Annotated in this window: 151 protein-coding genes and 1 rRNA gene; 82 read left to right on the forward strand and 70 right to left on the reverse strand. The window is 62.4% G+C overall.

The genetic code is table 11. From position 1 onward, the window contains the following. The first annotated feature begins 687 nt into the window (after window positions 1-687). Window positions 688-1,644 carry a LysR family transcriptional regulator gene (locus KHO30_RS33280; protein ID WP_143131744.1) on the forward strand — a complete coding sequence of 319 codons (957 nt, stop codon included), beginning with the start codon at window positions 688-690 and terminating at the stop codon, window positions 1,642-1,644. A gap of 37 nt (window positions 1,645-1,681) precedes the next feature. Here KHO30_RS33280 and KHO30_RS33285 read toward each other — a convergent pair whose 3' ends face one another. After that, window positions 1,682-2,827, reverse strand: a complete 1,146-nt coding sequence (locus tag KHO30_RS33285) for a nucleoside hydrolase (protein WP_093638480.1) — start codon at window positions 2,825-2,827, stop codon at window positions 1,682-1,684. 74 nt (window positions 2,828-2,901) lie between these two features. Here KHO30_RS33285 and KHO30_RS33290 point away from each other — a divergent pair, with 74 nt between their 5' ends. Next, window positions 2,902-3,129: a type 2 periplasmic-binding domain-containing protein gene (locus KHO30_RS33290; RefSeq protein ID WP_244179440.1), complete on the forward strand. Its 228-nt coding sequence runs from the start codon at window positions 2,902-2,904 to the stop codon at window positions 3,127-3,129. 113 nt (window positions 3,130-3,242) lie between these two features. Here KHO30_RS33290 and KHO30_RS33295 read toward each other — a convergent pair whose 3' ends face one another. Then, window positions 3,243-4,190: a hypothetical protein gene (locus tag KHO30_RS33295; protein ID WP_093638473.1), complete on the reverse strand. Its 948-nt coding sequence runs from the start codon at window positions 4,188-4,190 to the stop codon at window positions 3,243-3,245. A gap of 125 nt (window positions 4,191-4,315) precedes the next feature. On the opposite strand from KHO30_RS33295, the gene KHO30_RS33300 reads away from it, so the two are divergent. From KHO30_RS33300 to KHO30_RS33315, 4 genes are all read left to right on the forward strand, one after another. Beyond that, the gene (locus KHO30_RS33300) at window positions 4,316-5,161 is read left to right on the forward strand and encodes a M15 family metallopeptidase (RefSeq protein WP_054036462.1); all 846 of its coding nucleotides are present in this window, start codon (window positions 4,316-4,318) and stop codon (window positions 5,159-5,161) included. Window positions 5,162-5,429: 268 nt separating this feature from the next. Continuing rightward, a complete protein-coding gene (gene tssM / locus KHO30_RS33305; RefSeq protein ID WP_093638465.1) occupies window positions 5,430-9,332 on the forward strand; it encodes a type VI secretion system membrane subunit TssM in 3,903 nt (1,300 codons plus the stop codon). Beyond that, the gene (gene tagF / locus KHO30_RS33310; protein WP_054036464.1) at window positions 9,329-10,321 is read left to right on the forward strand and encodes a type VI secretion system-associated protein TagF; all 993 of its coding nucleotides are present in this window, start codon (window positions 9,329-9,331) and stop codon (window positions 10,319-10,321) included. Before tssM ends, tagF begins: the two co-directional genes overlap by 4 nt. 4 nt (window positions 10,322-10,325) lie before the next feature. Then, window positions 10,326-11,273 carry an OmpA family protein gene (locus KHO30_RS33315; protein ID WP_093638460.1) on the forward strand — a complete coding sequence of 316 codons (948 nt, stop codon included), beginning with the start codon at window positions 10,326-10,328 and terminating at the stop codon, window positions 11,271-11,273. 83 nt (window positions 11,274-11,356) lie between these two features. Here KHO30_RS33315 and tssA read toward each other — a convergent pair whose 3' ends face one another. The 9 genes from tssA to KHO30_RS33360 form a co-directional block, all read right to left on the reverse strand. Continuing rightward, window positions 11,357-12,466 carry a type VI secretion system protein TssA gene (tssA, locus tag KHO30_RS33320; protein ID WP_200619736.1) on the reverse strand — a complete coding sequence of 370 codons (1,110 nt, stop codon included), beginning with the start codon at window positions 12,464-12,466 and terminating at the stop codon, window positions 11,357-11,359. A gap of 67 nt (window positions 12,467-12,533) precedes the next feature. Further along, window positions 12,534-15,209, reverse strand: coding sequence for a type VI secretion system ATPase TssH (gene tssH, locus KHO30_RS33325; RefSeq protein ID WP_211703473.1), 2,676 nt, complete (start codon window positions 15,207-15,209; stop codon window positions 12,534-12,536). A 35-nt stretch (window positions 15,210-15,244) separates the two neighbouring features. Then, window positions 15,245-16,339, reverse strand: a complete 1,095-nt coding sequence (gene tssG / locus KHO30_RS33330; RefSeq protein WP_093638448.1) for a type VI secretion system baseplate subunit TssG — start codon at window positions 16,337-16,339, stop codon at window positions 15,245-15,247. After that, window positions 16,303-18,141: a type VI secretion system baseplate subunit TssF gene (tssF, locus tag KHO30_RS33335; RefSeq protein WP_093638443.1), complete on the reverse strand. Its 1,839-nt coding sequence runs from the start codon at window positions 18,139-18,141 to the stop codon at window positions 16,303-16,305. The genes tssG and tssF overlap by 37 nt, the downstream gene beginning before the upstream one ends. Before the next feature lie 101 nt (window positions 18,142-18,242). Further along, a complete protein-coding gene (gene tssE / locus KHO30_RS33340; protein WP_054036473.1) occupies window positions 18,243-18,722 on the reverse strand; it encodes a type VI secretion system baseplate subunit TssE in 480 nt (159 codons plus the stop codon). An 83-nt stretch (window positions 18,723-18,805) separates the two neighbouring features. Then, window positions 18,806-19,309 carry an Hcp family type VI secretion system effector gene (locus KHO30_RS33345; RefSeq protein ID WP_054036475.1) on the reverse strand — a complete coding sequence of 168 codons (504 nt, stop codon included), beginning with the start codon at window positions 19,307-19,309 and terminating at the stop codon, window positions 18,806-18,808. Window positions 19,310-19,381: 72 nt separating this feature from the next. Next, window positions 19,382-20,872: a type VI secretion system contractile sheath large subunit gene (tssC, locus tag KHO30_RS33350; RefSeq protein ID WP_093638439.1), complete on the reverse strand. Its 1,491-nt coding sequence runs from the start codon at window positions 20,870-20,872 to the stop codon at window positions 19,382-19,384. Between the two features lie 18 nt (window positions 20,873-20,890). After that, window positions 20,891-21,436: a type VI secretion system contractile sheath small subunit gene (tssB, locus tag KHO30_RS33355; RefSeq protein WP_093638435.1), complete on the reverse strand. Its 546-nt coding sequence runs from the start codon at window positions 21,434-21,436 to the stop codon at window positions 20,891-20,893. 37 nt (window positions 21,437-21,473) lie between these two features. After that, window positions 21,474-22,163, reverse strand: coding sequence for a tetratricopeptide repeat protein (locus KHO30_RS33360; protein ID WP_211703474.1), 690 nt, complete (start codon window positions 22,161-22,163; stop codon window positions 21,474-21,476). A 363-nt stretch (window positions 22,164-22,526) separates the two neighbouring features. On the opposite strand from KHO30_RS33360, the gene tssJ reads away from it, so the two are divergent. The 3 genes from tssJ to icmH all read left to right on the forward strand — a co-directional run bounded on the left by tssJ (window position 22,527) and on the right by icmH (window position 25,384). Then, a complete protein-coding gene (gene tssJ, locus KHO30_RS33365) occupies window positions 22,527-23,153 on the forward strand; it encodes a type VI secretion system lipoprotein TssJ (RefSeq protein ID WP_093638827.1) in 627 nt (208 codons plus the stop codon). 108 nt (window positions 23,154-23,261) lie between these two features. Then, the gene (gene tssK, locus KHO30_RS33370) at window positions 23,262-24,608 is read left to right on the forward strand and encodes a type VI secretion system baseplate subunit TssK (RefSeq protein WP_093638429.1); all 1,347 of its coding nucleotides are present in this window, start codon (window positions 23,262-23,264) and stop codon (window positions 24,606-24,608) included. Continuing rightward, complete coding sequence (gene icmH, locus KHO30_RS33375) at window positions 24,605-25,384, forward strand: type IVB secretion system protein IcmH/DotU (RefSeq protein WP_093638426.1); 780 nt, start codon at window positions 24,605-24,607, stop codon at window positions 25,382-25,384. The genes tssK and icmH overlap by 4 nt, the downstream gene beginning before the upstream one ends. Window positions 25,385-25,472: 88 nt before the next feature. On the opposite strand, the gene KHO30_RS33380 is transcribed toward icmH, so the two are convergent. The 7 genes from KHO30_RS33380 to urtA form a co-directional block, all read right to left on the reverse strand. After that, window positions 25,473-25,802 (reverse strand): FmdB family zinc ribbon protein, encoded by a 330-nt coding sequence (locus KHO30_RS33380; RefSeq protein WP_211703475.1) that lies wholly within the window; start codon window positions 25,800-25,802, stop codon window positions 25,473-25,475. A gap of 120 nt (window positions 25,803-25,922) precedes the next feature. Further along, entirely contained in the window at window positions 25,923-27,155 is a 1,233-nt protein-coding gene (fmdA, locus tag KHO30_RS33385) for a formamidase (RefSeq protein WP_211703476.1), read from the reverse strand. 36 nt (window positions 27,156-27,191) lie between these two features. Continuing rightward, entirely contained in the window at window positions 27,192-27,881 is a 690-nt protein-coding gene (urtE, locus tag KHO30_RS33390; RefSeq protein ID WP_211703477.1) for an urea ABC transporter ATP-binding subunit UrtE, read from the reverse strand. Window positions 27,882-27,915: 34 nt separating this feature from the next. Further along, a complete protein-coding gene (urtD, locus tag KHO30_RS33395) occupies window positions 27,916-28,659 on the reverse strand; it encodes an urea ABC transporter ATP-binding protein UrtD (protein WP_093638417.1) in 744 nt (247 codons plus the stop codon). Then, window positions 28,656-29,819 carry an urea ABC transporter permease subunit UrtC gene (gene urtC / locus KHO30_RS33400; RefSeq protein ID WP_093638414.1) on the reverse strand — a complete coding sequence of 388 codons (1,164 nt, stop codon included), beginning with the start codon at window positions 29,817-29,819 and terminating at the stop codon, window positions 28,656-28,658. The genes urtD and urtC overlap by 4 nt, the downstream gene beginning before the upstream one ends. Before the next feature lie 60 nt (window positions 29,820-29,879). Further along, entirely contained in the window at window positions 29,880-30,797 is a 918-nt protein-coding gene (gene urtB, locus KHO30_RS33405; RefSeq protein ID WP_054036485.1) for an urea ABC transporter permease subunit UrtB, read from the reverse strand. Window positions 30,798-30,867: 70 nt separating this feature from the next. Beyond that, entirely contained in the window at window positions 30,868-32,133 is a 1,266-nt protein-coding gene (urtA, locus tag KHO30_RS33410) for an urea ABC transporter substrate-binding protein (protein ID WP_211703478.1), read from the reverse strand. A 274-nt stretch (window positions 32,134-32,407) separates the two neighbouring features. On the opposite strand from urtA, the gene KHO30_RS33415 reads away from it, so the two are divergent. Further along, on the forward strand, window positions 32,408-35,872 hold the full coding sequence (locus tag KHO30_RS33415) for an ATP-binding protein (RefSeq protein WP_408412689.1): 3,465 nt from the start codon (window positions 32,408-32,410) through the stop codon (window positions 35,870-35,872). Continuing rightward, window positions 35,865-36,911, forward strand: coding sequence for a response regulator transcription factor (locus tag KHO30_RS33420; RefSeq protein ID WP_093638407.1), 1,047 nt, complete (start codon window positions 35,865-35,867; stop codon window positions 36,909-36,911). The genes KHO30_RS33415 and KHO30_RS33420 overlap by 8 nt, the downstream gene beginning before the upstream one ends. A gap of 34 nt (window positions 36,912-36,945) precedes the next feature. Here the strand turns inward: KHO30_RS33420 and zwf are convergent, their stop codons facing one another. The 5 genes from zwf to KHO30_RS33445 form a co-directional block, all read right to left on the reverse strand. Continuing rightward, complete coding sequence (gene zwf, locus KHO30_RS33425) at window positions 36,946-38,433, reverse strand: glucose-6-phosphate dehydrogenase (RefSeq protein WP_093638403.1); 1,488 nt, start codon at window positions 38,431-38,433, stop codon at window positions 36,946-36,948. Window positions 38,434-38,636: 203 nt separating this feature from the next. Beyond that, a complete protein-coding gene (lhpI, locus tag KHO30_RS33430) occupies window positions 38,637-39,590 on the reverse strand; it encodes a bifunctional Delta(1)-pyrroline-2-carboxylate/Delta(1)-piperideine-2-carboxylate reductase (RefSeq protein WP_211703479.1) in 954 nt (317 codons plus the stop codon). Window positions 39,591-39,664: 74 nt separating this feature from the next. Continuing rightward, window positions 39,665-40,768, reverse strand: coding sequence for a potassium channel family protein (locus tag KHO30_RS33435; protein WP_211703480.1), 1,104 nt, complete (start codon window positions 40,766-40,768; stop codon window positions 39,665-39,667). A gap of 153 nt (window positions 40,769-40,921) precedes the next feature. After that, window positions 40,922-41,179, reverse strand: coding sequence for a hypothetical protein (locus tag KHO30_RS33440; RefSeq protein ID WP_093638393.1), 258 nt, complete (start codon window positions 41,177-41,179; stop codon window positions 40,922-40,924). A 94-nt stretch (window positions 41,180-41,273) separates the two neighbouring features. Then, window positions 41,274-41,906 (reverse strand): C39 family peptidase, encoded by a 633-nt coding sequence (locus KHO30_RS33445; RefSeq protein ID WP_093638390.1) that lies wholly within the window; start codon window positions 41,904-41,906, stop codon window positions 41,274-41,276. Between the two features lie 207 nt (window positions 41,907-42,113). Between KHO30_RS33445 and KHO30_RS33450 the strand changes: the two genes are divergently transcribed. The 3 genes from KHO30_RS33450 (at window position 42,114) to KHO30_RS33460 (ending at window position 44,857) form a co-directional block, all read left to right on the forward strand. After that, complete coding sequence (locus KHO30_RS33450; protein WP_054036490.1) at window positions 42,114-42,368, forward strand: helix-turn-helix transcriptional regulator; 255 nt, start codon at window positions 42,114-42,116, stop codon at window positions 42,366-42,368. A gap of 2 nt (window positions 42,369-42,370) precedes the next feature. Then, on the forward strand, window positions 42,371-43,711 hold the full coding sequence (locus KHO30_RS33455; protein WP_093638387.1) for a type II toxin-antitoxin system HipA family toxin: 1,341 nt from the start codon (window positions 42,371-42,373) through the stop codon (window positions 43,709-43,711). 291 nt (window positions 43,712-44,002) lie between these two features. Beyond that, window positions 44,003-44,857 (forward strand): helix-turn-helix domain-containing protein, encoded by an 855-nt coding sequence (locus KHO30_RS33460; RefSeq protein ID WP_093638384.1) that lies wholly within the window; start codon window positions 44,003-44,005, stop codon window positions 44,855-44,857. Between the two features lie 80 nt (window positions 44,858-44,937). Here the strand turns inward: KHO30_RS33460 and KHO30_RS33465 are convergent, their stop codons facing one another. Together KHO30_RS33465 and KHO30_RS33470 are read right to left on the reverse strand one after the other, a co-directional pair. Beyond that, on the reverse strand, window positions 44,938-46,815 hold the full coding sequence (locus KHO30_RS33465; RefSeq protein WP_211703481.1) for an ATP-binding response regulator: 1,878 nt from the start codon (window positions 46,813-46,815) through the stop codon (window positions 44,938-44,940). Continuing rightward, window positions 46,785-47,339, reverse strand: a complete 555-nt coding sequence (locus tag KHO30_RS33470; RefSeq protein ID WP_211703522.1) for a putative pterin-binding protein — start codon at window positions 47,337-47,339, stop codon at window positions 46,785-46,787. The genes KHO30_RS33465 and KHO30_RS33470 overlap by 31 nt, the downstream gene beginning before the upstream one ends. Before the next feature lie 301 nt (window positions 47,340-47,640). On the opposite strand from KHO30_RS33470, the gene KHO30_RS33475 reads away from it, so the two are divergent. Next, entirely contained in the window at window positions 47,641-48,588 is a 948-nt protein-coding gene (locus KHO30_RS33475; protein WP_093638378.1) for a phosphoribosyltransferase, read from the forward strand. Window positions 48,589-48,595: 7 nt separating this feature from the next. Here the strand turns inward: KHO30_RS33475 and KHO30_RS33480 are convergent, their stop codons facing one another. Beyond that, the gene (locus KHO30_RS33480; RefSeq protein WP_211703482.1) at window positions 48,596-50,299 is read right to left on the reverse strand and encodes an ATP-binding domain-containing protein; all 1,704 of its coding nucleotides are present in this window, start codon (window positions 50,297-50,299) and stop codon (window positions 48,596-48,598) included. A 245-nt stretch (window positions 50,300-50,544) separates the two neighbouring features. Between KHO30_RS33480 and KHO30_RS33485 the strand changes: the two genes are divergently transcribed. Both KHO30_RS33485 and KHO30_RS33490 read left to right on the forward strand, forming a co-directional pair. Further along, window positions 50,545-51,171, forward strand: coding sequence for a glutathione S-transferase family protein (locus tag KHO30_RS33485; protein ID WP_093638819.1), 627 nt, complete (start codon window positions 50,545-50,547; stop codon window positions 51,169-51,171). Between the two features lie 111 nt (window positions 51,172-51,282). After that, entirely contained in the window at window positions 51,283-51,861 is a 579-nt protein-coding gene (locus KHO30_RS33490; protein ID WP_093638372.1) for a Fur family transcriptional regulator, read from the forward strand. A 113-nt stretch (window positions 51,862-51,974) separates the two neighbouring features. On the opposite strand, the gene KHO30_RS33495 is transcribed toward KHO30_RS33490, so the two are convergent. Next, on the reverse strand, window positions 51,975-52,487 hold the full coding sequence (locus KHO30_RS33495; RefSeq protein WP_093638369.1) for a response regulator: 513 nt from the start codon (window positions 52,485-52,487) through the stop codon (window positions 51,975-51,977). A gap of 532 nt (window positions 52,488-53,019) precedes the next feature. Here KHO30_RS33495 and KHO30_RS33500 point away from each other — a divergent pair. Beyond that, window positions 53,020-53,742, forward strand: a complete 723-nt coding sequence (locus KHO30_RS33500; protein ID WP_200619753.1) for a ribonuclease activity regulator RraA — start codon at window positions 53,020-53,022, stop codon at window positions 53,740-53,742. Window positions 53,743-53,755: 13 nt separating this feature from the next. Here KHO30_RS33500 and KHO30_RS33505 read toward each other — a convergent pair whose 3' ends face one another. Continuing rightward, window positions 53,756-54,544 (reverse strand): TetR/AcrR family transcriptional regulator, encoded by a 789-nt coding sequence (locus tag KHO30_RS33505; RefSeq protein ID WP_211703483.1) that lies wholly within the window; start codon window positions 54,542-54,544, stop codon window positions 53,756-53,758. A gap of 75 nt (window positions 54,545-54,619) precedes the next feature. Here KHO30_RS33505 and KHO30_RS33510 point away from each other — a divergent pair, with 75 nt between their 5' ends. The 3 genes from KHO30_RS33510 (at window position 54,620) to KHO30_RS33520 (ending at window position 58,938) form a co-directional block, all read left to right on the forward strand. Then, window positions 54,620-56,167, forward strand: coding sequence for an MDR family MFS transporter (locus tag KHO30_RS33510; protein WP_211703484.1), 1,548 nt, complete (start codon window positions 54,620-54,622; stop codon window positions 56,165-56,167). Between the two features lie 440 nt (window positions 56,168-56,607). Further along, entirely contained in the window at window positions 56,608-57,615 is a 1,008-nt protein-coding gene (locus tag KHO30_RS33515) for a zinc ribbon domain-containing protein (RefSeq protein ID WP_093638356.1), read from the forward strand. A gap of 249 nt (window positions 57,616-57,864) precedes the next feature. After that, window positions 57,865-58,938 (forward strand): TAXI family TRAP transporter solute-binding subunit, encoded by a 1,074-nt coding sequence (locus KHO30_RS33520; protein ID WP_093638353.1) that lies wholly within the window; start codon window positions 57,865-57,867, stop codon window positions 58,936-58,938. A 24-nt stretch (window positions 58,939-58,962) separates the two neighbouring features. On the opposite strand, the gene KHO30_RS33525 is transcribed toward KHO30_RS33520, so the two are convergent. After that, the gene (locus tag KHO30_RS33525; protein ID WP_211703485.1) at window positions 58,963-60,414 is read right to left on the reverse strand and encodes an aminotransferase-like domain-containing protein; all 1,452 of its coding nucleotides are present in this window, start codon (window positions 60,412-60,414) and stop codon (window positions 58,963-58,965) included. Window positions 60,415-60,530: 116 nt separating this feature from the next. Between KHO30_RS33525 and KHO30_RS33530 the strand changes: the two genes are divergently transcribed. After that, complete coding sequence (locus KHO30_RS33530; RefSeq protein WP_093638346.1) at window positions 60,531-61,418, forward strand: DMT family transporter; 888 nt, start codon at window positions 60,531-60,533, stop codon at window positions 61,416-61,418. Window positions 61,419-61,534: 116 nt separating this feature from the next. Further along, window positions 61,535-62,440, forward strand: a complete 906-nt coding sequence (gene sapR, locus KHO30_RS33535; RefSeq protein ID WP_200653745.1) for a sap1 transcriptional regulator SapR — start codon at window positions 61,535-61,537, stop codon at window positions 62,438-62,440. A gap of 69 nt (window positions 62,441-62,509) precedes the next feature. On the opposite strand, the gene KHO30_RS33540 is transcribed toward sapR, so the two are convergent. Genes KHO30_RS33540 through KHO30_RS33555 form a run of 4 tightly spaced genes read right to left on the reverse strand, consistent with a single transcriptional unit; the run spans window position 62,510 to window position 67,200 of the window. Continuing rightward, a complete protein-coding gene (locus KHO30_RS33540; protein WP_211703486.1) occupies window positions 62,510-63,250 on the reverse strand; it encodes an ABC transporter ATP-binding protein in 741 nt (246 codons plus the stop codon). Between the two features lie 18 nt (window positions 63,251-63,268). Next, window positions 63,269-64,111 carry an ABC transporter ATP-binding protein gene (locus tag KHO30_RS33545; RefSeq protein WP_093638339.1) on the reverse strand — a complete coding sequence of 281 codons (843 nt, stop codon included), beginning with the start codon at window positions 64,109-64,111 and terminating at the stop codon, window positions 63,269-63,271. A gap of 10 nt (window positions 64,112-64,121) precedes the next feature. Further along, window positions 64,122-65,945, reverse strand: a complete 1,824-nt coding sequence (locus KHO30_RS33550; RefSeq protein WP_211703487.1) for an ABC transporter permease — start codon at window positions 65,943-65,945, stop codon at window positions 64,122-64,124. A gap of 58 nt (window positions 65,946-66,003) precedes the next feature. Beyond that, window positions 66,004-67,200 carry an ABC transporter substrate-binding protein gene (locus tag KHO30_RS33555; RefSeq protein ID WP_211703488.1) on the reverse strand — a complete coding sequence of 399 codons (1,197 nt, stop codon included), beginning with the start codon at window positions 67,198-67,200 and terminating at the stop codon, window positions 66,004-66,006. 350 nt (window positions 67,201-67,550) lie between these two features. On the opposite strand from KHO30_RS33555, the gene KHO30_RS33560 reads away from it, so the two are divergent. The 12 genes from KHO30_RS33560 (at window position 67,551) to KHO30_RS33615 (ending at window position 79,203) form a co-directional block, all read left to right on the forward strand. Continuing rightward, on the forward strand, window positions 67,551-68,537 hold the full coding sequence (locus KHO30_RS33560; protein ID WP_211703489.1) for a LysR family transcriptional regulator: 987 nt from the start codon (window positions 67,551-67,553) through the stop codon (window positions 68,535-68,537). After that, on the forward strand, window positions 68,534-70,024 hold the full coding sequence (locus tag KHO30_RS33565) for an NAD(P)-binding domain-containing protein (protein WP_211703490.1): 1,491 nt from the start codon (window positions 68,534-68,536) through the stop codon (window positions 70,022-70,024). The genes KHO30_RS33560 and KHO30_RS33565 overlap by 4 nt, the downstream gene beginning before the upstream one ends. 15 nt (window positions 70,025-70,039) lie before the next feature. After that, complete coding sequence (locus KHO30_RS33570; protein ID WP_211703491.1) at window positions 70,040-70,582, forward strand: CMD domain protein; 543 nt, start codon at window positions 70,040-70,042, stop codon at window positions 70,580-70,582. Then, window positions 70,579-71,190 (forward strand): peroxidase-related enzyme, encoded by a 612-nt coding sequence (locus KHO30_RS33575; protein ID WP_093638319.1) that lies wholly within the window; start codon window positions 70,579-70,581, stop codon window positions 71,188-71,190. Before KHO30_RS33570 ends, KHO30_RS33575 begins: the two co-directional genes overlap by 4 nt. 55 nt (window positions 71,191-71,245) lie before the next feature. Further along, window positions 71,246-71,539, forward strand: coding sequence for a hypothetical protein (locus tag KHO30_RS33580; RefSeq protein ID WP_211703492.1), 294 nt, complete (start codon window positions 71,246-71,248; stop codon window positions 71,537-71,539). Between the two features lie 224 nt (window positions 71,540-71,763). Beyond that, a complete protein-coding gene (locus KHO30_RS33585) occupies window positions 71,764-72,354 on the forward strand; it encodes a GNAT family N-acetyltransferase (RefSeq protein WP_211703493.1) in 591 nt (196 codons plus the stop codon). Between the two features lie 33 nt (window positions 72,355-72,387). Beyond that, window positions 72,388-73,230, forward strand: coding sequence for a MerR family transcriptional regulator (locus tag KHO30_RS33590; RefSeq protein WP_234487987.1), 843 nt, complete (start codon window positions 72,388-72,390; stop codon window positions 73,228-73,230). A gap of 210 nt (window positions 73,231-73,440) precedes the next feature. After that, on the forward strand, window positions 73,441-74,442 hold the full coding sequence (locus KHO30_RS33595; protein ID WP_093638815.1) for a sulfonate ABC transporter substrate-binding protein: 1,002 nt from the start codon (window positions 73,441-73,443) through the stop codon (window positions 74,440-74,442). 247 nt (window positions 74,443-74,689) lie between these two features. Continuing rightward, window positions 74,690-76,294, forward strand: a complete 1,605-nt coding sequence (locus KHO30_RS33600) for a flavin-containing monooxygenase (protein WP_211703494.1) — start codon at window positions 74,690-74,692, stop codon at window positions 76,292-76,294. Window positions 76,295-76,342: 48 nt separating this feature from the next. Next, window positions 76,343-77,251 (forward strand): SDR family NAD(P)-dependent oxidoreductase, encoded by a 909-nt coding sequence (locus KHO30_RS33605; protein WP_211703495.1) that lies wholly within the window; start codon window positions 76,343-76,345, stop codon window positions 77,249-77,251. 78 nt (window positions 77,252-77,329) lie between these two features. After that, entirely contained in the window at window positions 77,330-78,211 is an 882-nt protein-coding gene (locus KHO30_RS33610; protein WP_200619772.1) for a metal-dependent hydrolase, read from the forward strand. Next, entirely contained in the window at window positions 78,208-79,203 is a 996-nt protein-coding gene (locus KHO30_RS33615) for an alpha/beta fold hydrolase (RefSeq protein WP_211703496.1), read from the forward strand. Before KHO30_RS33610 ends, KHO30_RS33615 begins: the two co-directional genes overlap by 4 nt. Here KHO30_RS33615 and KHO30_RS33620 read toward each other — a convergent pair. Further along, window positions 79,178-79,732, reverse strand: a complete 555-nt coding sequence (locus tag KHO30_RS33620; RefSeq protein WP_093638299.1) for a putative glycolipid-binding domain-containing protein — start codon at window positions 79,730-79,732, stop codon at window positions 79,178-79,180. The genes KHO30_RS33615 and KHO30_RS33620 overlap by 26 nt on opposite strands. Before the next feature lie 261 nt (window positions 79,733-79,993). Between KHO30_RS33620 and KHO30_RS33625 the strand changes: the two genes are divergently transcribed. The 3 genes from KHO30_RS33625 (at window position 79,994) to KHO30_RS39615 (ending at window position 82,075) form a co-directional block, all read left to right on the forward strand. Continuing rightward, window positions 79,994-80,938, forward strand: coding sequence for an urea transporter (locus tag KHO30_RS33625; protein ID WP_093638296.1), 945 nt, complete (start codon window positions 79,994-79,996; stop codon window positions 80,936-80,938). Between the two features lie 131 nt (window positions 80,939-81,069). Then, window positions 81,070-81,846, forward strand: coding sequence for a class II aldolase/adducin family protein (locus KHO30_RS33630; protein ID WP_093638293.1), 777 nt, complete (start codon window positions 81,070-81,072; stop codon window positions 81,844-81,846). Next, on the forward strand, window positions 81,728-82,075 hold the full coding sequence (locus KHO30_RS39615; protein WP_200619777.1) for a 4-oxalocrotonate tautomerase: 348 nt from the start codon (window positions 81,728-81,730) through the stop codon (window positions 82,073-82,075). Before KHO30_RS33630 ends, KHO30_RS39615 begins: the two co-directional genes overlap by 119 nt. Before the next feature lie 255 nt (window positions 82,076-82,330). Here the strand turns inward: KHO30_RS39615 and KHO30_RS33640 are convergent, their stop codons facing one another. The 7 genes from KHO30_RS33640 to garD form a co-directional block, all read right to left on the reverse strand. Next, the gene (locus tag KHO30_RS33640) at window positions 82,331-83,530 is read right to left on the reverse strand and encodes a porin (RefSeq protein WP_211703497.1); all 1,200 of its coding nucleotides are present in this window, start codon (window positions 83,528-83,530) and stop codon (window positions 82,331-82,333) included. A 73-nt stretch (window positions 83,531-83,603) separates the two neighbouring features. Then, window positions 83,604-84,956, reverse strand: coding sequence for a TRAP transporter large permease (locus KHO30_RS33645; RefSeq protein ID WP_054040217.1), 1,353 nt, complete (start codon window positions 84,954-84,956; stop codon window positions 83,604-83,606). Between the two features lie 7 nt (window positions 84,957-84,963). Then, complete coding sequence (locus tag KHO30_RS33650) at window positions 84,964-85,443, reverse strand: TRAP transporter small permease (protein WP_200621969.1); 480 nt, start codon at window positions 85,441-85,443, stop codon at window positions 84,964-84,966. A 137-nt stretch (window positions 85,444-85,580) separates the two neighbouring features. Further along, a complete protein-coding gene (locus tag KHO30_RS33655; RefSeq protein ID WP_093646447.1) occupies window positions 85,581-86,573 on the reverse strand; it encodes a TRAP transporter substrate-binding protein in 993 nt (330 codons plus the stop codon). Window positions 86,574-87,212: 639 nt separating this feature from the next. Next, window positions 87,213-88,142 carry an SMP-30/gluconolactonase/LRE family protein gene (locus KHO30_RS33660; protein WP_211703498.1) on the reverse strand — a complete coding sequence of 310 codons (930 nt, stop codon included), beginning with the start codon at window positions 88,140-88,142 and terminating at the stop codon, window positions 87,213-87,215. After that, complete coding sequence (locus KHO30_RS33665) at window positions 88,139-88,981, reverse strand: NAD-dependent epimerase/dehydratase family protein (RefSeq protein WP_211703499.1); 843 nt, start codon at window positions 88,979-88,981, stop codon at window positions 88,139-88,141. Before KHO30_RS33665 ends, KHO30_RS33660 begins: the two co-directional genes overlap by 4 nt. 34 nt (window positions 88,982-89,015) lie before the next feature. After that, window positions 89,016-90,605 carry a galactarate dehydratase gene (gene garD / locus KHO30_RS33670; protein WP_200653857.1) on the reverse strand — a complete coding sequence of 530 codons (1,590 nt, stop codon included), beginning with the start codon at window positions 90,603-90,605 and terminating at the stop codon, window positions 89,016-89,018. 251 nt (window positions 90,606-90,856) lie between these two features. On the opposite strand from garD, the gene kdgD reads away from it, so the two are divergent. The 3 genes from kdgD (at window position 90,857) to KHO30_RS33685 (ending at window position 94,195) form a co-directional block, all read left to right on the forward strand. Next, window positions 90,857-91,774: a 5-dehydro-4-deoxyglucarate dehydratase gene (gene kdgD / locus KHO30_RS33675; protein WP_093646437.1), complete on the forward strand. Its 918-nt coding sequence runs from the start codon at window positions 90,857-90,859 to the stop codon at window positions 91,772-91,774. 126 nt (window positions 91,775-91,900) lie between these two features. Further along, window positions 91,901-93,253 (forward strand): MFS transporter, encoded by a 1,353-nt coding sequence (locus KHO30_RS33680; protein WP_200621973.1) that lies wholly within the window; start codon window positions 91,901-91,903, stop codon window positions 93,251-93,253. 198 nt (window positions 93,254-93,451) lie between these two features. Next, window positions 93,452-94,195 carry a FadR/GntR family transcriptional regulator gene (locus KHO30_RS33685; protein WP_054040224.1) on the forward strand — a complete coding sequence of 248 codons (744 nt, stop codon included), beginning with the start codon at window positions 93,452-93,454 and terminating at the stop codon, window positions 94,193-94,195. A gap of 114 nt (window positions 94,196-94,309) precedes the next feature. Here the strand turns inward: KHO30_RS33685 and KHO30_RS33690 are convergent, their stop codons facing one another. Then, window positions 94,310-95,893 (reverse strand): aldehyde dehydrogenase (NADP(+)), encoded by a 1,584-nt coding sequence (locus tag KHO30_RS33690; RefSeq protein WP_211703500.1) that lies wholly within the window; start codon window positions 95,891-95,893, stop codon window positions 94,310-94,312. A gap of 259 nt (window positions 95,894-96,152) precedes the next feature. Between KHO30_RS33690 and garL the strand changes: the two genes are divergently transcribed. The 3 genes from garL (at window position 96,153) to KHO30_RS33705 (ending at window position 100,345) form a co-directional block, all read left to right on the forward strand. Next, window positions 96,153-96,953 carry a 2-dehydro-3-deoxyglucarate aldolase gene (garL, locus tag KHO30_RS33695; protein ID WP_211703501.1) on the forward strand — a complete coding sequence of 267 codons (801 nt, stop codon included), beginning with the start codon at window positions 96,153-96,155 and terminating at the stop codon, window positions 96,951-96,953. A gap of 32 nt (window positions 96,954-96,985) precedes the next feature. After that, window positions 96,986-97,879, forward strand: coding sequence for a 2-hydroxy-3-oxopropionate reductase (locus KHO30_RS33700; protein ID WP_244864193.1), 894 nt, complete (start codon window positions 96,986-96,988; stop codon window positions 97,877-97,879). Between the two features lie 270 nt (window positions 97,880-98,149). Then, on the forward strand, window positions 98,150-100,345 hold the full coding sequence (locus tag KHO30_RS33705) for a glycoside hydrolase family 28 protein (RefSeq protein WP_211703503.1): 2,196 nt from the start codon (window positions 98,150-98,152) through the stop codon (window positions 100,343-100,345). 157 nt (window positions 100,346-100,502) lie between these two features. On the opposite strand, the gene KHO30_RS33710 is transcribed toward KHO30_RS33705, so the two are convergent. Together KHO30_RS33710 and KHO30_RS33715 are read right to left on the reverse strand one after the other, a co-directional pair. Continuing rightward, window positions 100,503-101,795: an MFS transporter gene (locus KHO30_RS33710; protein WP_093646421.1), complete on the reverse strand. Its 1,293-nt coding sequence runs from the start codon at window positions 101,793-101,795 to the stop codon at window positions 100,503-100,505. A gap of 29 nt (window positions 101,796-101,824) precedes the next feature. Beyond that, complete coding sequence (locus KHO30_RS33715) at window positions 101,825-102,652, reverse strand: NAD-dependent epimerase/dehydratase family protein (protein ID WP_211703504.1); 828 nt, start codon at window positions 102,650-102,652, stop codon at window positions 101,825-101,827. 419 nt (window positions 102,653-103,071) lie between these two features. Between KHO30_RS33715 and KHO30_RS33720 the strand changes: the two genes are divergently transcribed. Continuing rightward, the gene (locus KHO30_RS33720) at window positions 103,072-103,611 is read left to right on the forward strand and encodes a DUF2867 domain-containing protein (protein ID WP_211703505.1); all 540 of its coding nucleotides are present in this window, start codon (window positions 103,072-103,074) and stop codon (window positions 103,609-103,611) included. A gap of 83 nt (window positions 103,612-103,694) precedes the next feature. On the opposite strand, the gene KHO30_RS33725 is transcribed toward KHO30_RS33720, so the two are convergent. After that, on the reverse strand, window positions 103,695-104,516 hold the full coding sequence (locus KHO30_RS33725) for an alpha/beta fold hydrolase (protein WP_054040238.1): 822 nt from the start codon (window positions 104,514-104,516) through the stop codon (window positions 103,695-103,697). Window positions 104,517-105,127: 611 nt separating this feature from the next. Here KHO30_RS33725 and KHO30_RS33730 point away from each other — a divergent pair. From KHO30_RS33730 to KHO30_RS33755, 6 genes are all read left to right on the forward strand, one after another. Next, the gene (locus tag KHO30_RS33730; RefSeq protein ID WP_054040239.1) at window positions 105,128-105,460 is read left to right on the forward strand and encodes a type II toxin-antitoxin system RelE/ParE family toxin; all 333 of its coding nucleotides are present in this window, start codon (window positions 105,128-105,130) and stop codon (window positions 105,458-105,460) included. Further along, a complete protein-coding gene (locus KHO30_RS33735; RefSeq protein ID WP_093646414.1) occupies window positions 105,447-105,734 on the forward strand; it encodes a helix-turn-helix domain-containing protein in 288 nt (95 codons plus the stop codon). Before KHO30_RS33730 ends, KHO30_RS33735 begins: the two co-directional genes overlap by 14 nt. Window positions 105,735-106,120: 386 nt before the next feature. Next, window positions 106,121-107,533: a cytochrome ubiquinol oxidase subunit I gene (locus tag KHO30_RS33740; RefSeq protein ID WP_093646412.1), complete on the forward strand. Its 1,413-nt coding sequence runs from the start codon at window positions 106,121-106,123 to the stop codon at window positions 107,531-107,533. A 35-nt stretch (window positions 107,534-107,568) separates the two neighbouring features. Next, entirely contained in the window at window positions 107,569-108,573 is a 1,005-nt protein-coding gene (gene cydB / locus KHO30_RS33745) for a cytochrome d ubiquinol oxidase subunit II (RefSeq protein WP_093646409.1), read from the forward strand. Continuing rightward, on the forward strand, window positions 108,548-108,739 hold the full coding sequence (locus KHO30_RS33750; protein ID WP_200653864.1) for a hypothetical protein: 192 nt from the start codon (window positions 108,548-108,550) through the stop codon (window positions 108,737-108,739). The genes cydB and KHO30_RS33750 overlap by 26 nt, the downstream gene beginning before the upstream one ends. A gap of 340 nt (window positions 108,740-109,079) precedes the next feature. Then, window positions 109,080-109,838 (forward strand): response regulator transcription factor, encoded by a 759-nt coding sequence (locus KHO30_RS33755; protein WP_093646405.1) that lies wholly within the window; start codon window positions 109,080-109,082, stop codon window positions 109,836-109,838. A gap of 48 nt (window positions 109,839-109,886) precedes the next feature. Here KHO30_RS33755 and KHO30_RS33760 read toward each other — a convergent pair whose 3' ends face one another. Further along, on the reverse strand, window positions 109,887-111,668 hold the full coding sequence (locus KHO30_RS33760; RefSeq protein ID WP_211703523.1) for an ATP-binding response regulator: 1,782 nt from the start codon (window positions 111,666-111,668) through the stop codon (window positions 109,887-109,889). A 354-nt stretch (window positions 111,669-112,022) separates the two neighbouring features. On the opposite strand from KHO30_RS33760, the gene KHO30_RS33765 reads away from it, so the two are divergent. From KHO30_RS33765 to KHO30_RS33775, 3 genes are all read left to right on the forward strand, one after another. Beyond that, window positions 112,023-112,814 carry a hypothetical protein gene (locus tag KHO30_RS33765; protein WP_175054841.1) on the forward strand — a complete coding sequence of 264 codons (792 nt, stop codon included), beginning with the start codon at window positions 112,023-112,025 and terminating at the stop codon, window positions 112,812-112,814. A gap of 212 nt (window positions 112,815-113,026) precedes the next feature. Beyond that, complete coding sequence (locus KHO30_RS33770; RefSeq protein WP_211703506.1) at window positions 113,027-116,437, forward strand: alpha/beta fold hydrolase; 3,411 nt, start codon at window positions 113,027-113,029, stop codon at window positions 116,435-116,437. 203 nt (window positions 116,438-116,640) lie between these two features. Further along, complete coding sequence (locus KHO30_RS33775) at window positions 116,641-117,423, forward strand: substrate-binding domain-containing protein (RefSeq protein WP_211703507.1); 783 nt, start codon at window positions 116,641-116,643, stop codon at window positions 117,421-117,423. Window positions 117,424-117,486: 63 nt separating this feature from the next. On the opposite strand, the gene KHO30_RS33780 is transcribed toward KHO30_RS33775, so the two are convergent. Both KHO30_RS33780 and KHO30_RS33785 read right to left on the reverse strand, forming a co-directional pair. Next, window positions 117,487-118,911 (reverse strand): FAD-binding oxidoreductase, encoded by a 1,425-nt coding sequence (locus tag KHO30_RS33780; RefSeq protein WP_211703508.1) that lies wholly within the window; start codon window positions 118,909-118,911, stop codon window positions 117,487-117,489. Beyond that, complete coding sequence (locus tag KHO30_RS33785; RefSeq protein WP_211703509.1) at window positions 118,908-119,897, reverse strand: isopenicillin N synthase family dioxygenase; 990 nt, start codon at window positions 119,895-119,897, stop codon at window positions 118,908-118,910. Before KHO30_RS33785 ends, KHO30_RS33780 begins: the two co-directional genes overlap by 4 nt. A gap of 275 nt (window positions 119,898-120,172) precedes the next feature. On the opposite strand from KHO30_RS33785, the gene KHO30_RS33790 reads away from it, so the two are divergent. From KHO30_RS33790 to hutC (KHO30_RS33810), 5 genes are all read left to right on the forward strand, one after another. Then, window positions 120,173-121,000: a transporter substrate-binding domain-containing protein gene (locus tag KHO30_RS33790; protein WP_093646392.1), complete on the forward strand. Its 828-nt coding sequence runs from the start codon at window positions 120,173-120,175 to the stop codon at window positions 120,998-121,000. Window positions 121,001-121,027: 27 nt separating this feature from the next. Continuing rightward, entirely contained in the window at window positions 121,028-121,678 is a 651-nt protein-coding gene (locus KHO30_RS33795; RefSeq protein WP_054040252.1) for an amino acid ABC transporter permease, read from the forward strand. Window positions 121,679-121,708: 30 nt separating this feature from the next. Then, complete coding sequence (locus KHO30_RS33800) at window positions 121,709-122,371, forward strand: amino acid ABC transporter permease (protein WP_054040254.1); 663 nt, start codon at window positions 121,709-121,711, stop codon at window positions 122,369-122,371. 19 nt (window positions 122,372-122,390) lie between these two features. Beyond that, complete coding sequence (locus tag KHO30_RS33805) at window positions 122,391-123,260, forward strand: amino acid ABC transporter ATP-binding protein (RefSeq protein ID WP_280530043.1); 870 nt, start codon at window positions 122,391-122,393, stop codon at window positions 123,258-123,260. A gap of 70 nt (window positions 123,261-123,330) precedes the next feature. After that, complete coding sequence (hutC, locus tag KHO30_RS33810; protein ID WP_093646386.1) at window positions 123,331-124,131, forward strand: histidine utilization transcriptional repressor HutC; 801 nt, start codon at window positions 123,331-123,333, stop codon at window positions 124,129-124,131. A gap of 40 nt (window positions 124,132-124,171) precedes the next feature. On the opposite strand, the gene hutC (KHO30_RS33815) is transcribed toward hutC (KHO30_RS33810), so the two are convergent. The 8 genes from hutC (KHO30_RS33815) to KHO30_RS33850 form a co-directional block, all read right to left on the reverse strand. Next, the gene (gene hutC, locus KHO30_RS33815; RefSeq protein ID WP_200655097.1) at window positions 124,172-124,855 is read right to left on the reverse strand and encodes a histidine utilization transcriptional repressor HutC; all 684 of its coding nucleotides are present in this window, start codon (window positions 124,853-124,855) and stop codon (window positions 124,172-124,174) included. Window positions 124,856-125,082: 227 nt separating this feature from the next. Beyond that, the gene (locus KHO30_RS33820) at window positions 125,083-126,732 is read right to left on the reverse strand and encodes an HAL/PAL/TAL family ammonia-lyase (protein WP_211703510.1); all 1,650 of its coding nucleotides are present in this window, start codon (window positions 126,730-126,732) and stop codon (window positions 125,083-125,085) included. A 54-nt stretch (window positions 126,733-126,786) separates the two neighbouring features. Beyond that, window positions 126,787-127,578: an ABC transporter ATP-binding protein gene (locus KHO30_RS33825; protein ID WP_211703511.1), complete on the reverse strand. Its 792-nt coding sequence runs from the start codon at window positions 127,576-127,578 to the stop codon at window positions 126,787-126,789. A gap of 34 nt (window positions 127,579-127,612) precedes the next feature. Next, window positions 127,613-128,368: an ABC transporter permease gene (locus tag KHO30_RS33830; protein ID WP_093646381.1), complete on the reverse strand. Its 756-nt coding sequence runs from the start codon at window positions 128,366-128,368 to the stop codon at window positions 127,613-127,615. Window positions 128,369-128,383: 15 nt separating this feature from the next. Continuing rightward, window positions 128,384-129,106 (reverse strand): ABC transporter permease, encoded by a 723-nt coding sequence (locus KHO30_RS33835; protein WP_054040266.1) that lies wholly within the window; start codon window positions 129,104-129,106, stop codon window positions 128,384-128,386. A 92-nt stretch (window positions 129,107-129,198) separates the two neighbouring features. Beyond that, window positions 129,199-130,023 carry a transporter substrate-binding domain-containing protein gene (locus tag KHO30_RS33840; protein WP_234486923.1) on the reverse strand — a complete coding sequence of 275 codons (825 nt, stop codon included), beginning with the start codon at window positions 130,021-130,023 and terminating at the stop codon, window positions 129,199-129,201. A 325-nt stretch (window positions 130,024-130,348) separates the two neighbouring features. After that, entirely contained in the window at window positions 130,349-131,029 is a 681-nt protein-coding gene (locus KHO30_RS33845; RefSeq protein WP_211703512.1) for a methyltransferase family protein, read from the reverse strand. A 52-nt stretch (window positions 131,030-131,081) separates the two neighbouring features. Next, complete coding sequence (locus tag KHO30_RS33850; protein WP_093646452.1) at window positions 131,082-131,921, reverse strand: arylamine N-acetyltransferase family protein; 840 nt, start codon at window positions 131,919-131,921, stop codon at window positions 131,082-131,084. A gap of 404 nt (window positions 131,922-132,325) precedes the next feature. Between KHO30_RS33850 and KHO30_RS33855 the strand changes: the two genes are divergently transcribed. The 6 genes from KHO30_RS33855 (at window position 132,326) to KHO30_RS33880 (ending at window position 140,391) form a co-directional block, all read left to right on the forward strand. Further along, on the forward strand, window positions 132,326-133,849 hold the full coding sequence (locus KHO30_RS33855) for a carbohydrate porin (RefSeq protein WP_211703513.1): 1,524 nt from the start codon (window positions 132,326-132,328) through the stop codon (window positions 133,847-133,849). Between the two features lie 100 nt (window positions 133,850-133,949). Next, complete coding sequence (locus KHO30_RS33860) at window positions 133,950-135,101, forward strand: NHL repeat-containing protein (RefSeq protein ID WP_200575109.1); 1,152 nt, start codon at window positions 133,950-133,952, stop codon at window positions 135,099-135,101. Window positions 135,102-135,185: 84 nt separating this feature from the next. Next, window positions 135,186-136,574, forward strand: a complete 1,389-nt coding sequence (locus KHO30_RS33865) for a Dyp-type peroxidase (protein ID WP_211703514.1) — start codon at window positions 135,186-135,188, stop codon at window positions 136,572-136,574. An 82-nt stretch (window positions 136,575-136,656) separates the two neighbouring features. Beyond that, entirely contained in the window at window positions 136,657-137,688 is a 1,032-nt protein-coding gene (locus tag KHO30_RS33870) for an iron ABC transporter substrate-binding protein (protein WP_211703515.1), read from the forward strand. Further along, window positions 137,689-139,293, forward strand: a complete 1,605-nt coding sequence (locus tag KHO30_RS33875) for an ABC transporter permease (RefSeq protein WP_211703516.1) — start codon at window positions 137,689-137,691, stop codon at window positions 139,291-139,293. It begins immediately after the preceding gene. A 39-nt stretch (window positions 139,294-139,332) separates the two neighbouring features. Further along, window positions 139,333-140,391 (forward strand): ABC transporter ATP-binding protein, encoded by a 1,059-nt coding sequence (locus KHO30_RS33880; protein WP_211703517.1) that lies wholly within the window; start codon window positions 139,333-139,335, stop codon window positions 140,389-140,391. A 45-nt stretch (window positions 140,392-140,436) separates the two neighbouring features. Here the strand turns inward: KHO30_RS33880 and KHO30_RS33885 are convergent, their stop codons facing one another. Continuing rightward, window positions 140,437-141,324, reverse strand: coding sequence for a LysR substrate-binding domain-containing protein (locus KHO30_RS33885; protein WP_211703518.1), 888 nt, complete (start codon window positions 141,322-141,324; stop codon window positions 140,437-140,439). Window positions 141,325-141,438: 114 nt separating this feature from the next. Between KHO30_RS33885 and KHO30_RS33890 the strand changes: the two genes are divergently transcribed. Together KHO30_RS33890 and KHO30_RS33895 are read left to right on the forward strand one after the other, a co-directional pair. Then, on the forward strand, window positions 141,439-142,359 hold the full coding sequence (locus tag KHO30_RS33890) for a DMT family transporter (protein ID WP_093646358.1): 921 nt from the start codon (window positions 141,439-141,441) through the stop codon (window positions 142,357-142,359). A 502-nt stretch (window positions 142,360-142,861) separates the two neighbouring features. Further along, window positions 142,862-145,000 (forward strand): TonB-dependent receptor, encoded by a 2,139-nt coding sequence (locus KHO30_RS33895; RefSeq protein ID WP_211703519.1) that lies wholly within the window; start codon window positions 142,862-142,864, stop codon window positions 144,998-145,000. A gap of 100 nt (window positions 145,001-145,100) precedes the next feature. Here the strand turns inward: KHO30_RS33895 and KHO30_RS33900 are convergent, their stop codons facing one another. Next, entirely contained in the window at window positions 145,101-146,399 is a 1,299-nt protein-coding gene (locus KHO30_RS33900; protein ID WP_200653416.1) for an MFS transporter, read from the reverse strand. A gap of 188 nt (window positions 146,400-146,587) precedes the next feature. Here KHO30_RS33900 and KHO30_RS33905 point away from each other — a divergent pair, with 188 nt between their 5' ends. The 8 genes from KHO30_RS33905 to mdcH are packed head-to-tail and all read left to right on the forward strand — an operon-like array spanning window position 146,588 to window position 153,663. Next, window positions 146,588-147,361: a GntR family transcriptional regulator gene (locus KHO30_RS33905; protein WP_211703520.1), complete on the forward strand. Its 774-nt coding sequence runs from the start codon at window positions 146,588-146,590 to the stop codon at window positions 147,359-147,361. Window positions 147,362-147,369: 8 nt separating this feature from the next. Then, complete coding sequence (mdcA, locus tag KHO30_RS33910; RefSeq protein WP_093647527.1) at window positions 147,370-149,040, forward strand: malonate decarboxylase subunit alpha; 1,671 nt, start codon at window positions 147,370-147,372, stop codon at window positions 149,038-149,040. A 2-nt stretch (window positions 149,041-149,042) separates the two neighbouring features. Next, entirely contained in the window at window positions 149,043-150,038 is a 996-nt protein-coding gene (locus tag KHO30_RS33915) for a triphosphoribosyl-dephospho-CoA synthase (RefSeq protein WP_211703521.1), read from the forward strand. Continuing rightward, window positions 150,026-150,340: a malonate decarboxylase subunit delta gene (locus tag KHO30_RS33920; protein WP_093647522.1), complete on the forward strand. Its 315-nt coding sequence runs from the start codon at window positions 150,026-150,028 to the stop codon at window positions 150,338-150,340. The genes KHO30_RS33915 and KHO30_RS33920 overlap by 13 nt, the downstream gene beginning before the upstream one ends. Beyond that, on the forward strand, window positions 150,337-151,221 hold the full coding sequence (locus KHO30_RS33925; protein WP_200653403.1) for a biotin-independent malonate decarboxylase subunit beta: 885 nt from the start codon (window positions 150,337-150,339) through the stop codon (window positions 151,219-151,221). Before KHO30_RS33920 ends, KHO30_RS33925 begins: the two co-directional genes overlap by 4 nt. Then, window positions 151,218-152,033, forward strand: a complete 816-nt coding sequence (gene mdcE, locus KHO30_RS33930) for a biotin-independent malonate decarboxylase subunit gamma (RefSeq protein WP_200620818.1) — start codon at window positions 151,218-151,220, stop codon at window positions 152,031-152,033. Before KHO30_RS33925 ends, mdcE begins: the two co-directional genes overlap by 4 nt. After that, entirely contained in the window at window positions 152,033-152,725 is a 693-nt protein-coding gene (locus tag KHO30_RS33935; RefSeq protein WP_200653402.1) for a malonate decarboxylase holo-ACP synthase, read from the forward strand. Before mdcE ends, KHO30_RS33935 begins: the two co-directional genes overlap by 1 nt. Then, on the forward strand, window positions 152,725-153,663 hold the full coding sequence (gene mdcH, locus KHO30_RS33940) for a malonate decarboxylase subunit epsilon (RefSeq protein WP_200653401.1): 939 nt from the start codon (window positions 152,725-152,727) through the stop codon (window positions 153,661-153,663). The genes KHO30_RS33935 and mdcH overlap by 1 nt, the downstream gene beginning before the upstream one ends. Before the next feature lie 32 nt (window positions 153,664-153,695). On the opposite strand, the gene KHO30_RS33945 is transcribed toward mdcH, so the two are convergent. Beyond that, a complete protein-coding gene (locus KHO30_RS33945) occupies window positions 153,696-154,634 on the reverse strand; it encodes a LysR family transcriptional regulator (RefSeq protein ID WP_200653400.1) in 939 nt (312 codons plus the stop codon). 174 nt (window positions 154,635-154,808) lie between these two features. On the opposite strand from KHO30_RS33945, the gene KHO30_RS33950 reads away from it, so the two are divergent. Both KHO30_RS33950 and KHO30_RS33955 read left to right on the forward strand, forming a co-directional pair. Further along, window positions 154,809-155,588: a putative hydro-lyase gene (locus KHO30_RS33950; protein WP_200653399.1), complete on the forward strand. Its 780-nt coding sequence runs from the start codon at window positions 154,809-154,811 to the stop codon at window positions 155,586-155,588. A 76-nt stretch (window positions 155,589-155,664) separates the two neighbouring features. Then, window positions 155,665-156,966 carry an MFS transporter gene (locus KHO30_RS33955; protein ID WP_200653398.1) on the forward strand — a complete coding sequence of 434 codons (1,302 nt, stop codon included), beginning with the start codon at window positions 155,665-155,667 and terminating at the stop codon, window positions 156,964-156,966. A 6-nt stretch (window positions 156,967-156,972) separates the two neighbouring features. Here the strand turns inward: KHO30_RS33955 and yjfF are convergent, their stop codons facing one another. The 5 genes from yjfF to KHO30_RS33980 all read right to left on the reverse strand — a co-directional run bounded on the left by yjfF (window position 156,973) and on the right by KHO30_RS33980 (window position 162,865). After that, window positions 156,973-158,073 (reverse strand): galactofuranose ABC transporter, permease protein YjfF, encoded by a 1,101-nt coding sequence (yjfF, locus tag KHO30_RS33960; protein ID WP_200620824.1) that lies wholly within the window; start codon window positions 158,071-158,073, stop codon window positions 156,973-156,975. Next, the gene (locus tag KHO30_RS33965) at window positions 158,070-159,101 is read right to left on the reverse strand and encodes an ABC transporter permease (RefSeq protein ID WP_093647504.1); all 1,032 of its coding nucleotides are present in this window, start codon (window positions 159,099-159,101) and stop codon (window positions 158,070-158,072) included. Before KHO30_RS33965 ends, yjfF begins: the two co-directional genes overlap by 4 nt. After that, window positions 159,098-160,708 carry a sugar ABC transporter ATP-binding protein gene (locus KHO30_RS33970; RefSeq protein WP_200653397.1) on the reverse strand — a complete coding sequence of 537 codons (1,611 nt, stop codon included), beginning with the start codon at window positions 160,706-160,708 and terminating at the stop codon, window positions 159,098-159,100. Before KHO30_RS33970 ends, KHO30_RS33965 begins: the two co-directional genes overlap by 4 nt. A gap of 209 nt (window positions 160,709-160,917) precedes the next feature. Next, complete coding sequence (locus KHO30_RS33975; RefSeq protein WP_154565790.1) at window positions 160,918-161,904, reverse strand: ABC transporter substrate-binding protein; 987 nt, start codon at window positions 161,902-161,904, stop codon at window positions 160,918-160,920. A 361-nt stretch (window positions 161,905-162,265) separates the two neighbouring features. Further along, window positions 162,266-162,865, reverse strand: coding sequence for an alpha-ketoglutarate-dependent dioxygenase AlkB family protein (locus tag KHO30_RS33980; protein ID WP_200653396.1), 600 nt, complete (start codon window positions 162,863-162,865; stop codon window positions 162,266-162,268). 144 nt (window positions 162,866-163,009) lie between these two features. On the opposite strand from KHO30_RS33980, the gene KHO30_RS33985 reads away from it, so the two are divergent. Continuing rightward, entirely contained in the window at window positions 163,010-163,594 is a 585-nt protein-coding gene (locus KHO30_RS33985; protein ID WP_200653395.1) for a malonic semialdehyde reductase, read from the forward strand. Window positions 163,595-163,617: 23 nt separating this feature from the next. Here KHO30_RS33985 and KHO30_RS33990 read toward each other — a convergent pair whose 3' ends face one another. After that, complete coding sequence (locus tag KHO30_RS33990) at window positions 163,618-163,947, reverse strand: hypothetical protein (protein ID WP_093647496.1); 330 nt, start codon at window positions 163,945-163,947, stop codon at window positions 163,618-163,620. 367 nt (window positions 163,948-164,314) lie between these two features. Here KHO30_RS33990 and KHO30_RS33995 point away from each other — a divergent pair, with 367 nt between their 5' ends. Then, complete coding sequence (locus tag KHO30_RS33995) at window positions 164,315-165,478, forward strand: metallophosphoesterase (RefSeq protein WP_093647542.1); 1,164 nt, start codon at window positions 164,315-164,317, stop codon at window positions 165,476-165,478. Between the two features lie 129 nt (window positions 165,479-165,607). On the opposite strand, the gene KHO30_RS34000 is transcribed toward KHO30_RS33995, so the two are convergent. Next, window positions 165,608-166,132 (reverse strand): hypothetical protein, encoded by a 525-nt coding sequence (locus KHO30_RS34000; RefSeq protein WP_093647493.1) that lies wholly within the window; start codon window positions 166,130-166,132, stop codon window positions 165,608-165,610. Window positions 166,133-166,796: 664 nt separating this feature from the next. Between KHO30_RS34000 and KHO30_RS34005 the strand changes: the two genes are divergently transcribed. Both KHO30_RS34005 and KHO30_RS34010 read left to right on the forward strand, forming a co-directional pair. Beyond that, window positions 166,797-167,504, forward strand: a complete 708-nt coding sequence (locus tag KHO30_RS34005; RefSeq protein WP_093647540.1) for an MgtC/SapB family protein — start codon at window positions 166,797-166,799, stop codon at window positions 167,502-167,504. 164 nt (window positions 167,505-167,668) lie between these two features. After that, window positions 167,669-167,923 carry a GlsB/YeaQ/YmgE family stress response membrane protein gene (locus KHO30_RS34010; RefSeq protein ID WP_028197420.1) on the forward strand — a complete coding sequence of 85 codons (255 nt, stop codon included), beginning with the start codon at window positions 167,669-167,671 and terminating at the stop codon, window positions 167,921-167,923. 65 nt (window positions 167,924-167,988) lie between these two features. On the opposite strand, the gene KHO30_RS34015 is transcribed toward KHO30_RS34010, so the two are convergent. From KHO30_RS34015 to KHO30_RS34025, 3 genes are all read right to left on the reverse strand, one after another. Continuing rightward, window positions 167,989-169,503, reverse strand: a complete 1,515-nt coding sequence (locus tag KHO30_RS34015; protein ID WP_200653415.1) for a succinyl-CoA:acetate CoA-transferase ScpC — start codon at window positions 169,501-169,503, stop codon at window positions 167,989-167,991. A gap of 192 nt (window positions 169,504-169,695) precedes the next feature. Further along, entirely contained in the window at window positions 169,696-169,911 is a 216-nt protein-coding gene (locus tag KHO30_RS34020; RefSeq protein ID WP_200653394.1) for a hypothetical protein, read from the reverse strand. Between the two features lie 168 nt (window positions 169,912-170,079). Continuing rightward, window positions 170,080-172,251 carry an FUSC family protein gene (locus KHO30_RS34025; protein ID WP_211703524.1) on the reverse strand — a complete coding sequence of 724 codons (2,172 nt, stop codon included), beginning with the start codon at window positions 172,249-172,251 and terminating at the stop codon, window positions 170,080-170,082. A gap of 202 nt (window positions 172,252-172,453) precedes the next feature. Here KHO30_RS34025 and KHO30_RS34030 point away from each other — a divergent pair, with 202 nt between their 5' ends. Next, window positions 172,454-173,455 (forward strand): LysR family transcriptional regulator, encoded by a 1,002-nt coding sequence (locus tag KHO30_RS34030; RefSeq protein WP_093647487.1) that lies wholly within the window; start codon window positions 172,454-172,456, stop codon window positions 173,453-173,455. A 279-nt stretch (window positions 173,456-173,734) separates the two neighbouring features. Here the strand turns inward: KHO30_RS34030 and rrf are convergent. Continuing rightward, window positions 173,735-173,836, reverse strand: a 5S ribosomal RNA gene (rrf, locus tag KHO30_RS34035); the annotation flags it as partial.

A 173,836-nucleotide genomic window follows, 5' to 3' on the forward strand; every position in this document is an offset into this window, starting at 1 on the left:
CGAGGCCAGCGGGTTCGACCTGCAACAAGGCCGGATATAAAGCCGCAGCCTTCCTGTCTACCAGCACATAAAATTCCTTGGCAAACGGGAGGCGTCCATATAAAAGGACTCGTCAGCTCCCACTCCGCACTGCGTGCGTCGCGGACGGGTATGCAGGGGAAACCACGGGCTTCGCTTTTGCGCAGGGGGGCCGTCGGCTTGGCCTCGGCGATGCGCCGTTGCACTCATGGGTGAACCCCGCTTCAAATAAATATTGAGCACTCGCAGTAGCGATGCAATAACGAATCATGGCGCCGAAAAAAACGCGCGAGCCCGAACCCCAAGGCTTGAACGCGTGAGCGCCAACGCAAGGACTAAACGTAGAGAGCGGTTTTAAGAATTACTCTTCGGCGCGCGCAGCGCCGCCGGAAGTATGACGCCCTTGTCACAAGCGCATGTAGTGGCACGAACACAGATTCCAGTCGCACCACTACCCTGAGCGAGCTGCGGGACCCGCTTAGCAGGGGCTTCTAGCCGCTTTCTTTGCTTACTTTCTTTGCGGCGGCAAAGAAAGTAAGTGCCGCCCCGCACAGGGGCAACGCTAATAAACCACTAACAATTCAAGGAAAGGCCAAAACCCTAAGAACCCGGCCAATGCCGCCGCCAAAGGCAAAAAAACACCCCCTCTCACTAACAGGAGTTTGCATCGTGATTGACAGAATAACTGCAATGCGGACATTCATCCGAATCGTGGACACCAACAGCTTCACCCGCGCAGCGGAATCCCTGAACATCCCCCGCGCGACAGCGACAACCATCGTCCAGAATCTGGAAGCGCTGCTAGGCACAGCCCTCCTAACCCGCACAACGCGGCGCCTGAGCATCACGCCAGAAGGCGCAGCCTACTACGAACGCTGCGCCCAAATCCTCGCCGACATCGACGAAATGGAAGCGAGCCTCCGTCACGCAACGGATAACCTGACCGGCCGCCTGCGCATAGAAATGCCCGGCGCGGTAGCGAGCACCATCGTCCTCCCAGCACTGGAGGACTTCCATGCCCGTTATCCGAATCTCGATCTCGCCATCGGCATCAGCAACCGCACGGTTGACCTGATCTCGGAAGCTATCGACTGCAGCATCCAGCTAGGCGAATTGCCCGACTCGAATCTGATCGCGCGGCAATTGGGCACCCTCGAGCACGTGACATGCGCAAGCCCGGCTTATCTGGCCCGACATGGCACACCCGCCGACCTCGACGATCTGCGCGGACACGTCGCCGTCAATTGCATGTCGCCGCATAACGGCCGCGAAGTCGACTTCGACTTCGAAGTGGACGGCGAAGCGCAAAACGTCAAGGTCAGAGGCTTCGTTAAAGTCAGCGACGAGCAGGCTTATCTCACCTGCGGTTTGCAAGGCCTAGGGTTGATTCAGCCCGCGCGAATCGCCGCACAGCCCTACCTCGATTCGGGACTGTTGCGCGAAGTACTGCCGCAGTGGAAACCTGTGCCGATGGCGGTTTCGGTCGCATATGTGAAAAACCGCCGGGTGTCGCCTCGCGTGCGAGCCTTCGTCGACTGGCTTGCGGAGTTGTTTGAGCAGACCGAACATGTCGATCAGGACTTGTCGCGAGTGCGTCAGTTATTGCGCGGCCTGCATCCCGCTTGAGGCGGGTTTCATGCAGGCCCGCAACATCACGGACGCGTTAGTTCGGTAGTGTCACGGGTACCGGACGTGTCAGCAGATCAACGTAGAAATTGAAAAAGGTCGGATTGTCGAAGCGTTTCACCACTGTCATCTTCTGCAAACCCGCCGGCGGCGAACTGGTGTAACCGGTCGACTTGCCGTCATTGGCGCCAAAGCTCATATCCACATCCACCCATTCATCCACTGTCTGCGTCGCGAACGACGGATGCATCAGATACGCCAGCGTCAGCGTGTCCCAGATATTCGTGGTGTAGTTCGGATTCGTTTCAAAACCGTTCTTCCCGTCGAACCCATAGCCGTTCAAGGTCTTGAATAGTTGCGTGATGATGGTCTGTTTGTTCGGATCGTGCGCAACGCGGTCGTACAGCGCTTTGTCCATCTTTACGGTGTCCGTCACGTCGAGCGGAATCACCACCTGTTTGATCGGCAGGCGCAACACGGTCTTCGCCGCTTCCGGATCGAACCACCAGTTGAATTCAGCCGTCGGTGTCGTGTTGCCAGGCACGTCGATCGCACCACCCATGTAGATGATCTGTTTGATCAGCGGCACGATCTCAGGGTGCTGACGCGTGGCGAGCGCGATGTTGGTCAGCGGGCCGATCGCCAGAATCGTCACTTCGCCAGGATATTGCTTCACCGAATCGACGATGAAATCCACCGCGCTCTTGCCCTGCAATTTTGTGTGCGTGGCGAAGCCGTCAGGCGGTGCAACGAGGTCGCTGTCCGATTTCGGCTCGGGCGTATTCCACGCGCCGAGATAGCCGTCCCCGCCCGGGAATTGCTTCTGTTCGGCCTGGATGGTGGCGAAATCATGCGATAACGCATAATTGGCGCCCGCATAGACGCCGATCTGATTTTCAACGCCAAGACGCTCAACCGATTTCAATGCATCCGCTACGCCCTGCTTCAACCATTGATTGCCGGACACTACTGTAATACCCAGTACTTTCAGCGAACCCTGCGCCTGCAATTGCGCAGCCATTACGCCGAGCTGGCCGTCATCGCTCAACGTGTTGTAGTCGCTGTCGATAATCACTTTGGGCGGATTCGTCTGCGCATTGATATCGTTCCCGCTACACGCCGAGAGCGCCGAGACGGCCAACACGCTTGCCACGCAGGTCAACGCTACGAAAAATCCCTTCACCGACGCCTCCTTTTAATGCAGTCGTACTGCTCCAATAAGCGGGCTCATCTTAGACGTAATATCTGCTGCCGCTCGTGCCTGAGTTTCTTGCGAATCATCCCGCCATTGCGCTCGACATCGTTCTGGCCGATCAGGTGGTGGACCTGCTTGAACAATGCGCCGATATCTCGCTGCGCAACGGTCCGCCGAAGGATTCACAACTGTTGGCGCGCAAGCTGGGGACGCGGAGCAACGCAGGATCGAAGTACCAGTGGAAGGTAATGCGCAGGTCGGCGGTGGTGGAACGAATGCGCGTCGAGTGACGCGCATCGCTAGCTGTGAAGCCGCAGATTCACAAAACGCTGCGACAGCGAATGTGAATTGCGTGGACCGCATGTGCCGCGAGTCACGAAGACGCGCGGCGCATTACGCGAACTTACGGCTGACGTGCCTGCGGCGCAGCCCCCGGACAAGCGGGGTCTTTACCCCAATGCCCGTCGCACACGCGCCAGCGGCACAACTGGTCTTCAAAGAAGCCGCGTTGCCCACACTCTTTCACGCGTTCGGCCAGCTTGGCGTTCCCAGGCGCAGCCGATGCACTGACCTTGGTGGCCGTGCTGCCGTCTGCCGCTTTCGCGTCAGCCGGTTTGGTGCGCGCCACGAGTGCAGCCAATAGATCGGCATCCGAATCATCTTTCGAAGCATTACCGGCAGGGCGCGATTTCTTCGTTTGAGCGACCGCGGTCGGCGCGCTCGCGTGATGATTGCTTGCGCTCGCGCTTTCCTTCTTGCTGTGCGCCGCTGTGTCGTGTTTCGCATTGCTGGCGACAGCCGTGGAGGAGCTCTTACCGTGCTTTGCCGCCGGCACCGTGACCGCCGACGCAGCCGTTGCGGACGCAACCGGTGTAGACGCGGTGCTCGGCTCAGCGCCATCGGCAAGCGCGCGCGATAAGCGGCTTCCATCACCGCTTGCAGGCTCACCCGCGGATGCCGCTGGCGCCTTGCTGTCGCTGTCATCAGCAACGATCGTGGCCGCTTGCGACGACGCTGCAGCCGGCGCCTCCGCTTTCGCAGTGACCTGCGCAGCACCGCTCGCGGCGGACGCCGGCACAGCAGCTTTCGTGGCGTTGGCGGGCGTGGCTGACGCCAACGACTCCGTCTGCACACGCTGCTGCATATGCCACGCGCCCCAACCGCCGGCAGCGATCACCAGCAAGGCGACCAGCAGCAGCGGCGTTTTCGACCGGCGTGGTTTATCGGTAGGCGGCTCGACGCGGCCTTCCAGATTCGCGAGAATTCGCGAACCATTGCCATCGGCGCCCTTAGCCTTATCGGATAACAGGCTAGGTGGGGCTTTGGAATTCGAACTTTCCGGCGCACTCATTCACTGTCTCATTGAATCCTGGATTATTTCGCCGTGATAATACCGTTCCGGCTCCTCTCCGAGCAGGCCTGATTCTAAGAGCAAGCATTACAAAATACAATTGTTTCCAATTTCCGGGGTCGACTTTGATTGCCGTAGTACTTCTCGCCTATTTCGCCTTCGCCGTTGTGATCGCCGCAATGCTGCTATTGCCGGCGGTACGCGCCTCTTTATTAGGCGCCGCACTCGCCATTCATGGCCGCGTTATGCGCGGAGCATCTCAAGGTGCTTCACGTGCTCGCGGTCAATTAGTGCGTTCGGCAAAAATTTCGCAATCGACTGCAGTCGATATGCAAAAGTTACTGGCAAAGCGGCGCTTGCTGATTTTTACCACCACAGGTATTCTTGCGACGCCGCCATTGGTGGCATTGGCTTTACGCGGCAGGCAATTATTCCAATTCGATGACACTGCACGGGTACCGGACGAGAAAATTGCCGCGTTATTGAATGGCGAACAGCTCGTGCCCCCGCCGCCGCTGCCGCCCGAGGTATTTGCAACGCAGGAAGTGGAGCAGATTCGGCCCGCGCTGAAAGACGCGAGCCGCGACTGGAATTTGCTCGACGCCGATTTCAGAACGCGTTTATTGCTCGTTTACAAAATCATGCACGAGCAGTACGGGTATGAAATGGCATTGCTGGAGGGTTATCGCAGTCCGGAGCGGCAAAACCGCCTGGCGCAAATGGGGGGCAACGTCACCAATGCCGCAGCGTTTCAAAGCTATCACCAATACGGTCTTGCCGCGGACAATGCGTTTTTGCGCGACGGCAAGCTCGTCATTTCAGAAAAAGATCCCTGGGCCATGCGAGGCTATCAGTTATACGGACAGACGGCCGAACAGGTCGGCCTGACGTGGGGTGGCCGTTGGAAATTGATGGATCTCGGGCACGTTGAATATCACAAACCCGGCTTCGTCCTGGGGCGTGGTCATTAAGGCGAAGTGGGCAATAAAGAGGTTGGCAATGGGGCGTTCAAGCAAATTTTCTGGCAAAAGTCGGCAATGCCGCCTGCATAACGGCATTCGTCCCATCGCCATCGGCGAAACATTCCACGGCGGATTTAACAATCCGGCCGCATTCACCTTCGCCTGAATATGCTTTCGATTTATTTCAAACGCGGCGCTGGCAGACTTTGCCCGCGCTCGCACCATGCTGTTTGTCACACACGCGCCACAACACACATCACCAAGACCTGAACGGCCTATGCGACGCATTCTTAACGTGTTGACCCATACACGCACGCTCTCGATCATCGGCTTGCTCGCGCTCGCTGCTGTTTTGTTCATCGGTGCCGATACCTTGCAGATCGACCTGATGTGGCCTGCCATCGTGCTCGGCGCGGTGATCGCGCTATGGCTGCTGGTGTGGGTGGTGCGCCGCCTGCGCGCGCGGCGCGCGAACAACAAGCTCGGCGAAATGCTCGAGCAGCAAGCCGAAAAACAGACCGAAACCGGCCCCGCCCCAACGCCCGCGCGCCAGGCCGAACTCGACGTGCTGCGCACGCGCCTCGTCGACGCGGTGAAAACGATCAAGACCTCGAAGATCGGTCAGATGTCCGGCGGCTCGGCGCTGTATGAGTTGCCCTGGTACATCGTGATCGGCAACCCGGCCGCAGGCAAGAGCAGCGCCGTGCTGAATTCCGGTCTGCAGTTTCCTTTCGCTGACAAGAACAACGCCGTGATTCACGGCATCGGCGGTACGCGTAACTGCGACTGGTTCTTCACGACCGAGGGCATTCTGCTCGACACCGCCGGCCGCTATTCCGTGCACGAAGAAGACCGCACCGAATGGATCGGCTTCCTCGGCCTGCTCAAGCGCTTCCGGCCAAAAGCGCCGATCAACGGCATCATCGTCACGGCGAGCATTGCCGAGCTGACTAGCAGCAAGCCCGAGTTCGCGATCAATCTCGCGAAGAACCTGCGCCAGCGCGTGCAGGAGTTGACCGAAAAGCTCGAAGTGTTTGCGCCGGTGTATGTGATGTTCACCAAGGCCGACCTGATCACGGGCTTCACCGAATTTTTCAGCGGCAGCGACCGCCACGAATACGACCGCGTGTGGGGCGCCACCCTGCCCTACGAGCCGGACGAAAAGCGCGACGTGGTGGGCCTCTTCGACGAGCACTTTGAAGAGCTCTACGACGGCCTGAAAGAAATCAGCGTTGCGCAGATGTCGATCAACCGCGGCAACAAGCTCTCGCCGGGCCAGTTGAGCTTCCCGCTCGAATTCTCGACGATCAAGCCCGCATTGCGCGCGTTCCTCGCCACGCTGTTCGAAACCAACCCGTTCCAGCACAAGCCGATTTTCCGCGGTTTTTACTTTACCAGCGCCCTGCAGGAAGGCGAGACCAACAGCGCCGCCGCCACGCGCATCGCCAACCGTTTCGGCCTCTCTGCCGACAGTCTGCCCAAGCCGCATAGCGCGTTCTCGAAGAACGGCTTCTTCCTGCGCGACCTGTTCTCCAAGGTGATCTTCGCCGACCGGCAGACCGTCAAGCAGTTCGCCAGTCCCGCCAAGACGCGCATGCGTTATGCCACGTTCTTCGGCTTCGTCGCGGTGCTCGCGTTGGCGCTCGGCGGCTGGACGTGGTCGACGATCGGCAATGAGCAGCTCGCCGACAACGTCAAGGCCGACCTCGACAACGTGGTGCGCCTGCAGCAGAACCGCAACGACCTGCAATCGCGCTTGCAGGCAATGGACATTCTGGAAGACCGCATCGACCAGCTCGAACAGTTCCGCCGCGACAAGCCGCTGGCCGTGTCGCTCGGGCTGTATCAGGGCGACCGCCTCGAGCAGCACTTGCTCACCGAGTATTACAACGGCGTGCGCCAGATCCTGCTCGACCCGGTCTCGCAGAATCTCGCGTCGTTCCTGAAGGACGTCAATGCGCACCCCGATCAGCTCGCGCCGTTGAACCGCACGCCGGACGCCGCAGCGATTCCGGTGTCCGCGCACACTGCCATGGCGGCGAACAGCCAGGGCGGCCTGTATAGCGATGCGTCGCCGACCAACGTCGAAGACGCGTACAACGCACTCAAGACCTACCTGATGCTGAGCGACAAGCGTCACGTGGAAACCGCTCACCTGACCGATCAGGTCGCCCGCTTCTGGCGCGGCTGGCTCGAAACGAATCGCGGCAACATGCCCCGCGACGAGATGATCCGCAGCGCCGAGCGCATGATCACCTTCTATCTGTCGCGCGTGTCCGACAACGACTGGCCGATGATCGACCAGAACCTCGGCCTCGTCGACCAGACTCGTGAAAACCTGCGCCGCGTGGTGCGCGGCATGCCGGCTCGTCAGCGCGTCTATGAAGAAATCAAGGCGCGTGCGTCGACCCGTTTCGCGCCGATGACGATCGCGCGCATCGTCGGCGAAAACAATACGGCGCTGGTGGCCGGCAGCTACGCAATCCCCGGCACCTTTACGCGTGAAGCGTGGTTCCAGTACGTGCAGCCGGCGATTCGCGATGCCGCCACCAAGGAATTGCAGGCCAAGGACTGGGTGCTCAATACCTCCGCGCACGACGACCTGACGCTCGAAGGCAGTCCCGAGCAGATCCAGAAAGCACTCGTGGCGATGTACAAGACGGAGTACGCAATGCACTGGCAGAAGTTCATGCAGGGCATTGCCGTGCAGAGCTTCGGCAGCTTCGGTCAGGCGGTGGATGCAATGAACCGTCTCGGCGACCCGCAGGATTCACCAATCCGCAAGGTCCTCGAAACCGCGTACGACCAGACTTCGTGGGACAACCCGTCGCTCTTCAACGCGAACCTGAAGCGCGCGCAAACCGGCATGACGAGCTGGTTCAAGAACTGGTTCTCGCGTGCGCCGACCGGCCAACTGAACGCCAACATCGACATCAACGGCAATCCGGTCGAAGTGCCGATGGGACCGATCGGCCAGGAGTTTTCGGCACTGGGTCGCATCGTCGTCTCGGGCGACAACGGCTCGATGTTGAAGGGCTACATGGACACGCTCTCGAAGGTCCGTACGCGCTTCAACGTGATCAAGAATCAGGGCGATCCGGGACCGGGCGCGCGTCAGCTGATGCAGCAGACGCTCGACGGCAGCGGCTCCGAACTGGCCGATTCGCTGAAGTACGTCGACGAACAGATGCTGACGGGCCTCACCGATTCGCAACGCAAGGCGCTGCGCCCGCTGCTGGTGCGTCCGCTGATGGCGGCGTATGCGGTGGTGATCCAACCGGCTAGCGTCGAAGTCAACAAGGTGTGGAACGCGCAGGTCTACCAGACCTTCCAGGGGTCGCTCGCGAACAAGTATCCGTTTGCAGGCGATGCGAAGGTCGAAGCCGGCGCCGGCGAAATCGCCCAGGTGTTCGGGCCGGACGGCGCGATCGCCAAGTTCGTCGGTACGACGCTCGGGCCGCTCGCGGTGCGCCGTGGCGACACGCTGACCTCACGCACATGGGGCGATATGGGTCTCGCGCTGACGCCCGACTTCACCAGCGGTTTCGCGCGCTGGGTGGCGCCGCTTGCCGGTGGCGCGGCGACCTCGGGTGGTCAAAGCTCGGCCGAACCGCAGACCGTATTCCAGATCCTGCCGCAGCCGAGCAGCGGCACCACGGAATACACGCTCGCGATCGACGGCCAGCAGATGCGTTACCGCAATACGCCGCCGCAGTGGACCAACTTCGTGTGGCCGAATCCGTCGGGCTCGCCGGGCGCGACGCTGAACGCCACGACCTTCGACGGCCGCACGCTGCAACTGGTCAACGAACCGGGCCGCTACGGTCTGGAGAAGCTGATCAACTCGGCGCAACGCAAGCGCCGTCCGGACGGCACCTTCGATCTGTCGTGGACGCAAGGCAATGTCACGGTTGCGGTCAGCATGCGCATCATCAGCACCTCGCAGGCCTCGGGCAGCGCCAGCAGCGATGCACCGCAACAGCAAAGCCTGCGCGGCTTGCGGCTGCCGTCGTCGGTGGCGGACGTGAGCGCCGCGGCGAATTCAGTCAATGCGACGGCCGCGGGTGCGCCAGGACCAACAGGAACAGCGGGCACCGCGCCCGCTGCCGCACCGGCCTCACCAGCGGCACGGCCGGCCACGGCCGCCGCCGCGGTTTCGAACACAGGGGGTGCGCAATGACGCAAACCGTGCAGGCGCAAATCGCCTACTTCGGCAAGATTCCGTCGCGCGGCGACTTCGTCAAAAGCGCGCATAACCCGCAATTGCTAGCCACGCTCGACCGCTGGATCGCCGAGGCCATGGAGTTGCTCACTGACGATCCGCGCTGGAAGATCGTCTACGAAAACGCCAAGCCGATGCACTTCGCGTTCCTCGGTTCGCGCAGCAAGCTGGCGATTGCCGGGCATATGGTGGCGAGCCAGGATCAATCGTCGCGCCGCTTTCCGTTTCTTGCCGCCACCGCGCTGGAAGTAGAAAAGCCGCTGACGTTCCTCGCGCATAGTCCGCTGGCCTTTGCGCGCCTGTGGTCGCGCATCGCCTCGCAGATGAAGCCCTTGCTCGGCGTGAGCGAGCCGGCCGGCGCGTTGCACGCGCTCGGCGAAACGCAAGTGCCGATCGAAATCGGCGGCGGTCCGGGCAATCCGCACGACGGCACCTTCAACGACTTCGTCGAACATCAAACGCTCTCCGGCCTCGAACAAATGCTGCTTGCGAGCGGCCATCCGGTGCGCCTGCGTGGCGCGATGCTGGCGCTCGGTTCGCTGCTGCGTCCGGTGATGCAAAGCGGTTCGTCGCATCTCGAACGCGGGCTCACACTGCCACTGCCGAACGATCCGTTCTATCGCTCGCTCGTCGCCGCTTTCTGGCTCGAACTGATCGCACCGTTCGTCTCGCAGGCCGATTTCGAACTGGCGATTTTTATCGGTACGATTGCCGAGCGCGAACGGCTCATCATCGGCTTTAACGGCGCCTCGGCCAAAACGCTGCACAGCGTGGTCGATCCGCAGGCGTACGCGGCACACAACATCGATATCGACGATCCCGAGTGGATCGACGAACACGCACAAAACGACCATGGCATCAGCAAGCTCGTCAGCTACCTCGACCAACCGCAACTGTCGTTGCGTGTCAGCATCGACACGTTCCGCGAAGCATTCACGGGAGCGTGACACGATGTTGAGCAAACACACGCGCATTGCCTCGCTGCTGGCAGGTCTTCTCGTCTGCGCACTCGCCCATGCCGACAACGACGGCCCCGCACGCGTCACGCCGGTCGACAACAGCGGCATGGCGATTCGCACGACGGCTCTGCCGTCGGCACAGTCGGGCACTGCAGGTCCTGCTGTCAGCACGGCCGGCCTCGCCAGCGGCACCACGGGCGGCGGCACGGGCGCGATCAGCGCAGCGCCGCCACCGGCCAATGCAACACCGGGCCAGGTGGTGGTGGGCGGAAAGGTGCCGGATGAAGCGACCAAAGCGGCCGTGCTCGCACGTCTGCGCGACACCTACGGCTCGGCCAACGTGGTTGATCAGATTGAAGTCGCCGACGTCGCGACGCCGCCGAACTGGTCTGCCAACGTACAGAAGCTGATCGGCCCGCAGTTGAAGCAGATCAGCAAAGGGCAGTTGAAAATCGACGGCACGCAGATCGACGTGAAGGGCGAGGTGCACAACGAATCGCAGCGCCAGCAGCTCGCAAGCGATATGGCGAACGCGCTGAACCCGACCTACACGATCAAGAACGGCTTGCGCGTGAGCGCATCGGAACAGGGCCTGCTCGACCAGACATTGGCGAATCGCACGATCGAGTTCGAGACGGGCAGCGCGACACTTACCCCGCAAGGCCGCGCGATTCTCGATCAGATGGCGGCCGTGTTGTCGAAGATGCAGACGAAGACGGTGGCGATCATCGGCCATACCGACAACTCGGGCAATCGCACCTCGAATATCGCACTGAGCCAGGCGCGTGCGGATGCGGTGAAGGGTTATCTGGCCGCGCGGGGCATTCCGCCCGAGCAGATGACGACCACAGGAGTTGGTCCGGATCAGCCGATCGCATCGAACGATACGACCGACGGGCGGGCGCGTAATCGACGTATTGAGTTTCGCGCAGGGTCTTGAGTTGCTGCTCGCTTGACCTTATGAATTAAAAAAGCCTGGCACCGATTTCGATGCCAGGCTTTTTTCTTGCGTTCAAGGAAGTTCTAGCTGTTTTCCTCGGGTTTCACGCCCAACAACTCGCGAATATGCGCGAGCGACCCATCGTCCTTCACCACCGACGACAACCACTGATGCAAAGGCATATCCGCGCATTCCGCCGCCTTGTCCGCAAGGTACGCAGCAGGGTTATGCGGCTCGGTGCTGCGAAAGAATTTGGCCACAGCACGCAACTGCGCGACGGCTTGCGCACGGCTCTGGATTCCTGCAATCGGACTGATCGTGGTCGGCATGGTCGTCAACACGGGTTCCTCGCGTTGCGGTGAAGTCTTGAAGGTAGGCTCGGCGCGCTCGTGTTCTTCCGGCTTCGGCGCCTTCGGCAGTGACGCTTCAGCGCTGACACCCAGTTCGCGTGCGAAGCGTTCCGCCAACCTGTAGACGCTCTCGTACGCATCTTTCGCCTGACGGAAGCTCGGCGCTGAATCGCCCGCGCGCTGGTCCAGTTGCTGTTCGAGTGCGAGCATCGCCGCTTCGAATGCTTTCAGATCGACCAGCAGGGTCGAATAGAACGCCGGCGGCGTGGCGCGTTTCGATGCTTCAATCTGCTCGATGGAAGGCTTGCCGCGCGCGATATCGTCGGCGTGATCCGGATCGCGCTTGACCGCTTGTGCGACATGCGTGGCCACGTCCCAATCGATCGTGCTGTACGAGCTGCCTTGCGACGACGTGAGCGGCATCGCCCGCAGCAGATCACCAGTGCGGCCCATCAGCCACGCGACGTTGCCGAGGCGATACTCGGTGTCGTCGCCTTCCGGCAACGGATGCACGTGATCCCAGTACTTTTCGCACAGCCCCGTCAGCAGCGCATACCCTTGCGTGAGACCGGTCACGCCCTCTTCGATGGCCAACGCTTCGGTGAGCCAGACAGCGAGGCGCAGGTCTTTGGTCTGCGTCTGCAGCAGATTGCTAGAGCGTTCGACCACGAACGGCCAGTCGGCCTCCTTGATATCCGTGACCCATTCGCCCTGGTCGAGCGACGGGTCTTCGAATCGGCGCGCGTGCTGAATCGCGTCGAAATCCGCCGAAAACAGCAGGTCATCGCCACAAGGCGAGGCTTCGCTGATCGGCGCCAGCAGCGTGTTCAGATTAGTCGGCATGACAGAAAGCAATAAGGTTCCGGTACGGCATTAAAACAGATTGGCAAGCAGGCGGGGACTTGCCTGTTCACGCAACCGTGTATTCGAACTCGCCCGCCTCGCTCGCACGGACCGAGATGCGCTCGATTGCGGTGCCATTGGCGATGCGCTCCAGCACCTGTTGCGCGACTTCGGGCAATAGCGTGCCGTTCAGAATGTGGTCCACATTGCGCGCACCGGAATCCACTTCGGTGCAGCGTGCCAGCACAGCGTCGACGAGCGACTCGTCCCACTCGAACACCGCCTTGTGATTCGATTCGATGCGGCGGCGAATCCGTTCAAGTTTCAAGTCGATGATTTCGGCGAGCACGTCGTCGGAGATCGGGTAGTACGGCACCACTTTCATACGGCCGAGGAACGCCGGCTTGAAAGTCTTGTACAGTTGCGGGCGCAACGTCTCCGCGAGTTCGTCCGGATCGGGCAGTTCTTCGGCGCTCTTGTTCAGGCACGCCTGCATCACCGCCTGCGAGCCGACGTTCGAGGTCAGAATGATCAGCGTGTTGCGGAAATCGATCTCGCGCCCTTCAGCGTCGTCCATCGTGCCCTTGTCGAACACCTGGAAGAACATTTCCAGCACGTCAGGGTGCGCCTTTTCCACTTCGTCGAGCAGCACGACCGAATACGGATTGCGACGCACCGCTTCGGTCAGCACGCCGCCTTCGCCGTAACCGACGTAGCCCGGCGGCGAGCCCTTCAGGCCCGATACGCTGTGCGCCTCCTGATACTCGCTCATGTTGATCGTGACCATCTTGCGTTCGCCGCCATACAGCACATCGGCGAGCGCCAGCGCGGTTTCGGTCTTGCCGACACCCGACGGTCCGACGAACATGAACACGCCGCGCGGTTTGTTCGGGTCTTCGAGACTCGCGCTGGCGGTGCGCACGCGCTGTGCAATCGCATCGAGCGCATGGTCCTGCCCGATCACGCGCGCAGCCAGCAGCGGCTGCAGATTCAACACGGTCTGGATTTCGTCCTTGATCATGCGGCCGAGCGGAATGCCGGTCCATGAAGCGACGATTTCGGCCACCACGTGGCCGTCGACCTGCAAGGGGACCATCGGCTGGCCGCCCTGCAATGCATGCAATTCCGCAACACACGTGGCCAGCGTTTCGCGCGCCTGCTGCGCCTTGTCGGCCTGCGCGGCGTCCGCGCTGCTGACGCGCGCGGCGTCGATTTCCGCGCGCAAGCCGACGATCTCCGTCACCAATGCACGCTCCTTGCCGTAGCGCGCCTCGTCTTCGGTCAGGTCTTTCACGTCTTCTTCGCGCAGGCTGCGCAGTTCCGCGAGCCGCTCGTCATGCAACGCACCGCTCGCCACTTCGCGTTCGAGCGCGGCGATTTCGGCGTCGATGCGTTCGAGGCGTTTCTTCGTGTCGTCGATCGCGGCGGGTGTCGAGCTATGCGCGAGCGCGACTTTCGCGCAGGCGGTGTCGAGCACGCTGATCGCCTTATCCGGCAGTTGACGGCCGCTGATGTAGCGATGCGACAGACGCACCGCTTCGGTGATCGCATCGTCCAGCACGCGGACGTTGAAGTGCTTCTCCATCAACGCGGCCATGCCACGCAACATCGCCGCCGCGAGCGTCTCGTTCGGTTCTTCGATCTTTACGACCTGGAAACGCCGCGCCAGCGCCGCATCTTTCTCGAAGTATTTCTTGTATTCGCTCCACGTGGTCGCCGCGATGGTGCGCAATTCGCCTCGCGCCAAAGCCGGCTTCAGCAGATTCGCCGCATCGTTCTGCCCGGCCTGGCCACCGGCGCCGATGATCGTATGCGCTTCGTCGATAAACAGAATGATCGGATGCGGGCTCTTCTTCACCTCGTCGATCACGTTCTTCAGGCGGTTCTCGAACTCGCCTTTAACGCTCGCGCCGGCTTGCAACAAACCCATATCGAGCACGTGCAACGCGACGCCTTTCAGCGGTGCAGGTACGTCGTCAGCCGCAATGCGCAGAGCGAGGCCTTCGACGACCGCTGTTTTGCCGACACCCGCCTCACCCGTCATGATCGGATTGTTCTGCCGGCGACGCATCAGGATGTCGATGGTCTGGCGAATCTCGCCCTCACGGCCGATCACCGGATCGATCTTGCCTTCGCGCGCACGCTGCGTGAGATTGCTCGTGTAGGTATCGAGCGCAGGGGTTTTAGAAGGTGCACCGGGTGCAGAATCAGCTGCAGCTACATCGCTCACGCCTTCCGCAGCGTTCTCTGCGGCATTGCTCCGTTCGACTTCACGCGACCCCGCGGTCATTTCGTCGAACTTGTGCTTCAGATCCGTCACCCGCACGTCGCGCAGCAACGGCGACATGCGCTCAGCAAACTGCGCGAGGTCCGGCGCCGTCAGTAACGCGAGCAGCAAATGCCCCGAGCGAATTCGTCCGATCTGCGAATCGAGCGACGCAATCAACCACGCCTGTTGAAGCAAATCGATGAGGTGCTTCGAGAAGACCGGCGTGCGCGTATTGCCGGTCTTCAAGCGCTGCAATTCGCGCTCGATGTCCGCGCGCAAAGCATGCGCGTCGACCCGGCTCGCACGCAGCGCCAGCGTGACGTCACTCGCCGGTTCATCCAGCAGCGCGAGCAGCAGATGCTCGAGGTCGACCTCATAGTGGCCGCGCGCGAGACAGTTGTTCGCCGCGAGCAACGCCGCTTGCCGGCAGGTCGGATTCAGTTTGGCGATCAGGGTATTGAGGGACGTGCTCATGTCGTGCGATCCGGGTCCAGGTTCTATCGTTGTAGTCAGTGAATCACGTGCAATTCGTAGCGGGCATCCGCACGGTCACGGTCGGCTTCTCGCGTGCACAGAAATGCGTCCCAGCCGAGGCGCGCGCCGCCGCTCAGCGAGCTGGGTCCCACCTCCTTGCGGCGCAGTACCAGCGAGACCTCATATTCGAGGGTCACGCCGGCGAGCAGCGTCAGCATGCGTTCGAGCGCCACGGCGCGGTCGGCGCCAGGTAAAAACGCTTCGTAGTCGGCCTTGTCGAGCGGCCCGATCACAAGCCGCGCGCGCATGTCGCGTTGCCAGACCCGCTCGCCCGCCAGCGCGGTGGCGCCGAGCGTCGCGTTGACGCCGCCAAGCACGGTCAATTGATCGCGCGGCACGTCGTACCATTTGCCGACGAACTGCTCGACGCGCACCCGCACCTTGAAGTACTCGGACAACGTACGTTGCAGATAGGCCGCCGAAACCGGCCGGTGCCGTGCGGCCAATGCATAGCCGGCAATCGCTTCGTCGAATAGCGCGCCATCGCCGCTTTGCAGACTATTGCGCGTGTCGTCGTCGGCGACGCCTGCCAACGCCAGCAACAGCGGCAGATAACGCTCGTCGCGATCCAGTTCGTAGTGAAACGGCAACCGGTACTTCTTCCATGCCGCGTAGAACAGCGCAGTCGCGCGATTCGAAAACACGTCGAAGAATTCGCGTGCGGCCCGGTCGCGCTTGATCTGCTCACGCGCGATGATCTGTTCGGTGTAATGCAGCGGCAGCGCGCCCTGTCCGCCGAGCAAACCGAAAAACGCCGGCGTGATATCGACCTTGTGGAGCGAGCCTGCTTCGAGCGCGGCGGTGCGTTGCGGCTTCTCTTTCAGCGCCGTGCCTTCATCGTCGTAAGACTGTGCGCTGTGAATCTCGCTAGGCGGAAACGACATCGACAGCGAATTGCGAAAGGCAATCCGCTGCGCGACGATTTCGCCGGGGCGTCCATGACTCGACGGCGTTTGTTGCGCGAACCACTTCTCGAGAATCCGCACCGCCTGAAAAAATTCGAAGCGATGCGGTTCGTCGAGAAGTTGTTCGACTACGCCAGGATCGATTCGCCGCTGCGCGGTTTGCATCGCAGAATCTCCTCGCCGGTGCGCTTCGACACGACGACCAGTTGCACAAAGCTGTTCAGATGCACGTACAGCCCAAAAAACGTGTCGATCACCCGCACGAACGACGCGAGACTCGTGCCGACGAAATGCTCTTCGTCGATCGTCAAACGAATCTCGATGCCGCGCACGAAGGTCGCAAACGGCTTGCCCGGCAGCCATTGCACCGCTGCGCGCTGCTCGATGCCGACCAACCCATCGATATGCCGCGCCGACACCGCCGTGCGCCGCAAATCGTAAAGCACCAGCATTTCCTTGAGCGCCGACAGGCCGCTATTGGCGAGCGACACATGATTTAACGCCAGATGCGAAATCAGCCGCCAGTGCGAGGCGCGCCCGCGCTCGAAACGCACGCTAGGCGTCGGCCTGCGCAGCATCGTGATGCTGCCGGTCAGCGAGCCGCCTTCCAGAAACAGATCGCCGCCTTCGAGACCCACGGCGAGACCGGCCGGCAAGTCGCGATTGGTACACGTCAGATCGAGACTCAGCGTATCGGTCTGCGGCGCGGCCGGTTCGAAGTCGATATCGACGATCGAGATTTCGGTCTCGTAGCCGGGGCTTTTCTGCGCGACCCAATCGTTGCGTCGCGCGAACCAGTAGTGCCCTGCACGCGCCGCTTCGCCGTGATGCAGCGAATAGAACGGCCGGAATTCGATCACCGATTCTTCATGCGCCTGCTGCCGGACGAGTTTCACCGAGTCGATCGAATAGACTTCGTACGCGAATGCCCGGCGCGCTTCGGCGATCACCGGGTACGAAATCGCCTGGTGACTGATGCGGATCGGCTCGCCGTGCTGTTCGAACAGATTCACGACCGGCGTGCAGAACAAGCGGAAATGATGCGCGGACAACGAATCCAGCAAGCGCGCAACATGAGAATCGCTGCGCACTTCCTTGAGTACGATGTGCAGCGTCAGACGCTGGCAGCGGCCGCTCGCGCGTGTCATCGCCGCCAGATCGAAATCGGTGAAGTTAAATTTTTCGGGGAAAGCAAAGTATTCAGTCAGCAACCGGTACGCCGGATGCGATTTGGCCGGATAGTCGATCAGCGCATCGTCTTCATCGAAACCGGCTTGTACGACCGGCGATTGACGGAGTTGCGTCCACACGCCGCGGCGGTCGGCTTCCACATAAGTGGCCATCGCGTTGACGAACAGGCAGTCCGCCAGCGCCGCGATAAACGACTGTTCGCCGTGCAGGTGCGTGCGCAACGTGCCGACTTTCAATGCGGAGAGATCGAGCTGCGCAGCTGTGGATTCGAACGTGATCGACACAATCGCCGTAGCGTTGCCCGGCAGAACGGTCGCGCTTGGCGCCATGGCCACCGATGTGTACTTGGCCTCCGAGATCCGGATTGGCGCCAGCGTCACATCGTAGGCGGTCCGGAAGCGGCATTGCACGCCGCGAATCGGGCGCGACTTGAGTTCGGTGCCACGCTCGACCAGCACCGGTTCGGTCAGATGACTGAGCGCGGCCGAGGTACCCAACTGCGCGATCGAGCACGACGGAAACGGCCGCAGGTAGTGCGGATACAGCACTTCCAGCAGCGCTTCGGTGAATTCGGGGTAATCGTCGTCGAGCTTCTTGTTGATACGCGCGCCCAGCAGCGCGAACGATTCGATCATCCGCTCGACGTGCGGATCTTCGCAGTGCTCGCCCGACATCGCGAGGCGCGCTGCGATCTTCGGATAGCGCTCGGCGAAATCGCGCGAGTAGCGCCGCAGAAATGATAATTCGCGCTCGTAATACGGCAGCAATTCTTCCATCGATCTATCCCCGAACCTGAACCATCGCCGCCTGATCAGTCACCACCGTTGCGCGTTAACGGTAACGACAAAGCGGTACTCAAAACACTAAAACGCAGGTACTAAAGCTTCGCGCGTGCGCGCGTCACCGAATATTGCAGCGTAGAAGGCTGCAGCATCGCATCGAAACTCACCGGTTCTTCCGCCGGGTGCACCACCAGCAACGCCTGAATCGCAAAGTTCAGCGCGTTGGTGGATTGTTCGTTCAATTCGAGCGTGACCGCCACCTGCTGCAAGCGCGGCTCATGCCGTGCGATGGCCTGTTGAATCGATTTGCAGATAAACGTGCGGTCGTAGTGACTCGCCAGGCTCAAGCCCGCGAAATCGTTCAGCCCGTACGTGAGCACCGAGCGCTGACATTCCGGCAGCGCCGCCAGCTCGTGCTCGGTCAGGGCAATCCGGGTGTTCAGGATTGCCTCGACGTCGCGTGCAACAGTGGCCTTCAACTCGTCCAACGACAATTGCCGCATCGCCGGGGAAGCCGGCAGATGCGGTTCGTCGTCGAACAGCTTGTCGAGAAAGCTGGGTTCGAAGCGTTTCATCAGCGTCCGAAAAACCGGTTCGATGCGAGGCGCGCGCGGCGGGCGTCAGCCTTTTCGGGCCGCGCGCCGCGTGCGCCCCAGCATCAGACCGCGTACGTCTTGTCGTTCTTCGTCAAGCTCCACGCGCCTTGCGCGTTGCCGCCCTGGTTGCCGCCGATCTTCTGCTGCGTGTACTTCCACTGCACGGCAGCGTACTTCAGCGAGAACTGTTCGGTCGGCAGGCCTTCGCCCACCACGCTCGGCGTGGCGCTCGAGATGATCACGTACTTGAGCTTCACTTCCAGGTACTTGATGCGGTTGCCTTCGCCGTCCGAACGCATGAAGTCGATCGTCACTTCGTCAAACGTCGTGCCGCCCGATGCGTGTTGATAGATCAGCGGGCTGACCACGTCGATGTCTTTCGTGAACTGCATGTCAGCGTGCTCGCAACGCTCGGACGTGTGACCGCCTGCCGTCGAAGCCGTTGCCGAACGCGGTTGCGTAATCGAGTGGCTCCACGAATCGATTTCGATCCAGCCAGCATGATCTTTATCGGCAGACTCGCCTTTGATCGCCGGATTGCCGAATTTTAAATAGATGTCCTTCATAACTCATCGACTCCCCAAAGAGGTGGTTTTAACAGCTAACCCGTGCGGCCGGCACGGGCTTTCTGACTTCGTTTATGAATTTGCCGGTTTCGGCAGGTCAGCGACAAGCCGCAAAGAGATCGACAGCTCGTCCAGTTGAAAGTGCGGACGCAGGAACGCGACCGAACGATACGCACCAGGTTTGCCCGGAATCTCCGAGACCTGTATCGATGCCTCGCGCAGCGGGAACTGCGCTTTCTGCTCCTGAGTCGCGTTGTCGTCCAGCAGCACGTACTGCGAGATCCAACGGTTCAGGAATACTTCGACGTTCTGCGCCGATGCGAAGCTGCCGATCTTGTCGCGCATCATCGCCTTCAGGTAGTGCGCGACGCGCGATACCGAGAAGATGTACTGCAGCTGCGCGGACAGCACAGCGTTCGCATTCGCGCTATCGGTGCTGTATTTCTTGGGTTTCTGGACCGATTGCGCGGCGAAGAACGCGGCGTAATCCGAGTTCTTGCAGTGCACGAGCGGAATGAAACCGAGGTCGCTCAGTTCCTTTTCGCGGCGATCGGTAATCGCAATTTCGGTCGGGCATTTCAGCGCGACTTCGCCGTCGTCGGTCTTGAACGTGTGGGTGGGCAGGTCTTCAACCAGACCGCCGCCTTCCACGCCGCGAATCGCCGCGCACCAGCCGAAGTCGTCGAATGCGGCCGTCAGGCGGGCGGCAAACGCCCAGGCTGCGTTACACCACAGGTATTTGCTGTGATCGGTGCCGTCCACGTCTTCGACGAAGTTGAAGCCTTCCGCCGTGGCGCCGTCTTTCGGATTGAAAGGCAGGCGACCGAGAAAACGCGGCAAGGTCAGGCCGACATAGCGCGAGTCTTCGGAGTCGCGGAACGACTTCCACTTCGCGTATTCGACGGTATCGAACACTTTGCCGAGATCGCGCGGCTTGCCGAGATCGGCAAACGTTTCGAGACCCATCAGTTCAGGCGACGCCGATGCGATGAACGGCGCATGCGCCGCGGCCGCGACATGTGCCATCTGTTCGATGAAGTACACGTCCTCCGGCTGACGCGTAACTTCGAAGTCGCCGATGATCGTGCCAAACGGCGCGCCACCGAATGTGCCGAACTCTTCTTCATATACCTTCTTGAAGAGTGCGCTCTGGTCGAATTCGATGGCGTTCTTGAAGTCGCGCACGAGGTCGCGCTTCGGCGCGTGCAGCGCCTTGATTTTGACCGTCGAACCGGTATTGCTTTCCTTGCACAGGTAGTCGAGGCCGCGCCACGTGCTTTCCATGCGCTGGAATTGCGGCGCATGCATCACCGCGCTCAGTTGCGCGGAGATCAGGCGATCGAGTTCCGCGACGCGTGCGTCGATGGTGGCTGACAGGTTGTCGGACATGACCACCGTGCCGTCGAGCACCTGGTGGACGAGTTCGCCGATCAGGTCTTTCGCGCGCGCGTGTTCGGAATCGGACTTCGCCACGCGGCTTTTCTCGACGATTTCGTCGAGCAGCGTGGATTCCGTGCCGCTCTGCACGCTGGCGAGTTGGGCTGCTGCCGTTTGCTGGTTCATCTCACACCCCGTACGTACTTATTCGCCCTGCTTGTCGTGATCCGGCGCGCCGGCGTGGTCTGCTGCGTTGCCCTGATCTTTCGCCAGCGTCTGCAGCTGCTGCGTGTTGTTGAGCACTTCGCTCAGCAGGTCCTCGAGCTTGTCGTTGCCGGCCAGCTTGTTGCGCAGGTCGGCCAGCTTCGAACGCGCATCGAGCAGACGGCGCAGCGGTTCGATCTGCGCGACCACCTCATCCGGATTGAAATCGGCCATCGACTTGAAACGCAAGTCGACTGCAAATTTGCCGCCCGCTTCGCTCAGGCGGTTTTCCACCTGAAATGCAGCGCGCGGCTCGATCGCTTTCATCACGTCGTCAAAATTGTCGCGGTCGATATTGACGAACTTGCGATCGCGCAGCTTCGGCTGCTCGACTTCGGACTGTCCTGCCAGATCGGCAACCACACCGACGACGAACGGCAGCTCCTTGATCTCGATCGCATCGCCGCGCTCAACTTCGTACGTCAGTTGAACGCGCGGAGGCCGCACTTTTTGCAAACGTTTCTGAATACTTTCTTTCTTCGCCATCGTCGGCTCCCGGATGCAGATAGGTCAGGCGTGTAGTTCAGCGCAGTGCGCTGAACGGGTCGGACGCGCCGCCGCTTTGTGCGGCTTTGGCGGGTGCTGCTGGCGCAGCCGGGGCGGCAGGCGCCGCGGGAGCCGCCGGCGTAGTGGCCGGAGCCGCTGCGCTGGTGGTGGCATCCGGCGTGTCCCCTGCTTTGCCCTTGGCGACGTGGCGAATGACGCGCTTCTTCTTCACCGCCGGCTTGTCGTTCGGGTCGGGCGGGAACAACGTGGCTTCGCCCAGTGTGTCGCGCAGTTGCTTGGCGAGCGCTTGCGCGTCCGACTTCGCATCACCCGCGAGCGACGCATCCTGACGCAGTTCGCCGAGCGATTGCGTGGCCACGCGCAGGCCGGCCACTGCCAGCACACTCTTGGCCTGACGATCCGTCTGGTCGCGCTGCAGCGCTTCTTGCGCGGCGACGATGGCCTGACCGTAATGACCCTGCGTGAACTGGATCTGCGCAATGCGCGACCACGGCTCTTCACGGGTCGGATCGGATTTTGACAATTGCTGATAAAGCGAGATGGCGCGATCCTGATCACCGCCCTTGGCGACGGTATCCGCGTCCGCGAGTTGCTTATTAAAAGCCTCCGGTGTGGTCGCTGTGTTGTTGCCCTGTGTCGCGCAACCGGCAATCACGCCGCATGCCAACACTACCCCAGATAGTTTTACTAACAGACGCTCATTCATCGTTTTTCACCGACGTGCGATTTTTTTAATTCAAGGAGAAACCGGAGTTTTGCTTTGCTTCAACTGCGCGGGTATAGTACAGGCCAATTTTCGATAATTCAACTTTCGTGTGAAGAAGCATTGCACAAAAAAAATGCATGTGGATGATTTAAACGAAGTATGCAGAAATTGTTTCCTGGCGCAATAGCGGCATTGCGGGGAGCGGAAAAAATTTCCGCACACCGGCCTGCCAACACACGAGTGTCATAGAACAATGCGCTTTGCATAAAGCGGCATTACGCGGCATAACGTTGCTGCAAATTTGCCGGATTGAATTCGTTATTGATGTTTTGACGGGGGACGGCGCTGAGCCGGTCGATGTATATGAATTCGCGTCTTGTTCGCCATGCATCGCTATTGATTGCCAGCGCCGCCGTGTGCGCATTGCTGGGCGGCTGCGCGGCCGCCGTACCGGCGCTGGGAGCCGCTGCCAACGCGGTTTTGCAGGCGAGCGGTCTCGGCAAGCCCGACGTACCGGACGCGCAAAAGCCACCACGTAATGTCGGCCTCACGTTATACGCCGCGCCGAATCTGAATTCCGCCAATGACAATCGCCCATTGGCGCTGGTGGTGCGGCTTTACGTACTGAAAGACCCCACTTCATTCCAGCAGGCGCCATTCGACGCCTTTACCGATCCCGCCAAGGAAAAGAACGTACTGGGCGGCGATCTGCTGGGCGTACGCGAAGTGACGCTGATCCCCGGTCAACGTTACGTCGTCACCGAAAAAGTCTCGCGTGAAGCGCAGGCATTCGGTATCGTCGCTCTATTCCGCGATCCGGCCATGCAGCGTTGGAAATTCGCCTTCGACCCGGCGAAGTCGGAGAAATCCGGCATAATGATCGGCCTGCATAACTGTGCAATGACGGTGACCAACGGCACTGTGATCCCGCCAGAACAGGGATTGCCCGCCCAGCCGTTGAATATGCTTTCTTCGGTAAGCTGTGGCTAAAGATGCCGTGCAAATACGATTTAACAGTTTTTAGAGAATTAACAATGCGGCGTTCGAATCGTTTATCTCCGGACGCGTCACACGCTGAACGCATATAACAGGTTTGAGATGAGTTATTCAGCAAAAGTGCTCTGGGGGGAAGGCCTGTTTCTGAGGCCGCAGCATTTTCAGCGTCAGGACGCCTATCACGAGGCGCGCCTGTTCGAATCGATCCAGGCAATCCAGCCGTACAACTGGGGCGTGCGTTCGGCGCGCTTCGACCGCGACGCGCTCGGCAGCAACGTGCTGCGCGTGAGCGAACTCTCACTGGTGTTTCCGGATGGCGCGCTCTACTCCGCGCCGCAAGCCGACGGCCTGCCACCGCCGATCGCGCTCGACACGCTGCCGGACGGCATCAACGAATTTACCTTTTATCTCGCGCTGCATCCGTTGCGCGAAGCCGGCGCGAACTATTCACAAGATAGCAATGCGGGTTTCGTATCGCGTTACGTCAGCGAGCAAACGCCGGTGGCCGATCATTTCACCGACGCCGCCGAAGCCGACATCACCTTCCTGAAGACCAGCGTCAAACTCATTGCGCATAGCGAGCCGCGCGACCAGCTGCTGTCGGTGCCGCTCGTGCGCGTGCGCCGCACCGCCACCTCGGGTTTTGAAATCGACGACACGTTCGTGCCGCCCTGCCTCGCGATCGACGCGTCGCCGATCCTGCACCAACGGCTGCGTCAACTGATCGACGCGCTGCAGGCCAAGGTCAACGCACTGTATGGTTTTCACCGCGAGCCGACCAAGAACATCATCGAGTTCCGCTCGGGCGACATCGCGTCGTTCTGGCTGCTGCACACCGCGAGCGCCGCGTTTGCCTCGCTCGCGCATCTGTATCAGCATTCGGCGCTGCATCCTGAGCGCCTGTTCCAGGAATTGCTGCGTCTGGCCGGCCAGTTGATGACGTTTTCGAAGGGCTATGCGCTGTCCGATCTGCCGGCTTACCGGCACGACGATCCGGGCCCCGGCTTTGCGCGCCTCGACACGATCTTGCGCGATCTGCTCGAAACGGTGATCTCCACGCGTTACTTCGCGATCGCACTCGAAGAAGTGCGCCCGTCGTTCCATGCGGGCCGTCTCGACTCAGGCAAGATCGACGACAAAACGATGTTCTACATCGCGGTGTCGGCGGACATGCCGACCGCCGAACTCGTCGAAGCCGTACCCGCCCGCTTCAAGGTCGGCGCGCCGGACGACGTCGACAAGCTGGTGCTCTCGGCCATGCCGGGTGTGCGCCTCGTCTACACGCCGCAAGTGCCGCCCGCCATTCCGGTGCGGCCGGGCGCATGCTACTTCTCTTGCGAATCGCGCGGCGCATTGTATGACCGCATGTTGCAGGCCCAATCGGCAATGATCTACGCGCCGTCGGGCATCAACGATCTTCAACTCGAACTGATCGCCGTCACATCATGAGCTACGCGCCTTCCCTGTTTGGCGGCAGCACGCCTGCCGCGACGCCCGCCCCCATGACCGAGCCGAGCTATCAGGTCCGCTCCCTGCTCGATCTGCTCTACGACGGCTTCTTCATGCTGTTTCTGTTGAAGAACGGCCGTGAGCCCGGCGACGCGCACGAATTCAGCCAGCGTATCCAGCAGTTTCTCGGCGACTTCGAGCGCGGCGCGAAAAAGCTCAATGCGTCGGCGGAAGATGTCTACGCGTCCAAGTTTGCGTTCTGCGCCGCGATCGACGAATCGGTGTTGTCGTCGACCTTCAAGATCCGCACGGAATGGGAGCGCCGGCCGTTGCAACTGGTGCTGTTCGGCGAGCAACTGGCTGGCGAGAAATTCTTCCAGTATCTGGAGGAATGCCGTGCGCAGGGCGCCGCGCGTTTGCAGTCGCTCGAAGTGTTCCACATGTGCCTGCTGCTCGGCTTTCAGGGTAAGTATCTGCTCGAGGGACCGGAGAAGCTCGCCTATCTGACCGCGCGCATCGGCGACGAAATCGCGCATATGAAGGGCAAGCGCGCACCGTTCGCGCCGCATTGGCCGCTGCCGGATCAGGTCGCGCACCGGCTCAAGCGCGAGGTGCCGTTGTGGTCGATCGGCGCGGTGTTCGCGCTGGTTGGACTGCTCGCTTATCTCGGGCTGAACACCTACCTGAAAGATCAGACGTTGCGCACGCTCGCTCCGTATTCGCAGGTGGTCAAGCTCGGCCCGCAATCCGCCACGTTGACGATTTCGCTGCCTTAGAACGTTAAGGGACCCCTTGTGTCCGGTCGCGTTGGCACGCGACGTCGTTAATTACACCGCTGCCCGGCGCACAGCCCTGTATGACGGGTCAGTGGCTGATCATCCACGGCCGGCCGCCAGGATTGGTCTTGAGGCCGCCTTGGGTTGTCGCGCCAGCGGACGCCTTCGACCCGCACCCGCACCCAGGCCCATGACGATGCGTGTATTCGCCCGAACGCTGGGGCGCATGTGCGGAGCGTTCGTTAGTCTGGTGACCGGCACGCACGGCCGTCGACATCAGCGACAACGCCGGCAGGCTCAGCATGCGCTGCGCCGGTGCGGTGCAAGTAGGACACGCGCAAGCCGTATCGCGTTCGGCGACGCGGCGTATCGCGGCAAAGGGGCCGCAGGTATCGCAACGGTAATCGTAAGTCGGCATCGTGCTGCCCTCTAAAGATCGGTGGATCGGTATTTACATCGCCCGCATGTCGGATGGCCGCCGTACTGGTTGCGCGGCGGCCTCGGCACGCGCTATCGCGCCCGCTCGATAAGACACGCGTCAGACCAGATCCGGCGACAGCGGCAGATCCACCCCACCCGCAATGTGCCTGACCGGCCCGGCCGAACTCGGCCGGATATCGAAGTCGAAGATCTGCGTGGGCAACCACAGCGTGGCGCACGCATTCGGCACATCGACCACGCCGCTGATATGCCCTTGTACAGGCGCAGTACCAAGAATCGAATAGGCCTGCGCGCGTGAATAGCCGAACTTCGTCAGATATTCAATCGCGTTCAGGCAAGCCTGCCGGTATGCGATATGCACGTCCAGGTAGTGCTGTTTGCCCTGCTCATCGACCGAGATACCTTCAAAAATCAGGTAGTCGTTGTAGTTCGGTGTGATCGGGCTCGGTTTGAAGATCGGATTCCTGATGCCGTACTTCGCCATGCCGCCCTTGATCAGCTCGACTTTCATATGCACCCAGCCGGCCATTTCGATCGCGCCGCAGAAAGTGATTTCGCCGTCGCCCTGACTGAAGTGCAGGTCGCCGACCGATAGGCCCGCGCCGTCGACATACACAGGGAAATACACCTTCGAGCCTCGCGACAAATCCTTGATGTCGCAATTGCCGCCATGCTCACGCGGCGGCACGGTGCGCGCCCCTTCGGCAGCAGCTTTGGCGTGATCGTCGCCGGCGAGTCGGCCCATGTGCGCCGTCGCCGCGAACGGCGGATTGGCGAGGCCGGGCACGCGTTGCGGGTCCGTGGCGATCAGCGCCGCCTCACGTTCATTCCACGTCGCCAGCATCTTCGGATCGGGCAGGCACCCGATCAGCCCCGGGTGAATCAGCCCCGCGAAGTTCACGCCGGGAATATGCCGCGAACTGGTGTAGAGGCCATGAAAGTCCCAGATCGACTTTTGCGCCTGCGGGAAATGGTCGGTCAGGAAGCCGCCGCCGTTCTTCTTCGAGAAGAAGCCGTTGAAACCCCACTGGCTTTCCTGCTTGGCGCCGATATCGAGCAGATCGACCACCAGCAGATCGCCCGGCTCCGCGCCCTTGACGCCGACCGGTCCCGACAGAAAGTGCACGATCGACAGGTCGATATCGCGCACGTCGTCAGCGCTATCGTTGTTCTTGATGAAACCGCCGGTCCAATCGTAGGTTTCGAGAATGAAATCGTCGCCGGGGTTGACCCAGCAGGCCATCGGGATGTCCGGGTGCCAGCGGTTGTGGACGTTTTCGTTGTCGTAGGCCGACTGTTTCAGGTCGACCTTGATTAGCGTTTCAGCCATTGCAAACCCTCCTCCAGGAAATGACAGACAGTCGGCTCACACCGACAGGTATTCGCGAATCTTTGCGGAGTCGACGGCGCTGCGCGGACTCTCGTGCACGAGCCGGCCGCCTTCGATGACGAACAGCCGATCCGCGACGTCGAGCGCAAAACTCAGCACCTGCTCCGATACGACGATCGTGATATCGCGCAGCTTGCGGATCTCGTTCAATGCTTTGGCAATGTCCTTGATGATCGACGGCTGGATGCCCTCGGTCGGCTCGTCAAGCAACAACACTTTGGGCTGGGTGACGAGTGCGCGGGCAATCGCCAGTTGTTGCTGCTGGCCGCCGGACAGGTTGCCGCCCTTGCGGGTGCGCATGTCGTAAAGCACTGGGAACAGTGCGTAGATCTCCTCGGGTACCGTCTTCGTGGGGGCATTCTCGAGACCGGTCTGGATATTCTCTTCGACACTCAGCGTGGCGAAAATCTGCCGGCCTTGCGGCACATAGGCGATGCCTTTGGCGACCCGTCGGAAACTCTCGTCACGCGACACCTCCTCACCGTCTACCTGCACCGAACCTGCCTTAAGCGGCAAAATGCCGATCAGCGACTTGAACAGCGTGGTCTTGCCCATGCCGTTGCGTCCCATGATCGCCACGGTTTCGTTGTGGGCGGCGTTGAAGCTGATGCCATGCAGCGCTTCACTCTGGCCGTAACTGACGAATACGTCGTCGACATTCAACATGCTGGGCTCCTCCGTGAACGACTCGATAGCCGGCTCAGTGGCCGAGATAAACGTCGATGACGCGCGGATCCGCCTGCACCTGTTCCATCGCCCCTTCGGCGAGAATCTTTCCCTGGTGCATCACGGTGACCTTGTGGGCGATCTGCGCGACAAACGCCATGTCATGCTCAATCACGATCATCGAGCGGTTCTGGCAGATCCGTTTGAGCAGCTCGGCCGTCACCTCGCGCTCGCGCACGCTCATGCCGGCAATCGGCTCGTCGAGCATCAGCAGCTCCGGCTCCTGCATCAGCAACATGCCGATCTCCAGCCACTGCTTCTGCCCGTGCGACAGCAGCCCGGCCTCGAGATCGAGCTGGTTTTCAAGGCCGATTTCACCGGCCACGCTGCGCACGCGATCGAGCACATCGCTGGTGCGCCGGAACGTCAGCGCGCCAAAGACGCCCCGCCCGCGCGGGAACGACACCTCGAGGTTCTGGAACACCGAGAGGTTTTCGTATATCGACGGCGTCTGGAACTTGCGGCCAATCCCTTTGCGCACGCGGCGAAACTCCGGCAGCCGCGTCATCTCCTCGTTGCGAAACTTGATGCTGCCTTCGCTCGCTCGCGTCTTGCCGCAGATCAGATCGAGCAGCGTCGTCTTGCCCGCGCCGTTCGGCCCGATCACCACGCGCAACTCCCCGCGATCGACATACAGGTTCAACGAATCGATGGCCTTGAAACCATCGAACGACACGCTCAGGCCTTCGACGGCCAGCACGAAATCGGTATTGCTCATGAAGCGCTCCTTGCGCCGAGGCGCGCGAGCCATGGTTTGACGTGGCTGTCGTAGAGACCCGCCAGCCCGTTCGGAAACGCCATCACGACGCCGATGAAGAGCGCGGCCATCAGGAACAGCCACAGGTTCGGGAAACTCTCCGAGAACCACGTCTTGCCGAGGTTGACGAGCACCGCGCCGTAGACCGCGCCCACCAGCGACATGCGCCCGCCCACCGCGGCGTAGATCACCATCTCGATGGACGGCACGATGCCCACGAACGACGGCGACATGAAACCGACCTGCAGCGTGAACATCGCCCCGCCGACCGCCGCGAGCACAGCGGCGATGCAAAACGCGAACACCTTGAACATGGCGACGTCGTAGCCGGAGAAGCGCACCCGGTCCTCCTTGTCGCGCATTGCGAGCAGCAAGGTGCCTAGCTTGCTGCGCTGGATCTGCCGGCAGCAGACAATGGCGACGAGCAGCAGCACCGCGTTGACGAAGTACAGGATCAGCTTTGCTCCATCGCCGCGAATATCCCAGCCGAGCAGCGTGCGCAGATCGGTGATGCCGTTCACGCCACCGGTATAGCCCTGTTGGCCGATGATCAGCACCGACAGGATCAACGCCACCGCCTGCGTGATGATCGCGAAGTAGACGCCACCCACGCGCCGCTTGAACATCGCGAAGCCGACCACGAACGCGAGCGCGCACGGCACGGCCAGTACCGCCGCCAGCGCAAACGGCAGCGAATGAAACGGCTTCCACCAGAACGGCAAGGCGGTCAACTGATTCCAGTCCATGAAGTCGGGAATGCCCGGCGTCGACTGGATCTTTGTGCTGATCGGGTCCGAAGCTTCGAGCTTCAGAAACATCGCCATGCAGTAGCCGCCGAGGCCGAAAAACACGCCCTGCCCGAGGCTCAGGACACCGCCGTAGCCCCACGCCATCACGAGCCCAACAGCGACGAACGCGTAGGTCAGATACTTGCCCATCAGGTTCAGGCGGAACACATCGAGCGCGAGTGGAAACACCACGAGAATCAGCAGCGCCAGCACGACGATGCTGCCGTAGCCATCGCCCGTCAGCCAGCGCTTCAGCGCATGCCGCAAGCCGGCGCGGCCCGCGGCGGGGTCCGGCGCGACGGACGCGCCGGCGGAAGGGTTCAGCTGGTCCATATTCGTTTCTCCGGGCTGAAGCGATTGAAAAGGCCGTTCAGTGACGCAGTCGATGAGTGCTCAGGCACGGCGCACCTTCGAAGCGAAGAGCCCTTGCGGCCGCAACATCAGCACAACGACGATGGTGAGCAGCGTCACCACACGAGCCGATGAGCCGGTCATGAAGAATTCGCTGATCGACTGCATCTGCGCGATGCCGAACGCGGACGCCACCGTGCCGAGCAAACTCGCCGCGCCGCCGAACGTCACCACCAGGAACGAATCGACGATGTAGAGCGACCCGCTGGTCGGTCCCGTCGAGCCGATCGCCGTGAACGCGGCGCCCGCCACGCCCGCGATCCCGCAGCCGATCGCGAAGGTCAACCGGTCAGTCTTGCGGGTATCGATGCCAGCCGCGTTCGCCATCTGCCGGTTCGCGACGGTGGCGCGCACGCGTAGTCCCCAGCGCGAGCGATACAGCGCCAGCAGTACGCCGCCGGTCATCAGCACCGCGAGGCTCATCACGAACAATCCATTGATCGGGATGTCGAGACCCGGCTTCGGCGACCATGAACCCATCAGCCAGTCCGGCAGCGTGGGGCTCACCTCCTTCGGGCCGAACACCGAGCGAAACACCTGTTGCATCCCGAGGCTCAGGCCCCAGGTCGCCAGCAACGTGTCGAGCGGACGCCGGTACAGGTGGCGGATCAGCGCCCACTCCGCCACCCAGCCTGCCGCGAACGCCAGCACGAAGGCCGCGCAGATCGCGATCGGAAAGTACACCGGCGCGTAGCCATGCCAATAGTTGTCGGCCAGTTGCGAGAACATGTAGATCGTGTACGCGCCAATCGTCATGAACTCGCCATGCGCCATGTTGATGACGCCCATCTGGCCGAAGATCACCGCCAGCCCCAGCCCCATCAGCAGCAGCACACTGAACAGGCTCAGGCCGGCAAAGCCCTGCATCAGCGTGACGTTAAGAATGTCTGAAGGCGACATGACTCTCTCCTCGAAATGATCCGCGCGCTCACGTGGCGGCAGCGCGTCTGATTCGCGGCTGATTCGCGTTTCACTGATAACCCTTGGGGAACGGGTTCGGCTCGATCAGATCGGGCGACTCGGCCACCACCTTGAACTGGCCGTCCGCCTGCGCCTGACCGATGCGCGTGCGGCTCCACAAGTGATGGTTTGCATGAACCTTCACGTAGCCTTCCGGCGCGCTCTTCAACTCGATGCCAGGCGATGCGGCGACGACCTTGTCGACGTCGAAGCTGCCGGCCTTTTCCACCGCCGCTTTCCACAGCCATGGCCCGAGATAGGCGGCCTGGGTGACGTCGCCGATCACCGACTTCGGTCCGTACTTGGCCTTGAACGCCGCGACGAATTTCTTGTTGTTGTCGTTGTCGAGCGATTCGAAATACTTCATCGCCGAATAGAAGCCCGCGACGTTTTCGCCGCCGATCCCAAGCACTTCGTCCTCGGTCACCGAGATGGTCAGCAGGAACTGCTTGTCCGCAGTGATGCCGGCCGCTTTCAGTTGCTTGTAGAACGCCACGTTGGAGCCGCCAACGATGATCGCGTAGATGCAATCGGGCTTGGCAATCTTGATCTTGTTGATCAACGAGTTGAAGTTAGTGGTGCCGAGCGGGTAATACTCTTCGCCGACTACCTTGCAACCGCTCAGATGCTGCTCGATATGCTTGCGCGCAATCTTGTTCGACGTGCGCGGCCAGATGTAGTCGGAGCCAATCAGGAAGAAGCTCTTCGCTTTCTTCGTCTGGTTCGCCCAGTTCAGCCCCCAGAGAATCTGCTGGGTCGCTTCCTGCCCGGTGTAGAACACGTTCTTCGATTGCTCGAGCCCTTCGTAGAAAGTCGGGTAGTACAAGAGGCCGTTATCGCGTTCGAAGATCGGCAACACGGCTTTGCGCGACGCCGACGTCCAGCAACCGAATACGGCCGCCACGTGATCGTTTTCGAGCAGCTTCTTCGACTTCTCCGCGAAGGTCGGCCAATCGGACGCGCCGTCTTCCTGAATGATCTTGATCTGACGGCCGAGAATGCCGCCTGCTGCGTTGATCTGCTCGATCGCGAGACGCTCTGCCTGAATCGAGCCGGTTTCGGAGATCGCCATCGTGCCGGTTGCCGAGTGCAACTGGCCGACTGTCACTTCCGTATCGGTCACCGCGAGGTGCGTGGTGTTGACCTTCGCGGTCGGATACTGCTGGGCCCGTGCGACACCGGAGATGGCGAGCGCGGGCGCGGCGGCGAGGCCCATCAAGAGTTTGCGGCGCAGCGCCGAAGGCATGCCAGACTCGTTCTGGTCGTCGTGTGACATCGAATTCTCCTTGTGGTCGTAGTCGGGCGACCCGCGCTGGGAACCGGCTGGCGGTGTCGACGGAACGAAAGGTAGGTAGCCAATTTGCGCGGCCCAATACGTCAGTTGACGTAGGGCGCGGTAAAAATCCGCTCCCTATAATCGCGTCGGCATGGCGCGCGAGCGGTGCCGACGCAGCGCCGCCCATGGCATGACGGTGTTGCGCCGGCTTCGAATGGAATGCAATTTGCATGGCCGCACCGTTAGCCTCGGAACCCGTCGACGACAAACCTCGATGCACCAAACAGAGTCACAGCCCCCGCGCCCCGCCGACCAGGCCACCCAAGCTGGGGCATCGCGCCCACCGTCCGGCGGCACGCAGCGCATCGTCAAGATTCGCCGCGACTACAACGCATGGGTCGGCGACGAAACGCTCGAGGATTACGCGCTGCGCTTCACGCCGCGTACATTCCGGCGCTGGTCGGAGTTCCGGGTCGCGAATACGGCGATTGGTGCGGTATCGTTCCTCGTGCTGGAAGCAATCGGCGGTGCGCTGGTGGTGAACTACGGCTTTACGAACGCGGTCTACGCGATCCTCGCCGTCTCGGTCCTGATCTTTTTGACCGGCATACCGATCAGCTACTACGCCGCGCGCAACGGCGTCGACATGGACCTGCTTACGCGCGGCGCCGGCTTCGGCTATCTGGGCTCCACGCTGACGTCGCTGATCTACGCGATCTTCACCTTTGTATTCTTCGCGCTCGAAGCGGCCATCATGTCGCTCGCGCTCGAGCTGTATCTGAAGGTCCCGCTATCGGTCGCCTACGTGATCAGCGCGCTCGTCATCATTCCGGTGGTGACCTTCGGCATCACCTTCATCAACCGCTTGCAGGGCTGGACCCAGCCTGTATGGCTCGTGCTGCTCGTCGTGCCCTACGCCGTCGTGCTGTGGCGTGAGCCGCACCTGCTCGCCGAATGGGTCACCTTCGGTGGTCTTTCGGCGGACGGCCGCGAATTCAACCTGGTCTCCTTCGGTGCCGGCTGCACGGTAGTGTTTTCTCTGATCGTGCAGATCGGCGAACAGGTCGACTATCTGCGCTTCCTGCCGCCGCGCACACGCGCAAATCGCGTGCGCTGGTGGGTCGCGCTGATCTCGGCCGGGCCTGGCTGGATCGTGCCTGGCGCTTTGAAAATGCTGGGTGGGGCGTTTCTTGCCTTCCTCGCAATCGAGCACGAAATCGACCCGGTGAAAGCCGTCGAGCCGACCCAGATGTATCTGGTCGCGTATCACTACGTGTTCCACTCGCCTGAAGGCGCACTCGCCGCGATGACGCTGCTGGTGATCGTCTCGCAACTGAAAATCAACGTCACCAACGCCTACGCCGGTTCGCTCGCGTGGTCGAACTTCTTCGCGCGGCTCACGCATAGCCACCCGGGGCGCGTGGTATGGCTGGTGTTCAATGTGCTGATCGCACTGCTGCTTGTCGAGATGGGCGTATTCGAGGCCATCAGCAAGGTGCTCGCACTCTATGCGAATGTGGCGATTGCCTGGATTGGCGCGGTGGTCGGCGACCTTGTGATCAACAAGCCGCTCGGTTATAGCCCGCGCGGCATTGAGTTCAAGCGGGCACACCTGTACGACATCAATCCCGTCGGGGTGGGTGCCATGGTGATCGCCTCGCTGATTGCCGCGCTGTCCCATGCGGGCGTCTTCGGCGCGATCGCTGAAGCATTAGCGTCCTTCATCGCGCTGCTGGTCGCCTTCGTCTGCTCGCCGTTGCTGGCGATCGCCACACGCGGGCGCTTCTATCTGGCGCGCGACGGTCGCGACCTCGAAGCGGGCGCGGTACTGCGCTGCGTGATCTGTGAAAACAGTTTCGAGCGCGAAGACATGGCGCACTGCCCGGCCTACGCCGGTTCGATCTGCTCGCTCTGCTGCTCACTCGACTCGCGCTGCAACGACTCCTGCAAACCTCACGCACGACTGCCGGCCCAGTTCGGCAAGTCAATGCATGCGCTGTTCCCGCGGCTCAGGCTCGGCGCCGCCGGCCTGCGGCTCGCGCAGTACGCCGGTCTGTTGATCGTCGTGCTCACGCTGCTTGGCGGCGTGCTCGCCGTGCAGTGGTATCAGAGCGTGCGAACCCTGCCCGATCTCGACGCCACGGTCCACGACGTCCTGCTTCAAGGCTATCTGAAGGCCTTTTTCGCACTCGCGCTGGTCGGCTGCATCGCCGCGTGGTGGCTGGTGCTCGCCAACGAGAACCGCAAGGTCACGCAGGAGGAATCGCAGCGGCAAGCGGAACTGCTGATGCAGGAAATCGAGGCACACCGCAAAACCGACGCCGCACTTCAGCAGGCGAGCGCCGCCGCCGAATCGGCCAACCGCGCGAAGAGCCGGTATGTGACGGGTCTGAGCCACGAATTGCGCACACCGCTCAACAGCATCCTCGGCTATGCGCAACTGCTGCTGCAAGGCACCGATGAACTGCCCCCCGCCCGCCGCAACGCAGTGGCAACGATCTATCGCAGCGGCGAGCATCTTTTGGCGCTCGTTGACGGCCTGCTCGACGTCGCCCGCATCGAGGCGGGCAAGCTGCAACTGAACGTGACGGAGATTTCGCTGCCGGATTTCGTCACGCAACTCTCGGCGATGCTCGAACCGCAGGCCACCGACAAAGGACTGCACTTCGATTTCCAGACTACCGGCCGCATTCCTGAAGTCGTACGCGTCGACGAAAAGCGGGTACGGCAGATTCTCATCAATCTGATCGGCAATGCGATTCGCTTTACGTCGAGCGGTTCGGTGAAGGTGCGCGCCGGCTATGCGTGGGAGACCCTCACCTTCGAGATCACCGACACGGGCCCCGGCATGCCGGCTGCCGAACTGGAGCGCCTGTTCCTGCCGTTCGAGCGCGGCGCGGCGGCACGCGAACACGACCACGGTGCCGGGCTCGGCCTGACGATCTGCCGCCTGCTCACGGAACTGATGGGCGGCAACCTGCAGGTGCAAAGCGAGGTGGGCAACGGCACCCGCTTTATTGTCAAGCTATTCGCACCGGAAGTGCGCGCGCCGCAATTGCTGGCAAGCGGCCCGCTCAACGTCAAGGGGTACGACGGACCGCGCCGCACGGTGCTGGTGGTCGACGATCTCACCGAGCAGCGCCGTATCGTCACGCATACGCTTGCGCCGCTGGGCTTCCTGGTAGTCGAAGCGGCCAGCGGACCGGAGGCGTTGCAATGGCTCGGTACGGGGTCGGCCGACCTCATCGTGATGGATGTGTCGATGCCGGACATGGACGGCTTCGAGGCGAGCCGCCTGATTCGCGACAACCAGTTGTCGGCGGCGCCGATCCTGATCCTGTCGGCTAACGCGTTCGCCGACGATCGCGACAAAGGGGCCGCGGCCGGTTGTGACGACTACCTCGCCAAACCGCTACACATTCCGCTCCTGCTCGACAAACTGGCTGCATTGCTGCAACTGCAGTGGATCGTCGAGTCAACTGACACAGCGCTGCCCGCTTCCGCCGTTTCGCTGACCGAAGTGCAGGCAAGCTTGCCCGCCACCCTGCGCGAGAAACTGCATGCGCAGCTTGAAATGGGCTACGTGCAGGGCTTCATCGAACAACTCGACGCAGCGGAGAGCGGCGCGCCGGAGTTGGCTACCCTGCTTGAACCGTTGCGCACGCTCGCGCGACGATTCCGGCTGACTGAACTCGCGCAGTTGCTCGCGCCTACCCAGCAGGTCAATCCCGATGCATGATGAATCGCTGCTCCTGCCCTCTGATATGCAACCGGAACTACCCGACGACAAGCCGGTTGTGCTGATTGTCGACGACACGCCCGACAACCTCGCGCTGCTGTCCGATACGCTGCAGGCGTCCGGCTACGCGGTGCTGGTTGCGCTCGACGGACAATCCGCCTTGCAACGCCTTGCGCGCATCACGCCGGATGCCGTGCTGCTCGACGCGCTGATGCCCGGCATGGATGGCTTCGAAACCTGCCGGCAGATCAAGGCCGATCCCCGCAACCGGCATCTGCCGGTGATCTTCATGACCGCGCTGACCGACAGCGAACATGTCGTGCAAGGCTTTCGGGTCGGAGGAATCGATTACGTGACCAAACCTGTGAAGCCGAGCGAGGTCAGCGCGCGCATTGCCGCGCATGTGCAGCGCTCGCGCCAGCAGCGTCAGGCGGACATGGTGCTCGAAATCGGCATGCGCGCGGCGCTGATTGCCGCCGCGAGCGGAGAAATCAGATGGCAGAGCGACCTTGCGCGGCAGCGGCTCGCGCGTTACGGATCGGGCGACGCGCAAACTGAGGAGAGGAATGGAAGCGCGGAGAGCAACGTGAAGGACAATCTGGTGGACGACGGCGCGCGGCTACCGGCCCCTCTTGCCGAAGCCGGCCCGCGTCTGCCGCCGGTGCTGAGTCAATGGCTGGCGCGCTGGATCGAAACGGGTTGCGACCTGCAAGCCGCCTTCGAGACGGCTGCAGACGGCGCACGCCGCGTCGCGCGGGTACTTGGCCGCGCGACGCGTGGCGACTGGGTGATCCTGCTCGAAGAATTCAACGACGCCGCGCACACCAGCGCGCTCGGCGCGCAATTCAACCTGACGGCCCGCGAAGCGGAAGTCCTGCTATGGGTTTCGCGCGGCAAGACCAATCGCGATATCGGAGACATCCTCGGCATGGCGCCGCGCACGGTCAACAAGCACCTCGAACATGTGTTCGGCAAGTTGCATGTGGAGACTCGCGCGGCGGCGGCGGCGATCGCCGCCAAGGCGAGCACGCGGTATTGAAGATCGCCGCCCTACGTCAAGCCGCGCAACCCGCTTACTGCGACTCTTCCGCCCACACGGCGTTTTCACGCGCCATCAGCGCCGTCGACGCAGCTGGTCCAAACGTGCCAGCCGTATAACCTCGCGGCTTGTCGCCCGACTTGGCCCAGCCTTCCAGAATCGGCTCGGCCCACGCCCATGCAGCTTCGAGTTCGTCGCGCCGCATGAAGTGCGTGAGACGTCCGCGAATCACGTCGATCAACAAACGCTCGTACGCTTCCGCGCGACGCTCGGTGAAAGCCTGCTGCAAGTCCAGGTTCAGATTCACCGGCAGCATATGCATGCCGCTGCCCGGTTCTTTCGCAAGCACCTGCAACTGGATCGACTCTTCGGGCTGCAACTGGATCACGAGCCGGTTGCCATAGTTGCGCCCGCTATTGCCGTTCGGAATGATCGAGAAAGGCAACTCGGAGAACTCGATGACGATCTCCGACACCTTCTTCTGCATCCGCTTGCCGGTGCGCAGGAAAAACGGCACATGGGCCCAGCGCCAGTTGTTGATATGCGCGCGCAACGCGACGAAAGTCTCGGCGCGGCTGCCGGCCGGCACGTTGTCTTCTTCCTGATAGCCCTTCACTGCTTCGCCGTCCACTGCGCCCGCGGTGTACTGGCCGCGCACTGTATCGCGCGCGATGTCCTCGGGCGTCATGGGGCGCAACGAGCGCAGCACCTTGAGCTTTTCATCGCGCACCGCATCCGGATCGAGCGACACCGGCGGCTCCATCGCAACGATGCACAGCAATTGCAGCAAGTGGTTCTGCACCATGTCGCGCAGCGCGCCGGTTTTGTCGTAGAAGCCCGCGCGGCTGCCTACACCGACCGTTTCCGCCACCGTGATCTGCACGCTCTTGATATACGGCGCCTGCCACAGCGGGCCGAAAATCGGATTGCCGAAGCGCAGCACCATCAGGTTCTGCACGGTTTCCTTGCCGAGGTAGTGGTCGATCCGGTAGATCTGCGCTTCGCTGAAATGCTTGCCGACCGCCGTGTTGATCTCCTGCGCGGACGCCAGATCGTGGCCCAGCGGTTTCTCGAGCACGACCCGCGAATTCTCGTCGACCAATCCCGCCGCCGAAAGGTTTTCGCAAATATTCGTGAACAGATCCGGCGAGGTCGCGAGATAGAACACGCGCCGCACACCTTCGCGCGACACTTCCTTCAGACGCTGGTAGTCCTCGACCGAATCGACGTCCATGCGCACGTACTCGAACAGCGCCATGAATTTGTCCCAGGCGGCGGCATCGAACGCCTTCTTTTCGATGAAGGGCTTCGCCTTCGTTTCCATGAATTCGCTGATGTACTCCTCACGCGACCACGGCTTGCGGCCGATCGTGAGAATGCGGGTATCCGGCGGCAGATTGCAGTGCAGATGCGCCATGTAGAGCGCGGGCAGCAGCTTGCGGAACGACAGGTCGCCGGTGCCGCCGAAGATGATCATGTCGAGCGGCAGGTTGGGAGTGGCAGAAGCGTGTTGGGTCGTCATAGCGCGGTCGCAGCGTCGTGGTAGGCGTCAAGTCAACAGACAAAGGGCAAAAAAACGCCGGCGGACCGGCGCTTCTTTCTGGCAAACGCCTATGGTGCAACGTTTTGAGATTGTTTGCACGGCAACATGTGCCGCAGGTTGGCGCAAGATGCCAACCCGGAGCGCCGAACCGCAAGGCGCCGGGTGCTGCAAACGGTCCGCGATCAGCCGCCCGACAAGGCTTCGCGCGCCACGCGGCAGGCCGCCAGATCCCACGCCGCGCAACCGACACTTTTAAAAACAATCGGTTGTTTCGACGGCAACAAAGCAGTGTTGTCCACCACGGCGGCAATTCCGCCGACCTGCGCCCAATCGACTCCGGCCTGGATGAAATCGCCGGCTTCATGCCGCGCACCGGCTTCGTCGTCGACGAACAGCGCGCTGCCTGCGATCGTGCGCGCGCCGATCTCGACCATGGCCGGCGTGAACGCGCCGACGCCGATCACGAGCCGGTCCGCACGCGCGGCTTCGTCGTAGACGGCCTGGTCGCTGGTGGTCAGCGCGATCACCACGTCGATCGAATCGGGAACGGCCGCGTTGGGGTCGGCCAGCGGTTGCAGTTCGCGCGCCTTGCCACCACGTGCACCCTGCGCAGCGTGTGCGGCGGAAAACGCTTCGGCCCGCGCGGGCGAGCTGCCCTTCACCCACACGCGGGCCTCAGGAAAGAGTTCGCCGATCGCTTCCAGATGATTTACCGCCTGCGTGCCCGTGCCGATCAACAGGAATTCGCGCGGCGTTGCCGGCGCGAACGTGTGCACGCCGAGCATCGACATCGCCGCCGTGCGACGCCCTGTCACCGTCGGGCCGTCGAGGATGAAGAGCGTCTCGCCGGTATCGGCGTCGAAGGCCATCACCTGGCCGTGGATCGTCGGGATGCCGCGCGTCCGATTGCTCGCGCACACGTTGACCAGCTTGTGGATCGCAAGATCGGGCGCGGTGGCCGGCATCGATAGCATGATGCCGCCCTCGTTGAGCGGTACGACGAGCCGTTCGGGACTCGCAATGCGCTGCTGCGCGTAGTCGATGCTCGCACGCCTCAATGCGTCGACGAGCGGCGCGTAGGGGATCAGCCGCGCGGTGGCGGCGGCGTCGAAAATCTGCGTAGTCGGGCGGGTCATAAGCGGGCTTTTCCTGTTCAGGCGAGTTGATGCATTCGATTCAGCGCACCCGGTCGTGCGCGTTGCTGTGTCGGCTAGCGCGACGAGTCTGCTCGTGGCGGACGCGACGACTGGATCACCATGAGCAGATCATCTGCTTCGATCGGGCACGGCTCGTCGTCGTAAAACGACAGCATGCGCCCCGCGCGAACCAGGCCGACCACCACTGCGCCCGGCAACGCATTGCTCCAGCGGCCGACTTCCTGCGCCGTCGCCGGACGCTCGATCAGATTGGCGCGGCCGCGCGCCGACAGCAGATCGTTGACGAACGGCACGATGTAGTCGCTGTCCACCGCGTCAGCGAGCAACAGGCCACCGATCTTGGTCGACGAAACGATCACGTCCGCGCCGGCCTGGCGCAACTGACGCTGGTAAGTTTGCTCCTGAATCCGCACGACGATCTTGGTGTCCGGCGCGACGCTGCGCACGGTCAGTGTGAGCAGGATCCCGACGGCGTCGTCGCTGACGGCAATGATCACCGCTTTGGCGATGCGCACCTGCGCCTGCTGCAACAGATCCTCACGCGAGGGATCGCCGAGCAGGCCCGCCACGCCCAGCGCCGTGGCCGCTTCGAGCGCGTCCTGCTGCGAATCGATGACGACGATCGAATCCGCGGCGAAACCGCTTTCCAGCAGCTCGCGCACCGCGACCGAACCGCTCAAGCCGTAGCCGCACACCACGACGTGATCGCGCAGTTGTTTTTGCAGGCGTTTCATGCGGAATTCCTCAATGACGCGTTGAATGACGAACTGATAGGCAGTGCCCAGAAACACGAACCAGATGACGATACGGATCGGCACGATGAAGAAGGCGTCGATGAGCCGCGCGCGGGCGGTGACCGGCACGATGTCGCCATAACCGACGGTGGCGACGGTGACCATCGTGAAGTACATCAGGTCGACGATGCCGAGTACCTTGCGGTTGGCGTCACGCAGACCGTCGCGGTCGAGATAGAGCACGGCGAAAGCGAGCACGCACAGGCCGAGCACGAGATAGATACGCTGCAGCAGCACGCGCTGCGGCGAGGCTGCGGGGCGTGTAAAGAGCGTGCGGGCGCGCGGCGCCTGCCAGGGCGTGCGGGCACGGCGCGGTAGACGAAAACGTGGCGGGCGTGACTGCGGGTGTGGCTGGTCAGGCACGCGGCTACTCCGGGAATCGGGAACAAGCGATTCTACGACGCCCGGCGCGCCGCGGGGCCGGATCGGGGGATCGCGGGCACGCAACTGCAATTGCAACTGCGGCGCAGGAATTAGCGTGATTCGCTGACAAGCAGCGGCGCGCCGCCGCTACGGTCACTGCGAAGCAGCGTTGGCTTTAGCGTCGTCTTTCTTGCCGCCCTTGAACATCGCGCGGCACGGCGGACTAAGTTCGTCGAGGTGCTGCTTCATGCAGGCGGTGATTTTTTCCTTGTTCGGAATGTCGGCGGCGCAGAAATGCATCGCGTCGCCGCGGCAGGCCTTGGACTGGTCGTCCTGGGAAGCTGCATGCACTGCGGTGACGGCGCCGAGCGCGACGAGGCTGGCGGCAAGCACGGCATAGGTTCGCTTCATGGCGGGCTCCGGTATCGCAAAAGTCGGTTGAAGCTCTTCAGCAGAAAACGGGCCCGATCATCGCGTTCGCCGTGCGTCTCGCCTGTTGCCGTATCTAGCGCGCGCTGCGGGTGAGCGTCATGCCGCGCCCTGCGTAGAAGCGCGCCATCGTTGCGAACGGCAGATAGACATCCGCCTGATGAGGCGCGATGCCCGACGGATTATGAAACCATACGCCACCGCGATCGCGCCCGTGCAGCAGGATCAGATGCCCGCCCTGACGCTGATTCGGCCGCTCCGGATAACGGATCTCGGGGCTCACGGAAACGATCGCCAGCGTGTCGCCGTCGATGCGCACGGCGATCTCTTCGAGCGGCGCCTGCGGCAGCACCTCGACCTGAATACCGAATGCGTCGCCCAGCCAGTCGGCGAACGGCCGGTAGATCAAACCGTCGACGCCGCCATCGTCACGCAGCCGGTACACGCCGTGGCGCAAGGCTTCATCCAGCAAGGCGGCGCGCGGCGCGTGTTCGATGCGCCAGTAGTCGAGCGCGGATTCGAGGCAGGTCAGACCGCACAGGCGTTTCGCCCAGAAACGGTAACGCTCCGGGTCGGCAAAACCACTGCGCTGCCAGTGTGGATCGTCGCATGGGTCGCCCTCCTGTTCGACGATGTGGCGCACCCATTCGGGGCTGCCCCATTGCGTGTGGTACGGCACGTCGGTGTGGCGTAGTGTCGGTTGGTTCATGAGTCGCGCGGAGTCGGCAGAAAATATTTTCACAGCATGCTACACGGCCAGCCCAGCAGGGGCGGACACAGACGGAATTTATGCGTCACGCAGATATTTGCCATTTATTCGCCAGACAGATATTTGTCGAATATGCGCCACACGAATATTTGACAAATATCTGCGTGACGCATAAAGTGCATTTATTCGTCTCACGGATAATTTGCCATGATCCACCTCGTCGCCACGCCGGACCAGATGGCCCAGCTGCTCGCTGCCGGCCGGCGCCAGGCCGGCCTCACCCAGGCCGATGCCGCTGCGCGCATCGGCGTCAGCCAGAGCCGCATCTCGGCGCTGGAAACCGACGCCACCGCCCTCACCCTCGCACAATTGCTGGCGCTATGCGGTGCCTACGGCCTGCAATTACAGGTGCGCGACAAGAACCAGCCGGTGCCTGAACCCGCGCCTTTGGTCGAGTGGTAAGCATGGGTCGCCAAACGCATTCGCGGGCGCTTTCGGTGTGGGCCAACGGTGAGCGCGTCGGCGTCTGGCGCCTGCCCACCCGCGGCCCCATGGAGTTCGCTTACGACCCCGCATGGGTCGCCTCACCCGCTGGCCGGCCGCTTTCGCTCTCGCTGCCGTTCGCGCCGAGCAACGTGGCGAACAAAGGCCACCGGGTGCTCAACTATTTCGACAATCTGCTCCCCGACAGCGAGGCGATCAGAAAACGCATCGCCCAGCGCTACCAGACCGATACGCTCGATCCCTTCGATCTGCTACAAGCCATCGGCCGCGATTGCGTGGGCGCCGTCCAGTTGCTGGCCGAAGACGACGCGCCGGCCGGCGTCGAACGCATCGACGGCACGCCGCTCTCCGACAGCGAGATCGAGACCATGCTGGCACGCACCGTCAGCACCCCCGCCCTCGGCGCGGCCGACGAAACGGACGATTTCCGCATCTCGCTCGCTGGCGCACAGGAGAAAACCGCCCTGCTGTGGCACGACGGCAAGTGGCAGCGCCCACATGGCGCCACGCCCACCACGCACATTTTCAAGCTGCCGCTCGGGCTGGTCGGCAACAAGCTCGCCGACCTCAGCACCTCGGTCGAAAACGAATGGCTGTGTCTGCGGATTCTGCGCGCCTATGGCCTGCCCGTGGCCAACACCGAGATCATGACGTTCGGCAAGCAGCGGGTGCTGAGCGTCGAACGCTTCGACCGGCAACTGCATTCCAGCGGGCAATGGCTGCTGCGCCTGCCGCAGGAGGACTTCTGCCAGGTGTACGGCGTGCCGTCGCATCGCAAGTACGAAAACGAAGGCGGTCCGGGCATGCTGGACCTCGCGCGGATTCTCCAGCAATCGGTGTCGGCGCAACAGGACATCGAAACGCTGCTGGCAAGCCAGATCCTGTTCTGGATGCTGGCGGCGCCGGACGGCCACGCCAAGAACTTCAGCATTCGCCTGCTGGCGGGCGGCCAGTACCGTCTCACGCCGCTTTACGACGTGATGTCGATCTGGCCGGTGGAAGGCAACGGCCCGAACCAGTGGTCATGGTTCAAGGCCAGGCTCGCCATGGGGATGTGGTCGCGCAGCAAACACGACGCCTTCCGCGACGTGCAGCGGCGCCACTTCAACACCATGGCGCTGAGATGCTCATACGGCGCGAACGCCGAACCGTTGATCCAGCGGCTGATCGAACAGACGCCGCAGGTCATCGCGCGGGTCTCGGCCGAATTGCCCGAGCGCTTTCCGGGCAAGGTCGCCGAGCGGATTTTCAAAGGCCTGAAAAACTCGGCGGCCAAGCTCGACACCATGCCGCCGGCGTGACAGCGGGTGAGTAACAATCCAATCGGAATTACTTACAGATTCCTACCAATTTAATCGGTAAAATACTTTTGATGCCAAAGGCATAAACAGATCGCCGAATTCGTCTGTTCGCACCTCGTACCGACAGGTTTGGCGGCAGTCATCCCAAAACACAGACCGTAAGACTTTTTACGGTACATTTGCTGTCCCCCGCGTTGCCGCGTCGATGCGCATCCAATGTGCATGGCCGCGCTGCGCGTGCCGTATCGCATGCCCCCAGCCACCCTTCAAGAAGGCAGATCCTCACGCAGTATGACCAACGAAACAAACTCACCTGACTCCATTGCCGTCGCCGAACGCGTGCGCGAGTTGATGAGCCGGCATGGAATCGGCAAACGCCAGCAGACCACTGAGCTATGCCGCATCCTCGATCTGAGTTTTTCGCAGGGACACCGCAAGCTGCGCGGCAACAGCCCGTGGACCCTCTCGCAGATCAAGAAGGTTGCCGAGGTGTTCGGCGAACCTGCCGCCCAGCTATTCGGCGCACAGTCGCTCGATCCGGGCATGGTCGGCGCCATCGCCCAGGAGGCGCTGTTCTGCGTCGGCGCGATCGAGCTGGCCTGCACCGCATGGGTCGGCGCCGCGCTCGAACCGGGCAGCCGCCCTGAATTCGTCGCGTACTCGAAGCTCGGCCAATGGCGCGTGGCGCGCCACGACGGCACGCTCTACCAAAGCGCGTACGAAGTCCACAAGATCGAGATCTATCCGCGCCGCGCCGAAACCGACAAGCCGACCATCGCCGTGGTGGACGACGATCAGGCCTCCGCCGACAACCTGCGCGACTATCTCGAACGCAGCGGTTTCGCGGCGGTGGCGATCTACGGCCTCGCGGCGTTCACCGAACAGCTGCAAACGCAGGTCTTCGACGGCGTTGTGATCGATTGGCTGTTCGGCTCGCAGACCTCCGCGGCGGCGATCCGCGCGGTGCGGGCGTCGGAAAATCCGGACGCGCCAATTTTCGTGCTGACCGGCGAACTCCTGACCGGCAAGGCCAGCGAATCGGAAATCAGCCAGGTCATCCGCAATTACGACGTCGCGTGCTATGAAAAGCCCGCGCGTATGGCGATCCTGGTCGCCGATCTGTCCAAACGCCTCAACCGGCCATAACGACGCATATGCCGGCAAGCGGCTGAAGGTGTGTGCTCAGGTTGAGCCCTCCTCCAACTGCGTTTCCTCAAGGCGTCACGTCACACCGTATGCCGCGAAGCCAAAGCTCGCTGCAACGCACTGCGCAGTTCCTCGTAATGTACTGGCTTTAATAACGCTTCAAAGAACGGCTGCAAGCCGGCCTCTCCCGCTTCCCCTGCCGCACCACTCGCCCCACCCGCACTAGCTACGCTATCCGCCTCCGGCGCATATGCGCTCACCACGATCACCGGAACACCCGACGACGGCCCTCTGCGTGCCGCGAAATCCGCAAGGAACGTATACCCGTCGCGATCCGGCATATGCAGATCGAGCAACACCACGTCACAGCGACGCGCGTCGAGCCACGCGAGTGCATCGTCGGCATTGGAGACGGCGTGCGCGTCGAAATCCATGTGCGCGATCATTTCGCTGAGCGACTCGCGAATCAGCCGGTTGTCGTCGACGATCAACACGCAGGGGCGCGCGCCGCCTGGTTCGGCCTGCGCCGCCACGCCGGGAGGTGCGGTTGCCGCGACCGGTCTGACCGGAATCGTCACCGTAAAGGTCGTGCCCTCGCCCACCGTGCTCGCCACCTCGACGGTGCCGCCGAACAGCCTGACCAGCCCCTGCACGATCGCGAGTCCCATCCCCGCACCCTCGAAGCGGCGCGCGCGCGACGCATCCAGTTGCGTGAACTCCTGGAAGATCAGCGGAATCTGCGCTTGCGGCACGCCCGGCCCCGTATCGCTGACGACGAAAATCAGCACCGCCGGCCGCTGCCTCAGTTGCACGCGCACCGTGCCGGTTTCGGTGTAACGGATCGCGTTGGTGACCAGGTTGTTGACGATCTGGCGGATGCGGTGCGGATCGGAATCGACGAGGCCGCTCATGCCGCTCGCCTCGCTTTCCAGTTTGAGGCCGCGCGCGGCGGCCGACATCGCGTGTTCGTCGACGATCGACGCCAGCAGCTCGCGCGGCTCGAAGTGCTCGTGACGCAACTCGAGCTTGCCGGCGCCAAGGCGCGCGTAGTCGGTCAGGTCTTTCATCTGTGCTTCGAGATGCCGCCCTGCGGTTTCGAGCCGCTGAATGACCTTGCGGTCGGCCTCGGAGTGATAGTTGAAGCCCAGCAATTCGATCGACGACACGATCGCATGCAAGGGCGTGCGCAGTTCGTGGCTGATCATGCCGAGAAACGCGTCCTTCGCGAGACTCGCCTCGCGCGCCGCGCGGCTCGCCTGATGCTCTGCGTCGAGCGCCGCGTGCTGCTGATGCATCAGGCGCGTGCGGCGCCGGCCGTTGAGCACCAGCAGCGTGGTCGCGGCCGCTGACAACAACAGCAGCAACAGGCCGCCCGCGAACAGCATGCGGCGCTTGTCGATGAAATCGCGGTTCATCGCCTCACGGTCGGCCACGTCGGCGAACCGGCGGCTTAACGCGAGATCGTTGACCTCGTTCCAATGCTGGCGCAACTCCACGACGATCTTATCGGCGCGACTGCGGTCCTTAGGCAACGCATCCACCTCAGGCTGAATCCCGTCCAGCAAATGATCGAGCGACTGGATTTCCTCCTGTTGCCGTTGCAGCAGCGCAAGCTGCGTAGTCAGTCTGCGGGTCGAACCAGCCATCACGTGCAGCTTCGATTGCAGCAACTGGTAGCGCAGCATGAGCCGCTGATAGTCGTCGTCGACGCCGGATTGATACAGCAGCAACTGGTTCTCGAATCGCGCGTAGGCGATTTGCAGCTGCGCGGCGTCCCAATAGAAACCATCGTACTGACCGGTCAGCTGTTCGGTGGCGCGCGGATTGAGCAGGTTCGCGTACAACAGATAGCCGATCGCGCCGGCCGGCGCCGCAAGCGCGGTCAGCCAGATCAACACATAGAGGACACGGCGCCAGGGGCGGCGTGTTATTTGACGATGAGTGCCTTGATCTGCCATACGAATTTAGAATCGCCCGCCGCGCCCATGAGTTCATCGGGAAACGCGTCGCGCGGATAGATAAGAAACAGCGGCCCGAAGTCGCTGATCTTCAGGCGCTGGCCGTTCATGCTGTACGCAACGACCACGCCGTAGCGATCGCAGTCCGACACCGGAATGGTGTAGGTATAGTCGTCGAGCGTATGGATCTCGACTGCGCTGCCGGATGCGCCGACTGTCTTCAGGATATCCGCGAGCAGCGGTCCTGTGAAGATGGAACGTGGCGTCCAGGTGGTAGCGGTCGTAATCGAATGAGCCGGCAGCGCGAGCAGTTGGGCCTCGGTGAAGTGATACAGCTGGTGCGCCGCATCGTTGGTCTTGCTGATCTTGCCCTTCACGTCTAGCGATAACGGCAACGACTCCGCCTGCGCCTGCGCCTGTGCCTGCATGCTCCACGCGGCGAAAGCGAGGAGCAGACCCAGCCCCCACCATGCGCCCCTGACCACGCCATTCCTGCCATCCACCGCTATGCCCGCCTTGGTCATCTTCATATGTTTGGTCATTCCATCGTTTGTTATTTTGCGGGCGGCTGCGCTGCGCCGGCTTAACCGGCCAGCGAACCTGCAGCACCCCGCCGTTGTCCTTTTCCCGCGGCGGCGGTCGTCTTTGCGACACGCCCCGTCCGGCGGACGCGCGTCACCCCGACGCGCGATCTTTGAACCGCATGCATAATATCGCCAAAATTCTTCGTCTCAAAAACGGGGACCTGCCGCAGCACCGCGCCGCGCGCCGCTCTCCGTCTACAGGACACCTGCCCTACGCGCGCATCGCGACGCCCTGAGAGTCATGAACAAGCCGGTTTTGCCCCTGACGTACGAACAACTCGATCACTGGATCGAGTCGCTGCAACCCGCGTTGCTGGCGGAGCGCTTCACCATGGCGATCGGCATTCTGCGCGGCGGCGCACCGCTCGCGCTGATGGTTTCGCATGCGGCCGGCACGCCCGTCGCCTTCCTTCGATACGACCGGCAGTCACGCACGGTCGCCTGGGATTCGACGCTGCCGATTCCGCCCGCCGGCTCGAAAGTGCTGCTGTGCGAAGACATCGCGGGGCGCGGCTTTACGCTGACCGATTGCATCGCATTCCTGCAGCAGCATGGTCTCGACGTCAAAACGTTGACCGCCGCGGTCGACGACCTGAGCCGCACACAACCCGACTACGCAATCGACGCTCGCGGCTACTTCGCGCTGTTTCCGTGGGAGCGCCAGGCCTACACCGAGCGTTATCGCGAGGACTGGGAGCGCGTCGAAGCGGGCACCGCGCCCGCCATGGCCGAGGATCACGAATACGCCACCTACGCGATCGACCTCGACGGCATTCTGCTGCCCGACGTGCCGCTCGCCCGCTACGACGAGGATCTGGCCGCGGCGCTCGCCGAACGCGACGCGCTGCTGCCGTTCGAGGTGCTGCCGGGCATCGATCTGCAACGCGTGCGCACGATCATCACCGGGCGCCCGGAACTGGATCGCGCGCGCACCGAAGCATGGCTCACGCGGCACGGCTTCGGTCATATGCAACTGGTGATGCGCACGCCCGGCACGCACGACGAAAGTGCCGCCGGCGCAGCTGCTCACAAGGCCGCGGCGGCGTTGCGCGGCGGTGTCACGCACTTTGTGGAGAGCGATCCGGTGCAGGCGCTGCTGATCGCGCAGCAAGCGCCGTTACTGCGCGTGATCTGGTGGGACGCGCTTACGCAAACGGGGATGCTGGTGGGTGCGCGCGCGTGGACGTGAGCGGTGGCTAGGCTTCTTTCGTCTCTCTGAGATCTTTGGTTTCTTTGAGCTCTTTACCATCACGCAAATGCAGATGCCGCGCGGCCCTCTGCGAGGCGACGATGATCAGTTTCATCGTCGCACGCGTGGCGCCGACGAACAGCTTGCGTGCAATCCGCTCGTCGAATAGTTCGAAGTCGACTTCCGTGAGAATCACGCACGGCGCCGCCTGCCCCTTGAAGCGGTAGATCGACTCGAACAGCACATCCCCTTCGCGATACTCCGGGTTGCCGAACAGATCGTACTTGCCCGTGAAACTGCGCAACCGATGCGGTCCGAGATAATCCTGCGCGGTCATCGCCGAGCCTTCGCGGCCGCGAAACGACAGCACGGCAATATCCTGTTTGCGAAAGCCGAGCGACAAGGCCTGCGTGATCGCCCGCTTGGTTGCCTCCATGCTGCCTTCGGCGGCGTTCGCTTCGTCGTAGACGGAGAGCGAAATATCGGAGCCGTCGAACGGACTGCCCGAGGCCAGGCCCGCCGCGACCGGCACCGAAGCACCGACCACGTCGCGCACATAATCGAGAATGTCGCGCGGACTGCGGTAGTTGGTGGTCTCTTTCAGCGTGGTCCAGCCGTGCAGCTCGACCGGCTCGCGCATATACAGATTCTGCAGCGGATCTTCGAGCCACCACCATGCGGCGCCCGGCCGCAACAGACGCTCGAGCGCAGCCACCCACGGCTGCTGGAAATCCTGTCCTTCGTCGACGATCAGCACGTCGAATTGCCAGCGCGCGTCGATCGGCGTTTCGGCGAAAGTCGATTCAAGCTGTTTGAAGACGTCGCCGGACTGGAAATCCGGCTCGCGGCCCGCATCGCGCGCGATCCAGTCGCATAGCTGATGATAGTTCGCCACCTTCGCCTCAGGCGGCGCGACCCGCGCAATGTGATCCGCGAGCGGGCGGTTGAAACACACATACAAAGGCCGCTGGCCGCGCGCCGCCGCGTCCTTCATCACCTGCACCGCCAGTTGCGTCTTGCCGGAGCCGGCCGTGCCGATCACGCGCAGCCGGAACGGCGAAAACTCGAGTCGCCGCGCCCAGGTCGCGAGGCCGCCGGCCAGACGCGTAACGAGCGTGCCGGCCTGGCCGACCAGCGCGCTGGCGTCGGGCGTCAGCGAAAGTTCGTCAGCGAGAAAGTGATGGATTTTCGGTGCGCAGGCGAGGCGCGCTTCGTCGGCCGGCAACGCTTCGCGAATGATCGCGGCAAGCCGGTCCTTGCGCGTCGCGTCGACGATCCGCGCGGGATTCACGCCGGCGATCGCCGCGTCCTTGACGATGTGGTCCGGGCAATACAGCAGTTCTTCGATGAAATACGTACCCGCGCCGAACGCCGCGGTGAAGCGCCGGTGCAGCGTTTCGACGGTATGTGCGAGCGCGATCGCCACATTGCGCTCCGTCTGAAGGTAGACCTTGACGAGCCCCTTGGGCGTTTCGCGCAGGAAGCCGGTTTTCTGTTCGACGATCATCACGCGCCCGGCCGGGCTGACGATCACGAAGTCGGCCTCGCCGAACACTGAAAAATTCTGATTCAGACGGGTCCAGTGCACGCCGTGATAGACGGTGTAGCCATCGGGAAGCGCTTCTTCCAGCAACGCGAGGGTTTCGCGTTCGCGTGCGGCCGCGCCGGTGGCGGCGAGGCTCTTCCAGTCGTCGGGGACAATGCGGGCCATGCGGTGCCTCGTCGTATTCGGGTGCGCTCATTGTACGCAACGCCCGCGCGTTGCCGGCATGGCACATCGGGTGGCAATCGGGTCTCTGTGCGCAAAGCGCTTTGTCCGCGCTCCGGACAACATTTCACGCAGCAGATTGCAGGCTGGCGGCGCGCAAACCCATGCGCATCGTGTATCGTTACTGGCTGAACGCCGTGCGCCGCGCGCGGCTTGCCACCTGTCAATATAAACAAAGGATTTACCGGATGATCACGATCTGGGGACGCGCCAACTCGGTCAACGTACAGAAAGTCTTGTGGTGTTGCGACGAACTGGTGCTGCCGTACGAACGCATCGACGCGGGCCTGCAATTCGGCCGCAACAACGAGCCCGACTACCTGGCGATGAACCCGACCGGCAAAATTCCGACGCTGGTCGACGACGGCTTCGTGCTGTGGGAATCGAACTCGATCCTGCGCTATCTGGTGCTGCAATACGGCGAATCGAGCCTCCTCTATCCGTCGGAACCGAAACTGCGCTCCAGCATCGACCGCTGGCTCGACTGGTCGCTCACCACGCTGCAACCCGCGGAAAGGCCGGTGTTCTGGGCCCTCGTGCGCACACCCGCCGCCGAGCGCGACGCCAGCAAGCTCGCTACCGACTTCAGCGCGGTCACGTTGCTGTGGCGCCTGCTGGATAACCATCTGCAAGGCCGCTTCTTCCTCGAAGGCGAAAAGTTCACGCTTGCGGATATCGTGATCGGCGCGTACGCGAAACGCTGGTTCGGACTGGACGGCGTCGAACGCCCGCCGTTGCCGAATCTGGAGCGGTGGTATTCGCGGCTTGCGACTCGCCCGGGGTTCAAGAAATACATCGATTTCCCGCTGACTTGAACAATCCGGCCGCTATAGGACTGCCTCATGTCCCACCGAGGCGTCCAGCCGCGATCGGCAGGTACGCCGCACACCGGCACAGCCAGGCGCGATGGCCTTTATAATCCACGCATGAAGACCGCCAAGCCCGCCGCGAACGCCGACAAAACCACGCCTGCTGCCTCCGCTCATCATCATGAGCCGGGGCACATGCACAGTGGGCACGGGGAATCGCAGGAAGCCGCACTGACTCTCGCGGAAGAATATTGTCGCGAACGCGGCGAAAAACTCACGCCGATCCGCCGCAAAGTGCTCGAATTGCTGTTGAATTCCGGGCGCGCCACCAAAGCTTATTCGCTGCTCGACGACATGCGCCAGATCCATCCGGGCTCGGCGCCGCCTACGGTTTACCGGGCGCTGGACTTTCTGCTCTCGGCAGGACTCGTGCACCGGATCGAATCGATCAATGCGTTCACCGTCTGCCACGACCTGACCCAATGCCAGCACGGCATTCTGGTGGTTTGCCAGCAATGCGGCAACGTCACCGAGTTGCATCAGCCGAAGCTGCGCCAGGCCCTCGTCGCGCAAATCGAAGACGCGGGTTACCGCCTTGCGAGCGATGAAATCGAATTGAAGGGGTTGTGTTCCGCCTGTCAGGCAGCGGAAGCGGCCAGCGCCAGCGCGGCTGCACCGGTCGCCGCCGCCAAATAACAGCGGCGCCTGCAATCAGGTTTGCAATCTGATTGCAGATCGTTTCGCCAGACGAAAGCTTGCGGCCGAAGATCCGGCGGCAAGAAACCGCCCTCCGGCCGCGAGGCCGCTCCTCAGCCTGCCGCGCGAGCGTCGATCGCGTCGTGCAACAGTGTCACGAGCTCTTCCGGCAATGCCGGCTTGGTCATGAAATGCTGGAAGCCTTCGCCGATGCTGCGTAAGCGATAAGCGTCGTCGGTATGGCCTGTAAGCGCCACGGCCACTGAAGGCGCATGGTCACCGCGAATCTCGTGATCGCGCAGCCGCTGGATCAGATAAAAGCCATCCATGGCCGGCAATTCGAGGTCGCACACCACGGCGTCAGGCAACAGCCGCAGCGCCGCTTCGACGCCCTCTTCCGCATCCGCCACAGCGACGACATGCGCCCCTTCCGCCTCGAGTAACAAGGTCAGTGATTCCCGGCTATCCGGGTCGTCTTCGACGAGCACGATCGTGGCCTGATCGAGCCTCAATGCTCCGTTCATGTTCTGTTGTTGCTCTAAAAAACCGGTTAGGCCATCAGACTCGGCCAACGTATCGCCCTGCTGTTTGCCGCCGATTTGCGCGGCTGCGGTATTGCTGTCCATGGTTCCGACTCGATTTCATGCGTCGAGTTGCATGCAGGCCCGCGATTGTAAAACATGGCCTCGGCGCAACGCGTGCGCACAGTAACGCGCCAAAATTGCACGCCAATGAAAAACCGGCCCTCGGCTCCATTGCCTGGCTGACCGATGCCGACACCCGATTCGCCGTGGCGGCTGGCGCAAACCCACGTCCATCGCCTTGTCCGCCCCAGCATCCGCCCTGACATTCCTGTTCTATTGCAACGCCGACGCTGTTATCTCTCCCGCGCGGCGCTCAGATCCACTCCTGTTATCTCTCCCGCGCGGCGCTCAGATCCACTCCTCAGGTAGCACGTAGCGTGCCTCGCCGGCTTCGCCAGATTCATCAGATTCGTCGTTACGGCAGCATGGTTGCGCGCGCCTGCCGCACGATCCACAGCGGCGCTATGATCGTGTGCGCGAAATCGCAGCGGCTGCGGTACGTTCCGCCGCTGCGACGCAGCACGTCATATGAGCGCCATCTGCCCGCCCCTAAAACCTGAGGCCGCCCGACACCATGTCCGATCTCGACTCCGCCACGCTCGAAGCACTCCGTCATGTAAGCACTGCCACGCTGACCACCCAGTTGTTCAAGCGCGGCTTGCGCAATACGTTCATGCAGGGCGTCGCGCCGCTCGCCGCGCACAGTGGCGCAAATCTGGTCGGGCCAGCCTTCACGCTGCGCAATATTCCCTCGCGCGAGGACATCGACGTACTCGAACTGTTTGCGGATCCGGAGTACGCACAGCGCAAATGTGTCGAGACCATTCCGGCCGGTCACGTGCTCGTGCAGGATTGCCGCGGTGAACGCGGCAGCGCCTCGTTCGGTTCGATCCTCTCACAGCGCTTGCAGGTGCGCGGCGTGGCGGGCATGGTGTCCGACGGTCCTGTGCGCGACAGCACGACGATCGCCGCGCTCGGCATGCCGGTGTTTTGTGCGGGCGCAAGCGCGCCGCCGAATCTGATCCGGCATCACGCGGTGGATATCAATGTGCCGATCGGCTGCGGCGGTGTCGCGGTGTTTCCCGGCGACGTGATAGTGGGCGATGCGGACGGCGTGGTGGTCATCCCGTTCAAAATGGCAGCCGAAGTTGCGCAAGCCGCCGTCGAGCAGGAACAACTCGAAGTGTTTCTCACCGAACGTATTCGTGAGGGCGCAGCCCTGCCCGGCACTTATCCGCCGAACGAAAAAACCAGGGCTGCGTATGAGGCGTGGCGGCAGAAACGCAGTTCTGAATGAGGCACGTGGTGTATCAGGCCGCTTTGCCCGGACCGACGCCCTGCACCAGCAAGGCCACCGCATGCCGGGCGATCTCCTCGCTACCGATGTTGCATCGCGCGGGATCGTTACGCCACAGCTTCGAAGTGGCCAGCGGCAGAATCGTCATGCCCAGTAGCGTGACGAACACCAGCGAGGGCTCCAGTCCGGCATTCAGTCGGCCTTCCTTTTGCCAGCGCGCGATGGCTAACAGCGACGCCTTCTGAGCCGCGTCGCCGAACCGTTCATGCATGCGCTGGCGCAGCAAGCCGCCGTCGCTGATCACTTCGCGCACCCACAGCGACGGAAACCATGGATTGTCGCTCGCGGTCTTCACCAAACGCTGCGCGAGTTGCGTGATGGCCGCCACCGGATCGTCGGGATTTTCCTGAAACGGCACGCCGATCCCCGCGCGCAGCGGCGCGAAACGCTCATCGATCAGCACGTCGAGCAGTTGATCGCGCGTCTTGAAGTAGTAATGCATCATCGCCGGCGTGAACCCCGCCTCGCGGGCAATCTCCCCGAGCGTGGTGTCGACGATGCCCTGCCGCGCGAAGAGGGCGAGCGCGGCGTCCAGCAGGCGGCTGCGCTGCTCCGGACCGCGCGCCGAACCCGAAGGCCTGCCCGGTCGCCGTGCGGGTGCGGACGGCAATGCGGCATTTGAAGCGTCCGCAGCATCGCCCGCTGCGGCTGAAGCCGGATTCGAAAGCTTTCGCGCCTTCTCGGCGGTCGTGGTGCGCGGTTGGCGTTTCACTTCGCGGTCATCTGACGTAATCCTTGCCATTGCATTCAATTTGACGAGTGACACAATGTCGCATATATTAATCTCCGAATTAATTAATTTCAACACCTTGCCGCCATGGACCAAACGACAACGACTCAACCCGCCGGGCTAACGCTGGCGGATGCGCAGCCAGATGTGCAGTCCGCCCAGCAGGCAAATGACCACCCGCCGATCCGGCTGCTGTTTCCGGCGCTGCTGCTGGTCATGCTGCTCGCCGCGCTCGATCAGACGATCGTCTCGACCGCACTGCCGACCATCGTCGGTGAACTCGGCGGACTCAACAACCTCTCGTGGGTGGTGACCGCCTACCTGCTCAGCTCGACTATCGTCGTGCCGCTGTACGGCAAATTCGGCGATCTGTTCGGCCGCAAGATCGTGCTGCAAACCGCGATCGTCGTGTTCCTCGTCGGCTCCGCGCTGTGCGGTGTCGCCCAGAACATGACCCAGCTGATCGTGCTGCGAGCGCTGCAAGGGCTCGGCGGCGGCGGTCTGCTAGTCGTGACGATGGCCGCCATCGCGGACGTAATTCCGCCGGCTGAGCGCGGCCGCTTCCAGGGTGTATTCGGTGGCGTATTCGGTCTCGCGACGGTAGTCGGGCCCCTGCTCGGCGGCTTTCTCGTCGAGCATCTGTCATGGCGCTGGATTTTCTACATCAACCTGCCGCTCGGCCTCATCTCGCTGGCTGTGATCGGTGCGGTCTTCAAGCCGCACGTGCAGCACGTGAAGCACACCATCGACTACATGGGCGCCGCGTTTCTCGCCGGCGCACTCACCTGCATCATCCTGTTCACGAGCCAGGGCGGCACGATCCTGCCGTGGTCGTCGCCGCAATTGTGGTTCACGCTGGGGATGGGGCTGGTGGCGATCTGGGGCTTCATCCACGAGGAGCGCACTGCCGTCGAACCGATCATGCCGCTCGAACTCTTCAAACAGCGCACGTTTTTGCTGAGCAGTCTGATCGGCTTCATCATCGGCGTTTCGCTGTTCGGCTCGGTCACGTTCCTGCCGCTGTATCTGCAAGTGGTCAAAGGCTCGACGCCCACGGAAGCCGGCATTCAAATGCTGCCGATGATGGGCGGCCTGTTCGTGATGTCGATGGTGACCGGACGCGTAATCAGCAAGATCGGCAAGTACCGCATGTTTCCGATCGCCGGCACGTTTCTCGTGGCCGTCGCGATGGTGCTGCTCGCGCGCCTGCAGATCGACACGCCCATTCGTGTGATGTATATCGACATGGGCATTCTCGGCTTCGGTCTCGGCATGGTGATGCAGGTGCTGATTCTCGCCGTGCAAAATACGGTCGAGTTCAAGCACATGGGTGTCGCTACTTCGGGCGCGACGCTGTTCCGTTCAATCGGCGGCTCGATCGGCGTGGCCGCTTTTGGCGCGGTGTTTTCGAACGGCCTTGCCGCGCGACTGGAAAAACTGATTCCGGCGGACACCGAATTGCCGCACGCGCTCGGACCGGCGGCCATCCACCAGTTGCCCGAAGCGTTGCGCAGCGACTATCTGCAAGCGTTTGCCGGCGCGTTGCACACGGTGTATCTCTCAGCGGCCTGCGTTGTCGTGCTGGCCTTTGCGCTCGCGTGGCTTCTGAAGGATCATCCGCTGCGCAAGCACTGATTTCGCATCTCCCGTTTCCAGTGGGTGTTTTCTGCAAGCGCTTGATGACGAGGTCGAACGCTACGCGCTTCGACCTCGTTTTGCTTTCATCGCCGCCATTTCGTTCTGCCAATTCCGCCAACGCGCCATCGTTGTCGACGCCTGCTCACAGCAACTTCGCAAACCGTGTGAAAAAAACAGACAGTCTGTTCGTTCTGCCGACATATGCACTGTTTCGTCGTACCTACAAATGCGCTCTGGCGCGCATAAAGTAGGTAAGAACGTCGATTGACGTTCTCATCGAAACGCCACATATTGCATTTAGCGGCACCGCAAGCGAGGACTTGCGTCCGAAGGTTCTCCAGCGCATGTGGATCGTGGTTTCCGCGGACATTACTCCTGCCTCAACACGATCTGGAGCATGCCGTAACGGCACTGTTTTCCACAGGTGGGTCCACAGTATGTCCACCCAGACAATACTCGGCCATAGTTTCCCGACGCCCTGCAAACGCTGCGGTGGTGCGCTGTACCGGCAAGTCGACTATTGCCCGTATTGTGGCGCCGTGCATCCGCTTGACGCCGGGCCGCACAAGCGTGTCGTGATTCCCGGCAGCCGCGCCAGTGCCGTCAGCAAGACAGCGCAGAAAAACGGCTTCGATCCGACACAGCCGGCTGAAATCGACCTCGCCGTGCCGACTGCGGTCACCGACGAAGCCGCGCCTATAGAGTCCCCGATAGAAGCGCCGGCACTCGTGCCTGAGGACGAGCCGATTCCGCCGCTCACCGATCTGAAGTATTCTGCGGACCGCAGCGCGTTCCCGATACGCCGGGTGCTGCTCGCGATCGTGGCGATTGGCGCAATCGGACTAGCGTATGTCGCCTTTACACTATTCAGCGACGACCACGAATCGCAGAGCGGCAATACCGAGCAGGCGGCGGGCAATCCTCAGGACGCCAGAACGGCGACCGGCACGATCGCGCCGTACGCACCGGCTCAGCCAACGAATCAGGCCGCCGCGGTTAAGCCCGCTATCCCCAGCAATGCCGCCAATCCCGCCAAGGCAGCACCGACAATCCTGACCACGCCCGTCGCGCCGCCGTTGCCCCCAGAGCCTGTAAAACCAGCAGCGCCGCAGTTCCGCGATGCCGCACAAGCGCTGCAGGCAGCGCGTCTGGCGTTCCGCGCCAACGACCTCTCCGCGGCACAAGCGGCGCTTGGCACGGCGCAAACGCTGCAGCCCGGCAACGCCGACGCACAAAGCCTGCTGACCGAATTGAAGCCACTCGCCGCGCGCCGCGACGCCGCGTTGCAGGCCGCACAACTGTGCGCCTCGCAGCAGTCGTGGAGTTGCGCGCGCCAGCACGCCAATGAGGCGCTCGCAATCGACACCGGCAACGACACCGCGAAAACGATCCTTGCACGCGTGATTCACGAGACAGGTTGGGCACCGCTCAAGCCACATGCGTAGACCGGCATTCCAGCGAGCGAAAAAGTTTGGATACCGAATTTCATGGCCGTTCGCACGCTCGATTTGTCTGACTGAGCGCATGAATCGTGGCACGCCCGATTGCACTGGCGTTTCACTTTCCCTCTGAGCGGCAACAGACGGACATAGCGGGCGCCATGCATTGAACATGAGAAGGCAAGCCGGCTCACCGGTGCTTCGCGCGCGCCGACGCGAGAGGCAGTTCAACCCTGACAGATAGGTAGATAGACCATGCTGAAGAAACTTCTGACGGGATGGCTGGGGCTGGCGCTGATGATCGTGTCTTCGTTTGCAAGCGCGGAGGCTGCGCACTACAAGATCGTCACCGGTCCGGAACGCGGCACGTATATTCAGATCGGCCAGGATCTGTCGAAGTGGGTGGCGCAGCCGGCCGGCATCGACCTGGAAGTGATGGCGTCGAAGGGTTCGGCTGAGAACGTGCAGCGCATGCGCTTCGAGCCGGGCGTGAAGCTCGCGCTAGTGCAGTCCGATGTGTATCAGGCCTATATCGACATGGCCAACGCGGGCAATGCCGACGCGGGTACGGCAATCCGGCCGCTGCGGCTCATCATGCCGCTCTACGACGAGGAAATTAACGTCGTGGTGCGCGCGGACTCGCCGATGAAAACCTTCGCCGACATCAAGGACAAGAGCATCAGCGTGGGCCTGCTCGGCAGCGGCACCGCTCAAACGGCCACGACGCTCTATCACCTGATGTTCGGACAGGCGATTCCCGAGCAGAACGTCCAGCACCTGAGCAACGAAGACGCGCTGGCCGCATTGATCGTCAAGAAGGTGGACGTGGCGATCATCGTGGTCGGGCAGCCGGCAAAACTGTTCAACGACATGAATCCCGAGCTGCTGCAACAGATCCGTCCGCTGAAGGTTGATCCCAACGCGCCCGAAACCACCCGTGCAAAGCAGACGTATTTCCCCACCACACTCCGCGCGACCAGTTATCCGAACTGGCTGAAGGAAGATGTCCCCACGCTGACGGTCAAGGCCTTCCTCGTCACTTACGATTACGGTCTGCGCGATACCGTCGGCAATCTGAATCACTTTGCGGACTCGCTGTGCGCCAACTTCGACAATCTGCAGGAGCATGGGCATCCGAAGTGGAAGCAGGTGAAGCTCGAATTGCCACCTCTCGTGCGCGGATGGAAATACTACGGGCCGGTAGAAAAACATCTGCGCGCGTGTCTCGCGAACAAGAGCGCGGGGATCAGCGCGGCGGCCGCGCAAGCCGCGCAGAAACCACGCTCTTCCTGCACGGATCAGGAGCGTCTGCTCTTGCTGTGTAAATAACGTTGCGTGGCGAGGCGCGCGCGTTCAGGCGTGCGCCTTCGATGCAGCCGACACGTCCATCGCCCGTTGCAGCGCCTCGTACACCTTCGGCCGGTTGCATTGCGACACGTTAAAGCGCAAAAAGCCGGCCGCCGATTGCGACGCGCTGAACACATTGCCCGGCGCGAACACCACACTCTCGGCTAATGCGTGACGCGCGATATCGGCGGCGTCGAGCGCATCGGGCAAGCGCGCCCACACGAATATCCCACCGCGTGGCCGCGTCCACACTTCAAGGCCGGCATAGCCCAGCCGTCTGATCGTCTCCCCCATGGCGTCCGCGAGCTTCGCGCGCATCGATTCCAGATGCCGCCGGTAGGTGCCATCCACCAGCAAACGATGCACGACGCTCGCCGCAAGCTGACCGTTGCCGAACGTGGTGGCCAGCTTCAGATCGACGAGCGATTCGATCCATTCGCTGCGCGCCGCGATGTAGCCGCAGCGCACGGCCGCGGACAAGGTCTTCGAAAAGCTGCCGATCGAAACCACCCGCGCGAGACCGTCGAAGGCTGCAAGACGCGGCGCGGGCTCGTCCTCGAAGTCAGCAAAGATATCGTCTTCGATGATCAGCAGATTGTGCTCACCCGCCAGTTTCAGCAGCCGATGCGCAATGGCCGGCGCCAGCGTCGCGCCGGTCGGATTGTGGATTGCGGAATTGGTCACGTAGAGCCGCGGGCGGTGCTCGATCAGCGCCCGCTCGAATGCCGCCAGATCCGGACCGGACGGCGTATAAGGCACACCGACGATGCGGACGCGATGCGCGCGCAGCAGCGCCTGGAAGTTGAAGTAGCACGGATCGTCGATCAGGACCGTGTCGCCGGGTTCGAGCAGAAAGCGGCAGACGAGATCGAGCGCGTGCGTGCCGCCGTCGGTCAGCACGATCTGCTCGGGCGGCGCGTCCACGCCGTGCTGTGCAAGCCGCCAGGCGAGTTGCTGGCGGAGCGCGGGCAGACCGAGCGGGCTCGCATAGTCGGCGAGCGGCGACTGCGGATCGCGCGCCACGGCACGCAACGCGCGGCGCACGCCGTCTTCCGGCAGCCATGAAGGCGGCATCCACCCGCAGCCCGGCTTGAACACCTTCGCACCGGCCTCCAGCGACTGCCGCGTGAGCCACAGCGGATCGACCTCGCGATCCAGCCGCGGCCCGAGATCGGCGAGCGCAAGCGGCGGCGCATGGCCGGACACGAAAAAGCCGGAACCGCGCCGCGCCACGATCACCCCTTCCGCGACCAGCCGGTCGTACGCTTCTACCACGGTCGACTTCGACACGCCGAGCGTCTCCGTCATCACGCGGATCGAGGGCACGCGCGCCCCCGGCATCAACGAACGGCTGGCGATGCGCTCGCGCAAGCTGTCCATCACCGTGCCGACCCGCGTGCCGACCCGCGTGCCGGCTGGCGCGCCCAAGGGCGCCCGGTTGGTATCGCTTTCCGCCATCTGTACTGCTCCATGTTCGGTACAGTTTGTACGAATTGTACTGATCCGTAGCTTACCCTTTGCAGCGCGAAAGCGGATGCTGTAGGTTCCATTTTCAATGCGCATGGACTCTTTCGATGGACAAGACAACGAACGGCTGGGTGAGCGGCATGGTGGGCGTGTTGATTTTCAGCGGCTCGCTACCCGCCACCCGCATCGCCGTACAAGGCTTCGATCCGGTGTTTCTGACGATGGCCCGCGCGACCATCGCGGGCACGTTGGGTCTGTTGCTTCTGCTCGTGTTTCGCGAGGCTCGGCCCGCGAAGCGCGACCTCGTCCCGCTGGTGATCGTCGCGCTCGGCGTGGTGGTGGGCTTTCCGCTCCTGACCGCCCTCGCGCTGCGCCACGTGAGCGCCGCGCACGCCGTGGTGTTCGTCGGGCTGCTCCCGCTATCCACCGCGATCTTCGGCGTGCTGCGCGGCGGCGAGCGCCCGCAGCCGGCGTTCTGGCTGTTCTCGGCGCTCGGCAGCGGCGCGGTGGTCGCGTTCGCCTTGCGCCACGGCCTTAACGCGTCGCCACTCGGCGATGCGCTGATGCTCGCGGCGATCGTCGTCTGCGGGCTTGGCTATGCCGAAGGCGCGCGGCTGTCGCGCCATCTCGGCGGCTGGCAGGTGATTTCGTGGGCGCTGGTGCTGTCACTGCCGGTGATGCTGCCGCTCGCCTGGTGGGCGCGGCCTGCATCGTTTGAAGGGGTGAGCCATGCGGCGCTGTGGGGACTCGCGTACGTGTCGCTCTTCAGCATGCTGATCGGCTTCGTGTTCTGGTATCGCGGACTGGCGCTCGGCGGCATCGCGGGGGTCGGGCAACTGCAATTGCTGCAGCCGTTCTTCGGCCTGCTGCTCGCCGGTTTGCTGCTGCACGAACAGGTGCCGCTCGCGATGGTCCTGGTGACCGTCGTGGTGGTCGCGTGTGTGGCAGGCGCGCGGCACTTCTCGCGGAGCGCGCCCGTGCGGCCGGCCGTCTGACCGGCGTCTCGCCCGCGTGTGCGTGCGTTCCCTGATTTTGGGACCGCGCGGGGTCGACTGTCGGATGAATATGTCATCATCTCGATAATCGATCCACCACTCGCGCCGCGACTACGATGCCGACCGCATTTGCACAAACCGTCGAAGCCCGCTTTGCCGAACTCACGCCCACCTCCAAGCGCGTCGCCAGTTACATGCTGGCGAATCTCGACCGGCTCGGCCTCGAAAACGCCGACCAGATTGCCCAGCAAGCCGGCACCAGCGGCATCTCCGTGGGCCGGTTCTTGCGCAGCATCGGCTACCAGAACCTGGATGATCTGAAGCGCGAGCTGCGCGGCGCGCAGGAGCGTCCGTGGCTAATCACCGACCGGCTCGACGCATTTCGCCGCACCTCCGGCCAACATGACGAAGCCACACCGGCCGCAAGCGGGCCTGATATTGCCAACCCCGCCCCCAACCCTGCTCTCGCCCACTCGCTCGAACTCGAAATCGGCGCGATCCAGCATGTCTACCAGCTTGCGCAATCGCCGGTGTTTGCCCGCGTGGCCGAACGCATTTCGAACGCTGACGCCGTGTATATCCTCGGTATTCAGTCCACGCGCGGCATCAGCAACGCGTTCTACAGCTACCTGGAGTACATCCGTCCACGCGTGTTCTATTCGGACGGCATGTCGGGCTCCTATGTCGATTCGCTGAACTCCGAGTTCAAGTCACCGTATCTGATCGTCACCGATACGCGCGCCTATTCGATGATCGCGCGCCGCTATTGCGAGGCGGCCACGCGCCGTGGGCTACCCTTTGCGCTCGTCACCGATATTTACTGTCCGTGGGCGCGCGAATTCGATGGTGATCTTTTGCAGGTGAAGACCGATGTCGGTCAGTTCTGGGACTCGCTGGCGCCGCTCACGTGCCTGTTCAATCTGCTGATTTCGGCGATTGTCGAACGGCTCGGCCCGGGCATCGACGAGCGCGTGGCACGCAACCGCGAACTGCAAAGCGAATTCGACCAGTTCGACCTTTGAGGCCGCGTTTGCGGAAAGCCACGTGATTGACGATCGGCTTACCGGCGGCCTCCGCGCTTCGCAATCGGATCAGGACGCGGTCGTCGCCGCGGCTTCCCCACCGAGATACGCATCACGTATCCGCTCATCACCGAGCAGGGACTCCGCCGTGCCTTCGAGCACGACACGGCCGGTCTGCAACACGTAGCCGTAATGCGCGATTTCCAGCGCGAGGCTGGCGTTCTGCTCGACCATGAAGAACGTCACGCCTTGTTGGTTGATCGTGTCGATCAGCTCAAGCACCTTATCGACGTAGAGCGGCGACAAACCCATCGTGGGTTCGTCCATGCAGATCAGTTTCGGCCGGCTCATCAGCGCGCGCGCCATGGCCAGCATCTGCTGTTCGCCACCCGAGAGCGTGCCCGCCTTTTGCGCCAGGCGCTCTTTCACGCGCGGGAACAGGTCCAGCACGCGCTCGTAATCTTCGTCGATGGCAACACGGTCGCGCCGTGTGTATGCGCCCATCAGCAGATTCTCACGCACCGTCATGTCGCCGAACAGCCGCCGCGCCTCGGGTACGGACCCAACACCGCGCCGTACGATCTGCGGCGTACTGAGTCCTGTGATCGCCTCACCTTCGAACGTGATGCTGCCGGAGCGCGGCTTGTGCAGACCGAGAATCAGCTTCATGGTGGTCGATTTGCCGCTCGCGTTGCCGCCGAGCAAACTCACGATCTGCCCGCGCCGCACTTGAAAATTGACGTCGAAATGCACCTGCACGGGACCGTAAAACGTCTCGATGTGTTCGAGTTTCAGTAGAGCGTCGCTCATCGTCGATGTTCCAGAAGTTCAGGCCGCGACGCGCACAGCCGCCGCGCCGCCGACATTGCGATGCCCCAGATACGCCTCGATCACACGCGGATCGTTGCGCACGTCGCGCGGCAAGCCTTCAGCAATTTTGCCGCCGTTGTCGAGCACGATCACGCGATCCGATAGCCGCATCACCATGTCGAGCTTGTGTTCGATCAGCAGAATGGTCAGCCCGCGCGCTTTCAGTTGCTGGATCAGCACCAGCATTTCGGCGGTTTCGGACTCGTTCATGCCGGCCGTCGGCTCGTCGAGCAGCAGGATGCGCGGATGCAAGGCAAGCGCACGGGCGATCTCGACGCGTCGGCGGTTCGCATACGACAGGCTGTGCGCCGGATGATCGATACGCGGCGCGAGGCGCTCGCCAAACCCGGCGATGATCTCGCGCACTTCGTCGCGTAACGCCGCGTCTTCACGCCGGATCGAAGCAGGCCCGATCAGCGCACGCGCGACTTCGGCGATGGCGCCGACAATCGGCCAACCCGTGCGGGTAGCGCGCAAACGTGCATGCGCGCCGATCAAGACGTTGTCGAGCACGCTCAGATTGCCGAACACGCGGCCATGTTGAAACGTGCGCGCAAGTCCGAGCGCGGCGAGCTTTTCCGGCCGCACGCCGGTGATGTCACGGCCGTCGAATTGCACGCTGCCCGCGTCTGGCGTATCGAGCCCGGTGATCAGATTGAACAGCGTCGACTTGCCCGCGCCGTTCGGCCCGATCACGCTGACGAGTTCGCCTTCCGCAATCGAAAGATCGACGCCGTTCACCGCGGTCAATCCACCGAAGCGCCGTGTCACGCCGCGCACGTCGAGAAGAGTCTGTGTCATGTGCGCTCCGTCATACCGTTCCCAGCAAACCCTGCGGCCTGAACCGCACCAGCAGCAGCAACACCAGGCCGTAGATCAACATCCGATAGTCTGCCGCCCAGCGGAAAATCTCCGGCAGGCCGATCAGCGCGACCGCGCCGACAATGCCGCCCAGCACGTTACCGAGGCCACCGAGAATCACCATCGTCAAGGCGAGGATGGACACTTGCGAGTCGAAAGTCTGGTTGTTGATGTAGCTATACAGATGCGCCGCAATCCCGCCGCTGATGCCGGCCGCCAGCCCGCCAAACGCAAACGCGATCGCCTTGTAGCGGTTCGGGCGAATGCCGTGTGAGCGCGCGGCGACCTCGTCTTCGCGAATAGCGCGAAGCGTGCGGCCCAGATGCGAGCCCAACAGCCGCGTTTGCAAGAGCGCCAGCACGATCAGCACGCCGAGCGCGAACCAGTAAATCGCGCGAGCGCTATCGGGCGTCCAGCCGAACGCCGACAACGGCGCAATGCCCGCGATGCCGAGCGGGCCACGCGTCAAACTATCCCAGTTGAGGATCACGAGACTCACCACTTCGCCGATGCCGAGCGTCGCAATCGACACGTAGTGACCGCGCAAACGGAACGCCGGATAAACCAGCAGCGTACCGAGCGCGGCGGTAATCAGTCCGGCGCAGAAGATCGTCACGACCGGTGACCAGCCGAGATTCGTCGACAATAACGCGGACGCATACGCACCGATCACCAGCAACGCTGCATGACCGAGCGAAATCTGCCCAACCGTACCCGCTACCAGCGTCAGACTCAACGCCAACATTCCGTACAGCCAGGCATTGGTGAGCGTTTGCAGGAGATAGGACGAACTGGCCACGAACGGCAGCGCAACCGCAGCCAGTGCCAACGCAATCACCACGGCACGCGGCACTTTCACCGCTTTGCCCGCCGACAGGAACGTGCCCGTCATCGGCTCGGGCGGCAAACGGCGGCTGCCGCTAAAGAGTCCATTGGGACGCCACACCAGAAACAGCAACAGCAAAACGAACGCGAACAGATCGCGGTAACTGGTGCCGAAGATCGCCACGCCATAACTCTCGACCAGACCCAGCAGCAGACTGCCGACAATCGCGCCCGGCACGTTGCCCAGACCGCCGATCAGCAACGCCACCACGCCTTTGAGCGTTGCCTGGAAACCCATCGCCGGATCGATGCTGTTGTAGTACATGCCGACCAGCAAGCCGCTCACACCGCCGAGCGCGCACGCAATCGCAAACACCGCCTGATTGACGCCGTTGACGTTGACGCCCATCTGCTGCGCCGCGTCCCGGTCCTGCGCAGTGGCGCGTACGGCCCAACCGAGACGCGTGAAACGCAGGAACACATAGAGCACGGCAGCCGCCGTCACGCCGATGCCGGCGATCAGCAGATCCAGCGAACCGATCGTCGCGCCGCCGAGGCGAAAGTGCCAATCGGGCAGCGTGCTCGGCACCGGCCGCGGATCGGCGCCGAACAGCAGCTGCGCGCATTGATCGAGCACGAAGCTGATACCGATCGTCGCGAGTAGCGGCGCGATGCGTGCCGCGCCCTGCAGCGGCCGCAAGCCGATGCGCTCGATCGCGATGCCCAGCAGCCCGCAGCCGACCACCACCGCCAGCAAGGCCAGCGGCAACGGCAAACCGAGCCGCGTCAGGCACAGCCAGCCGATGAAGCTGCCGATCATGTACACCGAGCCGTGCGCAAAGTTGATCAGATGCGACACGCCAAAAATCAGCGCGAGGCCAACCGCCAGCAATGCATAGATATTGCCGACGATCAGTCCGTTGATCGTGTAGTCGAGCCATGAAGCCATAGCATTCAGATCCGGTGAGAAGCAGACACGTGAGCGTTGCTTGTGCGTTGCCCAGGCGTTATTTGGAAGCGATCTGCGGCTTAGCACCGTCCCATTGCGTGAACTGATTGTCCTTGACGACCAGGTACACGCTGCGCGCACCGGCCACACGGCGCGTCTGCGGATCGAACTGCACCTTGCCGAAGATCAGGCTCGGCACGTCCTTGATCTGCTTCAGGCCGTCATGCACTGCCTGACGGGTCACGCCGTAGCGGCGCATGACTTCCGCCGAAACGATCATCGCGTCGTAAGCGCGCGCGGCGAAGGTATCGGGCTCGCCGCTGTACTTCGTGCGATAACGCTGCACGAAGTCCTGCACTTCAGGCCGCTTGTCGCCGGGGAAGAAATTCGATTCGGTGAATACGCCGTTCACGGCCTCGCCGCCGAGTTCAAGAAACTTCGGCGAATAGACCGAACCCACTGCCGCGATCGGTTGCGTCAAACCCGACGAACGCGCCTGGCGCACGATTTGCGCTCCATCCGCGTAGTACGAGATCAGCACGAGCGAATCGGGCTTCGCTTCGTTCACGCGCACCAGCGTCGCGCGGAAATCCTTTTCGGTCGGCTGATAGCCCTCCGCCGCGACAACCTGTGCGCCATCCTGCGTGGCCGCTTTCGCGAAAATGTCCTTGCTGGTGCGGCCCCAGTCGGTATTCAGATAGAGCACGGCGATACGCTTGAAGCCGAGCTCTTTCGTCGCGTAGTGCGCGAGCAGCGGTTGCTCTTCGGCTTGACTCAGTGCAGTGCTCCACATGTAGTCGCCACCCTTGGTGAAGTCGGGGTGCGAATTGGTGAAGCCGAATTGCACGAGTTGTGCCCGCTGATAAATCGGCGAAGCAGCCATCGAGGTCGTGCTAGACAGGTCACCCAGCTCCAGCAGAATGCGCGGATCGCCGACGAACTTCTGCGCGATCGACACGGCCTGGCGCGGGTCGCCACGGCTGTCCTCGAAGTCATAGGCAAGCGGGCGGCCCTTGATGCCGCCCTGGCTGTTGATCTGCTCCAGCGCGAGATCGAAGCCGCGCTTCCACTGCGTGCCGTATTGCGCGTCCTGTCCGGTCAGCGGTCCGCTCACGCCGATGAGATACGGCTCGCCCGTTGCGGCGCCGGCGTAGGCCGGCGAGGTTGCTGCGATGCCCACTACTGCTGCGAGCACCGGCAGCGTTTTCAGCCAGCGTGACCAGTCGGTCCGCGACGATTTGGATTCGTGTTTCATGTTTGCCCCGCCTGTCAGCTTCAAAGTGGGGCCATGTAACCACGGTGAATTCCGGCGAACCAACGAAGTTTTGGGAATATGGTTATCACGTTGGGGAGGATGCCTCCGCTCGCTCGCGGCAACGCAACGAACCCGTGTTCACGTTCATGCGCAGGCACGCCAAGGTATCTCGTTGACGTAATTGACTTTTCTTTCTTCCGACACGCGCCATACGAAACAGAATTCGCGGCGCCACGCCCTCGTCCGCGAATCCGCTTCGCATTTTTTCGGCTGTCGATATCGGAATTCATTATATAAATCCCGCATTCAGACGACCCTACAATGCGCAGACCGAATTGCCAGGGCGAGTCATGGAGCTGCATCAACTCGAAGCATTTTCGGCGGTTATGTCCGCCGGCAGCATCACCGGTGCGGGACGTTTGCTCGAACGCTCGCAGCCGGCCGTCACGCGTCAGATTCAGGAGCTCGAGGCGGATCTCGGCTATGCGCTGTTCAATCGCAACGGTCCGCGTGTGACGCCGACGCATCGCGCATTTCTGCTTTACGAAGAAGTCGAGCGTTCGCTGATCGGGCTGAAGACCATCGAGCAACGGGCACGCGCCATCGGCCTCGACGAAGCGGAACCATTGCGCGTGGCGGCCACGCCCGCGCTGGCGGCGTCGATCGTGCCGCCCGCCATCGCTTCGCTGCCGCCGCTCGGCCATGCCCCGCAATTCCAGTTACGCAGTTTGTCGGCGGAACACGTCGTGCATGAAGTGCTGACACGTACTGCGGATATCGGTCTGGTGACGCTGCCGATTGGGCATGCGGGACTCGACATCCACTGGATCGCCGAAGCACCCTGCGTGGCGCTCGTGCAGAGCGGCGATCCGCTCGCCACGCAGCCGAGTATTGCGCTTCGTGATCTGGCGGACCGGCGCATCGTCACCGTGGCGAACCGCTTTCGGTTGCGGCATCGGATCGACGCCGCGTTCGCGGCCGCGCGTATTTCCGCCGACGTGTTTCTCGAAACCAATGCCTCGCTAAACGCAGTGATGGCCGCTCGCGCGGGCGCCGGTGTCGCGATCGTGGATCCAGCCACCGGACTCGGTCTGTCTATCGAAGGTGTAACGGCGCGGCCGCTCGACTGCGCGATTCCGTTCTTCTTCGGCGTCGTGACGCCCGCAGGCAAACCACGCCGCGCGGCCGTCGACGCATTGCTGCGAGCCATCGAGCACGCGACCCGTGAGCTGCTGGAAGGCGTGGTGCTACATCCCGCCCAGCAACACGATGCACTGCTACAGCGCGAAACCCGCGTCTCCCGTGCCCGCACCAAATACCCGGAACACACAGCATGAATCGCCTTGCCGCACTCGAAGCCCGCTTGCGTGAAGATCTGCGCTGGCTGGAATTACCCGCACCCTCGTGGGTCCCGCCGCGTTTCGCCAATGCTGAACGCGTGCTCGATGTCGCCGTGATCGGCGGCGGCATGGCGGGGCTCGCCGCGGCGGCGGAACTGCGCTGGCTCGGCATCGACAATCTGCAGGTGTTCGACCGCGCGCCATCAGGACGCGAAGGTCCATGGGTATCGTTCGCGCGAATGGAAACGCTGCGCTCGCCCAAGCAACTCACGGGGCCCGCCCTGCGCATGCCGGCCCTCACGTTTCGCGCGTGGTACGAAGCGCAATTCGACAGCGCTGCGTGGGATGCGCTCTACAAGATTCCGCGAACGCAGTGGATGGACTATTTGCGCTGGTATCGCGAGGTGCTCGATCTTCCGGTGCAAAACGACACCACGTTGACCTCGCTACGTCCTCGCGACGATGGCCTGCTTGAACTCGATCTCGCTGTTGCGAGCGGGCAGCGCACGGTGCTCGCGCGGCATGTCGTGCTCGCCACCGGACGCGACGGTTTGGGCGGTCCGTCGGTACCTGCTATCGCCAATACGGTTGCACGCCGCTACTGGGCGCACTCCGCAGATGCAATCGATTTCGCCGCATTGACCGGCAAGCGTGTCGGTGTCGTCGGCGCGGGTGCATCAGCCTTCGACAATGCCGCGACCGCGCTCGAAACGGGTGCGGCCAGCGTCGATCTGTTCATCCGTCGTGACGATATTCCGCGCGTGAACAAGCTGACGGGCATCGGCAGTCCGGGGCTCGTGCACGGTTTCGCCGATCTCGACGACGCGTCCAAATGGCGTTTCCTGCATTACGCACAGAGTGAGCAAACACCGCCGCCAAGAGACAGCGTGCTGCGGGTTTCACGGCATGAAGGCGCTCGCTTTCGTGTCGGCAGCCCAATTGTTGCACTCGATGAACGCGACGGCGCGCTCGCGGTAACAACGCCGAAAGGCCACTACGTAGTCGACTTTCTGATCTTCGCGACCGGTTTTCATTCGGATATCGCCACGCGTGCCGAATTCGCGCCGTTCGCTCGCTTTGTGCGGCGCTGGAAAGACCGCTATCAAGCGGACCCGGCGTTGCCTTCGTACGAACTAGCCGAGTCGCCGGATCTCGGCGCCGCGTTCGCGTTTCAGGAGCGCGAGCCCGGCACGTGTGCCGCGTTGACGCAGATCCATTGCTTCAATCATGCCGCGAGCCTCAGCCACGGCAAGCTCTCCGGCGACATCCCCGCGATCAGCGATGGCGCACAGCGTCTGGCGCGTGGCATCGCAAGCCGCCTGTTCGACGCGGATCGCGAGCGGCACTACCAGGCGCTGCTCGCCTTCGACACGGCTGAGCTGCGCGGGGACGAATGGACCGATGCGGATGCATCGTCCGACACTTCGCGCGCTCGCCTTCAAGCAGAGAACGCAGCTGAAAACACCGCTGAAAACACCGATTAACCCGCCGGAGCAGACATGACCGACCTCGCTTCACCGACTCAAGCCGCAACGCCCTCTGGCGCTGACACCATCGACACCCTCGCTGGTCTGCAAGCCGGCAGCCCGCTCGCCGCGATCCGCCACGCGCGCGACAAAGTCGCGCTGCACACGCAACGCGGCGAAGATGCGTTGTTCGATCCGGCGCTGACCGACCTCTCACTGCAGGAGCGTTTGTTTGCCGCGTGGTATACGGCACGCCTCTCGCTGGCCAACGACCTCGCCGATACCTACACGGCAAAGCTCATCGCCATCGGCGCACGCCCGACCACATTCGACGCAATCGAAGCAGGCACGCTCGACTCCGCCACCGACGCTCGCCTGATCGCGATCCTCTCGCACGTCAAACTGCTGACGATCAAGCCAGTCGAAGCACGCCCCGAGCATCTGCAAACGCTGCAGCAGGCCGGCATCACGACACGCGGCATCGTCGCGTTGTCGCAATTGATTGCGTTCGTCACTTATCAATTACGCGTGGTAGCGGGCCTGAAGGCATTGCGCGCCGCCCAGGAGGCAGCATGAGTCAGGTGAACACCAGTGCATCGCCGGTTGATCCATTCAACGGCTTCACCTTCGATACGCTCGGCTGGCGCGCATGGCTCGACACGGTCAGCCTCGCCGGCGCCACACTAGAGCAGATCGCCGTGCTCGAAGAGAGCCACCCGCACGCCAAGACCTCCGACTACTATCTGCTGCTGGTCCAACAGGCGGAAATTCTGCGGCAGCGCTCCGGGGTCTTCAACGCGATCATGTATGCGCCAGGCGGCCTGCCGCGCGCCGAGCGCGAACTCGCCAGCACCGTGGTGTCGCGCGTGAACGGCTGCGTGTATTGCGCTTCGGTGCATGCGCAACGATTCGGCCAGCTCGCGAAGCGGACCGACGCGATCGAACAGGTTTTTGAAGACCCGTCGAGCGCGGGCACGACGGAGCGCGAGCGCGCGATCATCCAGTACGCGATCGAACTGACCGACCACCCTGAAAACGTTGACGCCGCCGCCATCAAGCGGCTAGAAGCCAACGGCCTGACGCAGGCGGAGATTCTCGACCTGACTCACGCTATCGCGATCTTCGCGTGGGCCAACCGGCTGATGCTCACGCTTGGAGAACCCGTGTTTCCGCAAGCCGAATAGGTCACCGGTCGCATTGCGGTATCCTCACGGGCTCGTTCAGAAGGAGGATGCATTCATGAAGTTTTCGATTTGCGTGGCGGTTGCCGCCCTGACGCTGTCCGCCACCGCGTACGCGCAAACCTCGCAAACCTTTCGCTTCGGCGAAGGCCAGAGCTCGCTGCCGTCCGGCAACGCCCATCCGGCGCCCGCGCCCGCGCCCGGCGCCCAGGCCCAACAGCCGCAACCGGTGCAGGCCCAGCCACAACCGCAACCGGCGGAACAGGCTCCGGCCAAGCCGAAGCACAAGGCAAAGCATCACCGGCATCATCGCGGGCATGTGACGCAGCCGGATACTTACTCGCATAACTGATCGGCGAAACGCATGCCACGTGCATGCGTCTTCACGACGAAAATCCGTAGCGCCCGGCGCAGCCGCATGGCCGGGCGCTGCGCGCCATCCCTCGATCACGCCGCTCACCTATGCATACGCGGATACTGCCTATAGGTCGCGGCGATTTTTGATTCGCTTCAAATTCTTGCCCGCGGCGGGCATAGTGAAACGTATCCTCAGACTCACCGCCGACAGGACCACGTATGAGCACCACCCGCCCCGCCCCCTCCACGCCTCATTCAGCCGACTCCACTGCCTCCGCGCCCTTGATCCGCGATGCCACCGAAGCCGATCTGCCCGCAATCCAGGCGATCTACGCGCACCATGTACTGACCGGCGTCGCTTCATTCGAAGAGATCCCGCCTTCCGTCGACGACCTGCGCACGCGGCTCGCGTCGGTACGCAGTCACGGGCTGCCGTACATGGTGGCCGAGATCGACGGCGAAGTCGCCGGCTACTGTTACGCAACGCCGTACCGGCCGCGCCCCGCCTATCGCAACACGATCGAAGATTCGATCTATGTGAGCGACGCCTATCGCGGACGCGGCCTGGGGCGCGTGCTTTTGCAGGCACTGATCGAGCGCTGCGAAACCGGACCGTGGCGGCAAATGGTCGCCGTGATCGCTGACGGCGGCAGCGGCGGTTCGCTGTCTCTGCATAAGCAGTTGGGCTTCGAATTGACCGGCACGTTGAAGGCGGTCGGCTTCAAGCACGGCCGGTGGCTCGACACCACGCTAATGCAGCGAACGTTGGGCGTGGGCGATTCGACCGTGCCGGATGACGTGGCGCGTTAAAATCCCCTCATGCCCAAAACGCCGCCCCCCATTTTGCCCTCGTCCGACGCCCCGAGCGTCCCGGCAAGCGCCACGCCGCGCAACGAATACACGGTCGACGAACTCGCGCGCGTGAGCGACACCACCGTGCGCAACGTGCGCGCCTATCAGGATCGCGGCCTGCTCGAGCCGCCGGAAAAGCGCGGCCGCGTCGGCGTGTATGACGACACGCATGTCTCGCGTCTGAAGCTGATCAACCATCTGCTCACGCGCGGCTACACGCTCGCGAACATCCAGGATCTGATCATGGCCGTCGACGAAGGCCATGATCTACGCTCGATCCTCGGCCTCGAAACCGCGATCGGCAGCCGCTGGTCGCGCGAACGGCCAAAAAAATACTCGCTGATCGAACTGCTGCAAATGTTCGGCGACAAAGCCTCGCCGAGCGCTCTCGGCAAAGCGGTCGATCTGGGTTTGCTGGAGCGCGACGGCCTCTCCTTCGTGTCCGGCAGCCCAACGGCGCTGGCCGCCGGCGCAACCATGGCCAAGGAAGGCATTCCGCTCGCCGACCTGCTCGACGCAGTGGGTATCGCGAGGCCCCATTTCAATGCGGTCGCCAAGGCGCTGGTCGATCTGGTGGTCCGTCAACTGGATCGCTATGACGCCGACGCCCTGCCGCCGCCCGCCGATGTGCCCGCCCTGGTCGACGCGATCTGGCGTGTGCGGCCACTGGCGATGGTGCTGGTGGAAAGCGAAATGAACCGTGCACTGGAAGAAGCCTCCGGCGATTATCTCGGCGACCGTGTCGCGGCGATCATGGAAAAGAAGCTGGGTCACGCGCCCGAAGGCACGGCAGCCGAGCGCGCCGCGGCAAAGAAAGATAAACCGAGGAAATAGCGTTGCACGCGGCCATTTGCTTTGATTTGCTTTGGCTAGCTGTGCTGTTCGCCTGCGCGGCGAGCGCCTTCCCCTTCCGCGCGCAAGCAGGCGCTTTCATACCCCGGCTGTTCGCGCGCGCGTCATATTCAAATCTGCATTGCTTCGTTTGATCGGCGGGACGTCCATGCGACGATCTTCGACTAATCGAACGCAATGGAGATTCGCAGCATGTCCCGTCATACCCGTATTTCGCTACATGTCGCCGCTGCGTTGCTGGCGGCGCTCACCACATTCAACGCGACCGCGCAGAGCACCAGTAATGGCAACGGCAGCGAGCCGGCCAACGTGCTGCGTATCGGCTACCAAAAGTCGGGCTTACTCGCGATCCTCAAGGCGCAAGGCTCGCTCGACGAAAAGCTCAAGCCGCTCGGCTACAGCATCAAGTGGTTCGAATTTCCGGCCGGCCCGCAACTGCTCGAAGCGCTAAACGCGAACAGCGTCGACTTTGGCTATACCGGCGCGCCGCCGCCCGTGTTCGCGCAGGCCGGTGGCGTGCGCTTCGTGTATGTCGGCGCGGAGCCGTCAGGGCGTCATGCCGAAGCGATTCTGGTCCGAAGCGATTCCGCGCTGCATAGCGTGGCGGAATTGAAAGGCAAGCGCGTCGCGCTGCAGAAGGGTTCCAGCGCGAACTATCTGCTGCTCGAAGCGCTGAAAAAAGCCGGCCTGCGTTACGAAGACGTTCGCCCGGTGTATCTGGCGCCCGCCGATGCGCGCGCCGCCTTCGAAAGCGGCACCGTCGATGCATGGGCGATCTGGGACCCTTACTACGCGGCCGCACAACAGACGCTGAAGGCTCGTACGCTGGTCGATTATGCCGAGCTCAATAGCCCCAATAATTTCTACGAGGCGACGCGCGACTTCGCGCAGCAGCATCCGGATGTGATCGGTGCGATTCTTGGACAGTTGCGCACCACCGGCCTATGGGTGAATGACCATCCGGTGGAAACTGCTGCGCTGATCGCGCCGAAGGTCGGCCTCGATCAGAAGCTGGTCGAAACCTGGGTGCGCCGTTATCCGTACGGCACCACCGCCGTGACCGACGAGATCGTGCGCTCACAGCAGGTTGTCGCGGATGCGTTTTACGGCGCGCATCTGATTCCGCAAAAAATCACGGTGAAGGACAACGTCTGGCAGAACCGCGACGTGACTGCAGCGCTGGCCGCGAAGTGAAGCGGCAGCGGGGTGGCGCGCTGCCGGGCTGTACGCCTTGCGCATAGGCACTGTAGCTAGGAATAGCGGACCCGCGGGTCCGCTTTTTTACGCCTGATGTCCTTATCTTTATTTCACATTGCGGGAAAACCTGCGGCCGGTCTTAGAGACAAGGGTCTAACAGCCGACTTGCGTCATCCGTTGACAGTCTCTATTGTTACATCAATCAATGTAACAGTTAAGAGCCAACAACAAGGAGACGGATCGGATGAACGCACGCATGATGCCCCCCGACGACGCGGCGCCCAACGCATCCGCGCCCGTCGATACCGATATCGCCATCATTGGTTCCGGCTTTGCCGGCCTCGGCATGGCGATCCGGCTGCGGCAAGCCGGCATGACCGATTTCATCATCGCCGAGAAGGCCGAGTCGGTTGGCGGCACCTGGCGCGACAACCACTACCCCGGTTGTGCCTGCGACGTGCAATCCCACGTCTATTCGTTCTCCTTCGCCCCGAATCCGCGCTGGACCCGCATGTTCGCGCGCCAGCCGGAAATTCGCGCCTATCTGGAAGAATGCACGCAACGCTTCGGCATCCAGCGTCATCTGCGCTTCGGCCACGAACTGGCCTCCGCGATCTACGACGAAACCCGCCACCGCTGGCAACTGACGTTCGCGAACGGCCAGCAATGGTCGGCGCGCGTGCTGATTTCGGGGATGGGCGGACTGTCACGCGCGGCCCTGCCGAACATTCCCGGCATCGAGAAATTCAAGGGTAAGGCGTTCCACTCGCAGCACTGGGACCACACGTATCCGCTCGAAGGCAAACGCGTCGCGGTGATCGGCACCGGTGCGAGCGCGATCCAGTTCGTGCCGCAGATCGCGCCGCGCGTCTCGCATCTGAATCTGTTCCAGCGCACGCCGCCGTGGATCATGCCCAAGGCCGACCGCGCGGTGAAACCGTTCGAACAGTGGCTGTTCAAGCATCTGCCGTTCACGCAGAAGATCATGCGTTCGGCGCTCTACTGCATGCTCGAATCGCGCGCCTTCGGTTTTGCGATTCATCCTTCGCTGATGAAGACCGCACAGAAAGTCGCGGAGCGGCATCTGCGCCGCCAGGTGCCCGATCCGCAACTGCGCGCCACGCTCACGCCGAACTACACGATGGGCTGCAAGCGCATCCTGATCTCGAACGACTACTTCCCGGCGCTGTCGCGTCAGAACGTGTCGGTGACGACTACCGGCATCGCTCGCGTCGAAGAAGATGCGGTGATCACGACCGACGGCGCGCGTCATCCGGCCGATTGCCTGATCTTCGGCACCGGCTTTCAGGTGGCCGACCCATTTCCGGCGGGCGTGGTGCGCGGCCGTGGTGGCGTCGATATCGTCGATACGTGGCGCGATGGCGCGCATGCGTATCTCGGTACGACACTGCCTGGTTATCCGAACTTCTTCATGATCGTCGGCCCGAACACCGGCCTCGGTCACAACTCGATGGTGTTCATGATCGAGTCGCAGGTCGAATACGTGCTGCGCGCGCTCAAGACGATGAACGCGGAACGCGCCGATGCGATCGAAGTGCGCCCGCATGTCGAGCGCGCCTACAACGAACAGATCCAGCAGAAACTCGGCCGCGCAATCTGGTCGACGGGCGGCTGCAAGAGTTGGTATCTCGATCCGAAGACCGGCAAGAACACCACGTTGTGGCCAGGATTCGCCTACAAATTCCGCCAGGCGACCAGCACCTTCAGCATGGACGATTACCTCGCGTATTCGCCCGCGGTGCAGCCGGTAGGCGGCCATGTGGGCTCACAGCAGCAACCCGTGCATGCACATGGCAACGCAGCCGCGACATCCGCCGAAGCAACCTGAAAAAACATAACGACAAGGCACCGTTCAGAGAGGACAGGAGATAAGCCAATGAAGAACTTCACCGACAGAGTGGCCGCGATCACCGGCGCAGGCTCAGGCATGGGCCGTTCGCTCGCGATCCGGCTGGCGCGCGAAGGCTGCCACCTTGCGCTCGCCGATCGCAATGCCGCGAGCCTCGCCGAAACCGCGCAGTTCGCACAAGCCGCCGCGCCGCATATCGTCGGCTCGCCGCTGCGTATCACTACGCGTGTGCTCGACGTGTCGGACCGCGCTGCGATGTTCGAATGGGCCGCTGAAACGGCCGCGCAGCATCAGCGCGTGAACCTCGTGTTCAACAACGCGGGCGTGGCATTGTCGAGCACCATCGAAGGCATGGAGTATGCCGACCTAGAGTGGATCGTCAACATCAATTTCTGGGGCGTGGTGCACGGCACGAAGGCGTTTCTGCCTTATATCAAGGCGTCGGGCGAAGGACACATCGTCAATACGTCGAGCGTGTTCGGCCTGTTTTCGCAGCCCGGCATGAGCGGCTACAACGCAACCAAGTTCGCTGTGCGCGGTTTTACCGAAGCATTGCGCCAGGAACTCGATCTGATGAAGTGCGGCGTATCGGCCACCTGCGTGCACCCGGGCGGCATTCGCACGAGCATCGCGCAGTCGAGCCGGATCTCGTCCAACATGGTCGGCTTCATGCTGGAAAACGAACAGCAAGGCAAGGACGATTTCGAGAAGTTTTTCATCACCACCGCCGACGAAGCCGCACGCGTGATTCTCGAAGGCGTGCGCAAGAACAAGCGGCGCGTGCTGATCGGCCGCGATGCGCGCGCCGCCGACTGGCTGGCGCGTACGTTGCCGGCCGCTTATCAGGCGCTGGTCGTGATGCAAACGCGCCGCATGAAACGCATTGCGGAAAAGCGCGCACGCCGCGCCGCGCAAGTGGACGGCCGACGTGCGTGATGCACCGCCTGACGGCGTGCAGCGCGCAATGCAATCCACACGATCAACAGGACATAAAGGAAAACAGGGAGAATGGCCATGATGCCGGTTCGCCGCGACCTCCGCTTCAACTTACCGCCCGAGCGCGCCTCGGATTGGCACGTGCAGGGCTCGCATGTGACACACTTCTTCAACGCGCTTTCGCTGCTCTTCCCTGCCGGCGAGCGTTTCTTCATGGACAGCGTGCGCAACTACCGCGACCAGATCGACGACCCGGTGCTGAAAAAGCAGGTGCTCGGCTTCATCGGCCAGGAAGCGATGCATACGCGCGAGCACATCGAATACAACGATCTGTTGCAAGAAGCGGGTTTGCCCGCGCATAAGCTCGACAAGCGGCTGTGGGCGATTCTCAACTTCGGCCGCAAGATCCTGCCGCATTCGTATCAACTCGCGGTCACGGTCTGCCTCGAGCATTACACGGCGATGCTGGCGGGCCTGCTGCTGGAGGACGCATCGCGAATCGGCGGTTCGGTCGAAGGCTATACGCAGATGTGGACGTGGCATGCGCTCGAAGAAACCGAACACAAGTCGGTTTCGTACGACGTGTGGAATACGGTGCTGAAGCCCGGCCTCGGACGCTATCTGCTGCGCACTGGCACGATGCTCGCCACGACGCTGACCTTCTGGCTGATCGTGTTCGACTTCCACGTGCGTCTGCTAATCGCCGATCGCAAACGCGGCGGCCATATCCGCGGCATGTGGCGCGTCGTGAAGTATCTGTACGGCCCGCGTCATGGCGTGTTTCCGCGTATTGCCGGCGAATGGCTGAGCTTCTTCCGGCCGGGCTTCCATCCGTGGGATCACGACAATCGCGCGCAACTATCACGCATTGACGGGCTCATCGCCGCGGTCGACGCCACCAACGCGGCCACGCCCAGCGCACGCAAGGCCGCACGACGCGGCGTGCAGGCGGCCGCGTGATACGCGACACGCTGTCGGTCCAGGCCGGCGACGTGCGTCTCGCGGTCTACGTGAGTGGACCGCGAGACGCACCGCCGATCGTGCTGGTGCACGGTTATCCGGATTCGGCGGCGGTGTGGGAACCGGTGCGCGCGCAACTCGACGCGCGCTACCGCGTCATCAGCTATGACGTGCGCGGCGCAGGGGCATCTGACGCACCCGGGTCACGCGCGGCTTACCGGCTCGAACGGTTGGCCGCCGATCTCGCGGCCGTCGCCGATGCAACGTGCGGCGCGCGACCGTTTCACCTGGTCGGCCACGACTGGGGTTCCATTCAAAGTTGGGAAGCGGTCACTGATCCGGCCTTCAAAGGCCGCATTGCGTCGTACACATCGATCTCAGGGCCGTGCCTGGATCATGCGTCTTTCGGCTTACGCGGCGTTAGCGCTGGTGATGATGCTGGTGCTGGTGCTGGTGCCGATCGTGCGGAACAGTCCAATGCGCATCAGACAGCCAAGCGCCCGTTCGGCAGCGGCCTTCGGCAAACACTCAAATCCTGGTACATCTTCTTCTTTCACCTGCCGTTGCTGCCGGAGCTGGTATGGCGCGCGGGCGGCGCACGCACGTGGCCGTTATGGCTGCGCCTGACCGAACGGGTACGCCCTGAACGCGATCCTGCGCAGATGCGTAACGCGATCAACGGTCTGAATCTTTATCGCGCCAATTTCATCGACAAGTTGCTGCACCCGCGTGCGCGCCATGCGCATGCGCCAGTGCAATTCATCGTGCCGCTGCGCGATCGCTACGTCGGGCCCGAGCTCTCCATTGGACTCGAAGGCTGGCTCGGTCCGTATAGCCGCACCGAAATCGATGCCGGGCATTGGGTCGTATTGCGCGAACCCGAGCGTATCGCGGCAGGCATCGAGCGCTTTGTCGAGCAGCACCGGGCACTGCAAGCAGACAACGGCGGCCCCGGCGCCTCGTCGGTCACCGGTCGCGCGGCAGGCGTGTGAACAGCGTCGGATAGTCGATCACGAGGCCGTCTTCATCCACCGTCAGGTCCGCGGTGAAATTGCGGAAGATGCCCTCATAGCGATATACGCGATTCAATTCGATGCACGAATACGCCTGCCCGGCACGCGTGACCTCTAAATCCGGCGTCGAAATATAAGCCACGGAAATCGGCTGACGTTCGCCTTCGGCCAGTTGCAAACGGCGGATCGGCAACGTGTTCGTATAGGGCGTGGCGGCGATATCGATATCGATGCAGCCTTCAATCGCGCTCAGCACGAGGCCATGCCCGTCGTGCCAATGGCCGGCGCCGTCGCCGTGCAATTCCAGCTCAGCGCCGCCGACGATCTTCAGCCACGCATACGTGGTGCGCCATTGCGCATCGCAGCGCACCTTATAGTGCAGGCCATATTCCTTGCCGTAGCGCTGCCCGACCAGGACGCTTTCCACCGCAAAGCCGTCCGCGCGCGCGTCGAACACCAGATGTTCGAAGCCGTCGCCTTCTTCCGATGCCCACCTTAGTTCACGCATCAGCCTGTCTCCTTGTGGAACGGCGCGGCAAACGCGCCGGGTTTCTATCGTAGCGCGAAAATTTTCGGTTCGCCGACGCATCGTTTTCCGGCTTTCGGCTCTATCGTGCGCATGTGTCGCAAATAGCCACTATCAACGGCGGCGATGCCCGGCGCGGCGCCAGTAGCCTATGCTCGCGGTTTATTTTCAACCTGACCCGCTGCGCGTGCCTCACCGGCACGCGGCAAAGTCGCGCCGCATCGAATCCGCCGCCCTCAAACCATGCACGCCGCCGCAACCGAAGCACACTCCGCCGCCTTGCGCACCCTGCTGCGCAGTTTTGGCCAGATCGTGCTGCAACCGAACGCCTTCACCGGCGCGTGCCTGCTGGGCGCGTGGCTGCTATACGATCCACGTCTCGCTTGCGCGGCGCTGATCGGCGCGATCGCGGCCAACGTGAGCGCGGTGCTAGCCGGCTATCGCGAGGACGACACGCGCGCCGGCCTGCATGGCTTCAATGGCGCGCTGGCCGGTCTCGCCGCGTTCAGCTTCATCGCCGACAACGCGACGGCCGCCGCCGTGGCCATCCTGGCTGCGACAGGCACGGCATGGCTGCTGGAACCGTGGTCGCGCTGGTTGCGCGCGCGTGGTCTCGGCTATTTCTCGAGCCCCTGTTTGATCGTCACGTGGCTTTGGCTGCCGCTGGTGACACGTGTCGCTCAACAAGCAAGCCTCGCCACCGAACCCACGCTCAGCGCGGTGCAATTGAGCAGCGGCTTACTCGCTGGATTCGCGCAAACCGGCTTTGCGTCCGGCGCGTTGGCAGGCGTGCTCATATGGATCGGCATTGCGGCTGCGTCAAGACGGCACGCGTTGTGGGCGCTGGTCGGCGCGGGCCTCGCGAGCGTCATGCACCTGCTGCTCGGCGCGAGTGCAAGCTCGTTCGACGCAGGCCTGTTAGGATTCAACGGCGCGCTGACCGCGATCGCACTGACCGATTGCGGCATCGCGATGGCGCTCGGCGGTGTTGTGCTTTCGGTCGTGCTGCAGATGGCGGCTGCTTACTATGTGTTGCCGGCCATGACCGCGCCGTTCGTACTCTCGACGTGGAGCATGCGGTGGCTCACTGGCCGTTTTACGCAAGGTACGGCAGTGGCCGGAGCGGCGAAGCGTGTCGACTCCGGAAGGCGTGTCGCGTCGTCAGCATCGTTCAGGCGCCCGGGTTAGCACTGCGGGTTTGGGTTGAAGATTTGGGCCAAGGGCTTAAGCCTCAGGTTTGAGTGCAGATCCTGGCCGCGGGTTTAACCCACGGACCCAAGTCGCAACCACAGCTCATCAAGCAATCTCAGGAGACAGACATGTCGTTCACCCACACGCCCACTGGCCGTGTCGCCGAGGCGGAGCCAAGATCCGAAGCGGAACAGCAGACCCGCGTCGACCTGGCGGCCGCCTATCGCCTCGCAGCGCTCAACAGCTGGGACGATCTGGTCTACACGCATATCTCAGCCAGCGTTCCCGGCGAACCCGGTCACTTCCTGATCAACCCGTTCGGCCTCGCATTCGACGAAGTGTGCGCGTCGAACCTGGTGAAGATCGATATCGAAGGCAACATCGTCGGCGCGAGCGAGCATCCAGTCAACGCCACCGGCTTCGCGCTGCACGCCGCCGTACACGCGGCACGTGCCGATGCTTTCTGCGTGATGCATTTGCACAATACGGCAGGCGTGGCGGTTTCCGCACAACCGGCCGGCTTGCTGCCGGCGTCGCAACATGCGCTGCGTTTCTACGGCCACCTCGCGTATCACGATTACGAAGGCCTCGCCTTTACGCCGACCGAAGGCGAACGCCTCGTCGCGCATCTCGCCAACAAACCGGCCATGCTGTTGCGCAATCACGGCACGCTGACCGCCGGCCGCACCGTCGCCGAAGCCTATGTATTGATGGCGACGCTGATCAAGGCCTGTGAAATCCAGTTGCAGGCGCAAGCATGCGGCAGCGAACTTGTCGTGCCGGGCGATGCCGTCGCAGCACGCACAGCCGATCAACTGTACGACGGCGGTGCGATTGAAGGCGCGGTGGAATGGCCTGCGTTGCTACGCAAGCTCGATAGGCTCGATCGCACATACCGCGATTGAATTCACTTCTCAACATCACTCATCACGGAGTCATGCAATGCCCACGTTTCGTATCGAACTCTTCGAAGGCCGCTCGCTGGAACAAAAACGCCAGTTCGTCGAAGCCATTACCAAAGCGACTTGCGAATCGCTCGGCGTCGAACCGAACTCGGTGGACATTATCCTGACCGACGTCAAACGCGAAAACTGGGCAACGGGTGGGCGTTTGTGGTCCGAACCGGACGCTTGATTGTCCGTATTGACCATCCAACGTCTTAATCCTGTCCGATTGTCACAACAGATTCGCGGCCTGTGAGCTGAAAAGCCGCCACTGGGTCTGTCCGTGGACAGTAGCGCGACACGGGGCGCTTCGCGACTGAACCGAAGTCCGTGCGCCATAGAAAATGCTGCGCGCGTTGCGCGCGCAGCAGGTACTTCTGGGTGACGCGTATCTGAAACGCGTCGGCGTGGCAGTGTCGACAGACGCCGCCACGCCACCCGGCAATTAGAACCGGTGGATGATGCCTACGCCCGCAGCAAACTGGCTGCGTGACGAGGACGGCGCGCTGTTCTGGCCGTCGCCGATATCGGCCGTCGCGTTGATGATGCTCGTGCCGTTCGTTCCGATCGTCTGACCGCCCGCACGCTGATAGGCTTCCAGCGCGTACAGACCGGTGCGCTTGGAGAGGCTGTAGTACTGCGAGAGGTTGAACTGCTGATAGCGTGCCGAGCTCGAGATGCCATTCGACTGCGTTGCGCGCGTATAGCTATAGCCGGCAGCCAGATCCAGCACCGTCAACGGCTTGAAGTGCAGCACTGCGCCAGCGGTGTTGAAAATCGCCTCGTTGTGGAACTTCGAGTTGATGCCCGGGATGTATTGCACGTTCGAGTACGAGAACGAGACGTCCCATTGCGCGCTGAACGCATAACCGCCCGTCACCGCAACGCGCTGCTGCGCCTGCGCCGTCTGGTAGCCGTTATTGATGCCCGACACACCCGCCTGCGCGCCCGCATTCGACGTCGTGGAGTTAGCGTCCCACGCACCGCCGCCAGACGCCGCGTTATTGATGCGCTGGTAGCCTGCCGCGATCCCGAACGGACCATTCAGGTACTGGATTGCCGCGCTATACGTCGAACCGGCATTGGTGCTGCCCGCCACGCCACCCAGCGCATACGAACCGCTCACCGTCACGCCGTACATACTCGGCGACGTGTACACCAGCGAGTTATTCACGCGATACACCGTATCCAGCGAGTCGATATCGCCCGGGTGTGCGCCGTATGCGCCCGTCAGCCATGTGGTCGGGCTATACGGCGACAGCAGCGTGTAGTACGACGTGTATTGACGGCCGGCCGTGAACGAGCCGTAGGTGGCATTGGCCACGCCGACATACGCCTGCCGGTTGAACGCCAGACCGGTAACGGCCTGTGCGCCGGTTGCACTGTTAAAGCCTTCTTCCAACTGGAAAATCGCCTTCGTGCCGCCGCCCAGATCCTCGGAGCCCTTCAGGCCAAAGCGGCTGCCGGCCCAGATGCCGTTCAGCATCTTGATCACCGAGCGGCCACCACTCGTCGAACCGAGCGACGTCTGGCTGCTCTGATAACCGATCCCCGTATCGACGATCCCGTACAGCGTCACGCTGCTCTGAGCGTGCGCGCCGAGGGCGACCAACCCAAGGGCCGAGGTTGCTATTACCTTTTTCATTTCTGCTCCTCTTTAAAAAACTTATTTGTCGTATCTGGCAGTGCCACACCGGCGCTGACTCTTAATCAAGCATTCAAAACACCGGGTGACCATTGATCAGGCTAGGCAACCACGTCGAAAACATCGGTACGTACGTCACAATGTTGATCGCGCTGAAGATAGCCAGGTAATAAGGCCACGCCACCTTGGTGGTTTCACCTATCGACACATTGCCGATCGCGCAGCCGATGAACTGCACCGAACCAATCGGCGGATGCACGAGACCCAATGCGCAGTTCAGCAAAATCATGATGCCGAACTGAACAGGGCCGACGCCGGCATGCATCGCCATCGGCAAGAACAAGGGCGTGGTGATCAGGATGTGCGCGGCCATATCGACGAACGTACCGAGGAAGATCTGGATGATGTTGATGTAAAGCAGCATCAACCAGGGCAGGCTCGTTGCCCCGTCGAGCATGTGTTCGATGGCGTCGGGAATCTCCAGATAGGCCATCTGGTAGCGCAGCATGTTCGACACGCCGATCAGCAGCAACACCACGCCCGTGGTTTTAGCGGCCTTGGAGAGCGCATGAAAGAGCTTCTTCATCGTCATCGTGCGATAGATGACGATCGTCAGCACGAGCGAATAAGCCACTGCGATAGCGGCGGCTTCCGTCGCTGTAGCAATACCCTTGGCCACGCAGAACAGAATGATCGCGATCACCATCAAGCCGGGCAATGCGCCGAGGAACGTGCGGGCCACCGCGAACCAGCCGGGAAAGCGCTGCAATTCGGTCGAGCCGTCAGGACGGCGCGGATAGCCGAACTTGACCGCTTGCCAGTACGCGGCGATGAGCACGAAACCCATCACCCAAAGCACCGGCAACAGACCAGAAAACAACAGATCGCCGATCGACACACCACTCATCTGGTGACCGTTCAACGTCCCGGTGATGCCTTGGGCCGCGAACGCATAGATGATCATGTTCGTCGACGTAGGCATCAGCGCGCCCGCCAGCGACGAATGGGTCGTCACGTTGACCGCATAGGCCGCGCTGTAGCCTTCGCGCTTCATCAGCGGAATGACGACGCCGCCCATGGCCGACGTGTCTGCCGTCGGCGAACCGGACACACCGCCGAACAGCGTGCACGCGACCACGTTAGCCATGCCGAGCCCACCGCGGAAATGGCCCACCGTGGCCTGCGCAAAGCGCAGGATGCGGTCGGCGATACCACCGTGCAACATCAACTCGCCGGAGAAAATGAAGAACGGGACCGCGAGAAACGAAAACGCGTTCATTCCCGAAATCATCGACTGCATGGCGGTAGCCGCCGGCAAGCCTTCATACAGATAGGTCAGGACGCACGAGAGTCCCAACGCGAACGAAACAGGAACCCCGAATACGAGGAAGACGAGGAAACTAACTGAGAGGATGGCAAGTTCCATGATTCTTCTATTTTTGTTTCTGTGCGAAAAGCCCCAGCAGGTTCTCGAACGAGAACAGAGCGATGCAGGCGCTGGCAATGACCGGAATCAGATATCGAAGCGCTTCCGGAAGGCCCAGGATCGGGATCTTGTCGTCCATCGTCGTTTCCGCCATCTGCCAGCAGCCGAAGAAGATCGCCACGGCCAGCACGATCAGGCAAATATGCTGGAACGCATGGGCGATCGTCTGGCCTTTCGGCGGCAGCTTCTTGACTAGCGAGTCGAGCCCGATGTGGCCGCCTTCGCGAACTTTGAGCGCGGCGCCGAACATGGCGATCACAATCACCAGCAGGAGGGCAATGGGTTCGACAAAATCCGGTGCATCGCTGAAGACATAGCGCATCACGACGCTATAAATCACCAACAGGCACAGCGTGGCGAGACTCGCCGACGCCACGATCACCAGCACGCGGAAGAGAAAATCGTTTGGGCGTTTCATGAATCTCATTGACCCCATCCTTGCATACAGCGGACTTATATTTGATCTTCAGGAATCCTGCCAAGCCTCACCGGCTCAGGAAACCGCACGGCGGGAGAAACCGGCAGCGCGCTGCACGGCCCTTCTCCACCGTGTTACGTCCAAACTTATTTGACTGCCTGGATTTCGTCGACGAGTTGCTTCATTTGCGGCGTCTTTTCATACTTCGCCCAGACCGGTTGCATCGCCTTCACGAAAGCAGGACGGTCGATCTGCGACGCGGTAACGATCGTCGCGCCGCCCTTGGTGACCGTCTTTGCCGCGTCGGCTTCACGCGCGGTCCACAGCTTGGTGTAGTAAGGCACTGAGTCGGCCGCCGCCTTCTTGATGATGTCCTGTTCCTGCGGCGTCAGCGTGTCCCACACCTTCTTGGAGAACACCAGCACTTCCGGCGTCATCGAATGCTGGGTTTCGGAATAGACCTGCGCGACTTCGAAGTGCTTGGTCTCTTCGTACGACGGCAGGTTGTTTTCCGCGCCATCCACCAGACCCGTCTTCAGGCCCGTATAGACCTCGGCGAACGGCATCGGCGTCGGCGTGCCGCCCATCGCCTTGATTTCGTCGACCATCAGATCCGACGGCTGCACGCGTACCTTGAGGCCCTTCATGTCGGCGGGCGAATGGATGGCCTTCTTCGCGTACATCGAGCGCGCGCCGCTCTCATAGAACGTCAGCGCGATCATGCCCTTCGCCTTGAAGGCGTCGAGAATCTTCTGGCCTTCCGGGCCGTACATCACCTTGCGGAAATGGTCGATGTCGCGAAACAGGAACGGCAGCGACGGAATCATCGATTCAGGCACGATCTCGTTGAACGCCGCACCGTTGGCGCGCGCCATGTCCAGTGCGCCGATACGCACCTGATCGATCGTGTCGTTTTCGGAACCCAGCGCGCTGTTGCCGAAGACCTTCACGGAATCCTTGCCACCGGTTGCCTTGCTGATTTCTTCACCCATGTATTTCACGGCCATATTGGTCGGATAGGTGTCGCCATGCACGTCCGACACGCGGAACACGCGCGCGTGTGCCGACACGGTGCTGAACGCCAGCACTGAGGCCGCGACAATCATCGAAACACGGGAAGAGGCAAACTTGTTTTTCATCGTGACATTCCTTGAAATTAGATCATCCGGATGCGGAGGGCCGCTTACGAAGGACCGCTTTCGCGGGGTCGCTTACGGAAGGCCGCTTACGGATGCGACATGGTTTTGATGCGTCTCCCGGCTCCACGCACGCAACCCCTGTGGGTAGCGAGCGGTTTGCCGTGCTGGCCTGTTCTACTTCCCCGGCACAGATGCTCAGCACTCCTGTCAGACAACTCGACTTCTTTGCTTCGACTGCTTCGGCATGAACCCCGCGCGCGTTGGTCATGCGCGTAGAGAACGCTGCCCTCTTTGTCCAGCGCTCCAAACTATCTTGAAATGAATTTGTTGGGGCTTATATGTTGTACGACGACATATGAAGTCTATAAAACGCGGTATGAGTTGTACAGCCGGTATTTACCCGCACGACAGCGGGTTAGGCGTAAAAGTTTCTGAGTCGAAATCTGGCCTCAAAGCTATACCAGAAAGGGATGCGAGCAAAATCCCCACTTCGCGGATTTATATTTTTCGTAGGGAGGAAGATGACCCGAGAGTGGCATTTTTGCCACTATGTTGTACGACAAGTGATGAATAAAAGCTGCAACTGTTGGGCGCCGACGTGCTAATTCCCCGGCGCCCCGCCTCATTCACGTCGCTTATTCAGAGTTCGCCCGCGTATTCGGGCTCAGGCAGCCCGGTCACACCGGGGCGAACGGCGAACAGGTGGCCGTCGTGTTCACTCGCACCCGTCGCGGGACGAATCGACGTCACGAACAGCGTGTCCAGATCCCGGCCGCCGAACGCGCACATCGCGGGCTTCACGGCCGGCACGGCAATCTGCCGATCGAGCTTGCCTTGCGGCGTAAAGCGCAGCAAGAGGCCGGCGTCGTTTGCGCAAATCCAGTAGCAGCCGTCCGCATCCACGGCTGCGCCGTCGGGACGACCAGCGTAATCATGCAGATCAGCGAATACGCGCCGATTGCGCGGCTCGCCCGCTTCGATGTCGTAATCGAACGCCCAGATTTGCCGGCGCAGAGGATGCGAGTCCGACAGATACATCGTGGTTCCATCCGGCGACCACGCCAGGCCGTTTTGCGTGATCAACGCGTCGACAACCGGCGCCGACAGCACGCCGCGCTCATCGAAGCGATACAGCGCGCCCGCAGGATTTGCCGCTGCCATATCCTGCACCATCGTGCCGGACCAAAAGCGCCCTTGCCGATCGCAACGGCCGTCGTTGAAGCGCATATCGTCGAAAGCGAAGTGCGGCGCGGCGAGCTTTCTGCCCGTCACCTTCATCGCTTCGCCACGGGGCGCGCCTTCAGTCAGCGTGACAGCGAAGAGCCCCGTCTCACAGCCAGCCAGGACCGTGCCGTGATGATCGAAGGCGATGCACGCCACCTTCTCCGGCAATTGCCACTCGGTGCGCTCTCCAGAATCGATCCGCTGCCGCACGATCTTTTGCGCCGGAATATCCACCCAGTAGAGCGCTTGTTCAGCGGCACGCCATACCGGGCTCTCGCCGACTGACGCGGGCGCCTGCCCTGCCGCTTCGACACGCTCCACCCGCGGGTTCGTCAAGCCGCTCACCGCTTCGGCTCCATCGGACCGGCCAGCACGAACGGGCCGCCCTGGAAATGCTGCGTCGGATCGTCGAGGTCGGTGGTGGGCGCCGTGACCGGAAAGAGGTGCTCGAACTCGATCGAACTGTCCTGCGGACGAAAACCAAGGAACGCCGCCTTGGTGTTGTCGACCCACTTGGTCCGGTTATCCGACACGCCATAAACGATTGCGTGGCCAACCCGGTTGGTGAACAGCGAGCAGCGCACCAGTTCGATAAAGTCGCGATAGCTCAGATAGGTGACGAGCATGCGCGGATTCTTCGGCTGCTCGAACGACGAGCCGATCCGCAGACACACCGTCTCGAGACCAAAGCGGTCGAAGTAATAGCGCGACAGCGATTCGCCGAAGCACTTCGTCACGCCATACAGGCTGTCGGGACGCAGCGGCGCGTCGATATCGACCACCGACGTCGTGGGATGAAAACCCACCGCATGATTCGAGCTCGCGTACACGATGCGCTTCACGCCATGCTTCTGCGCCGCCGAATAAAGGTTGTACAGGCCGCGGATATTCGCTTCGAGCAGATCTTCGAACGGCGCCTCGACGGAGATGCCGCCCAGATGCACGACCGCATCCACGCCTTCCAGCAGCGCGTGAACGGCGGCTTCATCTGCGAGGTCCACGATCGATGCTTCTTCGTGCGCCGCCACTTCGCCCAGCGGCGCGATATCGGTGACGCGCACGACATCGGCCCATGCAGCGAGCGCACCGCGCAACTGCTGGCCGAGGTTGCCGGCAGCGCCGGTGAGCAGAAGACGGCGGAAAGGTTTCTGCGCCGCCGGGCGGTCGAGGTTCGAGTCAGTCATGTCTCAGTCTTTGTCGTGATTACGATCGGTACTATCAGGTCACCGGCGCCGGATTGAATAGCGTCAACGCATTGTGGAGTTTGAGTTTCTCCGCGCACGTCTCTTTACGTCCGCTTGCGACGTCGAGCATCAGGCGGAACAGCTCCCAACCCACGTCTTCGATCGTCGCTGCGCCGGTCGCAATAGTACCGGCGTTTATATCCATCAGATCGTGCCAGCGGCGCGCGAGATCGGAGCGCGTCGCGACCTTGATGACGGGCACTTCAGCAAGGCTGTACGGCGTGCCGCGGCCGGTCGTGAATACATGCAAGTTGATGCCCGCCGCGACCTGCAGCGTGCCGCAGATGAAATCGCTCGCCGGCGTGGCTGCGTAAATCAGGCCCTTCTGCTTGACCTTTTCACCAGGCGACAACACACCGGAGATGGCCGAGTTGCCCGACTTAATGATCGAGCCCATCGCCTTTTCAACGATGTTCGACAGGCCGCCCTTCTTGTTGCCGGGCGTGGTGTTGGCGCTGCGGTCCGCGCCGCCGCGCTTCAGATAATCGTCGTACCACTGCATCTCGCGGATGATCGCAGCCGCCACGTCCGCGTTGGCCGCGCGCGCCGTCAGTTGATCGACACCGTCGCGCACTTCGGTGACTTCGGAGAACATCACCGTCGCCCCGGCGCGCACCAGCAAATCGGTAGCGAAGCCCACGGCGGGGTTGGCGGTCAGCCCGGAAAACGCATCGCTGCCGCCGCACTGCACGCCGATCACCAGATCGGAGGCCGGGCAGGTCTCGCGGCGGCGATTGTTCAGCCGCTTCAGATGGCCCTCGGCCATTCGCATGATCGACTCGATCATCGACTGGAAGCCGACGTGCGCGTCGTCCTGAAGCACCACCACGTCACCATTCAGATCGGCTTCGACGTCGCCGATGTCGGCCACTTCGGCGACATTCGCAGCAGCGGCAATCGGAATCGTGCCCGGCGGCATCAGACGTTCAGGCTGCAGCTTCTCGCAACCGAGGCTGACCATCATCACTTCGCCGCCGAAGTTCGGATTCAGGCTGATGTTGCGCACGGTGCGGATCGGCACCATTGCGTCCGGCGCGTCGATCGCGACGCCGCAACCATAGGTATGGCCGAGGCTCACTACATCGTCGACGTTTGGATAGTGCGGCAGCAGTTCTGCCTTGATACGCGTGACCGCGTGCTGAACCACGTCGGCGACGCATTGCACGGTAGTCGTAATCGCCAGAATGTTGCGCGAGCCGACCGAGCCGTCGGCATTGCGATAGCCTTCGAACGTGAAGCCTTCCAGCGGCGGCATTTCCGGCGCCTTGATGGTGGCGATCGGCAGATCTTCCAGCCCCGGCGGGCTCGGCATGCGAATCACGTGCTCGTTGATCCAACTGCCCTTCGGCAAATCCTTGAGCGCGTAACCGATCACCACGTTATAGCGGATGACTTCGTCGCCTTCCGCGAGATCGGCCAGCGCGACTTTGTGCCCCTGCGGCACACGCTCGCGCAGCGCGAGGCCATCGGGAAATACGGCGCCCTCACCCAGACCGCCGTCGTTGACGACGATCGCGACATTGTCATTGGGGTGAACGCGAATGTAGAGCGGGGTTTGTTCCATGACATCGATCCTTGTGGCGATTTCACGCCTGCTGCGCCAACCGTTGCGCCAACTGTTGCGTCAACTGTTGCGTCAATCATTCATACGTCATCCTACAACATGAAAGATTGCCCAAGCGTTCCGTATTTACCCTATGGCGCGCATTATGCCGTGAAAACACCGTTGAGTTAGCCGAATTGTTGTTGTACGATGACGTATAAGAAATCACCATTTCTAAATACTGACCCCATTCGACGCCCTGGATACTCATCATGACGACACCGCAGGAACTGAAGCAGATCGTTTCGGAAGGCCTTCTGTCCTTCCCCGTTACCGACTTCGACGAACAAGGCGATTTCCGCGCCGACACCTATGCCGAGCGCCTCGAATGGCTCGCGCCTTACGGCGCCTCGGCGCTGTTCGTCGCCGGCGGCACGGGCGAATTCTTCTCGCTCACGCATAACGACTACTCGAACGTCGTGCGTACGGCAACCGAAGTCTGCAAAGGCAAGGTACCGATTCTCGCCGGCGCCGGCGGCCCGACCCGCGTCGCAATCGCGTATGCCCAGGAAGCCGAACGTCACGGCGCGAACGGCATTCTGCTGATGCCCCACTACCTGACCGAAGCCTGCCAGGAAGGCATCGCGGCGCACGCCGAAGAAGTCTGCAAGTCCGTGCCGAACATGGGCGTAATCATCTACAACCGCGCGAACTCCAAGCTTAACGCCGACATGCTCGAAGGGCTGGCCGAGCGCTGCCCCAACCTGATCGGCTTCAAGGACGGTGTGGGCGAGATCGAGAACATGGTGTCGATCCGCCGCCGCCTCGGCGACCGCTTCTCCTATCTCGGCGGCCTGCCTACCGCTGAAGTCTACGCCGCGGCCTACAAGGCGCTGGGCGTGCCGGTGTACTCGTCGGCCGTGTTCAACTTCATCCCGAAGACCGCGATGGACTTCTATCGCGCGATTGCCGCGAACGACCACGCGACGGTCGGCAAGCTGATCGACGAATTCTTCTTGCCGTATCTGGCGATCCGCAACCGCCGCCAGGGCTACGCGGTCAGCATCGTGAAGGCCGGTGCGAAGCTGGTCGGCCACAGCGCAGGTCCGGTGCGCGCACCGCTGACCGATCTGACCGAAGAAGAAATGGCGCAACTCGACGTGCTGATCAAGAAGCTCGGCGCGCAGTAACACAGCAAGGCGCCAAGCCGTGCGAGCCTGGCCGAACCTGGCTCGAGCACGCGGCACCGTAAAGAGCGCCCGGGACGGCAACGTCACCGGGCGCTTTTTCACAGATAAAAAGTTCAGGAGATGACGATGGAAATGAGCCGCACCGCGAGCCCCGCCCATGTCGCAAAGCGCACCAAGGTCCGCTACGGGATTCTGTTGCTGATCTTTGTGATCACGACATTCAATTACGCGGACCGCGCCACGCTCTCAGTAACCGGATCCGCGATGCGCGCCGAGTTCGGTTTCGACGCGATCAGGATGGGTTACATCTTCTCCGCGTTCAGCTGGGCCTATGTTCTGTCGCAATTGCCGGCGGGGTGGCTGCTCGACCGTTTCGGCGCGCGGCGCGTCTACGCGGCGAGCATTTTCCTGTGGTCGTTGTTTACGCTGCTGCAAAGCTCGATCGGCCTGCTGGGCAGCGCAGCCGCCGCCGTCATCGCGCTGTTCGTGCTGCGCTTCGCAATGGGCGCCGCTGAATCCCCGGCGTTTCCGGCCAATGCCAAGGTCGTGGCGAGCTGGTTTCCCACCAACGAACGCGGCACTGCCTCCGCCATTTTCAATTCAGCGCAATACTTCGCAGCGGTCATTTTCACGCCGCTGATGGCCTGGCTGACCCATGCGTTCGGCTGGCACGCGGTCTACCTCGTGATGGGCGTGGCCGGACTGTTACTCGCCCTCACCTGGCTGAAGGTGATGAAGAACCCCGCCGATCACCCGCGTGTCTCGCGTGCCGAACTCGACTACATCGAACAGGGCGGCGGCGTGGTGAACGGGCACACGAAAGCAGCCCGGGCTGCGGACGTCGCCGGCACCGGTGGCTGGTCGCTCGTGCGTCAACTGCTGACCAACCGCATGCTCGTCGGCGTCTATCTCGCCCAGTACTGCATCAACGTGCTGACCTACTTCTTCCTGACCTGGTTTCCGATCTACCTCGTGCAGGCGCGCGGCATGACGATTCTGCAGGCGGGTCTGGTGGCGTCGCTGCCGGCGATCTGCGGATTCTCCGGCGGCGTGCTGGGCGGCATCCTGTCCGATGGGCTGATCCGGCGCGGGCATTCGCTCACCATCGCGCGCAAGGTGCCGATTGTCGGCGGCATGCTGCTGTCGGTGTGCATCATCGGCTGCAACTATGTGTCGACCGACTGGATCGTCGTCGCGCTCATGTCGCTCGCGTTCTTCGGCAAGGGCATCGGCGCACTCGGCTGGGCCGTGGTGGCTGATACATCGCCGAAAGAGGCACTCGGTCTGTCGGGCGCGATCTTCAATATGTTCGGCAATGTCGCCGGCATCGTGACGCCTATCGTTATCGGCTATCTCGTCGCGAAGACCGGGTCGTTTAACGGCGCGCTGGTTTTCGTCGGCCTGAATGCCCTGCTGACGGTGTTCAGCTACCTCGTGATCGTGAAAGACATCAAACGGGTCGAACTGCGCCGAGGCTAGCAGTCAGGCTGTTATCGTACTTCCCGGGGCGCCTGCAAATTAACGCGGCTTGTCCGCCAGGCGCCTGAAACCGGGCATCGACGCCAGGTCCGACACCGATGCCGAAATTGATCCGGCGTTTATATAATCAGTCGTCAGACGACGGTATAATGAATCGCAAGAAGTACCTGCAACTATCTGATTCAAGGGGCGTTTTCGATGGCTACACCACTGGCATCCGCAGCACCGCCACGGCGCGCGCGCAATCTTGCCGAGTTTGTCGTCAGCTACGTCACCGAGCAAATCGCGTCTAACGCCTTGAAGCCCGGCGACAAACTGCCGACCGAATCGCAATTGATGGTCACGCTGAGCGTGAGCCGCACCGTCATCCGTGAAGCGATTTCACGCTTGCAGGCAGGCAAGATCATCGAGACGCGCCATGGCATCGGCAGTTTCGTGCTGGAACCGCAGCGCGAAAAGCTGGGCATCGACATGGTGCCCGCCACCACCTTGCGCGACGTACTGTCGATTCTGGAACTGCGCATCAGCCTTGAAACGGAATGCGCGGGTCTCGCCGCTCAACGGGCCAAACCAGACGACCTCGCGCGCATGCGCGCCGCGCTCGACGCGATCGAAGCCACCCGCCACAACGGGCTGGATAGCGTCGATGCCGACTTGCAATTCCATATCTCCGTGGCGCGCGCAACCGGCAACCGCTATTTCGTCGACATCCTCACGCAAATGGGCAGCGCGCTGATTCCGCGCAACCGGCTCGACTCGGCGGGGATCGCGCGTGCTGAACCCGACGCGTATCTGTCGCTCGTCAACCTGGAGCACGAAAGCATTCTCGAGGCGATCACGCGGCACGACGCAGAAGGCGCGCGCGCGGCGATGCGCATGCACCTGTCGAATAGCCGCGAGCGGCTGCGGCGCGCCAACGAAGCGGCTGAGGCAAACAGCTGATTCCTTGCGCTGAGCAAGGTCTGATTCATCACGCTGAATGCAAAAATGGCCGGGATATCCCGGCCATTTTTTTGTCTCATGCGGCGCCCACTTGGGCGCCGCTCACGGCTTCGCTTAGCTGCGCGTGATCTCGCCGTCACGACGACGCCACAGGTCCAGCGGGTTGGCGTCGGCCAGCGCTTCCGGCAGCAGATCGGCCGGGAAATCCTGATAGCACACCGGACGCAGGAAGCGCTCGATCGACGTCGTCCCCACTGACGTCGCCCGGCTATCGGACGTCGCCGGGAACGGGCCGCCATGCACCATCGCGTGCGAAACCTCGACGCCGGTCGGGAAACCGTTGACCAGAATCCGGCCGGCCTTGCGCTCGAGAATCGGCACCAGCTTCTTCGCCGCCGCGAGATCCGCGCTATCCATTTGCACTGTGGCGGTCAGTTGACCATCGAAGTGTTCGGCGACAGCGAGCAACTCCTGCTCGTCCTTGCAGCGCACGATGGTCGAGGCGGGCCCGAAAACTTCGTCCTCCAGTGCCGGCGTGGACAGGAAGGTCTGCGCGTCGGTCACGAACAAGGCCGCACAAGCCTGCGTCGGTCCTGTCGCGTCAATGCCGCGGGCAGCCGCCTCGACGCCGCGCGTCGCCGCCAGCTTGTCCTCGCCTTCTTCATAGGCCGCGTGAATGCCGGCAGTCAGCATGGTCTGCGCCGGCTTGCCGCTCAGCGCCTCGGACGCCGTTGCAACGAAGCCTTTAAGTGCATCGCTGTCGATGGCGATCGCGAGCCCCGGGTTGGTACAGAACTGCCCCGCGCCGAGCACCAGCGAATCGACGAAGCCACGCGCGATGGTCTCACCGCGTTGCGACAGCGCATTCGACAGGAGAAACACCGGGTTGATGCTGCTCATTTCCGCGTAGACCGGAATCGGCTCGGCCCGGGCAGCCGCGACGCGCATCAGCGACGTACCGCCTGCGCGCGAACCCGTGAAGCCCACCGCCTTGATCGCCGGATGCGCGACCAGCGCTTCACCGACCGAATTGCCGGCGCCGACGATCATCGAGAACACGCCTTCCGGCAGGTCCATATCCTGCGCGACTTGCTGAATCACACGGCCGACCATCTCCGAGGTGCCCAGGTGAGCGCGATGCGCCTTCACCACCACCGGGCAGCCCGCCGCGAGCGCCGCAGCGGTATCGCCGCCCGCCACTGAAAACGCGAGCGGGAAGTTGCTGGCGCCGAACACGGCGACCGGGCCCAGCGGAATCTTTTGCATCCGCAGGTCGGAACGCGGCAGCGGCTTGCGCTCGGGCAACGGTGAATCGAGCGTGGCGGCGAGCCATTGGCCGGCGCGTACGACTTGCGCGAACAGTTTGAGCTGGCCAGTCGTGCGGCCGCGCTCGCCTTCGAGGCGCGCCTTCGGCAAGCCGGACTCTTCGTGCGCACGCTGGATCAGCGCGTCGCCGAGCGCCGTGATGCCGTCCGCGATACGCTCTAGAAACTCGGCGCGCACCGTGAGCGGCAGATGCCGGTACGGGTCGAACGCTTTCTGTGCGAGTTCACAGGCAAGCTCGACATTCGCGACCGAGCCACTGCCGAACACCGGCTCGGCGATGTCGGATCCCGTGGCGGGATTGAACGCGCGCAAGGGTTTTTCCTCGCCGCGCACTGCTTTGCGGCCAATCAGCATGTCGCCGGTAATAGACATTTCGCTTTCCTTGGATGGACATCTTAGATATAGGTCATCCTACAACATTGAGTAACCTATGCGCAACCTGAAACCCTTGCTCAGCGAGGAATTCGGGTTTACGTGGCCGTTACAACCAATCGGTCCGATGCTAATCTTCATTAAGATGTACGACGACCTATAACATTTCAATCAGTAAACGTCGGAGCTTGCCCGCTTATATCTGCCAGCTTATTTGCCAGTTTACCTGCCCGCTCAATCGCAGCTCGAGGAGACACCCATGACAGCCGCCACGCCTTACCAGCCTTTGCCCAATAGCTTTCGCCGCGCCGTCTGCGGCGGCGAAACCCTGATCGGCTGCTGGGCTTCGCTTGCCAGCCCGATTGCTACGGAGCTGCTTGGCATTGTCGGCTTCGACTGGATGCTGCTGGATGCCGAGCACGCACCGAACGACGTTCTGACGCTGATCCCCCAGCTGATGGCGCTCAAGGACAGCTCGAGCGCGCCGGTGGTGCGCCCCCCGGCCAACGATAGCGTCTTCATCAAACGGCTCCTCGACAGCGGTTTCTCGAATTTTCTGGTGCCGTTCGTCGATAGCGCCGAAGACGCGGTGCGCGCTGTCGCCGCGACGCGTTACCCGCCGCAGGGTATCCGCGGCGTCTCGGTGAGCCAACGAGGCAATCGCTATGCGACCGTCGCTAATTACTTCGATATCGCCAACGACAACGTCTGCGTCATCGTTCAGATCGAGAGCCGCAAGGCGGTCGATAATATCGACGAGATCCTCGCCGTGGACGGCGTCGATGCCGTATTCGTCGGACCGTCCGATCTTGCGGCTGCCTACGGCCACATCGGCAACCCGAACCATGCCGACGTGCAACAGGCCATAGCGCGCGTCTTCGAGCGCGCACAGGCGGCCGGCAAGCCGAGCGGCATCCTCGCGCCCGTGCAGGCCGACGCGGAGCGCTATATCTCGATGGGCTGCCGCGTCATCGCGGTCTGTGCCGATATGGGGCTGCTGAAAGCCGCCGCGCAGACCGTTCAAAAACACTTCATGCAGAAACAGGCGGACCGGAAGTAAGGACGGCCGCCATGACATCTCCGGAGATTTCCATGCAAAAAGCAGGCTTTATCGGACTCGGCATCATGGGCAAGCCCATGGCCGCCAACCTTCTCAAGAACGGCGTCGCCCTCGCGGCGTTTACGCGCAGCGGCGTTCCCAACGAACTCACCCAGGCCGGCGCCGTCGCGTGTGACAGCCCGGCCGCCGTGGCCGCGCATGCCGACGTGATCTTCGTCATGGTGCCGGATACGCCGGACGTCGAACGCGTGCTGTTCGGCGAACACGGTCTCGCCGAGGCCTTGCGCCCCGGACAGACGGTGGTCGACATGAGCTCGATTTCGCCGATGGCCACTCGCGACTTCGCAGCCCGCGTCCGTGAGCGCGGCGCGGACTATATGGACGCACCCGTTTCAGGCGGCGAGGTCGGCGCCAAGGCCGGTTCGCTGACCATCATGGTGGGTGGCGAGCCGGCGACCTTCGATAGCGTCAAACCACTCTTCGACATGATGGGCAAGAACGTCACGCTGATCGGCGCCGTCGGCGCGGGCCAGGTGTGCAAGGTGGCCAATCAGGTCATCGTCGCCGCGACGATCGAGGCCGTCGGCGAAGCGCTGCTGCTCGCCTCCAAAGCCGGTGTCGATCCGGCGCGTGTACGCGAAGCACTGATGGGCGGCTTTGCGTCCTCGCGCATTCTCGAAGTACACGGTGAACGGATGACGAAGCGCACCTTCGACCCGGGCTTCCGGATCGAGCTCCACCAGAAGGATCTGAATCTCGCGCTCTCGACGGCCCAGGCGCTCGGCGTCTCATTGCCGAATACAGCCACCTGCCAGCAGCTCTTCAACGCCTGCGTGGCGCATGGCGGCAAAGCATGGGATCACTCCGCCATGGTGCGCGCGCTCGAAATACTCGCCAATCACGAGATCGGCCAGAAGACCGCTTAAGCCCGCAAGTCCAATTCGCAGCGCCGTTTCCGCCTGCTCTATGTAAATAGAGAAGATGGAACGGCGCACGCCGCGTTGGGCGTCCCAGCGAATCTTCACAGCAACCCAACCACACTCATCAACAAAGTTTTATTACAAATATTAAGGATGACTGACGGCCATGCAAATGGGTTCGATATTCGCCGCTTAATCAAGCGACGGATTGAAGAGGCATGGCCCATCGAAAACTGACGATCACTTACAACGCCCGCAAAGGGCAAGGAGACATCCGTGGCATCTAAAGATAAAAACAACGGCAAGCCGGCGACATCGAGAATCCGCAGCCAGGACGAACCCAACTCACCTAAACGCAGAGCGTTTATCGTGCTCGCGGGAACCTCCGCGGGCGCAACCCTGCTAGGCGGACTGTCCGCCTGCGGCGGCAGCAGCGGCTCTTTAAGCGCTACGACACCCGTGTCGACTACGCCAACCGCAGCTGCGGACCCAATCTGGGGACCAACCGGCCAGGCAACGGCGATTATCAACAAGCTTGCGGGCATCACCACGTCGACGTTCCCCGCGGTTGATTTCCAGGTGACGGGCTACGGCGCACGGACGCTGCCGGCGTCCGCCTTGATCCAGGCAAGCGCGTGGCCCGGTGGCGCGATTTCATGGGTGACGGGCTCGCAGGCCGCGACGTCGCCGCAAAGCCCCGGCTCGAACGTGATGGTGCCCTGGGATATGACGGACACCGCCTATGATTCGTGCTCCGCGTTCAATGCCGCGATTCAGGCCGCGCATGCGGTGGGCGGCGGGCGCGTGGTGGTGCCTGCGGGCAACTGGTACTGCGGCGGCCCAATCGTTCTCCTGAGCAACGTGAATTTCCATTTGAGTTCCGGTTGCACGATCTATTTCAGCCCGAACCCGGCTGACTACGCGAAGAATGGTCCGTACCCGACTGCGAACGGCAATCTATACTGGACGCGCTGGCAAGCGAACGACTGCCTGAACTTCGGCTCGCCGATCTATGCGTACCAGCAGAACAACATCGCGCTGACCGCCGACGACAACACCTGCGTTCTGAACGGTCAGGCAATGACGCCGATGCAGTTGAGCACCAAGCCGCCAACGTCATGCTGGTGGACCTTCAAGGGCACGAGCAGCGCGTACGGTTACGTGAAACCGGCTTCGGGAGGCACACCGGTTTCGCAAGCCGACGCCAACACGGGCACCACCTCCTACCCGGGCAACGCCGGCACCTACCCGGCCAGCACTGCCCTGACGAGTCTGCCCGCGGCCCAGGTCACGAATCCGCAAGCCAACGTGTCGTTCACGAATCAGGATGGCACGACGACGACGCTGATGAACCTGCTCACGGTTTCGGGCTGGAATCAGGACCAGAACTACCTGCCCGCGCTGTCGGAACTCGGCGTGCCGGTCGTTAATCGCGTCTTCGGCCTCGGCCACTTTCTGCGTCCATGCATGGTCGAATTCATCGGCTGCACCAATGTGCTGCTGCAGAATTACCACACGCAGAACACGCCGTTCTGGCAGCACCATCCGACCGATTGCACGAACGTGGTGATCGACGGCGTGTTTGCCGACAGCATCGGCCCGAACAACGACGGCTTCGACCCGGATGCGTGTAACAACGTGCTGGTGCAGAACGTTCAGTTCAATACCGGCGACGACTGCATCGCGATCAAATCCGGCAAGTGCCTCGACACGGAGTACGGCCCGATGCAGAACATCGTGGTCCAGAACTGCACGATGCAGAGTGGCCACGGCGGCCTCACGATCGGCAGCGAAATGAGCGCGGGCGTGGAAAACGTCTACGCACGCAATCTGACGATGCAGAACGAGAATTGGGCGACCAATCCGCTGAATATCGCGCTTCGCTTCAAGACCAACATGAACCGTGGCGGCTTCATCAACAACGTATGGATCAATGGTGTAACGCTGGCCAATGGCGTGAATCTGGCGGGGAAATACGGCGGCGGCGCGCTGGGCTCGAGCGTTCCGGGTTCGATCCCCGGTACGGGCACGGTCGGTCTCGCGGCAAACCCGTCTACCGGACAGGGCGGCCTGATCACGTTCGACTGCGATTACAGCCCCTCGGGCGATTCGGTGCGCTGGAACCCGGCGACGATCAACAACGTCAACATCACGAACGTGAACGCGACCAACGTGTCGGGTACGGTGAGTTACGCGATGCCGACAGGCTTCTCCGCGACATCAGCCTCATGCTTCCAGGCGATCATCGCGCAGGGGCCGGTCGCTGCGGACTATAACGGTCCGCTACCCGTGCCGACGGCGCAGCCGATTACCGGCGTAACGATCTCGAACTGCAACCTCGGAACGCCGATCTGCGTGGGCCCCGCAACGACGACTACGCCAGGGCCGGTCTTTGTGAGCAACGTGAAATCCATCACGCTCAGCAATGTGGTGATCGGCGGCGTCACGTATAACAGCTCGCTGGTAGGCTGATGGGCAAGCGGTCTCCGGCATGCGTCATGCTGGAGACCTTACGTCGACCGTCGATCAGCGTTAAGGGTTAAAGCGCGAGGTAAAACAAATGGCGGCGCCCTCGGGCGCCGCCATTTTCATTACCCGACGCCATTCGCGGCCCGGGCCTAACCGTGACTCACTTGGCCGCTACAGTCGCTGCCACCCAGCGCGGGTCGATCGTCTTATCACCGCTTCGGGCCAGCAGGCACACCACAGCAGCCGCAATAATGTCGAACACAGCCAGCACCACGAACAACGGGCTGTAGCCGATCTGCGTGACCAGCACGCCGAACAGCGCCGTGAACGCCGCCGCGCCCAGGTAACCCGCCATGCCGCCCATGCCTGTCGCAGTGGCAACTTCGTTCTTGCCGAACATGTCGGAGGTAATCGCGTACAACGCACCCGACAGGGTCTGGTGAGCAAAGCCGCCAACGCACAGCAGCGCGACGGCCGCATAAGGACTTGCCACCAGCCCGACGCAAGCCGGCCCGATCATGCAGAGCGCGCCAACAACGAACACCATCTTGCGCGACGTGAACAGCGATACCTTCGCGTACTTATGAAACAGCGGGCTGAGGTAACCGCCAAGCACGCAACCGATATCCGCGGCGAGAAAAGGCATCCACGCGTACAGCGCGACTTCCTTCAGGTTCATGTGCCGCTCGGTCATCATGTACAGCGGAATCCACGCGTTGAAGGTCTGCCAGGCCGGCTCGGAAAGAATCCGCGGAATGCCGATTGCCCAGAAGTCGCGGCTGCCGAGCATGGAAGCCCAACTGCGTTTAACCGCGCCGGCGTCGCTGTGCTTTGCCTCCTGCCCGCTGAGGATGTAATCGCGCTCGGTGTCGCTCAACAGCTTCTGTTTCTGCGGATGCTTGTACAGCAGCATCCACAGCGCGCTCCAGACAATCCCCGCCACGCCGACGATCAGGAAAGCCCATTGCCATTGACCGTGCAACAGCGCCCAAACGACCAGCGGCGGCGCAAGCAGTGCGCCTACGGACGAGCCGATATTGAACCAGCCGATCGCAACGGAACGCTCCTTGGCCGGAAACCACTCGCTCGTCGCCTTGACGCCGGCCGGGATGCCCGCCGCTTCGGCGATACCGAGCACGCCACGGAAGAACGCCAGGCTGCGCCAGCCCGTCGACCATGCCGCCGCAGCGCATGCCAGCGACCAGGCCAGCGCGAACGCCGCGAAGCCGATCTTGGTGCCGACGGTGTCGAGCACATAGCCCGCGACCGGTTGCATGAACGCATAGCAAAGTTGCCACGCCACCACGACATGCGAATACTGCGCGGTGGTGATGTTGAGATCCTTCATCAGCGTCGGCGCCGCCACCGACAACGTATTGCGCGCGAGGTAATTGATGATGAGCCCGGCCGCGACCAGGCTGACCATCCACCAGCGGATGCCCTTGATTTTCATGACTGCGTCTCCTCGTATTCCTTAATCAATCAGGACGGCTGGCCTGCGGTGTCGCTGCTCGCTGCGTCGTCGCGCGAGTAATCGATGCCGACGAAGCTGCCGCCCTGGTAACGCTGACCCAAGGCATCGAGCGGATTCGGCCGTGCCAGGATTTCCTCGGCGTAGGCTTCGGCGTCCTGGGTCGGTTGATAACCGAGGCGCTCGGCGCCGCTGTTGTCCCACCAGCTACGTGTGTTGGCTGACACGCCCCACACGGTGATGAAGCCGATGTCCTCTGCCTCGACACAGCGGTCGAGGAAATGCAGCAGATCGCGATGACCGAACCAGGTGCTCAGGTGTCGCTGCTCGGTGGGCCGCTCGAGGCAACTGCCGATGCGCACGCAAACACTCTCAATGCCGTGCTTGTCCCAATACATTCTTGCCAGTGCTTCACCCCACACCTTGCTCAGGCCGTAGAAACCGTCCGGACGCAGTGCGCAATCGAGGCTGAGATGCTCGGTGACCGGATACATGCCGATCGCGTGATTCGAGCTGGCAAACACCACCCGCCGAACGCCTTGCCGACGCGCGCCTTCATACACCTCGACCAGCGCGCGCAGGTTGTTGTCGATGATTTCGGGCAGCGGACGTTCCACGCTCGTGCCGGCGAAGTGAATCAGCACGTCGACACCATTCAGCAGGCGATCCACAACGGCGGGATCGCGCAGGTCGCCGTGCATCACGTCCTCGCCTTCCACCAGCGGCACGAGGGGCTTCGAACCCGCCGCCGAACGCAAGGGGATGCCGCGGCCGACCAGCGCCGTCCGCACTACCGAGCCGAGCTGGCCGCCGGCTCCACTCAGGGCAATCTTCTTCATAAGGATCCTTTACAGCGCCGCGCGCGATTAGAGCCGGTGGACGGCAAGCAGTCGAGCCGTGGCGGCAACGGGCTGGAACCAGCCCTTAGTTGTACGATAACGTACTATCTTCGATTCCAAGGTGGATTTCAACCAGGCATTTACCCGTACAAATTTGACATGTATGGCGATTTGCCTTTTGCAAACAAACACATACGTCGCCACTAATTTATGTGACGTCGTATAACTTGATGCGCATATTGATGCCTGCCGCATACGTCATCCAGCGCATGCGGCCGGTTGCCGCAATAGACACCGATGCTTGAGCGCGCGCCGTCGAGCACGCGTAGACTTGACGCGCAAGTGCGCGATCGAACTGCGGCACCCCGCGGCGAAATCGCCCTGTCCACCTCGATCTCTTTTCGGCGCAGCACCTTCCTATGCCAGATGCCAACCGTTCCGTGCTTTCCGTTGCCGTGCCGGCCGAATCCGGCGTGGCCCGCATGTACGATGCCCCGGACCTCGCAGACGCGTACGCCGTCCGCTTGCCGGACAACGCAATCGACGACCCGGAATTGCTCGCGCGCTTTATGTTTGCCCATCAGGCGGGATGGATCGCGAAACTGCTGGGGCTGCGCGATGCGTTAGTCGCCCGCTTCGGGCTCAAGACGGCGAAGCAGTTGCGCATGGTGAATCCACCCGGCTCAAGTGATCGGGTCGACTTCTTCCGAATCTACGCGCGCAGCACACGCGAGATCATTCTTGGCGAGAACGACAGCCATCTGGACTTCCGGCTTTCGGTATTGCAGCAAACGCGCGATACGCACGAGGGCAGCGCGCGCTATCTGATTCTGTCCACGGTCGTGCACTGTCACAACGGGCTTGGGCGTTTTTATATCCTTGCCATCGCTCCGTTCCACCGTCTGGTGGTTCGCTCGACGTTGCGCCGAGCGGCGCGTATTGGCTGGCCAACTGTTTGACCGGTGGCTGCCGTACGCGGGTATGGGTGTACGGCCAGCGCGGAACAATCGCCCCTCGCCGCCGCACTTGCTACATCAACGCATTACGAGCCGATGAACTCCAGTAGATCGGCATTCACCTTATCCGCTTCCACCGTGCACATGCCGTGCTGCCCGCCCGGGTAGACCTTGAGCGTGGCGTTCTTCACGATCTTCGCCGTCTTGCGGCCTGCGGCATCGATCGGCACGATCTGGTCGTCGTCGCCATGCAATACCAGAGTCGGCACGTCGATCTTCTTCAGGTCTTCCGTGTAGTCGACTTCGGAGAACTGTTTGATGCAGTCGTACAAGCCCTTGATCGACCCGACCATGCCTTGTGCCCAGAACGAATCGATCACGCCTTGCGACACCTTCGCGTTCGGACGGTTATAGCCGTAAAACGGCAACGCAAGATCCTTGAAGAACTGCGAGCGATCCGCCTCGACACCCTTGCGGATGCCGTCGAACACGTCGATCGGCGTGCCCTCCGGATTGCCCTCAGTCTTCAGCATCAGCGGCGGCACCGCGCCGATCAGCACAGCCTTCGCGACACGTTTCGTACCGTGACGGCCGATGTAGTGCGCGACCTCCCCGCCGCCGGTCGAATGGCCGACCATCGTGGCGTCCTGCAGGTCGAGGTGTTCAATCAGCGCGGCGAGATCGTCGGCATAGGTGTCCATATCGTTGCCGTCCCACGTCTGCGCTGAACGGCCATGGCTGCGCCGGTCGTGCGCGATCACGCGAAAGCCTTTGCTGCCGAGGAACAGCATCTGCGCGTCCCATGCATCTGCGGATAACGGCCAGCCGTGCGAGAAAACAACCGGGCGCCCTTTGCCCCAATCCTTGTAGAAAATTTCCGTACCGTCTTTCGTGGTGATCGTGCTCATCTGTCGACTCCTTTTGGATGAAGTCTGCCGTCACTGGCAGGTGGATGAAGCGTGACGCTCAAACCGGTCGGGCAGCACAAGCCGTGCCGCCCAACGAAAACCGTTAACAGCGAATGCAGGACGAACTCGACGCGCGTGAGTGGCATGCGAGGGAAACGACCAGTCGATGCACGATGAGACGCTTGCTCAAGCATGACACGGTCTGCAACGCATTTTGATGACGGGCGCACGAAGAACCAGTCGGTTCACGTGGTATTCGAAATGACTATCAGGAATGAAACTGGATGGCGATGCGGCGCGCATCCATTTCGAGCATGTGACAACGCTGAAGGAGCCGCCGGTTAGCTGCTTGCATGTTAGAAGCAAACTAGCCTGTTGGCTAGCTAACCGGCTAATAGAAAGTCGGCGCGAACGGCGTTATTGTCGGACGGTGACGAATGACCCTGGTTGCGCCAACGCCGTTGTAACCGCTCATCGCGGTCCTGCTTTCGCCCTCTTCCTGTCGTTCGATTTCCTGCCAGGCAATGCGCCCAGTTTTTGCTGACTGACAGCAACAAACTGCGAGGTGGCTTGCTTGCGCGTTAATAACATATTTGTTATCATTGAATCCAATGGCATTTACGATCGACTTCTACAACGAAAAGGTCAAAGTGAACGTTGCTTCCCTGCCGAAAACGCTGCTTGCACGCTTCATCGCGTTGGCCGATCGCATGGAGGAATACGGACCGAATCTCGGCGAGCCGCACACCGCATCAATGGGTGGTGGCTTGTTCGAAATGCGCCTCAAAGGTGCGGAAGGCATCGCCAGAGTGTTCTACTGCTCGATCGTGGAACGGAAAATCGTCATGCTTCACAGCTTCGTGAAGAAGTCGCAACAAACGCCGCGCAACGAACTGGACGTCGCGCGCAAAAGACTGCTGGAGATCAGAAATGGCAACCTATAAGGCAATGCGCGAGCAGGCGCTCGCCGATCCCGAAGTACGCGCCGAATACGAGCGGCTGAACCGCGAAGAATTCGCGCTGCTCGACCAGATGCTCGCCGCGCGCCGCGAAGCCGGCCTGACGCAAGCGCAAGTCGCCGAGCGCATGGGCACGAAAGCGCCGGCCATCACCCGGCTGGAACGCGCGCTTGCGTCGGGGCAGCATTCGCCTTCTGTCGATACGCTGCGCAGATACGCGGCCGCGTGTGGCAAGCAGCTGTTTATCTCGATCGCCTAGGCTTCGCCGCGCGCTGTTGAGCGCCCGCGCCGCCTGGTGCGGCGATCTCTTGCTGACTGACATGACTGGAATGCGGCATCCGCAGCGCAGGACTTAACCACGAAGACGCCAGAGCCACGTTGTTGCAGCGCGGTCTATTGCCGCAGTTCCGCGCAGACCCCGGGAGACGCACGCAAGGACGTACTCAGGAAAACTTGATACCTATCAAGGCTTTGCCGTCTCAAAAACGAAAATACGTGCAAAACAACGTGGTTTTTTGACGCACGTCGCATTGCAGCAAAAATTTTCCTCATCCCCTACTCTTGCGCCATCTGCCCAGCGCAGTGCGCACCGACAACGGTCGACGCGCGTAGTCCGCCCTCCCGGGCGTCACGACCTTCACGCTCATGAACTCCGCAATCTCGGCCTTCGATCTCGCCCGCATTCAGTTTGCGTTCACTGTTTCGTTTCACATTGTTTTTCCGGCGCTCAGCATCGGCCTCGCCAGTTTTATCGCTGTCCTCGAATGGCGCTGGCTGAAAACCGGCAAGGCGTACTACAAAGATCTTTGCCTGTTCTGGTCGAAGATCTTCGCAGTCGCCTTTGGGATGGGCGTCGTGTCCGGCGTCGTGATGAGCTATCAGTTCGGCACCAATTGGTCTGGCTTCTCCAGTTTCGCGGGGCCCATCACCGGACCTCTTCTGATGTACGAGGTCATGACCGCGTTCTTCCTCGAAGCGGGCTTCCTCGGCATCATGTTGTTCGGCTGGCAGCGCGTGAGTCCGCGCGCCCACTTCGGCGCCACGCTGATGGTGGCGATCGGCACGCTGATCTCAACCTTCTGGATCCTCGCGTCCAATAGCTGGATGCAAACGCCGCAAGGCTTTGAAGTCGTCGACGGCCACGTCGTGCCGCTCGACTGGTTCAAGATCATTTTCAATCCGTCGTTCCCGTACCGGCTTGCGCATATGGCGCTCGCGGCATTCATTGTCGCGGGGCTGGTGGTGTCGGCGGTGGGCGCATGGCATCTGCTGCGCGGCCGGCGCGATCCTGCCGTCAAGAAGATGTTTTCGATGGCGCTCTGGCTGCTCCTGATCCTCACGCCGATCCAGGCATTCGTCGGCGATCAGCATGGTTTGAACACGCGCAAATATCAGCCGGCCAAGATCGCCGCGATCGAAGGTCTGTGGGAAACCGAGAAAGGCGGCACCGCGCTGAATCTCTTCGGCATTCCTGATATGCAGGCGGAGACCACGCGTTATGCCGTATCGATTCCGCACCTTGGCAGTTTGATCCTCACGCATAGCTGGGATGGCGAAATTCGCGGCCTGAAGGAATTCCCGCCGCAAGACCGACCGAACTCGACAGTAGTGTTCTGGAGCTTCCGCATCATGGCCGGGCTCGGCGTGCTGATGATCCTGATGTCGCTGGCCGCATGGGTGCTGCGCCGTCGCGAACGCCTGTTCGAAGCGAAGTGGTTCCAGCGCGTCGCCGTGGCCATGGGACCGACCGGCTTCATTACGTTGCTGGCGGGTTGGGTCACCACGGAAGCAGGCCGGCAACCGTGGGTGGTGTACGGCGTCATGCGCACTTCGCAGGCCGTATCGCCGCTCACCACGCAGCAGGTCGGCATCTCGCTGATGGCCTTCGTGGTCGTCTACTTCCTCGTGTTCGGCACCGGCATCTACTACATGCTCAAACTGATGCGCTCGGGTCCGGCACTGCCGGGACAGACACCGCACGGCGTGGCTGAGCACATGCCGAATCAGACCGCGCGCCGCCCGCTGTCCGCCGCCGATCACATGATCGACGCCGCCTAACCTCACTGCTTCACTTCCTGCTTGCGAGAAAGAAAATGGACGTAACCGTAGCGTGGGCCGCGATCATCGCGCTGGGCCTATTCATGTACGTGGTGCTGGACGGCTTCGATCTGGGCATCGGCATCGTCTTCCCGTTCTTCCCCGATGAGAAAGAACGCGACCTGATGATGAACACCGTCGCGCCCGTGTGGGACGGCAACGAAACCTGGCTGGTACTCGGCGGCGCCGCGCTGTTCGCGGTGTTTCCGGTGGTCTACTCGACCGTGCTGTCTGCACTGTATCTGCCGCTGATCTTCATGCTCGTGTGCCTGATTTTCCGCGGCGTGTCGTTCGAGATTCGCGCCAAGGCCAAGCGCACGAAACATCTGTGGGATCTGGCGTTCATCGGTGGCTCGGCGGGCGCGACGTTCTTTCAGGGCATCGTGCTGGGCGCGTTCCTGCAAGGCATTCCGGTGATCGACGGCGGCTATGCGGGCGATGCCTTCGGCTGGCTCACGCCGTTCAGTCTGCTGACGGGTCTCGGTCTGGTGATCACCTACGCGCTGCTCGGCTGCTGCTGGCTGGTCGCCAAAACCGAAGGCGATCTGCAACGCCGCCTGCATCGCGTGGTGTGGCCGCTAACGCTCGTGCTGCTCGGCTTCATCGCGATGGTCAGCCTATGGACGCCGCTGCAAGATCCGACTATCGCGCAGCGCTGGTTCCACGACAATCTGTTCTACCGTCTGCTGCCGGTGCCGTTCCTCGTGGCGATCTGCGCGTTCTTCATGCACCGTGCGGTGCGTGCGCGGCATCACAACACGCCGTTCGTGCTGGCGCTCCTGCTGGTGCTGCTCGGTTATGCCGGGCTGCTGGTGAGCCTGTGGCCGTATGCGATTCCGTCGAGCATGACGCTCTGGGAAGCCGCTGCGCCGCGCTCGAGCCAGATGTTCACGCTAGTCGGCGCGGCAGTGATTCTGCCGGTCATCATCGCTTATACGACGATGGGTTATTGGGTATTTCGTGGCAAGGTGCGTCATGGCGACCAACATCACTATCACTAAGAACACGGGCGACAGCGCCGCCCGTGGCGCATCTCAAACGCCGCGGCGCCGGCTGCCCGGCTGGCTGTGGTTCGTCGCGCTCTGGTGCCTGGGCGTTGCCTCGGCAATGTCGCTCGGCTTCGCGTTCAAGCTTCTGATGAATGCGACGTTATTTGCAATCAAGTGAATCATGCACTTGCCTAATTTCATCTGGCGCGCATAACCTGCGGATTCCCGCGTGGACGGCTTCAAAAATTGCGCCGTGCGGCTCGTCTTCGTAACAAGCCGGAACCTATGCGCGGGAGACCTACCTTACACATAATGCTGGTGCATCGAACCAGCCGGCGATTACATAAATAGATGTTCATTCGTGCGGCAAACCGGAAGGCGCGCCGCACCACCGATCGGCATATGATCGCGGGGTAGCCGGCAATGACGCGAATCGAGAATAGAAGTAAAACGGGAAGTAGAGCCAGCAGCACGACCGTGGCAGTCCACAACGCGCAGTCCCGACTCGCGGAGACATCATGAAGTTTCTTGTGGCCGACGACCATGAACTGATCCGGCAAGGCGTCAAAGGACTATTGCGCGGGCTCGATCCCGACGCGCAATTCGACGAAGCCGATAGCTGGGAATCCCTCGCCGCCGCCGCGCGGCCCGACGCCGACCACGACCTCGCCATCGTCGACCTGCATATGCCAGGTATGACCGGCGCGTCGTCGCTCGAAGTGCTGTTGAAGGCGAACCCGGCATTGCCGGTCGTCGTGCTCTCCGCCGAAGAGTCGCCCGACGAGATGCGCGCGGTGCTGGCCGCGGGCGCGCTCGGCTTCGTGCCGAAGCGGCAACCCGCCAGCGTCATGCTCAAGGCGATCGAGCTGGTGTTGTCAGGCGGCGCCTATGTGCCGATGGAGGCACTCAGCCTGCTGGGCTCGCGCGAGACGCAAGCCGCACCCGTGCGCGCCGAAGCGCCCGCCGAGCTTGCCGCCCATGACGCCGGGCACGCCCCGACTCAGGGTGGTACGGCACTCACGGAACCGATCACGCAAATCTCGGCGCTGCAGCCGCACCAGCAACATCTGCTGGAGAACCTGTCGCCGCGACAGCAGGACATCATGCGGCTGGTGCATCGCGGCTGGACCAACAAGATGATCGCGCGTGAATTGGGCGTCGCGGAAGGGACGGTCAAGGTGCATCTGTCCGTGATCTTCCGGGCGCTCGGCGTGCACAACCGGTCCACGGCGATCGCCGTGATCAACGGCTGGCTCGAGGCCGGGAAAACCCTGTAATAACGGATCGACGGGCGGCGCTTATGCCGCCGCCCTTCATGTCACGCTTCACGCCGCCCGCCCCTTATCCAGTTCCGCCTGCTGCCACAGCATTTCCAGGGTCCGCCGCAACCGCGCCGGCGTGACCGGTTTGTGCAGCACCGGAATACCCTGCAGGGCCAGCGCCGCCAGTTCGGCCGACGCCATATCGCCCGTGATCAGCAAAGTCACCACACCGTCGTGACCCGCCCGCCCCAGCATATTGCGCACGGCCGAGAGCGCTTGCGCGCCGGTTCGGTGATTAGCCAGCTGGTAGTCGCACAACACGGCATCCGGTACGAAGCCGTCTTCCAGCGCGACGAGCGCGTCGACCTCGTCACGTGCGCCACGCACGATGCAACCCCAGCGCCCCAGCAGACTGGTGAGGCCTTCGAGAATCGACGGTTCGTCGTCGATGCACAGCACGCGCCGCCCCTGCGCCGACGGTCCGCCCGCCACCGCCTCGTTCAGGCTCGCGACAATGCCGCCGGCGTCACCTGCCTGCACCGGAAAGCGGAACACCGAGCCACGGCCCGGGGCCGAGCGCAGTTGCAACTCGCCACCGAGCATTTCGACGAGGCGCTTCACCGTCGGCAAGCCCAGACCGTGCCCTTGACGGGCGTCGCGCTGCGGATTGGCGACCTGGTAGAACTCTTCGAAGATGCGTTCGTGTTCCTCGACCGGAATGCCGATGCCGGAATCGCGCACCTCGATATAGCCGCCCGAATGACGCCCTGCTCGACGATAGCCGACCCAGATCGCGCCTTCCTCGGTGTAGCGCACTGCGTTCGAGAGCAAGTTGCTCAGCACACGTTCGAGCAGCACCGGATCGTCATGCAGGACCACCGAAGACGGCGCGATCCGCAGCGCCAGCCCCTTGGCCGCCGCCTGCGGACGGTACTGGCTGCCGACCCGCTCGAACAGTTCCGACAGCCGGAAGTGCAAGCGGATCACCTGGGTCACGCCGCTTTCGAGCCGGGCGAGATCGAGCACCTGGTTGAACAGCTGATTCAACGCCTCGACGTTGTAAACGATGTGCTGAGCCGTCCTGGCATGCTGCACGAGCGTCGCCGCCGAGTCGTTGAGCGAAGCCGCCAGCAAGCCGATCGCATGCAGCGGCTGGCGCAAATCGTGGCTCGCGGCTGCAAAAAATCGCGTTTTGGCAAGACTGGCCTCTTCGGCGACACGCTTTTGCGCCGCCAGCGACTCCGCCAGATACTGCTGATCGACGCGCGCCTGCACGACCTGCTGGAACAGCTTGCGATAACTCACCGCATAGACGTTGATCGCGCAGAAGAAGAACGCGAGGACGATGGCGAGAATGGTGCGGTCGAATGTATGCGTGCCGAAATGCAGCACGATCGCCGGAAACAGCAGAAACGGAATCGCGGTCGAAAAGTTCAGCAGATCGAAGCCGTTCGACATGAACACGCCGGCCGCCAGCGTGACGATCATCACGGTGTGCAGCAGCGGCAAATCGGCTTGAGGACTCTGGAACGCGAACCACACCGCAAGCCCCGGCGCGCTGTACAGCAGCACGCCGCGCAGCGCATGCAGGTTGATCCAGCCGCGTGGCGTCGCGAGGTGCGGGTAGCGGCGATTGCAGATCCAAAGCGCCAGGCCACCGCAATTGGCGGCCGCATAAAACCCGAAACACGCGATGAACAGCGGCGGCGACGGCACGTGCGGCCAGTAGATCGCCACCAGCACCGCAATCGAGAACCAGTGCGAAAAGAAGGCGATGGGATCTTGCGCGTACAGCACGCGCACAAGGTCTTCGTCGATTGCACGCTGGATTGGATCAGCCCGCATCATGCGGTCTCCTTTGTCGACCGGATTCGATGGCGTAGGACGCAAGCTCAGCGACGCAGGCACGGCGGGCCTGACGTGCTGCGCGAGAGTTGCTGCATCAGCTGTTGCGGTGCTCCATCGCGCGCTGCAGCCTTTTGGTGCAGCGCACGGTCATCAGACGGCGAACAGGCAGACGCGCGGATGGTTTACCCGGCAGTTTACCCATCAGCTACCACTTAATCCATATAGGCGAAGCGCCCGCCGGAAACCATACTGGCCTCACATTCCAGCGCGGCTCAAAAGTTCCAACACCCCTTTCATTGCCTGCAGTCGAGGCTCCCCGCGCTCATTGCCTAACCCTTTATGGAGGTTTTCATGGGCGCAGTTCCGAGCCACGCGTTCGTCCGCAATCTCGACGATGCGATCCTGCCCGACCTGTGGCGTCGGCGTACCCAGTTGTCCGCCGACGAGATGGTGTCGATGGTCGATCTGGTCAAGCGGGCGCTACGCACCTATCACCCGCTTGAATTGCAGGCGCTCGGTGAAGACAAGGAAGAACTGGTCGCGCAGTTCATCTACGCGAAAGTTCTGCGCCTCGCGCCCGGCCACACTGAAACGAATGCCTGCGCCGACAGCGCGCCGTCCAACGGCTACGCACTGTGCGCGTATTTTCGCCGTTACCTGATCGACTGTCTGCGCAGCGCCGGCCATCAACGCAACGTGTCGATGGAAAACGAAGGCATGGCGCAGGAGATCGATCTGCACGCGCAAGCGCTGGAAGACCCCGTCGAAAGCGTGTTGCTGCAATACGGCCTCGACGAACAACGCGTGCGGCTCGCGGCACGGACTTTTATCGACAGCCTCGACGAGCCGGAGCGCATCGTGCTGGCCGGCAGCCTTGGCTGGTGCTCGGAAGGAAAAGGCGGCCTCTCGGCAGTCGCTGCTCAGCATCGTGTCCCCTCGTATCACTATCGCGCCGTCAAACTTGGCGTCACCATGAAAAAGACGGCCGGGGCCGACGAATTTTCCAATACCAAGATCGGCCGCTGGCTGATCGACGTGCTCGGCATCGAGATCGATCTCGACAACCGCGCGGCGATTCTGATCGCCTTGAACCTGCTCGCCGCCGAATCGAGCGACAGCGAAATGAATGAAGTAGCCGCCTAAAAGCGCATTGACAGACCGGCGTCGGCCGACGGCGGCTTTTTCCCCTCCCCGGAAATCGGGCACGCCCCACGCAAGGGTCGCGCGCCACGTACGATGCGCCTTTTTTTGTCATCGCGCACCGCCTACGATAAAAAAGCCGCAGCCGCACGCCGTCTTCCTTCCGAAGTCCGGGTTCCCCTACCCGGCATCCCCTTCCTGACGAGGTGGTCTGAATGAACCGCTTATCAAGCGCCCTGACAGCAATGCAGTCGCATTACGACGTGGTGGTGGTGGGATCGGGATATGGCGGTGCGATTGCCGCGAGCCGCATGGCGCGTGCCGGCAAAAACGTGTGTGTGCTGGAACGCGGGCGCGAATTCATGGCCGGCGACTATCCGCGCACGCCGATCGAAGGCGCCGCCGAGGTGCAATACAACACCGCCCTCGCGCAAATCGGCTCGCCGCTCGCGCTGCTCGAAGTGCACGTGAACGAAGACGTGAATGCGGTGGTGGGCTGCGGACTGGGCGGCACCTCGCTGATCAACGCGAATGTTGCGCTCGAAGCCGAACCGCGCTTATGGGACGACGACCGCTGGCCCGCTGCGCTGCGCGCCGACAAGGCCGGACGCGACAAGGGCTACGAACTGGCTCGCGCCATGCTGCAGCCGTCGGCGGTGTCCGGCGATTTTTTGCAGTTGCCGAAACTGCTGGCGCTGAAAAAATCCGCGCAGGCGCTCGGCATGGAAGATCGCTTTTATCCGCCGCCGGTCACCGTCACTTTCGAGGACCGCATCAACGCTGCGGGCGTCGAGCAGAAGGCCTGTGTCGGATGCGGCGACTGTAACTCGGGTTGCAACTACGACGCGAAAAATTCGACGCACATGAACTACCTGCCCGATGCGGTCGCACACGGCGCCCATATTTTCACGGGCGCCGCAGTGCATTCGGTGTTGCGCGACGCCGCCACGCAAAAGTGGATCGTGCGCTTTCAGGAAGTGAAGCTGGGCCGCGAGAGTTATGACGCACCCGATCTGTTCGTGAGCGCCGATGTCGTCATCATGTCGGCCGGCACGATCGGTTCGACCGCCCTGCTGTTGCGCTCGCGCAAGGAGGGCTTGAGCGTGTCGGACATGCTCGGTCAGCACCTCACCGGCAACGGCGACGTGCTCGCCTTCGCGTACAACACCGAGGAGGTGATCAACGGCGTCGGCTGGGGCGCCCACAAGAAGGGCGACATCCCACCGGTCGGGCCGACGATTACCGGCATCATCGACCACCGCAACACCGCTAACGTGACAGACGGCTTCGTCATCGAAGAAGGCTCGCTCGCCGGGCCGGTCGGCGCCGCGCTGGTCGCTCTGCTCGGCGGCGCCGCGCCGTTCGAAGGCGTCGACATTCCCGCGCCGCGCGCCGACGACGAACCGTTCGGCTACGACGCGCGCGTGATCGAAAGCTTCCTGCGCGGCCCCTATCACGGCGCGCTCAATCACACGCAAACCTACCTGGTGATGGCGCATGACGACGAAAGCGGCCAGATCAGCGTGAACGACAAAGGCAGGGCGCGCATCGCCTGGCCGAACGCCGGCAAGCAGCCGATCTTCCAGACCGTCGAAGAAACGCTCGAGAAGGCGCAGGCGCCGCTCGGCGGCAAATACATGCGCAATCCGATTTCGACCAGATTGCTCGGCAACCAGATTGTCACCGTGCATCCGCTCGGCGGCTGCGGGATGGGCGAGGACGCGGCGCGTGGCGTCGTCGATCATCAGGGGCGAGTCTTTAGCGGCACGAGCGGAAATGCGGTGCACGAAGGGCTATACGTGATGGACGGCGCGGTCATGCCGATGTCGCTCGGCGTCAATCCGCTGCTAACGATTTCCGCGCTGGCGGAACGCAATTGCGCGCTGCTCGCCAACGCGCGCGGCTGGAACATCGATTACGAGGCCAAGGGCACGGCCGCTACGCCCACGCCCCAGAAGATCGGCCTGCGTTTCACCGAAACGATGATCGGTACGTATACGCCGGCCGTGGCGGGCGAAGCCGCCACCAGTCCGATTCAATTCACGCTGACGGTGGAATCGGACGATCTGGCCGATATGCTGAGCAATCCGCAACATCTGGCCCACACTACGGGAACGCTGACCTGCCCCGCGCTCTCGGCGCAACCGATGACGATCACGGACGGCACCTTCAATCTGTTCGTGGTCGACGAATCGGATGTGGACGAGCGCAACATGAATTACCGCATGACGCTCAATTCCACGGATGGCAAGAAGTACTACCTGACGGGACAGAAAATCATCACGCGTACGTCGCCGATCAATCTTTGGGAGCAGACCAACACGCTCTACGCCGAACTCCGCGACTCGGCGCAAGCGGATGCGCCAGCGATCGGCAAGGCAACGCTGATCATTACGCCCGAGAATTTCCTCAAGCAGCAACGCACGCTCGAGGTCACCAACACCCCTGACCTGACATCGCGCCTTGAATGGACCTTGAAGTTCGGCAAGTTTTTCGCCGGCGTGCTGTTCACCGAATACGGCGGCGTGGCCGCGCCCTTGCAGTTTTACGATCCGAAGGCCGAGCCGCGCCTCAAGCGCGCGCTGCGCGCGCCCGCGCCGCAAGTCGTATTCTTCGACACAGCCGACGGGACCAGGCTTCGACTCACGCGCTACGCCGGGCCGTCCGACAAACCGCTGCGCCCCGTGCTGCTGATCCACGGTTCGGGTGTGTCGAGCCGGATCTACTCCACCGATCTGATCGGCACCAACCTGGTGGAGTATCTCTGTGCGGCCGGCTACGACGTGTGGCTCGTCGATCTACGCGTCAGCATCGAAATGCCGAGCGTGATGGTGCCGACCAATGTCGACAAGGTCGCTCGTGAGGACATTCCGGCGGCGGTCGCCAAAGTGCGGGAGTTGACCAAGGTGCCGGACATTCAGGTGCTGGGCCACTGCATGGGAGGCCTCGCGTTGACTATGTCGCTGCTGCACGGCCTAAAGGGCGTGCGTTCGGCGGTCATCTCGCAGGTCTCGGCGCATCCGGTGCCCGGCACGCTGGAAAAGATCAAGTGCGGGTTGCACGTCCCTGACATCATGCAGCATCTCGGCGTGCTCGATCTGACCGCTTTTACGGAGCACAGGTCGTGGCCCCAGAACCTGCTCGATGAAGCGTTGCGGCTCTACCCGCTCAGTCATAAACAGGGCTGCGGCAGCCCGATCTGCCACCGGGCAACCTTCCTTTACGGCCTGCTCTACGAACACGAGCAGCTGAATGAGACGCTTCATGCGAATCTGCAAGAACTGCTCGGCGTGCACGACATCGCCGTCTTCAAGCATCTCGCTGCGATGGTGCGGGCGGGCAAGGTCGTCGATGCCGACGGCAAAGACGTCTACCTGAGCGGCGCGGACGGCATGAAGGGCCTGGACGGCTTGCGCCTGCCGATCGGCTTCATTCACGGCGAGAAAAATGAAACCTATCTGCCGAAGAGCACCTTGCTGACCTATGACATGCTGGTCCAACAATGGCCCGAGCAGCCGTACGAGCGGCATCTGATTCCCAACTATGGGCACATCGACTGCATCCTCGGCAAGAATGCGGCGGTGGATGTCTATCCGGTGATTGCGCGGTATCTGAATGCGCATTGACGGAGGTTGAGCGCAGCGTTGCGATTGGGTCGAGGCAGCGTATCCCGTAAGCGCGTGCAAGTGTTGCGCGCCGCTCGCTGTGCTGGCGCTGGTTCAGGTGTGGTATGTATAAGGGCGGCGAGTCGCCACGTTTTGTGGTCGGCTTGCTTGGGCTCGTGAGCCGATCACGCCTTTATCCCTATCAGACTGCCACGCTTATCCGGATGAAAACCTTCTTTCAGACCTTGTTGACCGCCGGGCTGCTGGCCGGCACCGTTGCAACGGCACACGTGGAGGCCGCCGAACTCCGCGTGATGAGTTCGGGTGGCTTTACCGCCGCGTATAAACTGCTCGGCCCCAAGTTTACGGCGTCGACGGGCAATACGCTCGATACCATACTCGGGCCCTCGATGGGCAAATCACCTGAAGCCATTCCGAACCGGCTCGACCGCGGCGAGCACGCGGACGTGGTCATCATGGTCGGCTACGCGCTCGACGATCTGATCAAGCAAGGCAAGGTGATTCCCGGATCGCGCGTCGAGCTCGCCGATTCCCGCATCGGTATGGTCGTGCGTAGCGGTGCGCCGAAACCGGATATCGGCTCCGTCGATGCGCTGAAAGAGACCTTGCTCCACGCCAGATCGATCGCCTACTCGGACAGTGCGAGCGGTGTCTATATCGAGCGCGAGCTCTTCAGGAAGCTCGGCATCGAGGATCAGGTGAAAGCCAAGGCGAAGAGGATTCAGAAGATCCCGGTCGCCTCGGTGGTCGCCAATGGCGATTACGAAGTAGGATTCCAGCAGGTCAGCGAAGTGCTGCCGGTGCCGGGCGTCACCTTCGTCGGAAAGATTCCTGAGTCGGTGCAATCCGTGACGCGGTATGCCGCGGGCATCCCGGTGGGCGCGGAGCATCCGAAAGAGGCGAAGGCGCTGCTCGACTATCTCGCCTCGCCCGCTGCGCAACCCGCAGTCACGTCGACCGGAATGGATTCCGTCGCAGCGCATTGACGAAACTGCCAGGGCGTAGCCGCGCGTTACGCGCGCGAGCTGCTGGCGCGCGGCACACCCTGTTCAGAACAACTTGCCCGGATTCAGAATGCCGTGCGGGTCCAGCGCATGTTTGATGGCGGCCATCGCAGCCAATTCAGCAGGCGAGCGCGAGATCGACAAGAACTCGCGCTTGAGCAAGCCGATCCCGTGTTCCGCCGATACCGAACCGCGCAACGGCCCCAGCATCTCATAGACGAACGCATACACCGCGTGATGCTCGACGCCGGGAATCGAATGGCCGTCGACGGTGAGATGCAGATTCGAATCGCCGATATGGCCGAAGAAATACGACACGTTGCCTGGCCAGCGCTGATCGAGCGCCGCGCGACAACGGTCGACGAAAGCGCCGATCTCGCCGATGGGCAAGCTCACGTCGAAGTTAATCGGATCGAGCCGCACCGGAAACTCCGCAGTGCATTCGCGAATCGCCCATAGCGCCCGCACGTCGGCCACCGATTGCGCGATCACGGCGTCGCGGATCGCTTCTGAATCGAGCGCTTCGGTCAGCACGGCGGAGAAGCGTTCGCCGTCGTCACTTGCGTCGAAACTCGCGTGTTCGATCAGTGCATAGAGCGGGTGCGAATCGGCGAATGGCGAGCGCGTGCCCGTCAGCTTCACGCCGAAATCATAGAAATCCGGCCACATGATCTCGAACGCGCCGATGTCGTTACCAAAGCGCGTCGACAGGCGGCGCAGCAGGTTCACGGCGGCGGCGTAATCGTCGAGTGCGACGAGCGCCGTGTGGCGCGCCGCGCGTGGCGGATGGAGCCGCAACACCGCGCGTGTGATCACACCGAGCGTGCCTTCCGAACCGATGAACCAGTGCTTGAGGTCATAGCCGGTGTTGTTCTTGACCATCTTGCCGAGTGAAGTCAGCACGTCGCCGTTGGCGAGCACGACTTCGAGACCGAGCACCTGATCGCGCGCGGTGCCCGACTGGATCACGCGATTGCCGCCCGCGTTAGTCGCCAGATTGCCGCCGATCTGGCACGAGCCGCGCGCGCCCAGATCGAGTGCGAGTTCGAAGCCCGCTTCGGCGGCGGCTTCCTGCGCGGTTTGCAAGGTCGTGCCGGCACGCACGGTTAGCGTGGCCGACGCGGCGTCAATTTCTTCGACGCCGGTGAGCCGTTCCAGCGACAACGCGATATCCGTCGCGCGCGCAATCGCGCCGCCCGCGAGACCGGTCATGCCGCCCTGCGGCACCACCGGTTGATGCGCTGCGTGACAAATGGCCAGCGCACGCGAGACTTCTTCCGTGCTGCGCGGCAAAAGCAGCGCGGCGGGACGCGTCGGGTCGTGGCGGGTCCAATCGGTCATCGCGTGTTCGCCGATCTGCTCGCCAATGCGCACCGCGTCGGCGCCGAGCGCGGCGCGCAGCGCGTCGAGCGTCGCGGAAAGCGGCGCTGCGGTATGGGTTGCGCCGTTTGCCAAACTGTTATCTGTCATGCAGGGGTTCCTTGCGTGCCTTCAGTTGCCGCTTTCTTGCGATAACCCATCGAATCGTTGATTCGCCCGAGGATGTAGTCACCCGCTGCGACCGGTTGGTACTTGAGTTCGGCATCGCTCGTACCGAGTTCGCGCGGATCGACCGTTGCACCGTACGTGGGATCGTAGAACGTCGCGATCGAATAACGCTCGCGCCCCGACGCATTGATCACGCGATGCAAGGTGGAGCGGAAGCGGTCATTGGTCCAACGCGCCAGCAGATCGCCGACGTTCACCACGAAGCTGCCCTCGATCGGCGGTGCATCGACCCACGTATCGTTGGCGATCTCGCGCACCTGCAAGCCCCCCACCCGATCCTGCCACAGCAGGGTAATGCAGCCGTAGTCGGTATGCGGTGCGACGCCGAACTGATCCGCGTCCGATTGGGGCGGCTGCGGCGGGTAGTAGACCATCTGCGTGCGCTGCATCCGCTTCGTATAGCGCGGCGCGAAGAAATGTTCGTCGACGCCGAGACTCACGGCCACCGCACGCAACAGGTCGGCGCCGCATGCAGCGACCGCTTCGTAATAACCGTAGAGCGCAGGCCGCAGCTCCGGCATGAAATCCGGCCAGTTGTTCGGCCCTCGCAGCGCCTGTCCCGCCTTCACATCGGGATCGTCCTCAGGCAACTCCAGGCCGATGCTGAAGAATTCCTTGTAGTCGGGGCGCTTGGCCTGATACATGGTGGCGTCGCCGAGAGCGTTGAAACCGCGATGCCGTTGATTGACCGCCGCGCGCCGCTTCGTCTCCACCGGAAACGCAAAGAACGTACGGGCCGCCTGTTCGGCCGCATCGATTGCCGCTTGCGGCACGCCGTGATTGATGATGTAGAAGAAGCCGATCGTCGTGCACGCTTCGCGGATTTCGTGCGCTACTCGCGTCAAAGCCTGCGGGTCGCCGGCACGCACGCCGGCAAGGTCGATGATCGGAATGCGGGTCACGGGCATTGCATTGCTCCCTGGTGGGCTAGTCAATTCAACTGACGAAAGAGGCTGATGAATCGTTCGCGACAGGTTCGCGTGCCTCGCGCATTCCAGTTGTATATACCGCCAAAAGCGGACCCGCAAGTTGCTTTGCACGCCTTCACGTAAGGGCTTTTCTCTACTCGCGAGTTTATTTATTTCGCGCGAAAACTGCGGTATATACTGCAACGCATGACTCGCGCCGGTCCCTACTGACGAACCGCTTTCGCGCGACACCGCTTTGCCAACCGGAGAATCCCATGAGCATCCTTGCAGGCTGGAAGTGTCGTTTGGTTATGCTGGCGTTGTGCGCGGCAAGCGTCACCGCTCACGCGGAAGACCAACTCGCCAAAGTAAAGAAAGCAGGCGAACTGGTGGTCGGCACCGAGATGCAGTTCGCGCCGTTCGACTTCCTTGAGAACGGCCAGCAAGCGGGCTTCAACAAGGACCTGTTCGCCGAGGTCGGCAAGGAAATGGGCGTGAAGGTTCGCTTCATCGACCTGCCGTGGCCGAGCGTGCTGCCGGGTCTCGAAGCCGGCAAGTTCGATATGGTGGGCGGCCCGCTGACGGTTACGAAGGCGCGTATGGAACGCTACACGTACACGCTGCCGATCGCGGACGCCACCGACGCGCTGCTCAAGCGCGCCAACGACTCCGCCGTCAAGCAATCGTCGGATATCGCCGGCAAGACGGTCGGCGCGGGCAAGGGCTCGGCCCAGCTCGATCAGTTGAAGGCTTACGTCGCCACTTTGCCGAAGCCGCCTGAAATCCGCGAATACGTCGACAACAATCAAGCCTACGCCGATCTCGCCGCCGGCCGCATCGCAGCGGTCGCGAACTCGATGACCAACATCGCGTACGTCGCCAAACAACGTCCTGAAACCTTCGCCGTAGTGCAGCCGCCGTTCGGCGCAAAGGTGTACTTTGCTTACTGCCTGCGTAAAGACGCGGACAGCAAGCCGCTCGCCGATGCCTTCAACGCCGCGCTCGTGAAAATGCACAACGACGGGCGCCTCGCGACCTTGCAGAAAAAGTGGTTCGGGGTCGCAATGGATGCGCCGACAACAATGCCGGCGCCGAACTATTAATGCACTGATCTAGCGAGTGCGGCTCTTATGTTCAGCACGACCGTCTTCCTTCAGGGCCTGCCGCTGCTGCTGCATGCGGCGCTCGCTACCATCGGCATTTCGCTGACGGGTCTCCTGATCGGCTTCTTCGTCGCGATCGGCGTGTGTGCTGCACGTCTCTCCCCGAAGCGCTGGGCGCGCATGTTCGGCGGCGCCTATGTGTTCTTTTTTCGCGGGGTGCCGATGCTGGTGCAACTGCTGCTGGTGTATTACCTGCTGCCGTTCGCCGGGATCAATGTATCGCCCATCGTCGCGGCGATCAGCGCCGTGTCGCTGTGTTCCGCCTCCTATATCGCCGAGATTCTGCGCGGTGGGTTTCTCAGCATTCCGCCGGGTCATCTCGAAGCCGCACGCATGCTCGGACTGTCACCGTTCGATATGCTGCGGCGCATTCTGGTGCCGCAGGCGTTTCGCTTGACGCTGCCTTCGCTCGTCAACGAAATGGTGCTGCTGATCAAGGCTTCGTCGCTGATTTCGGTGGTGGGCGTGGCCGAGTTGACCCGCACTGCGCAGAACATCGCGGCCAGCACCTATCGGCCGCTCGAAGCCTACGTCGCGGCCGGGCTGATTTATTTCGTGATCTGCGGCACGCTGGCGCTCGTCGCGCATGCCGCCGAATACCGTTTGCAGCACGCCTGACCCACCTTGAGCTCGAGACTGAAATAGGCCATGCAAAAGCTCGACCCCACCGTCATCACGCACAACCTGCAGCCGATTGCCGCCGGTCTTGCGACCACGCTCGGCACCTGGGCCGCGGGCGTCGCGATCGGCATTCTGATCGGCTTTCTCATCGCCGTGCTGCAGCTATTTTGCGGACGCTGGGTGCGCGGCGTATTGCGCTTCTATATCGAACTGTTTCGCGGCACGCCATTTCTGGTGCAGCTGTTTTTGCTGTACTACGGCGGCCCGTCTTTCGGCCTCACGCTCGAACCGATGACAGCCGGTGTGCTCGGCTTGGGCCTATACGGCAGCGCGTATTTCGCCGAAGCCTTCCGCTCCGGTTTCCAATCGGTGCCGCCGGGTCATCTCGAAGCGGCGTCCTGTCTCGGACTCACCCGGTGGCAAGCCGTCCTGCGCATTCAGGTACCGCAAATGCTGGTGCTGATCGTGCCTGCATTGACCAATCTGATTATCGTGCTGAGCAAGGAAACCGCGGTGCTGTCGATCGTCACCGTCCCCGAGCTCACCTTCGTGCTGACCGGCATCGGCTCGGCCACCTTCGCTTTTGTCGAAACGCTGCTGGTGCTGTGCGTGTGCTATCTCGCGCTGGTCGAACTGACCTCGCGCGCGGGCATGTGGGCCGAAACCCGCATCGCGCGCTTCATGGCATGAACGGAATCCGGACCATCTTATGAACGCTATCGCCGACATGCCGTCCTCCACTTCCACCGCTGCTTTCGATACGCCGCCCGGCGCGCCGCTGATCGAAGTGCGCGACCTGAAGAAACGCTTTGGCGAAGTCGAAGTACTGCGCGGCGTCGATCTCGAGATCGCCCGCTCCGAAGTGGTCTGCATCATCGGCCCGTCGGGCTCGGGCAAGAGCACGCTGCTGCGCTGCCTCGCCGCGCTCGAAACCTACGATCAGGGCGACGTGCGCATCGAAGGCGAACTGCTCGGTTACAGCGAGCGCAATGGAAAACGCGTGCGAGCGTCGCAAAGCGAGATCAATCGCGTGCGGCGCAACGTCGGCATGGTGTTTCAGCAATTCAATCTGTGGCCGCATATGACGGCGCTCGGCAATGTGATGGAAGCGTTGCTGCGCGTGCGCAGTCTGTCACGCGACGAAGCACGCCGCCGCGCCAATGCGATGCTGGAAACCGTTGGCCTCGCGCATAAGGGGGACGCCTACCCGTCGAAACTCTCGGGCGGCCAGCAGCAGCGCGTTGCCATTGCCCGCGCGCTGGCAATGGAGCCGCACATCATGCTGTTCGACGAGCCGACCTCGGCGCTCGATCCCGAACTGGTCGGCGAAGTATTGCAAGTGATGAAGCAGCTCGCGCGCGACGGCATGACGATGGCTGTCGTCACGCACGAAATGGGCTTTGCCGCGCAGGTCGCCGATAAGGTCATGTTCATCGATCAGGGGCGCATCGCCGTGCAAGGCAAGCCACGCGAAGTCTTTCACGATGCCGGGCAGCCGCGCTTGCGGCAGTTCCTGCAAAACTACTTTGACCGCAACGCCTTCTGGGCGCGCGGTCCGGATGATGCGGAGCCGGTATGAACTTGCGCCGATGCCCTCTCGATTCGGCTGACTCATGCAGTTCAAACGGACTGTAGCGCAAGGGCCGCCGATGTCCTCTACCGTCCGCAGCAAAGCTCACGACACCCCGCCCGCCGCGGCGATGAAAACCGCGCGCGTGGCAACTGATGCACCGGCTGCCCGCTACGAACAGGTCAAGAATCACATCCGCCAGATCATCGAATCGGGCGAGCGACAAGCGGGCGACCGTCTGCCGTCAGAGCTGGACCTGGTCGCGACGTTAGGCGTGTCGCGCATGACAGTGAACCGCGCGCTGCGCGAACTCGCCGATGAAGGCCTCGTCACCCGCGTGTCCGGCGTCGGTACGTTCGTCGCGCAAACGAAGCCGCAATCGACGTTGCTGATGATCGCCCATATCGGCGATGAGATCCGCTCGCGGGGTCACGAATACAGTTACGACACCGTCCTCTCGCAACGCGAAACGGCACCGGTGACGGTGTCGAACGCTTTAGGGCTTGCGCCCGGCGCATCCGTGTTTCATGTGATTTGCGTGCATCGCGAGAACGGCCTGCCGGTGCAGCTCGAAGACCGTTACGTCAATCCGGTCACGGCGCCGGACTTCCTGAAGCAGGATTTCTCCACGGCAAGGCCGTCCGAGTATCTGTTCGAGACCGTGCCGGCGCACGACGTCGAGCATGTCGTCGACGCGGGTCTGCCGACGCGCGCCGAAGCCGAGTGGCTGGAAATTCGTGCCGATGAGCCGTGTCTGACGTTGATGCGCCGCACATGGACGAGCGGCGTTGCGGTCACGTTCGCGCGTTTCGTACATCCGGGGTCGCGGTATCGGCTGGGTTGCCGATTTACGCCGGATCTGTCGCAGCGCCAGGGCTAGCGGCGCGCACGCCGCCGTGCCCTCGACCGCCTCCTGCCACTCACACGTTGCCCGCCAGATGGAAACGCGATGCCGGATGCCACAGTTGCACCGACGTCGCCACATCGTCACCGACCCATGTGCGGCGCCATAACTGCAGGCAAGGCTCGCCGATATCCATCATCAGATGCCGCCGCACATACGCGTCGGGCTTCTGCGCATAGATACGAAACTCCGCGCGCTGGATCGGCGCGAGCCGCACCATGTAGTGGTTCGGTGTCTCGATGGTGAAATCCTGCTCCAGGTACTCGGGGAACACTTTCGGATTAACGTAGCGATCTTCGTACTGGATCGGCTCGCCCTCTTCGCTGTGCACGATGCACGAGTGAAACGCCGGGCCGCTGGCGAGGCCGAGTGCTTCGAGCGCGTGCGGATCGTCGCTGGGTTCGAGCGTCAGCACGCGCGCGGAATGGCGATGGCCACGCGCGGCGATTTCGTCGGCGATATTGCGGATTTCCAGTACCGTGGATTCGTAGCGCTGCGGCGCGACGAACGTGCCGGAACCTTGCACGCGCGTCAGCACGCGTTCGGTGGTGAGCTCACGCAGCGCGCGCGATACCGTCATGCGCGCGACGCCGAACTCTTTAACCAATTCCGTTTCTGATGGGATCAGGCCGCCCGGCTTCCAGTCGCCCTCGCTGATGCGCCTGATCACATAGCGCTTGATCTGCTCATAGGCGGGCATCGCCTTGGCCGGTGTCTCAGCGGTGCGACCCGGGCGGTCCTGCGTGTCTGCGGTTTGCGCGTTTGTAATAGTGTTCACGTCGACCTCGTGGGTGGTACGCGGGTGGTACACGTTAGGCCGGTTCACCGGCGGGTAAGCCCGCTCACCGGCTCTGTCTCCATCAATCCGAATCCATCTATCTGATTCATCCATTCGAGCCGGCCACGCCATTGCAGCAACGAGCGTCGTCAACCTGCGTGGGCAGTGGCGCGGCCGTCGTTGGCCGCCGCGTCGGCGCCAAGCTTGCCTGTGGCGCCCACGCTCGTCACGTTCGCCAATGCGGCAAGCGCTGCGCCGTTGCCGTTGACTGAAGCTTCCGGCCCGGGCCGAATAGTACCCGGGTTTGGCAGCGGCGGCGGCGTTTCATCGGCGATGATGCGAAACGCGATGCTCATGTCGTCAGCAAGCGGCCGATCGTCGCGGTACGTCGGCACGGCGCGACGGATGCGTTGCCAGAGTGCGTCCGTGTGCGGTGCGCGCGGTGCGTCGATGCTTTGCAGATCGTAGGCTTGCGCCGCCGCCAGCAATTCGATGGCGACGATGCGCCCGGCGTTGTCGACGATCTCCAACGCTTTCAGCGCAGCGGGCGTGGCATGGCACAGGTGGTCCTCCTGCAGACCGGATGTGATGCCACCATCGAGACTCGCGGGCATCGCGAGGCGTCGGTTCTGCGCGACCAGCGAGGCCGCCGTGTACTGCGCGATCATGAAGCCCGAACAGGTGCCGCCCGGCTCCGCGAGAAACGCCGGCAAGCCGCTCACGAGCGGATTGACGAGACGGTCGAGGCGCCGCTCGGCCATCGCCGCGACTTGTGCGATTGCGGTGGCGAGACTGTCCATCGCCAGTGCGATCGACGCCCCCACCGCGTGCGCCTGCGAATAGACGCGCGGGTTTTCCGGCGTGCCGGCGACGATCGGATTGTCGGTAATCGATGCGAGCTCGCGGTTGACCACGTCGGCGGTCCCGGTGAGCACGTCGCGCGCGGCGCCATGAACGTGCGGAATGGTCCGCATGCTTAGTGGATCTTGCGTGCGGTGGCCGGCCACCGCAGCAAGAATGCCGCTATCGGCGAGCGCGGTACGCATGCGTTCGCCGACCAGGTTCAAGCCCGGCGAAATGCGCAGCGCCAGCGAGTCTTCGTCGAAGGCCGCGAGTTGACCACGCAGATTCTCGAAGCTCATCGCGCCGACCACGTCAGTCCAGTCAAGTAGACGCGCGGCGCGCGCCAGCGCCAACGCGGCGAGACCTGTCACACACGGCGTGCCGTTGATAAGGCTTAAACCTTCCTTCGCTTCGAGCACCAACGGTTCAAGGCCGAGCAGTTGCAACGCGTCACGCCCCTTAAGACGCTCACCGCGATAGCGCACATGCCCCTCGCCGATACAGACGAGCGCGATATGCGCCATATGGCTCAGGTAACCCACCGAACCGAACGCCGGCACTTCCGGCAGGCAATCGGCATTGAGCAGCGCGACCAGCTGATCCGCGACTTCGAGTCGAATCCCCGAATGCCCGTGTGCAAAATTATTGACGGCCGCGGCCATGATCGCGCGCGTCTCGGCAACACCGAGCGGCGCGCCAACGCCTACTGCATGACTCATCAGAATGTTGCGCGACAGCGTGCGCTGTTCGGACGGCGACACGATCACGTCGCACAACGCGCCGACGCCGGTATTCACGCCATACGCGCGAATCCCGCGCTCGACGATCTGTTCAACAAGCACGCGTGCCGCACGGATACGCGAGCGGGCATCGGCGGAAAGCTCGAGCGGTTCGCCGGCGGCGATCGCCGCCACCTGAACCCAGTCGAGAGGACGATCGGAACGGATCACGGCCATGATAGTGCTCTGTGCGGTGAAGTAACGAAGTGATAACCAGTCAAAGCTGATCGATTAGTTCGTGGTGCGATCCTGGTGGCTCGACACGAATTGACGGAAGCGGTCCGACTTGCATTCGACGAACACTTCGTCCGGCGTACCGTCAGCTTCCACCTGGCCTTGATGCAGGAACATCACGCGATTCGACACATGGCGCGCGAAACCCATCTCGTGCGTGACGACCAGCATCGTGCGGCCTTCTTCGGCGAGCGAGCGCATCACACGCAGCACTTCGCCGACCAGTTCGGGATCGAGCGCCGAGGTCGGTTCGTCGAACAACATCACCTTGGGATGCATCGCCAACGCACGCGCGATCGCTACGCGCTGCTGTTGACCGCCGGACAGATGTGCCGGATAGTGGCCGCGTTTTTCCGCGAGACCGACCTTCGCCAGCAGCGCTTCCGCTTCTTCAACCGATTCGGCGCGGCTGCGCTTTTGCACGCGCATCGGCCCTTCGATCAGATTTTCCAGCACGGTCATATGCGACCACAGGTTGAAGTTCTGAAACACCATGCCGAGTTGCGAGCGCACCCGGTCCACCTGGTGGCGGTCGCTCGGTTGCAGCTTGCCGTCGCCGCGGCGCTTCATTTTCAGCTCTTCGCCGCCGAGCGCCACCGAGCCGTCATCCGGCGTTTCGAGCAGATTCAGGCAGCGCAGGAACGTGCTCTTGCCGGAGCCGCTCGCGCCGAGAATCGAAATCACGTCGCCTTGATGGGCGTCGAGCGAAATGCCTTTGAGCACGTGATGGTCACCGAACGACTTATGGATGTTCTTGACCGACAGTGCAACAGGTGCCGTAGCGTTCATGGGATTCTCCAGATTCTGCAAGATATGCGTTCGTTCAGGGCGCGGCGCGGCGTGCTTCGGTCGTGGACGAAACCGGCCGGTTCGGCGTGCTTTGCGCGGGCGCCGCACGCAGATGGCGCGACAGGCGCGTTTCGAGGAAGCCGAGCAAACGCACGATGACGAAATTCAGGAACAGATAGATCAGCGCGGCACAGATGAATACTTCCGTGGTGCGATACGTTTGCTGAATGATCTGCTGCGCGACGCCAGTCACTTCCCACACGGTGACGAGACTAGCGAGCGCGGTGGATTTGACAAGCAGCACGGCCTCGGTCGAGTACGCAGGCAAACACTGGCGCAGCGCAATCGGCCCGATCACGCGGCGCAGCAGCGCGAAACCCGACAAGCCGATCGAATAGCCCGCTTCGATCTGACCGACCGGCACGGCCATCAAACCACCACGGATAATCTCCGCGGTATATCCGGCGGTGCACAGCGCCAACGATAAAACCGCGCACATGTACGGCTCGCGCAACACCGGCCACAGGAAGCTCTCGCGAATCACGCCGAACTGGCCCATGCCGTAGTAGACGAGGAACATCTGGATCAACAGCGGCGAGCCGCGGAACACGAGGATATAAGCACGCGCGAAGCGGTTCGGCAGCCAGTGCGGCGACACGCGCATCGTGACGATTACGAGCGAGAGCAAGCCGCCGAGAATCAACGAGCAGAAGAACAGCCCGAGCGTGGTCGGCACAGCCGCGATCAGTTGCCGCAGCGTGTCGAGAAGAAAATCGAAGTCGAAATGCATGATGTCCGGTCCCCGTCAGTTGCGCGCGAAGTTGCGCTTGAAGGATCGGCCAACGCGCGCTTCGGCGTGGTTGAAGACCCGGTTCGAGATGCTGGTCATCAGCAGATACAGCGCGCCGCCCACCACGAAGAACGTGAAGTACTGATGCGTCGAACCCGCCGCCACCTGGCTGGCGCGCAGCAGTTCGGCCAGGCCCGTGACGGAAATTAGCGCCGAATCTTTCAGGCTCAATTGCCAGACGTTGCCGATGCCCGGCAAGGCGAAACGCAGCACTTGCGGAATCAGAATGCGGCGCGCCATCGTCATGGTGGGCATGCCGATCGAACGCGCGGCTTCGAGTTCGCCGCGCGATACCGCGAGCACCGCTGAGCGATACACCTCGGCCTGGTACGCGCCGGAAATCATGCCGACCGCGAGCGCGCCGATCACGAACGGCGGCACGCCGACGAAGCCGTCCGCGCCGAACCATTGACCAATCGTGGTCACGAGCGTCGAGCCGCCGAAATAGAACAGATAGATAACGAGCAGCTCAGGTACGCCGCGAAACACGGTGGTGTACGCATCGCCGAGCACGCGCAGCGTGCGAAACCGCGACAGCTTGGCCGCCGCAATCAGTGCGCCGAACACCGCGCCGACCGCGAGCGCCGCCAGCGTAAGCGCGACCGTCATCAACGCTGCAAGCAGCAACACGCCGCCCCAGCCTTCCGGCCCGAAGCCGAGCATCTCTATCAGAGCCATTCCCTACCCCTCATCCATTACGGCGGATCGAACCAGCCGACGGGCGCGGCTTTCACGCCGCGCCTGCCGTTACTTCTGAACGCTCAGGCGAATCAAGGCGTGACGTCGGTCTTGAACCACTTGGCGGAGAGTTTCTTGACCGTGCCATCAGCAAGCGCGGCGCTGATCGCGGTATCGAACTTCGCTTTCAGGTCGGCGTCCTGCTTGCGGAACGCGAGGCCTTCACCCGGACCCCAGATCGGACCACCGATCTTCGGACCGGCCATCACGATCGATGCGGTCTCTTTCTTGTCGATGTTGGCGGCGTAGTAAGTCACGTCGTCGAACGAGGCGTCGATGCGACCGTTGGCCAGATCGAGGTCGCGCTCAGGCGAGGTCTTGTAGACGCGGATCGTCGCGACGTCCTTGAAGCCATCGTTGATGAATTTAGTGTAGACCGTGCCCGACTGAATGCCGATGGTCTTGCCCTTCAGCTGCTTGCGCAAGGCGTCGACGGTGGGTTGATCGGTTTTCGGATCGCCCGACAGCTTGACGACGGCAGCGGTCGGCGCGGCCTTGGGCAGCACCTTCGCGTCAGTCACGGCGAACGTGGCCGGCGTGGCGGCGTACGGCTTCGAGAACGCGATGATTTTTTCGCGTTCCGGCGTGATCGAGATCGCGTCCATCAGGACGTCGAACTTCCCGGCTTGCAGACCGGGGATCATGCCGTCCCAGTCTTGCGCCACGAGATTGCACTGGAGCTTGATGCGCTCGCACAGATTGGCGACCAGCTCAGGTTCGAAGCCGCCCAGCTTCCCGCCCGGCAAGGTCAGGTTCCAGGGTGCGTAACCGCCTTCCAGCGCGATCGTGACCGTCTTCCAGTCTTTGGCCTGCACCGGGGCCGCGAAAATTGTCGCGGCGCCGAGCACGGCGCCCATCAATGCTTTTGCTAACGTCGTGCGCTTCACTTTCACGTCGAAACTCCTTTGATTGAGGAAACCGTCGAGCTGGATTTTTACTGCCGTCTAATTTGTATAGACAAGCTTGCATGAGTCAAAAAGCGATCGCAAGAGGATTTCTTCGAAATCGTCGAAATCATCGGGTAAGCCCCTATAAGAGGCCGTGCGATAAGGCTTTTAAGGGAGTTTTGAAAGGGCAAAGACGATGCGGCGACCAGCGCCGGGTGCGCCAGCGTGGTGCGCTTTGTCTAGACAGGTTGGTGTGAAAGGAGCGAACGCGCTCCGAATTGGCGCATGGCGCGCCCTACCAGATGAACGGCACGAAGCGGTAACGCACGCGCGTGGTGTAGTGGGTGTAGCCCTCGAGTTGCGCCGCCAGCACGCGCTCCTCGCGCACGGCCCGCCAGCCAATGCCGATCACCAGTAACGGCACGCAGGCAAGCCCCCACCACGAGCCGAGCAGCAAGGGCGTGCCGATGAACAACAGCAGCGCGGCCGAGTACATCGGATGACGGACAAAGGCGTAGGGGCCGGTGTCGATAACTTTATGACCGCGGCTGGCCTGAATCTTCACCACGGGCGCGGCATAGCTATTGGCCCGGAAGACGATCAGGCACATGAAGATGCAGACAAGAATGCACAGCGAGCCGAGGCTCACGAGCCAGATTGGCAGCGGCGCCGACCAGCGATAGCGCATTGCGTCGAGCGCCATCAGGACGAGCCAGGCGCTCCACATCACCGCCACAGCCATCATAAAGTAGCGGTCCCAGCGGCTTTGTTGCGCCTGAACGATCGGCGCGAGACGCTCGGCAAGCAAACCGGGATCGTGGCGCAGCAGCCAGAAACCGACCCACAAACTCAGCCCGCCGGTCTCGATCAGATACCACCAGCCGGCGGGCCACGCGAGCGTACCCGCGGCGCCGAACAGCAGCGCGCCCATGCATACCAGCCAGGCTGTGGTTTGCAGGACAAGGCGCGTGATCATGGCTGGTTCGTGCCCGCTGGTGGCTGTTGACGTGCGTTTATACGCGGCCGTCTCAGACGGAAGCCGCCGCGGGTGAGCGCACCCGTCCGAATACATCTGCCATGTCGATGTCGCCCGTGTTCAGACCGAACTGATCACGCAGGCAGGTTGCGAGTTCGTCCGCGCTTTTAAGCTGCCGTTCGCTGATGACCTGACCGTCCGCGGCGCGTTCGTTCAGTTGGTCATCGAGCAAGGTCAGCCGCGACTCCGCCAGGACTCGGCAAACGATCAGATGATTCAGGAAGACGGAATCCGGTGCGGTCGAGGTGTACCAGTTCGAAGTTTCGTAATCGATCCACTCGACCGGGTGCAGGTCGAAACGGTAGACGCGGGCCCACGTGTCGTCGCGGGATTGGACTTCGAGGTAGAGCGCGTCGTGCGATGCGTCGGCAAGGCGGAACGTGCCCAGTTGCGTCGGCTGCGCGGTGCCGGCGATCAGGCGCAGCGGCGCCGTCAACGTCACGCTGCCGAAACCGACGTCGGCGATCCATGCTTCGTCTTTGATGTCGACGCGCAACACCATGTGCGTGCGAGGCGGGATTGCACCGGATTCGCGGCCCCACAGAACTCGGCCTAACAGGGGCGTTATGTTGAAGCCTAACTGCGTCAGGACGTTCGCGAAGAGCGCGTTCTGCTCGAAGCAATAGCCGCCACGTTTTTGCGTGATCAGCTTTTGTTCGACTGATTCGAGATCCAGTTTCACCGCGCGGCGTGTGAGCGGATTCAGGTTCTCGAAGGGGATCACTCTGGGGTGCAGCTGGTGGAGTTCCTGGAGCACTTCCAACGTCGCCGCGCGAGGTCCTTTGTAGCCTATGCGGGTGAAATAGTTTTCCAGATTCACTGTGTGTGACATCGGTGTCGTCCCGGTATGGTTTTGCGCGCCCGGCACTTAGGCACTCAAGGCTTTCGCGCTAAGGCGCGGCTTCGGAAGATGATCATAGCGTCTTTTGCTATCAGCCCAGGACCCGGGTCCCGGCACTGGCTCCATATGGCGGAAACCATACTAAATCATTACGTTTTCATTCTGTTTTATTTACACCCAAAGAACCTTTAGCAGCAGTACGTAAAGCTCAAAATTACATCCTCGTAATATTGATGCGAATCGTTCTCATTTGTGTTGACGCACCTATTCCGCATGCGTACGATCTCGCCATCTGCCGCATCAGGCGTCGCGAACCGATGCGGCACATCGCAGGCCCATGGTGACGTAGCGCCGCGATAGTCAGATCAGTCGATACAACACAAACAAGGATTTCGATGAAGTTCGCTCACTCCGTCGAGCCCGCCGTTCAGGCGCGTTCGCTTCACGACTCCGTCATGCGCGGCAGCGCCACCCGCCGTTCGCGTTTGCCTTCCTTGCGCCGCGTCGCGCTCTGCACGGCTTTCGCGTGGGCCTCGTTGACCGCCGGCGCAGCCATGGCAGAAGCCAATCCCGATGCCGCGCCGGAAGCGCCCGAAGCCGACCTGAACATCAAGGCGACACAGACGAATCAATGGACCGGCTTCTGGAATCGCCCGACGATGCTCGGCGACATCGGCGGTCTGCGTCCCTGGCTGGGCAAATATGGTGTGACGTTCGCGCTCACGGAAACCAGCGAAGTGCTCGCCAATGTACGCGGCGGTCTCGCGCGCGGTGCGGACTACGATGGCCTGACCACGGCGACCGTTCAGATGGATACGCAAAAGGCGTTCGGTTTGCCAGGCGGCCTGTTCAACGTCAGCGCCTTGCAGATCCACGGGGCCAACCTTAGCGCCAACAAGCTCGGCACGCTGAATACGGCGAGCGGTATCGAGGCCCAGGACACCACGCGCCTGTGGGAGCTGTGGTACCAGCAGTCGTTCCTGAACAAGCGCATCGACGTCAAGGTAGGTCAGCAAAGTATCGACCAGGAATTCATCACCAGCACGAATTCGGCGCTGTTCGTGAACACGATGTTCGGCTGGCCTGCCCTGCCGTCCTACGACATGCCGTCCGGCGGTCCCGCTTATCCGCTGGCCGACCTCGGTGTGCGCGTGCGCGGACAGATCACGCCTTCGTTGACGGCGCTCGCCGGCGTATTCGACGGCGATCCGCTCGGCAACAACCCGAACAACAAGAGCGGCACCAACTTCAATCTGCACAACGGCACGCTGTTCATCGGCGAGTTGCAGTACGCGATCAACCAGCCGGCCGACGGCGAAATGGTCAGCGCGAGCGGCGGCGGGTTGCCCGGCACCTACAAGCTCGGGCTCTGGTACAACAACGGCAGCTTCGCCGATCAGCGTTTCGACAACACCGGCCTCTCGCTCGCGAACCCGGCGTCGACCGGCGTCGCGCAGAATCATCACGGCGACTATAGCTTCTACGCGGTCGCTGACCAGATGATCTGGCGCCCGGATCCGGACGAAGCGCGCAGCCTCAACGTGTTCGCGCGCGTGATGGGCGCGCCCGGCGACCGCAACCTGGTGAGTGTCGCGGCCAACCTCGGCATCGTGCTGAAGGCGCCGTTCGCCGGCCGCGACAACGACAGCGCGGGCATCGCGCTCACCTACATCAAGATCGGCAACCACGCGAATGGTCTTGATCAGGATAACCTGGCATTCAGCGGCGGCCCCTACGGCGTGCGCACCAGTGAAACCACGCTCGAAGCGACCTACCAGTATCAGGTCAACCCGTGGTGGCAACTGCAGGCCGACGCGCAATACACGTTCAATGCCGGAGCCGGCCAGAACCCGAGCGATCCGACGCAGCCGCTGCGCAACACGTTTGTCATCGGCGTGCGGACCAACATTACGTTCTGATGCCGTTCGCCATCACCACACACGTTCAAGACCCATCGAATCCCATGCTTTCGATCATGACCGCAACTACCGCTTTGTGCGCAGGCACCGAGGCTCACTCATGAACAATCCCACGCGCAAGTTTTCGCCGCGCGCCGCGCGCGCCCTGATCGCCGCCGCAGTCAGCACTGCCGCATTCGCGACGGCTGGTGTCGCACACGCCGAGCCGCAAGGTTTCCTCGAAACCGTCAAGCATCACACCACGCTCATCAACACCGTGCCGGGGAACGGCGACCAGAATCCGTACGCGGTGGTGGTCGCTCCGGTCACGGCAGGCACCGTCAAGCAAGGCGACGTCCTGGTCGGCAACTTCAATAACTCGACCAATCTGCAGGGCACTGGCAGCACGATCATCAACTACCACCCGGACACCAAGGAAATGACGGTGTTCGCCACGGTGCCGCGCGATCTGAAGGAATGCCCGGGCGGCATCGGCCTCTCGACCGCGATGACGATGCTCAAGTCGGGCTACGTGATCGTCGGCAGCACGCCGAGCAATGACGGCACCACCGGCACCAAAGGCGCCGGCTGCCTGATCGTGATCGATCCGAACGGCAAGGTTGCCTCGACCATCAGCAGCCCGAATATCAACGATCCGTGGGGCAACATGGCGGTCGTCGACAACGGCACGAGTGCGACGCTGTTCGTCAGCAACGCCGGCTTCGGCGTGGGCGGCGCGAACGGCAATCCGCCGGTGTTCAAGCAGGCCACCGTGCTGCGTCTGGACCTCGACGTGCCGGCCGGCAAACCGCCGGTCGTCAAGAAGGAAACCGTGGTGGGCAGCGGCTTCGGCGCGCAGGCCGATAAGGGCGTGTTCCTCGTCGGTCCGACCGGACTCGCGCTCTCGAACGATCAGAAACTGCTGTACGTCTCCGATGCAATCGGCAACCGCATCACCGAAATCGAAGAACCGATGACGCGCGACACCAGCGCGGGCGTGGGCCGCCAACTGACCGCCGATGGTCTGCTGCACCGCCCGCTCGCAATGGTCACCGCACCGAACGGCCACCTGCTCGTCACAAACGCGCTGAACGGCCAGATCGTCGAAATCGACCCGGCCAGCGGCAAGCAGATCTACGCGCGCTGGATCGACACCGACAAGGCGCAATCGCCCCCGGGCAACGGCGATCTGTTCGGTCTCGCAATGACGCCTGAAGGCGACGGTTTCTACTACGTGCAGGACGACGTGAACACCCTGGTGCTCGCGAAGTAAAAGCAGCAAAGACGGACGCAGATCCGGCCAACGAGCCGGAACGCAACCCTGGCATCCCCACGGCCAAATGAAGGTGAAGGAACCATGGCAAACGATCACCCCCCGCGGCCCTCACGGCGCGGTTTTCTGAAGGCCGGCAGTGCCGCGGTCGCAGCGGGCGCGAGCCTCGGTGCGACCGGCGTCGCCCAGGCCGCGCTCGGTAAGACGCCGGCGCACGGTGCCGATCCGCAGACGGCGGTCGAGCCGTTCTACGGCTTGCATCAAGGCGGCATCGTCACGCCGCAGCAGAGTCACACGTACGTTGCCGCGCTCGATCTGACGACCGAGAAACGCGAAGACGTGATCGCGCTGCTGCGTGCCTGGACCGACGCCGCCGCGCGCCTGACGCAAGGCGCCACGGCCGGACCACTGCCGACTGGCGCGGCTGCGAAAACGGCACTGGCCGACACCAAGATTGATACGCAGGTCGAAACCAAGGCTGACGCCAAGGCGAACGACACGGCCTACAGCCCGACCAACGCCAAAGCCGCGCCCGATTCCGGCGACGTGCTCGGCCTCGGCCCATGCGGCCTGACGATCACGTTCGGTTTCGGCCCAGGTCTGTTCACGAAGGACGGCAAAGACCGCTACGGTCTGGCCTCGCGCCGCCCCGCCGCGCTCGTCGATCTGCCGCGCTTCAACGGCGACCAGCTCATCGCCGAAAAAACCGGCGGCGACCTGTTTATCCAGGCCTGCGCGAACGATCAGCAGGTCGCGTTTCACGCGGTCCGGCAATTGGCGCGTCTCGCGTACGGCACCGCAGCGATGCGTTGGGGCCAATCCGGTTTCCTGTCCGGTCCGCGCGGTCAGACGCCGCGCAATCTGATGGGCTTCAAGGACGGCACCAACAATCCGTCGACCGCGAAACCGCAGTTAATGAACGAATTCGTCTGGGCCGGCGCCACCGCCGACGCACCCTGGATGGAAGGAGGCACCTACACCGTGGTACGGCGCATCCGCATCACGCTCGAACACTGGGACAACACCGAAGTCGACTTCCAGGAGCAGGTGTTCGGCCGCCACAAGTACAGCGGCGCGCCGATCGGCAAGAAGAACGAGTTCGATCCGGTGAACCTGAAGGAAGAGGACAAGGACGGCAATCCGGTGATTCCGGAGAACTCGCATGTGCGTCTGTCGAATCAGGCGAGCAACAACGGCGCGCAGATTCTGCGCCGCTCCTATTCGTACAACGACGGCACGAACTTCTACATCGAGCGCTGGCCGCCATGGCGTCAGGAAACCGAATACGACGCGGGGCTGATTTTCGTGGCTCACCAGAGCGACCCGCGTACCGGCTTCATTCCGATCAACGACAAGCTCGCGAAGTTCGACATGATGAACCAGTTCACGACGCACGTAGGCAGCGCGGTGTTCGCAGTGCCGCCGGGCGCGAAGCCGGGTTCTTATATCGGCGCGGGGCTGTTCGAGACGTAATGCAGGCCGCAGTAAACCGCCGGCCATGAGGCTGGCGGCGCTTCGAAGACTAACAACAACATCTCTAACGGATTTTAGGATCATGGCTCATTCCTGGTTTGGCACCCGCCTGCGCCTCGTCAGCAGCGCCGCCGCCCTCACGCTGGCAGCGCTCACAACGGTGCCGTCGACGGCCCACGCTGCATCGATCACGCTGTACAACGCGCAGCACGAACAGGTCGTCAATCTGCTCGCGAAGGACTTCGAAAAGCAGTCCGGCATTTCGGTGAAGATCCGCAACGGCGAAGGTCCGGCAATGGCCGCGCAAATCGTCGCGGAAGGCGCAGCGACGCCTGCCGACGTGTATTTCACGGAAAATTCGCCTGAGCTGATGCTGCTCGAAGAGAAAGGCCTGCTGAACAAGGTGGACGACTCGACGCTCGCCACCGTGCCGGCGCGCTTCAACTCGCCGACCGGCGCATGGGTGGGCGTGACCGCGCGCGAAAGCGTACTGGCCTACAACACGACGAAGGTGCAGGCATCGCAACTGCCGCAATCGCTGTTTGACCTGGCCAAGCCTGAATGGAAAGGCAAGGTCGGCATCGCGCCGAGCGACAGTGACTTCCTGCCGCTGGTGAGCGCCGTGCTCGCGTTGAAGGGCGAAGCGCAAACCGTCGCATGGCTGAAGGGTCTGAAAGCCAACTCGCAGATTTTCGACGACGACGAAGGCGTGGTGGCAGCCGTCAATCGCGGCGGCGTCGCGACCGGCATCATCAATAACTACTACTGGGCGCGTCTGCACGCCGAACTCGGCGATGCGAAAACCCGCAGCGCGATCTATCACTTCGGCAACGGCGACGCCGGCGCGATGGTGAACGTATCGGGTGCAGCGGTGCTGAAGTCGGCCCACAACACGGACGGCGCGCAGAAGTTTCTGGCCTATCTGGTCAGCGAACGCGCACAGGAGTTGATGGCGAAGAGCCACGTCATGTTCGAGTATCCGCTGCACGCAGGCGTCGCACCGGACCCGATCCTCAAGCCCTTCACTGAACTGAGCCCGCCGGCGCTGACGATCCAGCAACTCGGCGACGACAGCCAGGCAGGCAAACTGCTGCGCCAGGCAGGCTTGCTGTAAATGAGCGATGCCGTGTCAGCCGGGCCTCCGGCTGTAACCCCCGCCCCGGCGCGCGCCCGTTCGCGCGCGCCGCGCGGTTTGTTTGCGGCAGCAGCACTCAGCGCTTTGCTGGTGTTGCTGCCGATTGCGTTTACCTTCTGGCGTGCGGCGAGCTTCGGTATCGACGAAGCGGTCGATCTGATCTTCCGGCCGCTGGTCGGTGAGCTGCTAGTCAACACGCTGCTGATCACCGTATCGACCACGCTCGTCTGCGCTGCCGTTGGCACGGCGGCCGCCTGGTTTGTCGAACGCACGCATTTGCCGGGACGTCGCGTCTGGGCCGTGCTCGCCGCCGCACCGCTCGCGATGCCGGCCTTTATCTCGAGCTATGCCTGGGTGTCGCTGAGCCTGGATTTGCAGGACTTCAATGGCGCGTTGCTGGTGCTGAGCTCCGCGTATTTCCCGCTCGTCTATCTTCCCGTCGCTGCGGCGTTGCGCAGCATGGACCCGGCGCTCGAAGAAAGCGCGCGCGCGCTCGGCTGCAATCGCTGGACCACGTTTATTCGCGTCGTGCTGCCGCAACTGCGCCCTGCGCTGCTCGGCGGCATGCTGCTGGTGGCGCTCGGTGTGCTATCCGAATTCGGCGCGTTTACGCTGCTGCGCTTTCGCACCTTTACCACGCAGATCTACGCGGAATACCGCACCAGTTTCGATGGCGGCGGCGCTTCGCTGCTCGCGTGTCTGCTGATCGTGATCTGCCTCGTCGTGCTGGCGTTCGAGTTTCGGGTACGCGGTGCGGCACGTTATGAACGCGTCGATCGCGGCACACGTCGCGCGGTGTTGCGCTACGACCTTGGCGTATGGCGCTGGATTGTCGTCGCCGGTTTTGCCGCGCTGGCGATCGCAACGCTCGGTGTGCCGCTCGGCATGATCGGCTTCTGGCTTACGCAACCGGGCGCGGCCGCCGTCACACCGGCCGACGTCTCGCCCGAACTTCTGTTCAACGCGACGATCTCGTCGCTCGGTTTCGGGCTCGCCGCCGCATTGCTGACCACGCTGCTAGTCGTGCCGCTCGCGTTTCTGCTGGTGCGCTATCCGACGCGTTTCGCGACGCTGTTCGAACGCACCGTGTTTCTGGCGCAAGGCATACCGGGGCTGGTGATCGCGCTGGCCATCGTGTCGCTCGCGGTGCACGCGCTGCAGCCGCTTTATCAAAGCGCGACGCTGCTGGTGATTGCCTACGCGATGCTCTTCATGCCCGTGGCGCTGGTGAGCGTGCGCGCCGCCTTCATGCAGGCGCAGCCGCGCCTTGAAGAGACTGCGCGCGCTCTCGGCCTGACCTGGTCGCAGACCCTGTTCCGCGTGGTGTTGCCGCTCGCGGGCCCCGGGCTCGGCGCGGCCGCGGCGATGGTGTTCATCTCGGTCGTCACCGAGTTGAATGCGACGCTGCTGCTCTCTCCCATCGACACGCAAACTCTCGCGACCCAGGTGTGGGCCGACACGTCCACGATGGCGTTCGCCGCCGCCGCGCCCTATGCGGCGTTGCTCACCGGCATTTCGCTGTTCGCCTCCGGCCTCCTGTTCGCATTGCTCGGCAAATCGGCATTACTCGGCGAGCGCAGCTGAACGCCGCGCGCCCTCGCCCGCTTTTTCCATCGGATTTTCATGAGCGAACTTCGTATCCGCGGCCTGCAAAAATCGTTCGACGGCCATCCGGTGCTGCACGGCATCGATCTCTCCGTCGAGCGCGGCACGCTGCTCGCGCTGCTCGGACCGTCCGGCAGCGGCAAAACCACCTTGCTGCGTCTGTTGTGCGGCTTCGAACGCGCGGATAGCGGCAGCGTCGAAATCGACGGCCGCCGCGTTGTCGGCGACAACCTGCATGTGCCTTCAGAGCAGCGCCGCATCGGCTACGTGCCGCAGGAAGGCGCGCTGTTTCCGCATCTGTCCGTGGCGGACAACATCGTGTTCGGCTTGCCACGGACGCAGCGGCGCGCACGTCATCGGGTGGCCGAATTGCTGGAGCTGGTCGGCTTGCCGGCGAACTTCGGCACGCGTGCGCCGCAGCAGTTGTCGGGCGGTCAGCAGCAGCGTGTGGCGTTGGCTCGCGCGCTCGCGCCGTCGCCGACGCTCGTGATGCTCGACGAACCTTTCTCCTCGCTCGACGCCGCCTTGCGGCTCGAAACGCGCCAAGCGGTGGCAAGCGCCCTGGCCGCGGCGGGCGCAACTGCCGTTCTTGTCACGCACGATCAATCGGAAGCGTTGTCGCTCGGGCATGAGGTCGCGGTGCTGTGGGACGGCCGGCTGATCCAGACCGCGACGCCGGAGACGCTGTACCGCCGGCCGGTCACACGTGAACTCGCTTCGTTTGTCGGCGAAGCGGTGTTGTTGCCTGGCGTGGTCAAGCAGGATCGCGTCGACTGCGAACTCGGCGATTTGCCGCTGTGCGCGCCGATGGGCAATGGCGCGGTCGATGTGATGGTACGGCCTGAACAGATCCGGCTGCTGCGCGCTGAAGAAACGATGCCGGATGGCGTAGCGTCCCATGACGCCGTCGTGCAGGAGGTGATCTTTCAGGGGCAGGACGCAGGTGTCGCGCTGCAATTGCAGTCCGGCGCGCGGACCGTGGTGCGCGCTCGCGTGCCGGGTTATCTGTCGCCGCGGCCGGGCGAACACGTGAGGCTTGCGGTGGATGGCGAGGTGACGGCTTATCCGCGGGCTTGAGCGGCGCGCTTTCAAACTACCGCGCGCCAGGCGAGCCGATAGAGACTACACGGACGCCGCCGCTCCGCGCCCCTGCGGGCGCAGCGACAAATCCTGCACCATCTGCGCGGCCAGATAATCGCACGTCGGCCGATCCGATTTGGCGCTGCGCGCTACCACGATTTCCACCGGTGCGATCTTCGGCAAGCCTTGCGCTTCGCCGAGAATCGCCAGCCGCGACGGCACGCTGCAACGCGTGAGTGCGACCACCGAAAGCCCTGCGTCCACCGTAGCCACCAAGCCCATCAGACTCGCGCTGCTAAACGCAGCCCGATAGCGAATACGTGCGCCGTCCAGCGCAGCCAGCGTATGCTGCCGCGCGATACAACCCGGCTCGTAAAGCCCAACGGGCAAAGGTGATGCCGCCAGCACCGGCGTATCCACCGACGCCCCCACCCACACCATCGGCTCGCTGCGCACGAATTCGCCCCGCAATTTGCGGTCACGCGTGACGAAGGCGAGATCGATCTTGTTATCCGCCAGCATCGGCGCGAGCGACGTGCTTTGCGCGCAGACGATCTCGATCTCAACGTGCGGATACAGATTCGAAAAGCGCCGCAGCACCGGCGACAGCAGCGACGACGCGTAGTCGTCCGGTGCGCCCAGCACCACGCGCCCGGTCACCTCAGGCCGCACGATCGCCGACCACGCCTCCTCATGCAGCGCCAGCACGCGCCGCGCGTATTCGAGCAGCGTATTGCCGGGCCGCGTCAGTGAGAGATTGCGCGTATTGCGGGCGAACAGCGTGGTGCCGAGCATGGTTTCGAGCCGCTTGATCTGCATGCTGACCGCGGCCTGCGAGCGATGCACGGCCGTCGAAGCCTTCGTGAAACTGCCCGTTTCCACCACCGCGACGAAGGTGCGCAGCAAATCGACGTCGAATTCGGGGTGCATGATTTATCAATCCAGCTTATGGAATTGCTCAATTTAATTCGTTTGTCGATGCCGCGCAAGGCGCGCAATACTCGTGACACCCCCTTATGTGACCCACTTCCGGAGCCGCTTCGCATGTCCCTCACCCAACGTCAACAAGGCGCCATTACGCTGGCCAGCGGCGGCCTTTTGATGGGCACGCTCGGTATCTTTGTCGAGGAAGCGCGGCTCGGCGCGCTGACGCTGGTGTTCTTTCGCTGTCTGTTCGGTTTCCTTTCGCTCGCGGCGTATTGCGCGTGGAAAGGCTTCTTCACACGCGCGCATTTCACGCGGCGCACCGTCGCGCTTGCGCTGTTCTCCGGCGTGTTGATGGTCACGCAGTGGGTCGGTTTCTTCGATGCGATTCATCGCACCAGCATCGCAGTGGCGACCGTGGTGTTTCATGTGCAGCCGTTCTGGGTCGTGCTGATGGGCGCGGCGCTGTTCAACGAGCGCCTTGGCGTCGACCGGCTCGGCTGGATCGCAACCGCGTTCGTCGGGCTTGTTCTGGCCTCGGGCGTCGCGGCCACCGCGAATCTGCAGGGGCATACGAGCTATCTGATCGGTATCGGCGAAGCATTGGCAGGCTCGGTGCTGTATGCAGGCGTCACGCTGATCGCCAAAGGACTCGGCAATTTGCGGCCGCATCTGCTGACGCTCGCGCAATGCGCGGTCGGCGTGGTGTGCCTGCCGTTTATTGCGCCGCTTACCGCCGTGCATATCGGGCCGATGCAGTGGTTCTGGCTGATCGGCATGGGCGTGCTGCATACGGGCTTGTCATACGTGCTGATCTACGGCGCGCTGCCGAAACTGACCACGCCGATCATCGCCGTGCTGCTGTTCGTCTATCCGCTGACGGCGATCGTGGTCGATGCGGTTGTATATGGGCGGGCGCTGTCGCTGGCGCAACTCGCGGGCATGGCATTGATCGTCATAGCGAGTCTCGGTGTGAATCTCGGCTGGCCGCTGCTTTCGATGTTGCGCCCCGGCGCACGTGCGCGGCGTCACGCCGATTGAGCTTTAGGCAGTGGGCCGGCGGCGCCAGACGGGTTGCATGCCGGCTGCCCGCTGCTGCCCGTCTCCTGGCGACGGCGCGCGTTCCCGGCGGTTGCTTTCGTTTCGTCGAGAAAATCCCTGCAAAAAACCCCACATTTTCCATTCATCCCGCACAGTCGAGAATCGTTCTCGTTTATACTTTCCAAATATTACAAGCCGGGCACTGACCCGGCTTCCGCTGCACCTCCCATCCCCACATCGACATGCCATTCCGAGGCAGCCGATGTCACGCCAGCGCATCTCGCGTTGACACACGGCGCCCCGGCCGTTTCGATTTTCGAATTCATTCAACAGCAACAGGGGAAATCACCACTTCGTCTCGCCTGACTGACCACACGGGCTTTGTCTCGCCGTGCGCGCCTGCTTGCGCCTCGTTTTGCGCCCGCCTCGCGTTTTTGTAGCACCGCTTCCGCTGTACTCCAAAACCAAAAACACCACCGATCCATACTCGAAGAACGTCGCCATGAACGTCAAAAAGAATGCTTACCGAGCGCTGCTGCTCGCCACCTCTCTTGCCAGCGCCAAACCTTTGCTGGCGCAGGAAGCTACAGCCGCTGCCGGCTCGGCCGACAGCACGCTGCCCGCCATCGCCGTCAAGGCCGCGGCCGACCGCTCGTACGATTCGAGCACCTCGAACACCGCGACGAAGATGAACATGTCGCTGATGGACGTGCCGCAGACGGTCAACGTCGTGCCGCGCGCGCTGCTCGACGAACAGAACGCGACCTCGTTGCAGGACGCGTTGCGCAATGTGCCGGGCATCGGCTTTTCGGTCGGCGATGGTCAGCGCGACCAGATCACCCTGCGCGGTTTCAACAACATCACCGATCAATACGTCGACGGCATTCGTGACGACGCGCTCTACTATCGCGATCTGTCAAACGTCGAACGCGTCGACGTGCTGAAGGGGCCGGCGGCCGTGCTTTATGGACGCGGCTCGGCCGGCGGCCTGATCAACCGCGTACTGAAGAAGCCGACGGCGAATCCACAGCAAGCTGTGGGCGTGACGCTCGGCACCGAAGGCGAACGGCGCGGCGAATTCGATCTCGGCTGGAATGCGAACGACGCCGCGCGTTTTCGCATCACCGGCGCTGCCGAAAACTCGAACAGCTTTCGCGACCAGTTCCAGTTAAATCGCCAGGCCGTGGCGCCGTCCGCGCAATTCCGCATCGATAAGGACACCATCCTCAATATCGAAGCCGATTATCTGCACGACCGCCGTACCTCGGACCAAGGCCTGCCCGCCTATCTCGGGCGGCCGGTCAACGTGCCGATCAACACGTACTACGGGTCGGCCGACGCCGCGAACACGTCTTATAACGATGTCGATGCGAAGAGCGCGACTGTGTCGCTCGATCACCGCTTCAACGATTCGCTATCGCTGCACACTGCGGTGCGCGCGTATGACTTCTCGCTCGAACGCAAAAACTACGTGACGTATGAGCCGATCAAGACGGCGACGAATCCGGTCGTCACGCTCGATCAAAGCACCCGCTTCCGCCAGGATCACGGCGTGGACGGCCTGTTCGAACTCACGCAGAAAACGACGCTGTTCGGCATGAAGCACGAACTGCTGTACGGCGTCGAGCTGTCGCAACAGCAGAAATTCGACACCATCTACTCGACCAACAAGGTCGCAACGTACAACCTGTACGATCCGCAACTCATCGATTTGCCGGGTGTGAAGCCGGGCACGGCGGCGAAGACGAATGCATCGACCGTGCTGGGACTTGCCGGCGTTTACGCGCAGGACCTGATCTCGCTGACCGAGCACTGGAAGATTCTTGCCGGCCTGCGCTTCGACTATCTGACGCAGACCCGCAACGACTACACCTCGGCGCACGTGAATCTGGACCGCACCGATCGCGCGTGGAGTCCGCGTATCGGTCTGATTTATGAACCGCTCGACTGGGTGTCACTGTACGCGTCGTATAGCCAGTCGTTCTCGCCGCTCGCCGATACGCTGATCAGCAGCGGCGCGTTTGCCAACGGTTCGGCGCTGGCGCCGCAAAAGACCACCAGCTTCGAAATCGGCTCGAAGTTCGACCTGGGCCGCGCGAGCGCGAGTGTCGCACTGTTCGATATGAAGCAGACCAATCAGCAGATCGCCGATCCGTCCAACCCGACTTACGCGCTGCCGATCGGCACGCAGCACGTGCGCGGGCTGGAACTATCCACAACGGGTGAAATCGCGCCCAAGTGGTCCGTGTATGCGGGGTATGCGTACCTGAACGGAAACGTCGACGGTTCGCCGCAAGCGAGTTCAGCCGGACTGGTACTGCACAACAACACGCCGGGTCTGATGCCGCGTCATAGCGCAAGCGTGTGGATCAAGCGCGATCTGAAGTACGGGTTCTACGCGGCCGGCGGTGCGCAGTTCCAGTCGGCACGCTATACCTCTGCGAGCGACGCGGTCACGTTGCCTTCTTTCGTGACGTTCGATCTCGGCGCGGGGTATCACGGCAAGAACGTGGACGTGGCATTGACGCTGGATAATCTGTTCGACCGCAAGTACTTCATCGCGGCGCACGGCAACGCGGATATGTACAACAGGCCGGGAGCGCCGCGTACGCTGACGGTATCGGCAAGGTGGCATATGTGAGGGGTGTAATGCGTGGCGTGTGCTGCACGCGTTGATGCGTTAAACGAAAAACCGGGCATTGCGCCCGGTTTTTCGTTTCAGTCGTCGTAGTGAAAACAGCTCACTGCGGCAAAACCTCCCCCTTCGTCTCCGGCGCAAAAGGAATCACGAACAAGCCGACGATAAACGCCAGCGCCGTGAGCGCCACCGGCACGCCCAGCGTATGCATATGCAGCACCGCCGCACCCAGCAGAAAGTTCACACCGGCCCCAACAAACCGTCCGAACGACGTGCAGAACGCAAACGCCGTGGCCCGTACGCGGGTCTCGAACTGCTCCGGCAGCCACAAGCTGAACAGCGCGAAATTGCCACCGAAGAAACCCAGCACGCAGAGCCACGCAATAAATGGCGCGAGCCCATTCGGCAGATAAAACGCCCAGCCGAAACTGCCGGCAATCGCCACGGCCATGCCGAGAAAGTAAATCGCCAGCGTCTTCTTGCGGCCGATCCGCTCAGCCAGCGGCGGCAACGCGAGACAGCCGAGAATCGTCGAAATCGACAGCAAGCCGGTTGCCAGCGACGCCGTCCGGATCGCATCGTTCTTCGCCATACCGGCTTTCGTCGCCAACTGGATCACAGCCGACGGTTCGTAAACCGCGCCGGCCCACAAACCGATAATCGCGATCGTCAGCAGAATGCACGCAACCCACGTGCGGCGCCGATACGTCGGCCCGAGAATTTCGCGCAGCGGTTTGGCGCGCGCGGCACTCGCGTCCGCCTTTTCCCACTTCTCCGATTCCTTCACGCGCAGCAGCACCAGAATCGCGACCACCACCGGCACCGCGCCGGTCAGGAACATTGCGCGCCAGCCGTAGTGCACGCCGATCGTGTAGTTGAGCGCGGCCGCCAGAAAGAACCCCGCGTAATAGCCCGTTTGCAGATACCCGGCGCCCATCTTGCGGCGATCTTCCGGCCATGACTCGGCCACATAAGTCCCCGCCAGCGCCCACTCGCCGCCAATGCCGACCCCGGCAATGAAGCGATAGATGGCGAGCTCCCACACGTTGTGCGAGGTGGCGGCAAGTCCCGTGAAAATGGCGAACGTGAAAATGGTGCCCGCCAGTACCTTGGTGCGGCCGAAGCGATCCGCCAGCGGTCCCCAGATGAACGACAGCCCCCAGCCCACCAGAAACAGCGCGAACAGAATCGAACCGGCGAGGCCCACATTCGCCGGCGTCGCGGCATACCCGGAGCGCGGCAACAATTCAGTCAACGCCGGCGTCAAAACGAGCGCGTAGATGAACGAGTCCATCCCGTCGAGCGTCCAGCCGGCCCATGCTCCCCAAAATCCTGCGATCTGCGAACGATTGAGCGGCGTGCGGCGCCGAACGACCGGCGTGCGGTCGGTTAGTGAATTCATCATGCTCCTCCGGCCCTGCGGTTGTCATACGTGGCTTACATAAAGGGAACAACGATATGGCGCGCTTGCTAGCGGATCGATGTGCCTCGTATAACGGTGAGAGGACATCGCAGGCCGCCGGGCAGTGAAAAATTTTCCGGGTTTGCCCGCCTGTTAAGTGCGCAATTTCATATATAATATTCAATATCATGAGCGACGCAATAGATGGTTTTCCCCTGGATGCCCCGGCGCGCAGCCCGCTTTTACCCGCGGCGGCACCCCGTGAGAGCACGTCCCGTGTGATCGCGGAGGCCCTGCGCGCGGCGATTGTCGACGGCACGCTGGCGCCTGGCGCACCGCTGCGGCAGGACGCGATCGCGCGGCATTTCTCAGTCAGCGCAATTCCCGTGCGCGAGGCCTTGCGCCAGCTCGAAAGCGAAGGCTGGGCGAGAGCCGCCGTGCATAAAGGCGCGACCGTCGCGCCGTTGTCGGCGGATGAAGCGCGCGAAATCTATGAGATTCGCTCCGCGCTGGAGAGCCTCGCCATCGGCCTCGCGATTCCGAAGCACACCGCCGCCACGCTGCGCGAATCCGCCGCCCTCTGCCGTGCCGCCGAACGCGAGTCGGACCCGTCGTTGTACGTCGGGCGCAATGAGGCGTTTCATATGAGCCTGTATGCGCCCGCTGCCCGTCCGCAACTTGAGGACATGATCGGCACGCTGCATCGGCGCGGTGAACGGTATCTGCGCCTGAAGTTCGGCTTGCCATCGTACAAAGGCGAGTCGGACAACGAACACACCGCCTTGCTCGAGGCCGTAGAACGTCGTGATATTCCCGCTGCACAGTCGCTGGTTGTCGCGCATCTGCTCGGCACCGGCGACCTGCTCCATCGTTTCCTGACCGACCGCGCGCAGGCGGAAGCCGCGCTTGCGAATCAACCCAAGCCGCGCGCCAGACGCACGCGCACCACCACCGGGAGCTGAATCCGCCGATGAACCGATCCGCCGAAGCCACCGAAGCTTCCACTACCGCACGCTCCTGGACCACGCGCCGCGACGAAAAGAACCGTCGCCTCGCGGCCATCGCACCGTGGCTGGAAGACGGCGTCCTGCCGACCAACCGTATCGTCGACGCCCTCGAAACACTGATTCAGCCGGGCGACCGCGTCGCCCTCGAAGGCGACAACCAGAAACAGGCCGACTTCCTGTCGCGCGCGCTCGCCAAGGTGGATCCGCAAAAAATCCACGACGTGCATCTGCTGATATCGAGCATCGGCCGTCCTGAACATCTGACGCTGTTCGAGCGCGGCATCGCGCACAAGGTCGATTTCTCGTTTGCGGGGCCGCAGAGTTTGCGCGTCGCGCAACTGCTCGAAGACGGGCAACTGGAGATCGGCTCGATCTACACGTACGTCGAGTTGTACGCGCGGATGTTCGTCGATCTCACGCCGCACGTCGCGCTGCTGTGCGCGGAAAAGGCCGACCGTCACGGCAACCTGTACACCGGCCCGAACACCGAGGACACGCCGACCATCGCCGAAGCCGCCGCGTTCCGGCACGGCATCGTGATCGTGCAGGTCAACGAGATCGTCGATGAGCTGCCGCGCGTCGATATTCCGGGTTCGTGGGTCGACGTGGTCGTAGAGGCAGACAGGCCCTTCGCCGTCGAGCCGCTCTTCACACGCGATCCGCGCCATATCGGTGACCTGCAGGTGCTCACCGCGATGATGGTGATTCGCGGCATCTACGAGCCGTACGGCGTGACATCGCTGAATCACGGCATCGGCTTCGATACGGCAGCGATCGAATTGCTCCTGCCCACCTACGGCGAATCGCTCGGTCTGAAAGGCAAGATCTGCCGCAACTGGACGCTCAATCCGCACCCCACCATGATCCCCGCGATCGAATCGGGCTGGGTCGACAGCATCCATTGTTTCGGCAGTGAGGTCGGCATGGAGGCGTACATCGAAGCGCGCCCCGACGTGTTTTTCACCGGCAACGACGGCAGCCTGCGTTCGAACCGTGTGCTGTGCCAACTGGCGGGTCAGTACGGCGTCGATCTGTTTATCGGCTCGACCTTGCAGATCGACGCGGACGCCAATTCGTCGACGGTCACGCGTGGGCGTCTCGCCGGTTTCGGCGGCGCACCGAATATGGGCCACGATCCGCGCGGCCGGCGTCATTCGAGCGAAGCATGGCTCAAGCTGCTGAAGGATCAGGGTCCGGTGTCGCGTGGACAGAAGCTGGTCGTGCAGATGGCCGAAACCTACAAGAAAGGCGGCGAGCCGACTTTCGTCGATGAACTCGATGCGGTCGCGGTCGGCGCGAAGAGCGGCATGCCGATCGCGCCTGTGATGATCTATGGCGACGACGTGAGCCACGTCGTTACCGAGGAAGGCATCGCGCATCTGCACAAAGCCGAAGGGATCGATGAGCGGCGTGCAGCGTTGGCCGCAGTAGCCGGTGTCACGCCGATCGGGCTGCGCGCGAAGCCGGAGAAAACCGCCGAATTGCGCCGGCGTGGCATCGTCGCGTATCCGGAAGATCTCGGCATTCGACGCGGTGAAGCGAAGCGTTCGTTGCTGGCCGCACGCAGCATCGACGATCTGGTGACGTGGTCGGGTGGCCTGTACGAGCCGCCGGCCCGCTTCAGGAGCTGGTAACGATGGCGCCCGCTGTTTTGCTCGAGTGCGAGGCCGACGCCATGCCGGAGGCGAAGGCGGAACTCGCGTCCCGTGCTGCCGTGCTGACTGAGAGAAGTACAGGGACGGTAGAAAGGCCGGCGCTTAGGGTACGGGCAGCACCCTCCGATGCGCAGCTCGCGCGCTTCGCGGTCACCGCGCTGATCGAGGAAGCGCAACTCACGCCGAAACCCGCGCTGGTCGACCGGCGCGGCAGCGGTGCGCATCGCGACCTCGATCTCGCCACCATGCTGCGCTCGGCACACGCGCTTGAACCGACCTTTGCGGCGCTCGCACGCACAGCGCGCCGCCGCGCTGAACCGTCCGCGCTATTGCGTGCGGAACTCGCGCAAGTCGGCCGCGCGGGCGAGCAGGACATGCTGCACGCCACCGGCGGCAGTAACGCACATCGCGGTGCAATCTGGATCGTCGGCCTGCTGGTGGCGGGTGCTTCGATGTCAGGCAGCGCCACGCGTCTGAAAGCGTCAGATGTCTGCACACTCGCCGCGCAGACTGCCTGCTTCCCCGATCGTTTCGCCGCGCCCGCCGATAGTCATGGCGAGCGCGCGCGGCAGCGCTATCAGGTCGGCGGAGCGCGTCGCGAGGCACAAGACGGTTTCCCGCATGTCATCGAAATCGGCTTGCCCGCTTTACTCGCAGCGCGGGCCCAGGGCGTCGACGAAAACGCCGCGCGCATCGACGCCCTGCTCTCGATCATGGCGTCGCTCGATGACACCTGCCTGCTGCATCGCGCGGGCTTGCCCGGTTTGCACGCCGCGCAACACGGCGCGCGCCGCGTGCTGCAAGCCGGCGGCAGCTCGACGCCGGATGGGCACACCGCCCTCGCCGCACTCGAACACGCTTTGCTGTCCCTCAATGCATCCCCTGGCGGTGCAGCCGATCTGCTCGCCGCCACCCTCTTTCTCGATATGCTGGCGCATCGCGACGCCGGCGGGAGCTCAGCCTCATGGAACATCTGACCTTCGACTATCCGGCGCAACGCGCCGTCACGACTCGCGCGCATGTTGGCGTGGTCGGTTCGGGCGATCTGGAAGTGTTGCTGTCGCCGTCAGAAAAAAGCGCTGCCCTGAGCGCGCATGTGGTCGTGCGGACCAGCGTCGACGGCTACAGCCACATCTGGAAGAGCGTGCTCGACCGCTTCTTCACGCGCTACGACGGCGCAGCGCAAATCGAAATCAACGACTTCGGTGCGACACCGGGCGTCGTCGCGCTGCGGCTCGCGGAGGCCATTGAAGCGGCGGAACAGGGAGACGCCGCATGAGCACTGTCGCCACCGCACACCCCGCGCCTATGCTGCGCGAAAGCTTTATCGAACTGTCCGCTCGCGAACGCGCCCGCTCGCTGCTCGACGCCGGCACGTTCCGCGAACTGCTTGGACCATTCGACAAGATCGAATCGCCGTGGCTGCCGCTGCAAGGTGTCGTCTGCCAGGCGGATGACGGCTGTGTGATCGCACGCGGTACCATCGACGGCGAGCCGGCCGTGGTCGCTGCCATCGAGTCCGCGTTCCAGGGCGGCAGCATCGGCGAAGTGTCGGGCAGTAAGATCGCCGCCGCGCTCGACATGGCCTTGCGCGACTGCGAACGCGGCAAGATCGTCCGCCCTGTCGTGCTGTTCGAAACCGGTGGCGTGCGGTTGCAGGAAGCTAACCTCGGCCTCGCTGTGATTGCCGAGATTCAGGCCGCGATCGTCGCGTTGCGCCGGCATGTGCCGGTGGTCGGCGTAATCGCGGGGATGGTCGGCTGCTTTGGTGGTATGTCGCTCGCGGCGGCCTTGTGCTCGTATCTCGTCGTGACGAAGCAGGGACGGCTCGGCATGAACGGCCCCGAAGTGATCGAACAGGAAGCCGGTATCGAAGAACTCGACGCGAGCGATCGGCGCCGCGTGTGGCAGTTGATTGGCGGCGAACAACGGGATGCGACCGCGCTCGCCGATCAACTGGTCGACGACGATGCCGACGCGGTGCGCGCCGCCGTGCGCTCAGCATTCATTCAAGGGCTGCCGGCTGCACATCGCAGCGAACAGGTCGACGTCTTTCTCAACCGTCTCGCGCGAATCGACCCGGCCAGCGTGACGCCGGAAACGATGCGTGACGTGTACAACCCACATGCGCAGAACAACGCGCGCAAGGAGCAGGCATGAGCGATGCCACCCTCAGCCGCGGCGCGCGCTGGTTCCATGCACTTGCCGGTGAAACGTCCGGTAAAGCGCCTGTATGGAGCGGCGACGCGTCGCTCGGCGGCGAGACCGCGCACTTCATTGCGGTCGTCCCCGACCCCGACAATCGCTTTCCGCGTGCGACCGATAACGTCGTCGGTCTCGAACAAGGCTGGCTGCTCGCACGCGCTGTACGCGAGGTCATCGCGCAGGACAAAGTGAGCGGTACGCGCCGCCCGATCGTCGCGATCGTCGATGTGAAAAGCCAGGCGTACGGTTACCGCGAAGAGATGCTCGGCGTTCACCTCGCCTGCGCCGCCGCGGTCGATGCGTATGCATCGGCGCGCGATGCCGGGCATCCCGTGATCGCGCTGATCGTTGGGCCGGCTATGTCGGGCGCGTTCCTCGCGCACGGCTATCAGGCCAACCGGATCGTCGCACTCGACGCGCCGGGCACGATGGTTCATGCAATGGGCAAGGAAGCGGCCGCACGCGTTACGCGGCGCACCGTCGAAGCACTCGACGCGCTCGGCGAAACCATTGTGCCGATGTCCTACTCGATGGCGTCGTTCGCCAAGCTTGGCCTGCTCGATCAGTTGATCGAAGGCATCGACGCCGACGCGCCCGATGCCGCGCAAATCGAGCGCGTGCGTCAGGTGTTGACCGAACAGATCCGCAGCGCGCGCGCTGGCGGCCGCGATCTGTCGCATCGCCTGGAATCGGCTGCGGCTCAAAAGAATCGCGCGGCGTCGATCGAAGTGCGGCGGCGTCTCGCCGAACAATGGGATGCCGTGTAATGCAGGTCTGCGCAGCGCCGCCGTTTGCAGCCGATCACGCGCTGTCGTTCGACGCGCGCTGGCAGCCGCATGATCTGCTGCGCTTGCACCGCTTGCCACAGTTTGACGGCGAGCCGGCATGGGTTCGTCGGGCTTTCGAGCGCGCGCCGTATGCGGTTGTGCGACGCGCACTGGCCGCTGACGGCTTCGTGGCGATCGGCTTGCGCGGTACGGAGCGATCGCAGCGTTACGGCACGTGGGTGCACCGGGACGATATTGAAATCGCCGTGCCGCCGGAAGCGTTGGCGCGACGCAGCCCGCTTGCGTCGCGCAATGCGTTGCCGACTTTCGCGACCCTTGCTGCACTACGACGCGACACGGCCGGTGCATTGGTCGGATTCGATTGGGGCCCAACCGGCAGCGCAGGTTTTGAGCTGGCAACGCAGACTCCCACGGTCACGTTCTCGAGCGATCTCGATCTGCTGATTCGCGCGCCGGATAAACTTCCGCGTCACGCCGCTATTCAGTTGCTGGACTATCTTCAAGCGACTGCGCAACGCGCCGGCATTCGTGTGGATGTGCAACTGGAAACGCCCGCAGGCGGCGTTGCGCTGCCCGAGTGGGCAGCGGACAAGGCACGTGTAATGGCGCGCCATGCTCGCGGGCCGCAGCTGGTTAGCGATCCGTGGGCGCCCGCTCACGGCAATCCCTGATGCTGGCCCTTCTGTTTCCCGGCCAGGGCGCGCAGTCGGACGGATTTCTGCACCGTCTGCCGCAGCATCACACCGTGACCGGCACACTCGAAGAAGCGTCTCAGGTGCTCGACATCGACGTACTCACCCTCGACACGCCAGACGCCCTGCGCTCAACCGTAGCCGTTCAGATCGGTTTGACCGTCGCGGGCGTGGCGATCACGCGGGCACTGGCAGAGGAACAGCTCTTGCCGGAGATCAGCGCGGGTTTGTCGGTGGGCGCGTACGCGGCGGCGGTCAGTTGCGGCGCGATTCACTTTGGCGACGCGTTAAAGATGGTTCGCAAACGCGCCGAGTTGATGGAGACGGCGTACCCATCCGGCTACGGTCTCGCGGCCGTGTCGGGTTTGACCGAGCACCAACTGGAGACACTCGCCACGCAACACGCGGATGCGGGCAATCAACGTGTCTACGTTGGCAATGTCAATGCGCCACGTCAGATCGTCATGGCGGGTGCGAATAGCGCGCTGGACACCTTCATTGAACGCGCTTTGGCGGCAGGCGCACGCAAAGCCGTCCGTCTTGCGGTAAGCGTGCCGTCACATTGCGAACTGCTCGCACATGCCACGGACGAACTCGTTGCTTACGCAAAAGACATCCCTTTCCACACGCCACAGACTACCTATGTCGGCAATCGCGGCGGCCGCCCGCTGTACACAGCAGAGGCCATTCGCGACGATCTCGCGACCAATATGCGTCACACCGTACGCTGGTTCGATGCGCTCACCGTGATGCAGGAAATGGGCGCCCGCGTGCTGATCGAAGCGCCGCCGGGCCAGGTGTTGACGGACATTGCGCGCGATAACTTTCCGGATACCACCGCGCTTGCCGCAAGTGCCTTTTCGTTCGACAAGCTGGTCGCCACGGCGCGTAGGCGACTCAGCATGGATGGACTTTAAGACGCGGCCATTCGGCCGACTCGAGCCCCGCCTCACCGCCACTCAATCAACTGCCGCCCCATCGCCTTCGCATACTGATCACACGCGTTGCGTGCAACGCGTGATGCCGCTAGCACGCCAACGTCGGCGTCGTCGCGGTAGATCATCGCAACGTCGATCGGCGGCGGCAGCGGACGCACCTGCAATTGCCCCAGTTCGCCGCTGCTCAGAAAAGGCTCGACGAACAGCGCCGGCACTGCCGCAATGCCATAGCCATCGCGCAACAGCTTCACGATCACCGCCACCGACGGCATACAGGTCACCTGAGTATCCGCAAGCGGCACACCGGCGCGCTTCGCGAGCATCTCCACGATCGCCTGCACGGCGACTTGCGGCGCGGTGCCACGGCCGAACGTCAGCACGGGTTTCTGCAGTACCGTCTGCACGTGTTTCGCGCGACTCGCCGGAATCAGATCGTTGCGCGCGATCCAGCGCACCGGATAGCTCGCCAGCAAACTTGAAACGATCGACGCTTCCTGCTCGCCGGTTTCCTCCACCTGAATGACGAGATCCAATTCGCCCGCACGCAAACGAGGCCCAAGCACGGCGCTCGAGTCGACGGTCAGGTCGACGACGATGCGCTTGTACTCGACGTTCAGCATCCGGATGTAGTCCGGCAGCCAGCTATGCACCACCGTTTCGATGACGCCGAGCCGAAGCCGCTTCGTCACCTGGGTTTCGTCCTGTGCGGCCAGTTGCAGCGAGCGCGTGGCCTGCACCACCGAGCGCGCATGCGCGAGCAGCCGCTCGCCATGCGCCGTGAGCTGGAACTCGGTGGCGTCGCGCTCGATCAACTCGACGCCTAACTCGGCTTCGAGCGTTTTGATGCGTAGCGAAATCGCGGCGGGCGTGGCGTGCATGGCAGCGGCGGTCGCGCGAAAACTGCCTAGACGAGCGAGCGTCAGAAACGTTTCGACAAAGCGGGTATTCATTGCATTAGCTCTCCCAACAGCGACCCGAAAGACTCGATCATCGCCGCAAAATCGCCGACGACGCTGTTAAGTTTAATTTAACGAAACACAAGAATAACTCGCTGGAAGGATATTTTTGGCGTTACTAATCTGGCTCCCATCGGTCACCCGGACCTAGCTGGAGTCAAGCCGTTCATGTCCTACACGCCATCCGAGTTTCGTCAGCAGATTCGCAGCCGCCGTCTTTCCGGGCCGACCGCAGGCTACTGCGGCGACTATGCGCAAGCCAATCTCGCGATCCTGCCCCGGCAATACGCCGACGACTTCCTGCGCTTCTGCACGCTCAATCCAAAAGCTTGCCCGTTGCTCGGCATCGGCGAACCCGGCGAATGGCGTGTCCCATCGCTCGGCGCCGATCTCGACATACGCAACGACGTCCCCGCGTTTTATGTGTACCGCCACGGCGAACGTGCCGAAGAGGTGTGCAGCCTCGACGAACTGTGGCGCGACGATCTGGTGGTGTTCGCGATCGGCTGCTCGTTTTCGTTCGAAGAAATGTTGCGGCGTGAAGGTATTCCGCTGCGTCATATCGAACAGCAGGTCAATGTACCGATGTATCGCACGCGGGAACGCAACGTGGCTGCAGGGGTGTTCGGCGGCAATCGCGTGGTCTCAATGCGACCGATGAAAGCCGCCGACGCAATCCGCGCCATCCAGATCACCAGCCGTTTTCCCGCGGTACATGGCGCGCCGGTTCACATCGGCGATCCCGCGCTGATCGGCATTCGCGACATTACGCGGCCCGATTTCGGCGACGCAGTCGAGGTGCGTAGCGACGAGTTACCGGTGTTCTGGGCCTGTGGCGTCACACCGCAAGCCGCGATAGAAAGCGCGCGTTTGCCGTTTGCAATCGCGCACAAGCCGGGACACATGCTCGTCACCGACATTCCCAACACCACGCTGGCGATGCTCTAGCCGCGGCGTTATTTGAGTTGTCCCACCCCAAGCCGCGCACCAAGACGCGGCCACTGACTACGACCGGAGCCCAGCTATGAAAACCGAAGCGCAGTTGACCGCAGACGCCGAGCGCTACAGCGCGCCCGGCACAGGTAAAAACCCGTTTGCGTGGTATCAGCAGATTTCCGTTAGCGAGAAGCGTGCGTTCTGGAGCTGCAAGATCGGCTACGTGCTCGACGCAATGGATACGCAATTCCTGAGCTTCGTGATTCCGACGCTGATCGCGACATGGGGTATTACGCGCGGCGATGCGGGTCTCATCGGGACGGTCACGCTGCTGAGTTCCGCGCTCGGCGGCTGGGCGGCCGGTGTGCTGTCGGATCGCATCGGCCGGGTGAAGACCTTACAGATCACGATTCTCTGGTTCGCGGTTTTTACACTGGCTTGCGCGCTGGCACAGAACTTCTCGCAGTTGCTGTGGGCGCGTGGACTGATGGGGCTCGGCTTCGGCGGCGAATGGACGGCGGGCGCGGTGCTGATCGGCGAAGTGATCCGTCCGCGTGACCGCGGCAAGGCGGTGGGTCTCGTACAGGCAGGCTGGGCGATCGGCTGGGGCGTGTCGACGCTGCTGTTCATGGCCGTGTTTTCATGGATACCGGCCGATTACGCGTGGCGCGTGCTGTTCGCGATCGGTATTGCGCCGGCACCATTCGTGATCTGGATTCGCCGCTTCGTTGAAGAGCCGGAGGTGCATCGGCAGCAGAAAGAAGCGCAAGCCGCGGCACAAACGCGTCCCTCGCTGCTCGACATCTTCCGCCGCGATATCGTCTGGACGACGCTGCGTGCGTCCATTCTCGCGACCGGCGTGCAAGGCGGCTACTACGCGGTGACTACCTGGCTGCCGACGTATCTGAAGACCGAGCGGCATCTGAGCGTGATCGGCACCGGCAGCTATCTTGGCGTGGTGATCGTCGGCTCGTACTGCGGCTATCTGACGGGCGCTTACGTCAGCGACAAGATCGGCCGCAAGCGCGCGTTCATCACGTTCGCGCTGGCCTCGTGTGCGATCGCATTGATCTACACGCAACTGCCGCTCGATAACCTCACGATGCTCGTTCTCGGCTTCCCGCTTGGCTTTTGCGCGTCCGGCATTTTCTCGGGGATGGGCGCGTTCCTCACCGAGCTGTTCCCGACGCGCATTCGAGGCTCCGGCCAGGGCTTCTGCTACAACATCGGGCGGGCGGTCGGCGCGACGTTTCCGTTCCTGATCGGCTACGTCTCGCAGACCATGACGCTTGGTCACGCGATCGGCGTATTCGCCGCCGCGGCTTACGGTATCGTGATCCTCGCCGCGCTGACGTTGCCGGAAACCCGCGGGCGTGAACTCAGCACCTAAGCCGCGCTATAACGCCTGCTCTGGGGCGCGTCCGATCACGTGGGAATCGGACGTCGCTGGTGCATCGCCGCGACCGTGCTCACGGCCTGGCGTCACAACAGCACCGGTGCCACCCGGACGCCCCACCGATTTCGCATGCCGCTCAATCAGCCGTTGCAGCAGACAGAACGCGCACAGCAACGCACCGATTACGATGCGGGTCCACCATGAACTAAGCGTGCCGTCGAAGGTAATCAGCGCCTGGATCGTCCCCAGAATGCCGACGCCGAACAGCGAACCGATCACATAGCCGACACCACCCGTCAGCAAGGTTCCGCCGATCACCGTCGCCGCGATCGCGTCGAGCTCCATACCCTGCCCTTGCAGGCCATAACCCGATAGCACGTAGAACGTGAACACCGCGCCGCCGAGCGCCGAACAGAACCCACTCAGCGCATACACACCGATCCGCGTGTGCGCGACCGGCAAGCCCATCAGCAACGCCGAGCGCGGATTGCCACCAATCGCATACACGTTGCGGCCAAAACGCGTGAAATGCGCGACATAGATCGCCGCGGCAAGCGTGACGAGGGCGATCAACACATTGGCCGTCACCGAACCGACGCCGATGTTGAGCCGAAACGCGGAAATCTTCTGGAACGTCGGATCGTTGATGGTGATCGACTGCGTCGTGATCAGAAAGCACAAGCCACGCGCGAAAAACATGCCGGCCAGCGTAACGATGAACGCCTGCAAACGGAAAAAGTGAATCAGCGCACCCTGTACCGCGCCGAACACCGTGCCCATCAGCAACACGATCGGCACGATCACCCAGACCGACAGATGCATGTGTTCGGACAACACCGCTTCGACGATGGTGGTCAGCGCCACCACCGAGCCGACTGACAGATCGATCCCGCCGGACACGATCACAAACGTCATACCGATTGCGACAATCAGCAGGAAGGCGTTATCGACCAGCAGATCGAGCAGCACTTGCCACGAGAAAAAGCCGGTGTACATCACCGAGCCGAAACCGAACAGCGCGCAAAACAGCAGGACAGTGACGGCGATCGGTAAGGTGCGCGGATCGACGATATGAGCCCAGGCCTCGAGGAGTCGTCTCATCGCGCCACCCCGCGCTGCCTGAAGAGCGACATGGCGAGCGAGCGCGCCGAGGGCGACTGGATCACGCTCACCGCCAGCACCACGGCCGCCTTGACGACGAGCGTCGCTTCCGGCGGCACGCCGATCGAATAAGTCGTATAGGTCAGCGTCTGGATGATCAACGCACCCAGCACGGTGCCGGCAAGACTGAAGCGGCCGCCGAGCAGCGATGTGCCGCCGAGCGTCACCGCCAGAATCGCATCGAGTTCGAGCAGCAGGCCCGCGTTGTTGCCATCGGCGCTGCGCACGTTCGAGCTGATGAGGATGCCCGCCATCGCCGCGGTCAACCCCGAGAAGCCGTACACCGCGAATACCAGCGCTTTCGAGCGCAGGCCGACGAGACGCGTCGCCACCGGATTGACGCCGATCGCGCGAATGAAGAGCCCGAGCGCGGTGCCTTCAACGAGCCCCGCGGTGGCCAGCACCGCAACGCTTGCGATCCACACCGAACACGGCACGCCAAGCCAATACCCACCGCCGACGAACAGATAGCCCGCTGCGCCGATCGGAATGATCTGCCCTGCCGTCAGCAATTGCGCAATGCCACGGCCGGCGACCATCAGGATCAAGGTTGCGATGATCGGCTGCATGCCGACGAATGACACCAGCAACCCGTTCCACATGCCGCTCAACACACCGACGATCAGCGCCGCGACCAGGGCCTGTGCGATCAACCCGGCGCTCGGCGCGGCTTGCGTCGCGAGTATCGTGGCCGCTGCGGCGCCGGCGATCGCGACCACCGCGCCAACCGAAATATCAATGCCGCGCGTGGCAATCACGAGCGTCATGCCGGTCGCAACCAGCACCAGTGGCGCAGCGCGATTCAACACGTCGATCGGCGCGCCGAACAGATGGCCGTCGAGCATCCTCAACGAAAGAAAATTTGGATTCACCAGGAGGTTCAGGGCGCACAGGAGCACCAGCGTGACGCACGGCCAGATCAACGGGCGCTCAGCCCCATCGCGCACGAACCAGTTCGATAGCTTCATTCGCCGCTCCCCGCGATGAGTCGATAAATGTTGTCTTCATTCGAAGCCTTGCCGGCCACTTCAGCGATCTTGCGACGGTCGCGCAGCACCGCCACGCGATGACTCACACGCAGCACCTCGCTGATCTCCGACGAAATGAACAGGATGCTCAGACCGTTCGCGCACAGCGCTAGCAAGCGGTCCATGATGTCGAACTTGGCGGCGACGTCAATGCCGCGAGTGGGCTCGTCGAGAATCAGGAGTTTGGGATTCGTGGCGAGCCAGCGCGCGAGCAGCGCTTTCTGCTGGTTGCCGCCGGAGAGCAGCCCGATCGGCTGTTCGGCGTCCGCTGCCTTGATGCCGAGGCGTTCGATCCACATGTCCGCGATTTCCTGCGCGCGATGCCGCTTGATCTTGCGCAGCCAGCCGCGTCGCGCCTGCAGCGCCAGCAGAATGTTCTCGCGGATCGACAATTCGGCGACGATGCCCTCTTTCTTGCGGTCCTCCGCGCAATAGCCGATGCCGTGGCGCACCGCATCCCGGGGCGAACGCAGCCGCACAGGCCGGCCTTCGATCAGGATCGTGCCGCTGTCGGCGCGATCTGCTCCGAACAACAGCCGGGCGGTCTCCGTGCGGCCCGAGCCTAGCAGGCCGGCCAGGCCCAGGATCTGGCCCGGCTGCACGTCGAGGTCGATCGGCTGCAACGTGCCGCGCCTTCCGACGCCGCGCAACTCGACGAACGGCTGAACCGCGTCCTTGCTCTCTGGCCCTTCCTGAACAGCGTGGCCGTCATGTGCCGCCTCGCGCAAGCGCGCGCTCATGCGCTCATGGCCGACCATCTTCGCGACCAGTTGATCGGCCGGCAAATCACGTGCGAAATATTCGCCTTCACGCTCGCCGTTGCGCATTACCGTGATGCGATCGGAGATGGCATAGGTCTGCTCGATAAAATGCGTAACAAACAGAATGGCGATTCCCGATTGTTTAAGATGCCGAAGTATTTTGAAAAGCTGTGCGACTTCGCCGTCGTCGAGACTCGAGGTCGGCTCGTCGAGGATCAGCACACGGGCGTCGACTGACAGCGCCCTCGCGATCGCCACCATCTGCTGCACGGCGATCGGATAGGCGTCGAGCGACCGGGTGACGTCGAGCGTCACGTCGAGACGGGCAAGCGCTGCCTGCGCGCGCCGCTTGATGTCGGGCCAGTCGATCGCGCCAAAACGCTTCGGCTGCCGGCCCGCAAAGATGTTCTCCGCCACCGACAGGTTCGGGCACAGGTTCACTTCCTGATACAGCGTGCGCACGCCGGCCGCTTCCGCCTCCTGCGGCGACGCAAACGCGACGATCTCGCCACCGAGGCGGATCGTGCCGGCGTCAGGCGCGACTACACCGGTCAGTACGTTGATCAGGGTGGATTTGCCGGCGCCGTTCTGCCCCATCAGCGTGTGAATCTCGCCGGGAAACAGGCGAAAGTCGACCTGTTGCAGCGCTTTCACGCCCGGGAACGTCTTGCTGACACCGGTAGTGGCCAGAATGGGTTCGAGTGCATTCGAGGCGGCGCCGTCGCGAGCGTCGCCTGTGACGGCCTTCATGGCCGGCGGATTGGGTTCCGATGCGGGATGCGTCATAGACCTCGCTCGATCGGCGGTGCATTGGTCGGATGGGCTCAGGCTGGCTCGGTTCGGCGCGACCTGATTCTGCGGAAAAGAGACCGCCCGCTGCCGAAGCAGTCAGGCGGTCAGGCACCACTGGAGAAACCCGTACGATCTGTCCGTACTTCGCTTATGCTCTGCGTCTATCGTATGGATGGCTAATCAATTAGCCATCACACTCCGCCTCAGTACTTGCGCGTCGGCAAAGTCTGCGCCGCGACGCTCATCGGGAAGACAGTCTCTTCCGTCAGGATGCGCTTGGGCAGCGGCTTGCCGGCCACCACGTCCTTGACCGCCGACATCAGTTGCGGCCCCAGCAGCGGACTGCACTCCACATCGACATTCATCTTGCCCGCGGCCATCGCCTGGAAGCCGCCCTTGGTTGCATCGAACGAGACGACGGTGATGTCCTTGCCCGGATGCATGCCGGCCTCTTCCATCGCCTGGATGGCACCGAGCGCCATATCGTCGTTATGCGCATAAACTACATTTATTTTATTTCCATAAGTTTTTATAAATGCTTCCATCACCTGCTTGCCGCCGGCAAGTGTGAAGTCGCCGCTTTGCGACGCAATGATCTTGAATTTGGGATCGCTCTTGATCACTTCGATCAGGCCTGAATGCCGGTCGTTGGCCGGCGCCGAGCCGACCGTTCCCTGCAGTTCCGCGATGTTGATCGGGCCCGGATCATTCTTATAGTGATCGGCCAGCCAATGACCGCCGCGCCGGCCCTCTTCCATGAAGTCCGAGCCGATCATCGTCACGTACAACGACGTGTCTTTTACGTCGATGTTGCGGTCCGTCAAGATCACAGGAATTTTTGCGGCTTTAGCTTCGCGCAGCACCGGCTCCCAGCCGGATTCGACGACCGGCGAGAACGCGATCACGTCGACTTTCTGCGCAATGTAGGAGCGGATCGCCTTGATCTGGTTTTCCTGCTTTTGCTGGGCGTCGGAGAATTTGAGCTTGATCTTCGCATCCGCCGCCGCGGACTTCACCGATTCGGTATTGGCGGTTCGCCATGCGCTTTCGGCGCCGACCTGGGCGAAGCCGAGGGTGATCTGTTTGTCCTGCGCGTATGCGCCCGGCGCTGTGAGCGCCAGTGCGCCGATGCTCGAGCAAAGCGCGAGCGCGCCCAACGCACGACATGCGGCGCGTCGTGTATTCGCCATGACTGTCTCCTGATCGTTGTTGTGTCGGCGATCCATCGAACCCGCCCGATGTTTGCGGCCCTCACGGTGCGTGGATCGTGATGTAGCGTAGTGTCTGGGGCGTTAACCGTCCAATCATATGATTCGCGTCGGCGATACCAATTCTGGTATAGCGGGCGGTATCGGCAGTAGCCGTGGACGTGGGCAATGCTGCTGGGTTTGCTCGAACATCGGCGATGACTGAACGTGGCGTTGGCGATGCTTTATATGCGCTTAAGTGCTCGATGCGGCTTCGGGCCTGGCAGCGAGTGGGGGCCGCCCTTTTGGGTGGGTTTCTGGGCTTTCGGACCAGAAGCCGCGCGGCTTACGGCTAGCCCGCAAGCTAGCGAATTGCCCCGCGCGGCGTCACCCAGCGAAACGTCAGATTGATCCGCTCGCCGGCCACGCGCGGCTCCTTCGGCACGCGATGCCGCCAGTCGGCCTGCGTGTTGCCCTTCATGACTAGCAAACTGCCGCCTTTCAACGAAAACGACTGCACGGCGCCTGTCTTGTTGTGCCGCAAGTCGAAAGTGCGCGCGACGCCTAAGCTGATCGACGCAATCACCGGCTGGGCGCCGAGCTCAGGCTCGCGATCCGCGTGCCATCCCATGCTGTCAGTGCCGCTGCGGTAGCGGTTGATCAACACGCTGTTAAAGCGCGCGTGGCAAGCTGCTTCCGCGGCGATCCGAAGTTCGGTGACAGTCGGGGTCCACGGTTGTGGCACGTTGCGAATGCCGGAGTAAACGTAGACTGCATCCTGCTCACCCTGCCAGGCCGTCAGCCGCGGCAGCGGCACGCGCCCGGCTGGCGTGCCCATCATGTCCTGACGCCACTCCACTTCGCCGATGAGTTGAGTTAAAGCGTGTGCCGCGGCCTCGGGCGCGAGCCACTCGGGATACCAGTCCACGTCGGGCGCTGGAAGGTCATCGAAAAGGTCCACCATGAAATTGCCTGAATGCGATTGCGCGTGCGATACATGCGCGAATTAGAACCTTGGCTATTATGGCGGCAATGACGACAACGCTCACGCCTGTGGCTTGCGCTGTCATCCGGATTTCTAACTCCGCTACTTCAAGAGGCTACCACCATGATTCTTCCCGATCAGGCTCTCGATCAGCTCTTTCGCGAAGCGCGCACGCATAACGGCTGGCAGGCTAAAGCAGTCGACGATGCCGTGCTCAAGCAACTCACCGAGCTCGTGCTGCTTGGTCCGACCTCGGCCAATTCGAGCCCCGGCCGCTTCGTCTACGTGAAAACGCCCGAAGGCAAAGAAAAGCTGCGCCCAGCTTTGTCGGCGGGCAATCTCGAGAAGACGATGGCGGCGCCGGTCACGGTGATCGTCGGGATGGATATGGCGTTTTACGAACATCTGCCGAAACTGTTTCCGCATGCCGACGCGCGCAGCTGGTTCGCCGGCAACGACAAGGCGATTGCGGATACGGCCTTTCGCAATTCGACGCTGCAAGGCGGCTATCTGATTCTCGCCGCGCGCGCGCTCGGTCTGGACACGGGTCCAATGTCGGGCTTCGACGCCGCCAAAGTCGACGAGGCCTTCTTCGCCGGCACAACCGTGAAGGCGAACTTCCTGATCAATCTGGGCTATGGCGACCCGTCGAAGCTGTTCCCGCGCAGCCCGCGCTTCTCCTTCGACGAAGCCGCCCTGATCGTCTGACAGCCATTAAGCCGCCGGTGCGTTTATCTGAGGAGCGCCACGTAGAACACCACTGCGCCGATCACCGCGCCGATAAAGCAAAAGCCTTCATCGGCGTCGTCGCCACCCGAACGTAACCACGCGCCGACGACGCCGAACAGTCCTGCGATGCCGAGTGCAACGCATACCATCACAACGTCGAATAGCGCGTTTTTGCCCAGTTCGGAGAAGTCGATGTCGCGCACGCCGAAGTACAACGCGAGCGCCATCAGCGATATGCCCACCAGCGGCAGCATGACGTGGCTGCCCTCTCGTCCGACGTGATGTCCATGAAGTCCGTGGCGTACGTGATGGCCCGATCCAAGCAGTTTCATGATGCGCCTCCTGCCTCACCCTCAACCGAGGACAAAACGAACCGCCGCTGGGCCGCGATGGCCCTTAGACGAGCCGGTTCTATTTGAGAATAGTGCACGCGAAACACAATTCAAAGCCCATTTAATTAGAGCGTCGCTGCAGTTCAGACAACGGCGTGCGACAACGAGAATTGCTGCGTTGCGGTATCCGCTTGCTGCATCAAACATGGACTTGGTCGGCCAACCCAGGAAGCAATTCTGGCGCCGTCGGCAAGGGGTTGCACATGCCGGTAGAATGATCCGGCTCGTCCGCTATTTCATGCTTGCGGTTGGCGAGCCGCCGCCGTTGCTCCGCTCGTGCCGGCCCCTTCCCGCCCCTATCCTCTCTATGCGCCGCTCATCGTTTCTTGTTCGCTTCATCCTGATTGGGATCCTGCTGCATATCTACGTCGGTTTTCGACTGATTCCCGACATGCCGGTCAGCGTCACCGGCCGGTGGCTGTGCGCGTTGTGGCTGGTGCTGTCGATCTTTCTGATCCCGCTCGGCATGCTGGCGCGCACCATCAAACAGCAGCCGCTCAGCGACCGCCTCGCGTGGGTCGGCCTGCTGGCGATGGGCTTCTTCTCCTCGCTACTGGTTCTGACGTTCGCGCGCGACCTGGCGCTCGCCTCACTGCTCACCGTCGATGCAATCTGGCCGAACACGATCGCAATCGCGCACTGGCGCGTCGGGTCGGCTGCCGCGGTACCACTGCTTGCGCTGCTCTCGACACTCGTCGGCCTGTTCAACGCACGGCGCCGCGCCAAGGTCGTGACGATCGAGGTGCCGATCGACGATCTGCCGCCGGCGCTCGACGGTTTCACGATCGTCCAGATCAGCGATATCCACGTCGGCCCGACCATCAAAGGCCGTTATGTGGACGCGATCGTCGACGCGGTGAATCGTCTGAAGCCGGATCTGATTGCCGTCACCGGCGATGTAGTGGACGGCAGCGTGCCGCAATTGACCAGACACACACAGCCCCTGTCGCGACTCAGTGCGCGTCACGGCGCATTCCTCGTGACCGGCAACCATGAGTATTACGCCGGCGCGAACGCCTGGATCGATGAATTCCGACGCCTGGGCTTAACCGTTCTGCTTAACGAGCATGTGATCGTGGACCACGACGGCGCGCGCGCCGTGATTGCCGGGGTGACTGATTACTCAGCGGGCCATCATGACCCGTTGCATCGCAGCGACCCGGTTGCGGCCCTCGCAGGCGCGCCTGGCGACGTACTGATCAAAGTACTGCTGGCACACCAGCCGCGCTCTGCCGAAGCAGCCGCAGCAGCAGGTTTCACATTGCAGCTATCCGGCCACACACACGGTGGTCAGTTCTTCCCGTGGAATTTCTTTGTGCGTTTGCAGCAGCCGTTCACGGCTGGTCTCGCACGGCTGAACGGCCTGTGGGTCTACACGAGTCGCGGCACCGGCTATTGGGGACCGCCGAAGCGCCTGGGGGCTCCCTCGGAGATCACACGATTGCGCCTCGTCCCCGGTGAACCCGACTAAGGCACTGGGCTAGAGTGCCGAATAGCGCCACATAGAAGTCATACTGGCTTGCATCGCAAAAGAAAAACGCGGACGTCCGCAAAGGACATCCGCACTTCGGCACTGGCGCACTACTTCGGCCAGTTTGCGTTACTGAGCAGGCGCGACGGCCACGCTGACCTGCGGCGCGTACGCCACCGACACCTGCATACCCGGCGTCACGCCGGCGACCTTTGCCGGCTCGCGGCCCTGGATATGGAACACCGTGCCATTCGGGCCCTTCAGGGCCATGATGCCGGAGGCATGATCAATCGCCTGAACTTCGGCGGTCACGTTCTGCACGGTGTTCTGCTGTACCGGCTGAACAGCCGCGCCGTGGCCGTCAGCACCGCGCGTCACGCTGACCATGGCGTTGCGCATCATCCGGATGTGGACCTTGCCACCCTGCTTGATCTGCGCGAGGTTGCTCGTATCGGTGATGTTGAATGAAGCTTCGCCACCCTGTGCATCGAGCACGGTCACCGATTGTTTTGCCTGATCGATCGACTTCACGACACCATCCGCCTGCAGCGTGCTGCTGCCTTCAAACGGCGCGGGCAAACCGGCGGCGAACGACACGAGCGGAGCCGCAGCAATCAATGCGCCGGCAATAACGCCGAGAGCTTTTTCTTTCATACATTCCTCAATTGGGTGAACAGCGGAAAAGAGACGACATGGTGCAGATCGGATGCGCAAAGTACCGCACAAGGGCAACCGAAAAAATCCAGGCGAAATCCTTGGAAGTGAAACGTGGATTGAGCACCAGAACCACACCACGTGTTTCGAAGTGTTCGAACAGTGTGTTTTCCGGGATGGACCTCGTCAATATTCGGAGTCCGTATTTATGCGAGGAAAATTCTGATCTTACCGAGGAAGATTCAGTAAGTGACGCACAGCGCATTCCGCCACCCTGCCTCATCCCGGCTTGACTTAACTTTGCAGAGCTGCCTAAAATTCGCCCAGTTCATTTAACCGGAATCACGATCTTGGACAGTAGCAGTAGTACCAGTCGAGCTTCGATTCGCCCGATCGCCTGATCGGCAAGATTTCCGCGTCAGCCTTTGCCCTGTCGCCGTCTTGCCTTCGGGCCCGACGGTGCACGTCGCTTTTACCCCCTATTGCTGGAAGTGAAGCGCCGCATGGCCCGATGCCTTGCGCACGCTCCACGACTTTTTCGCCGCGAGCCCCGGCTCGCATGCCTTGTCACGCCTGATCGCGTTCGCGCTTCCCCTGCGGATACGTGATGCTGTCACGCGTAGGGTTCACACTGTGCGAACACGCGCCTCAACCTTTCTTAACGATGACAATTGAATTCGTCTTGCGGCTCTTTGCCGCCTTCAGTTGCGGGGTCGCGATCGGCCTCGAGCGGCAGATGCGCCAGCGCAACGCCGGCCTTCGCACCATCACACTGGTCGCCAGCGGTGCGTGCCTGTTCGTCACGCTCGGCGTGCTGACCGGCAACGGCACCGCCGGTATCACCCAGATTGCCGCGTATGTCGTCTCCGGCGTCGGCTTTCTCGGCGGCGGCGTGATCATGCGCGACAAGGGCTCCATTCAGGGAATCAACACCGCCGCGACCTTGTGGTGCTCGGCGGCGGTCGGCGTATTGTGCGGTGCGGGGCACTACGGCCCGGCCCTCGCCGGTACCGCGGTCGTATTGCTGACCAATACGGTGCTGCGTGAAGTGAGCCGTGCCATCAACGCGGCGCCCGTTTCGGACGCCGACCTCGTGCGCGAGTATGTGCTGACGATCGTTTGCCGGGAGGCCGATGAAATTCACATTCGCACCGCCGTGTCCAACTCAATGTATTCGACACCGCTGTCGTTCCAGAGTCTGACGAGCGAAGACCTCGAAGACGATACGGGACGCATTCGCGTTACCGCAACATTGAAGCTGCATCCGAAAGATCAGCCGAAGCTCGAACAGATGGCGAGCCGCATCAGCATGGAAAAGAGCGTATCGAGCGTGAGCTGGACGGCTAAAGATGCGGAGCCGACGCCGGAGTGAGTCACCTTGCGTAAGCTCCCCCCATATTCACGCGCATCGTCTACACTTAGCTTGCAATAGATTCAGACAATGTTAATTCCGCGTCCTGAATATGGACTGTCCCATAACCTTCGACTAAGCTCTGTCACCGTGATTTTTTCACACTCAACCATGGAGTCTCGAATATGGAACACGGCATCATTGCATGGCTCATCATTGGCGCGATCGCCGGCTGGCTGGCCGGCGTGCTCGTCAAGGGCGGCGGCTTCGGTCTGATCGTCGACATCATCGTCGGGATTGTCGGCGCATTCATCGGTGGCTGGCTTGCCGGTGTGTTGCACATTTCGCTCGGCGGCGGCTGGATCGGTTCGATCATTACCGCTGTGATCGGCGCCGTTATTCTGCTGTTTCTTATCCGGCTCGTCCGGCGCGGCACCTGAGCGCAGCACCTGATGTCTTACGGCGTCGGGAGCGAATGCCACCTGACGCCGGTTTTATTTAGTATTTAGAGAGACGCCTCTACTGTCGGCAACATCGAGCCGGCATCACGCAGCCGCGTATGCCAGGTGAAAGCCTGGTCCAACCGATGCGGCGTTTGTCCACCCCATTGCAAGGCATCCCGATAGTAGTCGCGAAGCAGATCGCGATAGAGCGGATGCGCGCAGTTTTCGATGATCAGCGTAGCGCGTTCCCGCGGCGCCAATCCGCGCAGATCGGCCAGACCCTGCTCCGTCACCACCACGTCCACATCGTGCTCGTTGTGGTCGCAGTGCGGCACCATCGGCACCACACTCGAAATACGGCCGCCCTTCGCCATCGACTTCGTCGCAAAGATCGCACATGACGCATTGCGCGCGAAATCGCCCGAGCCGCCAATGCCGTTCATCATGTGCGTGCCGCCGACGTGCGTGGAATTCACATTGCCGTATATGTCGAATTCCAATGCGGTATTCAACGCGATCAGACCGAGCCGGCGAATCACTTCAGGATGGTTGCTGACCTCCTGCGGGCGCAGCACCAAACGATCGCGATAGCGCTCGAGTTCACCGAACACTTGCGCCTGACGCGCGGCCGACAACGTGATCGACGCACCCGAGGCGAACGTCACCTTGCCGGCGTCCATTAGATCGAAGGTCGAATCCTGCAGTACTTCTGAGTAAATTTCGAAGGCGTCGAAAGGCGAATCGACGAAACCGGCCAGCACCGCATTGGCAATCGTGCCGATGCCAGCCTGCAACGGCGGCAATTGCGGGGGCATGCGCCCAGATGCGACTTCGTGCTGGAAAAATTCAATCAGATGGCGCGCAATCAGTTCGGTTTCCGCATCCGCGGGCAACACCGTGGACGGACTGTCCGCCTTGTCAGTGATCACAATCGCCGCGATTTTCTCTGGCGGAATTTCGATGGCATGCGTTCCGATACGGTCTTGCGGGCGCACGATCGGCAGTGGTTCGCGATTCGGCCTGCGGCCCGGAATCCAGATGTCGTGCAGTCCCTCGAGGGCGAGCGGCTGGGCGAGGTTGATTTCGACGATGACCTTGTCGGCGAGGATCGCGAAGCTGGCCGAGTTGCCGACTGAAGTGGTCGGCACAATGCCGCCAGTTTCGGTGATCGCGGTGGCTTCGATAATGGCGATGTCAAGTTTGCCGAGCTGATTCGCGCGCAGCATCTCGACGGTTTCGGACAGATGCTGATCGACGAACATGACTTCGCCGCGGTTGATCGCATCGCGCAGGGTCTTGTCGACCTGAAACGGCAAGCGGCGCGCTAATACATGCGCCTCAGTGAGCATGCGATCCACGTCATGACCGAGCGATGCGCCGGTCATCAATGTAATTTGTAGCGGCTTGCCTTCCTGACGGACCCGCTCGGCAAGTGCGACCGGAACAGCTTTGGCGTCGCCCGCGCGCGTAAAGCCGCTGGCGCCGACGCGCATGCCGTCCTGAATCAGAAGCGCCGCCTCGGCGGCTGAAGTGATTTTTCCGCGCAACGCGGAGCAACGAATCCGGTCCTGGTACATGAAATCGAGTCTCTCCATATTCACCCGTCCAGTCTACCGGTGCGCACGTCTGCGGTGTGCTTCGCTCAGTAGCCAGTTTGTCGCACCAGCCGCAACGTCTCGATGGGACGGCGTCGCGGCCAGGCGTTTCGTCGCGTGCAACATTCTCGCGACAGGTCTTACAGGTACTGCTGGTGTTGCGCGCGGCGCTGCTTAGCTGCCGAAGAAAATATTGCAGAAACTCACGGGCCCTACGCACTCTTCAGCTTTGGCCTTCGGTACTGCGACACGGCGTTGCTCAGCGACGCTGTTCGCGCGCGGTGCATTCGCCTGTGCGACCTGTTCTTCCTGGGCGGCAGGCGCCGTCTGTGCATGAGCGACAGCAGCGGACAAAGTGCAGGCAATCAGGGCAATCTTCAACACATTCATTTCGTTCTCCAGTTCTTACGATTCCGTTCCGCAGGGAGTCCCTTTTGGGGACTGCGCGGCGGTGAAGAAACTATATGACTGCCACCTACACAGATAAACGGGGCTGGACAGAAGGGACCTTTCCATCTGGCAGAAGGATCGGGGCGCACGCCCGATCCGACGCACGGGTCAACGCGTATTGAAAGGCGCGTCTTCGTCGAGCAACGCCGTGCGGATGAAATGCAGGCAACTCAGGATGCGTTGCAGATCGTGTCGCTGGCCGCGGTCGGCGTGGACGGTTTCCAGCAGGTCCTGCGCGATCCACGTGGCCGAGCGCACGGATACGAGCGCGCGCTCGAGAGCACGCACGTCCGGTCGCGCAAAAAGCCGCGCGAGGTCGTCGCAAGTTCGGGTGAGACCGCTGTTCCAGTGCGGATGAAGGGCCTGCGCGTAGCCCGCACGCGCCACTTCGTTGCGCAGATCGATCACGGCGTGCCCCACTTCAAGGGTGACGAGCATCCAGCGCAACGCATCACGGCGGCGTCGGGAGCGCCGCGTCAGTAGCATGCGTAACTGCGAGGCCAGATCGTGAGTGCTCGACTGAAAGCGCTGATTGAGTCCGGGAAGTTCGTCCTTGCACGCAGACACGACTTGCGCGCGCAAATCGCCCTTGATTCTCTCCGTGAGCCACGGCATGTTCGCGGGGAACACCACTGAGAAAACGATCGCTGCGAGCAATAGCGACGCCGTGATCGCGATACCGTTGTTGATCAGCAGATCGGGCGCATACGTGACGACGTTGTCCGGTCCGGCAAGCAGGCAGAAGAACACCGAGAAACCGATGCCATACCCCGCCGAGAGTTTGCGCGATGCGATGAAGGCGCCGAGTGCAAGCACCGGAGCGAGCGTTGCGCAAAGCAGCGGAAAGCCGTCGATATTCGGATACACGTAGCACGTAAAAAGGTAGCCGGTCATAGTCGCCAGCACTGCACCGACTGCCATCTGCACGGCCATTTTCGATGCGTTCGGCGCGGTCGACGTCAACGCGCAAACCAGCGCCGCGCCGATCACTGCGAGACCACCACTCGGCCAGTCCGTGGCAATCCAGAACCAGCTGACGATCGCCATCGCCGCCGCCGACCTGGCAAAGGTAAACGCGACCACAAAGCCGTTCGTTCTGCTCACGTAGCAGCCGGCAGTACGCTGCCCGGCTCCCGGTTTGTGCCGCGCCAAAGACGCGTAAGTCTCGGAGTAGCGGATCCATTCATCGACAAATCGATATAGCAGTTCCGCAGCAGTATCGAAGTCCGCTAGCGATTCGGCTGGAGCTGCTTCCAGTGGCCGTCTCGTTTCGCGCACGCGTCTTGGCAAGCTCGCCTGAAAGAGCCGCAAACCAGCGGCTACGTGCGCTGCATCGGCATCTGCATCTGCAGACCCGGTGGATGCCAACAGTGCCGACAGCTCGCTGAAGTACGGCGTGATGGCATCGACTGTGCCGTTCGGGCCGTTTGCGCGTAGACGTTTAAGCAACTGGTGCAGTGCATGCAGTCGTGCGCATGCGTCCATGAACTCGCCGTTCAGACGGCCGAGATGCTGGCTGCGCGAGCGCATGGCTGGATCCTCGAAGGCAGCAAATGTTCGCGTCGCCTCAAAGCCGACGATCTCGTCGACCAGGTCCGCAAAGCGCCGCTCAAATTGACGACGGTCGATTCCACGGCCCAACACCTCGGCAGCGAACGCAGTAAAATTTGTATATCGAAGGTGAAGTGCGCGCCGCAGCGCAAGGCTGGAACGCTGCGGCACGATCAACGCGCTGACTGCGCTTGAGCACAAGATACCGACCGCCACTTCGGCCGCGCGCGTGAGCGCGGCCAGAAACAGGTCGTGAGGCGCCGTGACATTCGGAATACCGATCAGAGCGGCGGTATAACCTGCCAGCACAAAGCCATACCATCTGAAATGCCGATACCGGACCGCTGCCGCGATACAGGCGCTTACCCAGCCGATCATGCCGAGCATGTACAACTCGGGCTGCTGGACGAACAACGCGCCGAGCACCAGGGCAGCGACCGTCCCCACCGCGGTACCGAGAATCCGGTAGAAACTCTTGGCGAGCACCATGCCGCTGAACGGCTGCATCAGCACGAACACCGTGGTCATCGCGATTCGCGGCTGCTGGAGATCCAGCAACATGGCAATGCCCAGCGCCAGCAAACCCGCAGTGACCGTTTTCAGCAGATGCAACCAGATCAGACCGTCGCTGTTCGCCCAGTCGCGAACGGCCGGACTGAGCGCCGGCAATATGACGCGCCATTGCCAGCGAGAATCCGCCGTCGGTTTGATCGCATGTTGGCGTCTCATCATCAGAAAGCAACGCGTCCCGGTTTGTCGCTAAAAGAAACCCCGGTGAACGCTGCGCACACCAGCAGGCAAGGCGCCGATTGTAAGAGCATGCGCTGCGCGTATTAATAGGACGGGCGCGGAACGTCCCTTCCAGAATGAACAACAATGGGCTTGCGGGACAGGCGGACAATACGGCTTCTGCCGTGAAATAGAAGGATCGATGGATACGCTACAAAATATGCGAGTGTTCGTGCGCGTGGTTGAAGCCGGTAGTTTTACCGCCGCCGCGCAGTCGCTCAATTCGACGACTGGCGCGATGTCGCGTGCGGTCTCCGAACTCGAAGCGCATCTGCGTACGCGCTTATTGAACCGGTCGACACGCAGGCTCGCGCTCACCACAGCGGGGGAGCGTTACCTGAAACGCTCTCAGCAGATCCTTGCAGATGTCGACACGGCGGAAGAAGAAGCAAGCTGCGCCCACGAACGCCCTGCCGGCGCTTTGCGGATGCACAGCTTTGCCAGTATCGGCCAGCATTACGTGCTGCCGGCCATCTCCCGGTATCGCGCGCTTTATCCCGAAGTGACCGTTGAATTGACGTTGTCGCAGCGCATGCCCGACCTGTTCGAAGGCAGCGCCGACGTCGCTGTTATCGGCGCCTCAACTCTGCCGAATTCCGACCTCGTGTCGCTCCCGCTTGGTACAACGTTCAGCATCTTGTGCGCATCGCCTGCTTACGTGCGCGCTCATGGCGCGCCGCAGAAGCCGAGCGACCTCGCGCATCACGAGTGCCTGATCTTGCACACACCAGCATTTCCGGCCTACGAATGGGTGCTCGACGGCCCCAACGGCAGCGAGATGATGGAAGTGAACGGACCCGTGCAAGTGAATATTGCGGAATCGCTGATCGTCGCGATTCGCGAGGGAATGGGCATCGGTATGGTGCCGCTCTATGCGGCGATTGCCGGACTGCGGGACGGGACGTTAGTTCGCGTGCTGCCTGAATATACGCTGCAGAAGATGAATGTGTACGCGCTGTATCCGTCACGCAAGTTCGTCGATGCGAAGACGCGAACGTGGGTTGAGTTCCTACGCACGCATCTGCCGAAGGTGATTGCACGCGACGAGGCGTTACTTGCGGAAGTTGGTCAGATGGATGCAACCGATGACGCGGTGCCTGTTCGTGCGGCCAGCATTGGGGGCGGAGATGTCGCCGCGCACTGACGCAGTTTTTTAGCTGACGAGCAGGCCGCGCCTGTGGAAGGTACAACGTAGGTAACGAAGTGGCAGGCCGTTTGTAGCGGTATCTATGGCGTGCCAGATAGCGGCAGTGTTTTCGTGACGCGCCTCTCGGAATGGAGGTGCGTTATCCCGCGGGTTGGGAACAAGAGTTAAGAGTCCGCGCGCGTGCTCACTACGGCGCCAGAGTCTTGGCACTGAATTCAGAGCCGTAAACGCAGAAACCCCACCTTTGCGGGGTGGGGTTTCTGGACTTGCTGGGGAGCCTGACGATTACCTACTTTCACACGGGAATCCGCACTATCATCGGCGTGGAGTCGTTTCACGGTCCTGTTCGGGATGGGAAGGGGTGGGACCGACTCGCTA

This window comes from Paraburkholderia aspalathi (assembly GCF_905220735.1).
Lineage (GTDB): Bacteria > Pseudomonadota > Gammaproteobacteria > Burkholderiales > Burkholderiaceae > Paraburkholderia > Paraburkholderia aspalathi.

Excerpts from the sequence above, each read along its gene's own strand:
- KHO30_RS33490 (WP_093638372.1), top strand. The coding sequence starts at position 51,283 with ATGAAGACCGCCAAGCCCGCCGCGAACGCCGACAAAACCACGCCTGCT.
- KHO30_RS33760 (WP_211703523.1), bottom strand. The coding sequence starts at position 111,668 with ATGCGGGCTGATCCAATCCAGCGTGCAATCGACGAAGACCTTGTGCGC.
- KHO30_RS33985 (WP_200653395.1), top strand. The coding sequence starts at position 163,010 with ATGATTCTTCCCGATCAGGCTCTCGATCAGCTCTTTCGCGAAGCGCGC.
- KHO30_RS33345 (WP_054036475.1), bottom strand. The coding sequence starts at position 19,309 with ATGAAGGACATCTATTTAAAATTCGGCAATCCGGCGATCAAAGGCGAG.
- zwf (WP_093638403.1), bottom strand. The coding sequence starts at position 38,433 with ATGACGACCCAACACGCTTCTGCCACTCCCAACCTGCCGCTCGACATG.
- KHO30_RS33775 (WP_211703507.1), top strand. The coding sequence starts at position 116,641 with ATGAAAACCTTCTTTCAGACCTTGTTGACCGCCGGGCTGCTGGCCGGC.
- KHO30_RS33755 (WP_093646405.1), top strand. The coding sequence starts at position 109,080 with ATGAAGTTTCTTGTGGCCGACGACCATGAACTGATCCGGCAAGGCGTC.
- KHO30_RS33440 (WP_093638393.1), bottom strand. The coding sequence starts at position 41,179 with ATGAAGCGAACCTATGCCGTGCTTGCCGCCAGCCTCGTCGCGCTCGGC.
- KHO30_RS33785 (WP_211703509.1), bottom strand. The coding sequence starts at position 119,897 with ATGCCCGTGACCCGCATTCCGATCATCGACCTTGCCGGCGTGCGTGCC.
- KHO30_RS33595 (WP_093638815.1), top strand. The coding sequence starts at position 73,441 with ATGTCCCGTCATACCCGTATTTCGCTACATGTCGCCGCTGCGTTGCTG.
- KHO30_RS33640 (WP_211703497.1), bottom strand. The coding sequence starts at position 83,530 with ATGAAAAAGGTAATAGCAACCTCGGCCCTTGGGTTGGTCGCCCTCGGC.
- KHO30_RS33545 (WP_093638339.1), bottom strand. The coding sequence starts at position 64,111 with ATGACACAGACTCTTCTCGACGTGCGCGGCGTGACACGGCGCTTCGGT.
- KHO30_RS33460 (WP_093638384.1), top strand. The coding sequence starts at position 44,003 with ATGACCAACGAAACAAACTCACCTGACTCCATTGCCGTCGCCGAACGC.
- garL (WP_211703501.1), top strand. The coding sequence starts at position 96,153 with ATGACAGCCGCCACGCCTTACCAGCCTTTGCCCAATAGCTTTCGCCGC.
- KHO30_RS33885 (WP_211703518.1), bottom strand. The coding sequence starts at position 141,324 with ATGCACCCCGAATTCGACGTCGATTTGCTGCGCACCTTCGTCGCGGTG.
- KHO30_RS33620 (WP_093638299.1), bottom strand. The coding sequence starts at position 79,732 with ATGCGTGAACTAAGGTGGGCATCGGAAGAAGGCGACGGCTTCGAACAT.
- KHO30_RS33610 (WP_200619772.1), top strand. The coding sequence starts at position 77,330 with ATGATGCCGGTTCGCCGCGACCTCCGCTTCAACTTACCGCCCGAGCGC.
- tssB (WP_093638435.1), bottom strand. The coding sequence starts at position 21,436 with ATGGCGAAGAAAGAAAGTATTCAGAAACGTTTGCAAAAAGTGCGGCCT.
- mdcA (WP_093647527.1), top strand. The coding sequence starts at position 147,370 with ATGAACCGATCCGCCGAAGCCACCGAAGCTTCCACTACCGCACGCTCC.
- KHO30_RS34025 (WP_211703524.1), bottom strand. The coding sequence starts at position 172,251 with ATGAGACGCCAACATGCGATCAAACCGACGGCGGATTCTCGCTGGCAA.
- KHO30_RS33795 (WP_054040252.1), top strand. The coding sequence starts at position 121,028 with ATGTTCAGCACGACCGTCTTCCTTCAGGGCCTGCCGCTGCTGCTGCAT.
- urtD (WP_093638417.1), bottom strand. The coding sequence starts at position 28,659 with ATGAGCAATACCGATTTCGTGCTGGCCGTCGAAGGCCTGAGCGTGTCG.
- KHO30_RS33450 (WP_054036490.1), top strand. The coding sequence starts at position 42,114 with ATGATCCACCTCGTCGCCACGCCGGACCAGATGGCCCAGCTGCTCGCT.
- KHO30_RS33870 (WP_211703515.1), top strand. The coding sequence starts at position 136,657 with ATGGCTCATTCCTGGTTTGGCACCCGCCTGCGCCTCGTCAGCAGCGCC.
- mdcH (WP_200653401.1), top strand. The coding sequence starts at position 152,725 with ATGCTGGCCCTTCTGTTTCCCGGCCAGGGCGCGCAGTCGGACGGATTT.
- KHO30_RS33525 (WP_211703485.1), bottom strand. The coding sequence starts at position 60,414 with ATGGCGGAAAGCGATACCAACCGGGCGCCCTTGGGCGCGCCAGCCGGC.
- KHO30_RS33820 (WP_211703510.1), bottom strand. The coding sequence starts at position 126,732 with ATGGCCGTGATCCGTTCCGATCGTCCTCTCGACTGGGTTCAGGTGGCG.
- KHO30_RS33860 (WP_200575109.1), top strand. The coding sequence starts at position 133,950 with ATGAACAATCCCACGCGCAAGTTTTCGCCGCGCGCCGCGCGCGCCCTG.
- KHO30_RS33965 (WP_093647504.1), bottom strand. The coding sequence starts at position 159,101 with ATGAAGCTATCGAACTGGTTCGTGCGCGATGGGGCTGAGCGCCCGTTG.
- KHO30_RS33500 (WP_200619753.1), top strand. The coding sequence starts at position 53,020 with ATGTCCGATCTCGACTCCGCCACGCTCGAAGCACTCCGTCATGTAAGC.
- KHO30_RS33585 (WP_211703493.1), top strand. The coding sequence starts at position 71,764 with ATGAGCACCACCCGCCCCGCCCCCTCCACGCCTCATTCAGCCGACTCC.
- KHO30_RS33935 (WP_200653402.1), top strand. The coding sequence starts at position 152,033 with ATGCAGGTCTGCGCAGCGCCGCCGTTTGCAGCCGATCACGCGCTGTCG.
- KHO30_RS33470 (WP_211703522.1), bottom strand. The coding sequence starts at position 47,339 with ATGACCAAGGCGGGCATAGCGGTGGATGGCAGGAATGGCGTGGTCAGG.
- KHO30_RS33680 (WP_200621973.1), top strand. The coding sequence starts at position 91,901 with ATGGAAATGAGCCGCACCGCGAGCCCCGCCCATGTCGCAAAGCGCACC.
- KHO30_RS33295 (WP_093638473.1), bottom strand. The coding sequence starts at position 4,190 with ATGAGTGCGCCGGAAAGTTCGAATTCCAAAGCCCCACCTAGCCTGTTA.
- tssA (WP_200619736.1), bottom strand. The coding sequence starts at position 12,466 with ATGCCGACTAATCTGAACACGCTGCTGGCGCCGATCAGCGAAGCCTCG.
- KHO30_RS33950 (WP_200653399.1), top strand. The coding sequence starts at position 154,809 with ATGTCCTACACGCCATCCGAGTTTCGTCAGCAGATTCGCAGCCGCCGT.
- KHO30_RS33865 (WP_211703514.1), top strand. The coding sequence starts at position 135,186 with ATGGCAAACGATCACCCCCCGCGGCCCTCACGGCGCGGTTTTCTGAAG.
- tssJ (WP_093638827.1), top strand. The coding sequence starts at position 22,527 with ATGAATTCGCGTCTTGTTCGCCATGCATCGCTATTGATTGCCAGCGCC.
- KHO30_RS33765 (WP_175054841.1), top strand. The coding sequence starts at position 112,023 with ATGGGCGCAGTTCCGAGCCACGCGTTCGTCCGCAATCTCGACGATGCG.
- KHO30_RS33645 (WP_054040217.1), bottom strand. The coding sequence starts at position 84,956 with ATGGAACTTGCCATCCTCTCAGTTAGTTTCCTCGTCTTCCTCGTATTC.
- KHO30_RS33565 (WP_211703490.1), top strand. The coding sequence starts at position 68,534 with ATGAATCGCCTTGCCGCACTCGAAGCCCGCTTGCGTGAAGATCTGCGC.
- KHO30_RS33555 (WP_211703488.1), bottom strand. The coding sequence starts at position 67,200 with ATGAAACACGAATCCAAATCGTCGCGGACCGACTGGTCACGCTGGCTG.
- KHO30_RS33735 (WP_093646414.1), top strand. The coding sequence starts at position 105,447 with ATGGCAACCTATAAGGCAATGCGCGAGCAGGCGCTCGCCGATCCCGAA.
- KHO30_RS33725 (WP_054040238.1), bottom strand. The coding sequence starts at position 104,516 with ATGAGCACGATCACCACGAAAGACGGTACGGAAATTTTCTACAAGGAT.
- KHO30_RS33900 (WP_200653416.1), bottom strand. The coding sequence starts at position 146,399 with ATGAATTCACTAACCGACCGCACGCCGGTCGTTCGGCGCCGCACGCCG.
- KHO30_RS33495 (WP_093638369.1), bottom strand. The coding sequence starts at position 52,487 with ATGGACAGCAATACCGCAGCCGCGCAAATCGGCGGCAAACAGCAGGGC.
- KHO30_RS33980 (WP_200653396.1), bottom strand. The coding sequence starts at position 162,865 with ATGGTGGACCTTTTCGATGACCTTCCAGCGCCCGACGTGGACTGGTAT.
- KHO30_RS33690 (WP_211703500.1), bottom strand. The coding sequence starts at position 95,893 with ATGTCTATTACCGGCGACATGCTGATTGGCCGCAAAGCAGTGCGCGGC.
- tssE (WP_054036473.1), bottom strand. The coding sequence starts at position 18,722 with ATGAAACGCTTCGAACCCAGCTTTCTCGACAAGCTGTTCGACGACGAA.
- KHO30_RS33415 (WP_408412689.1), top strand. The coding sequence starts at position 32,408 with ATGCACCAAACAGAGTCACAGCCCCCGCGCCCCGCCGACCAGGCCACC.
- KHO30_RS33790 (WP_093646392.1), top strand. The coding sequence starts at position 120,173 with ATGAGCATCCTTGCAGGCTGGAAGTGTCGTTTGGTTATGCTGGCGTTG.
- KHO30_RS33880 (WP_211703517.1), top strand. The coding sequence starts at position 139,333 with ATGAGCGAACTTCGTATCCGCGGCCTGCAAAAATCGTTCGACGGCCAT.
- KHO30_RS33875 (WP_211703516.1), top strand. The coding sequence starts at position 137,689 with ATGAGCGATGCCGTGTCAGCCGGGCCTCCGGCTGTAACCCCCGCCCCG.
- KHO30_RS33665 (WP_211703499.1), bottom strand. The coding sequence starts at position 88,981 with ATGACTGACTCGAACCTCGACCGCCCGGCGGCGCAGAAACCTTTCCGC.
- KHO30_RS33955 (WP_200653398.1), top strand. The coding sequence starts at position 155,665 with ATGAAAACCGAAGCGCAGTTGACCGCAGACGCCGAGCGCTACAGCGCG.
- tssC (WP_093638439.1), bottom strand. The coding sequence starts at position 20,872 with ATGAACCAGCAAACGGCAGCAGCCCAACTCGCCAGCGTGCAGAGCGGC.
- KHO30_RS33510 (WP_211703484.1), top strand. The coding sequence starts at position 54,620 with ATGGACCAAACGACAACGACTCAACCCGCCGGGCTAACGCTGGCGGAT.
- garD (WP_200653857.1), bottom strand. The coding sequence starts at position 90,605 with ATGGAACAAACCCCGCTCTACATTCGCGTTCACCCCAATGACAATGTC.
- KHO30_RS33915 (WP_211703521.1), top strand. The coding sequence starts at position 149,043 with ATGGCGCCCGCTGTTTTGCTCGAGTGCGAGGCCGACGCCATGCCGGAG.
- KHO30_RS33630 (WP_093638293.1), top strand. The coding sequence starts at position 81,070 with ATGTCGTTCACCCACACGCCCACTGGCCGTGTCGCCGAGGCGGAGCCA.
- KHO30_RS33530 (WP_093638346.1), top strand. The coding sequence starts at position 60,531 with ATGGACAAGACAACGAACGGCTGGGTGAGCGGCATGGTGGGCGTGTTG.
- KHO30_RS33920 (WP_093647522.1), top strand. The coding sequence starts at position 150,026 with ATGGAACATCTGACCTTCGACTATCCGGCGCAACGCGCCGTCACGACT.
- KHO30_RS33800 (WP_054040254.1), top strand. The coding sequence starts at position 121,709 with ATGCAAAAGCTCGACCCCACCGTCATCACGCACAACCTGCAGCCGATT.
- KHO30_RS33570 (WP_211703491.1), top strand. The coding sequence starts at position 70,040 with ATGACCGACCTCGCTTCACCGACTCAAGCCGCAACGCCCTCTGGCGCT.
- KHO30_RS33975 (WP_154565790.1), bottom strand. The coding sequence starts at position 161,904 with ATGGCGAATACACGACGCGCCGCATGTCGTGCGTTGGGCGCGCTCGCG.
- KHO30_RS33905 (WP_211703520.1), top strand. The coding sequence starts at position 146,588 with ATGAGCGACGCAATAGATGGTTTTCCCCTGGATGCCCCGGCGCGCAGC.
- KHO30_RS33895 (WP_211703519.1), top strand. The coding sequence starts at position 142,862 with ATGAACGTCAAAAAGAATGCTTACCGAGCGCTGCTGCTCGCCACCTCT.
- mdcE (WP_200620818.1), top strand. The coding sequence starts at position 151,218 with ATGAGCGATGCCACCCTCAGCCGCGGCGCGCGCTGGTTCCATGCACTT.
- KHO30_RS33580 (WP_211703492.1), top strand. The coding sequence starts at position 71,246 with ATGAAGTTTTCGATTTGCGTGGCGGTTGCCGCCCTGACGCTGTCCGCC.
- hutC (WP_093646386.1), top strand. The coding sequence starts at position 123,331 with ATGTCCTCTACCGTCCGCAGCAAAGCTCACGACACCCCGCCCGCCGCG.
- KHO30_RS34015 (WP_200653415.1), bottom strand. The coding sequence starts at position 169,503 with ATGTACCAGGACCGGATTCGTTGCTCCGCGTTGCGCGGAAAAATCACT.
- fmdA (WP_211703476.1), bottom strand. The coding sequence starts at position 27,155 with ATGGCTGAAACGCTAATCAAGGTCGACCTGAAACAGTCGGCCTACGAC.
- KHO30_RS33780 (WP_211703508.1), bottom strand. The coding sequence starts at position 118,911 with ATGACAGATAACAGTTTGGCAAACGGCGCAACCCATACCGCAGCGCCG.
- KHO30_RS33650 (WP_200621969.1), bottom strand. The coding sequence starts at position 85,443 with ATGAGATTCATGAAACGCCCAAACGATTTTCTCTTCCGCGTGCTGGTG.
- KHO30_RS33710 (WP_093646421.1), bottom strand. The coding sequence starts at position 101,795 with ATGAAAATCAAGGGCATCCGCTGGTGGATGGTCAGCCTGGTCGCGGCC.
- KHO30_RS33420 (WP_093638407.1), top strand. The coding sequence starts at position 35,865 with ATGCATGATGAATCGCTGCTCCTGCCCTCTGATATGCAACCGGAACTA.
- KHO30_RS33830 (WP_093646381.1), bottom strand. The coding sequence starts at position 128,368 with ATGCATTTCGACTTCGATTTTCTTCTCGACACGCTGCGGCAACTGATC.
- KHO30_RS33605 (WP_211703495.1), top strand. The coding sequence starts at position 76,343 with ATGAAGAACTTCACCGACAGAGTGGCCGCGATCACCGGCGCAGGCTCA.
- KHO30_RS33855 (WP_211703513.1), top strand. The coding sequence starts at position 132,326 with ATGAAGTTCGCTCACTCCGTCGAGCCCGCCGTTCAGGCGCGTTCGCTT.
- KHO30_RS34000 (WP_093647493.1), bottom strand. The coding sequence starts at position 166,132 with ATGAAAGAAAAAGCTCTCGGCGTTATTGCCGGCGCATTGATTGCTGCG.
- urtE (WP_211703477.1), bottom strand. The coding sequence starts at position 27,881 with ATGTTGAATGTCGACGACGTATTCGTCAGTTACGGCCAGAGTGAAGCG.
- KHO30_RS33360 (WP_211703474.1), bottom strand. The coding sequence starts at position 22,163 with ATGAATGAGCGTCTGTTAGTAAAACTATCTGGGGTAGTGTTGGCATGC.
- KHO30_RS33465 (WP_211703481.1), bottom strand. The coding sequence starts at position 46,815 with ATGGCAGATCAAGGCACTCATCGTCAAATAACACGCCGCCCCTGGCGC.
- KHO30_RS34005 (WP_093647540.1), top strand. The coding sequence starts at position 166,797 with ATGACAATTGAATTCGTCTTGCGGCTCTTTGCCGCCTTCAGTTGCGGG.
- tssK (WP_093638429.1), top strand. The coding sequence starts at position 23,262 with ATGAGTTATTCAGCAAAAGTGCTCTGGGGGGAAGGCCTGTTTCTGAGG.
- KHO30_RS33945 (WP_200653400.1), bottom strand. The coding sequence starts at position 154,634 with ATGAATACCCGCTTTGTCGAAACGTTTCTGACGCTCGCTCGTCTAGGC.
- KHO30_RS33925 (WP_200653403.1), top strand. The coding sequence starts at position 150,337 with ATGAGCACTGTCGCCACCGCACACCCCGCGCCTATGCTGCGCGAAAGC.
- tssH (WP_211703473.1), bottom strand. The coding sequence starts at position 15,209 with ATGAGCACGTCCCTCAATACCCTGATCGCCAAACTGAATCCGACCTGC.
- sapR (WP_200653745.1), top strand. The coding sequence starts at position 61,535 with ATGCCGACCGCATTTGCACAAACCGTCGAAGCCCGCTTTGCCGAACTC.
- KHO30_RS33600 (WP_211703494.1), top strand. The coding sequence starts at position 74,690 with ATGAACGCACGCATGATGCCCCCCGACGACGCGGCGCCCAACGCATCC.
- KHO30_RS33770 (WP_211703506.1), top strand. The coding sequence starts at position 113,027 with ATGAACCGCTTATCAAGCGCCCTGACAGCAATGCAGTCGCATTACGAC.
- KHO30_RS33850 (WP_093646452.1), bottom strand. The coding sequence starts at position 131,921 with ATGTCACACACAGTGAATCTGGAAAACTATTTCACCCGCATAGGCTAC.
- tssF (WP_093638443.1), bottom strand. The coding sequence starts at position 18,141 with ATGGAAGAATTGCTGCCGTATTACGAGCGCGAATTATCATTTCTGCGG.
- urtC (WP_093638414.1), bottom strand. The coding sequence starts at position 29,819 with ATGGACCAGCTGAACCCTTCCGCCGGCGCGTCCGTCGCGCCGGACCCC.
- KHO30_RS33480 (WP_211703482.1), bottom strand. The coding sequence starts at position 50,299 with ATGGCCCGCATTGTCCCCGACGACTGGAAGAGCCTCGCCGCCACCGGC.
- KHO30_RS33730 (WP_054040239.1), top strand. The coding sequence starts at position 105,128 with ATGGCATTTACGATCGACTTCTACAACGAAAAGGTCAAAGTGAACGTT.
- KHO30_RS34030 (WP_093647487.1), top strand. The coding sequence starts at position 172,454 with ATGGATACGCTACAAAATATGCGAGTGTTCGTGCGCGTGGTTGAAGCC.
- KHO30_RS33485 (WP_093638819.1), top strand. The coding sequence starts at position 50,545 with ATGATCACGATCTGGGGACGCGCCAACTCGGTCAACGTACAGAAAGTC.
- tagF (WP_054036464.1), top strand. The coding sequence starts at position 9,329 with ATGACGCAAACCGTGCAGGCGCAAATCGCCTACTTCGGCAAGATTCCG.
- KHO30_RS33750 (WP_200653864.1), top strand. The coding sequence starts at position 108,548 with ATGGCGACCAACATCACTATCACTAAGAACACGGGCGACAGCGCCGCC.
- KHO30_RS33990 (WP_093647496.1), bottom strand. The coding sequence starts at position 163,947 with ATGAAACTGCTTGGATCGGGCCATCACGTACGCCACGGACTTCATGGA.
- KHO30_RS33475 (WP_093638378.1), top strand. The coding sequence starts at position 47,641 with ATGAACAAGCCGGTTTTGCCCCTGACGTACGAACAACTCGATCACTGG.
- KHO30_RS33845 (WP_211703512.1), bottom strand. The coding sequence starts at position 131,029 with ATGATCACGCGCCTTGTCCTGCAAACCACAGCCTGGCTGGTATGCATG.
- KHO30_RS33455 (WP_093638387.1), top strand. The coding sequence starts at position 42,371 with ATGGGTCGCCAAACGCATTCGCGGGCGCTTTCGGTGTGGGCCAACGGT.
- urtA (WP_211703478.1), bottom strand. The coding sequence starts at position 32,133 with ATGTCACACGACGACCAGAACGAGTCTGGCATGCCTTCGGCGCTGCGC.
- KHO30_RS33740 (WP_093646412.1), top strand. The coding sequence starts at position 106,121 with ATGAACTCCGCAATCTCGGCCTTCGATCTCGCCCGCATTCAGTTTGCG.
- KHO30_RS33970 (WP_200653397.1), bottom strand. The coding sequence starts at position 160,708 with ATGACGCATCCCGCATCGGAACCCAATCCGCCGGCCATGAAGGCCGTC.
- KHO30_RS33380 (WP_211703475.1), bottom strand. The coding sequence starts at position 25,802 with ATGCCGACTTACGATTACCGTTGCGATACCTGCGGCCCCTTTGCCGCG.
- KHO30_RS33805 (WP_280530043.1), top strand. The coding sequence starts at position 122,391 with ATGAACGCTATCGCCGACATGCCGTCCTCCACTTCCACCGCTGCTTTC.
- KHO30_RS33315 (WP_093638460.1), top strand. The coding sequence starts at position 10,326 with ATGTTGAGCAAACACACGCGCATTGCCTCGCTGCTGGCAGGTCTTCTC.
- KHO30_RS33515 (WP_093638356.1), top strand. The coding sequence starts at position 56,608 with ATGTCCACCCAGACAATACTCGGCCATAGTTTCCCGACGCCCTGCAAA.
- KHO30_RS33505 (WP_211703483.1), bottom strand. The coding sequence starts at position 54,544 with ATGGCAAGGATTACGTCAGATGACCGCGAAGTGAAACGCCAACCGCGC.
- KHO30_RS33720 (WP_211703505.1), top strand. The coding sequence starts at position 103,072 with ATGCCAGATGCCAACCGTTCCGTGCTTTCCGTTGCCGTGCCGGCCGAA.
- hutC (WP_200655097.1), bottom strand. The coding sequence starts at position 124,855 with ATGCCCGCCTATGAGCAGATCAAGCGCTATGTGATCAGGCGCATCAGC.
- KHO30_RS33550 (WP_211703487.1), bottom strand. The coding sequence starts at position 65,945 with ATGGCTTCATGGCTCGACTACACGATCAACGGACTGATCGTCGGCAAT.
- tssG (WP_093638448.1), bottom strand. The coding sequence starts at position 16,339 with ATGCAAACCGCGCAGCGGCGAATCGATCCTGGCGTAGTCGAACAACTT.
- KHO30_RS33560 (WP_211703489.1), top strand. The coding sequence starts at position 67,551 with ATGGAGCTGCATCAACTCGAAGCATTTTCGGCGGTTATGTCCGCCGGC.
- cydB (WP_093646409.1), top strand. The coding sequence starts at position 107,569 with ATGGACGTAACCGTAGCGTGGGCCGCGATCATCGCGCTGGGCCTATTC.
- yjfF (WP_200620824.1), bottom strand. The coding sequence starts at position 158,073 with ATGAGACGACTCCTCGAGGCCTGGGCTCATATCGTCGATCCGCGCACC.
- KHO30_RS33685 (WP_054040224.1), top strand. The coding sequence starts at position 93,452 with ATGGCTACACCACTGGCATCCGCAGCACCGCCACGGCGCGCGCGCAAT.
- KHO30_RS33655 (WP_093646447.1), bottom strand. The coding sequence starts at position 86,573 with ATGAAAAACAAGTTTGCCTCTTCCCGTGTTTCGATGATTGTCGCGGCC.
- KHO30_RS34010 (WP_028197420.1), top strand. The coding sequence starts at position 167,669 with ATGGAACACGGCATCATTGCATGGCTCATCATTGGCGCGATCGCCGGC.
- KHO30_RS33575 (WP_093638319.1), top strand. The coding sequence starts at position 70,579 with ATGAGTCAGGTGAACACCAGTGCATCGCCGGTTGATCCATTCAACGGC.
- KHO30_RS33825 (WP_211703511.1), bottom strand. The coding sequence starts at position 127,578 with ATGAACGCTACGGCACCTGTTGCACTGTCGGTCAAGAACATCCATAAG.
- KHO30_RS33840 (WP_234486923.1), bottom strand. The coding sequence starts at position 130,023 with ATGGGCGCCGTGCTCGGCGCCGCGACAATTTTCGCGGCCCCGGTGCAG.
- icmH (WP_093638426.1), top strand. The coding sequence starts at position 24,605 with ATGAGCTACGCGCCTTCCCTGTTTGGCGGCAGCACGCCTGCCGCGACG.
- tssM (WP_093638465.1), top strand. The coding sequence starts at position 5,430 with ATGCGACGCATTCTTAACGTGTTGACCCATACACGCACGCTCTCGATC.
- KHO30_RS33700 (WP_244864193.1), top strand. The coding sequence starts at position 96,986 with ATGCAAAAAGCAGGCTTTATCGGACTCGGCATCATGGGCAAGCCCATG.
- urtB (WP_054036485.1), bottom strand. The coding sequence starts at position 30,797 with ATGTCGCCTTCAGACATTCTTAACGTCACGCTGATGCAGGGCTTTGCC.
- KHO30_RS33995 (WP_093647542.1), top strand. The coding sequence starts at position 164,315 with ATGCGCCGCTCATCGTTTCTTGTTCGCTTCATCCTGATTGGGATCCTG.
- KHO30_RS33890 (WP_093646358.1), top strand. The coding sequence starts at position 141,439 with ATGTCCCTCACCCAACGTCAACAAGGCGCCATTACGCTGGCCAGCGGC.
- KHO30_RS39615 (WP_200619777.1), top strand. The coding sequence starts at position 81,728 with ATGCCGTCGCAGCACGCACAGCCGATCAACTGTACGACGGCGGTGCGA.
- KHO30_RS33520 (WP_093638353.1), top strand. The coding sequence starts at position 57,865 with ATGCTGAAGAAACTTCTGACGGGATGGCTGGGGCTGGCGCTGATGATC.
- KHO30_RS33540 (WP_211703486.1), bottom strand. The coding sequence starts at position 63,250 with ATGAGCGACGCTCTACTGAAACTCGAACACATCGAGACGTTTTACGGT.
- KHO30_RS33625 (WP_093638296.1), top strand. The coding sequence starts at position 79,994 with ATGCACGCCGCCGCAACCGAAGCACACTCCGCCGCCTTGCGCACCCTG.
- kdgD (WP_093646437.1), top strand. The coding sequence starts at position 90,857 with ATGACGACACCGCAGGAACTGAAGCAGATCGTTTCGGAAGGCCTTCTG.
- KHO30_RS33835 (WP_054040266.1), bottom strand. The coding sequence starts at position 129,106 with ATGGCTCTGATAGAGATGCTCGGCTTCGGGCCGGAAGGCTGGGGCGGC.
- KHO30_RS34020 (WP_200653394.1), bottom strand. The coding sequence starts at position 169,911 with ATGAATGTGTTGAAGATTGCCCTGATTGCCTGCACTTTGTCCGCTGCT.
- KHO30_RS33445 (WP_093638390.1), bottom strand. The coding sequence starts at position 41,906 with ATGAACCAACCGACACTACGCCACACCGACGTGCCGTACCACACGCAA.
- lhpI (WP_211703479.1), bottom strand. The coding sequence starts at position 39,590 with ATGACCCGCCCGACTACGCAGATTTTCGACGCCGCCGCCACCGCGCGG.
- KHO30_RS33715 (WP_211703504.1), bottom strand. The coding sequence starts at position 102,652 with ATGAAGAAGATTGCCCTGAGTGGAGCCGGCGGCCAGCTCGGCTCGGTA.